General features: G+C 54.5%; 214 protein-coding genes, 4 tRNA genes, 1 pseudogene, 1 riboswitch and 1 other annotated feature (2 of these 221 only partly in view). Of the genes and pseudogenes, 129 read left to right on the top strand and 90 right to left on the bottom strand.

The window, feature by feature from the left end; genetic code table 11:
* Positions 1 to 534 carry the end of an iron-sulfur cluster carrier protein ApbC gene (gene apbC / locus VF709_RS03480; RefSeq protein ID WP_013097927.1) on the top strand. The gene continues 576 nt to the left of window position 1, outside the view, so 534 of the gene's 1,110 nt are visible here — the last part of the coding sequence; its start codon lies beyond the left edge, outside the window; it ends in the stop codon at positions 532 to 534.
* A 95-nt stretch (positions 535 to 629) separates the two neighbouring features.
* Here the strand turns inward: apbC and VF709_RS03475 are convergent, their stop codons facing one another.
* Together VF709_RS03475 and VF709_RS03470 are read right to left on the bottom strand one after the other, a co-directional pair.
* On the bottom strand, positions 630 to 1,115 hold the full coding sequence (locus VF709_RS03475) for a GNAT family N-acetyltransferase (protein ID WP_028028119.1): 486 nt from the start codon (positions 1,113 to 1,115) through the stop codon (positions 630 to 632).
* The gene (locus VF709_RS03470; RefSeq protein WP_013097925.1) at positions 1,060 to 1,392 is read right to left on the bottom strand and encodes an RcnB family protein; all 333 of its coding nucleotides are present in this window, start codon (positions 1,390 to 1,392) and stop codon (positions 1,060 to 1,062) included. The genes VF709_RS03475 and VF709_RS03470 overlap by 56 nt, the downstream gene beginning before the upstream one ends.
* A 468-nt stretch (positions 1,393 to 1,860) precedes the next feature.
* Here VF709_RS03470 and VF709_RS03465 point away from each other — a divergent pair, with 468 nt between their 5' ends.
* The 3 genes from VF709_RS03465 to etk are packed head-to-tail and all read left to right on the top strand — an operon-like array spanning position 1,861 to position 5,647.
* Positions 1,861 to 3,000, top strand: a complete 1,140-nt coding sequence (locus VF709_RS03465; protein WP_023622076.1) for a polysaccharide export protein — start codon at positions 1,861 to 1,863, stop codon at positions 2,998 to 3,000.
* Complete coding sequence (locus VF709_RS03460; RefSeq protein ID WP_048971022.1) at positions 3,000 to 3,449, top strand: arsenate reductase/protein-tyrosine-phosphatase family protein; 450 nt, start codon at positions 3,000 to 3,002, stop codon at positions 3,447 to 3,449. The genes VF709_RS03465 and VF709_RS03460 overlap by 1 nt, the downstream gene beginning before the upstream one ends.
* Complete coding sequence (gene etk / locus VF709_RS03455; protein WP_139936613.1) at positions 3,449 to 5,647, top strand: tyrosine-protein kinase; 2,199 nt, start codon at positions 3,449 to 3,451, stop codon at positions 5,645 to 5,647. The genes VF709_RS03460 and etk overlap by 1 nt, the downstream gene beginning before the upstream one ends.
* On the opposite strand, the gene VF709_RS03450 is transcribed toward etk, so the two are convergent.
* Both VF709_RS03450 and VF709_RS03445 read right to left on the bottom strand, forming a co-directional pair.
* Positions 5,644 to 6,987: an NCS2 family permease gene (locus VF709_RS03450; protein WP_020690155.1), complete on the bottom strand. Its 1,344-nt coding sequence runs from the start codon at positions 6,985 to 6,987 to the stop codon at positions 5,644 to 5,646. The genes etk and VF709_RS03450 overlap by 4 nt on opposite strands.
* 20 nt (positions 6,988 to 7,007) lie before the next feature.
* Entirely contained in the window at positions 7,008 to 8,786 is a 1,779-nt protein-coding gene (locus VF709_RS03445) for an adenine deaminase (RefSeq protein ID WP_148790474.1), read from the bottom strand.
* 122 nt (positions 8,787 to 8,908) lie between these two features.
* Here VF709_RS03445 and VF709_RS03440 point away from each other — a divergent pair, with 122 nt between their 5' ends.
* Both VF709_RS03440 and VF709_RS03435 read left to right on the top strand, forming a co-directional pair.
* A complete protein-coding gene (locus VF709_RS03440; protein WP_161496903.1) occupies positions 8,909 to 9,829 on the top strand; it encodes a LysR family transcriptional regulator in 921 nt (306 codons plus the stop codon).
* Between the two features lie 70 nt (positions 9,830 to 9,899).
* Positions 9,900 to 10,415 (top strand): protein disulfide oxidoreductase, encoded by a 516-nt coding sequence (locus VF709_RS03435; protein ID WP_020690158.1) that lies wholly within the window; start codon positions 9,900 to 9,902, stop codon positions 10,413 to 10,415.
* Positions 10,416 to 10,452: 37 nt separating this feature from the next.
* Here the strand turns inward: VF709_RS03435 and VF709_RS03430 are convergent, their stop codons facing one another.
* The 3 genes from VF709_RS03430 to VF709_RS03420 all read right to left on the bottom strand — a co-directional run bounded on the left by VF709_RS03430 (position 10,453) and on the right by VF709_RS03420 (position 14,665).
* A complete protein-coding gene (locus VF709_RS03430; protein WP_095908033.1) occupies positions 10,453 to 11,919 on the bottom strand; it encodes a pyridoxal phosphate-dependent decarboxylase family protein in 1,467 nt (488 codons plus the stop codon).
* Between the two features lie 18 nt (positions 11,920 to 11,937).
* A complete protein-coding gene (locus VF709_RS03425; protein WP_013097916.1) occupies positions 11,938 to 13,314 on the bottom strand; it encodes a diaminobutyrate--2-oxoglutarate transaminase in 1,377 nt (458 codons plus the stop codon).
* Between the two features lie 346 nt (positions 13,315 to 13,660).
* A complete protein-coding gene (locus VF709_RS03420; protein WP_095908032.1) occupies positions 13,661 to 14,665 on the bottom strand; it encodes a LacI family DNA-binding transcriptional regulator in 1,005 nt (334 codons plus the stop codon).
* 238 nt (positions 14,666 to 14,903) lie between these two features.
* Between VF709_RS03420 and VF709_RS03415 the strand changes: the two genes are divergently transcribed.
* Together VF709_RS03415 and VF709_RS03410 are read left to right on the top strand one after the other, a co-directional pair.
* The gene (locus tag VF709_RS03415) at positions 14,904 to 16,145 is read left to right on the top strand and encodes an MFS transporter (RefSeq protein ID WP_038420168.1); all 1,242 of its coding nucleotides are present in this window, start codon (positions 14,904 to 14,906) and stop codon (positions 16,143 to 16,145) included.
* A 16-nt stretch (positions 16,146 to 16,161) separates the two neighbouring features.
* Positions 16,162 to 17,595 carry a glycoside hydrolase family 32 protein gene (locus VF709_RS03410; protein ID WP_038420167.1) on the top strand — a complete coding sequence of 478 codons (1,434 nt, stop codon included), beginning with the start codon at positions 16,162 to 16,164 and terminating at the stop codon, positions 17,593 to 17,595.
* Positions 17,596 to 17,670: 75 nt separating this feature from the next.
* Here the strand turns inward: VF709_RS03410 and VF709_RS03405 are convergent, their stop codons facing one another.
* Positions 17,671 to 18,165: a hypothetical protein gene (locus tag VF709_RS03405; RefSeq protein WP_126850834.1), complete on the bottom strand. Its 495-nt coding sequence runs from the start codon at positions 18,163 to 18,165 to the stop codon at positions 17,671 to 17,673.
* A gap of 234 nt (positions 18,166 to 18,399) precedes the next feature.
* Positions 18,400 to 19,227 (bottom strand): YadA C-terminal domain-containing protein, encoded by an 828-nt coding sequence (locus tag VF709_RS03400; RefSeq protein WP_080292706.1) that lies wholly within the window; start codon positions 19,225 to 19,227, stop codon positions 18,400 to 18,402.
* Between the two features lie 672 nt (positions 19,228 to 19,899).
* Positions 19,900 to 19,996, top strand: a riboswitch (TPP riboswitch).
* 36 nt (positions 19,997 to 20,032) lie between these two features.
* Here VF709_RS03400 and thiM point away from each other — a divergent pair.
* The 3 genes from thiM to VF709_RS03385 are packed head-to-tail and all read left to right on the top strand — an operon-like array spanning position 20,033 to position 22,389.
* The gene (gene thiM / locus VF709_RS03395) at positions 20,033 to 20,803 is read left to right on the top strand and encodes a hydroxyethylthiazole kinase (RefSeq protein ID WP_062728877.1); all 771 of its coding nucleotides are present in this window, start codon (positions 20,033 to 20,035) and stop codon (positions 20,801 to 20,803) included.
* Entirely contained in the window at positions 20,800 to 21,600 is an 801-nt protein-coding gene (gene thiD / locus VF709_RS03390) for a bifunctional hydroxymethylpyrimidine kinase/phosphomethylpyrimidine kinase (RefSeq protein ID WP_038420163.1), read from the top strand. The genes thiM and thiD overlap by 4 nt, the downstream gene beginning before the upstream one ends.
* 42 nt (positions 21,601 to 21,642) lie before the next feature.
* Complete coding sequence (locus tag VF709_RS03385; protein ID WP_149896212.1) at positions 21,643 to 22,389, top strand: GntR family transcriptional regulator; 747 nt, start codon at positions 21,643 to 21,645, stop codon at positions 22,387 to 22,389.
* Here the strand turns inward: VF709_RS03385 and VF709_RS03380 are convergent.
* Genes VF709_RS03380 through VF709_RS03370 form a run of 3 tightly spaced genes read right to left on the bottom strand, consistent with a single transcriptional unit; the run spans position 22,363 to position 25,591 of the window.
* Complete coding sequence (locus tag VF709_RS03380; protein WP_440230891.1) at positions 22,363 to 23,316, bottom strand: PfkB family carbohydrate kinase; 954 nt, start codon at positions 23,314 to 23,316, stop codon at positions 22,363 to 22,365. The genes VF709_RS03385 and VF709_RS03380 overlap by 27 nt on opposite strands.
* Positions 23,313 to 24,317 carry an ADP-ribosylglycohydrolase family protein gene (locus tag VF709_RS03375; RefSeq protein WP_149896213.1) on the bottom strand — a complete coding sequence of 335 codons (1,005 nt, stop codon included), beginning with the start codon at positions 24,315 to 24,317 and terminating at the stop codon, positions 23,313 to 23,315. Before VF709_RS03375 ends, VF709_RS03380 begins: the two co-directional genes overlap by 4 nt.
* A complete protein-coding gene (locus VF709_RS03370) occupies positions 24,314 to 25,591 on the bottom strand; it encodes a nucleoside permease (protein WP_038979525.1) in 1,278 nt (425 codons plus the stop codon). The genes VF709_RS03375 and VF709_RS03370 overlap by 4 nt, the downstream gene beginning before the upstream one ends.
* Before the next feature lie 252 nt (positions 25,592 to 25,843).
* Between VF709_RS03370 and fbaB the strand changes: the two genes are divergently transcribed.
* Positions 25,844 to 26,896: a class I fructose-bisphosphate aldolase gene (gene fbaB / locus VF709_RS03365; RefSeq protein ID WP_008500869.1), complete on the top strand. Its 1,053-nt coding sequence runs from the start codon at positions 25,844 to 25,846 to the stop codon at positions 26,894 to 26,896.
* A gap of 46 nt (positions 26,897 to 26,942) precedes the next feature.
* Here fbaB and yegS read toward each other — a convergent pair whose 3' ends face one another.
* The 9 genes from yegS to VF709_RS03320 all read right to left on the bottom strand — a co-directional run bounded on the left by yegS (position 26,943) and on the right by VF709_RS03320 (position 41,499).
* Positions 26,943 to 27,842: a lipid kinase YegS gene (gene yegS / locus VF709_RS03360; RefSeq protein WP_149896214.1), complete on the bottom strand. Its 900-nt coding sequence runs from the start codon at positions 27,840 to 27,842 to the stop codon at positions 26,943 to 26,945.
* A gap of 114 nt (positions 27,843 to 27,956) precedes the next feature.
* On the bottom strand, positions 27,957 to 28,721 hold the full coding sequence (locus VF709_RS03355) for a hypothetical protein (RefSeq protein ID WP_029881787.1): 765 nt from the start codon (positions 28,719 to 28,721) through the stop codon (positions 27,957 to 27,959).
* Between the two features lie 315 nt (positions 28,722 to 29,036).
* Positions 29,037 to 30,398, bottom strand: a complete 1,362-nt coding sequence (gene trhP / locus VF709_RS03350) for a prephenate-dependent tRNA uridine(34) hydroxylase TrhP (protein ID WP_040022494.1) — start codon at positions 30,396 to 30,398, stop codon at positions 29,037 to 29,039.
* A gap of 163 nt (positions 30,399 to 30,561) precedes the next feature.
* A complete protein-coding gene (gene baeR, locus VF709_RS03345; RefSeq protein ID WP_149896215.1) occupies positions 30,562 to 31,284 on the bottom strand; it encodes a two-component system response regulator BaeR in 723 nt (240 codons plus the stop codon).
* Positions 31,281 to 32,684, bottom strand: coding sequence for a two-component system sensor histidine kinase BaeS (baeS, locus tag VF709_RS03340; RefSeq protein ID WP_020690175.1), 1,404 nt, complete (start codon positions 32,682 to 32,684; stop codon positions 31,281 to 31,283). Before baeS ends, baeR begins: the two co-directional genes overlap by 4 nt.
* Entirely contained in the window at positions 32,681 to 34,096 is a 1,416-nt protein-coding gene (locus VF709_RS03335; RefSeq protein ID WP_038420156.1) for an MFS transporter, read from the bottom strand. Before VF709_RS03335 ends, baeS begins: the two co-directional genes overlap by 4 nt.
* Positions 34,097 to 37,174 carry a multidrug efflux RND transporter permease subunit MdtC gene (gene mdtC, locus VF709_RS03330; protein ID WP_038420154.1) on the bottom strand — a complete coding sequence of 1,026 codons (3,078 nt, stop codon included), beginning with the start codon at positions 37,172 to 37,174 and terminating at the stop codon, positions 34,097 to 34,099.
* The gene (locus VF709_RS03325) at positions 37,175 to 40,297 is read right to left on the bottom strand and encodes an MdtB/MuxB family multidrug efflux RND transporter permease subunit (RefSeq protein WP_038420152.1); all 3,123 of its coding nucleotides are present in this window, start codon (positions 40,295 to 40,297) and stop codon (positions 37,175 to 37,177) included. It abuts the gene before it with no gap.
* Positions 40,297 to 41,499, bottom strand: a complete 1,203-nt coding sequence (locus tag VF709_RS03320; protein WP_440230885.1) for an MdtA/MuxA family multidrug efflux RND transporter periplasmic adaptor subunit — start codon at positions 41,497 to 41,499, stop codon at positions 40,297 to 40,299. The genes VF709_RS03325 and VF709_RS03320 overlap by 1 nt, the downstream gene beginning before the upstream one ends.
* 790 nt (positions 41,500 to 42,289) lie before the next feature.
* Here VF709_RS03320 and ecpA point away from each other — a divergent pair.
* The 8 genes from ecpA to VF709_RS03280 all read left to right on the top strand — a co-directional run bounded on the left by ecpA (position 42,290) and on the right by VF709_RS03280 (position 51,604).
* Positions 42,290 to 42,874 carry a common pilus major fimbrillin subunit EcpA gene (gene ecpA, locus VF709_RS03315; protein WP_013097898.1) on the top strand — a complete coding sequence of 195 codons (585 nt, stop codon included), beginning with the start codon at positions 42,290 to 42,292 and terminating at the stop codon, positions 42,872 to 42,874.
* 52 nt (positions 42,875 to 42,926) lie between these two features.
* Positions 42,927 to 43,601 (top strand): hypothetical protein, encoded by a 675-nt coding sequence (locus VF709_RS03310; RefSeq protein WP_149896216.1) that lies wholly within the window; start codon positions 42,927 to 42,929, stop codon positions 43,599 to 43,601.
* Positions 43,602 to 43,655: 54 nt separating this feature from the next.
* Positions 43,656 to 46,148 carry a TcfC E-set like domain-containing protein gene (locus VF709_RS03305; protein WP_149896217.1) on the top strand — a complete coding sequence of 831 codons (2,493 nt, stop codon included), beginning with the start codon at positions 43,656 to 43,658 and terminating at the stop codon, positions 46,146 to 46,148.
* A 4-nt stretch (positions 46,149 to 46,152) separates the two neighbouring features.
* A complete protein-coding gene (locus VF709_RS03300) occupies positions 46,153 to 47,769 on the top strand; it encodes a hypothetical protein (RefSeq protein WP_023622609.1) in 1,617 nt (538 codons plus the stop codon).
* A gap of 17 nt (positions 47,770 to 47,786) precedes the next feature.
* Positions 47,787 to 48,461 (top strand): molecular chaperone, encoded by a 675-nt coding sequence (locus VF709_RS03295; RefSeq protein ID WP_114518901.1) that lies wholly within the window; start codon positions 47,787 to 47,789, stop codon positions 48,459 to 48,461.
* A 99-nt stretch (positions 48,462 to 48,560) separates the two neighbouring features.
* Entirely contained in the window at positions 48,561 to 49,298 is a 738-nt protein-coding gene (locus tag VF709_RS03290; RefSeq protein ID WP_149896218.1) for a winged helix-turn-helix domain-containing protein, read from the top strand.
* Complete coding sequence (locus VF709_RS03285) at positions 49,273 to 49,746, top strand: hypothetical protein (protein WP_149896219.1); 474 nt, start codon at positions 49,273 to 49,275, stop codon at positions 49,744 to 49,746. Before VF709_RS03290 ends, VF709_RS03285 begins: the two co-directional genes overlap by 26 nt.
* A 370-nt stretch (positions 49,747 to 50,116) precedes the next feature.
* Positions 50,117 to 51,604, top strand: coding sequence for an EAL domain-containing protein (locus VF709_RS03280; RefSeq protein WP_440230880.1), 1,488 nt, complete (start codon positions 50,117 to 50,119; stop codon positions 51,602 to 51,604).
* Between the two features lie 51 nt (positions 51,605 to 51,655).
* Here the strand turns inward: VF709_RS03280 and yegD are convergent, their stop codons facing one another.
* Positions 51,656 to 53,008, bottom strand: a complete 1,353-nt coding sequence (gene yegD, locus VF709_RS03275) for a molecular chaperone (protein WP_149896221.1) — start codon at positions 53,006 to 53,008, stop codon at positions 51,656 to 51,658.
* A gap of 130 nt (positions 53,009 to 53,138) precedes the next feature.
* On the opposite strand from yegD, the gene alkA reads away from it, so the two are divergent.
* Positions 53,139 to 54,011, top strand: a complete 873-nt coding sequence (gene alkA, locus VF709_RS03270) for a DNA-3-methyladenine glycosylase 2 (RefSeq protein ID WP_047351627.1) — start codon at positions 53,139 to 53,141, stop codon at positions 54,009 to 54,011.
* Here the strand turns inward: alkA and VF709_RS03265 are convergent.
* A complete protein-coding gene (locus tag VF709_RS03265; RefSeq protein WP_149896222.1) occupies positions 53,976 to 57,305 on the bottom strand; it encodes a diguanylate cyclase in 3,330 nt (1,109 codons plus the stop codon). The genes alkA and VF709_RS03265 overlap by 36 nt on opposite strands.
* A 344-nt stretch (positions 57,306 to 57,649) precedes the next feature.
* Here VF709_RS03265 and udk point away from each other — a divergent pair, with 344 nt between their 5' ends.
* The 3 genes from udk to asmA all read left to right on the top strand — a co-directional run bounded on the left by udk (position 57,650) and on the right by asmA (position 60,834).
* Entirely contained in the window at positions 57,650 to 58,291 is a 642-nt protein-coding gene (gene udk, locus VF709_RS03260; protein ID WP_008500855.1) for a uridine kinase, read from the top strand.
* An 88-nt stretch (positions 58,292 to 58,379) separates the two neighbouring features.
* The gene (gene dcd, locus VF709_RS03255; RefSeq protein WP_013097886.1) at positions 58,380 to 58,961 is read left to right on the top strand and encodes a dCTP deaminase; all 582 of its coding nucleotides are present in this window, start codon (positions 58,380 to 58,382) and stop codon (positions 58,959 to 58,961) included.
* Positions 58,962 to 58,983: 22 nt separating this feature from the next.
* Complete coding sequence (gene asmA / locus VF709_RS03250) at positions 58,984 to 60,834, top strand: outer membrane assembly protein AsmA (protein ID WP_029881803.1); 1,851 nt, start codon at positions 58,984 to 58,986, stop codon at positions 60,832 to 60,834.
* A gap of 88 nt (positions 60,835 to 60,922) precedes the next feature.
* On the opposite strand, the gene VF709_RS03245 is transcribed toward asmA, so the two are convergent.
* Complete coding sequence (locus tag VF709_RS03245) at positions 60,923 to 62,506, bottom strand: TerC family protein (RefSeq protein ID WP_440230875.1); 1,584 nt, start codon at positions 62,504 to 62,506, stop codon at positions 60,923 to 60,925.
* A gap of 691 nt (positions 62,507 to 63,197) precedes the next feature.
* Here VF709_RS03245 and VF709_RS03240 point away from each other — a divergent pair.
* From VF709_RS03240 to ugd, 35 genes are all read left to right on the top strand, one after another.
* Entirely contained in the window at positions 63,198 to 64,337 is a 1,140-nt protein-coding gene (locus VF709_RS03240) for a polysaccharide export protein (protein ID WP_014170829.1), read from the top strand.
* A gap of 6 nt (positions 64,338 to 64,343) precedes the next feature.
* On the top strand, positions 64,344 to 64,787 hold the full coding sequence (gene wzb, locus VF709_RS03235) for a low molecular weight protein-tyrosine-phosphatase Wzb (RefSeq protein WP_013097882.1): 444 nt from the start codon (positions 64,344 to 64,346) through the stop codon (positions 64,785 to 64,787).
* 2 nt (positions 64,788 to 64,789) lie between these two features.
* On the top strand, positions 64,790 to 66,952 hold the full coding sequence (gene wzc / locus VF709_RS03230) for a tyrosine-protein kinase Wzc (RefSeq protein WP_047023873.1): 2,163 nt from the start codon (positions 64,790 to 64,792) through the stop codon (positions 66,950 to 66,952).
* Between the two features lie 108 nt (positions 66,953 to 67,060).
* Entirely contained in the window at positions 67,061 to 67,903 is an 843-nt protein-coding gene (gene wcaA, locus VF709_RS03225; protein WP_013097880.1) for a colanic acid biosynthesis glycosyltransferase WcaA, read from the top strand.
* Positions 67,903 to 68,394 carry a colanic acid biosynthesis acetyltransferase WcaB gene (wcaB, locus tag VF709_RS03220; protein ID WP_149896223.1) on the top strand — a complete coding sequence of 164 codons (492 nt, stop codon included), beginning with the start codon at positions 67,903 to 67,905 and terminating at the stop codon, positions 68,392 to 68,394. Before wcaA ends, wcaB begins: the two co-directional genes overlap by 1 nt.
* Positions 68,391 to 69,608, top strand: a complete 1,218-nt coding sequence (gene wcaC, locus VF709_RS03215; RefSeq protein WP_114518905.1) for a colanic acid biosynthesis glycosyltransferase WcaC — start codon at positions 68,391 to 68,393, stop codon at positions 69,606 to 69,608. The genes wcaB and wcaC overlap by 4 nt, the downstream gene beginning before the upstream one ends.
* Positions 69,583 to 70,803, top strand: coding sequence for a colanic acid polymerase WcaD (wcaD, locus tag VF709_RS03210; RefSeq protein ID WP_045294486.1), 1,221 nt, complete (start codon positions 69,583 to 69,585; stop codon positions 70,801 to 70,803). The genes wcaC and wcaD overlap by 26 nt, the downstream gene beginning before the upstream one ends.
* A 16-nt stretch (positions 70,804 to 70,819) precedes the next feature.
* Positions 70,820 to 71,566 carry a colanic acid biosynthesis glycosyltransferase WcaE gene (wcaE, locus tag VF709_RS03205; protein ID WP_114518906.1) on the top strand — a complete coding sequence of 249 codons (747 nt, stop codon included), beginning with the start codon at positions 70,820 to 70,822 and terminating at the stop codon, positions 71,564 to 71,566.
* Between the two features lie 15 nt (positions 71,567 to 71,581).
* Positions 71,582 to 72,130 carry a colanic acid biosynthesis acetyltransferase WcaF gene (gene wcaF, locus VF709_RS03200; protein WP_013097875.1) on the top strand — a complete coding sequence of 183 codons (549 nt, stop codon included), beginning with the start codon at positions 71,582 to 71,584 and terminating at the stop codon, positions 72,128 to 72,130.
* Positions 72,131 to 72,154: 24 nt separating this feature from the next.
* Positions 72,155 to 73,276 (top strand): GDP-mannose 4,6-dehydratase, encoded by a 1,122-nt coding sequence (gene gmd, locus VF709_RS03195; protein WP_003863514.1) that lies wholly within the window; start codon positions 72,155 to 72,157, stop codon positions 73,274 to 73,276.
* Between the two features lie 2 nt (positions 73,277 to 73,278).
* Positions 73,279 to 74,244, top strand: coding sequence for a GDP-L-fucose synthase (fcl, locus tag VF709_RS03190; protein ID WP_013097874.1), 966 nt, complete (start codon positions 73,279 to 73,281; stop codon positions 74,242 to 74,244).
* 2 nt (positions 74,245 to 74,246) lie between these two features.
* A complete protein-coding gene (locus VF709_RS03185) occupies positions 74,247 to 74,726 on the top strand; it encodes a GDP-mannose mannosyl hydrolase (protein WP_029881806.1) in 480 nt (159 codons plus the stop codon).
* Complete coding sequence (gene wcaI, locus VF709_RS03180; RefSeq protein ID WP_149896224.1) at positions 74,723 to 75,946, top strand: colanic acid biosynthesis fucosyltransferase WcaI; 1,224 nt, start codon at positions 74,723 to 74,725, stop codon at positions 75,944 to 75,946. The genes VF709_RS03185 and wcaI overlap by 4 nt, the downstream gene beginning before the upstream one ends.
* Positions 75,947 to 75,949: 3 nt before the next feature.
* Positions 75,950 to 77,386, top strand: coding sequence for a mannose-1-phosphate guanyltransferase (gene cpsB / locus VF709_RS03175; RefSeq protein ID WP_114518908.1), 1,437 nt, complete (start codon positions 75,950 to 75,952; stop codon positions 77,384 to 77,386).
* A gap of 110 nt (positions 77,387 to 77,496) precedes the next feature.
* On the top strand, positions 77,497 to 78,867 hold the full coding sequence (gene cpsG / locus VF709_RS03170) for a colanic acid biosynthesis phosphomannomutase CpsG (RefSeq protein ID WP_013097871.1): 1,371 nt from the start codon (positions 77,497 to 77,499) through the stop codon (positions 78,865 to 78,867).
* 46 nt (positions 78,868 to 78,913) lie between these two features.
* Positions 78,914 to 80,308, top strand: coding sequence for an undecaprenyl-phosphate glucose phosphotransferase (gene wcaJ, locus VF709_RS03165; RefSeq protein WP_014832616.1), 1,395 nt, complete (start codon positions 78,914 to 78,916; stop codon positions 80,306 to 80,308).
* Position 80,309: 1 nt separating this feature from the next.
* The gene (gene wzxC / locus VF709_RS03160) at positions 80,310 to 81,788 is read left to right on the top strand and encodes a colanic acid undecaprenyl disphosphate flippase WzxC (RefSeq protein WP_045294482.1); all 1,479 of its coding nucleotides are present in this window, start codon (positions 80,310 to 80,312) and stop codon (positions 81,786 to 81,788) included.
* A 17-nt stretch (positions 81,789 to 81,805) separates the two neighbouring features.
* On the top strand, positions 81,806 to 83,086 hold the full coding sequence (wcaK, locus tag VF709_RS03155; RefSeq protein WP_021558691.1) for a colanic acid biosynthesis pyruvyl transferase WcaK: 1,281 nt from the start codon (positions 81,806 to 81,808) through the stop codon (positions 83,084 to 83,086).
* Positions 83,083 to 84,303, top strand: a complete 1,221-nt coding sequence (gene wcaL / locus VF709_RS03150) for a colanic acid biosynthesis glycosyltransferase WcaL (protein ID WP_440230867.1) — start codon at positions 83,083 to 83,085, stop codon at positions 84,301 to 84,303. Before wcaK ends, wcaL begins: the two co-directional genes overlap by 4 nt.
* 12 nt (positions 84,304 to 84,315) lie before the next feature.
* Positions 84,316 to 85,707 (top strand): colanic acid biosynthesis protein WcaM, encoded by a 1,392-nt coding sequence (gene wcaM, locus VF709_RS03145; RefSeq protein WP_029881809.1) that lies wholly within the window; start codon positions 84,316 to 84,318, stop codon positions 85,705 to 85,707.
* Between the two features lie 175 nt (positions 85,708 to 85,882).
* On the top strand, positions 85,883 to 86,779 hold the full coding sequence (galF, locus tag VF709_RS03140; protein WP_013097865.1) for a GalU regulator GalF: 897 nt from the start codon (positions 85,883 to 85,885) through the stop codon (positions 86,777 to 86,779).
* A 354-nt stretch (positions 86,780 to 87,133) separates the two neighbouring features.
* Positions 87,134 to 88,216, top strand: a complete 1,083-nt coding sequence (gene rfbB / locus VF709_RS03135; RefSeq protein WP_149896225.1) for a dTDP-glucose 4,6-dehydratase — start codon at positions 87,134 to 87,136, stop codon at positions 88,214 to 88,216.
* A 2-nt stretch (positions 88,217 to 88,218) separates the two neighbouring features.
* Positions 88,219 to 89,118, top strand: a complete 900-nt coding sequence (gene rfbD / locus VF709_RS03130; protein ID WP_149896226.1) for a dTDP-4-dehydrorhamnose reductase — start codon at positions 88,219 to 88,221, stop codon at positions 89,116 to 89,118.
* Positions 89,119 to 89,170: 52 nt separating this feature from the next.
* Positions 89,171 to 90,049 carry a glucose-1-phosphate thymidylyltransferase RfbA gene (rfbA, locus tag VF709_RS03125; protein WP_062728858.1) on the top strand — a complete coding sequence of 293 codons (879 nt, stop codon included), beginning with the start codon at positions 89,171 to 89,173 and terminating at the stop codon, positions 90,047 to 90,049.
* Between the two features lie 3 nt (positions 90,050 to 90,052).
* Positions 90,053 to 90,607 (top strand): dTDP-4-dehydrorhamnose 3,5-epimerase, encoded by a 555-nt coding sequence (gene rfbC, locus VF709_RS03120; RefSeq protein WP_029881813.1) that lies wholly within the window; start codon positions 90,053 to 90,055, stop codon positions 90,605 to 90,607.
* Positions 90,604 to 91,728, top strand: a complete 1,125-nt coding sequence (rffA, locus tag VF709_RS03115; RefSeq protein ID WP_029881814.1) for a dTDP-4-amino-4,6-dideoxygalactose transaminase — start codon at positions 90,604 to 90,606, stop codon at positions 91,726 to 91,728. The genes rfbC and rffA overlap by 4 nt, the downstream gene beginning before the upstream one ends.
* A 73-nt stretch (positions 91,729 to 91,801) precedes the next feature.
* Positions 91,802 to 93,325 carry a lipopolysaccharide biosynthesis protein gene (locus VF709_RS03110; RefSeq protein WP_050491961.1) on the top strand — a complete coding sequence of 508 codons (1,524 nt, stop codon included), beginning with the start codon at positions 91,802 to 91,804 and terminating at the stop codon, positions 93,323 to 93,325.
* Complete coding sequence (locus tag VF709_RS03105; protein ID WP_149896227.1) at positions 93,322 to 94,227, top strand: WavQ; 906 nt, start codon at positions 93,322 to 93,324, stop codon at positions 94,225 to 94,227. The genes VF709_RS03110 and VF709_RS03105 overlap by 4 nt, the downstream gene beginning before the upstream one ends.
* A gap of 105 nt (positions 94,228 to 94,332) precedes the next feature.
* The gene (locus VF709_RS03100; protein WP_029881817.1) at positions 94,333 to 94,953 is read left to right on the top strand and encodes a haloacid dehalogenase-like hydrolase; all 621 of its coding nucleotides are present in this window, start codon (positions 94,333 to 94,335) and stop codon (positions 94,951 to 94,953) included.
* Positions 94,950 to 95,768 (top strand): hypothetical protein, encoded by an 819-nt coding sequence (locus VF709_RS03095; RefSeq protein WP_149896228.1) that lies wholly within the window; start codon positions 94,950 to 94,952, stop codon positions 95,766 to 95,768. Before VF709_RS03100 ends, VF709_RS03095 begins: the two co-directional genes overlap by 4 nt.
* Complete coding sequence (locus tag VF709_RS03090) at positions 95,758 to 96,636, top strand: glycosyltransferase family 2 protein (RefSeq protein WP_029881819.1); 879 nt, start codon at positions 95,758 to 95,760, stop codon at positions 96,634 to 96,636. Before VF709_RS03095 ends, VF709_RS03090 begins: the two co-directional genes overlap by 11 nt.
* Positions 96,637 to 96,672: 36 nt before the next feature.
* Complete coding sequence (locus VF709_RS03085; RefSeq protein WP_149896229.1) at positions 96,673 to 97,638, top strand: EpsG family protein; 966 nt, start codon at positions 96,673 to 96,675, stop codon at positions 97,636 to 97,638.
* Positions 97,639 to 97,756: 118 nt separating this feature from the next.
* Entirely contained in the window at positions 97,757 to 98,902 is a 1,146-nt protein-coding gene (locus VF709_RS03080; RefSeq protein WP_029881821.1) for a glycosyltransferase family 4 protein, read from the top strand.
* Between the two features lie 255 nt (positions 98,903 to 99,157).
* The gene (gene gndA / locus VF709_RS03075; protein ID WP_029881822.1) at positions 99,158 to 100,564 is read left to right on the top strand and encodes an NADP-dependent phosphogluconate dehydrogenase; all 1,407 of its coding nucleotides are present in this window, start codon (positions 99,158 to 99,160) and stop codon (positions 100,562 to 100,564) included.
* 253 nt (positions 100,565 to 100,817) lie between these two features.
* Positions 100,818 to 101,984: a UDP-glucose 6-dehydrogenase gene (gene ugd, locus VF709_RS03070; RefSeq protein WP_029881823.1), complete on the top strand. Its 1,167-nt coding sequence runs from the start codon at positions 100,818 to 100,820 to the stop codon at positions 101,982 to 101,984.
* Between the two features lie 51 nt (positions 101,985 to 102,035).
* Here ugd and VF709_RS03065 read toward each other — a convergent pair whose 3' ends face one another.
* Positions 102,036 to 103,040 carry an NAD-dependent epimerase gene (locus VF709_RS03065; protein WP_029881824.1) on the bottom strand — a complete coding sequence of 335 codons (1,005 nt, stop codon included), beginning with the start codon at positions 103,038 to 103,040 and terminating at the stop codon, positions 102,036 to 102,038.
* Between the two features lie 192 nt (positions 103,041 to 103,232).
* Between VF709_RS03065 and wzzB the strand changes: the two genes are divergently transcribed.
* Entirely contained in the window at positions 103,233 to 104,213 is a 981-nt protein-coding gene (gene wzzB, locus VF709_RS03060; RefSeq protein WP_029881825.1) for an LPS O-antigen chain length determinant protein WzzB, read from the top strand.
* 38 nt (positions 104,214 to 104,251) lie between these two features.
* Here the strand turns inward: wzzB and hisIE are convergent, their stop codons facing one another.
* From hisIE to hisL, 9 genes are all read right to left on the bottom strand, one after another.
* Positions 104,252 to 104,863 carry a bifunctional phosphoribosyl-AMP cyclohydrolase/phosphoribosyl-ATP diphosphatase HisIE gene (gene hisIE / locus VF709_RS03055; RefSeq protein WP_058650933.1) on the bottom strand — a complete coding sequence of 204 codons (612 nt, stop codon included), beginning with the start codon at positions 104,861 to 104,863 and terminating at the stop codon, positions 104,252 to 104,254.
* Positions 104,857 to 105,633 carry an imidazole glycerol phosphate synthase subunit HisF gene (gene hisF, locus VF709_RS03050; protein WP_440230864.1) on the bottom strand — a complete coding sequence of 259 codons (777 nt, stop codon included), beginning with the start codon at positions 105,631 to 105,633 and terminating at the stop codon, positions 104,857 to 104,859. The genes hisIE and hisF overlap by 7 nt, the downstream gene beginning before the upstream one ends.
* The gene (hisA, locus tag VF709_RS03045; RefSeq protein WP_029881827.1) at positions 105,615 to 106,352 is read right to left on the bottom strand and encodes a 1-(5-phosphoribosyl)-5-[(5-phosphoribosylamino)methylideneamino]imidazole-4-carboxamide isomerase; all 738 of its coding nucleotides are present in this window, start codon (positions 106,350 to 106,352) and stop codon (positions 105,615 to 105,617) included. Before hisA ends, hisF begins: the two co-directional genes overlap by 19 nt.
* Positions 106,352 to 106,942: an imidazole glycerol phosphate synthase subunit HisH gene (gene hisH / locus VF709_RS03040; protein ID WP_001103580.1), complete on the bottom strand. Its 591-nt coding sequence runs from the start codon at positions 106,940 to 106,942 to the stop codon at positions 106,352 to 106,354. The genes hisA and hisH overlap by 1 nt, the downstream gene beginning before the upstream one ends.
* Positions 106,942 to 108,009 carry a bifunctional histidinol-phosphatase/imidazoleglycerol-phosphate dehydratase HisB gene (gene hisB / locus VF709_RS03035; RefSeq protein ID WP_013097845.1) on the bottom strand — a complete coding sequence of 356 codons (1,068 nt, stop codon included), beginning with the start codon at positions 108,007 to 108,009 and terminating at the stop codon, positions 106,942 to 106,944. The genes hisH and hisB overlap by 1 nt, the downstream gene beginning before the upstream one ends.
* Complete coding sequence (gene hisC / locus VF709_RS03030; protein WP_149896231.1) at positions 108,006 to 109,067, bottom strand: histidinol-phosphate transaminase; 1,062 nt, start codon at positions 109,065 to 109,067, stop codon at positions 108,006 to 108,008. Before hisC ends, hisB begins: the two co-directional genes overlap by 4 nt.
* Complete coding sequence (gene hisD, locus VF709_RS03025; RefSeq protein WP_149896232.1) at positions 109,064 to 110,368, bottom strand: histidinol dehydrogenase; 1,305 nt, start codon at positions 110,366 to 110,368, stop codon at positions 109,064 to 109,066. Before hisD ends, hisC begins: the two co-directional genes overlap by 4 nt.
* Before the next feature lie 5 nt (positions 110,369 to 110,373).
* On the bottom strand, positions 110,374 to 111,273 hold the full coding sequence (gene hisG / locus VF709_RS03020; RefSeq protein ID WP_000886595.1) for an ATP phosphoribosyltransferase: 900 nt from the start codon (positions 111,271 to 111,273) through the stop codon (positions 110,374 to 110,376).
* Positions 111,274 to 111,318: 45 nt separating this feature from the next.
* Positions 111,319 to 111,442: a sequence feature (His leader region), on the bottom strand.
* Positions 111,418 to 111,468, bottom strand: coding sequence for a his operon leader peptide (hisL, locus tag VF709_RS03015; RefSeq protein WP_001364200.1), 51 nt, complete (start codon positions 111,466 to 111,468; stop codon positions 111,418 to 111,420). It overlaps the preceding feature by 25 nt.
* Before the next feature lie 175 nt (positions 111,469 to 111,643).
* Between hisL and VF709_RS03010 the strand changes: the two genes are divergently transcribed.
* The 4 genes from VF709_RS03010 to VF709_RS02995 all read left to right on the top strand — a co-directional run bounded on the left by VF709_RS03010 (position 111,644) and on the right by VF709_RS02995 (position 115,067).
* Positions 111,644 to 112,468: an SDR family oxidoreductase gene (locus tag VF709_RS03010; protein WP_013097842.1), complete on the top strand. Its 825-nt coding sequence runs from the start codon at positions 111,644 to 111,646 to the stop codon at positions 112,466 to 112,468.
* Positions 112,469 to 112,509: 41 nt separating this feature from the next.
* A complete protein-coding gene (locus VF709_RS03005) occupies positions 112,510 to 113,439 on the top strand; it encodes a LysR substrate-binding domain-containing protein (protein ID WP_013097841.1) in 930 nt (309 codons plus the stop codon).
* A 217-nt stretch (positions 113,440 to 113,656) separates the two neighbouring features.
* Positions 113,657 to 113,719, top strand: a complete 63-nt coding sequence (gene yoeI, locus VF709_RS03000; protein WP_099458931.1) for a membrane protein YoeI — start codon at positions 113,657 to 113,659, stop codon at positions 113,717 to 113,719.
* Entirely contained in the window at positions 113,709 to 115,067 is a 1,359-nt protein-coding gene (locus VF709_RS02995) for an APC family permease (protein WP_013097840.1), read from the top strand. The genes yoeI and VF709_RS02995 overlap by 11 nt, the downstream gene beginning before the upstream one ends.
* A gap of 121 nt (positions 115,068 to 115,188) precedes the next feature.
* Here the strand turns inward: VF709_RS02995 and sbcB are convergent, their stop codons facing one another.
* Positions 115,189 to 116,625, bottom strand: a complete 1,437-nt coding sequence (gene sbcB, locus VF709_RS02990) for an exodeoxyribonuclease I (protein WP_370626664.1) — start codon at positions 116,623 to 116,625, stop codon at positions 115,189 to 115,191.
* Between the two features lie 198 nt (positions 116,626 to 116,823).
* Here sbcB and dacD point away from each other — a divergent pair, with 198 nt between their 5' ends.
* The 4 genes from dacD to VF709_RS02970 all read left to right on the top strand — a co-directional run bounded on the left by dacD (position 116,824) and on the right by VF709_RS02970 (position 120,237).
* Complete coding sequence (dacD, locus tag VF709_RS02985; RefSeq protein WP_423946781.1) at positions 116,824 to 117,990, top strand: serine-type D-Ala-D-Ala carboxypeptidase DacD; 1,167 nt, start codon at positions 116,824 to 116,826, stop codon at positions 117,988 to 117,990.
* 118 nt (positions 117,991 to 118,108) lie between these two features.
* Complete coding sequence (gene sbmC / locus VF709_RS02980; protein WP_013097837.1) at positions 118,109 to 118,582, top strand: DNA gyrase inhibitor SbmC; 474 nt, start codon at positions 118,109 to 118,111, stop codon at positions 118,580 to 118,582.
* A gap of 92 nt (positions 118,583 to 118,674) precedes the next feature.
* On the top strand, positions 118,675 to 119,733 hold the full coding sequence (locus VF709_RS02975) for an FUSC family protein (protein ID WP_013097836.1): 1,059 nt from the start codon (positions 118,675 to 118,677) through the stop codon (positions 119,731 to 119,733).
* Between the two features lie 168 nt (positions 119,734 to 119,901).
* Complete coding sequence (locus tag VF709_RS02970; protein WP_010432067.1) at positions 119,902 to 120,237, top strand: DUF496 family protein; 336 nt, start codon at positions 119,902 to 119,904, stop codon at positions 120,235 to 120,237.
* Between the two features lie 49 nt (positions 120,238 to 120,286).
* Here VF709_RS02970 and VF709_RS02965 read toward each other — a convergent pair whose 3' ends face one another.
* Both VF709_RS02965 and VF709_RS02960 read right to left on the bottom strand, forming a co-directional pair.
* A complete protein-coding gene (locus VF709_RS02965; RefSeq protein WP_029881834.1) occupies positions 120,287 to 120,619 on the bottom strand; it encodes a gamma-glutamylcyclotransferase family protein in 333 nt (110 codons plus the stop codon).
* Between the two features lie 53 nt (positions 120,620 to 120,672).
* Positions 120,673 to 120,748: transfer RNA gene (locus VF709_RS02960), tRNA-Asn, on the bottom strand.
* A gap of 161 nt (positions 120,749 to 120,909) precedes the next feature.
* Here VF709_RS02960 and emmdR point away from each other — a divergent pair.
* Positions 120,910 to 122,364, top strand: coding sequence for a multidrug efflux MATE transporter EmmdR (emmdR, locus tag VF709_RS02955; RefSeq protein ID WP_120727113.1), 1,455 nt, complete (start codon positions 120,910 to 120,912; stop codon positions 122,362 to 122,364).
* A gap of 103 nt (positions 122,365 to 122,467) precedes the next feature.
* Positions 122,468 to 122,543: transfer RNA gene (locus tag VF709_RS02950), tRNA-Asn, on the top strand.
* Between the two features lie 138 nt (positions 122,544 to 122,681).
* Here VF709_RS02950 and VF709_RS02945 read toward each other — a convergent pair.
* The 3 genes from VF709_RS02945 to shiA all read right to left on the bottom strand — a co-directional run bounded on the left by VF709_RS02945 (position 122,682) and on the right by shiA (position 127,314).
* Complete coding sequence (locus tag VF709_RS02945) at positions 122,682 to 124,454, bottom strand: aminopeptidase P family protein (protein WP_095908004.1); 1,773 nt, start codon at positions 124,452 to 124,454, stop codon at positions 122,682 to 122,684.
* An 18-nt stretch (positions 124,455 to 124,472) separates the two neighbouring features.
* Positions 124,473 to 125,927: an AMP nucleosidase gene (locus tag VF709_RS02940; RefSeq protein ID WP_013097832.1), complete on the bottom strand. Its 1,455-nt coding sequence runs from the start codon at positions 125,925 to 125,927 to the stop codon at positions 124,473 to 124,475.
* A gap of 73 nt (positions 125,928 to 126,000) precedes the next feature.
* Complete coding sequence (gene shiA / locus VF709_RS02935) at positions 126,001 to 127,314, bottom strand: shikimate transporter (protein ID WP_149896234.1); 1,314 nt, start codon at positions 127,312 to 127,314, stop codon at positions 126,001 to 126,003.
* 192 nt (positions 127,315 to 127,506) lie between these two features.
* Here shiA and ldtA point away from each other — a divergent pair, with 192 nt between their 5' ends.
* Positions 127,507 to 128,442: a L,D-transpeptidase gene (gene ldtA / locus VF709_RS02930; RefSeq protein WP_187170816.1), complete on the top strand. Its 936-nt coding sequence runs from the start codon at positions 127,507 to 127,509 to the stop codon at positions 128,440 to 128,442.
* Positions 128,443 to 128,527: 85 nt separating this feature from the next.
* On the opposite strand, the gene VF709_RS02925 is transcribed toward ldtA, so the two are convergent.
* Positions 128,528 to 128,603: transfer RNA gene (locus VF709_RS02925), tRNA-Asn, on the bottom strand.
* Positions 128,604 to 128,923: 320 nt separating this feature from the next.
* Between VF709_RS02925 and nac the strand changes: the two genes are divergently transcribed.
* Both nac and cbl read left to right on the top strand, forming a co-directional pair.
* Positions 128,924 to 129,841 (top strand): nitrogen assimilation transcriptional regulator NAC, encoded by a 918-nt coding sequence (nac, locus tag VF709_RS02920; RefSeq protein ID WP_010432103.1) that lies wholly within the window; start codon positions 128,924 to 128,926, stop codon positions 129,839 to 129,841.
* Between the two features lie 96 nt (positions 129,842 to 129,937).
* Positions 129,938 to 130,888: an HTH-type transcriptional regulator Cbl gene (gene cbl, locus VF709_RS02915; RefSeq protein WP_038979628.1), complete on the top strand. Its 951-nt coding sequence runs from the start codon at positions 129,938 to 129,940 to the stop codon at positions 130,886 to 130,888.
* A 47-nt stretch (positions 130,889 to 130,935) separates the two neighbouring features.
* Here cbl and VF709_RS02910 read toward each other — a convergent pair whose 3' ends face one another.
* Positions 130,936 to 131,868, bottom strand: a complete 933-nt coding sequence (locus tag VF709_RS02910; protein ID WP_149896235.1) for a LysR family transcriptional regulator — start codon at positions 131,866 to 131,868, stop codon at positions 130,936 to 130,938.
* A gap of 141 nt (positions 131,869 to 132,009) precedes the next feature.
* Here VF709_RS02910 and VF709_RS02905 point away from each other — a divergent pair, with 141 nt between their 5' ends.
* From VF709_RS02905 to VF709_RS02895, 3 genes are all read left to right on the top strand, one after another.
* The gene (locus VF709_RS02905; RefSeq protein ID WP_013097827.1) at positions 132,010 to 132,399 is read left to right on the top strand and encodes a RidA family protein; all 390 of its coding nucleotides are present in this window, start codon (positions 132,010 to 132,012) and stop codon (positions 132,397 to 132,399) included.
* A 347-nt stretch (positions 132,400 to 132,746) separates the two neighbouring features.
* Complete coding sequence (locus VF709_RS02900) at positions 132,747 to 133,004, top strand: AbrB/MazE/SpoVT family DNA-binding domain-containing protein (protein WP_020687575.1); 258 nt, start codon at positions 132,747 to 132,749, stop codon at positions 133,002 to 133,004.
* Positions 133,005 to 133,337 (top strand): type II toxin-antitoxin system PemK/MazF family toxin, encoded by a 333-nt coding sequence (locus VF709_RS02895; RefSeq protein WP_149896236.1) that lies wholly within the window; start codon positions 133,005 to 133,007, stop codon positions 133,335 to 133,337.
* A 55-nt stretch (positions 133,338 to 133,392) separates the two neighbouring features.
* On the opposite strand, the gene VF709_RS02890 is transcribed toward VF709_RS02895, so the two are convergent.
* From VF709_RS02890 to VF709_RS02865, 6 genes are all read right to left on the bottom strand, one after another.
* Positions 133,393 to 133,468 (bottom strand) — tRNA-Asn (locus tag VF709_RS02890).
* Between the two features lie 168 nt (positions 133,469 to 133,636).
* Positions 133,637 to 135,826, bottom strand: coding sequence for a TonB-dependent siderophore receptor (locus tag VF709_RS02885; RefSeq protein WP_013097826.1), 2,190 nt, complete (start codon positions 135,824 to 135,826; stop codon positions 133,637 to 133,639).
* 26 nt (positions 135,827 to 135,852) lie between these two features.
* Positions 135,853 to 137,178, bottom strand: coding sequence for a lysine N(6)-hydroxylase/L-ornithine N(5)-oxygenase family protein (locus tag VF709_RS02880; protein ID WP_440230858.1), 1,326 nt, complete (start codon positions 137,176 to 137,178; stop codon positions 135,853 to 135,855).
* Positions 137,175 to 138,917: an IucA/IucC family protein gene (gene iucC / locus VF709_RS02875; RefSeq protein WP_149896237.1), complete on the bottom strand. Its 1,743-nt coding sequence runs from the start codon at positions 138,915 to 138,917 to the stop codon at positions 137,175 to 137,177. The genes VF709_RS02880 and iucC overlap by 4 nt, the downstream gene beginning before the upstream one ends.
* Positions 138,914 to 139,861, bottom strand: a complete 948-nt coding sequence (locus tag VF709_RS02870) for a GNAT family N-acetyltransferase (protein WP_023620165.1) — start codon at positions 139,859 to 139,861, stop codon at positions 138,914 to 138,916. The genes iucC and VF709_RS02870 overlap by 4 nt, the downstream gene beginning before the upstream one ends.
* Entirely contained in the window at positions 139,861 to 141,603 is a 1,743-nt protein-coding gene (locus VF709_RS02865) for an IucA/IucC family protein (RefSeq protein ID WP_149896238.1), read from the bottom strand. The genes VF709_RS02870 and VF709_RS02865 overlap by 1 nt, the downstream gene beginning before the upstream one ends.
* Positions 141,604 to 141,741: 138 nt before the next feature.
* Here VF709_RS02865 and VF709_RS02860 point away from each other — a divergent pair, with 138 nt between their 5' ends.
* The gene (locus VF709_RS02860) at positions 141,742 to 142,953 is read left to right on the top strand and encodes an MFS transporter (protein WP_149896239.1); all 1,212 of its coding nucleotides are present in this window, start codon (positions 141,742 to 141,744) and stop codon (positions 142,951 to 142,953) included.
* On the opposite strand, the gene mtfA is transcribed toward VF709_RS02860, so the two are convergent.
* The 10 genes from mtfA to fliE (VF709_RS02810) all read right to left on the bottom strand — a co-directional run bounded on the left by mtfA (position 142,950) and on the right by fliE (VF709_RS02810) (position 151,809).
* On the bottom strand, positions 142,950 to 143,747 hold the full coding sequence (gene mtfA, locus VF709_RS02855) for a DgsA anti-repressor MtfA (protein ID WP_048971594.1): 798 nt from the start codon (positions 143,745 to 143,747) through the stop codon (positions 142,950 to 142,952). The two genes, VF709_RS02860 and mtfA, sit on opposite strands and share 4 nt — an antisense overlap.
* 228 nt (positions 143,748 to 143,975) lie before the next feature.
* Positions 143,976 to 144,518, bottom strand: a complete 543-nt coding sequence (locus tag VF709_RS02850) for a chorismate mutase (RefSeq protein ID WP_045292619.1) — start codon at positions 144,516 to 144,518, stop codon at positions 143,976 to 143,978.
* A gap of 342 nt (positions 144,519 to 144,860) precedes the next feature.
* Complete coding sequence (locus tag VF709_RS02845; protein ID WP_044158142.1) at positions 144,861 to 145,268, bottom strand: flagellar protein FlhE; 408 nt, start codon at positions 145,266 to 145,268, stop codon at positions 144,861 to 144,863.
* Entirely contained in the window at positions 145,265 to 147,358 is a 2,094-nt protein-coding gene (gene flhA, locus VF709_RS02840) for a flagellar biosynthesis protein FlhA (protein WP_045903253.1), read from the bottom strand. The genes VF709_RS02845 and flhA overlap by 4 nt, the downstream gene beginning before the upstream one ends.
* Positions 147,358 to 148,503, bottom strand: a complete 1,146-nt coding sequence (gene flhB, locus VF709_RS02835) for a flagellar biosynthesis protein FlhB (RefSeq protein ID WP_149896240.1) — start codon at positions 148,501 to 148,503, stop codon at positions 147,358 to 147,360. The genes flhA and flhB overlap by 1 nt, the downstream gene beginning before the upstream one ends.
* Positions 148,504 to 148,521: 18 nt before the next feature.
* Positions 148,522 to 149,160 carry a protein phosphatase CheZ gene (gene cheZ / locus VF709_RS02830; RefSeq protein ID WP_149896241.1) on the bottom strand — a complete coding sequence of 213 codons (639 nt, stop codon included), beginning with the start codon at positions 149,158 to 149,160 and terminating at the stop codon, positions 148,522 to 148,524.
* A gap of 5 nt (positions 149,161 to 149,165) precedes the next feature.
* Positions 149,166 to 149,552, bottom strand: a complete 387-nt coding sequence (gene cheY / locus VF709_RS02825) for a chemotaxis response regulator CheY (RefSeq protein WP_013097813.1) — start codon at positions 149,550 to 149,552, stop codon at positions 149,166 to 149,168.
* Positions 149,542 to 150,618, bottom strand: coding sequence for a protein-glutamate methylesterase/protein-glutamine glutaminase (locus VF709_RS02820; protein ID WP_149896242.1), 1,077 nt, complete (start codon positions 150,616 to 150,618; stop codon positions 149,542 to 149,544). Before VF709_RS02820 ends, cheY begins: the two co-directional genes overlap by 11 nt.
* Positions 150,615 to 151,469, bottom strand: a complete 855-nt coding sequence (locus tag VF709_RS02815) for a CheR family methyltransferase (protein ID WP_149896243.1) — start codon at positions 151,467 to 151,469, stop codon at positions 150,615 to 150,617. Before VF709_RS02815 ends, VF709_RS02820 begins: the two co-directional genes overlap by 4 nt.
* 16 nt (positions 151,470 to 151,485) lie before the next feature.
* The gene (gene fliE / locus VF709_RS02810) at positions 151,486 to 151,809 is read right to left on the bottom strand and encodes a flagellar hook-basal body complex protein FliE (RefSeq protein ID WP_149896244.1); all 324 of its coding nucleotides are present in this window, start codon (positions 151,807 to 151,809) and stop codon (positions 151,486 to 151,488) included.
* Positions 151,810 to 152,074: 265 nt separating this feature from the next.
* Between fliE (VF709_RS02810) and fliF (VF709_RS02805) the strand changes: the two genes are divergently transcribed.
* The 13 genes from fliF (VF709_RS02805) to fliR (VF709_RS02745) all read left to right on the top strand — a co-directional run bounded on the left by fliF (VF709_RS02805) (position 152,075) and on the right by fliR (VF709_RS02745) (position 162,490).
* Positions 152,075 to 153,754, top strand: a complete 1,680-nt coding sequence (fliF, locus tag VF709_RS02805) for a flagellar basal-body MS-ring/collar protein FliF (protein ID WP_149896245.1) — start codon at positions 152,075 to 152,077, stop codon at positions 153,752 to 153,754.
* A complete protein-coding gene (fliG, locus tag VF709_RS02800; protein ID WP_440230856.1) occupies positions 153,754 to 154,740 on the top strand; it encodes a flagellar motor switch protein FliG in 987 nt (328 codons plus the stop codon). The genes fliF (VF709_RS02805) and fliG (VF709_RS02800) overlap by 1 nt, the downstream gene beginning before the upstream one ends.
* On the top strand, positions 154,727 to 155,431 hold the full coding sequence (locus VF709_RS02795) for a flagellar assembly protein FliH (protein WP_149896246.1): 705 nt from the start codon (positions 154,727 to 154,729) through the stop codon (positions 155,429 to 155,431). Before fliG (VF709_RS02800) ends, VF709_RS02795 begins: the two co-directional genes overlap by 14 nt.
* Positions 155,428 to 156,792 (top strand): flagellar protein export ATPase FliI, encoded by a 1,365-nt coding sequence (fliI, locus tag VF709_RS02790; protein WP_013097805.1) that lies wholly within the window; start codon positions 155,428 to 155,430, stop codon positions 156,790 to 156,792. The genes VF709_RS02795 and fliI (VF709_RS02790) overlap by 4 nt, the downstream gene beginning before the upstream one ends.
* Before the next feature lie 12 nt (positions 156,793 to 156,804).
* Complete coding sequence (gene fliJ / locus VF709_RS02785; protein ID WP_013097804.1) at positions 156,805 to 157,254, top strand: flagellar export protein FliJ; 450 nt, start codon at positions 156,805 to 156,807, stop codon at positions 157,252 to 157,254.
* Positions 157,251 to 158,312 (top strand): flagellar hook-length control protein FliK, encoded by a 1,062-nt coding sequence (locus VF709_RS02780; protein WP_149896247.1) that lies wholly within the window; start codon positions 157,251 to 157,253, stop codon positions 158,310 to 158,312. The genes fliJ (VF709_RS02785) and VF709_RS02780 overlap by 4 nt, the downstream gene beginning before the upstream one ends.
* Positions 158,313 to 158,440: 128 nt before the next feature.
* Complete coding sequence (locus VF709_RS02775) at positions 158,441 to 158,947, top strand: flagellar basal body-associated FliL family protein (RefSeq protein ID WP_062857381.1); 507 nt, start codon at positions 158,441 to 158,443, stop codon at positions 158,945 to 158,947.
* A gap of 5 nt (positions 158,948 to 158,952) precedes the next feature.
* The gene (gene fliM / locus VF709_RS02770) at positions 158,953 to 159,945 is read left to right on the top strand and encodes a flagellar motor switch protein FliM (protein WP_048971610.1); all 993 of its coding nucleotides are present in this window, start codon (positions 158,953 to 158,955) and stop codon (positions 159,943 to 159,945) included.
* Positions 159,946 to 159,952: 7 nt separating this feature from the next.
* On the top strand, positions 159,953 to 160,336 hold the full coding sequence (fliN, locus tag VF709_RS02765) for a flagellar motor switch protein FliN (protein ID WP_013097800.1): 384 nt from the start codon (positions 159,953 to 159,955) through the stop codon (positions 160,334 to 160,336).
* On the top strand, positions 160,336 to 160,704 hold the full coding sequence (gene fliO, locus VF709_RS02760) for a flagellar biosynthetic protein FliO (RefSeq protein ID WP_013097799.1): 369 nt from the start codon (positions 160,336 to 160,338) through the stop codon (positions 160,702 to 160,704). Before fliN (VF709_RS02765) ends, fliO (VF709_RS02760) begins: the two co-directional genes overlap by 1 nt.
* A 29-nt stretch (positions 160,705 to 160,733) precedes the next feature.
* A complete protein-coding gene (gene fliP, locus VF709_RS02755) occupies positions 160,734 to 161,432 on the top strand; it encodes a flagellar type III secretion system pore protein FliP (RefSeq protein WP_047024887.1) in 699 nt (232 codons plus the stop codon).
* A gap of 9 nt (positions 161,433 to 161,441) precedes the next feature.
* The gene (fliQ, locus tag VF709_RS02750; RefSeq protein ID WP_149896248.1) at positions 161,442 to 161,711 is read left to right on the top strand and encodes a flagellar biosynthesis protein FliQ; all 270 of its coding nucleotides are present in this window, start codon (positions 161,442 to 161,444) and stop codon (positions 161,709 to 161,711) included.
* Positions 161,711 to 162,490: a flagellar biosynthetic protein FliR gene (gene fliR / locus VF709_RS02745; protein WP_038420038.1), complete on the top strand. Its 780-nt coding sequence runs from the start codon at positions 161,711 to 161,713 to the stop codon at positions 162,488 to 162,490. Before fliQ (VF709_RS02750) ends, fliR (VF709_RS02745) begins: the two co-directional genes overlap by 1 nt.
* Positions 162,491 to 162,493: 3 nt before the next feature.
* Here the strand turns inward: fliR (VF709_RS02745) and VF709_RS02740 are convergent, their stop codons facing one another.
* The gene (locus VF709_RS02740) at positions 162,494 to 163,018 is read right to left on the bottom strand and encodes a hypothetical protein (RefSeq protein WP_013097794.1); all 525 of its coding nucleotides are present in this window, start codon (positions 163,016 to 163,018) and stop codon (positions 162,494 to 162,496) included.
* On the bottom strand, positions 162,984 to 163,796 hold the full coding sequence (locus tag VF709_RS02735) for a winged helix-turn-helix domain-containing protein (protein ID WP_149896249.1): 813 nt from the start codon (positions 163,794 to 163,796) through the stop codon (positions 162,984 to 162,986). Before VF709_RS02735 ends, VF709_RS02740 begins: the two co-directional genes overlap by 35 nt.
* 476 nt (positions 163,797 to 164,272) lie before the next feature.
* Between VF709_RS02735 and VF709_RS02730 the strand changes: the two genes are divergently transcribed.
* A complete protein-coding gene (locus VF709_RS02730) occupies positions 164,273 to 164,743 on the top strand; it encodes a DoxX family protein (protein ID WP_223232791.1) in 471 nt (156 codons plus the stop codon).
* A 112-nt stretch (positions 164,744 to 164,855) separates the two neighbouring features.
* Positions 164,856 to 166,019, top strand: a complete 1,164-nt coding sequence (locus tag VF709_RS02725) for a methyl-accepting chemotaxis protein (protein ID WP_048971618.1) — start codon at positions 164,856 to 164,858, stop codon at positions 166,017 to 166,019.
* A 720-nt stretch (positions 166,020 to 166,739) separates the two neighbouring features.
* Here the strand turns inward: VF709_RS02725 and VF709_RS02720 are convergent.
* On the bottom strand, positions 166,740 to 168,230 hold the full coding sequence (locus VF709_RS02720) for a flagellin N-terminal helical domain-containing protein (RefSeq protein WP_058650973.1): 1,491 nt from the start codon (positions 168,228 to 168,230) through the stop codon (positions 166,740 to 166,742).
* 299 nt (positions 168,231 to 168,529) lie between these two features.
* Between VF709_RS02720 and fliD the strand changes: the two genes are divergently transcribed.
* From fliD to fliT, 3 genes are read left to right on the top strand one after another with little or no spacing between them, the layout of a single operon-like run.
* Entirely contained in the window at positions 168,530 to 170,005 is a 1,476-nt protein-coding gene (fliD, locus tag VF709_RS02715) for a flagellar filament capping protein FliD (protein ID WP_187170812.1), read from the top strand.
* Between the two features lie 43 nt (positions 170,006 to 170,048).
* Entirely contained in the window at positions 170,049 to 170,456 is a 408-nt protein-coding gene (gene fliS / locus VF709_RS02710) for a flagellar export chaperone FliS (RefSeq protein WP_045292589.1), read from the top strand.
* The gene (gene fliT / locus VF709_RS02705) at positions 170,449 to 170,769 is read left to right on the top strand and encodes a flagellar protein FliT (RefSeq protein ID WP_149896251.1); all 321 of its coding nucleotides are present in this window, start codon (positions 170,449 to 170,451) and stop codon (positions 170,767 to 170,769) included. The genes fliS and fliT overlap by 8 nt, the downstream gene beginning before the upstream one ends.
* A 123-nt stretch (positions 170,770 to 170,892) precedes the next feature.
* Here fliT and VF709_RS02700 read toward each other — a convergent pair whose 3' ends face one another.
* From VF709_RS02700 to flgA, 3 genes are all read right to left on the bottom strand, one after another.
* Positions 170,893 to 171,336 (bottom strand): flagella synthesis protein FlgN, encoded by a 444-nt coding sequence (locus VF709_RS02700; protein WP_149896252.1) that lies wholly within the window; start codon positions 171,334 to 171,336, stop codon positions 170,893 to 170,895.
* Between the two features lie 17 nt (positions 171,337 to 171,353).
* Positions 171,354 to 171,647 carry a flagellar biosynthesis anti-sigma factor FlgM gene (flgM, locus tag VF709_RS02695; RefSeq protein ID WP_149896253.1) on the bottom strand — a complete coding sequence of 98 codons (294 nt, stop codon included), beginning with the start codon at positions 171,645 to 171,647 and terminating at the stop codon, positions 171,354 to 171,356.
* A 69-nt stretch (positions 171,648 to 171,716) separates the two neighbouring features.
* Positions 171,717 to 172,415: a flagellar basal body P-ring formation chaperone FlgA gene (flgA, locus tag VF709_RS02690; protein ID WP_149896254.1), complete on the bottom strand. Its 699-nt coding sequence runs from the start codon at positions 172,413 to 172,415 to the stop codon at positions 171,717 to 171,719.
* A gap of 248 nt (positions 172,416 to 172,663) precedes the next feature.
* Between flgA and flgB the strand changes: the two genes are divergently transcribed.
* The 20 genes from flgB to VF709_RS02590 all read left to right on the top strand — a co-directional run bounded on the left by flgB (position 172,664) and on the right by VF709_RS02590 (position 191,701).
* A complete protein-coding gene (flgB, locus tag VF709_RS02685; protein ID WP_149896255.1) occupies positions 172,664 to 173,074 on the top strand; it encodes a flagellar basal body rod protein FlgB in 411 nt (136 codons plus the stop codon).
* A 6-nt stretch (positions 173,075 to 173,080) separates the two neighbouring features.
* Entirely contained in the window at positions 173,081 to 173,485 is a 405-nt protein-coding gene (gene flgC / locus VF709_RS02680; protein ID WP_029882533.1) for a flagellar basal body rod protein FlgC, read from the top strand.
* Between the two features lie 8 nt (positions 173,486 to 173,493).
* Entirely contained in the window at positions 173,494 to 174,198 is a 705-nt protein-coding gene (locus VF709_RS02675) for a flagellar hook assembly protein FlgD (RefSeq protein ID WP_045903233.1), read from the top strand.
* Between the two features lie 14 nt (positions 174,199 to 174,212).
* Complete coding sequence (gene flgE, locus VF709_RS02670) at positions 174,213 to 175,412, top strand: flagellar hook protein FlgE (RefSeq protein ID WP_058660548.1); 1,200 nt, start codon at positions 174,213 to 174,215, stop codon at positions 175,410 to 175,412.
* Between the two features lie 9 nt (positions 175,413 to 175,421).
* A complete protein-coding gene (locus tag VF709_RS02665; protein WP_038420020.1) occupies positions 175,422 to 176,159 on the top strand; it encodes a flagellar basal body rod protein FlgF in 738 nt (245 codons plus the stop codon).
* A 19-nt stretch (positions 176,160 to 176,178) separates the two neighbouring features.
* Complete coding sequence (gene flgG / locus VF709_RS02660) at positions 176,179 to 176,961, top strand: flagellar basal-body rod protein FlgG (RefSeq protein WP_013097778.1); 783 nt, start codon at positions 176,179 to 176,181, stop codon at positions 176,959 to 176,961.
* A 60-nt stretch (positions 176,962 to 177,021) separates the two neighbouring features.
* Positions 177,022 to 177,708: a flagellar basal body L-ring protein FlgH gene (locus VF709_RS02655; RefSeq protein WP_072094995.1), complete on the top strand. Its 687-nt coding sequence runs from the start codon at positions 177,022 to 177,024 to the stop codon at positions 177,706 to 177,708.
* Between the two features lies 1 nt (position 177,709).
* Positions 177,710 to 178,837 (top strand): flagellar basal body P-ring protein FlgI, encoded by a 1,128-nt coding sequence (locus tag VF709_RS02650; protein WP_038420016.1) that lies wholly within the window; start codon positions 177,710 to 177,712, stop codon positions 178,835 to 178,837.
* Positions 178,837 to 179,757 carry a flagellar assembly peptidoglycan hydrolase FlgJ gene (flgJ, locus tag VF709_RS02645; protein WP_062728816.1) on the top strand — a complete coding sequence of 307 codons (921 nt, stop codon included), beginning with the start codon at positions 178,837 to 178,839 and terminating at the stop codon, positions 179,755 to 179,757. Before VF709_RS02650 ends, flgJ begins: the two co-directional genes overlap by 1 nt.
* 94 nt (positions 179,758 to 179,851) lie before the next feature.
* Positions 179,852 to 181,489: a flagellar hook-associated protein FlgK gene (flgK, locus tag VF709_RS02640; RefSeq protein ID WP_063252312.1), complete on the top strand. Its 1,638-nt coding sequence runs from the start codon at positions 179,852 to 179,854 to the stop codon at positions 181,487 to 181,489.
* A 10-nt stretch (positions 181,490 to 181,499) separates the two neighbouring features.
* Entirely contained in the window at positions 181,500 to 182,420 is a 921-nt protein-coding gene (gene flgL, locus VF709_RS02635; protein WP_013097773.1) for a flagellar hook-associated protein FlgL, read from the top strand.
* A 51-nt stretch (positions 182,421 to 182,471) separates the two neighbouring features.
* Complete coding sequence (locus VF709_RS02630; RefSeq protein ID WP_062728814.1) at positions 182,472 to 184,097, top strand: methyl-accepting chemotaxis protein; 1,626 nt, start codon at positions 182,472 to 182,474, stop codon at positions 184,095 to 184,097.
* Between the two features lie 158 nt (positions 184,098 to 184,255).
* Positions 184,256 to 184,975, top strand: a complete 720-nt coding sequence (fliA, locus tag VF709_RS02625; RefSeq protein WP_029882543.1) for an RNA polymerase sigma factor FliA — start codon at positions 184,256 to 184,258, stop codon at positions 184,973 to 184,975.
* A gap of 356 nt (positions 184,976 to 185,331) precedes the next feature.
* Positions 185,332 to 185,682, top strand: coding sequence for a flagellar transcriptional regulator FlhD (flhD, locus tag VF709_RS02620; protein ID WP_013097770.1), 351 nt, complete (start codon positions 185,332 to 185,334; stop codon positions 185,680 to 185,682).
* A gap of 2 nt (positions 185,683 to 185,684) precedes the next feature.
* Entirely contained in the window at positions 185,685 to 186,260 is a 576-nt protein-coding gene (flhC, locus tag VF709_RS02615) for a flagellar transcriptional regulator FlhC (RefSeq protein WP_029882544.1), read from the top strand.
* Between the two features lie 205 nt (positions 186,261 to 186,465).
* Entirely contained in the window at positions 186,466 to 187,362 is an 897-nt protein-coding gene (gene motA / locus VF709_RS02610) for a flagellar motor stator protein MotA (protein WP_029882545.1), read from the top strand.
* Positions 187,359 to 188,264, top strand: coding sequence for a flagellar motor protein MotB (gene motB / locus VF709_RS02605; RefSeq protein ID WP_013097767.1), 906 nt, complete (start codon positions 187,359 to 187,361; stop codon positions 188,262 to 188,264). Before motA ends, motB begins: the two co-directional genes overlap by 4 nt.
* Positions 188,251 to 190,179, top strand: a complete 1,929-nt coding sequence (gene cheA / locus VF709_RS02600; protein WP_149896257.1) for a chemotaxis protein CheA — start codon at positions 188,251 to 188,253, stop codon at positions 190,177 to 190,179. The genes motB and cheA overlap by 14 nt, the downstream gene beginning before the upstream one ends.
* Entirely contained in the window at positions 190,176 to 190,688 is a 513-nt protein-coding gene (locus tag VF709_RS02595; protein ID WP_440230853.1) for a chemotaxis protein CheW, read from the top strand. Before cheA ends, VF709_RS02595 begins: the two co-directional genes overlap by 4 nt.
* Positions 190,689 to 190,798: 110 nt before the next feature.
* Entirely contained in the window at positions 190,799 to 191,701 is a 903-nt protein-coding gene (locus VF709_RS02590) for a LysR family transcriptional regulator (protein WP_062728812.1), read from the top strand.
* Here VF709_RS02590 and VF709_RS02585 read toward each other — a convergent pair.
* From VF709_RS02585 to VF709_RS02575, 3 genes are all read right to left on the bottom strand, one after another.
* Entirely contained in the window at positions 191,673 to 192,464 is a 792-nt protein-coding gene (locus tag VF709_RS02585; protein WP_440230852.1) for a substrate-binding domain-containing protein, read from the bottom strand. The genes VF709_RS02590 and VF709_RS02585 overlap by 29 nt on opposite strands.
* Position 192,465: 1 nt before the next feature.
* Positions 192,466 to 193,764 (bottom strand): MFS transporter, encoded by a 1,299-nt coding sequence (locus tag VF709_RS02580; RefSeq protein WP_045292556.1) that lies wholly within the window; start codon positions 193,762 to 193,764, stop codon positions 192,466 to 192,468.
* Positions 193,765 to 194,104: 340 nt separating this feature from the next.
* Positions 194,105 to 195,403: a serine hydrolase domain-containing protein gene (locus tag VF709_RS02575; RefSeq protein ID WP_062728810.1), complete on the bottom strand. Its 1,299-nt coding sequence runs from the start codon at positions 195,401 to 195,403 to the stop codon at positions 194,105 to 194,107.
* A 94-nt stretch (positions 195,404 to 195,497) separates the two neighbouring features.
* Here VF709_RS02575 and VF709_RS02570 point away from each other — a divergent pair, with 94 nt between their 5' ends.
* Positions 195,498 to 196,400: a LysR family transcriptional regulator gene (locus VF709_RS02570; protein ID WP_040020097.1), complete on the top strand. Its 903-nt coding sequence runs from the start codon at positions 195,498 to 195,500 to the stop codon at positions 196,398 to 196,400.
* On the opposite strand, the gene fumA is transcribed toward VF709_RS02570, so the two are convergent.
* Positions 196,389 to 198,038, bottom strand: coding sequence for a class I fumarate hydratase FumA (gene fumA, locus VF709_RS02565; RefSeq protein WP_020687590.1), 1,650 nt, complete (start codon positions 198,036 to 198,038; stop codon positions 196,389 to 196,391). The two genes, VF709_RS02570 and fumA, sit on opposite strands and share 12 nt — an antisense overlap.
* A 52-nt stretch (positions 198,039 to 198,090) precedes the next feature.
* Positions 198,091 to 199,599 (bottom strand): anion permease, encoded by a 1,509-nt coding sequence (locus tag VF709_RS02560; protein WP_440230851.1) that lies wholly within the window; start codon positions 199,597 to 199,599, stop codon positions 198,091 to 198,093.
* Between the two features lie 608 nt (positions 199,600 to 200,207).
* On the opposite strand from VF709_RS02560, the gene VF709_RS02555 reads away from it, so the two are divergent.
* Together VF709_RS02555 and VF709_RS02550 are read left to right on the top strand one after the other, a co-directional pair.
* Positions 200,208 to 202,988 (top strand): flavocytochrome c, encoded by a 2,781-nt coding sequence (locus VF709_RS02555; RefSeq protein ID WP_062728809.1) that lies wholly within the window; start codon positions 200,208 to 200,210, stop codon positions 202,986 to 202,988.
* A gap of 94 nt (positions 202,989 to 203,082) precedes the next feature.
* A complete protein-coding gene (locus VF709_RS02550; protein ID WP_149896260.1) occupies positions 203,083 to 204,045 on the top strand; it encodes an FAD:protein FMN transferase in 963 nt (320 codons plus the stop codon).
* Here VF709_RS02550 and dcuR read toward each other — a convergent pair.
* The gene (gene dcuR / locus VF709_RS02545) at positions 204,026 to 204,745 is read right to left on the bottom strand and encodes a two-component system response regulator DcuR (protein WP_013097755.1); all 720 of its coding nucleotides are present in this window, start codon (positions 204,743 to 204,745) and stop codon (positions 204,026 to 204,028) included. The genes VF709_RS02550 and dcuR overlap by 20 nt on opposite strands.
* The gene (locus VF709_RS02540) at positions 204,742 to 206,358 is read right to left on the bottom strand and encodes a sensor histidine kinase (protein WP_149896261.1); all 1,617 of its coding nucleotides are present in this window, start codon (positions 206,356 to 206,358) and stop codon (positions 204,742 to 204,744) included. The genes dcuR and VF709_RS02540 overlap by 4 nt, the downstream gene beginning before the upstream one ends.
* A 164-nt stretch (positions 206,359 to 206,522) precedes the next feature.
* Between VF709_RS02540 and VF709_RS02535 the strand changes: the two genes are divergently transcribed.
* Positions 206,523 to 207,386 (top strand): N-acetylmuramic acid 6-phosphate etherase, encoded by an 864-nt coding sequence (locus tag VF709_RS02535; protein ID WP_038419993.1) that lies wholly within the window; start codon positions 206,523 to 206,525, stop codon positions 207,384 to 207,386.
* A gap of 56 nt (positions 207,387 to 207,442) precedes the next feature.
* Here the strand turns inward: VF709_RS02535 and ompC are convergent, their stop codons facing one another.
* Positions 207,443 to 208,600 (bottom strand): porin OmpC, encoded by a 1,158-nt coding sequence (ompC, locus tag VF709_RS02530; RefSeq protein WP_013097752.1) that lies wholly within the window; start codon positions 208,598 to 208,600, stop codon positions 207,443 to 207,445.
* A gap of 432 nt (positions 208,601 to 209,032) precedes the next feature.
* Between ompC and drpB the strand changes: the two genes are divergently transcribed.
* The 4 genes from drpB to VF709_RS02510 all read left to right on the top strand — a co-directional run bounded on the left by drpB (position 209,033) and on the right by VF709_RS02510 (position 212,016).
* A complete protein-coding gene (gene drpB, locus VF709_RS02525) occupies positions 209,033 to 209,302 on the top strand; it encodes a cell division protein DrpB (RefSeq protein WP_013097751.1) in 270 nt (89 codons plus the stop codon).
* A 51-nt stretch (positions 209,303 to 209,353) separates the two neighbouring features.
* A complete protein-coding gene (locus VF709_RS02520; protein ID WP_108452976.1) occupies positions 209,354 to 210,055 on the top strand; it encodes a phosphohydrolase in 702 nt (233 codons plus the stop codon).
* Between the two features lie 61 nt (positions 210,056 to 210,116).
* Positions 210,117 to 211,532, top strand: coding sequence for a DNA cytosine methyltransferase (locus VF709_RS02515; RefSeq protein WP_149896262.1), 1,416 nt, complete (start codon positions 210,117 to 210,119; stop codon positions 211,530 to 211,532).
* On the top strand, positions 211,513 to 212,016 hold the full coding sequence (locus VF709_RS02510) for a very short patch repair endonuclease (RefSeq protein WP_038979677.1): 504 nt from the start codon (positions 211,513 to 211,515) through the stop codon (positions 212,014 to 212,016). Before VF709_RS02515 ends, VF709_RS02510 begins: the two co-directional genes overlap by 20 nt.
* On the opposite strand, the gene yedA is transcribed toward VF709_RS02510, so the two are convergent.
* Positions 211,976 to 212,890 (bottom strand): drug/metabolite exporter YedA, encoded by a 915-nt coding sequence (yedA, locus tag VF709_RS02505; RefSeq protein WP_149896263.1) that lies wholly within the window; start codon positions 212,888 to 212,890, stop codon positions 211,976 to 211,978. The genes VF709_RS02510 and yedA overlap by 41 nt on opposite strands.
* Positions 212,891 to 213,059: 169 nt before the next feature.
* On the opposite strand from yedA, the gene VF709_RS02500 reads away from it, so the two are divergent.
* The 3 genes from VF709_RS02500 (at position 213,060) to dgcQ (ending at position 216,015) form a co-directional block, all read left to right on the top strand.
* Positions 213,060 to 213,980 (top strand): DUF808 domain-containing protein, encoded by a 921-nt coding sequence (locus VF709_RS02500; RefSeq protein WP_172645256.1) that lies wholly within the window; start codon positions 213,060 to 213,062, stop codon positions 213,978 to 213,980.
* Positions 213,981 to 214,058: 78 nt separating this feature from the next.
* Positions 214,059 to 214,241 carry a YodC family protein gene (locus VF709_RS02495; protein WP_013097745.1) on the top strand — a complete coding sequence of 61 codons (183 nt, stop codon included), beginning with the start codon at positions 214,059 to 214,061 and terminating at the stop codon, positions 214,239 to 214,241.
* A gap of 73 nt (positions 214,242 to 214,314) precedes the next feature.
* Positions 214,315 to 216,015 carry a cellulose biosynthesis regulator diguanylate cyclase DgcQ gene (gene dgcQ / locus VF709_RS02490; RefSeq protein WP_038419982.1) on the top strand — a complete coding sequence of 567 codons (1,701 nt, stop codon included), beginning with the start codon at positions 214,315 to 214,317 and terminating at the stop codon, positions 216,013 to 216,015.
* On the opposite strand, the gene VF709_RS02485 is transcribed toward dgcQ, so the two are convergent.
* Positions 216,000 to 216,830, bottom strand: coding sequence for a mannosyl-3-phosphoglycerate phosphatase-related protein (locus VF709_RS02485; protein WP_038419981.1), 831 nt, complete (start codon positions 216,828 to 216,830; stop codon positions 216,000 to 216,002). The two genes, dgcQ and VF709_RS02485, sit on opposite strands and share 16 nt — an antisense overlap.
* Before the next feature lie 270 nt (positions 216,831 to 217,100).
* Positions 217,101 to 217,328 (bottom strand): YodD family peroxide/acid resistance protein, encoded by a 228-nt coding sequence (gene yodD / locus VF709_RS02480; protein ID WP_013097742.1) that lies wholly within the window; start codon positions 217,326 to 217,328, stop codon positions 217,101 to 217,103.
* A gap of 128 nt (positions 217,329 to 217,456) precedes the next feature.
* Here yodD and dsrB point away from each other — a divergent pair, with 128 nt between their 5' ends.
* Positions 217,457 to 217,645, top strand: coding sequence for a protein DsrB (gene dsrB / locus VF709_RS02475; RefSeq protein ID WP_013097741.1), 189 nt, complete (start codon positions 217,457 to 217,459; stop codon positions 217,643 to 217,645).
* Positions 217,646 to 217,745: 100 nt separating this feature from the next.
* Here dsrB and rcsA read toward each other — a convergent pair whose 3' ends face one another.
* From rcsA to fliF (VF709_RS02405), 14 genes and pseudogenes are all read right to left on the bottom strand, one after another.
* Positions 217,746 to 218,369 carry a transcriptional regulator RcsA gene (rcsA, locus tag VF709_RS02470; protein ID WP_013097740.1) on the bottom strand — a complete coding sequence of 208 codons (624 nt, stop codon included), beginning with the start codon at positions 218,367 to 218,369 and terminating at the stop codon, positions 217,746 to 217,748.
* 279 nt (positions 218,370 to 218,648) lie between these two features.
* Positions 218,649 to 219,450: pseudogene (gene fliR, locus VF709_RS02465) on the bottom strand (flagellar biosynthetic protein FliR).
* 7 nt (positions 219,451 to 219,457) lie between these two features.
* Positions 219,458 to 219,727 carry a flagellar biosynthesis protein FliQ gene (gene fliQ / locus VF709_RS02460; RefSeq protein WP_008500315.1) on the bottom strand — a complete coding sequence of 90 codons (270 nt, stop codon included), beginning with the start codon at positions 219,725 to 219,727 and terminating at the stop codon, positions 219,458 to 219,460.
* Positions 219,728 to 219,737: 10 nt separating this feature from the next.
* A complete protein-coding gene (fliP, locus tag VF709_RS02455; protein WP_013097738.1) occupies positions 219,738 to 220,475 on the bottom strand; it encodes a flagellar type III secretion system pore protein FliP in 738 nt (245 codons plus the stop codon).
* Complete coding sequence (fliO, locus tag VF709_RS02450; RefSeq protein ID WP_062728803.1) at positions 220,475 to 220,849, bottom strand: flagellar biosynthetic protein FliO; 375 nt, start codon at positions 220,847 to 220,849, stop codon at positions 220,475 to 220,477. Before fliO (VF709_RS02450) ends, fliP (VF709_RS02455) begins: the two co-directional genes overlap by 1 nt.
* A gap of 2 nt (positions 220,850 to 220,851) precedes the next feature.
* Positions 220,852 to 221,265, bottom strand: a complete 414-nt coding sequence (gene fliN, locus VF709_RS02445; protein WP_008500318.1) for a flagellar motor switch protein FliN — start codon at positions 221,263 to 221,265, stop codon at positions 220,852 to 220,854.
* The gene (gene fliM / locus VF709_RS02440; RefSeq protein WP_013097736.1) at positions 221,262 to 222,266 is read right to left on the bottom strand and encodes a flagellar motor switch protein FliM; all 1,005 of its coding nucleotides are present in this window, start codon (positions 222,264 to 222,266) and stop codon (positions 221,262 to 221,264) included. The genes fliN (VF709_RS02445) and fliM (VF709_RS02440) overlap by 4 nt, the downstream gene beginning before the upstream one ends.
* Positions 222,267 to 222,270: 4 nt before the next feature.
* A complete protein-coding gene (gene fliL, locus VF709_RS02435) occupies positions 222,271 to 222,741 on the bottom strand; it encodes a flagellar basal body-associated protein FliL (protein WP_014832480.1) in 471 nt (156 codons plus the stop codon).
* Between the two features lie 106 nt (positions 222,742 to 222,847).
* Positions 222,848 to 224,083, bottom strand: coding sequence for a flagellar hook length control protein FliK (gene fliK, locus VF709_RS02430; protein ID WP_149896264.1), 1,236 nt, complete (start codon positions 224,081 to 224,083; stop codon positions 222,848 to 222,850).
* Complete coding sequence (gene fliJ, locus VF709_RS02425) at positions 224,080 to 224,523, bottom strand: flagellar export protein FliJ (RefSeq protein WP_013097733.1); 444 nt, start codon at positions 224,521 to 224,523, stop codon at positions 224,080 to 224,082. The genes fliK and fliJ (VF709_RS02425) overlap by 4 nt, the downstream gene beginning before the upstream one ends.
* A gap of 21 nt (positions 224,524 to 224,544) precedes the next feature.
* Entirely contained in the window at positions 224,545 to 225,915 is a 1,371-nt protein-coding gene (gene fliI, locus VF709_RS02420; protein WP_013097732.1) for a flagellar protein export ATPase FliI, read from the bottom strand.
* Positions 225,915 to 226,625, bottom strand: a complete 711-nt coding sequence (fliH, locus tag VF709_RS02415; protein WP_013097731.1) for a flagellar assembly protein FliH — start codon at positions 226,623 to 226,625, stop codon at positions 225,915 to 225,917. The genes fliI (VF709_RS02420) and fliH overlap by 1 nt, the downstream gene beginning before the upstream one ends.
* Positions 226,618 to 227,616, bottom strand: a complete 999-nt coding sequence (fliG, locus tag VF709_RS02410; protein ID WP_008500327.1) for a flagellar motor switch protein FliG — start codon at positions 227,614 to 227,616, stop codon at positions 226,618 to 226,620. Before fliG (VF709_RS02410) ends, fliH begins: the two co-directional genes overlap by 8 nt.
* A complete protein-coding gene (fliF, locus tag VF709_RS02405; RefSeq protein ID WP_038979694.1) occupies positions 227,609 to 229,288 on the bottom strand; it encodes a flagellar basal-body MS-ring/collar protein FliF in 1,680 nt (559 codons plus the stop codon). Before fliF (VF709_RS02405) ends, fliG (VF709_RS02410) begins: the two co-directional genes overlap by 8 nt.
* 228 nt (positions 229,289 to 229,516) lie before the next feature.
* On the opposite strand from fliF (VF709_RS02405), the gene fliE (VF709_RS02400) reads away from it, so the two are divergent.
* A complete protein-coding gene (gene fliE, locus VF709_RS02400) occupies positions 229,517 to 229,831 on the top strand; it encodes a flagellar hook-basal body complex protein FliE (protein ID WP_013097729.1) in 315 nt (104 codons plus the stop codon).
* A gap of 75 nt (positions 229,832 to 229,906) precedes the next feature.
* On the top strand, positions 229,907 to 230,320 hold the full coding sequence (gene yedD / locus VF709_RS02395; RefSeq protein WP_013096004.1) for a lipoprotein YedD: 414 nt from the start codon (positions 229,907 to 229,909) through the stop codon (positions 230,318 to 230,320).
* A 93-nt stretch (positions 230,321 to 230,413) separates the two neighbouring features.
* On the opposite strand, the gene amyA is transcribed toward yedD, so the two are convergent.
* Positions 230,414 to 230,686, bottom strand: partial view of an alpha-amylase gene (amyA, locus tag VF709_RS02390; RefSeq protein WP_020687606.1) — the 3' portion only. It continues 1,215 nt past the right edge of the window; only the last 273 of its 1,488 coding nucleotides appear in the window; its start codon lies off the right edge, out of view — the gene reads right to left on this strand; its stop codon occupies positions 230,414 to 230,416.

The raw sequence follows: 230,686 nt of genomic DNA, 5'->3' as shown, positions 1-230,686 counted from the left end.
ATGGTCTGGCGTGGTCCAATGGCCAGCAAAGCGCTGATGCAGATGCTGCAGGAGACCCTGTGGCCGGATCTGGATTATCTGGTGCTGGATATGCCGCCGGGTACCGGTGATATCCAGCTGACGCTGGCGCAGAACATTCCCGTCACCGGGGCGGTTGTTGTCACCACGCCGCAGGATATCGCGCTGATCGACGCCAAAAAAGGCATCGTGATGTTTGAGAAAGTCGAGGTGCCTGTGCTCGGTATCGTCGAGAACATGAGCATGCACATCTGCAGCAACTGTGGTCATCACGAGCCTATCTTCGGCACCGGCGGTGCAGAAAAACTGGCGGCGCAGTATCACACCCAGTTGCTGGGACAGATGCCGCTGCACATCACGCTGCGTGAAGATCTGGATAGCGGGAAACCGACGGTCATCAACCGCCCGGACAGTGAGTTTGCGGAGTTGTACCGTCAGCTGGCGGGGCGCGTTGCGGCGCAGCTTTACTGGCAGGGTGAAGTCATTCCTGGCGAAATCGCCTTCCGCGCGGTGTAATTCTTCTGCGCTTGAGTGCCGGGTGGCGCTTCGCTTACCCGGCCTACAAATGGCACCATCATGTAGGTCGGGTAAGGCGAAGCCGCCACCCGACATTAACGCAATCGGTAATGCATCAGATAGTACTCTCCCTCCGGAGAATCCCCCGTTGCCTCGATGTGCCAGCCATGACGCTGATAAAACGCGATAGCCCGTTCGTTTCTCACCAGGCACTTTAACGCCCCCGTACTGGTAAACGTTTTTTGTACCTGTTCCAGCAGCAAACGGCCTACGCCCAGGCTCTGATACTGCGGATCAACGAACAGATTGTGCAGAAAGTTATCATTCGTCCAGACTGACGCAAAGCCCACACGATGGCCGTTCTGTACAGCAACCCAAATCACTTCGTCTCGGGTTGCCTCGTCAAAATCTTCGAGTTGCCATTCTGCACCGTTCAGCCACGGCCACGCCTCGCGGCGGGCATGCAGGTAAAGGGTGCGCAGGAAAGGACGATCGCTCTCCTGCCACGGCCGAATATGGACGGTATCAGCGATGATAGAAGATATCTCCGTTATAGGCTTTATAGATCTTACCGTCGGCATCGCCGATCAGGACATAGTTCTCGCCCATATAGGTCCAGTGCGTACCCGCATCCGGCGCCGGGAGGTTACGCAGTTGATACTGTTTGATGGTGTATTCAGGGGTTTGATACAGCGCCGGAGCCGTGTCGCCAATTTTGAACTTCGTGAAATCAGCAATGAACTCTTGTTCTTCATAAGCTTTGATGCCGCCAGATGCTGACGCCGTTTGCGGGGCTGCCGAAGCCGCGCTCGCAAGAGACATTACTACACCCAGAAGCAGCCATGTACGCTTAGCCATTTTTTCTCCAGTTATACCGTTACTGATACGCTCAGCCTGCTGTGTTGACGATATGGCAGACAGCCTATTTTAAGTATCCCAGCAGAGCCTGTTAGAAAAAAAATGTAACAAAAGTGGACGGTTTTGTGTAGATCAAACGGTTAATACTATTTTGTTTATGAATATTATTTCCTAGGACTTATTCAGAACGGAAATATTTTTTTTAATTAATTCTGAAAATATAAGTTTACTCTAAATTTGTGACCTGAAATGCATGCATTTCATTTGAAGACGATTTAAACTTCTAAAAGCGGAGCGGTTTAATTCTCAATTCTACGTGGTTCCGGTCCTTCAGTTCATTCTACACATCATTCAGTGATGTGTAATTTTACGTAATTGCTTGAAAAACAGCATGTTGAAAAAGTAGGCGATTCTTCCGGAATGGCCTGTTATGCGTTTTTTGCGCTCATGAATGAAATATTAATTCTAATGAAAAACACAACCACATTATCTGTAATATTCTTAGCGATAAGTCAGTTGACGGGCTGCGTATTTTCTCCCGGGCAAACATTAAGCTCAGCGGGAAAAAACGTCATTACGTCGGGTGATGAAAATAATAATTTAGATAAGCGCGTGGATCTCTATCCTGTTACCCCTTCATTGATTGAGAAATTGCGCCCTGCCGTCACCAAATCTCAGTCTAATCCTAAGCTCGATGAGCAGGTCAGAAACTGGGAGTACCGCATTGGAACCGGTGATATTTTGACCGTAACCGTCTGGGATCACCCTGAACTGACAACACCGGCCGGACAGTATCGCAGTGCCAGTGACACCGGCAACTGGGTCAACGCCGACGGTACGCTCTTCTATCCCTATGTCGGCAAACTCCCGGTGGCGGGAAAAACGGTCTCTGAAGTCAGGGAAGAGATCGCCAAACGGCTGGATAGCGTGATCGAAAGCCCGCAGGTTGACGTCAGCGTGGCTGCCTTCCGCTCGCAAAAAGCCTATGTCACGGGCGAAGTCGTCAAATCTGGTCAGCAGGCAATCACCAATATTCCCCTGACGGTCATGGATGCCGTCAACGCGGCAGGCGGGCTTTCTGCCGATGCGGACTGGCGCAATGTGGTTCTCACTCACGAGGGGAAAGATTCGCGCCTCTCTCTGTATGCGCTGATGCAGCACGGCGACCTGACGCAAAATAAGCTGCTCTATCCGGGCGATATCCTTTTTGTGCCTCGTAATGACGCCCTGAAAGTCTTCGTGATGGGGGAGGTGATCAAGCAGAGCACGCTCAAGATGGACAGGAGCGGAATGACCCTTGCTGAAGCGCTGAGCAATGCGGGCGGCCTGAATCAGGATATGGCCGATGCGACGGGCATTTTTGTCATTCGCTCCATTGCCAAAGGCAACGACGCGGGAAAAATTGCCAACATTTATCAGCTTAACGCGCAGGATGCCTCCGCGATGGTGTTGGGCACTGAATTCCAGCTTGAGCCGTACGACATTGTTTACGTCACCACGGCACCGCTGTCACGCTGGAATCGCGTCATTACGCAACTCGTGCCGACCATCAGTGGCGTTCATGACCTGACCGAAACGGTCCGTTACATCAGATCGTGGCCGCAATAATGTTTGATTCCATCTTAGTGGTCTGCACCGGCAATATTTGTCGCTCGCCGATTGGCGAGCGGCTGTTGCGTCAGTTGCTACCGGGAAAACGGATAACCTCGGCAGGTATCTATGGGCTGGAGGGCAGCCCGGCGGATGTCAGCGCTCAGGACGTGGCCAGGCGGCATGGGATCTCACTTGAGGGACATCGCGCGCGCAAACTGACCCCGCAGATCATGCGGGAATCGGATCTGATTCTGGTGATGGAACCTGCCCATCTTCGCTTTATCTCTGACTTGGCCCCGGAAATTCGCGGCAAATCGCTGCTTTTTGGGCAATGGCTGGGGCCGCAGGACATCCCCGATCCCTATTGTAAAAGTCGTGAAGCGTTCGATTATGTTTTCGGTCTGCTGGGCAAAGCCAGTCAGGAATGGGCTCATCGTTTGAGTCAACAAGGAATGAAGCGTTAATGTCGTCTTACACAACAGACAGTTACGGTGCGGCAGCACCGGAGAATCATGAAATCGATCTCATTAGCCTGCTCGGCGAGGTGATCGATCACCGTGCAGTCATTTTATCGATAACTTTCCTGTTCACCCTGCTGGCGGGGCTGTATGCCTTTCTGGCCACGCCCGTTTATCGCGCTGATGCCTTAATCCAGGTAGAAGGAAAGCAGGATAACAGCCTGCTCAAAAATTTAAGGCAGTTTGGGAGTGAGATGTCTCCCGATGTCGAACCTGAAATTCTTCTGCTTAAATCGCGGATGATCCTGGGCGCAACCGTCGATGAATTAGGCCTAACACAGCACGTGACGCAGCGTACGTTCCCGGTAGTGGGACGTCTGTGGGCACGGTTGCAGGGCCGTAAACCGGCGACGGTTGCCCTTGGCTGGCTGCAACTTCCCCCTGTCGAAGGTAAACCTCGCACCCTTGTGCTCACTGTGCTGGAAAAAGGAGCATACCGGCTGGAGGGGGATAACTTTTATGCCGAGGGCAGGGAAGGGAAACCGCTGGAAAAAGCCGGCGTTTCGCTGTTGGTGGTGAAAATGAATGCGCCAACGGGCACGCAATTCACGGTGCAAAACAGCACCCGTCTGGAAGCTATCAATACGCTCAGCACCCAATTTAGCGTCGTTGAATCGGCAAAGCAGAGTGGGGTGCTGACGCTCACGCTGACCGGCAACGATCCTGAGCGCATTGCGCATGTGCTTGACCGGATTGCCAACAACTATCTGCAGCAAAACATTGCGCGCCAGGAAGCACAGGATGCCCGCAGTCTTGCATTTTTGCAGAAGCAATTGCCTAAAATCAGAAGCGAACTGGATCTGGCTGAAGAGCGGCTGAATCAGTATCGCAAACAGCGTGATTCGGTGGATCTCTCCCTGGAAGCGAAATCGGTTCTCGAGCAGATTGTGAATATCGAAAACCAGCTCAACGAGCTGACGTTTCGTGAGGCGGAGATTTCTCAGCTGTTCAAGAAAGATCACCCGAACTACCGTGCCTTGCGTGAAAAGCGTCAGACGCTTGAGCAGGAGAAGGTCCGCCTTAATCAGCGTGTCGCCGCCATGCCATCGACTCAGCAGGATATTTTGCGCCTTAGCCGGGATGTGGAGTCAGGCCGCACCATTTATTTGCAGCTCCTCACCCGTCAGCAGGAGCTGAACATTTCGCGCTCCAGCGCCATTGGTAACGTGCGAATTATCGACAGCGCGGTGACGCAACCCGATCCCATCAAACCGCGAAAGCTGGTGGTCATCGTCTTAGGCATCCTGTTGGGGCTGATATGCTCAATGGGGCTGGTCCTGGTCCGCATGGCGCTCAGACGCGGCATCAACACCTCCGAGCAACTGGAAGGGCTTGGCGTACAGGTGATGGCCACCTTGCCCCGTTCCCTGTGGCTGTGGAAAAAAACCAACCTGCGTAAAAAACGTGTTTTTGGCTCACGTTGGAGACACAAGATTGTCGATGTCCCTTTCCTGCCAGTTGATCGGCCTGCGGATGTTTTTGTCGAGGCCGTGCGGGGGCTTCGCACCAGCCTGCATTTCACCTTGCAGGATGCCGCTAACCGGATCGTGATGATTTCTGGCCCAACGCAGGACTGCGGTAAAACCCTTGTCAGCACCTCGCTGGCCGCGATTGAGGCGCAGGCCGGGCTCAGGGTGTTATTCATTGATGCGGATATGCGCGAAGGCTATGTACACAACATCTTCGATCTGAAAAACCATTCCGGGCTTTCCGACGTGCTTGACGGAAAATGTCATTTCCAGGCGGCGATTCAGCGCTATGAGAAAGGCAACATTGATGTGCTGACCTGCGGGCCGGTTCCGTTACGCCCCTCTGAACTGCTGATGAGCGAACGCTTCAGGGCGTTAATGACCTGGGCAGACGAGCATTATGATCTTGTGATCCTCGATACCCCGCCGGTGCTGGCCGTAACGGACGCCTCAGTGGCTGCTCCGGTGGCCGCCACCTCGCTGCTGGTGGCCCGCTATGGTAAAACCAGCCTCAAAGAGATGGAGAACAGCATTAAGCGTTTGCAGCAAACGGGGGCGCATATCAACGGCACCGTGCTGAACGATGTGGTGAAATCAGCAGCGCTGTATTACCGTGCAGGCTATGGCCATTACGAGTATGGCCAACGCCCGGCACGGCAACCGCGCAAGGATTAGTGCTTCACCAGCGTGGCAAAGTAATACACCAGCGGAATGGCGAGGATCCAAAGACCAACGGGGATTTCTCGCCATTTTCCTGCAATCGCTTTAATGACGATGTAAAACAGCAGCCCTCCCGCAATCCCTGTCCCGAAGCTGTTGGCAATCAGCGTAATCATTACCATCATCAGCACCGGCAGCCCGTCGGTGAAGTTTGCCAGATCCACCTTACGCAGGCCGCTGAACATATTCAGGCCGATCAGGATCAGGGCAGGGGCGGTGGCTTCTTTTGGGATCATGAGCGCAACGGGCGTAAACAGCAGCATCAGCAGGAACATGACCGCAGCGGCCAGCGCCGTCATGCCGGTTTTCCCCCCCGCTTCTGCGGCCGCGGAGGATTCAATCAGCGCCGTGGCGGCAGGAATACCCACCCACGGGCCAATCGCGGCGGCTATCGAGTCCACCATAAACGGGCGATTGATGTTTGCCATATTGCCTTCTTCATCCAGCAGCCCGGCTTCACCTCCCACCGCCAGCGTGGTGCCCATGGTCGAGAAAAACTCCGATGCGAAAAAGACAAACAGGAACGGCAGGAAGGCAATATTCAGCGCGCCCAGCATGTCGATATGGCCCAGCACCGGCGTCAGTGAGTGAGGCATGTCAATAAAGCTGGCAGGAAGGTGTGTCACCCCCATCGGAATGCCCACGAGAGTGGCAAACAAAATGGCCCACAAAATGGCGCCCGGAATGCGACGCGCCTGCAGGGCAATGGCGAGGAACAGGCCGCTGAGCGCCACCAGCGCGCCTGGGGAGAGAAAATCACCCAGCATCAGCGCGTTCGTTTTTGCGTTAGCCAGCACCAGCCCGGCATTGCGAAAGCCCAGTACGGCGACAAAAAGACCGATAGAGGCCGTCAGTCCCAGTTTGATGGACTGCGGTACGGAGCGGGTCACAACCTCTCGCAGGCCAAAACGGGTGAGCAGGAAGAACAAAATTCCCGACCAGCAGGCAATGCCCAGACCAATTTGCCAGCCGATGCCTTCACTGCCCGCCAGCGTTACCCCAACCAGCACTGAGCCACCAATGCCGGGCCCGACAATAAACGGCAGGTTGGCGTAAAACGCCATCAGCAGCGTACCGGCCACAAACACCAAAATGGTGCCGGTGGTCGCCGCGCCTTTATCCATCCCGCCCACGGCCAGCAGCCCCGGGATGACCACCAGCAAATAGGCGGCGGCGAGAAAACCGGTGAGACCGGCCAGACACTCTGTGCGCACGGTACTGCCGCGCGTATGCAGTGCAAAACGACGTTCAAGCCAGTTCCCTGGTGCTGGCGAATTAACGGTATTGTCGGCCATTATCCGGCTCTCCTTCGGTATTATTGTGTGGTGTCCGGGGTTTCCCGGTAAGAAATCAGCGGATCGACAATCTGGCGCGTGCTGCCATCGGTCAGTCCAAGATCGGTTAAATGCGGCCCGGTGTTGCAGGCAAGGCACGTCCCTTCAATGGCTTTAAATACTCTGTATGGCGGCTCCCAGTCGGCAATCTGGCTGCTGCGTTCACGCAGTTCACGAAACTGGCGCGCCAGTTCCGCAGGGGCGAGTTCTGACAACATCCCCGCAATGGGCATCGCCACATGGGCAATCACGTCCCCGTTCTGGACCAGCGCCATCCCGCCACCGCTTTGGATCAGCGTGTTGGCGGCCAGTGCCATGTCATCAGGATTGCGTCCCAGTACCACCAGGTTGTGTGAGTCATGGGAGTAGCTGGTGGCAATGGCCCCCCGCAGCTCTCCCCAGCCTTCCAGCAGGGCGATTTGCGGTTTTGCCGCATGGCGCGCGTGGCGGTGCTGAACCCAAATCAGGCTAAAACCAGCCGGTATCTCAACGCGTCCGTCACGTACCCGGGCGTCGGTTTCTCCCCAGCGGGTAAAACGTGCGCCGCTGATATGACGCAGGCGCGCCACACCGTGGTTTGCGTTGTCGATGCGCATGTAAAAATCACTGGCGGTCAGCGACGACAGGCGCACGGTATCCCGGGGCAGCGTCAGGGGCGTATCAACAATCGGCTCGATCATCGCTCCGTTACGGGCAATGCATTTTCCGGCGACGTACACCCGGCGAGCCGTCAGTTTATCCAGTGAATCGAACACCACCAGATCCGCACGACGACCCGCGGCAATCAGCCCGAGATCGTTACGCTGCAGGCGCAGGGAAGCATTCAGGGTGGCAAACCGCAGCGCGTCCGTCGCCGGAAGGCCATGTTCAATCAGCAGGTTGAGCAGGGCGATGATGCCGCCTTTTCCCATCAGGATGTCCGGTGGGACATCGTCAGTGCAGACCGTGATTTGTGACGACAGATGCGGCAGCGTTTTCAGCGCGCTGACGATATCAGGCAGCAGATAAGGATGCGAGCCGCGGATCTCCAGCGTCAGCCCGGCGCGTAATTTTTCCAGCGCATCGTCGGCAGAGGTGAGTTCATGATCGGAGGTGACGCCCGCCGCCAGGTACGCCTGTAAATCCGCGCCGCTCAGACCACGCGCGTGACCTTCAATCAGCTTCCCACTTTCCAGCCCGGCCTGCAGGATCTCCAGCATACGCTGACTGCCATTCAGCACCCCGTGCATGTCCATCACTTCCGCCACGCCGCGCACTTCGGGCCAGCCAAGCAGGGTATTCATCTCTTCGCCCGCAAAGTCTGCGCCGGACATCTCCAGCCCCGGTGTGGAAGGAACGCTCGATGGCGCCGCGACCATTACCTGCAGTGGCAGGTTGCGGCTCGCCTCAATGGCAAAGCGGACGCCTTCAATCCCCAGCACGTTTGCCAGCTCGTGCGGATCCCAGAACACCGCAGTGGTGCCCTGCGCCAGTACGATCTCTGCGTAGCGGGCAGGCAGCAGGTGCGAGCTTTCAAGATGAACATGCGTGTCCATTAGCCCCGGAGAGAGAAACTGGTTGTTCAGGTCATGCGTCTCAAGCGCATCGTTGCGGCTGCCGCGCGGATGGACGCTGGCGATAAGCGAGCCGACGATACCCACATCCGCGTCGCGGATCTCACCGGTTGCCATATCAACAACTCGGGTATGCGTAAGCAACAGGTCAAACGGCGTTTCGCCTCGTGCAGCCTTCACGGCGCGGCGTCGGGTTTCGGCAGTCATGCAATTAACAGTTCCAGCATTGAAATATTGACGTTACTCTATGCACCCGGCAAACGTTTGCCCAGCTGATAAAATTTATCGCCCGATAACCCCGGGTTATTCTGTGACGCGTGTAATGGATAATGATGACGGAACCCTGGCAGCGCTTGCCTGCGCTCTCCCTTCGGCAGCTACAGTATTTTGTCACTCTGGCGCAGCTGCGTCATTTTACGGATACCGCCAGTAAACTGGCCATCAGTCAGCCGGCACTCAGCAGCGCCCTGCGGCAAATCGAAACCGTGCTCGGCGGTAAACTGGTCAACCGTACCGCGTCGGCGGTCACGCTGACCGAGCTGGGTCACGCCATTCTGCCACACGCCCAGCGGGTGCTCAGCGTGGCGCAGCTGGCGTTTGATGATATGCAGCAGATTGTGCAGGCCGGCGGCGACGGTACGGTGCGGATCGGTCTGGTGCCTTCAGTCAGTTCACTGCTGTTTCCGCTGCTGCCGCAGACGCTGGCGCAGGCTTTTCCGCGCCTGCGGGTGGAGTTTCACGACCAGACCAACGATGCGCTGGTGGCGCAACTGCTGAAAGGGCAGATTGATTTTGGCATCGGGGCGCTGGACAACTCGGTACCCGAACAGCTGGACGTGTTCCCGCTGCAGGAGGATCCGTTTGTGGCCGTACTGCATTGCGACGATCCGCTCGCCGCGTCGGCACATGTTCCCTGGAAACAGCTGGTGGGCCGGGATATTGCCGTCTTCTCAAAAGGCAATATTCAGCGGCTGGTCAATGCGCTTGCCGAAAGCCACCGTCTGTCCCTGCAGACCCGTTATCAGGTGGACTATATCGAGACATTATACGGGCTGGTGCGCTCGAAGCTTGCCGTGGGGATATTGCCTCAGCTTTATACCACCCACCTGCAGGACCCGCAGCTTAAGGTGGTTCACCTTCAGCAACCGGCCCTGGCGCGCACGGTGGCGCTGATGCGTGCCCCGCAGGCGCTGCCTCCGCTCATTGAATCCTGCTTTACCCTGATGGTTGATACCTTACGCAGCAGGTAGGGCGACACTTCTTTACAGCGAAACGGCGCGCAGCTCGCTAAGATGACCTTCGTTAAATCACGAGGTCACAATGGAAAACCGCAAATTCAGCCAACTGCGCCGCTGGGCGCGGGAAGGGATCATACTCGTACTGCTGGCGCTGGCCGTGATGTGGGGTGTGGATCAGTACCGCAAGCCGACATTACCCGCCACGTTTAGCGCTACCCCAATGCAGGGTATTGATGGCTCAGTACATGACATTGCTGCACTCAGTCAGGATCGGCCGCTGCTGATTTACGTCTGGGCGACCTGGTGCAGCATCTGTCGTTATACCACGCCTGCGGTCAATAGGCTGGCAGAAGAGGGCGGGAACGTGGTGAGTATTGCCATGCGCTCTGGTGATGACGCTAAGCTTGCGCGCTGGGTCGAAAAGAAGCAGCTGAAAATGCCGGTGATTAATGACGAAAACGGTGCGCTGTCACAGCAATGGCAGGTTAGCGTAACACCGACGCTGGTGCTGGTCTCTAAAGGCAATGTCGTCAGTACAACAACGGGCTGGACAAGCTACTGGGGATTAAAAGTCAGGATGTGGTGGGCAGGGTTATAAAAATAGCCCCTCTCCCGGTGGAAGAGGGGCTGTGGTATTACTTCGCCAGAACTTCCTGCGCAGTACGCTCAACCAGAGACAGCAGGGTTTTGATATCCTCCAGCGTCACGGTTGGGTTCAGCAGCGTCAGCTTCAGACAGGTCACGCCGTTATGCTCGGTCACGCCGACGTTTGCACGGCCGGACTCCAGCAGCGCATCACCAATTTTCTGGTTCAGCAGGGCGATACCAGCATCATCTGCCTGCACCTCGCCACGGAAGCGGAACAGCACGCTTGCCAGCTGTGGCTGCATAACCAGTTCCAGAGCGGGCTGCTCTTTCACATAAGCTGCAACCTGCTGCGCCAGCGTCACGCCGTGATCGATAATCGCCGCGTATTGCTCCTGACCCAGCGCTTCCAGGCTCATCCACAGCTTCAGCGCGTCGAAACGGCGTGTGGTCTGCAGCGATTTGGAAACCAGGTTCGGCACGCCGGCTTCTTCGTCGAACTCAGAGTTCAGGTAAGCCGCCTGATAGCGCATCAGCTCATAGTGGCGCGCTTCCTTCAGCAGGAATGCGCCGCAGCTGATGGTCTGGAAGAACTGTTTGTGGAAGTCCAGAGTAACGGAATCCACCAGTTCAATGCCGTCCAGGTAGTGACGATACTGCGCAGACATCAGCAGTGCGCCGCCCCAGGCCGCATCAACGTGTACCCAGATGTTCTGCTTCGCCGCCAGTTCAGCAATGGCACGCAGCGGGTCAATAGCACCGGCATCGGTGGTTCCGGCTGTCGCGACAATCGCCAGGATCTGTTCGTCGTTGGCGTTGCACTGCTCGATTTTCGCCGCCAGATCGGTCAGATCCATGCGAGAGAATTCGTCAGTTTTCACCTGCACGACGGACTGATAACCCAGCCCCATCAGCGCCATGTTTTTCTGCACGGAGAAGTGCGCGTTTTCGGAGCACAGTACGCGGATCTTACGCAGATCGCCCGTCAGACCATCCTGCTGGACAGAGTGGCCCTGACGTGCGAAGAACGCATCACGTGCCAGCATCAGACCCATCAGGTTGCTCTGGGTGCCACCGCTGGTGAAGACACCCGCGTCGCCAGCCTGATAACCCACGCGGGTACGCAGCCATTCGATCAGTTTGATCTCAATAATGGTTGCGGACGGGCTTTGATCCCAGGAGTCCATGCTCTGGTTAGTGGCGTTAATCAGCACTTCCGCCGCCTGGCTAACGACCAGGCTTGGGCAGTGCAGGTGCGCCACACACTGCGGGTGATGAACGGACAAACTGTCTTTCAGGAAAAACTCGACGGCGCGTTCAATCGCCGCTTCGTTGCCCAGCCCTTTCGGGTTGAAATCCAGCTTAATGCGGTCGCGCAGTTCCGCGACCGTTTTGCCCTGATACATCTCAGGCTGTTTCAGCCACTGCATCACAGCCTGAGTGCTTTGTTCAATCGCCTGCTGGTAAGCTTCAATGCTCTGCGCAGAGGAGAACAAAATTGGGTTTGAATCAGACATCGTAATCAACAACTCCGGTTACGCCGGGCGAACGCCCGCAGCAAGCAGTGCCTGCTCGAATTTATCCAGGAAGACTTTCAGCTCATCATCGCTGATCAGCAGAGAAGGCAGCAGACGCAGAACGATACCGTTACGACCACCGCGCTCCAGAATCAGGCCGGCTTCGAAGCACTTCTTCTGAATCAGTGCAGACAGCTCGCCATCACCCGGGAAGCAACCCATGTGGTCAGCGGCTTCGTGTGGCTTAACGATCTCAATACCGATCATCATGCCCAGACCGCGAACGTGGCCGATAACCGGATAGCGTTTCGCCATCTCGTTCAGCTGGCCTTTCAGCCATTCGCCCTGTGCAGCCACTTTGCCAGCGATGTTCTGGTCTTTCAGGATCTTCAGCGTCGTCAGACCGGTTGCCATCGCCAGCTGGTTGCCGCGGAAGGTGCCGGTGTGGTGACCTGGTGCCCATGCATCGAACTGCTTTTTGATACCCAGCACAGCCAGTGGCAGACCGCCACCAACGGCTTTAGACATCACGATGATGTCTGGCTCAATGCCCGCGTGTTCGAACGCGAAGAATTTACCGGTACGGGCAAAGCCTGCCTGAACTTCGTCCAGGATCAGCAGAATGCCGTGTTCCTGAGTCACTTTACGGATGCGCTGCAGCCACTCAACCGGAGCCGGGTTCACGCCGCCTTCACCCTGAACGGCTTCCAGGATTACCGCAGCAGGTTTACGCACGCCGCTTTCAACGTCGTTGATCAGGTTTTCGAAGTAGTAGGTCAGCGCTTTCACGCCTGCTTCACCGCCGATACCCAGTGGGCAACGGTACTGGTGTGGGTAAGGCATGAACTGCACTTCTGGCATCATACCGTCTACCGCTTCTTTCGGAGACAGGTTACCGGTCACGGACAGTGCACCGTGAGTCATACCGTGGTAACCACCCGAGAAGCTGATGATACCGCTACGGCCGGTGACTTTTTTCGCCAGCTTCAGCGCCGCTTCCACGGCGTCAGCACCGGATGGACCGGTGAACTGCAGGCAGTACTCTTTGCCCTGACCAGGCAGCAGAGAGAGCAGGTATTCGGAAAACGCGTCTTTCAGAGGCGTAGTCAGATCCAGAGTATGTAACGGCAAGCCGCTGGTAATGACATTTTGGATGCTTTTCAGCACATCAGGGTGGTTATGGCCAAGCGCGAGGGTGCCTGCGCCTGCTAAACAGTCAAGGTATTCTTTATTATCTGCATCGGTGATCCACACGCCTTCTGCTTTAGTGATGGCTAAAGGCAGTTTGCGCGGATAACTCCTGACGTTAGATTCAAACTCGGCCTGACGGGCCAGATAGGTTTCGTTGCTTTTGTGGGCATCTACGGTGTCAATACGGACTTTATCCGTCATCATATCACTCCTACAACCGCCGCTTCGTTATGAGCCACGATTGAATAAAAAGTTAAAAAACAGATGGGGGCCTGAAAAAAACGCCGCCAATATAGAGCCTTTTGCCACGGGGCTCAATGGTTAATTTGTTTACTGTTTTGTGACATGGGGCACAGGGGACGGAATATCCCCGTTTTGAGAAAGAAAATTATGCGTTATGACAAATAAAAACAGCCGGTTACGTGCTAACTGCCCGGAGGGTAAAATCATAAAAAAGAGTGTGACAAATCGTGCCATTTTTCCCTGAAAGGGAGGTTGACCGCCTCCTTAGCCTGCTTATTACTGCGACAGGGCTAAAAAGCGGTGGTCATCATAGATGCGTAATGGAATTCCGCATTAAAAATGGACTTTCAACGCGCGTGGTTTCCCGATGGGTTTCACCGTTAATAATATGCAGGGCACTGAGGCGACCAATTTCATAATGCGGCAGTTGAACCGTTGAAAGAGGCGGAAGAAAGAGTTCTCCAATGCCCACCATATTGTCATAGCCGATCACCGCGATATCTTCAGGGATGCGAATCCCTTGCGCCAGCAGGGTCTGGTAAACCATCAATGCGATACGATCGTTGCCGCAGATAACCGAGTCGAACTGGGGAAGACCATTCTGAATGTGCGCCTGCAGAACTGACGGAATGTCGCGATAGTGCTCGTCCCCAAACGCCATATAACTATGATCCAGACGGTCCGGGTCGAGCCCCGCTTCACGGCATGCACGTTCCAGCCCGTGACGGCGTCGGGTTGTGGCCAGATGATCTGCGGGTAAATGCAGGCACAGGGGCTGTCGATAGCCTGCGGCGAGTAACGCCTGTACGGCGGCGTACTGCCCCTGTTCATCATCAGGAATATAGCTGGCGACCTCTTCATCGATACTTTCGCAGTTGGCCAGCACGCAGGGAAGGGTAAGGAGCTTGGCCGGGAGAGGAACCTGACGTAATCCCATGGTGGTGTAAATAATGCCGTCCGGGCGGTGAGAGAGCAGCAGATCGACGATTGCCTCCGGGTTGTCATCGGTAAACATATTCATGACGAAACTGTTCCAGCCGTGCATCCGGGCCGTCTCTTCAATGGACAGCGTAATCTCCACCGAGAAAGGTGTCGTCACCGTATCGAGTGCCAGCACGCCTATGGTTTTTGGCGAGGCATGCGCGCCGCGTACTTTCTTCGCGGAAAGATCGGGTACGTAGCTGATCTGCTCAATAGCCTGCTGTACGCGTGCCAACGTTTCCGGTTTAAGGCGCTCCGGGTTGTTAAGCGCACGTGAGACGGTCATCAGCGATACGTTAGCCAGCTTTGCGACGTCCTTCAGGGAAGCCATTTTCTTACTCCGTTAATGTCACGTGTTAAAGAGTATACAACTAAGTTACTGATGTAAAAGGAAAGGGGGTATGTGAGTGGAGCCAGACAGGATTCATTGATGAATAATTGATCGCGATCTCACTTCTGTAATGTTAACGTTAACTTTCGTGATTAACATCATGAATCTGCTCCAAACCGCATGAGTAACGCTCAATGTTAACGTTACCATTTTGTCATTACTCCAACATGAGAATGTCATGATGAAAACGCATCACTCTCACAGCTATCCCTTATTGAGCGCATTACTGTTTTTCTTTTTTGTCACCTGGTCTTCTTCCGGCTCTTTGCTTTCCATCTGGCTCCACCAGGAGGTGGGCTTAAAAGCGGGCGACACCGGCAATATCTATGCCGTGCTTTCTGTCTCCGCGCTTTTCGCTCAAATCTGCTATGGATTCATTCAGGACAAACTTGGTCTGCGCAAGAACCTGCTCTGGTTTCTGACCAGCCTGCTCATTCTTTCTGGTCCGGCCTTTTTGCTGTTTGGTTATCTGCTGCAGATTAACGTCTTACTCGGCAGTATTTTCGGCGGGATTTATATCGGCCTGACGTTTAACGGTGGGATAGGGGTACTGGAGTCCTATACCGAGCGTGTCGCCCGCCAGAGCCAGTTTGAGTTCGGCAAGGCGAGGATGTGGGGATCGCTTGGCTGGGCGGTGGCAACCTTTTTCGCGGGACTTCTGTTTAACATTAATCCGAAGCTGAACTTCGCTGTCGCGAGCTCTGCAGGGCTGCTGTTTTTTGTTTTGCTGGCGCGTCTCAGGGTCTCTTCCGCCCCGCACGCCATGCAGGAAGCGGTATCAGGCGGTAAAGTCACGCTGGAAGATGCATTGCGTCTGCTGACGCTGCCGCGGTTTTGGGCGCTGGTATTTTTTGTTATCGGCACCTGTATTTATGGCGTTTACGACCAGCAGTTCCCGGTCTATTTCTCCTCCCAGTTCCCGACGTTACAGGAAGGAAACGCCATGTATGGCTATCTCAACTCCTTCCAGGTTTTCCTTGAGGCGGCGGGCATGTTCTGCGCCCCATGGCTGGTGAACCGCCTTGGCGCAAAGAATGGCCTGATTTTTGCGGGAATGGTGATGGCGATGCGTATGGTGGCTTCGGGGCTGGTTGAGGGGCCGGTACTGATCTCCATTACCAAGCTATTGCACGCGGTCGAACTGCCCGTTTTGCTGGTCTCAATCTTTAAATACAACAGCTTACATTTCGATAAACGGCTCTCTTCCACCCTCTATCTGGTGGGCTTTGCCTGTACCAGCTCGGTGATCGCCTCGGTCCTGTCGCCGCTGGCGGGTTACAGCTATGAGAAATACGGCTTCGCCCAATCCTATCTCATTATGGGGCTGTTAGTTTTCAGCACCACGTTTATCTCCATCTTCCTGTTGCGCTCGGGTAAATCCTCTTCTGACCCGCTCATGCCGCAACCTTCCACCATCTGATCGAAAGAGTAGAGAAATGACGTATTCAATTACTAAAGCAGAGCAGGAACTTCAGTCCAGACGCGAAGAGCTCAATCTGCGCTGGTATCCACGTTACCACCTCGCTGCGCGCGCTGGCTGGATGAACGACCCAAATGGCCTGGTCTGGTTTGACGGTTGGTATCACGCTTTTTACCAGCATCATCCGTACTCGACCCAGTGGGGGCCTATGCACTGGGGCCATGCGCGTAGCAAGGATTTAGTTCACTGGGAACATCTCCCCGTTGCGCTGGCGCCAGAAGGGCCTGAAGACAAGGATGGCTGTTTTTCCGGATCGGCGGTGGTGGATGGCGATACGCTGGCGCTGATTTACACCGGACATAAATTCCACGGCGATCCTGATGACGAGGCGAATCTCTACCAGGTGCAATGTCTGGCGACCAGCCGTGACGGCATTCATTTTGTCCGGCAGGGAATGATCGTTGATACCCCGCCAGGCCTGCATCACTTCCGCGACCCGAAAGTGTGGCGTGAAGGGGAGAGCTGGTACATGGTTGTCGGTGCGCGGGACGGTGAGACGGGCCAGGTGCGTGTATATCGTTCTGCCGATCTGCGCGAGTGGCAGAATATGGGCGTGCTGGCGGTGGCTGAAAAAGAGATGGGCTACATGTGGGAATGCCCGGACTTTTTCATGCTCAATGGCAAACGCGTGCTGATGTTTTCGCCTCAGGGGATGGCCGCTGAAGGATTCAAAAACCGTAATCTTTTCCAGAGCGGCTATCTGTTGGGCGAGTGGCAGCCCGGGCAACCTTTTGTGCGGGAAGGTGAGTTTGTGGAGATGGATCGCGGGCATGATTTCTATGCGCCACAAAGTTTCCTCACGCCTGATGGTCGTCGCATCGTTATCGGCTGGCTGGACATGTGGGAATCCCCGCTGCCGGAACAGGAGGACGGCTGGGCTGGCATGCTCTCTTTACCTCGCGAACTGACGCTTGGCGCGGATCACCGTCTGCAAATGCGGCCAGCCAGAGAGGTCGAAGGCCTGCGGGGAGCGTGGTTCCCCTGGCCGGTTAGCACGCTTAACAATCAGCAAATGACTCTGATGGAACGCTGCGACGCGATGGAGGTTATTCTGCAGTGGGATTGTGCCAATAGCAGTGCCGAGCAGTACGGCATGAGTCTGGGAGAGGGGCTGCGCGTCTACGTGGATGCTCAAATGCAGCGTCTGGTTCTTGAGCGAAACTATCCGCAGTATGGCTTGTGCGGGACACGAAGCGTCGCGCTGAACCTGGATAATACGCTTAATCTGCGTCTGTTCTTCGACAGTTCTTCCGTGGAAGTTTTTGTCAATGAAGGCGACGCGTGTTTAAGCAGCCGAATTTATCCTGAGGCAGGGCGAAGGGAAATAAATTTATTCGCCTGGGGTGGCTCAGCGTTATTATTCGAAGCCGGAGCCTGGCAGCTGGAGTGACGACTTCCCGTTCATTCGCATGGTGAGTTTGCAATAAAGGGGCAGCCACCCCTTTATTGTTGCCGGTTTAGATCATCATTTTGACAGCTGGCTGTTCACAACAATTCCCTTTTCAACCACCAGCGTTAAGGTATATCCCTGTTTATGCCATTTACCGTTGTTTGGTTTCCATCCTTGCCCCAGCAGGAATGCCGCACCGTCATCGATGGTACCGTTCATTACCGCTTCGGCCTCGCGGGAGAGCTGTTTTAAATCACGCGATTGACTTTTATCTGAATTTGCAGTGCATTCGCCGTTAGCTTCCTCAACCTGCGTACATCCTGAATGAGCAAGCTCTTTTCTGTGCTTATGCGTCATTTGTGCATGTTGCACCGCATAAGCCGCATTCGCAAAAGCCGCATTCATCGACGCGTTGCTGATCGCTGCCTGGCGTTGTGATTCTGCGAGATAACAGGTGTCTTTAGAAATGCCTTCATTAAGACACTCCTGCATCCTTGACGCCTTTGTTGAACATCCGCCGAGAAAATACGCTATGCCGAGTATGACTACAGTAAATATCGTTTTTTTCATTGCGCTAACATCTCGATTTTAATATATGCTGTGATGATAATAATTGTTATGAAAATAACTATCACCGCTAATGACCAGTAAATGATTTTAATTTTACACCCCAGTAGATCATTTAATTGCGCTCTTGCTTTGATATAAACAAAGCATGTCATTGCAAGAGCAGATATCTAAATTATTTCAGGAATTTAAACGCAACTTGCGATTAATGGTTTTACTCTATGTGGTTGTTTTTAATTACCAGCCAAGCCCTATACCCGCCCCTACAGCATAATCGTTATTCGTTGTGGTGGTGACACCCGCTTTCACAATGGCATGTTCACCCGCATGGAAGGACGCGCCTACCGCAACGGCGCTTTCGTCATGAAAAGTCCCGGCACCCGCACTCACCATAAACGTTTGATCCCGCTCGACTTGCGGCATTGAAGCGATAGCAACGGCACCGGCGATTCCACTACGGGACTCTTTTTTATTATCGTCCACGTCGTCTTTAAGGCTTTTAAACTGTGCGTTAGAACTTTTTTGCTGCTGAATAAGCATTTGTCGGGCCGCGTTGAGCTCCTGTGCTTGCCCGGCTGTTTGCGTAGTCAGCGTATTGATCTGTTTAACAGCGGCTGTATCAGTGACATTACGGGTGATAATCGTCGTCACGCCGTCTTTGCCCGGACGGCCATCACGACCATTAATGACCTGGTTGTGTTGACCGTCTAAATGTGTTGCCTGCGCGGTTTTCAACGCCGTTGCAGAACCATCAACAGAGGTTTGTATTGGGTCAACCGCAATTTGTTTCACGGGAGTTTTCTGCGGCGGCAGAACAGGCGTGGGCGCCTGACCAGGCTCAATATGCTGCCCGTCCAGGTGAGGGGCTAATAATACTGGCTGTGGTGCAACCGGTGTTTGTTGCGTCGGCAGGGTAATAACAGGTGTGGCAGTAAATTGCTCATTCTTTGCGGAAATATATGCGTCCCCCCAACTGGATGTAACCGGCGAGGTAGAGGCAAGAACTGCTGTGCCAGGAACAGAAGTTAAAATAAAAACAGATACGGCGGTTTTAATACATTTCATTTCCAAACTCTCATCAATAAAATTATTTCGCTATCCTGGCGGGAGGATATAACGTCTTGTTATATTTAATTTAAAAAAGGAGGTTACGGTGATTTTTTCTAAATCACTTTTTTTGTAACGCGCAGCAACTATCCCGGATATTCACGTTTTATTTATTGATCTTCATCAATACTGGCACACATGGCTAAAAAGGGGAGTTTGAGAGCGGATTGATCTACTCATTATAAAACAAGGAGTTAATTTTTATGGGGATTGACGGGCGTTCTTGGGTAAAACTAAGAATACATTAATCTTGCTTATCTGTTTTCGTCAAAAAATTAAATTTTTACGCCTGTTTAATTAATTTATTTAAAGCGTCTTTTGGTTTTTCTTTCTATTGATTTCGTTATTTGTTTTGAATGAAACTTTTATGATTGCCTCTGCAAAATATTTTCCACATGAAAAAATATCATGTTGTAACGGTTTAAAAACAACGAATTTATCGTGTTTAGGTAACAATGATTTAATTATCGCGAAACGTATAGCTAAAAAATACAGGAATGATCTCCCTACGATAAGCTGCGGCCACATGCTGCATGCGACTGGACTTGTAGAAACCCCTTGCACCGTGGCCTTCGCTACGGTTACACTAAATTCAAGCAAATGTTTGTATCTAACTATTTGTTTTAAAAGTATTTTGACTCGGGGTGCCCTTCTTTGTGAAGGCTGAGAAATACCCGTATTACCTGATCTGGATAATGCCAGCGTAGGGAAGTCAGATGCCTCCTCTGGTCATCGCTTCTTCACGCAAGGCAGGAGCGAACCTATGCAGCCTGACCTGCTCGATTTACACGTTTTACATCACTTCCGAACCCGTTCCCCGCTCACGCACTGTATGACCAATGATGTCGTGCAAACCTTTACGGCCAACGTTCTGCTGGCGCTTGGCGCTTCTCCGGCAATGGTGATTGAAGCCGAAGAGGCCGAGCAGTTTGCCGGGATGGCCGATGCGCTGCTGATTAACGTCGGTACCCTCACCACCCCCCGCGCCCAGTCGATGCGTCGGGCTATTGAAAGCGCGGTGGCGGCAGGCAAGCCCTGGACGCTCGACCCGGTTGCGGTGGGCGCTCTGGCGTTCCGTACCCGCTTTTGTCATCAAATCCTTGCCCTGAAACCAGCAGCCATTCGCGGCAATGCGTCGGAAATTCTCGCCCTTGCGGGGATGAGCGCAGGGGGGCGCGGTGTCGATACCACCGACACCGCCGCTGCCGCGCTGCCCGCCGCGCAGGCGCTGGCTCGCCAGACCAATGCCATTGTGGCAGTGACGGGGGAGGTGGATTACGTCACCGACGGCCAGCGCACCCGAACGGTTGCGGGCGGCGATCCGTTAATGACCCGCGTGGTGGGCACCGGGTGTGCGCTCTCGGCGGTGGTGGCGGCGAGTTGTTCCCTGCCGGGGGAGCGGCTGGATAATGTTGCCGCTGCCTGCGGATGGATGAAGCGTGCCGGAACGCTCGCCGTTGCGCAGTCTCACGGGCCGGGCAGCTTTGCCAGCGCGTTCCTTGATGCGCTGCATAACCTGGAGGCACAGGCATGAAACGAATTAATGCTCTGACGATTGCCGGTACCGATCCAAGCGGCGGTGCCGGTATCCAGGCCGACCTGAAAACGTTCTCCGCTCTTGGCGCTTACGGCTGCTCGGTGATCACCGCCCTGGTGGCGCAAAACACCCGTGGCGTGCAGTCGGTCTACCGTATCGAGCCTGATTTTGTCGGTGCACAGCTGGACTCGGTATTCAGCGATGTGCGCATCGACACCACCAAAATTGGGATGCTGGCAGAAACGGATATCGTCGAAGCGGTGGCTGAGCGGCTGCAACGTTATCAGGTGCAAAATGTGGTGCTGGATACGGTGATGCTGGCTAAAAGCGGTGACCCGCTGCTCTCTGCCTCTGCTGTTGAGACATTGCGCAAGAAACTGCTGCCGCAGGTGGCGCTGATTACGCCAAATCTGCCGGAAGCGGCCGCACTGTTAGACGCGCCACACGCGCAGAACGAACGTGAGATGAAAGAGCAGGGGAACGCCCTGCTGGCGATGGGGTGCGGCGCGGTGCTAATGAAAGGCGGCCATCTCGATGACGATGAAAGCCCGGACTGGCTCTTTACCCGCGACGGTGAACTGCGTTTCACGGCCCCGCGCGTGCATACCAAAAATACCCACGGTACGGGGTGCACGCTCTCTGCCGCGCTGGCGGCGCTGCGTCCACGGCACAACAGCTGGGACGATACGGTACGCGAGGCCAAAACGTGGCTCTCGGCCGCGCTGGCAAAAGCCGATACTCTGGAAGTGGGTCACGGTATTGGGCCGGTTCATCATTTTCATGCATGGTGGTAAGCCAGTATACTGGCAGGAAACACCACGCCTGAGAAAACAGAGATGGAACAAGCGCATACCCGGTTAATCGCTCAACTGAATGAACGGATCGCCGCGCCCGACAACATGCCGCTGTATCTGAAATTTGCCGAAACGGTAAAAAACGCGGTACGCAGCGGAGTGCTGGAGCACGGGAATATTCTGCCCGGCGAGCGCGATCTGAGCCAGTTAACCGGGGTGTCGCGCATTACCGTGCGCAAAGCGATGCAGGCGCTGGAAGAAGAGGGCGTGGTAACGCGCGCCCGGGGTTACGGGACACAGATCAACAACATCTTTGAATATTCGCTCAAGGAAGCGCGCGGGTTTTCCCAGCAGGTAGTGCTGCGCGGTAAAAAACCTAACACGCTATGGGTGAATAAACGGGTGGTGAAGTGTCCGGAAGAGGTGGCCAGCCAGCTGTCGGTACCCCCGGACAGCGACGTATTCTTGCTTAAGCGCATTCGTTACGTTGACGATGACGCGGTGTCGATTGAGGAGTCCTGGGTTCCGGTTGAGTTAATTCATGACCCGGACGCAATTGGCATCTCGCTGTACGACTACTTCCGTAGCCAGAATATCTTTCCGCAACGCACCCGCTCCCGGGTCAGCGCCCGGATGCCGGACAGCGAGTTTCAGGCGCATATCAGTATGGATGACAAAATACCGGTACTGGTGATCAAGCAGGTTGCGCTTGACCAGCAGCACCGGCCGATTGAGTACAGCATCAGCTACTGTCGCAGCGACCTATACGTCTTTGTGTGCGAGGAGTAATGCCTCGCGCGTCGGGGCGCAATCCCCGCCGCGGTGGCTGACCACCCAGGCCGCCACGGCATTCCCCAGCGTCACGGCATCCGCCAGACGCCATCCTGCCGCCAGACCGGCAAGCGTACCGCCCGCATGGCTGTCGCCTGCGCCAATGGTATCGACGACGGTGGCGGGAAACGCAGGAACATAACCCGATGCGTCGCCTTCATACCAGGCTGCGCCATCTTTGTCGTGACGAATAATCAGCGCGGCGCCATAACGGTGCTGCCACTGCACGCCTAAAGTATCAACGTCCATGCCAGCGCGCTCTGCGGCAATCTGCGCCTCCTGACGATTGAGCGACACGATAGGTTTCAGGGCCATGATCCGCGCCATCAGCGCGTCGGGAATATCAGCAATGCGGGGGCCAAAATCGATAAACGCGGTGATGTTTTCCAGCGACTCCAGCCAGCGTGTGAGCAGTTCGCGGGATGGCGATGCCAGCTGATAGCCGGACAGATACACCAGGCTACCCGGTGGGACGTTCAGCCCATCCAGCCAGTGCGGCTGCCACTGGTTCTCCACGCCGCTAAACGACATAAAGGTGCGTTCGCCGTCAGGCTCTACCAGCGCCAGACACCAGCCGTTATCGCCCGCTTCGGCCTCCACGGCGCTGTGCAGCTCCTGTCTTGCCATGGCGTTACGGATGATCTCCGCCCATACGCCGTGGCCGACGGGCAGGGCGTTTTGCGCCGCAATGCCGAGCCGCTTGAGGGCGATGGCAATATTCAGCGCACAGCCGCCGATATTCACCCCTTGTTGTTTCAGCTCGATATCGCATCCGCGCCAGGGCAGGGCGTACGCGTCGGCGATCACGTCGATGACCGCCGCGCCCAGCACCGTGACCGGGCGTGTGGCCTGTAATGTTTCAAGACGCTGGGCTAACGTACTCATACGCCCTCCCTTTGCTCCCGGTAGTGCAGCAGTTTTTCGCAATAGTAGTCAAAATCGAGCTGGTTTTCGGTATCGAGTTCATCCTTCAGCGCCGGGTCAATTGCCTGCACGCCGTGCAGTGCCCCGCAGATGGCCGTTGCCATCGCCCCGATGGTGTCTGTATCTCCGCCGAGGTTGGCGCACAAAATCGCGCAGCGGTTAGGGTCCGTACCGGCCAGCTCCACCATCGCAATCGCCGCCGGAACGGACTCGATGGTGCTGGTGCCCGCACCAATAAGCTGGTAAACCTGCTCGCTGGCGGAGTCGATACCGTGGGCTTCCCGCACGGTCTTAAGCGCCAGTTCAATACGGGCCGCCAGCGAGGCGCTGAAGGTGGTGGTATTCGCCTCCTGTGCGTAGCGGGCAATACCGGGCAGGGCATCGACGATGTTCTGCCAGCGCTCACCGTCGATGGCGCGCGAAACCGCCCAGGCAATCACCACGGCCCCGGCGATGGCGAGGTCCGATTTATGCGTCGGGCTGGAGGCCAGCGCGACCTGCCCGACAAAATGTTCCAGCCGCGTCGCCGGTAGCAGGCAGCCCAGCGGGGAAGCCCGCATCGCCGCCCCGTTGGTCACACCGTTGTTGTCCAGTTCGCTGACGGGTTTGCCGTCGCGGATGGCGTTAAGCGCGATTTTTGAGGTGGGACCCAGCACGTTTTTATTAAAGGCATCGAAATCCAGCGCCCAGTTCAGGATGTGTTTGCCGATGATATCCGCGTCAATCTCCCCGTCGCATTCGATAATCGCATCGGCCAGGCACAGCGCCATCGAAGTATCATCGGTAAACTCCGCGCGCTTAAAATAGCAGGCCGCGTTATTCTCTGCCGGGCCGGGTAAGAAGCGGTCGATCCAGCCGAAGTGCGCTTTGACGCGCTTTCTTGGCCATAGCTCGGAGGGCATACCCATCGCATCCCCTAACGCCTGCCCGTAAAGAGCACCGAGAATACGTTCTTGTTTCATTTAACTTCCCCTTGTGTCAGCGCAGCATCGCCATCAACCACCTCAATTGCGGTGATCTCTTTGTCCGATTCGCGGAAAAACAGCATAAACAGCACGGCGATCACGGCAATCATGATCGCACCGAATGTCCACATTCCGGCCCAGTTGAAGGTCAGCCCATTCACCGGCTCTTTGTAAGCGAACATTTTTTCCATCATCACGCCGCCCAGGCGGTAACCCAGCAGGCTACCAAATCCCTGACAGCACAGCGTAATCAGGCCTTGCGCAGCCGTACGCATATGCGCCGGCGCTTTTTTATCCACGTAGATATACGCGGTTACATAGTAGAAGTCGTAGCTCACCCCGTGCAGCAGAATGCCGAGGAACAGCAACGCATAGGTGAAGTATTGTTCCGCGCCACCGTAAACAAAGAAACCGTAGCGGATGGCGGCCGTGAGCAGGCCCAGCAGTAAGACCTTCTTAATACCAAAGCGTTTTGTGAAGAACGGCAGTGCCAGCATAAAGAAGATTTCAGAGAACTGGCCGAGCGTCATCCAGCCGGTGGCGTTTTTCATCCCCACTTCGGTGAGATAGCCGTTGGCGAAGATGTAATAGAAGGCCAGCGGCATCGCGAACAGGAAAGAGCAGAAGAAGAATACCAGGAAGTTTTTGTCGCGCAGCAGGATCAGCGCGTCCAGACCGAGCATCACTTTGAAATCCAGCTTGCCGGTACTTTTCGGCGGCGTATTCGGCAGGAACAGGGCAAACACGCCCAGCAGGGCGGAGCTGGCTGCGGTCATCAGCAGCGGAATGTTGGTATCAGAGATATCGCTATAGCCCAGCATCTGCGGCAGGAACCCGCATGCCAGACCGGAGGCGATCCAGCCGATAGTGCCCATCACGCGAATACGCGGGAAATCGGCTTCCACGTCATCGACGTTGGCGAAGGCAATACTGTTGGTCAGCGCAATGGTGGGCATATAGGTAAGAGAGTAGGCCAGCAGCAGCGGGAAGAAGGTGCTGAACTGGGTTTGCTGTGCGGCGAAGTACATCAGAACGGCACCGGCAAACATCAGCACCGCCAGCACTTTCTGGGCGGCAAAGAAGCGGTCGGTCAGCGAGCCGACGAGAATAGGCGACAGGATCGCCGCAATGGCCGTACAGGCGTAGGACCAGCCAATCTCCCCGGCGGTAAAGCCACTTTTGCTCAGCCATAGCCACAGCGGCACAAACCACGCTCCCCAGATAAACCATTCAACAAACATCATGAATGACAGTTGGACTTTCGTTTTCATTGTTTAATCCTGCATGTCAGTGAGAGTACGCCTTTAACATACCATTCAATAATACCTTTAAAATACCTTTGTGGTGATTGTTTGATCAATGTAACAGTTTTGTTCTACACGAATCGAGCCAGCAGATTGTGCTGAAAAAAAATGCAAATGCTGGAAAATCTGTTAAGTCGGTACCAGGCTTAGTCTGCCCATAAAAATGTGGGTCTGGATAAACACTCACCGACATGACGTCGGAATTACGGGAGCATCGCTATGACTGATATTGCGCAGTTGCTTGGCAAAGACGCCGACAGCCTTTTACAGCATCGTTGTATGACCATTCCAGCCGACCAGCTTTATCTGCCCGGCCACGACTACGTTGACCGCGTGATGGTGGATAACAACCGTCCACCGGCCGTGCTGCGAAATATGCAGACGCTCTATAATACCGGGCGGCTGGGCGGTACCGGGTATCTCTCGATTCTGCCGGTTGACCAGGGCGTTGAACACTCGGCAGGCGCCTCCTTTGCAGCCAATCCGCTCTACTTTGATCCGAAGAACATTGTTGAGCTGGCGATTGAAGCGGGCTGTAACTGTGTGGCCTCTACCTATGGCGTGCTAGCGTCTGTTTCACGGCGTTATGCCCACCGCATTCCTTTCCTCGTCAAACTGAACCACAACGAGACTCTCAGTTACCCAACCGAATATGACCAGACCCTCTACGCCAGCGTGGAGCAGGCGTTCAATATGGGCGCAGTAGCGGTTGGGGCAACGATCTACTTCGGCTCTGAGCAGTCCCGTCGTCAGATTGAAGAGATTTCCGCCGCCTTTGAACGCGCCCATGAGCTCGGGATGGTGACCGTGCTGTGGGCGTATCTGCGTAACTCCGCGTTTAAAAAAGACGGAGTGGATTACCACGTTTCAGCTGACCTGACCGGTCAGGCGAACCACCTGGCCGCAACCATTGGCGCTGACATCGTGAAGCAGAAAATGGCCGAGAATAACGGCGGCTATAAGGCGGTGAACTTCGGTTATACCGATGACCGTGTCTACAGCAAGCTGACCAGCGATAACCCGATCGACCTGGTGCGCTACCAGCTGGCGAACTGCTACATGGGACGCGCCGGGCTGATTAACTCCGGCGGTGCGGCGGGTGGAGATACTGACCTGTCTGACGCGGTGCGCACGGCGGTTATCAACAAACGCGCAGGCGGTATGGGGCTGATACTTGGCCGTAAAGCGTTTAAGAAATCGATGGCTGACGGCGTGAAGCTGATCAATGCAGTTCAGGATGTCTATCTGGACAGCAAAGTGACGATCGCCTGACGCCTCACTCTCCCTCTCCCTGTGGGAGAGGGCTGGGGTGAGGGGATTAGCGCAGAAGCACACAATCCGGCGGCAACCGGCACTGCAGCGCGCCGGGCAATACCTCTATGCGGAAATGCTCCCCGCTCAACGGTTCCCCATCCAGATTAAATGTCATCCCGTGCGGGGCATTTACTTCGAACCACGCGGATTTTCCGGCAATAATGTTTGGGCTCTCTTCGGGCTGCGTCAGCGTGGTAAATAGCGCGGGCAGCAGGCCGTCGCCGGTGAAAATACGCAGCTGAAGCTGACCGTCATTAATCAGCGCCTCCGGGCAAAGCTGCTGCCCGCCGCCTGCCTGACGACCGTTGCCAATGCCAATCACCAGCGCGTCTCCCTGCCACTGGAAATCCTCGCCGCGAATTTCACAGCGGTCCGGCTTGAGGGTGTCCATGCGCATCAGACCGTGGATCAGATAAGAGACACCGCCCAGCGCCGCTTTGAGTTTTTCCGGCGTTTCGCTGGTGATCCGCGTGCCGAACCCGCCCGTCGCCATGTTGATAAAGCAGGTTTTGTCATTCACCTGCGCAATGTCCACGGCGGTAGCTTTGCCAAGGATCGCCAGTTGCAGGGCTTTACTCAACTCCTCCGGAATGCCAGCGCTGGTGGCAAAATCATTGGCGGTACCGAGCGGTAAAATGCCCATCACCGGACGGTCTTCGCTGGGCAGGTCGATAAGCGCAGAGGCGATCTCATTGATGGTGCCGTCGCCGCCGCCGGAGATAATGGTTTCGACACCCAACGTCAGGCCTTCATGGATATACCGTGCCGCGTCGCCTTTTTCCCACGTGACCCGTACATGGATCCGCGCCCCGTCTTCCCGCAAATCAGTGATTGCCTGACGCAGCAGATCGTTGCCTGCACTTTTACCATTGAGAATCAATAAACTGTCTGGATAGGTTGCCATCCTCGCTGCTCCCTTTTTTAGCGTTAGTAAGAGTGTATAGCAGTGTGGAAAAAAGCGGGTAAGAACAGGACGAATCCAGTGAGTACACTGCCTTTCTAACTCATCACATACTCGCTATTTAATACCTTTTAAATCACATACGATTTTATTTAATTTAACGAAGTTAGTGATACCTACTATTATCAAGCCACCTATTGCTGTCAGTGCGACTACGAGCGCAGCGAGAACTTTTTTTCCAGTTGATTCAGATTCAATTGCATCCTGCAATTCTGTTCGTAGGTCAAGGTCATCAGTTGTGATATAAATACATGCATCTTTAAGATGCTGAATGGATTTTTCATCTTGGATGATTTTAAGACATTGAAGTTTGTTCCAGGAGTTATTATTATTTTTATCATATACCCGGTGTTTAGAAATATATAATTTTTCTGTATCGCTGACATTGTATGTGACATAACCTGCTTTCATGTAAGGCGCATCGTAGAGGATGCTACAAGCGGTAAAAATGAACAGAACACCGAAAAAAGTCGTGCTAACAGACTCCAGACGCATCGTTCTCTTGACTCCCACTGCGCCAAACCACCCTGTAAAACGCAATGTTGAACGTTCAATTATTCCTTCGCTTAGAGCCTTAGAAATTAATTTTGCATCATCAGCAGAGGCAACTCTCACGCCATTCTTTAACCTGAATAATTGCTGATTATAAAGCATCTCGTCGTACTCGACATATTCTTTATCAGAGTATTTAATGCGGAATAATTTTAGAATGAGTCCAGTAAAGAAACTGATGCTTGGTGATTTCATAAAAAATAATATCGCCAAAAAGAACGCTATATAAATTTTGTACTCACCAAATGCTTCGAAAATATAGTTATTCATCACTCAGGGTCCTTTTGATAAGTTCAATTGAAAATCATTAATCAACGTACATGGATTTCATATCCAGAGTATCAAACCACTCCAGAGGCCATGGGAGTTTTTTGTCTACGACCCAGCAGGCACGCAGGCGAGACTTGGTATAGAAAAAAATAAGCCCACGTAAGGGAGATTACGCGGGCTAAGGAGGTGGTTCCTGGTACAGCTAGCATTTATGGGTTATGTTTTTCAGCGCTGGGGATAATACCCGTATTGAACGAAGCGGTATGTGATCCGATTCTAAGAATTTTCCCGGCGCGAAAAAATTTCCCTGGTTGACTATTTACTATGCGGATTTCGGGTGCTTTCACCGTTGAAATTGCGCATCAGCAGGGCAAACTCCAGCTCCACCTCTTCCGGTACAGGCAGCCAGACGGTATGACCATTGCCCGGCGCAACCTCAATCGCTTCGCCTTTGCCGTTCTCCAGGTGTTCCAGCGTGAAGTTCATGTTGCCCTGCGGGGTCATCAGCTCCAGGCTGTCGCCTTTGGTGAACTTGTTTTTCACCGCCACGGCGGCCAGCGCACCTTTGCGCTCGCCGGTAAAATCGCCGACAAACTGCTGACGCTCGGACACGGAGTAGCCGTGCTCGTAGTTCTGATAATCGTCATGGGTATGACGACGCAGGAAACCTTCGGTATAGCCGCGGTGCGCCAGACCTTCCAGAGTTTCCAGCAGGCTGGTGTCGAACGGTTTACCGGCTGCCGCGTCGTCAATCGCTTTGCGGTACACCTGTGCGGTACGCGCGCAGTAGTAATAGGATTTGGTGCGGCCTTCAATTTTCAGGGAGTGCACGCCCATCTGGGTCAGACGTTCAACGTGGGCGACGGCGCGCAGATCTTTTGAGTTCATGATGTACGTGCCATGCTCGTCTTCAAAGGCGGTCATGTATTCGCCCGGACGTTTGGCCTCTTCAATCATAAACACGCTGTCGGTTGGCGCGCCGATGCCCAGCGTAGGCTCAACGTTCGTAACCGGGATTGGCTCATGCTTGTGGACGATATTACCGATATCGTCCTCTTTGCCTTCCTGGACATTATATTCCCAGCGGCAGGCGTTGGTGCAGGTCCCCTGGTTCGGGTCGCGCTTGTTGATGTAACCGGAGAGCAGGCAACGCCCGGAGTAGGCCATGCATAGCGCACCGTGAACGAAAATTTCGATTTCCATATCCGGCACCTGGGTGCGGATCTCTTCAATCTCGTCGAGGGAAAGTTCACGCGACAGAATGACGCGGGTCAGCCCCATCTGTTTCCAGAATTTGACCGTCGCCCAGTTCACGGCGTTAGCCTGCACGGAGAGGTGAATATCCATCTCCGGGAAGTTCTCCCGAACCAGCATGATTAAACCCGGATCCGACATGATCAGCGCGTCCGGCCCCATATCCACCACCGGCTTCAGGTCACGGATGAACGTCTTCAGCTTGGCGTTGTGCGGCGCGATGTTGACCACCACGTAGAATTTTTTGCCCAGGGCATGCGCTTCGTTGATGCCGAGCTGCAGGTTCTCGTGGTTGAATTCGTTGTTGCGCACGCGCAGTGAGTAGCGCGGCTGGCCCGCGTAGACGGCGTCGGCACCATAGGCGAAAGCGTAACGCATATTTTGCAGCGTTCCCGCCGGGGAAAGGAGTTCCGGTTTAAACATGTTTATTCTCGTTCTGATGACAGGTCAGATCCGCGTGCACCAGGTGCAGCGGTAAGGGGAGATCCCCCACTTTAAGGGCGGGCATTGTAGCGCCGCGGGGCAGGGAGGTAAAGCTTTGCCCCTCACCCCTTTGTGGAGAGGGTTAGGGTGAGGGGGCGTTTAGCTATGCAATCCTGCACGCATCCGCTTCCCAGCGGTATCCCACGCCATACACCGCGCGAATAAATGACTGTTCGGCGTCGAGCGCCTCCAGCTTACGGCGCAGGTTTTTGATGTGGCTGTCGATGGTGCGGTCTGTCACTACGCGGTAATCGTCATACAGGTGGTTGAGCAGCTGCTCGCGAGAGAACACTTTCCCCGGCTCGTGGGAAAGGGTTTTCAGCAGGCGGAACTCAGCAGGCGTGAGGTCGAGAAGCTTGCTGCGCCAGCTGGCCTGGAAGCGGCTCTCATCGACAATCAGCGGGCTTTCGGCGTCCAGCACCTGAAGCTCGCGCTGCGGTTTACAGCGGCGGAGAATGGTTTTCACGCGGGCGACCACTTCACGCGGGCTGTAGGGTTTGCAGATGTAATCGTCCGCGCCAATTTCGAGTCCCAGCAGGCGGTCGATCTCTTCGATTTTTGCCGTCACCATGACGATCGGCACGTCGGAGAAGCGACGAATTTCCCGGCACAGGGTAAGGCCATCGGTGCCGGGGAGCATCAGATCCAGCAGGATCAGATCCGGCGGCGTCTGGCGCACGTACGGTAACACCTCATCGCCATGGCTGATAAGCGACGGGGCGTAGCTGGCCGCACGTAAATAGTCGATCAGTAACTGCCCAAGCTTAGGCTCGTCTTCCACAATCAAAATGCGTGGCGTGTTTTCGTCAATCGGTAATTCGGTCATGCTTCTCTCGATAAATCCCGTTCCAGCGGTAACTCTACTGTAATGCTAACCCCGCCAAAAGGCGAATGGGCGGCACGCAGGGTGCCATTGTGCGCCTCGACGATATTAACGCAAATCGCCAGTCCCAGCCCGGAGCCGCCGCTGGCACGGTTGCGGGAGCCTTCGGTGCGATAAAAACGTTCAAACAGTTTTTCCAGCTGCGCATCCTGCACGCCGGGAGCGGAGTCGGCAAAGGTGAGGGCGAAGCGGCCGTTTTCCTGTCTGCCGGAGATGTGCAGTCCGCCACCGCTGTCGGTGTAGCGCAGGCTGTTTTCCAGCAGGTTGTTGAAGAGCTGCATCAGACGATCTTTATCGCCAAACACCACCGCGCTATCCGGCAGGGAGAGGTCAATGGTCAGGTTGCGGCTGGCAAAACGCTCGCGGAAAGCCCCGCTGATAACCTCCAGAATGTTGATCACATCCACCGGTGCTTTCTGGTAGGCCAGCGCCCCTTCGTCTGACATGGAGAGCTGGTGCAGATCGTCTACCAGTTTGGTCAGCGTACCCACTTCCGCCTGCAGCGAGGCCACGGATTCGGGCGTGAACTTGCGCACGCCGTCCTGAATGGCCTCCAGTTCGCCGCGCAGCACTGCCAGCGGGGTGCGCAGCTCGTGCGAAATATCGGCCATAAAATCGCGACGCATCTGCTGGTTTTTCTCCAGCGTACTGGCGAGCTGGTTAAAATCCTGCGCCAGCTTGCCCAGCTCATCCTGGCTGCGCGTGTCTACGCGGGTGGAGAAATCCCCGGCGGCCAGTTTATGCGTGCCTTCCACCAGCCTTTTCACCGGGGCGAGCAGGCCCCGCGCCAGCGGGAAGGTGGCAAGCGCGGCCAGCAGCGTGGAGAGGATGACGATCAGCCAACTGGCCCGGCGCTGCTGACGATCGAAGTTGATATCGGTGTTACGCGTCAGGCGCTCCACTGGCGAGGCGATAACCCACCCGACGGTGGCGTTATTCACTTTGATCGCCCGCCGGGTGCCGTCCGGGGGGATGGGCGCACGAGGGCCAACCAGCGTGCGCATATCCTGGTCGATCACCCAGAACTGGGTGCGCCAGCCGTGGGGCGGCATGCCCGGGCCGGGGCGGTCATCGCCGCTATCGTGCTCCAGCGAGCGCAGGATCTGGAAGATAAAACGGTCATTGTTGCGTAAAAAACGCCAGTTCCCGTGCTGGGCATACTGCTCACTCAGTGCATCGCTCAAACCCTGCAGGCGCTGCTCATTACCATGCTTAATGTAATCGATAAAACCGCGCTCAAAGCTGAGCCGTACGGCCCAGTGCATGGTGATCAGCAGGACAATACAGGTGGCAAAAATTGCCAGAAAGAGCTTACCGGTAATGCCCGGACGCCAGAATTTCATGATCCACTCCTTTTACTGCGCCGGATAACGACGTTCTTACGGGTATCATCCGGCACGCGGGCGAAGATGAAAGCGGGCAGGGCGATGATAACCGCCATGCTGAGATACGTGTATAAAAAGACCTGATGCGCCACCGGCGTGTCGACACTGAGATGGTGCTGACCGTACATGCCGAGCAGTAAACCGGCAATGGTGACCCCCACGCTCATGGAGAGCTGCATGATCATCGACAGCAAACTGTTGCCGCTGCTTGCCAGTTCGTCCGGCAGATCCTTCAGCGTCAGGGTGTTCATCGACGAGAAGCGCATGGAGTTAATAATGCCCTGGCAGAACAGCACCAGCGGCAGGGCGTAGTACCAGCCCATCAGCGCTACAGCCATAAACAGCAGGCTGACCAGTGCCAGCCCCAGCGTGGCGGTGACCAGCACGTGGCGATAGCCAAAGCGGTTAACCACCTGCACCACAATGCGCTTCATTCCCATGCTGCCCAGCACCATCGGGATCATCATCAGCCCCGCGTGAAACGGTGAAAAGCCCATACCGATTTGCAGGAACACGGGTGTCATAAACGGCAGCATGCCGCTGCCCACGCGCCCTGCAAAACTTCCGAACAGGCCAAGCCGGTAGGTAGGGTTTTTAAACAGCGTCAGGCTGAACAGCGCCCGGTCGTTTCCTCTGGCATGCCACAGATACCACAGAATGGCGCTCATCCCGATAACGATCAGAATGGCGAGCGTCAGGGAGGAGATTCCCAGCCCTTTTTGCCCGTCGAGAGCGAGGGTCAGCGTCGCCATACCGGTGGCGAGCAACAGAAAACCGACTACATCAAAGCGCCGCGTCTGCAGGGTGTAGTTGGGCATCAGCGCCAGGGTGGCGATAGCGCCAATAATGCCCACCGGCAGGTTGATGAGGAAAATCCAGTGCCAGGAGGCATATTCCACGAGTATCCCGCCCAGCGCCGGACCAAGCAGCGGACCCACCTGGCCTGGTAAGGTCACAAAAGTCATTGCCGCCATATACTGCTCGCGCGGGACGATCTTCATCACCGTCAGCCGCCCGACCGGCACCATCATGGCTCCGCCAACGCCCTGCAGAACGCGTGCCATTATCAGTTGATCCAGCGTATTCGCCATCGCGCAACACAGCGACCCCGCGGTAAACAGCACGATAGCGGTGAAGAAGATATTGCGCACCCCCACTTTGTCCGCCAGCCAGCCGCTGGCAGGGAGCATCACGGCAACGGTCAGCACGTAGGAGACAATCACCATATGCATGTGCAGCGGGCTCTCCCCCAGGCTTTTTGCCATTGAGGGGAGGGCGGTGTTGACGATGGTAGTATCCAGCGACTGCATAAAAAAGCCGAAGGCCACTATCCATAATTGCCAGCGAACGTTACTGGGAAGATCAGTCATTTACCCGGTCACCGTGGTTCTGTCTTTACGTGAAAAACGCAGCCGCAGGCGGTCAAAGAACAGATAGACCACCGGCGTGGTGTAGAGCGTCAGGAGCTGACTCATCACCAGCCCACCGACAATAGTGATCCCCAGCGGCTGGCGCAGCTCTGAACCATCGCCACCGGAGATCACCAGCGGCAGCGCGCCAAACAGCGCCGCCAGCGTGGTCATCATGATCGGACGAAAACGCAGCAGGCAGGCCTGGAAAATTGCCTCTTCTGGCGTCAGGTTGCCGTTACGCTGAGCCTCCAGCGCAAAGTCCACCATCATGATGGCGTTTTTCTTCACAATACCAATTAACAGCATGATCCCGATTAAGGCGATGAGGCTAAAGGGCGCGCCAAACAGCTCCAGCGCCAGCAACGCCCCCACGCCTGCCGACGGCAGCGTCGAGAGAATGGTCAGCGGATGAACATAGCTCTCATACAGCACGCCAAGCACGATATAGACCGTGGCAATGGCCGCCAGAATCAAAATCACCTGCGAATTCATCGTCTCCTGGAAGACCTGCGCGGTCCCGGCAAAACTGCCGCGCACGGTCGAGGGCACGCCGAGCTGGGTCATGGCACGGTCGATGGCCTCGCTGGCCTCGGAAAGCGACGAACCGGTGGGCAGGTTAAAGGAGATTGTGGACGCTGCCGACAGCCCCTGATGGTTCACAGAGAGCGGCGCGTTAGCAGGCCGCCAGCTGGCGAAGTAAGAGAGCGGGATCGCTTTACCGTCGTTGTTAATGACAAACATTTTATCCAGCGCGCTGATGTCCTGGGTATAGCGCGGGTCCACTTCCATCACCACCTTGTACTGGTTCATTGGCTGATAGATGGTGGAAATCTCGCGCTGGCCAAAGGCGTTATTCAGCAGGCTGTTGGCGGCTTCAACGTTAATGCCCAGCCGCGACATGGTTTCACGATCGTAGGTCAACGCCATCTCTGCCCCGTTGTCCTGCTGATCGGAGTTCACGTCCGCCAGCTGCGGCAGGGCGGCCAGCGCTTTACGGATTTTGGGCTCCCACTCGCGCAGCGCGGCCAGATCGTCAGAGAGCAGGGTGTACTGGTAGCTGGCGTTCGCCTGACGTCCGCCCACGCGGATATCCTGAACGGCCATCAAAAACAGGTTGGCGCCTGGCTCTTTGGCGAGCTTCATTCGCAGCCGGTCTATCACCTGCTGCGCCGTTTCATTGCGCTCGCCGCGCGGCTTAAGGGTGATAAACATCATCCCGCTGTTAACGCGTGACCCGCCGGTAAAGCCGGTAACGTTATCCACCGCCTTGTCTTCGCGAATGATCTTCATAAAATCCTGCAGCTTGCCGCGCATCGCCTGGAAGGAAATACTCTGGTCAGCCTGGATGCCGCCCATCAGCACGCCGGTGTCCTGCTCCGGGAAGAAGGTTTTCGGGATGGAGATATACAGCCAGACGTTGAGCGCGATGGTGCCGACAAGCACCAGACCAACCAGCCGCGTGTGGTTGAGCACCCACTTCAGTGATTTTCCGTACCCTTCCTGCATTGCCAACAGGAAACGGCCAAACCCTTTACGACGCGGCTGCGAGTGCGGTTTGCTGCGCTTAAGCATCCAGCCGCACATCATTGGCGTGAGCGTTAGCGAGATAATCAGCGAGATGCCGATAGCCACCGAAAGGGTGACGGCAAATTCGCGCAGCAGTCGCCCCGGCAGCCCGCCCATCAACAGCAGCGGCAGGAATACCGCCACCAGCGACAGGCTCATGGAGAGCACCGTAAAGCCCACTTCGCGCGTGCCCTGCAGGGCGGCCTGCAGCGGTTTTACCCCGGCTTCCAGATGGCGGGAAATATTCTCCAGCACCACGATGGCGTCATCCACCACAAAGCCGGTGGCGATGGTCAGCGCCATCAGCGACAGGTTGTTCAGGCTAAAGCCGCACAGGTACATGGCGGCGAAGGTACCAATCAGCGACACCGGTACCGCAACGGCGGGAATAAGCGTTGCGCGGCCCGAGCGCAGAAACAGGAACACCACCAGGATCACCAGCCCGACGGAGATCACCAGCGTCTGTTCCACCTCTTCAAGCGAGGCGCGAATGGTCGGCGAACGATCCTGGGCAATCTGCAGATCAATAGCGGCCGGAATGGTCTTCTGTAACTCCGGCAGACGCGCGCGAATGCTGTTTACCGTTTCAATAATATTGGCTTCCGGCAGCTTGCGGATCATCAGCAAGATGGCCGGTTTGGCGTTGGTCATCCCGGCGTTGCGCACGTCCTGCACCGAGTCGGTGACGCTGGCTACGTCGCTTAAACGTACCGCCGCGCCGTTATTGTAGTGGATGATGAGCGGCTGATATTCGGCGGCGGTTTTGAGCTCGTCGTTGGTCTGGATCTGCCAGCGGTGGCTGTTGCTCTCTATCGCCCCCTGCGGCCTGCGCACGTTGGCGCTGCTAATGGCGGAGCGCACGTCATCCAGCGACACGCCCTGGTTAAACAGCGCCTGCGGGTTCAGGCCGACGCGCACGGCGGGCAGGGAGCTACCGCCAACGCTCACGTCACCCACGCCGTTTATTTGTGAGATCGTCTGCGCCAGCTGGGTCGACGCAAAGTCGTAGAGCTGCCCCTGGGAATAGGTGTCCGAGGTCAGCGTCAGGATCATGATCGGCGCGTCGGACGGGTTGGCTTTACGGTAGGTCGGGCGGCTTGGCATTCCGCTCGGCAGCAGGCTTTGCGCGGCGTTGATCGCCGCCTGCACGTCGCGCGCCGCACCGTTAATATCCCGGTCGAAGCTGAACTCCAGAATGATGCGCGTGCTGCCGAGCGAGCTGCTGGAGGTCATCTCGTTGACCCCCGCAATTCGCCCGAGCGAGCGTTCCAGTGGCGTGGCAACCGACGAGGCCATGGTTTCTGGCGACGCGCCCGGCAGCGATGCGCTGACCATGATCACCGGAAAATCCACCTGCGGCAGGGGGGCTACCGGCAGCAGGCGGAAGCCCAGCACGCCGCACAGCGTAATGGCGAGCGAGATTAAAATCGTCGCCACCGGGCGGTAAATGAAGAGGGCGAAAAACTTCACTTACGCCTCCTCTTCACGTTTCGGGAAGCGGCTTTTGGTCCACAGGGCCAGTTGGTCAAACAGCAGGTAAATCACCGGCGTGGTAAACAGCGTCAGCACCTGGCTCACCAGCAGACCACCGACCATACCGATACCCAGCGGACGGCGCAGCTCTGCACCGACGCCGGTGCTGAGCATCAGCGGCAGCGCGCCCAGCAGGGCGGCGAGCGTGGTCATCAGGATCGGACGAAAACGCAACAGACAGGCCTGGAAGATGGCGTCTCGCGGCGACATGCCCTGCTCGCGCTCGGCGGCAAGGGCGAAGTCGATCATCATGATGGCGTTTTTCTTCACGATCCCGATAAGCAGAATGATGCCGATAATGGCGATGACGTCCAGTTCGCTGCCCGCCAGCATCAGGGCCAGTAGCGCACCCACCCCGGCAGTCGGCAGGGTAGAGAGGATGGTGATTGGGTGGATAAAGCTTTCGTACAGCACCCCAAGGACGATGTACATCGCCACCACGGCAGCCACGATCAGCCAGATAGTATTGCCCAGCGCAGCCTGGAACGCCAGGGTGCTGCCCTGGAACTGGGTCTGAATATCAGACGGGAAGTTGAGTTCTTTCTCCGCGCCCAGAATGGCCTCGACCGCTTCGCCCAGCGAATAGTTGTCCGGTACGTTGAACGAGATGGTGGTGGACGGGAACTGATCGAGATGGTTAATCGACAACGGCGTATAACGCTCCTCCACGCTGGCTATGGCGCTTAACGGCACAATACCACCGTCTTTGCTGGTCAGGCGCACCGAGTCCAGCGCGGCCAGGCCGGGCGTGTTATCGGTGTTGTGTTCCAGCACCACGCGATACTGATTCGCCTGGGTATAAATGGTGGAGATGAGGCGCTGACCAAAGGCGTTATAAAGCGCGTTGTCCACGTCGGACATGGTGATGCCCAGCCGGCTGGCAGTATCGCGATTGACGTTCACATATGCCGCCAGCCCTTTGTCCTGCCAGTCGCTGCTGACGTCAGAAAGCTGCGGCAGCGCCTTGAGTTTGTTTACCAGTTGCGGTACCCACGTGCTCAGCGCATCAAGGCTGGTGGCCTGAAGCGTGAACTGGTACTGCGTGCGGCTGACCTGGGTATCGATGGTCAAATCCTGAATTGGCTGCAGGTAAAGTTCAATCCCCGGCACGCGCGCCACGGCAGTTTGCAGCCGCTCAATAACGGCGTTGACCCGATCGTCGCGGTCATCCAGCGGCTTGAGGTTGATTTGCAGACGCGCACTGTTCAGCGACGGGTTGGTGCCATCGACGCCCACATACGCGGTCAGGCTTTCCACCGCCGGATCTTTCATGATGATGTCAGAGACCTGCTGCTGACGCTGCGCCATACTGGCGAAGGAGACCGACTGGGGCGCCTGAAGCGTGCCCTGAATAATGCCGTTGTCCTGAATCGGGAAGAAGCCTTTAGGGATAACGATCCACAGCATGACGCTGAGCGCCAGCGTGCCGAGCGCCACGCCGAGCGTCGCCCACGGGTGGTTAAGCACTTTTGCCAGCACCCGGCCGTAAGCGGCAATGATCCGTTCGAACATCCGCTCAGAGGCACGAGAGAAGCGGTTTTGCTTGCGCAGGGATTCATGGCTCAGCATGCGGGCGCACATCATTGGCGTCAGGGTCAGCGACACCACGGCAGAGATCAGAATGGCGACCGCCAGCGTGACGGCAAACTCGCGGAACAGTCGCCCGACGATATCGCCCATAAACAGCAGCGGGATCAGCACCGCAATCAGCGAGAAGGTCAGCGAGATAATGGTAAATCCGATCTCGCCCGCACCTTTCAGCGCAGCGGCCAGCGGTTTTTCGCCTTTCTCGATATAGCGCGAGATGTTTTCGATCACAACGATAGCATCATCCACCACGAAGCCGGTGGCGATGGTGAGCGCCATCAGCGTCAGGTTGTTGATCGAAAAATCGAGGAACACCATCACGGCAAATGTTCCCACCAGCGAGAGCGGCACGGCAACGGCGGGAATGATGGTTGCAGGTACGTTGCGCAGGAACAGATAGATGATCATCACCACCAGCGCAATCGCCAGCATTAGCTCAAACTGGGTATCGGTAACCGACGCGCGAATGTTGGTGGTGCGGTCGGAAAGCACCTTCACAGTGATCGATTTGGGCAGGCTTTCAATAAGCTGCGGGAGCATGGTGCGAATGCTGTCGGCGGTTTCAATGATGTTAGCGCCCGGCTGGCGCTGCACGTTCATCACAATCGCCTGCTGTTTGTTGGCCCACGCACCCAGCCAGCTGTTTTCCGCGCCTTGTTCAACGGTGGCGACGTCACCCAGACGTACCGGCGCACCGTTCTGGTAGGCAATAATCAGCTGACGGTACTCATCGGCAGACTGCATCTGATCGTTGGCCGAGAGCGTCACGGCGCGGGTGGGGCCGTCCAGCGAGCCTTTCGCCGAGTTGACGTTGGCGTTGCTGATGGCGGTGCGGATGGTTTCGCTGGTCAGCCCCAGCGCAGCGATGGCCTGCGCATTAAGCTTCACGCGCACCGCCGGGCGTTGTCCGCCCGCCAGCGTTACCAGCCCGACGCCGGAGACCTGGGAAATTTTCTGCGCCACGCGGGTTTCGACCATGTCTTCCACCTGGGTCATTGGCATGGCGGAAGAGGTGACAGCAAGGGTCATGATCGGCGGATCCGCCGGGTTTACTTTGCTGTAGACCGGCGGGTTAGGCAGGTCTGACGGCAGCAGGTTGGTGGCGGCGTTGATCGCAGCCTGCACCTCCTGCTCGGCCACGTCCAGCGACAGCGAGAGCTGGAACTGCAGCGTTACCACCGACGCCCCACCGGAGCTTTGCGATGACATCTGTTTCAGGCCCGACATCTGACCAAACTGGCGTTCCAGCGGAGCGGTAATGGCGGAGGTCACCACATCCGGGCTGGCGCCAGGATAGAGGGTAACGACCTGAATGGTGGGGTAATCCACTTCCGGCAGCGCCGAGACGGGCAGGAAGCGATAGCCAATAATCCCGGCGAGCAGGATCGCCACCATCAGCAGCGTGGTGGCAACAGGGCGCAGAATAAACAGGCGTGATGGCCCACCTGTTGCGCCTGGTGGCATGACCTGCATCAGGAGTTCGCTCCCTGTTTCGCGGGTTCAACCACTTCGACTTTGGCGCCTTCGGTCAGACGATCGATACCGTCCGTCACCACGCGGTCGCCCGCAGAGAGTCCGGCGCTGATCACAACCGTCTGGCTGTCCTGAATCCCGGTTTTCACCAGGTGCTTGCTGACTTTATTGTCGCTGTTCAGCACCCAGACGAAGTTACCTTCGTTGCCCATCTGCAGCGCGGCGGTGGGGATCACCACCGCGTTTTCTTCCGTCGCCACCAGCATGCGTGCATTTACAAACTGATTCGGGAAGAGGGCGTCGTCCTGGTTGTTAAAGCGCGCTTTCAGCTTGATGGTGCCGGTGGGGGTGTCGATCTGGTTATCCAGACTAAGCAAAGAACCTTCGCTCAATTTCTGCTTGTTGGTACGGTCCCAGGCTTCCACCACCAGCCCCTTTCCGGCTTTCTGCGCCTGCACCACCGTCGCAATTTCGCTTTCCGGCAGGGTGAAGACTAAATCAATCGGGTGGGTCTGGGTTATGACCACGATGCCCGTGGTATCACCGCTTGAGATCTGGTTGCCGATATCGACCTGCTTGAGGCCAACGCGTCCGTCAATTGGCGCGGTGATGCGGCTCCAGTCAAGCTGCAGCTGTGCGCTGGCCACCGCGGCTTCGTCAGCTTTGATGGTGCCCTGCGTTTCGCTGACCAGCGATTGCTGCGTGTCCAGCTCCTGACGAGAGACCAGATTGGTTTTCACCAGCTGCTGATAGCGCGCCAGATCGCGCCGGGCGTTAGCGAGCGTGGCTTTGTCTTTGGCAAGCTGCCCCTGAGCCTGGGCAAGGGCGACTTTGAACTGGCTTGGGTCGATCTCGGCCAGTAAATCGCCAGCTTTCACCTGCTGACCTTCCTGGAAGTGGATCGCCATGAGCTGACCGTCGACGCGGCTGCGTACCGTAACGGTGTTGGCGGCGGTAATGGTCCCGAGGCCTGTGAGATAGCGAGGCACGGCTTTATTCACCGCGGTGGCCGCCTGAACCGGTGCCAGCGCGCCGCCGCGCATACCGTGACGACCCCCGCCCGCAGGGCGTTTTGACTGACTGCTGGCGCCTGCCGGAGTAGAAGGCTCGGCGGATTGAGTGTGCCAGTACCAGGCGGCGGCAAGGACCACCACAATGATGCCAGCGGCGATTGCCCAGCGGGATTTATGACTGCCTTTCATCGTTATACGTTCTCATCCTGAAACACTTCGGGGAATGATACTAGTTTAGTCAGGTCAGTCGGCAGAAAAATGGAGGAAATATGGAAGACTGTCGGGAATTGTCTGAATGGCGGAGAGGGCAATGTGACACCGTGTGCACGGGCATAAGATGCTATCTCATCGCTTTGAGTGAAAGCGGCGAAGAACAGCAACACGTTGTGATAAATGCGCGAAATAAACCGTATCATTCGAATACCAGGATTTTTATATTATTCGCGGAATATTCTTATTTTTATAAATAACCACGAAAATAATGAATTTCTCGTGCGTTATTACTTTTAGGTTGCGTATAAGAATTTTCCTTGATTTATTTATTTGCGTTAGGAATATTTCATTTTTTACTAAAATGGGTTGTTTTTGTAGCATTTTTTTAACAAGTTTTTTCTTTTCTTAGGGTTTTCATAGTTTATTGATTTGAAATGTTTTTTAATCCTTTGAATCTTTTTTTAATTTTGATTTGCATCAAAAAGCAAGAATGGATGCAAATTCTTTAATTTTATTATTTTTTAGATTTAAAAACTTAATTGTGAATTTTTATGGTTTTAAATTCCAATCTGTAGGCATTTACTTATCTTCCAGACAAGAAAATTCCTAATGATGTTGAGGATTTGATAATTTCATGCTGTTGCTGTTAACAATATCTCGGAACATAATTTTTCGGCGCGGCAATTCTCGCTCGCAATTAAATGGAGCTTCCCGGTTACTTATTATGAAAAGTGCCAGGTTGCGCGTTTGTTCTTAGGAGAAGAAAATGAAAAAATTATTACTGGTGGCCTCTCTGGTTTCTGTTTTCGCAGCAGCAAATGCAATGGCTGATGTTACTGCATCTGCCACTGCGTCATGGGATGCTACAGCAACAAAAGATACAACTAGCATGCTGGTTGTTACTCCGCTGAACTCCCTGACATTCCAGTATGCGGAAGGTCTGAATGCTTTTAATACTCAGGATGGTGCTTTTGACATTACGATCCAGGGACAGGAAAGTGCAACCGACTTTGAACTGACTGCACAGGTCATTAGCAATACCCTAACCAATGCAAGCGGCGATGCATCTACTCTGGATGTCGGTGTTGCCTGGAACGGTAATGCACTTTCCAGTTCCGCTGAAACCGTTCTGGTTAATGCCTCATCAACTTCTGGTCTGGAAAGTCTGATGGCTGACGGTGCTTATAACGGTGCTGAACGCGTGAGCGATCAGTCCAGCTTTAAGTTCTCTATCGCCTCTGCGACGTCTGATGGTTCAACAGCTGTCACTGACTATTCTGCTTTGCCTGATGGCTACTGGACAGGCGATGTGAAAGTACAGTTCAACGCGACCTGGACCACGCCTGCGTAATGAATGAAAAAATTCGGGAGATTTTTCTCCCGAATTTCTTAGGAATGTACTGATGAATAAATATTTACCCTTTGCCATATTGGCGGGGATCGCTACGTCTTTTTCCAGTTGGGCAATTAATGTGGGTGATATCACGTCGATAATGACTTCCGAGCAGAGTTCATTATCGAAAGAAATTATCAACACGACGAATTCCGCACGCTATGTCAGCGTTACGGTGAAACGACTCTCATCACCGTTGCCTGATGGCACCGAAATAAGCATTAATCCAGGCGAATTACTGTCTACACCCGCCAGCCTTATTCTTCCAGGCGACGCGAAAGAGGTTTTCCGCTTTTTCTATAAAGGGCCAGAGGATGATAAAGAACGCTATTATCGCCTGCAATGGATTGATGAACCTGTGAGCGAAAGCGCAGCAACGAAAGCGGGCAAAGCCGCGACGGCAACGGCTTCAGCGGAAATTGGGACTATTTTAGTTGTAGCTCCGCGTAATGAGCGCTTCAACTACAGTCGTCAGGACGATTTAATCATCAACACAGGCAATGTCTCTTTCCGCGTGATTGCCTATGGCGTGTGTAAGGATCCCGCTCAGGACCAGGGGCGGGGATGCCGGGAACGCTATTACGTTATGCCTGGAACCAAAATAAGGCTTCAAAAAAGCGATGTATCAAATAGCCGCACTCGTATTGGCATTTGGCATGGCAAGCAATTTATTACAGTGAAGTAATGCACGACGCCATTACCGGTGCCAATAATAAAATGCTGAAGTGTAAGGATGCATATGTCATTTAAATATTTTATTGGAGGGAGTGTATTTCTCTCTTTAGCGTTAACACCAGGGGCCGTTCATTCCGCCCCCGTTAAAATTGGTCATTATGTCATTCCTGGTACTTTTGCGCGCTCTCTGGAGCAAGGGATGACAGTTCCGGTGTTTATTCGGTATCAAGAGACGGACGAAAAAAGCCAGCAAAAAATTGCTGATGCGGTGATCTCATTGGTTGACGGGAATATTACAGTCAAATCGATAATGGTTTCTGACTTGCCAAACAATGCTGTGCTGGCGGATAAAACGCGCGAGATGGTAGAAAAAATAGGCAATGTGAAATTTAAGGACAACACCGCTATTGCCCTTACGCCTGAAGCACGTCTTCAACTGAACATTTCATCGTTCCACCTGGAGATGATCGTCAGCAGGGACGCGTTGACCGAGGCTGTTGTGGCGCGCAGCTCCTTGTTAGGTCCGTCAAGCGTTGACCGGTTAACTAACGTGCTCAATTACAGTTTTGGTACCTATTACAATGATTATCAAAACGGCAACAGTTCCCGCAGCTATTTAACGCTGGATAATACAACGTCACTTCGTGAGCACCATTTTAATATTAATGGTTCGGTATATGGTATTGGTGAAAGTAATGGTTCCAGCAACGTTTATCGGGCGATGTACGAGCGCGATTACGAAGGTTATCGCCTGGCATTAGGAATGCTTGATACCTGGAATGTCCAGTCTATTGCCAGTCTTAACGCCTTAAACGGCGGAAAAATCTACGGTGCAAGCTACGGAAATAAAGGCAGCACCGTTGTCGAAAATACCTCCCTTTCGCTGACCCCGATTACGGTCTTTTTACCGGCAGCAGGGGAGGTGCATGTATTTCGTGACGGACGCCTGCTGAGCGTTCAGAACTTTAACATGGGCAGCTACGAAATTGACACCAGCCGTTTCCCTTACGGGGTGTACGACGTTACGGTGGATATTGTCGTCAATGGGCGCACGGTCAATACCCGCATGAGTCGCGTAAATAAAATCTTCTCACGCCAGCAGGCGGCGGGGCTGCATGAGATCTCATGGCAGGTCTTTGGCGGTTCGCTTGATTACGATCGCGTCAGTTATAAGCGCAATCATTACCGTGACTTAGGCAGTGAACAGAGCTGGATTGGAGGGGGCGCGGCTTCTCTGACGCTGGCGGTGCTTTCCGGCCTGAATATGAAGTCAACGCTTTACGGTTTTGATTCCAATGCGGTTAACGAAACTGATATCACGTTAAATGTGAACGAATACGTGAGTGTGGGTGCGCAAACGATGCTGGCAAATGATGGAACCTGGCGAAATGTCAGCAATGTGAATGTCAGCGCACCCGGTGGATTTGGCTCAGTGTGGGCCTCTCGGGAAGACAGCAAAATTGGTGACCGTTTGCCGGTGCAAGAACGTGATAACTACTCCATTGGCGGCACGATCAACCTGGGAAGCGTTATTCCACACGGAGGATCGCTAACGCTAAGCCAGACGGAAAACCGCTATTCAGGCAATAAGTATCGCAATATAGATTACAGCACAACACTTTATGCCGGACGGTATGCCACTGTCGGTCTGCGGGCGGGTGTACAGCGCTACTTCTATAACAACACGAATGATGACGGTCGTCAGGAGCGTTATGTCAGCCTGGACTTCTCGTTACCACTGGCCTCCTGGTTAAGTGTGGGCGCATCGCGCGATCGTTACGGTGCGACGCAGGGCAATATCAGCGCTCGTAAACAGTTTAAAGATGGCCCAATCACCTCAGCAGGCGTTTCTGCCTCGACGCGCCTGAGCGGAGAGCAGAATTACGGCAACGATTATTCCGTCAATGGCAATGTCAGTTACAGCACCCAATATAACGCCGGGACGGTCTCTATCACTCGTTCAGCAGATAACTCGACTAACATGAACTTCTCTTCTCTCGGGGCAATAGCCTGGGCTGGCGGTGATGTTGGTCTGAGTAATGAGCGACAACGCTCGGGGATCATTGTTAAAACGGGTCTGGCAGGCGATGGAAAACTGGCAGCAAAAGTCAATAACCGCAATTACCTGTTGAGCGGTAAATCGACCTTTATTGCGCTCCCACCGTATGCGCAATACAAACTGGAAATTATGAACGACCGGAACTCCGAAGACAGCTTCGATATTGTTTCCGGACGCAAACACGCGATGAACTTGTATCCAGGGAATGTGAGCGTTGTTGCACCGGAAGTGAAAAGTATGGTGACCGTATTTGGTCGCGTCCGCTATCCCGATGGGCAACTGGCGGCGAACACAGATATCCATAATCACATAGGCAAAACTCGGACTGACGGGAAAGGTGAGTTTGCGATCGATATCGATAAAAAGTATCCCATCATTACCCTGGTATCAGCTAATGGAAGTATCTGTGAAGCCGATTTGGATCTGGATAAAGCCAGGGGGGCCGCGTGGGTGGGTGATGTTAAATGTGCACTGCAATCGACAATGGCGCAGAGGTAATTCTATGAAAAAAAGTGCAAATATTATTATTCCTTTACTCATTGTCGGTGCCTTAACACCCTTTACAGCGAAAGCGTTGACGGCGACATCCTCCGGATCTGTCAGTAATAATTTTATGTTTATCGAAAATGCCATTGATGGTGAGTACTTTATTACTCCTTCCTCGCTTGATCCACGTTTCAGCGGGTCGAATACCTGGGTGAAATATGGAACTTCCCAGGTAAGTCTAGGCTATTTAGGCTACGTAGGTTGGCTGGCACCGGCGAATAACTATCAGGATATGTGGATTGATAATTCCCCAATCGATGGACCGTTTAGCGGTATTCGTTGCTACAGTGGAACGCAGTGCCCAACGACAGGGTATATTACGGGTCAGGGAACGGACAGCAACGGTTTCTACCATGCTCAGGTCGGGTCTGTCGCCGGTGTGGTCGGCGGGGCATATGGGTTTGCCTCCCTGAGTGACTCTGCCTACGAATATTTCCGCAATATGGCCACCGGAAGTAGCGAAACATATGTTTTCAATCGCTGTTATACCTCGGTCAATTATGATTACGCGGCAGGCGAGCGCTGCAAAGATCAGTCCTCAGGACGCTGGAACTACGTAAACTACACGTTAACCAAACGCGGCCATCTGGCACTGGAATCGACCAGCGCCTTCCAGGAACTGTGGATCGCCAGCGACGGCACGCCGAGTATTACCAATGATTCAGGTGCCTGTGAGTTGGGCGTCGTCAGTAACGTGAGCGGTGTTATCTGCAAAATGGTCAGCTATAATCTTCAGCAGACAGCTAACCTGACGGCATCATTGACGTTCAGGGCGTATGTGGATTCAACAGCGCTTGGATTTACCCCTGCAGCGGCCACCGTGCGGTATTCCGGTAATGGCTCCACATGGTATAACTTCAGTGCATCGACGGCGTATTACAACGTGTTCACCACCAGCGGTGAATATGTGTACCTCTTTTTGTCGCAGACATTTCTCAAAAATCTGGTCAATGCGGGCGTCAGTATTACGAATAGCCAGCCGTTTACCTTTGCGTTTACTAATGCTCTAACACCTGAGTCAGGTTATTACCAGTTCACGCCTTCGTTACAGCTTAATATCGTACCTAAGGAGTATGGGATAAGTATTATTTCATCTAATAATACAACGTCTGCTAGCGGTAGCGGCACTATTGGCGAGGATACGCCAATAAGAATGGATTATACCGTTACTGTTTCAGGCCCTCGCCAGGCTGACAGCATTACCGCGCAAGTTATTGGCGATAGCACAACGTTAAATGACACGCCGTACTGCCTGTTTACGTCCGCACAAGGTGGAGTAAGTGTACCGATACCGGCCTATCTTGAGTATAACAACCAGTCAGGTAGTGTGACTCAGGCAAGAAATAGCTGTGGTGAAGCGGCCATAAGCCTGAATGATGCTCTGTGGCAACAAACGCCCTGGGACGCCAACAACACTGATGACGGGAGTTACTTCAATACCCGTTTATCACTGCTCTTTCCGATGGACGATTCTCGCTCTGCTTTAACGGTATCAGGTTCTGACTGGGAAGGCGTGGTCAGCGCCAGTGGGGAGATAAAAGTCATGGCGAACTGGGTAGGGGTGACAAAATGACCGGATGGCGTGTGGCTATGATCGTTACTGGTTTGGCTCTCCTGGCGTTATTTAGCCTGCCCGCACGCGCCTTGTATCTTGATTCAACCATTTTTGACATGGCGGCGGATAAATCCTTTATCAGCAAACGTGTTTTTAATGACAGCCACAAGCAGAATATTTACAGCATTTCGGCGGTGAAAATTGATAAGCCCGGGTCTGGCGGGGAGCGTCGCCAGGCTATCGAAGAGGGCGAATTACTGTTTGCACCGCTTAATTTCTCTCTGGCACCGGATGCAGGAGAGTTTTTCAAGATTTTCTATCGTGGTCCGCAGGATGACAAGGAGCGCTACTACCGTGTGCAGTTTACTGAAATGCCCATCACCCTTTTCCCGGAGCGCAACAGGGGTAAAAAGAGCGAAGCGATACCAGCTATCGCACTGGAAACCATTCTGGTTGTTCGGCCACGAAAAATGAATTTGCATTATATGCTGGATGAGCAGAAAGGGGTTCTTGAAAATACAGGAAATACCTTTTTTAAAATCATTGTTCAAAAGGGGTGCAATTCGACCGATGATGAAGCGACCATTCGCTATATTCTACCGGGAGAAACGTACCGAAGCCCCGAACTGAAAGCACAAAATAAAAAATTTATAGTGGCTTTGCAAAAGTATATCCCTGTTGGTAGTGGATGTTTTACACATGCCTCATAAAATTGGAACAAACTATTCTTGTATTGCTAACTATCTGGTGTGAATATATTCTGTATCGTATGTGAATCTCGTCAAAGATAAAAATAAGAGTTTATCTGGATGAAAAAAATAATTAACGGTCAGGTTTTATACGATTCAGAGCAGAGGGTATTAAGTGTGCAAGGTGAAAGGATTATCCTCTCAGCACCAACCTCAAGGTTACTGGAACTTTTTATTGATAATAACTATAAGCAAGTAAACCGGGAACTGATCATCGAAGAGGTCTGGGGAAAACATGGAATGATACCCTCAGGGCATAGCCTTAATAAAAGCGTGAGCATATTGCGCAAAGCTTTTTCATCGTTAGGCTTGAACAATATAATCGTCACGATCCCGCGCGAAGGGTTCCTTTTTCAGGCCCGGGTCAGCAGCGTGAATGATGATATCAAGAGTAAAAGAATAACGACCACCCAGTTAGATATTGTTGATAAGGCTTTTCAGTATAGACGGTGGCCGCAGCTTATCCTATGGTGTGTTTTCACTTTTATTGTCTGTGCAGTTATGGTTTTTTTTCTCATATTAATGTTTCGCAATAACGATGGGGTTGTACATATATTGAAATCCGGCTCGTGTGATTTTTACACCACAGATGATAATTCATCAGTGAAGTTATCCCGATTTTTGAATTCACCAAATTGGCAAAAACACAGTTCCATTTGTGAAGGAAGAGATAAAGTCATCATATTTTATGATGACAATAACTTATCGGCAGGTAATAAACTGAAAGAGTATTTCTATAGCGTGTGTAAAATGGAGCAAAAAGGAACGGTGCATGAATGCGAAAATTATCTTTATTAGTATGTTCGCTGCGGTCATGGTGATATTTATTTTTTTGCTTAATTGCCCTCGTATTCCATCGGCTTTTGTGTGTACGGCTAAAAGCCATGTTTTTCTCCATACTCAAAAAGAGGGGGTGAGCATTGAAGGTGAGGTTTTGTTAGTTTTGAGGATTTCGTCTGCAGAGGAAGGTGCTTTCTCACAAGTTGGGGTGCTGGATGTTAACGGCAAACATTATGCTATTAATCGCTCCACTACGTTAAGCTTCCTTAGAGAAGACAGTGATGGTTATTTGCGTACGCAACGCATTGCGGTGGTAAAAAATGATAACGATGACTTGCCTGATGAAATAACCAACCTGCTCATGTCTAAGCAACAACTCTTTTATTACAAGATCATACATATCACCGATAACGTTTATGGGGTCAGGGATCTACGGCGCACGCTGATGGTCTGTCGAGCAAAGTAACGTGACAATGAGGACTTCTCTTTGGCGTGATTATCTTCATCTTGTGAGTTTCACAGACATTAATTCTGTAATTTTTCTTTTTGTTCTTATTTTATTTTGTCTGGTTCTGAATGTAAGTGCATTAATTTGTACTGTATTAGGATAAGGAAAATTTCTGTATCTGCTGCGGAAATATTCTTATCATTGTGGAAAAAATATGATCTTGACGGAGGGAGGGACCATTAAGATTAACCATTTCTTGTTCTTGTTTTATTAAGGCGGATATTGTCTACCGGGCATTGGATGTTTTGCGAAAACCAAAGCAAATATAATCTTTCTCTCTGTACGATAGAAGGAAGCGATTTTCAATTAAACTTTTACGGTGATAATTATGAACACGAAAAAGGTCTTTCTGCTCAGTTACGACATTTATCTTTTCTCAGGAATAAGGTCATTTCTGCCTAATCTGGTACTCGTTGATTCTGGAACGTTTGTTTCTGATTCAGACATTTTAATGCCACAGTACAACAGCTGTTTGTTAATCATTGATAACAGAGTGCCATTTTGTATAATACAAAAATGGCTGCAAAGAAATAGCAGCCAGTTTATCTATGTTAACAGTATTGTTCTCACGATGAGTGACAGTAAATGTATCAATCGAGGCTGTGAAAATAGTGAGTCTGTTAACGCTAAAGTAAGCTGCAATAGCCTTATTTCTGTTCTAAAAACTAAATTGATGTCAAATGTGCAGGGGGGCGCTCCGTCAACATTGGGCTACGTTGATAGATTTCATTTAAGTGATTTTGAACAAGAGATGATTTACGCCTCTTTCACTAAAATGGGGCTTGAAGAATTTTGCAAGGCAAATTCTTTAACGCCAAAATCGCTCTATCGTTATCGAGATAAAATAACTCATCGCCTGAGTTTTGATAACTTTAATGAGACGATAATTTATCTTTCCAGAAATGGATTTTTGGCAGAACGATGGGGTGCACATGACAACAAGAAAAGCCAAACAATGACAGAGGGTATATTTGATAGCAACGAAGCTAATAGATTAACTCTGGCTTTGAAAAATGATGAGATTGTGCCTTATTTTCAACCCATCGTCGGAAGTAAAGGAGAGCTGTGTGGCGTTGAGGTGCTGGCGCGGTGGCCTTCAGGCCACAACTATGCCATTTCTCAACGTGAGTTCATCCCGCTGGCGGAAATTAGTGGTCAAATAAACGATCTGACAAGTTATCTGATGAATAAGGTCGCGAGTCATTTAAATCACGATATTACCTGGCAGGGACAGTCTTTTTTTGTGGCGTTTAACGTGAGCCCCTCAAATTTGAGTAACCCTGTTTTCTATTGGGAATGTCTCAATTTTTTGGAATTAACGGAATCACTGCCAATAAAATTGATGATTGAGATTACTGAAAACCAGACACTGGTAGTCACGCCTGCAATAAAAGAGTTAATCCGTTCGTTACGTAACCGGGGTGTCCTCTTTGCTCTGGATGATTTTGGAACGGGATACGCGAATCTGTGTTGTCTGAATGAACTCGAGCTGGACGTGATTAAGATTGATAAGATCTTTATCAAAGGGATCCATGCAGAAGATCAGACGCTGCCGATGCTGGAATCGATCATTAATCTGGCTGGCATTCTGGGGTTACGTACTGTTGCAGAGGGCGTGGAGTATGCCTGTCAACGCGAATGGCTTATCGCCCATAAGGTTGATTTCCTGCAGGGGTATTATTTCATGCCACCTATGGCACTGGCTGAATTTCATCGCTATATGCAGCAGTATGGCTCCGCAGCAATAGGGTCTGCATGGAGGAGAAAAAGACTAAATTCAGACCCAATGCAAGTGGAGCGTTGTCGCTCACTATAGATACCGATACTGAGGCCCCACGAGATGATCGAGGGGCCTCAGTTTGTGTATTTAACTAAACATCACCTGCGCCCAGCGCGCCAGCCCCGCCGTGACGGAGCGAAAGTCATCGCCGCCGGCAATTGGAATGCCCGGCAGCTGTTTTGCCAGCGCTTTCTTGATCAGCGGCGAACGGGCGCTACCGCCGGTCAGGTAAATCACGTCCGGCTTCTCTTTGCCGTTCTCCAGCGCCAGTTGCACCTGTTCCAGAATGCGCTGCAGCGGCTGGGCGAGCGCGGTTTCCAGTCCTTCCTGAGAAATGGCGGTTGCCAGATCTTCACTGATAAACGGCAAGGAAACCGCGTGCTCCGGGCGATCGGAGAGGGCGATTTTGCTCTCTTCGGCAGTACGCACCACGCGATAACTCAGACGCTGACGCCAGACTTTGTAGAGCAGGGCGACCTTGTCGGCCTCCCGGGCATCACGCACCATATCGTTCAGGAAGCGGCCATTCGCGCTGCTGTAAAAATCGCTCTGCGCGGGGACGTCGTTGATGGCGATAGCGTTCCACCAGGGCAGGATCGGCAGAGCGATCCCTTTTTCCGTTTGCCCACCCATGCCCAGCAGTGGCATCAGGCTCTTAAAGGCGAGCGCGATATCCAGATCGTTACCGCCCACGCGGCAGCCGCTGTGCCCCAGCAGGCTGTTTTCGCGGTCACGACGGTTATGCCACTGCGGCCCCATCAGCAGCAGCGAGCAGTCGGTGGTGCCCCCGCCGATGTCGACGACCAGCACGCGCTTCTCTTCTGTCAGCGTGGCTTCAAAATCCAGCCCCGCCGCCACCGGCTCATACTGGAATACCACGTCGCGAAAGCCCGCGCGGTGCGCGGCACGCTCAAGGATCCCCTGCGCCTGCTGGTTAGCCTCGTCGCCACCCAGCCCCTGGAAGTTGATCGGACGGCCAATTACCGCCTGATCGATCGCCTCCGGTACCTGGGTTTGCGCCTGATTGCGAATGTGCAGCATCATGGCACAGACCAGATCTTCAAACATCGCCACCTGCTGCGGCTTCAGCCCGCTGGCGCCGAGAAACGATTTTGGCGATTTAACGAAGTAGACCTCTTCCGGGTCGTCAATGTAGTGTCCGAGCGACGAGAGGCCGAACTGGACGCTCGACGGTGTGACGTCGATATCTTCTTCGCGGTTAAAACTGACGGCCCGGCGCAGCAACGCTTGTGATTCCGCCGCCGTGGTCGGAACCTGATGGTGGCGGAACAGCCATTCGCTGACCGCTTCGCGGGTTGGTGCGCAGAGCATTGACGGCAGCAGCGTACTCTCGTTTTCCATTTTCAGGAGCAATGGTTGTCCGTTTTGCATAATCGCAACCGAACAGTTCGCCGTACCGTAGTCGAATCCAATAAACACGATTAATCCCCATGCCAGTGAGAAGGGGCGAGACTTTAGCGGAATGCCCGACCGGCGACAACAGGAATATGAAAGCAAGGCGAAACAAGGCCTTTCGGTTTATGCTGAGGTGAACAAAAAAGGAGTGACAATGTATACCCTGACCTGGCAACCCCCTTATGACTGGCAATGGATGTTTGGCTTTCTTGGCGCGCGTGCGGTGGAGGGGATCGAGACGGTTACCGAACGCTACTACGAGCGCAGTTTCACCTGCCAGCGACACCAGGGGATCTTTCGCGTCACCCCGGATCTGAACACCCACACGCTCAACGTCACGCTCAGCCCGGGGTTAATCCCGGTTGCGCAGACCTGTCTTGAACGCATCGCAGGTCTGTTCGATCTTGCCTGCGATCCGCAGCAAATTCAGCAGGCGCTGGGCGACCTGGGCGCTGCGCGACCAGGGTTGCGCTTACCGGGGGCGATGGATGCCTACGAGCAGGGCGTGAGAGCGATCCTGGGGCAACTGGTCAGCGTGGCGATGGCGGCGAAGCTGGCCTCACGGGTGGTAGCCCTGTGCGGCGAACCGGTAAAAGATGCGCCGGGCTATCTGTGCTTTCCCACACCTGAGGTGCTGGCTGCGGTGGATCCGCTGGCGCTGAAGGCCCTCGGCATGCCGGTCAAACGGGCGGAGTCGTTGATTCATCTGGCCCGCTCCGTGGTCGACGGCACGTTTCCGCTGTTCCCGCCTGCGGATATTGAGGCCGGGATGAAAGCCTTACAGCAGCGGCCGGGGATAGGGCGCTGGACAGCAAATTACCTTGCCCTGCGCGGCTGGCAGGCGAAAGATGTGTTCCTGCCGGATGACTACCTGATTAAGCAACGCTTTGCTGGCATGACGCCTGCGCAAATTTGCCGCTACGCCCAGCGCTGGCAGCCGTGGCGCTCTTACGCCCTTTTGCACATCTGGTATACCGACGGCTGGACGCCATCAGTTGATGGCGAAATAGCTGGTGTTCAGCAGTAGATCCAGCGGCTGCGGCTCACCGATGGTGTCACCGAAAATAAAATCAACGCCGATGCCGGAGAGCGTATCCATCATGATGGGTTGGTTACACGGACCGGCGATGGTACGCATCCCCAGACGCTGGGCATGGCCCTGAATAATGGTAACCATCATCTCATCCATCAGGTTGCCGTGCACATTGGTCACCACTTCGGCGTCCAGCATCAGATAATCAGCCACGTTGGCACCAAGGTGGCTAAAAAGATCCATGTTGCGTCCCGCCTGGCTGAGCACCACGCGGCAGCCAACGTGGCGGAGCTTTTGTAGCCCCGTCTGGACGTTTGGATCCGGGTTTGCCACAACGTCGATCGCGATGACCAGATGCAGCAGACGGCCCGGTAAAGGCCCTTTATCCAGCAGGTCGAGTAATTCGTCGATCAGCGTGGTGCTGGCTAAACCCGCGGCGGACAGGGGAAGGGCGACCCCGAGGCCTTTTTTGGCAACCGGAGCGGCATACGCGCGGAAGAATTCGCTAAATATACGGCGGTCCAGCGCATGTAAAAGTTCAGGCTCCGCCAGGCCGGAACGGAAGGCGTGCTCTTCCTGCACTTCTCCCTGGCTGGTCCACAGGCGCAGCGAAATCAGCCAGAAGTTGCAGCTTTCCGGGATGCGCGGGGAGGCCACGCTGCGGGCGATCATCATCAGATGGTTGTCTTTGATCATATGCCACTGTTCATCAAGCGACATCATGCTGCGCGCGCTGTGTGCCCGCTCCTGCTGCGGCTCGTACACCGTCACCACGCCGCGACCGTTGTTTTTCGAGGCGTAGCAGGCAATGTCGGCCTGGGACATGACTTCCGAGGCCTGATGATTATTTTCATCAATCAGCGTGATCCCCGCGCTGGCGCCGATCCGGTGCAGGCGGCCCTCCCACATAAAGTGATAGTCGTTGATGGTATGGACCAGCCGACCCGCAATATAGCGGGCACTTTCAATATTGCAGTCCGGCAGCAGCAGCCCGAATTCATCCCCGCCCAGACGCGCCAGCACGTCGCTGGAGCGCAGCATGGTCAGCATCAAGGACGCAAGCTCCCGCAACAGGGCGTCGCCCGCCGCGTGGCCTGCGGTATCGTTGACGGCTTTGAAGCGATCGAGATCGATAAACACCAGCGCATGTCGCTGGCGCGTCTCCTGCACGGTTTGCAGCAGCCGCTTGAGGTGATTTTCGAAACTGACCCGGTTTGCCAGATGGGTGAGGGCATCGTGAGAAGCGCTATAACTGAGCTGACGCAGCATTTTGCGCGATTCGGTGACGTCCTGAATAACCAGCACCGAGCCGATATTCTGCCCGTCCAGCGTGCTGAGCGGGGTGATGCTGTAATGGATATCAAAAACGCCGCCGGTACGGCAGTTCAGCACCACATCCTGCTCGATATCTGAACGGGACATATCGCCGCTGTGAATATTCTCCATCAGCGGCCCTTTTTCGCCGAAGGTGATATGCAGAACCTTCAGCACCGGCTGGCCGATGGCCTCGGTTTGCAGCCAGCCGCTCATTTTCTCGGCGACCGGGTTCATAAAGGTGACATTCATGTCGACATCGGTACACAGCACTGCTTCGCCGATGGAGTCGAGGGTAATGTGCAAACGCTCTTTTTCCTGGAACAGGGCCTCATTGAGCTGCTTCACTTCGGTCATGTCCATATTGATACCGAGCAAGCGTTCGACTTCCCCCTGTTTGTTCAGGACCCGGTTCGCCAGGGAGCGAATATGGCGTACCCCCTCTTTCACGCGAATACGGAATTCAAGCTTAAACGGCAGCCGTGAAATGAGTGATTCCCGAAGCACTTTTTCCGCATGGGCGCGATCTTCAGGCAGCATCGTATCGTGCCAGAGCTGCCACGTAGGTTTGATATGCGGCGGGATTTCATACAGCTCAAACATCCGCTTATCCCAGCTGATGATGTCCGGCTCAAGATCCCACTCCCAGATGCCAATGCCGCCCGCTTCATTGGCAAGGGTAATGCGCTCCATCAGCCGTTTATTGACCCATTCGGTCTGCTTCAGATCGTTAATATCTTCAATCTGGGCAATGAAATAGAGCGGTGAACCGTCGGCATGACGTACAACCGAGACCGCAAGCAGCGCCCAGACCACTTCGCCGCTGCGGGTGTAGTAGCGTTTCTCAAGGGTGTAGGTGTTGATATCCCCGTTGACCAGTTGTTCAAGCTGTTCGAGATCGGTGTGCAGATCTTCCGGCCAGGTTAGCTGCTGGAAGGTGAGCGACTGCAGCTCCGTCTGGCTGTAGCCGAGAAAGTTACACAGCGCTTTATTGGCCTGCAGCCACTGACCGTCAATGCTGACCAGCGCCATGCCAATGGCGGAATACTCCATCGCATTACGAAAACGCTCTTCACTTTCAGTGATGTGTTTTCGCTCTGCGCGAAAGGCATACATCACCATGGTCATGACGTTGGCTGGCAGAAGCAGCATCAGGAACGGCAGCCAGGGGGCATTCAGCATCGCGCCGGTGTGCTGCGTGGTCAGTGCCTCCGGGTTATGGGCAATCATCAGCGAAACCACCATCACGGTGACCAGAAACACCATAAAGGCTTCCATGCGCGGCAGGCGCACAGCGCTCCACATCAGCAGAACAATGACGCAGGTAAAAGGCCACGGCAGCCAGACGATGGCCGCCCAGCTAAGGACCAGCGTCACGGCCATGGTTACCAGCGTTTCCAGCAGCAGCTTCGGGTCTCGATGGCGCAGGAGATAGTGCGGCTTAAACAGTAACCCTAATGGCACCAGGGCCAGTGCGCCAACCGCTTCAGACAAGACCCACACGAGGAAATTACGCAGCGGCTCCGGGCTGGGTATCAGTAAATGCACCAGCACACCGCCCACCAGCGGGGGGATCAGCGCGCTGCCGATGGCCAGGCGGATCCAGTCATTCAGATTCTGCAGCGGGTTGTACCAGGGGAGCAGTTTGCGCAGTAATAACGCACCAACTACCGCTTCCACCACGTTAATGGCGGTATAGGTCGGATTAATCGACGACCAGGAGAAGAGCATCCACGAGGCCAGAATATTGCCAAACGAACAGGCCAGGGCAATACCGGGCCACATTTTTCCGGCGTGGCGATAAAACGCCACCATCATAATGGCGGTGGGAAACCAGAGCGGAGCCAGCAGCGCGCCGAAGCGGGTCAACTCCAGCGAAAAAAGGGTAAAGATAAAGGTGACCAGGCCCAGACAGACAAGTCGCATAAGAGGATGTGGGGTGGTAACCAAAACCCGCTGGTGTTGTTTATTCATTACCGCTTTATCCAGAGACGCCATGCCGTCGGGAGTGAAGGTCCGGACGAGTGAATGTGCTAATTTGGTTTATGCTAGTACAAACAATTTACAATTCATATGGCGACTGCTCATAATTTGACATCATAGATTTATTAAATAGTTAGTGTTTAAAAAAATCCTGTTAAACGCTGAAAAAACGCGCGTAAAAATTTCACTCAGGGAACATAACGTCACTTTTCAGCCTGTCTCGCATAACCTGCGCTTTCGACTGGTATCACGCCCGTGAAATCCCTATAATTGCCGCGTTTGACGCTCCGGCGTCGTCCTTCCTTAACATCCAGGTTAATCAGGTCGCTAAATTTATGACTGATAAGTCTCATCAGTGCGTCATTATAGGCATTGCCGGCGCATCGGCTTCAGGTAAAAGTCTTATTGCCAGTACGCTATACCGCGAACTGCGTGAACAAGTTGGTGATGAGCACATCGGCGTCATTCCCGAAGACAGCTATTACAAAGACCAATCCCATCTGTCGATGGAAGAGCGCGTAAAAACGAACTATGACCATCCTAATGCCATGGATCACAGCTTGCTGTTCCAGCATTTAGAAGCGCTCAAGAGCGGCCAGGCGATTGAACTGCCTGTTTATAGTTACGTGGAACATACCCGCACGCAGGAAACGATTCGCATTGAGCCAAAGAAGGTGATTATCCTTGAAGGCATCCTGCTTCTGACCGACGCGCGTCTGCGCGAGTCAATGAACTTCTCCATCTTTGTTGATACCCCGCTGGACATCTGCCTGATGCGCCGCATCAAGCGTGACGTGAACGAACGTGGCCGTTCAATGGACTCCGTCATGGCGCAGTACCAGAAAACCGTTCGCCCAATGTTCCTGCAATTTATTGAACCATCCAAACAATACGCCGATATTATCGTGCCGCGCGGAGGCAAAAACCGCATTGCCATTGATATCTTAAAAGCGAAAATCAGCCAGTTTTTTGAATAAGCCGCGCGAATTGTGTACCGTTCAGAGATAACCTGCTTTGCCCTGAGTCGTTATCCTCAGGGCACGATGCACGAAAGGAGAGAGTGCCATGCGTCTTTGTGATCGCGATATAGAAGCCTGGCTGGATGAAGGCCGCCTGTCTATTACCCCACGTCCACCCGTGGAGCGTATCAATGGTGTCACCGTTGATGTGCGACTGGGGAATAAATTCCGCACCTTCAGCGGCCATACCGCACCGTTCATCGACCTTAGCGGGCCGAAGGATGAAGTCAGCGCCGCGCTTGATCGCGTGATGAGTGACGAAATCGTTATCGACGAAGGCGAGGCCTTTTATCTGCATCCGGGCGAGCTGGCGCTGGCGGTGACCTTTGAATCGGTGACGCTGCCCGCGGATCTGGTGGGCTGGCTCGATGGCCGTTCCTCTCTGGCGCGTCTGGGGTTGATGGTACACGTGACCGCGCACCGTATCGATCCAGGCTGGTCGGGCCGAATCGTGCTGGAGTTTTTCAACGCCGGTAAACTGCCGCTGGCGCTGCGCCCGGGCATGATGATTGGTGCGCTGAGCTTTGAACCGCTGACGGGTCCGGCCGATCGTCCTTACAACCGCCGTCAGGACGCAAAATACCGCGACCAGCAGGGTGCGGTTGCCAGCCGTATTGATAAAGACTGATCGTTAGTCCATTGAGGATGCCATGAGAAGAGTTCTGACAACGCTGATGATTTTGCTGGTGGTGCTGGTTGCTGGCCTTTCAGCGTTGGTTCTGCTGGTTAACCCGAATGATTTCCGCGCCTATATGGTGCGGCAGGTCGAAGCCCGCAGTGGTTATCAACTGAAGCTGGATGGGCCGCTGCGCTGGCACGTCTGGCCCCAGCTCAGCATTCTCTCTGGCCGCATGTCGTTAACCGCGCCAGGGGCTGCTCAGCCCCTGGTGTCTGCCGATAACATGCGCCTTGATGTGGCGTTAGTTCCGCTCTTTTCGCACCAGTTGCAGGTCAACCAGGTGATGTTAAAAGGCGCGGTGATTCAGCTTACCCAGCAAACTGAAGCCGTGCGTAACGCGGATGCGCCGGTTGCGCCGCGGGAAAATACCTTACCTGATGAACCGTCAGATACGGGCTGGTCATTCGATATTGGCAAACTGAAGGTGGCCGATAGCGTGCTGGTTTTCCAGCATGAAGACGATGAGCAGGTCACCGTACGGAATATCAACCTCAAGATGGAGCAGGATGAGCACCATCTTGCTTCGCTGGAGTTTAGCGGACGGGTCAACCGCGATCAGCGCGATCTCACTTTGTCTCTGAATGCCAGCGTCAATGCGTCGGATTATCCGCACCAGCTTACCGCCGACATTCAGCAGCTGAACTGGCAACTGACAGGAGCCGATCTCCCTGCCCAGGGGATTGCCGGTCAGGGAACGATGCAGGCCGTCTGGCGTGAAGAGTTAAAACAGCTTGAGATGAATAATCTCAACCTGCAGGCGAACGACAGCAGCCTGAAAGGGCAGGCGAGCGTCATTCTGGAGGCGAAGCCGAAATGGGTGCTCAATCTGCAGTTTGACAAGCTCAACCTGGAAAACCTGCTTCCTCCGCCTCCGGCGAGCGCTACGGACAACGATCCCGCGCAGCTCGGGCAAAACCAGGGGAAACAGACGCGTCCGGTTATCTCGTCTAATCTCGATCAGCCGGACTATAACGGTCTGCGGGGCTTCACGGCGGACATTCTGCTGAAGGCCAACAGCCTGCGCTGGCGCGGTATCGATTTCACCGACGTGAGCAGCCAGATGTTCAACCAGAACGGTTTGCTGGTGATCTCCGAACTGAGCGGCAAAATGGGCGCCGGGCACCTTTCCCTGCCGGGCACGCTGGATGTGCGTAAAGAGGCCTCGACTGCGGAATTTCAGCCGCGTCTCGACAACGTTGAGATTGGCACCATTCTGAAAGCCTTTGACTACCCCATCTCCATGACGGGTCAACTGACGCTGGCGGGGGATTTCTCGGGCACTAAGATCGATGCTGATGCTTTCCGCCGCGACTGGCAGGGGCAGGCTCACCTTGAACTGAAAGATGCCCGCATGGAAGGGCTCAACTTCCAGCAGCTGGTACAGCAGGCGGTGGAGCGTAGCAGCGAAGTTAAAGCGCAGGAAAATTACGACAGCGCCACGCGTCTCGACAGCTTTAGCAGTGACCTGACGCTCGACAATGGGCAGCTCTCTCTGAACGGCATGCAGGGGACCTCCTCACTGTTGTCATTAACCGGCGAGGGCAAGCTCGATCTGGTAAAAGAGACGGCAGATACCCACTTCAACGTTCAGGTGCTGTCCGGCTGGCAGGGTGAAGGTAAGCTGATCGACTTCCTGAAAGAGACGCCGGTACCGCTGAGCGTATATGGCCAATGGCAGTCGCTGAACTACAGCCTGCAGGTGGATCAGATCCTGCGCAAGCATCTGCAGGATGAAGCCAAACGTCGGTTGAACGACTGGGCGGATCGCAATAAAGATACCCAAAACGGGAAGGACGTGAAGAAGCTGCTGGATAAGCTTTGATGTTCGTTGTGCCGGGTGGCGGCTGCCAGTGCGGCCTGATGCCCTCACCCCATCCCTCTCCCACGGGAGAGGGAGCAACTTGTTTTTCCTACACCTCAAAATCCATCTCGTCTTCGTCGCGCAGCGGTATCAGCTGCACCTTCTGCACGCGATGGTTTTCAATCTGCAGCGTCTTGAGCATATAGTCGCCTACCTGAACTTCTTCACCCGGCTGGGGAATGCGCTGCAGATACTCCATCAGCAGACCTGCAATGGTGTGATACTCGCGCTTTTCATCCAGCGGCAGGGGAACATACTGGACCAGGTCTTCAAGCGGCATATGGCCGTTGGCCGTCCATGAACCGTCTGCGTTTTTCTGAATGTCGTGGCGCGCATCGATTTCATCCACTTCGTTTGGCAAATTACCGGCGATGGTTTCCATCACGTCGCTGAGCGTGACCAGCCCCTCAACCGAACCAAACTCATCCACCACAAAGGCAAAGTGCGTACGCGCGTTACGGAATTGCTCAAGGGCAGAAAGCAGTTGCAGCCCCTCCGGGAACACCAGCGGCTGGCGCACCAGGGCGCGCAAATTGAGTGCCTCACCGTGCAACTGCTGTTGCAGCAGGTCAATGACGTGCACCACGCCCAGCAGCTCCTCTTCCTCGTCACCCCCCGTCACGACCACCCGGGTATGCTGGTTTCTGTCCAGCAGGGCACGGATCTGCTCTTCCGGGGCGGTGAGGTCGATATGTTCGATGTCATGGCGCGACGTCATGATGCTGCTGACCGTGCGCTGGTTAAGATTGAGCACCCGCTCAATCATCAGTCGTTCCTGCGGGTTGAAGATCTGCCCGTCACTGTGATCGGCCAGCATCGCGGAAGATTCAGCATCCAGTTCCGCATCTTCTTTCTTCCCGCTGAGCAGGCGCATCACCGTGTCGGCGGTGCGTTGACGTAATGTCTGATTTGCCGAGAGGAAACGGCGGCGGTTGAAAATCGCCAGCTGGTTAAGCGCCTCAATCATGACGGAGAAACCAATGGCGGCGTAGAGGTAGCCTTTCGGAATGTGGAACCCAAAGCCGTCGGCTACCAGGCTAAAGCCAATCATTAACAGGAAACTCAGGCAGAGAATCACAATGGTCGGGTGGCTGTTAACAAACCGGGTCAGCGCTTTACTCGCCATCACCATCAGCGTAATGGCAATGATTACCGCAGCCATCATCACCGCCAGATGGTCGACCATCCCGACGGCGGTAATGACGGAGTCCAGGGAGAAGACCGCATCGAGCACCACAATTTGCGCCACCACCGGCCAGAATTTAGCCCCACGCCGCTGGGTGGGGTTTTCGCTGTCTTTGCCTTCGAGCCGCTCGTTCAGTTCTACCGTGGCTTTAAACAGCAGGAACAACCCGCCGAAGAGCATGATCAAATCACGTGCGCTAAAGCTCAGGCCGTAAACGGAGAAAAGGGGCTTTGTCAGGGTCACCAGCCAGGAGATTGAGGCCAGCGGCAGCAGTCGCATCACCATCGCCAGCAGCAGGCCCGTTACGCGCGCACGGTCGCGCTGCGCCGGGGGGAGTTTTTCGGCGAGGATGGCGATAAAGACCAGGTTATCAATACCGAGCACTAATTCGATGACGACCAGCGTAACCAGCCCGGCCCAGATTGATGGATCGGCAATCCATTCCATAGTAATCGCAATACCTTCTGTTATATGAGCAATGTCACACTTCGATCATGGATAAAGCCAGGGGAAATTGCAATGCCGGGCTGAGATTTCTCTTAATACGATCCGGCAAAAAGGAAGAACAATGCGGAATCTGTAAATAAGCTAAATACGTAGATTTAATTACGGCGAACGCATTTTAGGATATATCGCAATAAATGGTTTTTATTTTAATTTTGTCAATATAAAGAAAATCCTAAAACGTCAAAACTTTGCTCTTAATATTAATCTTAAAAACCGTTATTAGGACAGTTGTCTCCTTGCCTGCTATTAGGTTAGCTGCAACAATTCTCCCAGCATCAAATGTTAAATCTCCTTGTTGCTATTATTGTTCCGGTCTTCAGTGATGGTTATTCATTATCTGCCGTGTATCGCAAGCGGCTGATATATTTCCAGAAGGCCTTATCAAAGAGGGTGTCTATCCATAACGCATTGTTTAGTCAGTGGATTGGTAACTGAAAGCCAAGGGCGGTAGCGTGCCTGAAAGCGTGTGAATCAGCCTCGATTATTCTGTCAATAGCCAATGGATGAATAAGCTTTTTTTAGGACTGATGCCAGTTATATTTCTATTTGAACAACTGCATGCTGAAAGCCAAATCGACCCGGCTTATTTAATTGCACAGGATAATTACTCTGCCAAAGTGATAAATAATCAATGATGAAATCCAAAATGAAATTGATGCCATTATTGGTGTCTGTGACCTTGATGAGTGGTTGTACAGTCTTTCCCGGCAGCAATATGTCAACAATGGGTAAGGATGTGATCAAACAACAGGATGCTGATTTTGATCTCGACAAAATGGTGAATGTTTATCCACTGACACCACGTCTGGTCGAACAATTACGTCCACGTCCAAATGTTGCGCAGCCGAATATGTCTCTGGACCAGGAAATTGCCTCCTACCAGTACCGCGTAGGTCCGGGTGACGTGATTAACGTTACCGTGTGGGACCATCCGGAATTGACCACGCCAGCGGGCCAATACCGCAGCTCAAGCGACACCGGTAACTGGGTGCAGTCTGATGGCACCATGTTCTATCCCTATATCGGCAAAGTACACGTTGCCGGGAAAACCCTTGCCGAAATCCGTAGTGATATTACCGGCCGCTTAGCGCAGTACATCGCCGATCCGCAGGTGGACGTTAATATCGCCGCATTCCGTTCGCAAAAAGCCTATATCTCCGGACAGGTGAACAAATCTGGCCAGCAGGCCATCACCAACGTACCGCTGACCGTGCTGGACGCCATTAACGCCGCGGGCGGCTTAACCGACGGTGCCGACTGGCGCAACGTCGTTCTGACCCACAACGGCAAAGAACAACGCATTTCTCTGCAGGCGCTGATGCAAAACGGCGACCTGACCCAGAATCGTCTGCTCTATCCGGGCGACATTCTGTATGTACCGCGTAATGACGATCTGAAAGTCTTCGTGATGGGTGAAGTGAAGAAACAGAGCACCCTCAAAATGGACTTCAGCGGCATGACCCTGACCGAAGCACTGGGTAATGCAGAGGGTATCGATCTCACCACCTCTAATGCCACCGGTATCTTCGTGATCCGTCCGCTGAAAGGCGAGGGCAGTGCGAAAGGCAAGATTGCCAATATTTACCAGCTGGATATGTCCGATGCGACTTCTCTGGTAATGGCAACGGAGTTCCGCCTCCAGCCTTATGACGTGGTGTATGTCACCACCGCACCGGTTGCCCGCTGGAACCGTCTGATCAACCAGTTGCTGCCAACCATCAGTGGCGTTCGCTACATGACGGATACGGCGCGCGACATTCATACCTGGTAATCCGCGATGTTTAATAAAATTCTGGTTGTATGCGTGGGGAACATTTGCCGTTCCCCAACGGCTGAGCGGTTGCTGAAACATTACCAGCCCGAGCTCACCGTCGAATCTGCAGGGCTGGGCGCGCTGGTCGGTAAAGGTGCCGATGAAAGCGCCGCGAGCGTGGCCCGCGATCACAACCTTTCTCTTGACGGGCACTGCGCCCGCCAGGTCACCGGCCGCATGTGCCGGGAGTATGACCTGATCCTGACGATGGAAAAACGCCATATTCACTCGCTATGCGAAATCGCACCGGAGATGCGCGGCAAAGTGATGCTGTTTGGTCACTGGGAAAACGAACGCGAAATCCCCGATCCCTATCGCAAAAGCCGTGAGGCCTTTGAGGCGGTGTATACCTTACTTGACCAGTCTGCCCGTCAGTGGGCGCAGGCACTGAAAGCTCAGCAGGGATAACAATGACAGAAAAAACAAAACCTTCTGCCGCCCCGATTTCGGGCAGTGATGAAATCGATATTGGTCGCCTGGTCGGCACCGTCATAGAGGCGAAGTGGTGGGTACTTGGGATCACCGCCGTGTTTGCCGCCGCGGCGATCGTCTATACGCTGTTTGCGACACCCATCTATAGCGCCGATGCGCTGGTGCAGATTGAGCAGAACACCGGCAACTCGCTGGTGCAGGATATTGGCTCTGCCCTGGCGAACAAACCGCCTGCCTCCGAGGCCGAAATTCAGCTGATCCAGTCGCGTCTGGTGCTGGGCAAAACGGTTCACGATCTGGGGCTTGATATCTCCGTTACCAAAAATACCTTCCCGATATTTGGTGCCGGCTGGGATCGCCTGACCGGGCACAGCAACGACACGGTAAAAGTTACCGACTTTGTGCTGCCGAAAGGGAGCGCGGATCAAACCTTTACCCTGACCGTGCTAGGGCCGAAGCAGTATCAGCTGACCAGCGACGCAGGCTTCAGCGCGCGCGGTGAAGTGGGGCAGATGCTGACAAAAGATGGCGTCAGCATGAAGGTGAGCGCTATTCAGGCGCAGGAAGGCAGCGAGTTTACCGTCACCAAATTCTCCACCCTGGGGATGATCAACAATCTGCAAAACAACCTGACGGTCACCGAAAATGGCAAGGACACGGGTGTCCTGAGCATGACCTTTACCGGTGAAGATAAAGATCAAATCCGCGAAATTCTCAACAGCATTACCCGCAACTACCTTGAGCAGAACGTCGAGCGCAAGTCGGCTGAAGCGGCGAAAAGCCTGGCCTTCCTCGCAAAACAGCTCCCGGAAGTACGCGCACGTCTGGATGACGCAGAGAACAAACTGAACGCGTTTCGTCAGGATAAAGACTCCGTCGATCTGCCGCTGGAAGCGAAATCGGTGCTCGATTCGATGGTCAATATTGATGCGCAACTCAACGAGTTGACCTTCAAAGAGGCGGAAATTTCTAAGCTCTACACCAAACGTCACCCGGCCTATCGCACGCTGCTGGAAAAACGTCGCACCCTCGAAGAGGAGAAAGCGAAGCTTAATGACCGCGTCACCGCGATGCCAAAAACGCAGCAGGAAATTGTGCGTCTGACCCGCGACGTGGAATCCGGCCAGCAGGTCTATATGCAACTGCTGAACAAACAGCAGGAGCTGAAGATTACCGAAGCCAGCACCGTCGGCGACGTGCGTATTGTTGACCCGGCCATTACCCAGCCTGGCGTACTGAAGCCGAAGAAAGCGCTGATTATCCTCGGCAGCATTATCCTCGGCCTGATGCTCTCCATTGTTGGTGTGCTGCTGCGCTCGCTGTTCAACCGCGGTATCGAAAGCCCGCAGGTGCTGGAAGAGAACGGTATCAACGTTTACGCCAGTATCCCGCTCTCCGAATGGCAGAAGTCGCATGACCGGGTCAAAAGCGTCAAAGGCGTCAAGCGTTACAAACAGAGCCAGCTGCTGGCAGTGGGTAACCCGACGGACCTGGCAATTGAAGCGGTGCGCAGCCTGCGTACCAGTCTCCACTTCGCCATGATGCAGGCCAAAAACAACGTACTGATGTTAACCGGTGTCAGCCCGTCGATAGGTAAGACCTTTGTCTGTGCCAACCTGGCGGCGGTGGTCAGCCAGACCAATAAACGGGTACTGCTGATCGACTGCGATATGCGTAAGGGCTATACCCACGAGCTGCTGGGGACCAATAACGTCAACGGTCTGTCGGAAATCCTGCTTGGCAAGGGTGAGATTAGCCAGAGCGCAAAACCGACCAGCATCCCGAAATTTGACCTCATCCCACGTGGTCAGGTGCCGCCAAACCCATCCGAACTGTTGATGAGCGACCGCTTTGCCGAGCTGGTGGAGTGGGCGAGCAAAAACTATGACCTGGTGCTGATCGATACACCACCAATTCTGGCCGTGACCGATGCGGCCGTGGTCGGTCGCCTGGCGGGAACCACGCTGATGGTGGCGCGCTATGCGGTGAACACCCTGAAGGAAGTGGAAACCAGCCTGAGCCGCTTCGAGCAGAACGGCATTGAGGTGAAAGGGGTGATCCTGAACTCCATCTTCCGCCGTGCGACCGGGTACCAGGATTACGGGTATTACGAGTACGAATATAAGTCTGACAGCAAATAACAATCCCCCTCACCCTAACCCTCTCCCGAGGGGAGAGGGAACTGCCCGGTGCAGCTATTCTCCCTCTCCCTTTGGGAGAGAGGCGGGGTGAGGGATCAGGGGAAGATCATGACCACACAACGCCCTTTAGTTTCTATTTATATGCCGACATGGAATCGTCAGCAGCTGGCGATCCGTGCAATCAAATCGGTGCTGCGCCAGGATTACGATAACTGGGAGCTGATCATTGTTGATGACTGTTCCTCTTCGTATGAGCAGCTGCAAAAGTTTGTCACTGACCTCAATGACCCGCGTGTCAGCTATACCCATAACGCGATCAACTCCGGGGCGTGTGCGGTGCGTAATCAGGCAATTATGCAGGCCAAAGGGCAGTATCTGACCGGCATCGACGACGATGACGAGTGGACACCAAACCGGCTGTCCATTTTCCTGTCGCACAAGGAACAACTGGTCACCCACGCTTTCCTGTATGCCAACGACTATGTCTGTCAGGGCGAGGTTTACTCGCAGCCTGCCAGCCTGCCGCTGTACCCGAAATCACCATACTCTCGCCGCCTCTTCTACAAGCGCAACATCATCGGCAATCAGGTGTTCACCTGGGCGTGGCGCTTTAAAGAGTGCCTGTTCGATACCGAACTGAAGGCCGCGCAGGATTACGACATCTTCCTGCGGATGGTGGTGGAGTATGGCGAGCCGTGGAAGGTGGAAGAGGCCACGCAGATCCTGCACATCAACCACGGGGAGATGCAAATCACCTCCTCACCAAAAAAATTCTCGGGTTACTTCCATTTCTACCGCAAGCACAAGGATAAGTTTGACCGTGCCAGCCGGAAGTACCAGCTCTTTACCCTCTATCAGATCCGCAATAAGCGGATGACCTGGCGTACCTTGTTGACGCTGTTTTCTGTGCGCAACGGCAAGCGACTGGCTGATGGACTGCGGGGGAAATAATGTTTCTGGAAGATTGCCGCGCTAACAGCTGGAGCCTGCGCCCGTGCTGCATGGTTCTGGCGTACCGCATCGCGCATTTCTGCTCGGTGTGGCGTAAGAAAAATGTTCTGAACAACCTCTGGGCGGCACCGGTTCTGATGCTGTACCGAATTATCACCGAATGCATTTTTGGCTATGAAATTCAGGCTGCGGCCACCATCGGCCGCCGCTTTACCATTCACCACGGTTATGCGGTGGTTATCAATAAGTTCGTGATCGCCGGGGATGATTTCACTATTCGTCATGCGGTCACCATCGGCAACCGGGGGCCGGAGAGCCTGGCCTGCCCGGTCATCGGCAACAACGTCGAGCTGGGGGCGAACGTGGTGATCATTGGCGACATTACCATTGGTAACAACGTCACGATTGGTGCAGGCAGCGTGGTGCTGGACAGCATTCCGGATAACGCGCTGGTAGTGGGCGAAAAAGCCCGCGTGAAGGTGATCAAATGAACATTCTGCAATTTAACGTCCGTCTCGCCGAGGGCGGGGCGGCTGGCGTGGCGCTGGATCTGCACCAGCGTGCGCTGCAAAAAGGGCTTCAGTCTCGTTTTATCTACGGCTATGGCAAAGGCGGTAAGAAAAGCGTCAGCCACGATAGCTATCCGCAGGTGCACAAGCAGACGCCACGTCTGACGTCTGTCGCCAACATTGCGCTGTTCCGTCTGTTTAACCGCGATCTGTTTGGCAACCTGAACAACCTCTATCGCACGGTCACGCGCACTTCCGGCCCGGTTGTGCTCCATTTTCACGTGCTGCACAGCTACTGGCTGAACCTGCAAGAGGTGGTGACGTTTTGCCAGAAGGTACAGGCTCACAAGCTGGATACCCGCTTCATCTGGACGCTGCACGACCACTGGAGCGTGACCGGGCGCTGCGCGTTCACCGACGGCTGTGAAGGCTGGAAAAACGCCTGCCAGAAGTGTCCGACATTAACCAATTACCCGCCGGTGAAAGTGGATCGCGCTCACCAGCTGGTGGACGGAAAACGTCAGCTGTTCCGCGACATGCTGTCGCTCGGCTGCACGTTTATCTCCCCAAGCCAGCATGTGGCCGATGCCTTCAACAGTCTGTATGGGGCAGGGCGGTGTCAGATCATCAACAACGGGATCGACGTGGCGACGGAAGCGATTCTGGCCGAGTTGACCCCGGTTGCGGAAACCGCAGGCAAACCGAAAATTGCAATCGTCGCGCATGACCTGCGTTACGACGGCAAAACCAACCAGCAGCTGGTGCGCGACATGATGGCGCTGGGTGACAAAATTGAACTGCATACCTTCGGCAAATTCTCGCCGTTCGATGGCGCTAACGTGGTGAATCACGGGTTTGAAACGGATAAGCGCAAGCTGATGAGCGCCCTCAACGGGATGGATGCGCTGGTGTTCAGCTCGCGCGTCGATAACTACCCGCTGATCCTCTGCGAAGCGCTCTCGATTGGCGTGCCGGTGATCGCCACCCACAGCGATGCGGCGCGTGAAGTGCTGGAAAAATCGGGCGGGAAAACGTTCGCGGAACAGGAGGTGCTGCCGCTGGTGCAACTGCCGAAGCCGCAGATTGCGCAGGCCGTTTTTGGCACTGACCTGGAATCGTTCCGCAACCGCAGCCGCAAGGCCTACAGTGGACAACAGATGCTGGAGGAATATGTCTCGTTCTATCAGAGTCTGTAGTTATCTGCTGCTGCCGCTGATCTATCTGCTGGTCAATGTCAAAATTGCCCAGCTCGGCGAAAGCTTCCCGATAACCATTGTGACCTTCTTGCCTGCTCTGCTTCTGTTGTACGTCGATAAAATCAACCTCAAGAAGCTGATGATTGCCTTAGGGATGGGCTTTGGCCTGACGCTGTTTAACTACATCTTTGGCCAGTCGCTGGATCCCAGCAAGTACGTCACCTCTACCATGCTGTTTGTTTATATTGTCATTATTATTGGCATGGTGTGGAGTATTCGTTTTAAAACTATTTCTCCGCACAATTATCGGAAAATCCTCAGGCTCTTTTATATTGCCGTTGCGTTAATTGTTATGCTTGCTGCACTGGAAATGGCACAAATTATTCTCACCGGTGGTAGCAGCCTGATGGAGATGATTTCGAAATATCTCATTTACAGTAACAGCTATGTACTGAACTTCATTAAGTTTGGCGGTAAGCGTACGACAGCCCTCTATTTTGAACCGGCGTTTTTCGCTCTGGCGTTAATCTCAATTTGGCTCAGCATCAAACAGTTTGGTATCAAAACCCCTAAGACCGATGCTATGATTCTTGCAGGAATCGTTCTGTCTGGTTCGTTCTCAGGGGTCATGACATTTATCCTGTTTTACCTCCTGGAGTGGGCATTCCAGTACCTGAACAAAGATGCGATTAAGAAAAAGCTGCCGCTGGCGATCATCTCCCTGACGGTATTTTTAGTAGGCGTGATATTTGCATTCCCGTATATCTCAGAGCGTCTGGGGGATTTGGGAACGGAAGGCTCATCGTCCTATTATCGCATTATCGGGCCGCTGGTGATGGTGGGTTATTCCTTAACCCATATCGACGGTGTAGTAAGATTCGGCTCACTTTACGAATATGTTGCCTCATTCGGAATCTTTAACGGTGCGGATGTCGGTAAAACCATAGACAATGGCCTGTATCTGTTAATTATTTATTTTTCGTGGTTCGCCGTACTGTTGACGATCTGGTATCTGTTTAAAGTTTTCAAAATGATGATTAACGCGTTTGGGGATAACCAGAACTTTCGCGTGCAGCTTTATCTGTTTACGCCAGTGTCGCTGTTTTTTACGGGGTCAATATTTAGCCCGGAATATGCTTTCTTGATTGTCTGTCCGTTTATTCTGCGCAAAGCGCTTAATATTACGAACGTATGACGAAATGAGGTGATTTATGTTTCTTAGCGTCATTACTGTTGCCTTTCGTAATTACGAAGGGGTGGTAAAAACCTGGCGCTCGCTGCGCAACCTGGCGCGCGATCCGAGTCTCAGCTTTGAGTGGATCGTGGTCGATGGCGGCTCGAACGATGGCACGGCGGAGTTTCTGGAAAAACTCAACGGTGAGTTCAACTTACGCTTCGTAAGCGAGAAAGATAAAGGCATCTACGATGCGATGAACAAAGGCATTAACATGGCGCAAGGCCGTTATGCCATCTTCCTTAACTCGGGCGATGTGTTCCATGACGATGTGGCGCAATTTGCCCGTCAGCTGGCGCGCCAGAAAGACGACGCGATGTATATTGGCGATGCGCTGCTCGATTTTGGCGACGGGCATAAAATTTGCCGCAGTGCGAAACCCGGCTGGTATATCTATCACAGTTTACCGGCAAGCCATCAGGCCATTTTCTTCCCGGTAAAAGGTCTGAAAAAACAGCCTTATGATCTGCAGTATAAAGTGTCATCAGATTATGCCCTGGCCGCCAGTCTGTATAAATCAGGCTACCCGTTCCGTCGAATTAAAGGGCTGGTGTCTGAATTTTCAATGGGCGGTGTATCCACCTCGAATAATCTGGAATTGTGCCAGGATGCAAAAAACGTACAGCGTAAGATATTACGCGTGCCCGCATTCTGGGCGGAATTGTCTTATTTATTCCGCCTGCGCACCACGGGTAAAACGAAAACCTTATATAACAAAGTCTGAATATAAGGAAGTGTAATGCAGGATCTTAACGGGTTCACCGTGCCGAAAGGTTTTCGGGGCGGGAACGGAATTAAAGTGCAGTTATGGTGGGCCGTTCAGGCCACCTTATTTGCCTGGTCACCGCAAATACTGTATCGCTGGCGTGCCTTTTTATTGCGTCTGTTTGGCGCAAAAATCGGAAAAAACGTAGTTATTCGTCCATCGGTAAAAATTACTTACCCCTGGAAATTAACGCTTGGCGATTACGCCTGGGTAGGGGATGACGCCGTGTTATATACCCTTGGCGATATCACGATTGGTGCAAACGCGGTGGTGTCACAGAAGTGTTATTTGTGTACCGGCAGCCACGATTTTATGAGTCAGCATTTTGATATTACCGCTTCGCCAATTGTGATTGGCGAAAAATGCTGGCTGGCAACAGATGTATTTGTTGCACCTGGTGTTTCTGTTGGCGATGGCACGGTAGTTGGTGCCCGCAGCAGCGTTTTTAAATCGCTACCGGCAAATAAAATTTGCCGTGGCAACCCCGCAGTGGTGATACGCGAACGCGTTGAAACTGATTAAATTCATAAGTAGAGGAATATAAACATGTCTAAAGTCGCTCTCATCACCGGCGTTACCGGGCAGGATGGTTCTTACCTGGCAGAGTTACTGCTGGAAAAAGGTTATGAAGTTCACGGTATTAAGCGTCGTGCTTCTTCTTTCAACACGGAACGTGTGGATCATATTTACCAGGATCCGCATGCGGCGAACCCGAAATTCCATCTGCACTACGGCGACCTGACCGATACCTCCAACCTGACCCGCATCCTGCAGGAAGTACAGCCGGATGAAGTTTACAACCTGGGCGCGATGAGCCACGTAGCGGTTTCTTTCGAATCCCCGGAATACACCGCTGACGTTGACGCCATGGGTACGCTGCGTCTGCTGGAAGCGATTCGTTTCCTCGGCCTTGAGAAGAAAACCCGTTTCTACCAGGCATCCACTTCTGAACTGTACGGTCTGGTGCAGGAAATCCCGCAGAAAGAAACCACCCCGTTCTACCCACGTTCTCCTTACGCGGTAGCCAAACTGTATGCCTACTGGATCACCGTAAACTACCGTGAATCTTACGGCATGTACGCCTGTAACGGCATTCTGTTTAACCACGAATCCCCACGTCGTGGCGAAACCTTCGTGACCCGTAAAATTACCCGCGCTATCGCCAACATCGCTCAGGGTCTGGAATCCTGCCTGCACCTCGGCAACATGGACTCCCTGCGTGACTGGGGCCATGCCAAAGACTACGTGAAGATGCAGTGGATGATGCTGCAGCAGGAGCAGCCAGAAGACTTCGTGATTGCGACCGGCGTGCAGTACTCCGTCCGTCAATTCGTGGAAATGGCTGCCGCACAGCTGGGTATCAAACTGCGCTTCGAAGGCACTGGCGTGGAAGAGAAGGGGATCGTTGTCTCTGTGACCGGCCATGACGCACCGGGCGTGAAACCAGGTGATGTGATTGTGCAGGTTGACCCGCGTTACTTCCGTCCTGCGGAAGTGGAAACCCTGCTGGGCGACCCAACCAAAGCGCACGAGAAACTGGGCTGGAAACCAGAAACCACTCTGCAGGAGATGGTCTCTGAGATGGTAGCCAAAGATCTTGAAGCAGCGAAAAAACACTCCCTGCTCAAATCTCATGGCTACGAGGTTGCCATCGCGCTGGAGTCCTGAGAATGACAAAACAACGTATTTTTGTCGCCGGTCATCGCGGAATGGTGGGTTCCGCGATTGTTCGACAGCTGGAGCAGCGCGGTGACGTGGAAGTGGTTGTCCGTACCCGCGATGAGCTGAATCTGCTCGATAGCCGTGCGGTACAGGACTTCTTTGCCAATGAACGTATCGATCAGGTGTATCTGGCGGCGGCAAAAGTGGGCGGCATTGTCGCTAACAACACTTACCCGGCAGATTTCATCTACGAGAACATGATGATTGAGAGCAACATCATTCACGCGGCACATCTGCACAACGTGAACAAGCTGTTGTTCCTCGGCTCATCCTGTATCTACCCGAAAATGGCGAAACAGCCGATCGCCGAGAGCGAACTGCTGCAGGGGACACTGGAAGCAACCAACGAGCCGTACGCCATTGCCAAAATTGCCGGGATCAAGCTGTGCGAGTCCTACAACCGTCAGTACAACCGTGACTATCGCTCGGTGATGCCGACCAACCTGTACGGGCCGCACGATAACTTCCACCCGAGCAACTCGCACGTGATCCCGGCGCTGCTGCGTCGTTTCCACGAGGCGACCGCCGAGAACGCACCGGATGTGGTGGTGTGGGGCAGCGGCACGCCGATGCGCGAATTCCTGCACGTGGATGACATGGCCGCGGCCAGCATTCACGTGATGGAGCTGGATCGCGAGGTGTGGCAGGAGAACACCGAGCCGATGCTGTCGCATATCAACGTTGGCACTGGCGTGGATTGCACCATTCGCGAACTGGCGCAGACCATCGCCCAGGTGGTGGGCTACAAGGGCCGCGTGGTGTTTGACGCCACCAAACCGGACGGCACGCCGCGCAAACTGCTGGACGTCACCCGTCTGCATCAGCTGGGATGGTATCACGAGGTGTCGCTGGAACAAGGGCTGGCAAGTACCTACCAGTGGTTCCTGGAAAACCAGCACCGCTTCCGGGGGTAACAATGTTTTTAAGTCAGGAAGATTTTGCCACGGTAGTGCGCTCCACTCCGCTCATCTCAATTGATTTGATCGTGGAGAACGAACGCGGCGAGTTCTTGCTGGGGAAACGAACCAATCGTCCTGCTCAGGGCTTCTGGTTCGTGCCCGGCGGGCGCGTGCAGAAGGATGAGACGCTGGCCAACGCGTTTGAGCGTCTCACTCTGGCGGAACTGGGCCTGCAACTGCCGATGGCAGCAGGCCAGTTTTACGGGGTCTGGCAGCACTTCTATGACGATAACTTTTCAGGCACCGACTTCACCACGCACTACATCGTGCTGGGGTTCCGCCTGAAGGTGAGTGAGGCAGACCTGCGTCTGCCTGATTCTCAGCACGACGACTACCGCTGGCAGACGCCAGAGGCGCTGCTGGCCAGCGACAATGTGCATGACAACAGTCGTGCCTATTTCCTGGCCGATCGTCAGTCTGAGGTGCCGGGACTATGAAGATCCTCGTATATGGAATCAACTACTCGCCGGAATTGACCGGTATCGGGAAATACACCGGCGAGATGGTCGAGTGGATGGCGAGCCAGGGACATGACGTGCGGGTCATTACCGCGCCGCCGTACTACCCGGAATGGAAAGTGGGCGAGCGCTACTCCAGCTGGCGCTATCGCCGCGAAGAGGGCGCTGCGACCGTCTGGCGTTGCCCGCTGTACGTGCCGAAGCAGCCCTCGACGCTGAAACGTTTAATTCATCTGGGCAGCTTTGCCCTGAGCAGTTTCTTCCCGCTGATGGCGCAGCGTCGCTGGAAGCCGGATCGCATCATCGGCGTGGTACCGACGCTGTTCTGCACGCCGGGCATGCGGCTGCTGGGCAAGCTCTCCGGAGCGCGCACGTTGCTGCACATTCAGGATTATGAAGTCGACGCCATGCTGGGCCTGGGGATGGCAGGTAAAGGCAAGGGCGGCAAAGTGGCGAAACTCGCCAGCGCTTTTGAGCGCAGCGGTCTGCATAACGTGGATTATGTCTCCACCATCTCGCGCTCGATGATGAACAAAGCGCAGGAGAAGGGCGTCGCGCCGGAAAAGGTGATCTTTTTCCCGAACTGGTCCGAAGTGGCCCGTTTCCGTGAGGTAACAGAACACGACGCGCAGGCGCTTCGTGCAGAGCTCGGTTTGCCTGATGACCAAAAAATCATTCTTTATTCAGGCAATATCGGCGAAAAGCAGGGGCTGGAGAACGTTATCGAGGCGGCTCAACAGCTTAGCGAACATCCGTGGATGTTTGTGATTGTCGGTCAGGGCGGCGGAAAAGCGCGTCTGGAGAAGATGGCAAGCGTTCGCGGCCTGACTAACGTGAAATTCTTCCCGCTTCAGTCTTACGAGGCGCTGCCTGCGCTGCTGAAGATGGGTGACTGCCATCTGGTGGTGCAAAAGCGCGGCGCGGCGGATGCGGTGCTGCCGTCCAAGCTGACCAACATTCTGGCCGTGGGCGGGAACGCTGTGATCACGGCAGAAGCCGAAACCGAATTAGGCCAGCTGTGTGACAGCTACCCGGGGATCGCCGTTTGCGTGGAGCCGGAATCGGTTTCGGCGCTGGTGACCGGAATTGAACAGGCACTCGCCATGCCAAAAGTGAACACGGTGGCACGTGAATATGCCGAACGCACGCTCGAGAAAGAGAACGTGCTGAGCCAATTTATTGCAGATATACGGGGATAAATCATGAGTCAAACCACGTTGTATCCGGTTGTGATGGCAGGTGGCTCTGGTAGCCGGTTGTGGCCGCTGTCCCGCGTGCTCTATCCAAAACAGTTCCTCTGCCTGAAAGGGGATCTCACCATGCTGCAAACGACGGTTAAGCGTCTGCAGGGTGTGGAGTGTGAAAGCCCGGTGGTGATTTGTAACGAACAGCACCGCTTTATTGTTGCCGAGCAGCTGCGCCAGCTGAACAAACTCACAGAAAATATCATTCTGGAGCCTGCCGGACGAAATACCGCCCCAGCCATTGCCCTGGCGGCGCTGGCGGCAAAACGCAGCAGCCCGGATTGCGATCCGCTGATGCTGGTCCTGGCGGCAGACCACGTCATTCAGCAGGAAGAGGCGTTCCGCGACGCGGTGCGGGCGGCCATTCCTTACGCAGAAAGCGGCAAGCTGGTGACCTTCGGCATCGTGCCGGATCTGCCAGAAACCGGCTATGGCTATATCCGCCGCGGCAGCGTGACGCCGGGCGAAGGCGACAGCGTGGCGTTTGACGTGGCGCAGTTCGTTGAGAAACCGAATCTGGAAACCGCGCAGGCCTACGTTGCCAGCGGTGAATACTACTGGAACAGCGGTATGTTCCTGTTCCGCGCCGGTCGCTATCTGGAAGAACTGCAAAAGTATCGTCCGGATATCCTGAGCGCCTGCGAAAAAGCCATGAACGTGGTGGATCCGGATCTCGACTTTATTCGCGTCGACGAAGCCGCTTTCCTCGCCTGCCCGGAAGAGTCCATTGACTATGCGGTGATGGAGCGCACGGCGGATGCGGTGGTGGTGCCGATGGATGCAGGCTGGAGCGATGTTGGCTCCTGGTCCTCCCTGTGGGAGATCAGCGCGCATACCCCGGAGGGTAACGTCCATCACGGTGATGTGATTAGCCACAAAACCGAGAACAGCTACGTCTACGCCGAATCCGGCCTCGTGACCACGGTGGGGGTAAAGGATCTGGTGGTCGTCCAGACCAAAGACGCCGTGCTGATTGCCGACCGTAACGCCGTGCAGGACGTTAAAAAGGTGGTGGAGAAGATCAAAGCCGACGGTCGCCACGAGCACCATATTCACCGCGAAGTGTACCGGCCGTGGGGCAAATACGACTCCATCGATGCGGGCGAACGTTACCAGGTGAAGCGCATTACCGTGAAGCCGGGCGAAGGCCTTTCGGTACAGATGCATCACCATCGTGCCGAGCACTGGGTGGTGGTGGCGGGTACCGCCAAAGTGACCATCGACGGTGAAGTGAAACTGCTCGGTGAAAACGAGTCAATTTATATTCCGCTTGGGGCGACACACTGTCTGGAAAACCCAGGGAAGATACCTCTCGATTTAATTGAAGTGCGCTCCGGCGCGTATCTGGAAGAGGACGATATTGTCCGTTTCCAGGACCGCTACGGTCGGGTGTAACCACTTCGCATCATGCCCGGTGGCGCTGTGCTTACCGGGCCTACGAATGAATAAAAAATATTTTGCCTGTTAATTGGGCGGGCCAACTGTTGCCTGAAAAAGGGGTCATGATGGAAAAGTTAACCTGTTTTAAAGCCTACGATATTCGCGGCAAGCTGGGTGAAGAGCTGAATGAAGACATTGCGTGGCGCATCGGCCGCGCGTACGGCGAATACCTGAAACCGAAAACTATCGTACTGGGTGGCGACGTGCGTCTGACCAGCGAATCCCTGAAGCTGGCGCTGGCGAAAGGGCTGCAGGACGCGGGCGTGGACGTGCTGGATATCGGCCTTTCCGGTACCGAAGAGATCTATTTTGCCACCTTCCACCTGGGCGTGGACGGCGGGATTGAAGTCACGGCCAGCCATAACCCGATGGATTACAACGGTATGAAGCTGGTGCGCAAGGGTGCGCGCCCTATCAGCGGCGATACCGGCCTGCGCGACGTGCAGCGTCTGGCGGAAGCCAACGACTTCCCGCCGGTGAACGAGTCTGCACGCGGCAGCTACAAGCAGATTGATCTGCGTAAAGAGTACATCGATCACCTGCTGGGTTACATCAACGTGGCGAACCTTAAGCCGCTGAAGCTGGTCATCAACTCCGGCAACGGCGCGGCGGGCCCGGTGGTGGATGCCCTGGAAGCCCGCTTTAAGGCACTGAACGTGCCGGTGACCTTCGTCAAGGTACACAACACCCCGGATGGCAACTTCCCGAACGGTATCCCGAACCCGCTGCTGCCAGAGTGCCGCGACGACACCCGCAATGCGGTGATTGAACACGGTGCGGATATGGGCATCGCCTTTGACGGCGATTTCGACCGCTGCTTCCTGTTCGACGAGAAAGGGCAGTTCATCGAGGGCTATTACATTGTCGGCCTGCTGGCGGAAGCGTTCCTCGAGAAAAATCCGGGCGCGAAGATCATTCATGACCCGCGCCTCTCCTGGAACACCGTTGACGTGGTGTCAGCGGCAGGCGGCACGCCGGTGATGTCCAAAACCGGTCACGCGTTTATTAAAGAGCGTATGCGCGAAGAAGACGCCATCTACGGCGGCGAGATGAGCGCCCATCACTACTTCCGCGATTTTGCCTACTGCGACAGCGGGATGATCCCGTGGCTGCTGGTGACCGAGCTGCTGTGCCTGAAAGGTCAGACCCTGGGCGAGCTGGTGCGCGACCGTATGGCGGCCTTCCCGGCAAGTGGAGAGATCAACAGCAAACTGGCGCAGCCGGCTGAGGCCATTGCCCGCGTGGAACAGCACTTTGCAATTCACGCGCTGGAAATTGACCGTACCGACGGTATCAGCATGGCGTTCCCGCAGTGGCGCTTTAACCTGCGCTCGTCCAATACCGAGCCGGTGGTGCGCCTGAACGTGGAATCCCGCGCCGACACCGCGCTGATGGAAGCCCGAACGAAGGACATTCTGGCGCTGTTGAATCAGTAATATTTGCCCCTCCCGGTGGGAGGGGAAACCGAATACAGGAACAACGATGACGAATCTAAAAAAGCGCGAACGAGCGAGAACGAATGCATCGTTAATCTCTATGGTGCAGCGTTTTTCTGATATCACCATCATGGTCGGCGGATTGTGGGCGGTGTGTTGGATCAGCGGGCAATCGTTCTTATACATGCACCTGCTGATGGCACTGATTGCGCTGGTCGTGTTTCAGATGATCGGCGGGATGACGGATTTCTATCGTTCGTGGCGTGGCGTCAAGATGACCACCGAGCTGATGCTGTTGCTGCAGAACTGGACCTTAAGCCTGATCTTCAGCGCGGGACTGGTGGCGTTCAGCCATGATTTTGATAATCGTCTTGTGACGTATCTGTGCTGGTATCTGTTGACCAGTGTCGGCATGGTGGTTTGCCGCTCCCTGATCCGCTTTGGCGCGGGCTGGCTGCGTAACCGTGGTTATAACCGCCGCTACGTCGCCGTGGCGGGCGATCTGCCGGTAGGGCAGGTGCTGCTTGATAGCTTCCGCAAAGAGCCGTGGTTAGGTTTTGAAGTGGTGGGCATCTATCACGACGCGAAACCGGGTGGCGTGCCGTCGGACTGGGCGGGGAACTACGACCAGCTTATTGACGATGCGAAAGCGGGCAAAATTCACAACGTCTACATTGCCATGCAGATGAAAGAGGAGTCCCGCATTAAGAAACTGATGCGCGACCTGGCGGACACCACCTGTTCCGTGATCCTCATTCCGGACGTCTTTACCTTCAACATTCTCCATTCCCGTATCGAAGAGGTGAACGGTGTACCGGTAGTGCCGCTGTACGACACGCCGCTGTCAGGTATCAACCGTGTTCTCAAACGCCTGGAAGACATTGTGCTCTCTTCACTGATCCTTCTGCTGATCTCCCCGGTGCTGTGCTGCATTGCCCTGGCGGTGAAGCTGAGCTCTCCCGGCCCGGTCATCTTCCGTCAGACGCGCTACGGCATGGACGGTAAGCCGATCATGGTGTGGAAATTCCGCTCCATGAAGGTGATGGAGAACGACAAAGTGGTGACGCAGGCTACGCAGAACGATCCGCGCGTGACTCGCGTGGGGAATTTCCTGCGCCGCACCTCGCTGGACGAGCTGCCGCAGTTTATCAACGTCTTTACCGGCGGTATGTCGATTGTCGGGCCACGTCCGCACGCGGTTGCCCATAACGAGCAGTACCGCTCGCTGATTGAAGGCTACATGCTGCGCCATAAAGTGAAGCCAGGCATTACCGGCTGGGCGCAAATCAACGGCTGGCGCGGTGAAACCGACACGCTGGAAAAAATGGAAAAACGCATTGAATTCGACCTTGAGTACATCCGTGAGTGGAGCCTCTGGTTCGATATCAAAATTGTTTTTCTGACCATCTTCAAAGGTTTCGTGAACAAAGCGGCGTACTAAGATGAGCTTACGTGAAAAAACCATCAGCGGCGCCAAGTGGTCAGCGATGGCGACTATCGTCATCATTGGCCTGGGGCTGGTGCAGATGACCGTGCTGGCGCGCATTATCGATAATCATCAGTTCGGTCTGCTGACCGTCTCGCTGGTTATTATCGCGCTGGCCGACACGCTGTCTGACTTCGGTATCGCCAACTCGATTATCCAGCGCAAAGAGATTAGCCAGCTGGAGCTGACCACGCTCTACTGGCTGAACGTAGGGCTGGGGATGTTTGTTTTTGTGCTGGTGTTCCTGCTGAGCGATGTGATCGCCAGCGTGCTGCACAACCCGGATCTGGCCCCGCTGATGCGCACGCTGTCGTTTGCCTTTGTGGTGATCCCGCACGGGCAGCAGTTCCGCGCGCTGATGCAAAAAGAACTGGAGTTCAACAAGATCGGCATGATTGAAACCAGCGCCGTGCTGGCGGGCTTTACCTTCACGGTGGTGAGCGCCCATTTCTGGCCGCTGGCCATGACCGCCATTCTGGGGTATCTGGTGAACTCTACCGTGCGTACGCTGCTGTTCGGCTACTTCGGCCGCAAGATCTACCGCCCGGGGCTGCATTTTTCCCTGGCGTCCGTCTCCTCGAACCTGCGTTTTGGCGCCTGGCTGACGGCCGACAGCATCATCAACTACGTCAATACCAATCTTTCCACGCTGGTGCTGGCGCGCATTCTGGGGGCGAGCGTCGCGGGGGGCTATAACCTGGCCTACAACGTTGCGGTCGTCCCGCCGATGAAGCTCAACCCGATTATCACCCGCGTGTTGTTCCCGGCGTTCGCCAAAATTCAGGACGACACTGAAAAGCTGCGCGTCAACTTCTACAAGCTGCTCTCCGTGGTCGGCATTATTAACTTCCCGGTACTGCTGGGTCTGATGGTGGTGTCGAGCAACTTTGTGCCGCTGGTATTTGGCGAGAAGTGGAACAGCATCATCCCGATCCTGCAGTTGCTCTGTGTGGTGGGGCTGCTGCGCTCCGTGGGTAACCCGATTGGCTCCCTGCTGATGGCGAAAGCGCGCGTGGATATCAGCTTTAAATTCAACGTATTTAAAACCTTCCTGTTTATTCCGGCAATTATCGTCGGCGGACACATGGCGGGCGCCATTGGCGTCACGCTGGGCTTTCTGCTGGTGCAAATCATCAACACCGTGCTGAGCTACTTCATCATGATCAAGCCGGTGCTGGGCTCCAGCTACCGTCAGTACATCCTGAGCCTGTGGCTGCCGTTTTATCTCTCCTTGCCGACCCTGGTGGTGAGCTACGGTCTGGGCGTGCTCCTGAAGGGCCATTTGCCGCTGGCCGCGCTGCTGGCAGTGCAGGTTGCCGCGGGCGCGCTGGCGTTTGGGGTGATGATTGTGCTGTCACGCAATGCGCTGGTGGTGGAGATGAAGCGCCAGTTTTGCCGTAACGAAAAAATGAAAACGCTGCTTCGCGCAGGCTAGTTATTTAAGAGGCCATTATGAAATTATTAATTCTTGGCAACCATACCTGCGGCAACCGTGGCGACAGCGCCATCCTGCGCGGTTTATTGGATGCAATTAACACCCTTAAGCCTGAGACAGAAGTGGACGTGATGAGCCGTTACCCGGTCAGCTCATCCTGGTTACTGAACCGCCCGGTGATGGGCGACCCGCTCTACAGCCAGATGAAACAGCACAATAACGCTGCGGGCGTGATGGGACGCGTGAAGAAAGTGTTGCGTCGCCGCTACCAGCATCAGGTGCTGCTTTCTCGCGTAACCGACACCGGCAAGCTGCGCAACATCGCCATTGCGCAGGGCTTTACCGATTTTGTGCGTCTGCTGTCCGGCTATGACGCGATCATTCAGGTGGGCGGTTCGTTCTTCGTCGATCTCTACGGCGTGCCGCAGTTTGAGCATGCGCTCTGTACCTTTATGGCGAAGAAGCCGCTGTTTATGATTGGTCACAGTGTCGGGCCATTCCAGGAACCTCAGTTCAACCAGCTGGCAAACTATGTGTTTGGCCACTGCGATGCCCTGATTTTACGTGAGTCAGTCAGCCTTGACATGATGAAGCGCAGCGAGATCGACACTTCGAAAGTCGAGCACGGCGTGGATACCGCGTGGCTGGTGGATCACCAGGACGACAGCTTCCAGCCGAGCTACGCGGTGCAGCACTGGCTGGACGTGGCGGCGAAACAGAAAACCGTCGCCATTACCCTGCGCGAGCTGGCACCTTTTGATAAGCGTTTAGGTACGACTCAGGCCGCCTACGAGAAGGCCTTTGCCGAGGTCGTTAACCGCGTGCTGGACAGCGGTTATCAGGTGCTGGCGCTCTCCACCTGTACCGGTATCGATAGCTACAACAAGGATGATCGCATGGTGGCGCTTAACCTGCGCCATCTGGTGAACGATCCGTCCCGGTATCACGTGGTGATGGACGAACTGAACGATCTGGAGATGGGCAAACTGCTCTCAGCCTGTGACCTGACCGTGGGTACCCGTCTGCACTCTGCCATCATCTCGATGAACTTTGGCACGCCAGCCATTGCCATCAACTATGAGCACAAGTCTGCCGGGATTATGCAGCAGCTGGGGATGCCGGAAATGGCCGTGGATATCCGTCATCTGCTGGATGGCTCGCTCGGCGCAATGGTGGGCGACACCCTTGGGCAACTGCCCGCCGTGAATGAGCGCCTGGCCGTGGCAGTGAAAGCCGAGCGCGAAAAGGGAATGGGGATGGTGAAGTCGGTGCTTGACCGCGTGCGGGAGGGGAAATGAAGGTTGGTTTCTTCTTACTGAAATTTCCACTGTCGTCTGAAACCTTTGTACTCAATCAAATCACCGCGTTTATCGATATGGGATATGACGTGGAAATTATCGCCCTGCAAAAGGGCGATACGCAAAACACCCATGCGGCGTATACCAAGTATGGGCTGGAGGCGAAAACCCGCTGGCTGCAGGATGAGCCATCCGGAAAAGTGAACAAGCTGCGCTACCGTGCCAGCCAGACCTTACGCGGGCTCCATCGCGCGTCGACCTGGCGAGCGCTGAACATCTCCCGCTATGGCGCGGAGTCGCGCAATCTGATCCTGTCGGCCATCTGTGGGCAAACGGCGCAGCCGTACCGCGCTGATGTCTTTATCGCCCACTTTGGCCCGGCAGGGGTGACCGCAGCCAAACTGCGCGAGCTGGGGGTGATTGACGGGAAGATCGCCACGATCTTCCACGGCATTGATATCTCCAGCCGTGAAGTGCTGAACCACTACACGCCGGAGTATCAGCAGCTGTTCCAGCGCGGCGACATGATGCTGCCCATCAGCGACCTGTGGGCCGGACGCCTCAAAAAGATGGGCTGCCCGGGCGAGAAAATCACCGTCTCGCGGATGGGTGTGGATTTGGCGCGCTTTACCCGACGTCCGGTCAAGGTGCCGGGTAAACCGCTGCAGATTATCTCTGTTGCCCGACTGACCGAGAAAAAAGGGCTGCATGTGGCGATAGAAGCCTGCCGCCAGCTAAAGGCGCGCGGGGTGGATTTCCGTTATCGCATTCTCGGTATCGGCCCGTGGGAGCGTCGTCTGCGCACGCTTATTGAACAGTATGAGCTGGAAGCGCACGTGGAGATGCCGGGCTTTAAGCCGAGCCACGAGGTGAAGGCCATGCTCGATGAAGCCGACGTGTTTCTGCTGCCGTCCGTTACGGGTGCCGATGGCGACATGGAAGGCATACCGGTGGCGCTGATGGAGGCGATGGCGGTGGGGATTCCGGTGGTATCGACCCTGCACAGCGGGATCCCGGAGCTGATCAAGTCAGATCATTCCGGCTGGCTGGTCCCCGAAAATAACGCCATGGCCCTGGCCGATCGGCTGGCCGCGTTTAGCGATATCGACCAGCAGGCGCTGGAGCCCGTGCTGCACAATGCCCGACAAAAAGTCGAGGCAGATTTTAACCAGCAGGTGATCAATCGCCAGTTAGCGAGCCTGCTGCAAACGTTGTAACGCCGAGGTTGTATGCTGAAAAAGATTACCCGACGCAGCTTTGTCTCTTCTCTGTCCGTCCTGGCGGCAATGCCGCTGCTGTCGTCCCGTGTTGCGCGGGCGGCAACCGGCAAGACGGTCTCTGTAAATCAGTACAATAACAACGACTGGATCGCCGCCTTTAAGCAGGCGTTTAACGAAGGCGACACCGTCGTAGTGCCTGCAGGGCTTACCTGCAAAAACATCAACACGGGCATTTTCATTCCTGACGGCAAAACGCTGCTGATTCGCGGGGCGTTAACCGGCAATGGCCGGGGGCGCTTTGTCCTGCAGGAGGGCAGCAAAGTCATCGGTGAGGGCGAAGGCCGTACCGAAAACATTACCCTTGACGTTCGTGGCTCTGACTGTGTCATCAAAGGGCTGGCGATGAGCGGATTTGGCCCGGTAACGCAAATCTACATTGGCGGCAAAAAGCCCAGCGTGATGCGTAATCTGGTCATTGATAACATCCGCGTGAGCCAGGCCAATTACGCCATCCTGCGTCAGGGGTTTCATAACCAGGTGGATGGCGCCCGCATCACCAACAGCAAATTTAGCCACCTGCAGGGCGATGCGATCGAGTGGAATGTGGCCATCAATGACCGCAATATTCTGATCTCCGACCATGTGATCGACAACATCAACTGCACCAACGGGAAGATTAACTGGGGGATTGGTATTGGCCTTGCGGGCAGTACCTACGACAACGACTACCCGGAAAAACAGACCGTGAAGAACTTTGTGGTTGCCAATATCACCGGCAGCAACTGCCGCCAGCTGGTGCACGTTGAGAACGGTAAACACTTTATTATCCGCAATATTAAGGCCAAAAATATTACGCCTGATTTCAGTAAAAAGGCGGGAATAGACAATGCCACGGTAGCAATTTATGGCTGTGATAATTTCGTTATTGATAATGTCGATATGGTCAATAGTGCCGGCATGTTAATCGGATACGGCGTGATTAAAGGTGACTACCTGTCGATTCCGCAGAACTTCAAGCTTAACGATATTCGTCTGGATAATAGCCAGCTTGCCTATAAGCTGCGTGGCATACAAATTTCATCCGGTAATGCGACCTCGTTTGTGGCCATCACCAACGTCGACATGCAGCGCGCGACGCTTGAACTGCATAACAAACCTCAGCACCTTTTCTTACGCAATATCAACGTAATGCAGGAAGCAGCAATCGGACCCGCGCTGAAGCTGAACTTCGACCTGCGTAAGGATGTGCGGGGTAAGTTTATGGCGAAAGACGAGACGTTGCTGTCGCTGGCAAACATCAAAGCAGTGAATGAGAAAGGGCAGAGCTCGGTGGATATTGACCGGGTGGATCAGCATGTGGTGAATACGGAACGGCTTAATTTTGCGCTGCCGCACAGATAATCGTCAGTGGGCTTTTTGCGACTATTCCTGGCACGGAATCGCATTCTATTCAGATTACAACTACTGTAATTTGTGGTGCTAAGGCGTAATATCATTTGAGGATTACGGCAAATCATACTGGCGAAAACAGGTTTAAGAGCTATAATTCGTCAACCATTTTAAGGTGGAAGAAATAATGATTAATTTGAAAGCAGTCATTCCGGTAGCCGGACTGGGCATGCATATGCTGCCAGCCACAAAAGCCATTCCTAAAGAGATGCTACCGATCGTCGACAAGCCGATGATTCAATACATCGTCGACGAGATTGTTGCTGCAGGGATCAAAGAAATCGTTCTGGTTACGCACTCGTCCAAGAATGCGGTTGAAAACCACTTCGACACCTCTTACGAACTCGAAGCGCTGCTGGAGCAGCGTGTTAAACGTCAACTGCTGGCGGAAGTGCAGTCCATTTGCCCTCCTGGCGTGACCATCATGAACGTGCGTCAGGCGCAGCCGCTGGGCCTGGGCCACTCCATCCTGTGTGCTCGCCCTGTCGTGGGCGACAACCCGTTTATCGTGGTCCTGCCTGATATCATCATCGATACCGCTTCTGCGGATCCGCTGCGCTATAACCTGGCGGCGATGGTGGCGCGTTTCAACGAAACAGGCCGCAGCCAGGTGCTGGCGAAACGCATGAAAGGCGATCTGTCCGAGTACTCTGTTATCCAGACTAAAGAAGCGCTGGAGACAGAAGGGCAGGTGAGCCGCATCGTTGAGTTCATCGAAAAACCGGATCAGCCGCAGACGCTGGATTCTGACCTGATGGCGGTTGGTCGTTATGTCCTGAACGCGGATATCTGGGCCGAGCTGGAAAAAACCGAACCAGGTGCCTGGGATCGTATCCAGTTGACCGATGCGATTGCCGAGCTGGCGAAAAAGCAGTCTGTTGACGCGATGCTGATGACCGGTGAGAGCTACGACTGCGGTAAGAAGCTGGGCTACATGCAGGCGTTTGTGAACTATGGGCTGCGCAACCTGAAGGAAGGGGCGAAGTTCAGAAGCCGGATTGAGAAGTTGTTAGCTAACGACTGATTTTATCTTACTTGATTTGCACAAGCGGCAGTCATCATTTGGGTATGTTGAAACATAACCAAAATGGTAGCTGCCGTTTTTTGTTATTAATTCTAATGATAACATGGATTTATCTGATTTAAATCTGGTCAGATTTGTAACGATTTGTGCTTGTTTCTGAGGTCATTTAGGACGACAATTAACGCCAGTTTTTGTCTGAATCCAGACCAGAAAAATCATTTATTCAAACTTCGCTCAGTGCACTGGTAGCTGTTAAGCCAGGGGCGGTAGCGTGCAAAATTTCTGAAGCCGATATTAATTACCCGGTATCAGAACGCCAATATCTCGACAAATTCAATAGACGGAACAGATCACGTGAAAATTCTTGTGACGGGCGGGGCCGGCTTTATCGGCTCAGCAGTGGTACGACATATTATTAAAAAAACCCAGGATGAAGTCGTCAATGTGGATAAACTGACGTATGCCGGTAACCTTGAGTCGCTTACAGAAGTGAGTGATAGCGCCAGATATGTCTTTGAGCATGCGGACATTTGCGACAAGAATGCTATGGATCGTATCTTTGCTGAGCATAAGCCGGATGCCGTTATGCACCTGGCGGCTGAGAGTCATGTCGATCGTTCCATCACCGGCCCGGCCGCGTTTATTGAAACCAATATTGTCGGTACCTATGTATTGCTGGAAGCGGCTCGTGCTTACTGGTCCACTTTAGATGATGTAGCGAAGAAGGCGTTTCGTTTCCATCATATCTCTACCGATGAAGTGTATGGCGATCTGCCGCACCCGGACGAGCATCCGGTTTCTACCGATCTGCCGCTCTTTACCGAGACCACAGCTTATGCGCCAAGCAGCCCGTATTCTGCTTCAAAAGCCTCCAGCGACCATCTGGTTCGAGCCTGGCTGCGTACCTATGGGTTCCCGACCATCGTCACTAACTGCTCCAATAACTACGGTCCGTATCATTTCCCTGAGAAACTGATCCCGCTGGTCATCCTGAATGCGCTCGATGGCAAACCACTGCCAATTTATGGCAAAGGTGACCAGATCCGCGACTGGTTGTATGTTGAAGATCATGCGCGTGCGCTCTACACCGTCGTAACCCAGGGTAAGCCGGGGGAGACCTATAACATCGGTGGTCATAACGAGAAGCAGAATCTGGATGTTGTACATACGATTTGCGATCTGCTGGATGAGATTGTGCCGAAAGAAGGCTCTTACCGCGATCAGATCACGTATGTTGCCGACCGCCCGGGGCATGACCGTCGCTATGCGATTGATGCGCATAAAATCGGCGTAGAGCTGGGATGGAAGCCAGAAGAGACGTTTGAAAGTGGGATTCGTAAGACCGTGGAATGGTATCTGAGCAACCAGGACTGGGTTAATAACGTAAAAAGCGGTGCCTATAAAAGCTGGATCGAACAGAATTACGGAGAACGTTAATTGTGAATATTCTTCTGTTCGGGAAGACAGGGCAGGTGGGTTGGGAACTCCAGCGTGCGCTGGCGCCGTTAGGGAATTTAATAGCGCTTGATGTGCACTCGAAAGAGTACTGTGGCGATTTCAGCAAGCCAGAAGGGATTGCTGAGACGGTTCGTGCCATCAAACCTGATGTTATCGTTAATGCTGCAGCGCATACTGCTGTTGATAAAGCGGAATCAGAGCCTGAATTCGCCCAGTTATTGAATGCAACAAGCGTTGAGGCCATTGCGAAGGAAGCGGCGAAAATTGGTGCCTGGGTTGTTCATTATTCAACAGATTACGTTTTTCCGGGCGATGGGGATAAACCATGGCGTGAAACGGATGCGACAGCGCCATTAAATGTTTATGGGCAGACTAAACTTGACGGTGAAAAAGCGCTGCAAGCACATTGTCCTAACCATCTTATTTTTCGTACCAGTTGGGTTTACGCGGGTAAAGGGAACAATTTCGCGAAAACCATGCTGCGTCTGGCGAAAGAGCGTAAAGAACTTTCTGTTATCAACGATCAAGTTGGTGCGCCTACGGGAGCAGAATTACTGGCAGACTGTACCGCGCATGCTATTCGTGTAGCGATGGTAAAACCAGAAGTGGCTGGTCTTTATCACCTCGTCGCGTCAGATACGACAACCTGGTATGACTATGCTGCTCTGGTATTTGATGAAGCCAGAAACTCAGGCATTGAACTGGCGATTGAAAAAATCAATGCTGTTCCGACAAGCGCTTACCCGACACCTGCTCGCCGGCCGCAGAATTCGCGGTTAAGCACAGAGAAATTCCAGCATAACTTTGGTCTGGTATTGCCAGCATGGGATGTTGGCGTGAAGCGCATGTTAGCTGAGCTTTTTACAGCCCAATCACTTTAATCATTAAATAAATGCCCGGATTCGGGCATTTTGCGTTTACAGAGAAATTATAATGGCTACGCGTAAAGGTATTATTCTTGCTGGTGGATCCGGCACTCGTCTCTACCCTGTGACTATGGCGGTGAGTAAACAACTGCTGCCCATTTACGACAAACCAATGATTTACTATCCGCTGTCTACACTGATGCTGGCAGGGATTAAAGACATTCTGATCATTAGTACGCCACAGGATACCCCGCGCTTTGAACAACTTCTGGGCGACGGCAGTCAGTGGGGATTAAACCTTCAGTATAAAGTACAGCCAAGCCCTGATGGACTGGCTCAGGCCTTTATTATTGGCGAAGAGTTCATTGGTGACGACAACTGTGCGCTGGTGCTGGGCGATAATATTTTCTACGGTCATGACCTGCCTAAACAGCTGGAAGCCGCAGTGAGTAAAGGCGACGGTGCAACGGTATTCGCCTATCACGTCAACGATCCGGAACGTTATGGCGTGGTGGAGTTCGATAAAAATGGTACGGCCATCAGTCTGGAAGAGAAGCCGCTGGAACCTAAAAGCAACTATGCTGTAACGGGTCTTTATTTCTACGACAATGATGTAGTGGAAATGGCGAAGAACCTTAAGCCTTCAGCGCGCGGTGAGTTGGAAATTACCGATATTAACCGTATCTACCTTGAGCAGGGCCGTCTGTCTGTAGCGATGATGGGACGAGGCTATGCCTGGCTGGATACCGGTACGCATCAGAGCCTGATTGAAGCGAGCAACTTTATTGCGACCATCGAAGAACGTCAGGGGCTTAAAGTCTCCTGTCCGGAAGAGATTGCTTTTCGTAAGGGATTTATTGATGCAGAGCAGGTAAAGATACTGGCTGAACCACTCAAAAAAAATGCCTATGGCCAGTATTTGCTCAAAATGATTAAAGGTTATTAATCTATGAATGTTGTAAAGACAGATATTCGAGATGTGATGATTTTTGAGCCGAAGGTTTTTGGTGATGAACGAGGGTTTTTCTTTGAAAGTTTTAATAAGAAAACCTTTGAAGAGTTAACAGGACGTGAAATAGAATTTGTGCAAGATAACCATTCTAAATCCTGTAAAAACGTACTACGTGGTCTTCATTACCAACAAGCACCTTATGCACAAGGAAAATTAGTTCGCTGCATAGCTGGTGAAGTTTTTGACGTAGCTGTGGATATACGTAGAGAATCGGAAACATTTGGTAAATGGGTTGGGGTATATCTTTCTGCTGAGAATAAACGGCAGTTATGGATACCTGAAGGTTTTGCTCATGGTTTTGTTGTTCTTAGTGAAGTTGCTGAGTTTCAATATAAAACAACAAATTATTACAACCCCAGTAGTGAACGATGTATTGCATGGAATGACCCTGTGCTAAATGTACATTGGCCGATTTCTGAGAATGAAGTCATTCTCTCTGAGAAAGATAAATTAGCTCCAGATTTTATAGAACATATTAAGGATGAACAATGATTCCATTTAATAAACCATACTTACAAGGGAAAGAACTCTTTTATATATCCCAGGCGGTAAGTTTAGGAAAAATATCTGGTGACGGTTTTTTTACAAAAAAATGTCACGAATACTTTGAAAATAAATATGCTTTTAAAAAAGTATTATTAACAACATCTTGTACCGATGCTCTTGAAATGGCCGCGATATTACTTGATATTAAGCCAGAAGATGAGGTCATTGCACCGGCTTATACATTTGTATCTACAGTAAACGCTTTTGCACTGCGAGGAGCAAAATTAGTTTTCGCGGATAGCTATGCAGATAATCCAAATGTTGACCCAAGCTCAATCCGAGCTAGTATAACTGATAAAACGAAAGCTATTATTGTTGTTCATTACGCTGGTGTAGCGTGTGATATGGATGAAATTATGTCCATTTCTAAGGAATATAATATTCCTGTCATTGAAGATGCTGCGCAAGCTATTGATTCCTTCCATAACGATAGACCTCTGGGAAGCATTGGTACATTCGGTACTTTTTCATTCCATGAAACAAAAAACATTATCTCGGGTGAAGGTGGAATGCTTGTCATCAATGATGAAAGCTATTTTCAGCGAGCAGAAATTATAAGAGAAAAAGGGACCAACAGGTCTTCATTCTTCAGAGGAGAGGTAAATAAGTATGGATGGGTTGATATCGGATCATCCTTCCTTCCATCCGATATTATTGCAGCATATCTTTTTGCGCAATTAGAAAATTTAGAGCTCATTCAGAAACAGCGAAAAGTATTGTGGGAGAGATATCGTGCTAATTTGAGTGAATTAGAGACTAAAGGATTTATTAAGCTACCTGTAATTCCTGAGTTTGCTACTAATAATGCCCATATGTTTTATGTAATATGTGCTGATATAGAAAAAAGAACAGCGTTAATTAACCATCTTAAAGGATTCGAAATTCATTCCGTTTTCCATTATTTGTCACTTAATAAAAGTGATTATTATTTGTCAATCGGTGATGAAGTTGAGTTGGCAAATAGTGACCATTTTAGTGATTGCTTGTTAAGACTTCCGATGTTCTATGAATTAACAATAGAGCAGATAGATTATATTTGTGAAAAAATAAAAAATTTCTATAACTAATCTTTTGATCACGTAGTGTAATGTTAGGGTTATCATCAAATAACCTTCTTCTTAATAACAAGAAATTTATATAATGATTAAAGAAGTCAAGTTATTAACATATATATATGGCGTAAGAATATATACAGCTGTCGTTGCGATCTTGCTGATTCCTTTGTTAATAAAGAGGATTGGTGTAGAAGCATATGGATTACTTGGCTTCTTTACAGTATTACAGGCATGTTTAAGTATTTTGGATGCAGGAGTAGGTGGGGTATTAACAAGGGAAGCCATTATATCGAAGCAAAATATTAAGCGGTTTGAAAAATTCAATATATTATATCGAAAAATAATTTTAATATTTATTGGCATAGCAATATCGCTCATTCTGTTGGGAGGGTTATTTAGCTATAAATTTAGTACATTATGGCTAAAAACAAATATCAAAGATTCCACATTAATTATATGCACAACACTGATGTTTTGCATTTTTGCATTAAGATATTTGCAGGGGCCATTCAGAAGTTTATTACTTTCTAATGAATCCCAGATTACAATTACGACTATTAATTTAATAAACACAACGCTATCGCAACCTTTTACACTTGTATTATTATATGTTTTCAAAGGCGATGTTATCTTTTATTTTATAATGCAGCTTTTGAGTGCAGCGTTAACTTGTGGATTGATGATTCTTTTTAGTGAACGCGTGAGAAAAAACATATTAAAGACCATCGATAAACAGCAAGTTACTGATGATGATACTAGTGAGATATCCATTTCAAAATTCTTTTCTTTTGCATTGCAGCTGTCAATGCTTACGATTCTATGGGTAGTGGTAAACCAATCGGATAAGTTAACGCTGACGCGTTTTCTGCCTTTATCCGAATATGCAATGTATAGTATCGCTATTTCTATAATGGGGATTCTGGCAATTATTAGCGATCCTTTAAATCAGTATCTACAGCCAAGACTGACCAAATATTTCCATGAAAAAAATACGCTACAATATTCAAGATTATATTTTCATGCATTTAAATTTATAATTACTATTACTATACCCTTAAGCATCTTTTTGTTTTTCTTTTCTGAGAAGATACTTTTTATATGGAGTAACAATACACATCTCGCTACTGAAGTATCTAAATATTTACCATGGCTGTTTTTGGGAGGGGTGTTTTCAATTTATTCAAATCTAATATTCTTGCTTCTCTATAGCCAGGGACAGTTAAAAAAACATACTGTCGTGTATGTGATTTTTAGCACGATAATAATTCCGTCAAACATTTTTATCGCTAAGAACTTTCATGGTGATGGAACTTCTGTTTTTTATGCGGTGAATGCTATCCTCTTATTTATTTTGTGGGGAGGATATAACCTTACTGAAACATTCAAACATGGACTAGGAATAATAATCTTTTATATTATACCCTTGGTCATTATAGAACTCATTTATTATTATTACATATCTAAATTCGAAGCGTTTAGTGGAAGCCGGTTATTATCTTTTGCATATTTATCTTTGTTAGGGTTTGGAAGCGTTCTAATTTCTATGTGCTATATTTTTGGAATGCATAAAATATTACCTTCTTTTGATTTTAAAATGAGCAAAAAATGAAAGTGTTTATATGTGCGCCTTCTTTTGATGAGAATAGTGGTGGTTCCGTAGTTCTTCATCGTTTATGTCATATTATTAATGAATTTAGCGAACATAACGCTTTTCTTGTAAAGTTAAAACCAACATACTCAGGAAAAATAACGATTAAAAAAATACTTCAGCAATTAAAATGGGAAGTTCGCTCGAAGTCTTGTTTTAAAACGCATGCTGAATGGAATACTCCGCTATGGAATTCGAAAAGAATTCCTGAAGATGGGATAGTCATATATCCGGAAATAGTTAATGGCAATCCTCTTGGGGCCAAACATGTCGTAAGATGGTTACTGCATCAGCCTGGTTTTCATACATCCATCATCAATTATGAAGCTGGCGAAATGTATTATAAATTTAACTCAGCTATTAAAGATTTTCAGAGAGACGGGTCGTTTACATCTCAGAATGAATTGAAAGTTATTTATTACCCAATTGATATATATAATGAAAGTAATGATGTAAAAGATATAGACTGCTGTTTCATGGTTAGAAAAGGAACTTATAAAGAAAAAATACATCCCGCTAATGCAGTACAAATTGACGGTTTAAGTCATAAAGAAGTAGCCGCTATTTTCAAGCGCTCTAAAAAATTCATTTGTTATGATGATTACACCGCCTATTCAATTTTTGCTGTGTTATGTGGTTGCCCGTCATATGTTGTACCAGCTCAAGGGCAGTCGATAGAAGATTGGTATCCAAATTTATCGGACAGATATGGTATTTCTTTTGGTTTCTCAAAAGAGCAAGAAGAGTGGGCACAAAGCACAAGAGAAAATGTTTATAATCACATTATTGCAGAACATCAACGATCAAACGAAACAGTACTTAAATGCTTATCTGAGATGTCTATATATTTCCATTTAAAGTGATGGAATATACTTATACATAAATATTTTCGCAAAGCGTAAATTCACCAAACTTTGCAGAATAATATTTCGCTTCTTATTATTTTAATGATCATTAAAGGTATGCATATGCGTGTATTTGATGTTTGTTTTACACTTTATGCTTCAAATACAACTTTTGATTTTATTACTCAATATCATCAAAAGGCTGGAAATAAAATTAAGTTTTTATGGTGTAAGGTTTTACTATCTTTACCTTTTAAAATTTTAAATAAATTCAAATTAATTTCTCTACGAGATAATTTTATCTATACTTTAAAAGGAGAGTCCAAAGATAAACTCTTCAAATTTTCAACTTTTTTTGTTGATGATTTTCTCAAATCTAAAGAAAATGAAACAACGATGAAATTGCTTTTATCAAATCAATCAGATTCTATTTTGATATCCGCTTCCCTGGATCCTGTAATTGATGCAATTTCTAAGAAATTAAGTGTTACCGGGTACTCTTCAAAATTACAATATAAAAATGGTTATTGCACTGGTAGATTAGAGATAGATCTCAAAGGGAATAAACATACTAAAATTATGCTAGAAAAACTAGAGTTGGTTGTTACTGACAATATGAGTGATATTAATCTAATAAAAAATAGTCAACAATCCTATATTGTTACTCGAAAAAATAATAATGAAAAGTGGCTGGTATTACTTTCACATAACAATGTGGATTTAGGAAGGATTAAATTTTTATGAACCTTTATATACCATTTTCCTATCTTCTCATTACCAGAATTAAAACGAAGCATGAAAGAATTAGTTGGTTTATCATTTATCCTCTTTTTCTTTTGCTCACAGTAATTATTTTAAAAGGAGAGGTGTTAAATTTCATAGCTAGTTTTATTATGATAATGTCCTTATATGAAATAGGATATATTGACAATGATTTTAGAACTGTAAAAAAAGAGAAAGATCCTACCCTTCGTGCCACAACACAACGCGCATGGATAGAAAAAAATATAATTTCTCTTGTGGTTTCTAGAATATTAATTTCTGTTGTATTGGGTTTTTTTCTATATTTTAAGACTGATTTTCCCCAGCAGATAACAATATTGCTTTTGATGGTTTTACTGTTGTGTGGTTTTTACTATCATAATACATTGCGTTCTCGATGGAATGTATTGACCTATTTTATTGTGGTTCTCTGCCGCTATATAATCCCAGTTATTGCATCTGTAAATAGTGTTTATTTTCCATATTTAGTTCCGTTTATCATTCTCTCGTTTCCTTTAGTCCGTACTATTGAGCATGCTTGTAAAGAAAAATATGGTTTTATCAAACTTAAGGAACTTGTAAAGAACCCAGATCTTTTTCGTGTAAAATGGTATATGTTAGTGACATTACTCATTTTTATAATAATGATAATGCACCGTGTTAACATTTTAATCGAATTATTTGTCCTAAGTATGTATTTTCTTTCGTACAGAATTGCAACACTGTATATTTCCAAAACAAAACAAGTTATGAGAAATAAACATCAATCTTATAATTGGGAAGACAATGAAAAGTAAGACAGCCGCGATAGTTATTCTATTTAACCCTACAAAAGAAAATACAGAGAAATTATTAATTGAGCTTAAGCAGCAATGTGACTTTGTCGTACTTGTTGATAATACACCTGAAAATATTCCCAGAACGTTAGGTCCGAATTTGAAGTTCGAAAATGTAATCTACGACGATCTAAAGATGAATATGGGGATAGCTTACGCTCAAAACCATGGCTTCCTCAAAGCTGTTAATCTAGGTTGCGATATCTTTTTCACTTTTGACCAAGATTCAACAATTGGGAAAAATTATATTTCTGAAATGTATAATGAATATATTAAATGTGCAAAAATAAATAAACAAGTAGCTGCATTAGGCCCTTTAATAATAAATGAGAGGAATAAATCTCAGTACGATCGTGAAATTAATATTGGTAAAGAGTTCGCTGAGGGTGTTTATTCTGTAGAAAGTATTATTTCCTCAGGCGCACTGATTCCCTTAAATGCTCTTACATATGTAGGGTTAAACAAATCGGAATGGTTTATCGATCTGGTAGATATCGAATGGTGTTATCGAGCCCGACATCTTGGTTGGGAAGTTCTTTCAACCAAAAATATTACGCTACAACATAATATTGGTATGCAGGATGTTAACATTTTAGGAGTACGCAGTTTCGCTAAATGTAGTCCTTTTAGATTATATTATGTTTATAGAAATTGGCTATTGGCAAATAGAGAAATTTCATTCCCTCTGAAATACAAGATCAAAAAATTATTTGTTATGCCATGCAAATTTATAATCTATGCATTAAGTGATAACGGTCTTGCACGAATCAAGTTTATGCTTCAGGGGATTCGTGACGGATTAAAAGGTGTGAGTGGTCCACATCGTTAAAATTCTTTTAACAAAGTAAAATTTTCTGAGGTTAAATTGGCTATCAAACATTTTAGAATATACATGCTTTTTCTTTGCATGGTGGCAATATCATTATTCTTTGGCTTACGGATGTTAGGGCAGGATAGCGATTTTATATCTTACGAAACTTTTTACGATAGTATTAATGATAACTTTGCTTTTTCAGATACAAGGTTTGAATTTGGCTTTGTATTGATAAGTTATTTTTTTAAACAGGTCCTCAATACTGACATTCATGTGCTACTGGTCTTCATAGCATTTATCTCATTAACGATTAAACAATACCTTTTTTCTAAATCTAATAATAGATTCCTCATTGCAATTATTTATTTAATGGGAATAGGGCTTCTGCATGAAATGACGCAGATTCGTGTAGCTATAGCTATAAGCTTTGTTCTCTTAAGTCTTTACTTTAAATCGAACGAACGAACTAAATTGTCATTTTTGTTTTTTATACTTTCAATATTGTTCCATTACTCCATGGCATTCTTTATTATGGGCCTGATAATACCCAACGCATGGTTGGCGAACAACAAACTAAAAATACCTGTAATTTTTCTTTATGCAGTGATAGCAGCAGTTATTTTGTATTACATACAGGATATTCTAATTTCTAATTTTAGCATGATAAGATTATATGCCAGTCGGGCTGATAACGAGAGTTTTAATTTTGCATCTATAAGATTTATGGGGCTGCTATTACCACTGATAATTGGTGTTTTTTCTTTTAACAATCTTTCAGTCTTTCAAAAAAGATGTTTTATAATTTCTATGGCGGCATATGCGATTTCAATACCTGCATCACTAATTCCTACGATTGCAAGCAGAATATTCGAGTTAGGATGGACTTGCTTTTATTTTTGGGTTCCAGGAGTTACCAATAAGTGGAATAAAACAATTGCATTGTTCTTTCTAATTTTTGTAAGTGTGTATTTTGCGGTTAGAAATATCTACCTTGAGCCAATTTTTGGCACGCAATAAGTTATTTGATATTTTGTGTTTCGCTTGTTATTGATATTTTTTTTTGCAAAAAATAATAATTCGGGTGAAAAAAGTTTTGTATATGTTGAGAATTTGATTGAAATGAAGAGTGTTCATAATGATTAATAATGAGCGAAGGACGTTGTTGTATTTCGTGAACGTTGATTGGTTTTTTATTTCACATCGTTTGCCAATAGCGTTGAAAGCACTTCAGCAGGGTTTCCACGTTGTAATAGCATGTCGTTTTACTACTCACCGTGAGCAACTGGAGTCTATGGGATTCGAGACTTATGAAATCCCTTTCAGTCGAAGCGGTGTTGGGCTATTTTCAGAAATGAAAACTCTTCTCAATGTGCGGCAAGTTATTAGTTTGACACGTCCTGATATTATTCATTCAATTACTATTAAACCAGTTATATATTCAGGTTTAATGCGGAAGACGCTCTTTAGAAAGAGTGCAATGGTATCCGCAATATCTGGACTGGGATATGTTTTTACGTCCCCAACCTTGCGCGCAAGATTAATAAAGTTGACTGTTTCATTGCTTTATAAAATCTCGTTGAGCGGGAAAAGGAAAATTGTTATTTTCCAAAATAGTTCTGATGAAAGCATTCTTAGTAATATAGTTGGTTTGACTCGCGATGATAAAGTTTTGATTAAAGGTTCTGGTGCTGACCTGAACGTCTATAATTATAAGCCTGAAATGGAAGAGTGCTCGGTTAAGGTTTCAATGGCATGTCGCTTGTTAAAAGATAAAGGTGTTTATGAATATATCGAAGCTGCCAAGCTAGTTAAGGAAAAATACCCTGACGTTGATTTTTTACTTATTGGTACCCCTGATATCGAAAATCCAAATTCAGTCATGATTCATGAAATTGAAAAGTGGGCAAATGATGGAGTGGTAAAATATTTAGGCCACCGAACAGATATTGCTGAGATTTTTAGTCAATCTAATATTGTTTGCCTCCCTTCTTTTTATGGTGAAGGGGTTCCAAAGGTTCTTATTGAAGCGGCAGCATGTGGTAGAGCTATTGTCACTACAAATAACCCCGGTTGCAGAGATGCGATTATTCATGGCCAAACAGGTCTCTGTGTCCCTATAAAAAATTCACAGGCTCTGGCTGGCGCTATTATAAGTTTAATCGAGCAACCTGAACTGAGACGCAAAATGGGAATTGCTGCGAGAGATTTTGCTGAACAAGAATTCGATGTCAACTCGGTGGTTGATAAACACATGAGTATTTACAATCGACTTATTACGTAACATAACATCGATTTTTAATCCAAAAGTACTAAATTGTTTTTTTAAATTCCTTTATGGTCCTGGTTTCAATATTTTTGCAATGTACTAATTTCGCTAAAAAGTTTTTTAGCCACATTTTGCAATATCCCTCACTTATAGTAGGTAAAAGTTTTAAAAGCAATTTTAGCTACCTCCATGACCTTAACCTGAGTTAACATTATCAACATATTCAAGCCGCGCATAAGTCGCGGCGACCACACCTGACAGGAGTATGTAATGTCCAAGCAACAGATCGGCGTTGTCGGTATGGCAGTGATGGGGCGCAACCTGGCGCTCAACATCGAAAGCCGTGGTTATACCGTCTCCGTTTTCAACCGCTCCCGTGATAAGACCGAAGAGGTCATCGCTGAGAATCCGGGTAAGAAGCTGGTTCCTTTCTATACGGTTAAAGAGTTTGTTGAATCTCTGGAAACGCCTCGTCGTATCCTGTTAATGGTGAAAGCTGGCGCAGGTACCGATGCAGCCATCGATTCCCTGAAACCTTATCTGGATAAAGGCGACATCATCATTGATGGTGGTAACACCTTCTTCCAGGACACCATTCGTCGTAACCGTGAACTCTCTGCTGAAGGTTTCAACTTCATCGGTACCGGTGTTTCCGGTGGTGAAGAGGGCGCGCTGAAAGGCCCATCTATCATGCCTGGCGGCCAGAAAGAAGCGTACGAGCTTGTTGCGCCAATTCTGACCAAAATCGCTGCGGTTGCGGAAGATGGTGAGCCGTGTGTGACCTATATCGGTCCGGACGGTGCAGGCCACTATGTAAAGATGGTTCACAACGGCATCGAATACGGCGATATGCAACTGATTGCTGAAGCCTACTCTCTGCTGAAGGGGGGCCTGAACCTCTCCAACGAAGAACTCGCAGATACCTTCACCGAGTGGAACAAAGGCGAGCTGAACAGCTATCTGATCGACATCACCAAAGATATCTTCACGAAGAAAGATGAAGAGGGTAAATACCTGGTCGATGTGATTCTTGACGAAGCGGCGAACAAAGGTACCGGTAAATGGACCAGCCAGAGCTCTTTGGACCTGGGCGAACCGCTGTCTCTGATCACCGAATCCGTATTCGCTCGCTACATCTCTTCTCTGAAAGATCAGCGCGTGGCGGCTTCCAAAGTGCTGTCTGGTCCGCAGGCTAAACCAGCGGGTGACAAAGCGGAATTCGTTGAGAAGGTTCGTCGTGCTCTGTACCTGGGCAAAATCGTCTCTTACGCGCAAGGTTTCTCTCAACTGCGCGCGGCTTCTGACGAAAACAACTGGGATCTGAACTACGGTGAAATCGCGAAGATCTTCCGTGCAGGTTGCATTATCCGCGCCCAATTCCTGCAGAAAATCACCGATGCCTATGCTCAAAATGCAGGTATCGCGAACCTGCTTCTGGCACCTTACTTTAAGAAGATTGCTGACGAATACCAGCAGGCGCTGCGTGATGTGGTTGCATACGCTGTACAGAATGGTATTCCTGTGCCGACCTTCTCCGCTGCAGTGGCGTACTACGACAGCTATCGCGCTGCCGTACTGCCTGCCAACCTGATCCAGGCGCAGCGTGACTACTTCGGTGCGCACACTTATAAACGTACGGATAAAGAAGGTGTGTTTCACACCGAATGGCTGGATTAATCTGATTTAACTCAGCCTGATAACAAAGCCCGGTGATGCCCACCGGGCTTTTTTTATAACGGATAAGCCCATCTGGACTTGCTTTGTCCAGCGAGTGTCTTTCAACACCCTATAAACCACTGCGTTTTCTCATTTCTGCAGCCAGGCATTCGCCTTGACAGCCGCTCAACATAAGAGGTAAAAACCTCAACAGTTGTTTATTGCGGTGGGATGTTTACGCCTCCTGAAACTTAAACTTGAAGAAGTTGAACGAATGAAAATAACTATCTCCGGAACAGGCTATGTAGGCCTATCAAACGGCATTCTGATCGCACAAAACCATGAAGTGGTGGCGTTGGATATCGTTAAGTCCAAAGTGGATATGCTTAATCAAAAGCAATCCCCGATTGTCGATAAAGAAATCCAGGAATACCTTGCCAATAAACCGCTGAATTTCCGTGCCACGACGGATAAAGAAGACGCCTATCGCGACGCAGATTTCGTCATCATCGCGACACCAACGGATTACGACCCTAAAACCAACTACTTCAACACCTCAACCGTAGAAGCGGTGATCAAAGATGTTATCGCAATCAACCCAAAAGCGGTGATGATCATCAAATCGACCATTCCGGTAGGCTTCACTAAATCGATTAAAGAAGAGTTGGGTATTGATAATGTCTTCTTCTCGCCAGAGTTCCTGCGCGAGGGCAGGGCGTTATACGATAACCTGCACCCATCCCGTATCGTGATCGGTGAGCGCTCTGAGCGTGCGGAGCGCTTCGCCGCACTGCTGCAGGAAGGCGCAATCAAGAAAGATATTCCGGTACTGTTTACCGACTCCACAGAAGCGGAGGCGATCAAGCTCTTCGCCAATACCTATCTGGCAATGCGCGTGGCCTACTTCAACGAGCTGGACAGCTACGCTGAGAGCCTGGGTTTGAACACCCGCCAGATCATCGAAGGTGTTTGTCTCGATCCGCGCATTGGTAACCACTATAACAATCCGTCATTTGGCTACGGTGGTTACTGCCTGCCAAAAGATACCAAGCAGTTGCTGGCCAACTATCAGGCTGTGCCAAACAACCTGATTTCAGCGATTGTGGATGCCAATCGCACGCGTAAGGATTTCATTTCTGATTCCATCCTCGCGCGTCAGCCGAAAGTGGTGGGCGTGTATCGTCTGATCATGAAGAGCGGTTCCGATAACTTCCGTGCCTCTTCCATTCAGGGGATCATGAAGCGTATTAAAGCGAAGGGTGTACAGGTCATTATTTATGAACCCGCAATGCAGGAAGATGAGTTCTTCCATTCACGTGTGATTCGCGATTTGAATGCATTCAAGCAGGAAGCGGACGTGATTATCTCTAACCGCATGGCGGAAGAGTTGGCGGATGTGGCGGATAAAGTCTATACCCGCGATCTGTTCGGTAGCGATTGATTATTTTAACGCGCGTAAAAAACCCGGCTATGTTGCCGGGTTTTTTTATTTTCAGACCTTGTAGAAAGCGCGATACCAGTCGACAAAGTTTTTCACCCCGTCTTTGACTGAAGTCTGCGGTTTAAAACCAATAACGTCATACAACGCTTTCGTGTCCGCGCTGGTTTCCAGCACGTCACCCGGTTGAATCGGCATCATGTTTTTCTCTGCTTCTTTGCCGAGAGCTTCTTCCAGCGCCGTAATGTAATCCATAAGCTCGACCGGAGAGCTGTTACCAATGTTGTAAACCCGATAAGGCGCGGAGCTGGTTGCCGGGGAACCGGTCTCGACGGTCCAGTCTGCATCGGCCTGAGGTATGACATCCTGCAAACGAATAATGGCTTCAGCGATGTCATCAATGTAAGTGAAGTCACGCTTCATCTTGCCGTAGTTGTAAACATCGATGCTTTTGCCTTCTATCATTGCCTTTGTAAACTTGAACAGCGCCATGTCCGGACGTCCCCACGGGCCATACACGGTAAAGAAACGCAGGCCGGTGGTCGGCATGTTATAGAGATGGGAATAAGTATGCGACATCAGCTCGTTGGCTTTTTTGGTCGCCGCGTACAGTGACACCGGGTGATCTACGGAGTCGTCAGTGGAGAACGGCATCTTGCGGTTCAGACCATAAACGGAGCTTGATGAGGCATACAGCAGGTGCTGTACCTTGTTATGACGACACCCTTCCAGCACGTTAAGGTGACCGACCAGGTTAGCATCCGCATACGCGTGCGGATTTTCCAGCGAGTAACGCACACCTGCTTGAGCGGCCAGATGTATCACGCGATCAAACTTTTCGGTGGCAAACAGCGCTGCCATAGTTTCACGATCGGCTAACTCCATCTTGTGGAAGGTGAAATTCCCGGATTTCAGTAAATCCAGACGTGCCAGCTTGAGATTGACGTCATAATAGTCATTAAGATTATCAATTCCGACGACCTGATGCCCGGCATCCAGCAAGCGTTGGCTGACATGCGATCCGATAAAACCTGCCGCGCCCGTGACCAAAAATTTCATATCTTTCCTCATTATATTTCTATCTTGTCGATGCCTGAGGCATCAGAATTGCTATATGATAACGCGTTGACCGCGAGTTACATAACCCATCTTTCCGATATAACTCATCGGATTCTGATAGAAAAATCGCTGGCAACAGATACACTATGTAAACATCACTGTTTTTGCCCTTTTTCATCTGTTAGGGATTGTATGACGCAGAACAACAATACTCCGGTTAATAGCAGTAATGGTCCGGAGCAAATTGATTTACTTGATTTAGTGCTACAGCTGTGGCGTGGAAAGTGGGTAATTGGCGCTTTTGTTGCTGTTTTTATCATCATTGCGGGTATTTACATCACCATTGCAAAAGAAAAATGGACCTCGTCCGCGATTATTGCCCAGCCTGATGCGGCGCAAATTGCCACTTACGCGAATGCACTGAATATCCTTTACGGTAGTGCGGCACCTTCAATGCTGGATATTCAAAACCGTGCCATTGGTCGTTTCAATTCGTCGTTTTCTGCTTTAGCTCAGGCGCTTGAAAACCAGGAAATGCCAGAAAAGCTGACCATCGATGCAACCGTTAAAGGGCAACCGCTGCCGTTAAGCGTCACTTATCAAGGTGAGTCAGCAGAAGCGGCACAAAAACAGCTTGCGCAGTACATCCAACAGGTGGATGAGCAAACGGCGAAGGAACTTGCTCTCGACCTCAAAGACAACATTAAGCAGCAGATCACCAGCCTCAATGACTCCCTTGAAAACCAGGAGAAAGTCGCTCAGGAGCAGAAAGATCTGCGTATTAAACAGATTTCTGAGGCGCTTAAGAATGCGGAAGCGGCGAAAATTACCACCCCGCAGATCCAGCAGACCCAGGACGTGACTCAGGAAACCATGTTCCTGCTGGGAAGCGAAGCGCTGAAATCGATGATTGATAACGAAGCGTCTCGTCCACTGGTCTTCTCTGGCGCTTACTACCAGACTAAGCAAAACTTACTGGATATCGAGAAGTTAAACGTGAACCCGGATACCATCCATGTTTATCGTTACGTTATGAAGCCGGATCTTCCCGTCTATCGTGACAGCCCGAAAAAGGCCATCACGTTAATTCTGGCAGTCTTGCTTGGTGGGATTATCGGTTCTGGTGTAGTTCTCGGCCGCAACGCGTTGCGTAACTACAAACCAAAAGCCTGACTTGCAGATAAAAAAACCGGGGAAATTCCCCGGTTTTTTTATTTATGCCGCTTACGAAGATTCTCAATCACCGCCGTCAAATCCAGCTCCTGATCCTGCAGCAGCACCAGCAGGTGATACATTAAATCAGACGCTTCATTGGTCAGCTCTTCGCGGTCATGTACCGTCGCGGCCAGCGCGGTCTCAACGCCTTCTTCACCTACTTTCTGCGCAATACGCTTGGTGCCGCTTGCATACAGCTTCGCCGTATACGAACTGGAAGGATCTGCCGTTTTACGCTCAGCCAGTAACTGCTCCAGTTGATACAGGAACAGCCACTGGTGGCTAGCCTCTCCGAAGCAGCTGCTGGTGCCTTTATGGCAGGTCGGACCGATGGGGTTAGCCAAAACCAGCAGAGTATCGTTGTCGCAATCCGGCGTAATGCTAACCACATTCAGGAAGTGGCCTGAGGTTTCCCCTTTGGTCCACAGGCGCTGTTTCGTGCGCGAGTAAAAGGTCACTTTACCGCTGTCGACCGTTTTCGCCAGCGCGTCCTGGTTCATATATCCCAGCATCAGCACTTCACCGGAAACGGCATGCTGGACAACCACGGGCAATAATCCGTCAGTTTTTTCCCAGTCCAGCTGTGCCTGTTGTTGCTCTGTTAACATACCCTGATCTCCACGCCCTGGCCGGCCAGGTACGTTTTTAACTCACCAATATTGATAATCTGTTTGTGGAACACGGAAGCCGCCAGCGCGCCGTCAACGTTCGCATCGCGTAAGGCTTCCAGGAAGTGTTCCATAGTGCCCGCACCGCCGGAGGCGATCAGCGGTACGTGACAAACCGCACGCACTTTTTTCAGCTGTTCCAGATCGTAACCGTTACGCACGCCGTCCTGGTTCATCATATTCAGCACAATTTCGCCCGCGCCACGTTTTTGCACTTCCTGGACCCAGTCCAGCGTCTCCCATTGGGTCACGCGGGTACGGCTTTCGTCGCCAGTATACTGGTTGACGTGATATTTGCCGGTGGCTGCGTCATACCAGGTGTCGATCCCGACAACAATACACTGCACGCCAAAGCGATCGGCCAGACGGGTAATCAGCTCCGGGTCGGCCAGCGCAGGGGAGTTGATTGAAATTTTGTCGGCACCAAAGGAGAGGATTTTCGCCGCATCTTCTGCAGACTTAATCCCGCCCGCCACGCAGAACGGAATATCAATCACCTCTGCGACGCGCGCGACCCAGCTTTTGTCCACCACGCGGCCATCGCTGGAGGCGGTGATATCATAAAATACCAGCTCGTCTGCACCTTCATCGGCATAGCGTTTTGCCAGTGGGACGATGTCGCCGATGATCTCGTGGTTGCGGAACTGCACGCCTTTTACGACCTGGCCGTCACGTACGTCCAGGCAAGGGATTATCCGTTTTGCCAGCATTGAATCGCCTCCGTCACAGTAAATTTTCCTTCCAGCAGGGCCCGGCCCACAATCACACCCTTCACACCGGTCCCGCGCAGCGCGGCGATGTCATTAATATCACCTATGCCACCAGAGGACTGAAACGCCACCTGCGGATAGCGGGTGCAAACTTCTTGATATAAAGAAACGTTAGAGCCTGCCAGCGTGCCGTCGCGGGAGATATCGGTGCAAAGCACGTGCTTCAGGCCAACGGGCAGATAAATATCCACCAGCTCCTCCAGGGTAACGCCAGAGTTCTCCTGCCAGCCGCTGACCGCTACCTGCTTATTGCCCTGTTCATCGATACGGACATCCAGGGCCAGCACCAGCGCGTCGGCACCAAAGCGGCGGAACCAGCCTTTCACCGTGTCGGGGTCTTTGACCGCCGTTGAGCCGACCACCACGCGCGCCACGCCGGCGTCCAGCAATGCCGCAACGTCATCTTCCGTGCGCACACCGCCACCAACCTGTACGGGGACATCCACGCCCGCCACCAGTTTTTTTAACAGTGGGATCTGGCGTTTTGCCGGATCTTTCGCGCCCGTTAAATCCACCAGGTGCAGCACCTGCGCACCCTGAGCGGCATAATCCTGCAGGCGGGGCAGCGGATCGTTACCGTAGTCGCGCTGCTGGCCGTAATCACCCTGATGAAGACGAACAACCGTGCCGTCAATTAAGTCTAAAGCGGGAATAATCATCACATCTCCAGGAAGTTTTTCAGCAGCTGAGCGCCTGCGGCACCCGAACGTTCCGGGTGAAACTGCACGCCGAAGAAGTTATCTTTCTGCACTGCCGCGGTAAACGCCTCGCCATAATTGCACTGGGCGATGGTGTAAGGATTCACCGGCATGGCGTAGCTGTGCACGAAGTAGAAGTAAGCGCCATCCTCAATGCCGCGAAACAGTCTGTCACCCGCTTTCGCATAAACGCGGTTCCAGCCCATATGTGGCAGTGGTAAACCGTGATCGGCCATTTTTGGCACGTCTTCTTCAATAATACCCAGCAGTTCGACGCCGTTGCTCTCTTCACTACGACGGCCGAGCAGTTGCATACCCAGGCAAATCCCGAGCACTGGCTGGGTACAGGCTTTGATGAGATCGACCAGTTCACGCTCGTGGATCTGATCCATCGCCGCCTGCGCGGTGCCTACACCAGGCAGGAAGAGTTTGTCTGCGCGCAGCACGACGTCCGGGTCGCGGCTCACCACCGGCTCGTAGCCGTGGCGGGCAATGGCCGATTTCACGGAGTTCAGGTTGGCGCATCCGGTATCCAGAATCACCACATTCATTACAGCACTCCTTTTGATGAGGGCAGGGCGTCACCTTCCACACGAATTGCCTGGCGCAGGGTACGGCCAAAGGCCTTGAACAGGCTCTCCACTCGGTGGTGGTCGTTCTTGCCTTTGGTCTTCAGGTGTAGCGTCAGGCCCATGGTGTAGGACAATGAACGGAAGAAGTGCTCCACCATTTCGGTGCTGAGATCGCCCACGCGCTGGTAGGTGAAATCGGCTTTATATTCCAGGTGAGGACGACCAGAGATATCCATCGCACAGCGCGCCAGGCACTCATCCATTGGCAGAACAAATCCAAAACGGTTGATGCCACGTTTGTCGCCCAGGGCCAGCTTCAGCGCTTCGCCCAGCGCCAGACCGGTGTCTTCAACGGTGTGGTGATCGTCAATGTAGAGATCGCCTTTAACCGTAATCTCCATGCGGAAGCCGCCGTGGGTGGCAATCTGATCCAGCATGTGGTCGAAGAAACCCACCCCGGTGTGGATCTTGCTGCCGCCTTCGCGATCCAGCCACACCTTCACGTCAATCTGTGTCTCTTTGGTGTTGCGTTCTACGTGCGAGTAGCGGTCACGTTTGGTGAGCTGCTCGCCAATCTTTACCCAATTGAGATCGTCGCGGTTGTAGCGCAGCCCGGTGATGCCCATATTTTCGGCAAGCGTAATGTCGGTGGCGCGATCGCCAATAACGTAGCTGTTAGCTTTATCCAGGACATCTTCCAGCAGATAGCGCTCTACCAGTTTCACCTTCGGCTTGCGGCAGTCGCACGCATCGGCAGGCAGATGTGGGCAAATCAGCACCTCATCAAATACCACCCCCTGAGAGGTGAGTACCTGCATCATCAGATTATGCGGGCCGTCAAAGTCGGCCTGCGGGAAGCTGTCGGTACCCAGACCGTCCTGGTTGGTGATCATCACCAGCTTATATCCGGCTTTCTGCAGTTTCAGCAGCACCGGGATCACGTCTGGTTCAAAAGCCAGTTTGTCGAAACGATCGACCTGAAAATCGGTTGGTGGCTCCGAAATCAGGGTGCCGTCTCGGTCGATAAAGAGGATCTTCTGGCTCATACTTTCTCCGCTTTCAGTGCGTCAATCACGCGCTGGCTCTCTGCACGGGTACCTACGGTAATACGCAGACAGCCGCTCAGAGAAGGTTGTTTATTTTGATCACGTAAGATAATGCCCTGATCCCATAAAGATTTAAATACGGCACTGGAGGCGGTAAAGCGAACCAGGAGGTAGTTGGTTTCAGAGTCGAACACCTGCTCTACGCAAGGGATCGCTTTCAGGGCGGTCACCAGGTACTGTCGTTCTTCCAGGATTTGCGCCACACGCTCACGCATCGCATTGATCCCTTGCGGGGTCAGGGCCTGAGCGGCAATGTCAGCCACGGGAGTAGAAAGCGGATAGGGGGCGATCACTTTCAGCAGCAGGTCGATCACCGCTTTATTGGCCAGCGTAAACCCGCAGCGCAGACCTGCAAGCGCAAAGGCTTTCGACAGCGTACGCAGCACCACCAGGTGTGGGTACTCTTCCAGCCAGCCGGCCAGCGTCGCCTGAGGGCAGAACTCAATATAGGCTTCGTCGGCGACCACCAGTGCTTTGCCGCGGGTAATCTCCAGCAGGGTACGGATATCCTGAGGGTTGATAATTTGCCCGGTCGGGTTGTTGGGGCTACAGACAAAGACCACCTTCACGCCGTCCAGATTGTCGGCAATTCCCTGCAGGTCCAGCTGCCAGTTCTCCAGGGAGAGCACGTTACGGCACGCCACGCCAAAGGTTTCCGCGCTGACGCTGTACATGCCGTAGGTAGGCTGGCAATACATCACCGCATCTTTACCCGGCTCGCAGAACGCGCGGATCAACAGCTCAATGCCTTCATCCGCACCGCGGCTGACCAGCACCTGCTCCGGCTTCACGCCCGCATATTGCGCATAGTTTTCAATCACTGCTTTTGGCTGGCACTCCGGATAACGGTTCAGCGTCTGCTGCGACAGCTCAAACTGTACCGCTGTCGGGAATTCGTTGGCGTTCAGCCAGACATCACCGTTGCCGCCCAGGCGACGAGCAGACTGATAAGGCGTCAGTCGACGGACATTTTCCCGCGCTAATTCTTCAATGTTCATGCTTGCTCCTTCAGGGCTGCAACGCGCAGCGTAACGGCGTTTTTGTGGGCGGTAAGGCGCTCGGCGGCGGCCAGCGTCTCGATGGTGGACGCCAGCGAGGCAAACCCTTCACGGGAGAGTTCCTGTACGGTCATGCGTTTCTGGAAATCGGCCAGACCCAGGCTGGAACAGGTCGAGGTGTAACCATACGTCGGCAGAACGTGGTTGGTGCCGGAGGCGTAATCGCCCGCGGACTCCGGGGACCAGTCGCCGAGGAAAACCGAACCTGCACTGGTGATGCTGTCGAACAGGTCGCGCGCGTTGCGGGTCTGAATAATCAGGTGCTCCGGGCCGTACTGGTTGGAGATAGCGATGCACTGGTCAAGATCGCGTGCCACAATCAGGCGGCTGGCGGATAACGCCTGGCGTGCCGTGTCGGCGCGGGGTAAATCGGCAAGCTGGCGCTCTATGGCTTCACCCACGCGTTTGGCCATATCGGCATCTGGCGTCAGTAAAATCACCTGCGAATCCGGGCCGTGTTCCGCCTGGGATAACAGGTCAGACGCCACAAAATCCGGCGTGGCGCCGCTGTCGGCAATCACCAGCACTTCCGACGGACCCGCGGGCATATCAATGGCCGCGCCATCAAGACGCTGGCTGACCTGGCGCTTGGCTTCGGTGACAAAGGCATTGCCCGGGCCGAAAATTTTGTCGACCTTCGGGATAGATTCAGTGCCAAACGCGAGGGCAGAAATCGCCTGCGCGCCGCCGACTTTAAACACTTCCTGCACGCCACAGAGTTTTGCAGCATAGAGAATTTCATCGGCAATCGGTGGTGGGGAGCAGAGCACCACTTTCTGGCAACCGGCAATACGTGCCGGGGTGGCCAACATTAATACGGTTGAGAACAGCGGGGCGGAGCCGCCAGGGATGTAGAGGCCCACCGAGGCGACCGGACGGGTCACCTGCTGGCAACGCACGCCCGGCAGCGTTTCCACATCAACAGTCTGCAATTTCTGCGCGACGTGGAAGGTCTCGATGTTTTTCACTGCGACGGCCATCGCCTGTTTGATGTCATCACCCAGACGATTACTGGCATCAATGATTTCCTGTTCGGTAACCTTTAATGCATCAACTTCCGTTTTATCAAACTTTGCACTGTATTCCCGCAGCGCTTTATCGCCACGGGTTTTGACGTTATTGAGGATCTCCGTCACGGTACGGGTGATGCTTTCGGAGGCGCTGATGGCCGGGCGCATTAACAGCTCGCGCTGCTGTTCGTCAGTACACTCATTCCAGGTGATGATCGTGTTAAAGCTCATGGCAATTACTCCATCATCTTCTCAATTGGCAGCACCAGAATGGAGCTTGCGCCCAGTGCCTTCAGTTTTTCCATGGTTTCCCAGAACAGCGTTTCGCTACTGACCATGTGCATCGCCACACGCTGCTGATCGCCCGCCAGTGGCAGAATGGTAGGGCGCTCAGCACCTGGCAGCAGGGCGATCACTTCGTCCAGACGTTCGGTTGGTGCATGCATCATGATGTACTTGGATTCACGCGCCTGAATCACACCCTGAATACGGGTCAGCAGTTTGTCGATCAGCTGCTGCTTGGCGTCAGCCATTTCGCCGTCACGCTGGATCAGGCACGCTTTGGAGCGGTAGATCACTTCCACTTCGCGCAGGCCGTTCGCTTCTAGGGTGGCACCGGTGGAGACGAGGTCGCAAATGGCATCCGCCAGGCCCGCACGCGGTGCGACTTCAACAGAACCATTCAGCAGACAGGATTTAAACTGCACGCCTTTCTGATCCAGATAGCGTTTTAACAGGTGAGGGTAAGAGGTAGCGATGCGTTTGCCGTTCAGCGCGGCCGGGCCATCCCAGGCTTCATCAACCGGTGTTGCCAGCGACAGGCGGCAGCCGCCGAAGTCCAGGCGACGCAGGGTGAAGTAACGCGGATCTTCACCCTGAGCGCGACGGGTCAGAAGCTCTTCTTCCAGCACGTTTTCACCGATGATGCCAAGGTCAACGACACCGTCCATCACCAGGCCTGGGATATCGTCATCACGCACGCGCAGAATGTCGATGGGCATGTTTTCAGCCAGGGCAATCAGGCGCTGGGTGTGCAGGTTGATTTTAATCCCGCAGCGGGCCAGCAGTTCGCGTGAATCATCACTCAAACGGCCTGATTTTTGAATAGCTATGCGTAAACGTGAGTTATCTAACATTCTGTGTTCCTCGTTAACCTGTTTTAATCTGTCTGAATTTGGTCCAAAAAAAAGCCCCCGGAAGAAGATCTTCCGGGGGCTTTTTCATGCGTTCATGCACCACTGGAAGATCCAAACGTCTTCCAGCACACATCGCCTGAAAGACTAGTCAGGATGATGGTGATGATGGTGGTGTTTAAATTGAACGCGTGTCATATAAATTCTCGATGAATGCTTATTCATTTGATGTCTTTTAACCTAAACCAGTTGTGTGACACATTGCAAGGGCTTTTTTTGATCATTAATTCATTTCATATTGATGCTATGAATTGTGTGTTCTGCTGCGCTGGCGTAGCCTTATGAGAGACGAGTGAGAGTCAGGAGAATTCACATGAAAAAGGTCGCGATTGTCGGTTTAGGATGGCTGGGAATGCCGCTGGCGATGTCATTAGCCGCGAAAGGCTGGCATGTGACCGGGAGCAAAACCACGGCGGATGGCGTGGAGGCGGCGCGCATGTGCGGTATTGATGGCGTCGAGCTGCGTCTTGAACCAGAACTGGTATGTGATACTGACGATCTGGACACGCTGATGAATGTGGATGCGCTGGTCATTACGCTTCCCGCGCGTCGCAGCGGCCCGGGCGAATCGTTCTATCTGCAGGCGATGCAGGAGATTGTCGACAGCGCGCTGGCACACGATGTGCCGCGTATTATTTTTACCAGCTCAACCTCGGTCTACGGTGATGTTGAAGGTGTGGTGAAGGAGACTACCGAGCGCCGTCCTGTTACCGCGAGCGGAAAAGTGTTGAAAGAGCTGGAAGACTGGCTGCACAACCTGCCGGGAACGCAGGTAGATATCCTGCGTCTGGCGGGGCTGGTTGGCCCTGGGCGACACCCGGGACGCTTTTTTGCCGGCAAGTCTGCCCCCGATGGGCAACATGTGGTGAATCTGGTGCATCTGGACGATGTTGTCGGGGCAATTGAGCTCCTCTTACAGGCTCCAAAGGGCGGGCACATCTATAATATATGTGCACCCTCTCATCCTGCGCGAAGCACATTTTACCCGCTGATGGCGCGTCAGTTGGGCCTGGCGCCACCCGTTTTTGGTGAGACAAAGGACGAAAGCAAAGGCAAAATTGTTGATGGCAACCGCATTTGTCATGAACTGGGTTTTGAGTATCAGTATCCCGATCCGCTGGTGATGCCCATGGCATAAGTCCTCCGGCGGAATCTATCGCACACCGGAAGGGGGCGAACATGAAACCGCTGCTGGATGTTCTCATTATTCTGGATGCACTGGAAAAAGAAGGCAGCTTTGCGGCTGCCTCAGCGAAGCTCTACAAAACCCCTTCAGCGCTGAGCTACACGGTTCATAAACTGGAAAGCGATCTGAATATCCAGATCCTCGATCGCTCTGGCCACCGGGCCCGCTTTACCCGCACCGGACAAATGCTGCTGGAAAAAGGGCGTGAAGTGCTGCACACCGTCCGCGAACTGGAAAAACAGGCCATCAAACTTCATCAGGGCTGGGAAAATGAACTGGTGATTGGCGTTGACGATACTTTTCCGTTTTCCCTTCTGACGCCGCTGATTGAAGCGTTTTATCAGCGCCACAGCGTGACCCGGCTGATTTTCATTAATGGTGTACTGGGCGGCTCCTGGGAGGCCTTGGTTCAGGGGAGGGCGGATATCATCGTCGGCGCATTACATGAACCTCCTCAACTGAGCGATTTTGGGTTTGCCCGCCTCGGAATACTTGAGCAAGTTTTTGCGGTTGCTCCGCATCATCCGCTGGCCCGGGAGCCCGAGCCCATTAACCGGCGCGTTATTAAAGGGTACCGTGCCATTGTGGTGGGCGACAGCTCGCGGCCGGAATGTGCCGTATCGTCGCAGCTGCTTGATGAGCAGGAGGCCATTACCGTTTTTGATTTTAAAACCAAGCTGGAATTGCAAATCAGTGGGCTGGGTTGCGGCTATTTACCTCGCTATCTGGCGCAGCGATTTCTTGATAGCGGCGCGCTGATTGAAAAACAGGTCCTGGCTCAAAGCAGTAATGAATCTGTCTGGGTTGGCTGGAATGAACAAACGGCGGGGTTAGCCAGCGCCTGGTGGCGGGACGAAATTTTAGCAAATAGTGCTATCGCCGCTGTCTATACGCAGAGCAGCGTCCACAAATCAGCCAGTTAGCGCAGGAATATTTACAATGCCTTTGTAAAGTATTGCGTTTTGTATCTGATGTGGGGCAAAATGCGCCGCAGCAACCAAAGGAATAATCGACGATATAAAAGGCGTCGGTTATTTTTTTTTGCATGTATGAAACGAAACTAAAAACCAAGAGGCCGGGCTTCGTACCGGATAGATATTTACTAAAATCCGACAGTTGTTGTCGCTGAGGAAGAAAGAAATGGGGCAATTTTTCGCTTACGTGGCGGTTATCACCGTAAAGGAGAATAACTATGTCGCATAACGCAACTCCAAACACCTCTCGCGTGGAATTACGTAAAACACTTACGTTGATTCCGGTTGTTATGATGGGCCTTGCCTATATGCAACCAATGACGCTGTTCGATACATTCGGTATCGTATCAGGCCTTACTGACGGTCATGTGGCAACGGCGTATGCCTTTGCACTGGTCGCTATTCTCTTTACAGCGCTGAGCTACGGTAAACTGGTTCGCCGTTTCCCGTCTGCAGGCTCTGCCTACACCTATGCCCAGAAATCCATTAGCCCGGCGGTTGGCTTTATGGTGGGCTGGTCATCGCTGCTGGACTACCTGTTCATGCCGATGATCAACATTCTGCTGGCAAAAATTTACTTCGAAGCGCTGGTACCTTCCGTACCGTCGTGGCTCTTTGTTGTTGCGTTAGTGGCCTTTATGACCATCTCTAACCTGCGCAGCATTAAGACCGTGGCGAACTTCAACACCCTGATTGTTATTCTGCAAATGGGTATTGTTGCGGTTATTGTGGGTTTGATCATTTACGGTGTTTCTCACGGTGAAGGCGCGGGCACGCTGGTTAGCTCTCGTCCGTTCTGGTCTGAAGGGGCACATGTGGTGCCGATGATCACCGGTGCGACTATTCTGTGCTTCTCATTCCTGGGCTTCGACGGTATCTCTTCTCTGTCTGAAGAGACCAAAGATGCAGAACGCGTGATCCCACGAGCCATTTTCCTGACTGCGTTGATTGGTGGCATGATCTTCATTGGTGCCTCCTACTTCCTGCAGCTCTACTTCCCGGATATCTCTCGTTTCAAAGAGCCGGATGCTTCACAGCCTGAAATCATGCTGTATGTAGCAGGGAAAACCTTCCAGTGGGGCGTACTGATCTTCTCCAGCGTTACCGTTCTGGCTTCTGGTATGGCTGCGCATGCTGGGGTTTCTCGCCTGATGTATGTAATGGGTCGTGACGGTGTGTTCCCAACCCGTTTCTTTGGCTACGTTCATCCGAAATGGCGTACACCGGCGTGGAACGTATTGTTGGTTGGCGCAATCGCCCTGATGGCTATTAAATTTGACCTGGTGACGGCAACGGCACTGATTAACTTTGGTGCGCTGGTGGCCTTTACCTTTGTTAACCTCTCCGTGATCTCGCAGTTCTGGATCCGTGAGAAGCGCAACAAAACGCTGAAAGACCACTTCAATTACCTGGTTCTGCCAATGTGCGGTGCGCTGACGGTCGGTGCATTGTGGATTAACCTGGAAGAGAGCTCTATGATTCTGGGGCTGATCTGGGGTGGTATTGGTCTGGTTTACCTGGCCTGCGTGACGAAGAGCTTCCGTAACCCGGTTCCTCAGTACGAAGACGTTGCGTAATACCGTGTCGGGTGGCGGCTACGCTTACCCGACCGACAAAACCCGTAGGCCCGCGTAAGTGCAGCACCATCGGGCAAAAAAAACCGGAGACCATCGCCTCCGGTTTTTTTATCGTTGAATTTCAGACTATCTCTTGTACGTACTTGAACAGTGCTTTCAGCAGCGCCTGCTTCTCTTCATTGCCTTCGTATTGGCCGTAAAGCATCTCCAGCTCCTGCGCATAGCCGTGCAGATATTCAGGCGTAAACACATTACGACGATGCTGCAGCCAGCGTTCCTGCTCAGCTTCATCCAGCGTGCCGGGATAGTTACGCGCGCGGTAGTTAAACATCAGCTTCTCAATTCGTTTATCCGCAAAGGTGATGTCCAGCGCGGGCAGGTTACGCGGTTCGGTTTGCAGGACGATGTTCATCGCAGCACGGTCGGCATCGCTGAAGAAGCCGTTATACAGCTGCGCATCCACATTTTCGGACGGCACGAATGGCTCGGCTTCGGCAAATATGGCGACGACTTTCTCGCGCACCTGCGGATTTTCGCGCAGTATTTTAAGGTTATCCAGGCAGTGCTGGCGGTTGATCCCGAGCCTGTCAGCATCTTCCGGGCGCAGCGTATTGGCCTGCGCCAGTACGGGACATTTATTGATATGCACCAGTTTGACCGGCACCGCGGGCAGGTCTCCCAGCGCATCTTTAGGGGTATAGAGGCGCTCACGCAAGGTATCGCTGTCGAGCTCCAGCAGCGGGGAGATATCCCCGGCTAAATCCACCATGATGACCGCGTTACGGTTATCCGGGTGCCAGGCCAGCGGTGCCACCCAGCTGGTGTTGCCGCGCCAGGCACCAAACATGCCGGAGATATGCACCAGCGGTTTCATCTGCGGCACATCAATCAGCGTCATCAGTTTCTGCTTACTGCGATGACTCAAAAGATACTCAAACAGGCGTGGTTGTGCGGTTTTAACGAGCTTCGCCATGGCAATGGTGGCGTAGACGTCGGCCATCGCGTCGTGGGCATTACTGTGCTCAATGCCGTTGGCGCGCGTCAGGTGCTCCAGCCGGAAGCTTGGCAATCCGTCTTCGTTCTCTGGCCAGTTAATCCCCTCCGGACGCAGGGCATAACAGGCACGCATGATATCCAGCAAATCCCAGCGCGAATTGCGGTTCTGCCAGCTCCAGGCGTAGGGATCGTAGAAGTTGCGGTAGAAGATGTTGCGCGTCACTTCATCATCGAAACGGATATTGTTATACCCGACCACGCAGGTATGGGGAACGGTGAACAGATCGTGGATACGGCGGGCGAACTCTGCCTCGTTAACGCCTTTTTCCCGCGCTTCCTGGGGCGTTATCCCCGTGACCATGACAGCGCCGGGCTGCGGCAGGTAGTCATCGGCAGGTTTGCAGTAAAAGACTTCTGGCTCACCAATAATATTGAATTCGTCGTCAGTGCGGATGGCGGCAAACTGCGCCGGTCGGTCCAGCGCCGGGTGGGTGCCAAAGGTTTCGTAGTCGTGGAATAAAAAAGTCGGGCGTGCGGCAGAGTCAGACACCAGTAATACCATCCTGTTAAAAAGTGACGTCACTATGGTAAACGATCGTGAGGGACAGACCGAATAAAAAGCGCCGTCATACCGCAAATTTGCGAGCGTGGTTCCGGGAAAAACATGCTTCCTGTCACATTTTTTTGCAATTAAGCCAGGTAACGACACCAGAACTCCCGTAAAAAGGTCATCGATTTTTAATGACCTGAGGATATACCGTTGAAACGCCGTCTGTTTATTGCTGTTTCTTTACTCGCTTCGAGTGTCTCATCTGCTTTTGCGGCCGATCCGCTGGATTTTTCGCCGCAGCCTCCGGCCATTCAGGCCGGCTCCTGGGTACTGATGGATTACACTACGGGTCAAATCTTAACGGCGGGCAACGAACATCAACAACGCAATCCGGCGAGTCTCACCAAGCTGATGACCGGCTACGTTGTTGACCGCGCTATTGATAGCCACCGCATTTCCCCGGATGACATTGTCACCGTCGGGCGCGACGCGTGGGCAAAAGGTAACCCTGTCTTTGACGGTTCGTCACTGATGTTCCTGAAAGAGGGTGACCGCGTTTCTGTGCGCGACCTCAGCCGCGGTCTGATTGTTGATTCTGGTAACGACGCCTGTGTGGCGCTGGCGGATCACGTGGCCGGTGGCCAGCCGCAGTTCGTGAAGATGATGAACGACTATGTGCAAAAGCTGAATCTGCGCGATACGCACTTCGAAACCGTTCATGGTCTGGATGCCCCAGGCCAGCACAGCTCTGCGTATGATCTGGCCGTGCTGTCCAGAGCCATCATCCACGGCGAGCCTGAGTTTTACCATATGTACAGTGAAAAGAGCCTGACCTGGAATGGGATCACGCAGCAAAACCGTAACGGTCTGCTCTGGGATAAAACCATGAACGTGGATGGTCTGAAAACGGGGCACACGTCAGGGGCCGGATTTAACCTGATTGCTTCCGCCGTTGATGGCCAGCGTCGCTTGATCGCCGTGGTGATGGGGGCAGACAGTCCGAAAGGGCGTGAGGATCAGGCCCGTAAACTGTTGCACTGGGGACAACAGAATTTTGATACCGTGCAGATCCTGCACAACGGTAAAAAAGTGGGCACCGAGCGGATCTGGTACGGCGATAAGAAACAGGTGAACCTGGGCACCGACCAGGATTTCTGGCTGGCATTACCGAAAGCAGAAGTACCGAACATCAAGGCAAAATACGTGCTGGATACAAAAGAGCTGGAAGCGCCGATAGCCGCCCATCAGCGGGTGGGCGAGATCCAGTTATACGACCGCGATAAAGTGGTCGCTCACTGGCCGCTGGTGACGCTGGAGCGTGTTGATAAAGGTGGCCTTTTCTCCCGTCTGAGTGATTATCTGCACCACAAAATCTAACCTTTCTGGGCAGACTGGCAGGGTTGCGAGTCTGCTCACATAATAAACACTCCTTGATTGCCGATTATAGAAATTCTGCTTTATAGTGTATAAATATACAGTGATAAGCGGAGGCAGTATGGACTACAGCATCAGGCAGGAAAAGAAACGTAAGATTGCCGGTTTTCACCTGGTCGGGCCATGGGAACACACGGTAAAACAGGGCTTTGAACAGCTGGTCATGTGGGTCGATGGCCGACACATTCAGCCGCTGGAGTGGGTTGCGGTTTATTACGATAACCCGGACGAAGTCCCGGCAGAAAAATTGCGCTGCGATACGGCCGTTACGGTACCGGATGATTTTGTTATCCCGGAAAACAGCGAAGGGGTGATGATGACGGAAATTGCGGCCGGAGATTACGCCGTCGCGAAAGCACGTGTTGAAAACTACGACTTCGCCACGCCGTGGTACCAGTTCTTTAACTCCCTTTTGCAGGACAACAAATTCCAGATGGCTCTGAAACCGTGCTTCGAGCGCTATCTCAATGATGGCAACGCCGATGGGTACTGGGACATCGAAATGTTTATCGCTGTAGAGCATAAAGCGGGGTAGTCCTGTTAAATACAGGGTTTTTTAGCCGGGTGTGATCCGCCCGGCTGAAAACACAGTACAATTGTGATTTGCCGTGTAGCTGGAGAGCGGGTGTGCGTCCCGACAAATCATTAACGTCTTTCGAAATTCGGTTGTATAAACACTACCGCGTGGTTCATGGGTGCCGTATCGCGCTGGCATTCGTTCTGACGTTTGTGCTGGTCCGTTTGCTGGATGTTCCTGAAGGAACGTGGCCGCTGATCACGCTGGTGGTCGTCATGGGGCCTATCTCGTTCTGGGGGAACGTTGTCCCGCGTGCCTTCGAGCGCATTGGCGGTACGGTTTTTGGCTCAGCCCTTGGGTTGATTGCCCTGAAGCTGGAGCTTATTTCATTTCCGGTGATGTTGGCCTGGTGCGGTGTCGCCATGTTCCTCTGCGGCTGGCTGGCGCTGGGTAAAAAGCCCTATCAGGCACTGCTGATTGGTATCACCCTCGCGGTGGTGGTCGGCGCGCCAGCGGGTGATATGACCACGGCACTGTGGCGAAGCGGGGATGTTATTCTTGGTTCACTGCTGGCGATGCTTTTCACTGGTATCTGGCCGCAGCGCGCTTTCCTGCACTGGCGCATTCAGATGGCAAATTACGTCACCGCTTTTAACCGCGTCTACCAGGCCGGTTTTTCACCTAATCTTGTCGAACGTCCCCGGCTGGAGAAGCACCTTCAGCAGATCCTTAATGACGTGGTCAAAATGCGCGGTCTGATTACCCCTGCCAGTAAAGAGACCCATATTCAGAAATCGATTTTCGAAGCTATCCAGACCGTGAGCCGCAATCTGGTCTGCATGCTTGAATTGCAAATCAACGCGCACTGGGCCTCGCGCCCCAGCCATCTGTTAATGCTGAACGCGCAGACGCTGAAGGAGACGCAGCAGATGACGCAGCAAACCCTGCTGACCATCGCTCATGCCCTTTATGAAGGTAACCCGCAGCCCATCCTCGCAAACAGCGAGCGTCTGAATGAGATCGTTGCCGAGCTGAAACAGCTGATCAACGAGCGACAGGGCGATAACGTAGCGGAAACCCCAATCCATGGTTACGTCTGGCTGAGCATGGAGCTGGCGCGTCAGCTTGAGTTGCTGTCGCATCTCATTTGCCGCGCACTGCGCAAATAAAGAGCAGCTATCGCCATATGTGACGGCTGCTGCTTCGATTCAGCATCAATTGGGGTTATGATAGTTTTAAACGATATACTCATTGTCATTCGCAGCCGCTGTCAGTAAGGTTATTGGTACAACGGTTGCTTTAACGAATCCGAATCTCACATTATCAGGGGTGTAAAAATGGAAACTACCAAGCCTTCGTTCCAGGATGTTCTGGAATTCGTCCGCCTGTTCCGCCGCAAAAACAAACTGCAGCGTGAAATCCAGGACGTTGAGAAGAAGATCCGTGACAACCAGAAACGTGTTCTGCTGCTGGATAACCTGAGCGACTACATTAAGCCAGGTATGAGCGTTGAAGCTATTCAGGGCATCATCGCCAGCATGAAGAGCGACTACGAAGACCGCGTTGATGACTACATCATCAAAAACGCTGAGCTGTCTAAAGAGCGTCGTGACATCTCCAAAAAGCTGAAAGTGATGGGCGAAATCAAAAACGCTGAAGCCAAAAGCGAATAATCGCTGCTGATTGCAAAAAAGGCTCTCTGGTGACAGAGAGCCTTTTTTATTACGCAGAGCGCGGCTGAAGCTGGTAGATCCAGGCCTTAACCTGGTCACCTTCGGCGGTGGTCACCATGACCTCGACCCGATCGTAGCCGTCTTCAAATTCGTCCAGCATCGGCCAGTGTGCCTCAAGGTTACTGGAGATAAACAGATAACCCTCAACGCGCGGGCCATCGGCGTGCAGCACGATACCCGGAAAATCTGCCGCAGCGCCCCAGCCACGCGCATAAAATGTCCCGGTGACAAAACCGGCCTGCCATTCACCGCCGATGCTTTCGAGAATATGTGCATTTGAATGGCCCGGGCGTAACGTACCGTAGACAAACAAAGAGTCCATTTTTCCTCACCAGAAAAGCAAAAAGCCCGCTTTAAAAGCGGGCTTTTCAAATTTGGCTCCTCTGACTGGACTCGAACCAGTGACATACGGATTAACAGTCCGCCGTTCTACCGACTGAACTACAGAGGAATCGTTGTGGAGGCTTATCTTAGCGGCGAAAAAAGTTTTGTCAAACCTGATCTTAGTGATTAGCGATCGATTGCCGATTCTGTCATCAGTTTGTTGCAAATCCAGACATCTTTTTATGGAAAATACTTTGCAGGATGAGCTTTTCTCCCCCATCATTTGAAATGGAGTTTCAACTTTTCTCGCTAAGGTCCATTTTGAACGTTACTGCCACTCTCCGCCAGGCGATTATGCGCACGCCATGGTATGCAAAACGTAAAAGCTATCGTGTTCTGTTCTGGCGTGAAATCACCCCGCTTGCCGTACCTATTTTTCTGGAGAATACCTGCGTTCTGCTGATGGGGGTGTTGAGCACCTTCCTGGTGAGCTGGCTGGGTAAAGAGGCGATGGCCGGGGTCGGGCTGGCGGACAGTTTTAACATGGTGGTGATGTCTTTCTTTGCCGCAATCGATCTTGGTACCACGGTGGTGGTGGCCTTTAGCCTGGGCAAGCTGGATCCGAAGCGTGCCCGCGAAGCCGCCCGGCAGTCGCTGATGATCATGACCCTCTTTTCGATCATCCTGGCGGCGGTGATCCACTATTTCGGCAAAGAGATTATCGACTTTGTCGCGGGTGAAGCGACGAATGAAGTTAAGGATCTGGCGCTGACCTATCTGGAAATGACGGTCTTAAGCTATCCTGCCGCAGCCATCGCACTGATCGGTAGCGGCGCGCTGCGCGGGGCGGGCAACACAAAAATTCCGCTGCTGATCAACGGCGGAATGAACATCCTGAATATCATGATCAGTAGCGTCCTGATCTACGGTGTTTTCTCCTGGGAGGGGATGGGGTTTGTTGGTGCAGGGCTGGGGCTGACTATCTCCCGCTACATTGGTGCGGCAGCCATCCTCGGGGTGTTGATGGCGGGGATCACGCCATCGCTGCGCCTCACGTTAAAAAGCTACTTCCGACCCTTTAACTTCGCCATTATCTGGGAAGTGATGGGGATTGGTATTCCTGCCAGTATCGAGTCGGTACTGTTCAACGGCGGTAAACTGCTTACCCAGATGTTTGTTGCCGGTATGGGGACAGATGTGATTGCCGGTAACTTTATTGCCTTCTCCATCGCCTCGCTGATTAACCTGCCGGGTAACGCCTTAGGGTCGGCCTCCACCATCATCACCGGTAAACGGCTCGGCAAAGGGCAGATAGGGCAGGCGGAGCGGCAGCTGCGCCATGTCTTCTGGCTGTCGACCATTGGTCTGACGATAATTGCGTGGGGGAGTGCGCCCTTTGCCGGGCTGATGGCCTCGTTCTATACCCACGAAGATGATGTTAAAGAGGTCGTTAAGATCCTGATTTGGCTCAACGCGGCATTTATGCCGATCTGGGCGGCGTCCTGGGTACTGCCAGCCGGGTTAAAAGGGGCACGCGATGCCCGCTTTGCGATGTGGGTCTCTATGCTCGGCATGTGGGGTTGCCGCGTGGTAGCGGGTTATACGCTGGGGGTCATGCTCGGTATGGGGGTCGTCGGTGTCTGGCTGGGGATGTTCCTTGACTGGGCCGTGCGTGGGGCATTGTTCTACTGGCGTATGGTAAGTGGGCGCTGGCTCTGGAAATATCCGCGGCACAATGCCTGACAAATGTGCGAAATGTTGAATAAATCGGCAAACGATCGGAAATCTGCATTCTGCCTTTGACAACACCGGGTAGCATCGATAATATGCGCCCCGTTCACACGATTCCTCTGTAGTTCAGTCGGTAGAACGGCGGACTGTTAATCCGTATGTCACTGGTTCGAGTCCAGTCAGAGGAGCCACATTCTGAAAAGCCTGCTTTTAAAGCAGGCTTTTTGCTTTTGTGCAGCAGGTAAAAATTGCCCGGTGGCGCTGCGCTTACCGGGCCTACGGACGAGTAGGCCGGGTAAGGCGAAGCCGCCACCCGGCAATAAACCGCACTACCGGTTAACACGAATCGGCGCCGTCGCCTCCACCAGCCACGGACGCGCGTCGCTCTCCACCAGCGGGGACAGCGCTTCGCGCACCTGCTGGTGATACTCATCCAGCCACTGCTTTTCCTGCTCGTTTAACAGATTGAGTTCGACCTGGCTGAGGTCGATTGGGATCAGCGTCAACGAGGCAAATTTGCAGAATCCTGGAGAGCTTTCCACAATCTCCACCTGATTTTCAATGCGGATCCCATGGCTATCCGCCAGATAGTATCCCGGCTCGATAGTCATAATATTGCCCGCCACCAGCGGCCATGGGTTGACCTTTTTAGCGATGCGATGCGGGTTCTCATGGATAAGCAACTGATGACCCACGCCATGGCCCGTTCCGTGATCGAAATCCAGCCCCATCTCCCACAGCGGCCGACGCGCGAAGGCATCCAGCTGATGCCCCTGGGTGCCGGACGGGAACTGCAAGGTAATCAGCGACAGAAAACCTTTCAGCACGGCGGTGTAGTGTAAGCGCTGCGGTGGGCTGACCTTGCCCCACGCCAGGGTACGCGTGGCGTCAGTGGTACCATTATGGTACTGACCACCAGAATCATTTAGATAAAAGTGGTCATGGCCGATGGGTTTGTTGCTGGCTTCGCTTGAGTGGTAGTGGCACATCGCCGCATTGCTGGATGAGGCCGAAATGGTCGCAAAACTTTGCTCAATAAAGCCTGGCTGCAACTCGCGAAACGCGAGTTGCTGTGCCTGGGCCTCCAGCTCGGTCAGCGGCTGGCCTGCTGCCGCACGTGCGGGCACTTCACGGCTCAGCCAGGCCAGGAAATTGACCCACGCGGCACCGTCCTGATGATGAGACTCCCGGTAACCCGCCAGTTCTACCGGATTTTTATTGGCCTTCATCAGCGTGATGGGCTCGGTGCGCCAGAGAATGTCGCCGTGTGGCTCAATGGCAAAACGCAGAGCCACCGGCGCTGAATCGGCATCTACCATCACCCGTTTACCGTGAGAAAGGCGCTGGCAGCGTTCAATAAAGGCATCCTGCGGCGCAATGGTAAAAGCGTTTCGCACGCTATCAGGCAGGTTGCTTAGCTTATTGTCGTTAACGAACCACTCAACGCTACCGTCCCGACTGAGCAGGGCAAAAGAGAGCGGAACCGGGCTGGTGGGAATATCTGAACCGCGCACGTTAAGCAGCCAGGCGATGTTATCCGGCAGGGTCACGGCCAGATAATCGGCATTGTTCTCGGCCAGTACGGCGGCAACGCGCTGACGTTTATCGGCGCTGCTTTCACCACTGATTTCAACGGGCATCTCGCGGATAAGCCCCGCCGGAGCGGCAGGGCGATCGGTCCATAACGTATCAAACGGTGACTGGTTAAGCGGCACCATTTCGCACGGTGTCGCAGACAGCGTCTCATAATCGGCATTGGTCATCAGCAGCGCTTCAAAACCAATACGGGTGCCAGCTTCAACGTTGGCCGTCAGCCATTGTGCCAGCGGCTCGTTGTGCAGATGATGGATCTCTACTTCATCCATATTGACCTGCACGCGGGCCTGAACCTGATAGCGGCCATCGACAAAGAGCAGAGCCTTGTCTTTTAGCACCAGTGCCAGCCCCGCCGAGCCATCGAAGCCAGTCAGCCAGGCCAGTTTTTCATCATACGGCGCGCAGTATTCGCTCTGCCAGGCATCTGCGCGCGGGACGATCATCCCGTCGAGCTTATTTTCCTGTAGCCACTGACGCAGGGCCGGTAACGGTGATGGGGTGTGCATTATTTTTCCTTATTGTTATCAGCGGAATGGCGGTTCGTTAAAGGTACGCAGCTTGCGTGAGTGCAGCCGGTCACCTTCTGCCCGCAGCAAATCAATGGCGCGAATGCCGATTTGCAGGTGTTCGGAGATAGCCCCTTCGTAGAACCGGTTTGCCTGTCCCGGTAGCTTGATTTCACCGTGCAGCGGTTTATCGGAAACGCATAACAGCGTGCCGTAAGGCACACGGAAGCGATAACCCTGAGCGGCAATGGTGGCGCTTTCCATGTCAATCGCCACCGCGCGGCTCAGGTTGAAGCGCAGGGCAGAGGCGGAATAGCGCAGCTCCCAGTTACGGTCATCTGTTGTGACTACCGTGCCGGTACGCAGCCGCTGTTTGACCTCTTCACCCGGCATGCCGCTCACCTCTTTGGTGGCGTCGTACAGCGCGCGCTGCACTTCGGCAATGCTTGGGATCGGGATGTCCGGCGGGAGCACGGCGTCAAGCACGTGGTCATCACGCAGGTAGGCGTGGGCCAGCACGTAGTCGCCAATCAGCTGGCTTTCACGCAACCCACCGCAATGACCAATCATCAGCCAGACGTCCGGGCGCAGCACCGCCAGATGGTCGCAGATGGTCTTGGCGTTTGACGGACCCACACCGATGTTGATAAGCGTAATGCCCTGGCCGTCGGCGGTGATCAGGTGCCAGGCTGGCATCTGGTGCTTCTTCCACGCCAGATCGGAGATAGCCTGCTCAGGCGCTTCGGTTTCGGCGGTGATCCAGATCCCACCGGCGCAGGAGAGGGCGATATAAGGGCTCTCCGGGTCAAGGATCTGGCTACAGCCCCAGCGGACAAATTCGTCGACATAGCGGGTGTAGTTGGTAAACAGTACGAACGGCTGGAAATGCTCGGCTGGCGTCCCTGTGTAGTGACGCAGGCGCGCCAGGGAGAAATCCACACGGCGGGCGTCAAAATGCGACAAGGGGGAGAACTCTGCCGGGTGATAAATGCCGTCGGCGGTCTCATCGCCAATCTGCGACAGCTCGGTCGTCGGGAAATGGCGCGTCAGCCCTGCGCTCATGGAGCGATCGAGCGTTAACGCCGAACCGTCAATCACGTACGGATAGGGGATTTCATGCTGTGATGGCTCAACGGCAATGTGTGCGCCGTAATCCTGATAGAGCAGAGTGAGTTGCTCCTCAAGATAAGGACGGAACAATGCAGGGCGGGTCACGGTGGTGCTGTAGCAGCCGGAGTGGGTAAAACGCGCGTAGGCACGGGTCTTTGGCGTGGTACTGGCGCTGCCGTCCCAGGTGACAGAGAGCGATGGATAAACAAAAAGGCCCTGGGTTCTGGCCTTTTCGTCGGGAAGTTTCCCTGTTTCGATGTACTCACTGATGGCGCTGCGCAGCGCATTGACGGACTGTTCGTACAGCGCGTCGAGTTTTTCCAGTGCCTGAGCCGGGGTCAGGCTGGAGCCCTTATTATTCATGTCTGTCTCCTTGTTCCACAGGTGTGCTGCTATACCCGATAGTATGTCACACGCCTGTGAAACAAAAGGGAGATCAGGGATGGTGTGTCTCTTTCATCACCAGCGCCGTGGCGGCCGACAGCAGGCAGCCTGCCAGCAGGTAGCCTGCCACGCTGTGCCAGTTTCCGCCGGAGAACGTCACCAGCGCGGCGGCAATAAACGGCGTAAATCCGCCGCCCACGACGCTCGCCACCTGGTATCCTACGCCCGCCCCGCTGTAGCGGTAGCTTGCGCCGAACAGTTCGGTAAACATCGGTTGCTGCACGCAGACCACCATGTCGTGGGCAATGTTGGCGAGCATAATGGCAAAGAAGACTATCCAGAAGACCGACTGTGCCTCCAGCGCCATAAAGAACGGCCAGGCGCTGAGGGAGCCAATCAGCGCACCGGTAATATAGACGCGGCGGCGGCCAAACCGATCCGCAAGCCAGGCGAAGCAGGGGATTGTCAGACAGCTGATCCCGCCCACCAGCAGACCGATATTCAGGAACAGCTCACGGGGGAGGCCGAGGTTCTGCGTGGAATAGTTCAGGGCAAACGCGGTGACGATATACATCGTCAGCAGCTCGCACAGGCGCAGGGCGATAATTTTCAGAAAAGCGCCAGGATGACGTACAAGCGCCTCCATCACCGGCAGCCGTTTTCTGGCAACGGGGTTTTCCCGCTGCTGTTCAAACTCGGCGGACTCTTCCATTCCGTTACGGATCCACAGCGCGGCGATAACCAGTACAATGCTGAAGATGAAGGGAATGCGCCAGCCCCAGCTCAGAAACTGCTCATCGGTCGTGAAGTGACTGATAAGCGACACCAGCCCGGTGGAGAGCAACAGACCCACGCCGTACCCAACCTGCACGCCGCTGCTGTAGAACGCTTTCTTATTTTTCGGTGCGCTTTCGACCGATAACAGCGCCGCGCCGCCCCATTCGCCGCCCACGGCAAAGCCCTGAATGGCGCGCAGGGTGACCAGCAGTACCGGAGTCCACCAGCCAATCGTGGCAAACGACGGCAAAATACCGATGAGCGCAGTGGCGATCCCCATCATCCAGACGGTGAGCATCAGCATGCGTTTGCGGCCAAGTCGGTCGCCAAAGTGGCCGAAGATCACCCCGCCCAGCGGGCGGAACAGGAAGCCGACGCCAAAGGTGGCAAACGCGGCGAGCGTGCCCATGGCGGGGCTAATTTGCGGAAAGAATTCGCGGTTAAACACCAGAGCGGCGGTGATGCCGTAGAGCAAAAAATCATACCAGTCCACGACGGCCCCCGCGAAGCTGCCAAAGGCGGCGCGGCGGGCACGGTTAAGGCAAGGGGTCCCCTCGCCGGGACGTGTGGAGATGAGGGTGGAGTCCATAGTTGTCCTGTCTGCACTGATTTTTTATTTATTGGTATAAGAAAAGGTTACTCACAAAGCCATCGTCATAGCGACGCGATCTATGAGACTACCGCGACGGGCGGCACGAGGAAACTGATTTTATTTCCTGATGGGTAATGCAAAGCGGCTACGCTATGCTTAGCAAATAGTGAAGCGACTAAGGAAGGGAATATGCCTCGTAGAAATGTGCTGGGCTGTCTGGCTGCCTTGCTCATAAGCCAGAGTGTCCAGGCGGTGAGTTATCCTTTGCCGCCCGCCGGGAGTCGGCTGGTGGGCAGCGCGCAGGTTATTACCGTACCGGACCACAATACCTTGCCGCTTGAAGCGTTTGCCGCGCAGCACGGGCAGGGGCTGAGCAACATGCTGGAGGCAAACCCCGGTGTTGATCCGTTTTTACCGCAATCCGGTACCCGACTGGTGGTACCTCAGCAGCTCATTCTTCCCGATACGGTTCGCAAAGGCATCGTGGTGAACGTGGCGGAAATGCGCCTTTACTATTATCCGCCAGGCAGCAATACCGTTGAGGTGTTTCCCATTGGTATTGGCCAGGCCGGGCGCGAAACGCCACGCAACTGGGTGACAGCCGTCGAGCGCAAGCAGGAAGGACCAACCTGGTCGCCCACGCCAAACACCCGGCGTGAATACGCGAAAGAGGGGAAAACGTTGCCCGCATTCGTGCCCGCCGGGCCGGATAACCCGATGGGGTTGTATGCGCTCTATATTGGCAGGCTTTATGCCATTCACGGTACCAACTCGAATTTCGGCATCGGCCTGCGCGTCAGTCAGGGGTGCATTCGCCTGCGTAATAACGATATCAAATACCTTTTCGACAATGTGTCGCCAGGCACGCGCGTACAGCTTATCGATCAGCCTGTAAAAGTGACGACGGAGCCGGACGGCAGCCGCTGGGTGGAAGTGCACGAACCGCTGTCGCGCAACCGCGCAGAATTTGAATCAACCAATAAAGTGCCGCTGCCGATTACCCCCGCGTTGCGGGCACAGCTAATAAACGAGGGGGCGGGCGCTGAGCTGGAACGTCGATCCGGGATGCCGGTTAAGCTTGCTTTGCCCGGTGGCGCTGCGCTTACCGGGCCTACAGTCCCGTAGGCCGGGTAAGGCGAAGCCGCCACCCGGCAGTTTTCCAGAACGCACAAAAGCAAAAAGCCTGCTTTAAAAGCAGGCTTTTCAAATTTGGCTCCTCTGACTGGACTCGAACCAGTGACATACGGATTAACAGTCCGCCGTTCTACCGACTGAACTACAGAGGAATCGTGTGAACGGGGCGCATAGTAACGGCCTGCGTACGCCTTGTCAAAGGGTGAAACCACGCTTTGCGTCTGTTTGCTGACAATTTCAGCAAAGTGGCGATTTTGCCAACGTAATGCACCGTTGTGGTGCGGATATACCTCTTATGGGGCAGATCATAAACCGCTGTTTCAGTAATAAATCCGACACCTATGATTAGGTTTCCTTATTTTCAGGCGCTTAGCGAACAAATCAGACCTGCTGGTAAAACTGGCATTCATATTGCAAAACCTGTTCAACAACAACAGCCAGTACCGGCACAGCATTTCGAACAGGGGGCAAAATGAACTTAAGACGACTGAAATACTTCGTAAAAATCGTCGATATCGGCAGCCTGACTCAAGCGGCGGAAGTGCTGCATATCGCGCAGCCTGCGCTGAGCCAGCAGGTGGCTACTCTGGAAGGCGAAATGGATCAGCAGCTGTTGATCCGCACCAAACGCGGCGTGACCCCAACGGAAGCAGGCAAGATCCTGTATACCCACGCGCGCACCATTCTTCGTCAGTGCGAACAGGCGCAGCTGGCGGTTAATAATGTTGGCCAGACGCTGAGCGGACACGTTTCCATCGGGCTGGCACCGGGGACCGCTGCGTCTTCCATCACCATGCCACTGCTGCAGGCGGTGCGCGCTGAGCTGCCGGAAGTGCTGGTCTATCTGCACGAGAACAGCGGCTCTGTCCTGAATGACAAGCTGCTCAATGGCCAGCTGGATATGGCGGTGCTTTACGATCGCTCTCCGGTTGCGGGGATCACCAGCCAGCCGCTGCTGAAAGAAGATCTGTATCTCGTGGGCACCCGCGATTGTCCGGGGCAAAGCGTTGACCTCACTGCGGTTGCAGAGATGAATCTTTTCCTGCCGCGTGATTACAGCGCCGTGCGCGTGCGCGTGGACGAAGCGTTCTCCCTGCGCCGCCTGACGGCGAAAATCATCGGTGAAATTGACTCCATCTCCACGCTGACTGCGGCGATCGCCAGTGGGATGGGCGTCACGGTGCTGCCGGAATCCGCCGCCCGCTCGCTGTGCAGCGCAGCAAATGGCTGGATGGCGCGCATCACCACGCCATCAATGAGTTTACCGCTGTCGCTGAACATGTCCGCCCGTGGCTCGCTGTCGCCACAGGCGCAGGCGGTGAAAGAAATTTTAATGTCACTGGTCAGTAAGCCATCGCTGGAGAATCGTGAACTGCAGCTCGTGAGTTAATATTCCAGAAAAGCATAAGATGCTGGTTTTTATTATTTGTTCTGCAGCTCAGCTGACTCTAACAATAGAGCTATGTCAGATGCGCCGGAGTGAATCGTGAATTTCCAGCAACTTAAAATTATCCGTGAGGCGGCCAGGCGGGACTATAACCTGACCGAAGTCGCCAATATGCTTTACACCTCCCAGTCGGGTGTCAGCCGCCATATTCGCGAGCTGGAAGAGGAGCTTGGCATTGAGATTTTTATCCGTCGCGGCAAGCGCCTGCTTGGCATGACGGAGCCAGGTAAAGCGTTGCTGACCATCGCTGAGCGGATCCTCAACGAGGCCAGCAATGTCCGTCGCCTGGCGGATCTCTTTACCAATGATGCCTCCGGCGTGCTCACCATCGCCACTACCCATACTCAGGCACGTTACAGCCTGCCGCCAGTGATAAAAGCGTTTCGTGAAATTTTCCCTGACGTTCGCCTGGAGCTTATTCAGGGCACGCCACAGGAAATTGAAATGCTGCTGCAAAACGGTGGGGCGGATATTGGTATCGCCAGCGAACGCCTGAGCAACGACCCGCTGCTGGTGGCTTTCCCCTGGTTCCGCTGGTACCACAGCCTGTTGCTCCCGCTCGATCATCCGTTGAATCAGGTTTCACCGCTAACGCTGGAAGCGATCGCGAAATGGCCGCTGATTACGTATCGCCAGGGTATTACCGGGCGTTCGCGCATCGACGAGGCCTTCAACCGCAAAGGGTTAGCGCCGGATGTGGTGCTGAGCGCACAGGATTCTGATGTGATCAAAACCTACGTTGAGCTGGGGCTGGGCATTGGCCTGGTGGCGGAACAGTCCGGCGGCGAGGGCGATACCGGGAACCTCGTGCGTCTGGATACACGTCATCTGTTTGACGCCAATACCGTATGGCTTGGCCTCAAGCGCGGACAGCTCCAGCGCAACTACGTGTGGCGCTTTATCGAACTCTGCAACGCCGGGCTGTCCGTTGACGAAATCAAACGCCAGGTGATGGAGCCGGAAGAAGTGGCGATTGATTATCAGATTTAGTTCCTCTGGCCGGGATCGCCTTAGCCAGTAACTAGCGAATAAACAAGCTAAATCAGAATTCCCTTTCGGTTGGTGTTGGTGACATGCTGCTGCATCAATTCAACGATCCAGTCAATAAAAACGCGCAGTCTGGCGTTGACATGGCGGTTTGGCGGAAACGCCAGGTACAGGGGCATTGGAGCAATACGCCAGTGTTCAAATAGCGGAATCAAGGCACCACGAGCCTGATGCGCTGCCGCCATATAGAGTGGCAGCGCGATCACGCCTAATCCCGCTAACCCAGCTTCGAGGTAAGCATTGCCATCATCCACAGCGAGTACATAGCTGCCCGTGATTTCAATACGTTCACTCTCACTGCGCAGTACCAGAGGATCAATCTTACCGGTGCGTGAGGACAAGAACCCTACTCTGCGATGGTCGGTGTTTTCCAGCTCTCGCGGGTGCGAAGGGGGGCCAAGGCGTTCCAGATAACTGGGGGCGGCGTAGACGCCGATTTGCAAATCTCCGACATGGCGTGCAATCAGGGACTGATCGGTGATCTCGCCGCCGCGTAGCACGCAATCCACGTTGTCGCCAATCAGGTCCACCACCCGGTCGCTCACGCCCATGTCGAACTGAATGTCAGGGTAGCGTGCATGGAAAGCCGGTAGCGCCGGCACCAGGATGAGGCGGGCCAGCGGACTGGGCACATCCACCCGTAGCCGTCCCCTGGGCGTAATTGCCGCACTGGACAGGCTGTTTTCAGCATCTTCCATGTCCGCCAGCAGGCGGATGACGCGTTCGTAGTAGACCGCGCCATCTGGAGTGACGCTGAGCTTGCGGGTGGTGCGATGGAGCAATCTGACGCGCAGGCGCGCTTCCAGCTGCTGAATAAGCTGCGTCACCGTGGTTTTGCTCATATGAAGCGTTTGGGCAGCCTTTGTGAAGCTACCTGCCTCTACCACGCGAGCAAAGGCGCGCATCGCATCGAAACGATCCATTCCTTATCCTCTCTTTTCACCGATTGTTTGGATATTACAAACAATGATGGACAAAGTCGCTTGTTTATCCGCCCGATCCTGCACCTGTAAAGTGTCTTTAAGTTCATTGGGCAGATTTCGCCCCATTGCAAAGGTGTAAATATGACAGCACGCGAAGCAGTTTTTCCCTCAGGACGCCAGGCGCTCTATGAGCGCAATCGCTATTCACCGGCCATCAAATCTAACGGTTTCCTGTTCGTTTCGGGGCAGGTGGGTAGCCGTGAGGATGGCTCGCCTGAGCCCGATCTAAAAGCGCAGGTCAGGCTGGCATTCAATAATCTTAATGCTGTCCTCGCGGCTGCGGGCTGCACGTTCGATGACGTGGTTGACGTTACCCTTTTTGTCGTCGATCCCGAGTCAAACCTCGACGCTATCTGGAGTATCCTGCCAGAATATTGGGGGGAAGCGCCTTACCCAACGTTGACCGGGATCGGCGTGACATGGCTGTACGGATTCCAGTTTGAGATTAAGGTGATTGCCAGGCTGCCCTGAGCGTTAGGGGCTTTCCGCCACCCGGCAAATTTTCCGAACGCACAAAAGCAAAAAGCCTGCTTCAAAAGCAGGCTTTTCAAATTTGGTTCCCTTCAATCGCTCGAGCGCTGTCACTTCGCCGACACGGCTTCAATTCTGAAACCGCCTCGCATTTTGTTTATCCGATCCGCCATATTCCTTTGAAACACATAAACAATTTTCTATTATCGGCCTTCTTGCCACGAGCAACGTTCCCGCCTGCTTTCTTCACATTTTATTACGCAAAGGAAATCACCATGAACCTGATGAATAATTGTGCACATTCTGTCGTGGATGTTATATTAAAATATAATATCCGGAGGTGCTCTATGTATACAACTCGCCTGAAAAAGGTTGGCGGTTCCATCATGCTGGCGGTTCCTCCCGCCGTGCTGAAGACGCTGGAGCTGTCGATAGACAGCGAAGTGGGAATGACGATTGATAATGGCTGCCTGATAATTGAACCCCAGAAACGGCCACATTATTCGCTGGAGGAGCTGCTGGCGCAGTGCGATCCGCATGCTGAAATGAGCGAAGAGGATCGGGAATGGATTGATGCGCCTGCAACAGGAAAGGAGATCCTGTAAATGGACCGAGGGGAAATCTGGCTTGTTTCACTGGATCCGATTGCTGGCCACGAGCAAAGTGGAAAACGTCCGGTACTCATCGTATCGAAGGCATCGTTTAACAAGGTGACCCGGCTACCGGTAGTGGTTCCCGTCACCAGCGGCGGTAACTTTGCTCGTACAGCAGGTTTCACCGTTTCACTGGATGGGGCAGGGACAAAAACAATGGGCATTATTCGCTGCGACCAGCCCAGAACCATCGATATGGAGGCCCGGAACGGCAAAAGGCTGGAACGCGTGCCCGACGCCGTCGTAAATGAGGTGCTTGCCAGACTGGATGCGATTTTGAGTTAATCGCCAGAGACGCACAAAAGCAAAAAGCCTGCTTTAAAAGCAGGCTTTTCAAATTTGGCTCCTCTGACTGGACTCGAACCAGTGACATACGGATTAACAGTCCGCCGTTCTACCGACTGAACTACAGAGGAATCGTGTGAACGAGGCGCATAGTAGCGACCTCGGTTCGCCTTGTCAAAGGGTGAAAACACCCTTTTTGATCGTTTGCCGACAATTTCAGCAAATCGCTGATTTTATAGCAAATTTGCGGCGAAATTACACAGCAGGATGCGCCACCCACGGGCAGGCGGCGCAGTTGTTTAGAATAGAACGGAGTAGTTCAGACCAAACGTGCGGCCACGGCCTTTATAGGTATACAGACCCGGTGCGCCATACGTTGGGCTATACAGCCCCGGTGCGCGCTGTCCCCAGGCGGTGGTGTAGTCTTTGTCCAGCACGTTTTCCACGCTGAAACTCACTTTACCCACCGGCAGGGCGTAGCTGCCCAGGAAATCTACCGTGTTATAGCCATCGATCTTCTTACCGTCGGCATCAGAGACGTCAAAGGTCTGGGTACTCTGCACGCGCAGGGTCCAGTCGCCCGGCGCCCAGTTGACCCAGGCGCTGGCTTTCGACGGGCTGGCGCTGTCTACCGTCAGCTTCTCCCATTTACCGTTTTCACGGGTTTCAGACTTAATGGCGTTAAAGTTCGCGCCGGTGCTCCAGTCGCTGTCGGTGAAGAAATAGTCCACCTGACCTTCCACCCCGTAGATACGACGCTTGTCGTCTTCCAGGTTGATGGTCATATCGGTTTTGTTGATGGTGATGGTTTTATCCGAGAGCGAGTAGTACGCCGCAACCTGCGTGCGCAGGTTATCACCTGTGTAGCGCCAGCCCAGCTCGTAAGCGTTAACTTTAATGCCGTCCAGCGTCGAGTCGTTAACGTTCACGCTATTCAGCAGGCGATAGTGCCCGTCGACAAGCTGATAGGTGCCGGAGCCGTAGTACTTCGCCAGGTCCGGAATTTCAAAGCCCTGAGAGAAGTTAAACCACAGCTGCTGCTGTTCGGTCAGGCGGCCAAGGATCCCGGCGTTAAACAGGAAGTTGTTGTAATCGGTCTTCCCGCCCGGCACCGCGTCTGCTGAGGTGGCTTTCCCGGTGGCGATGGCCTGCTGCTGGGCGTAGCCAACAAAATCATCCACCTTGTTTTCAGTGTACTGGTAACGCACGCCGCCGCTCAGGGTGATGGCGTCAATGTCGTAGCTCGCCTGCAGGAACGGGGCGAGGTTGGTAATGCTGTAACCCGGATAACGCCCCACGTTGTACGCATTGTCCAGCTTCATGCCGCCGCTCGCTGCCGCTTTACTCAGGTCGAAGAACTGCTGGTTGGCGTCGAAGGTTTCATGGTCGGCGTCCACACCCCAGGTGAGCGTCAAATCATCCACCGGCTTGCTGTTCAGGGTCAGCTTACCGCCGTAAAAATCGGTTTTCTGCTGGGAGGCACCGATGCTGGTCACCGTCCCTTTGCTCAGGGTCGGGAACGGGTAGTAGGTCAGGCTCTCGTCACGATAGTAGATCTGCGCGACCAGGTCCTGACCCCAGAAATCGGTATTAGAGTACTGCAGGTTAATCAGATGGCGCTCGGTACCGGGAATACGGTCAGAATCCAGGTTGTTTTTGTTATACGCGGTGGCATCACCCGTAACCGCCGAGAAATTCTTCCCAAGGTACAGGCCGTGTTTGCCATCAGATTCGCTCTTGTAGTACTGGGTGGTTAACTGCAACTGCTGATGATCGTCAATATTGATGGTGCCAGTGCCCATCACATCAATACGGTCAGAATACTGTAACCCGGTCTGGGTGTTATCGATAATCACCTCGTCGCCGTTGCCGTCATACCAGCCGCCGTAACGCTGATAAGAAACGGACAGGCGACCAGACGCATTATCATTGCCGCCGCTGACCGCCGCCGACACGTTCTCATCGTGGTCGTTGTGGCTGTTAAACCCGCTTTTTGCCCCGGTCTGGAATTCGACTTCCGTCTCCGGCTGACCTTTTTTGGTGACGATGTTCACCAGGCCGCCGGTACTGCCGCCGCCGTACAGTGAAGTAGCGCCGGAAATCACTTCTATACGGTCGATGTTGAACGGATCGATAGAGTCAAGCTGACGGCTGTCGCTGCGGGAGGAGTTCAGACGCACGCCGTCCACCATCACCATCATTGAACGACCGCGCAGGTTCATACCGTAGTTGGTGCGCCCCTGGCTGCTGACGTCCATGCCCGGGATCAACTGCGCCAGCACGTCTTTAATCTCTTTCCCGCCCTGAACCTGCTGCTCAATTTCCGCACGCTCGATAACCCAGGTGGTCTGCGCCATCTCCGCCACGCTGCGGTGTGCGCGGCTTGCGGAGACAACGATATTTTCTTCCTTTTGTTCTTCTGCCCACGCAGAGGTCGAAAGCATGGCAAGCAAGCACGGATTTAAAACCCAAAGATGAGAACGTTTCATTGTTATGTTGATCCTGATTGTGTGTGTCAGTACTCGGTGGTCTGTGCTAATGATTTAAAAACCTGGCTGTTATCCGTGCTGGTGGTGCTACGCCAGTGGATCACGCCGGGGGTAGTAGCCAGCTCAAACGGCTCGTCATCGTGCGCGCGATTGAGAATTCGCGCGGCGCGCCAGGCCATCAGGCTGAGCTGGGGTTCGGCAATACCGAGACGGTGCATCCCGGCATTCACGGCAAACAGGCGGTTGCTCTGCGGGCCGTCCCATTCAAGGGTGAAATCGTTGTTGATGTGAAAAGCTTCGTCGGCATCCAGGTGCAGACGATGGGAGAGTGGCGCCAGAAACGCAGGCTGCGCGGCGCGGTAGCCCGTGGCAAAGATCACCACGTCGCTCTCCAGCTGTTCACGGCCACCGTCGAGGTGATGCTGTAGCGTCAGGCGTTGCCCGTTTTGCAGCCGCGTGAGTGCGGTTACCGAGCGGGACGGCATCAGGTGCGCCCAGGGTTTTTCACGCAGCACTTCAAAGCGGTGATACATGGCGCGGTAAATTGCCAGCAGGGACTCGGTGGTGATACCGTCAGAGGTCATCTTCTGCTCGTGCAGCATCTGCCGACGGGCCTCTTCACCAAGTGTGGAGAAGCTGTCCACGTACTCCGGCGTGAAATACTCGTTGGCAAATGCGGCCTCATCCAGGGCGTTGTAGTTGTTGCGGCGCGACACCCAGTTCAGGCTCAGCGGCTGACCCCACTCCCCGCGGAAGATATTCAAAAACAGATCGGCACCGCTCTGGCCGCCGCCAACGACGGTCACCCGTTTGCCCGCCAAATCTGGCGTGCGCAGCATCATCTCGCTGGCGTGGAAGCAGCTGTCATCCTGCGCGGTCACACAGTCGGGGAGGTTGATCTGTTTACCAATCCCCACGCAGACGTGGCGCGCCAGGAAGCGATCGCGCTGGGTTACTACCTCAAACAGGCCCTTTTCCTCATCAAAACTCACCTGCTGCACCTGCTGGCTGAAGGCGAGGTTGGTGAGGTTATCCGCCGCCCAGCTCAGGTAATCAGCAAACTCCTCGCGGGAGACGGTGCGCTTCTCGGTGGTCAGAAAACGGTAGAACTTTTTACGCTGTACCAGGTAGTTCAGAAAGCTATGGCGGTTGGTCGGCTCCACGGCGCTGACCAGATCCTTCAGGAAGCTGGTTTGCATGTGGCAGTCCGGCACCATCATCCCCGGGTGCCAGGAGAAATGCGGCTTACGTTCAAGAAACAGTGAACTGAATCCGTCCAGCCCCTCTGCAAGGGCAGCGATGCTGAGGTTAAACGGGCCAATACCAATGCCGATGAAATCATACGTTTTCATTGCGCTGACTCCTGGGAGACCAGAAAAAGGGGGTTATCGAGATCGCAGACGTAGTTCGGCAGCATGCGGCTGCCACCGTCGTGTTCGGAGAAGGTGAGTTTGACCGGGTTGAGGATCACGCGAATGATCTGCGGCTTAAACAGGTCGAATTTCGCGAAACGTTCTGCAAGTTCCGGATGCGCGGCCATATAACGGCGTAAAACCTGCGCCAGGATCTGGTAGAAGCGGGTTTCGCTGACGCCGCTTTGCTGCGTGAGACGCGAGATAAAACGCAGCACCGTCACGAAGTTGCCGGTTTGCAGATCATGGATGATGTACTCCGCGCTCAGGCGCGCCGTGACGGCTTTCACCTGTTGCGGCAGGCTTTCCGCCTGCGGGAAATCTTCATCAACCAGCCGCATATCACCCTGGAAATCCTTCAGCAGGATGCGCTGCGGCACGTAGTCTTTCATCACCAGCGTCACGTTCTGGCCGTGGGCGATGAGCGCCACGCCGTAGCGGCAGAGCAGGTGATAGAACGGGATCACCGTGGCATCGAACAGTTTTTCCAGCCAGGCTTCGGCAGTTAATCCGGAATGGGCAATCCACGCGTCAATCAGCGGGCGTCCGGCGTTGTCGGTCTCCATCAGCGCCGCCATCAGCACCGCCTGCTCGCCGTCCTGCAGATAGCAGGACGGGTTTTCGCGCCAGATCACGCCCAGCATCTCCTGATAGCGATAGGGCGCTTTCGGTAGTGCGGCGTAACCGGTATGCGCCAGATATCCGGCGGCGGGTTCGCCAAGCACCTGCGCGCCAGAGCGGGTGAGAGTGGCGTCGCTGGCAAACTGCTGCTGTAACCAACGCGAAGCCAGCGGACCGGCGGCAATGTACTTGCCCGGAATGCCGCGATAGCAGGAGGTGTTGTAGATGGTCAGCGGCAGCTTGATGTCATACGGCGCGCGGCGGCTGGCGTTGGTCAGCGTGCGCAGGGACTGTTGGGCCAGATACTCATCGCCAAATTCCCCCAGCTCTACCATCTCACCGCGCGCGAGCTGGGCCAGGAAATGGACGGCAATTTTTTGCTGCCACTGCCACGGGTGCAGCGGCACCGGCAGCCAGCTGTCGTCAAGCTTCAGCGCATGCCAGCGGGCGTCAAAGCGCGCGCGCTCGGCACTGTCCATGGTGCTGGCGAGCAGGGTGTTGATATCGCAATCGACATCGCTGCTCCAGACCAGATGCTCGCGCTGCACGGCAACCCAGTGCAGGAGAAAACGGCCACGGTATTCCGGCGCGTACTGGCGCAGCGCATCCGGGCCCCAGCCGCGGCGTCCCTTGTTAAAAATGAACTTGGGATGGCCGCTCATCAGACACTGGAGTTCGTCCGGGTCGAGATGAATAAGCGCGTCGGCATCGAGCGTCTCTCGCGCCTGCAGCAGCTGCATGTCGCCCCGCAGCGTGGCGTAAAGATCTTCCAGATGCTCTGCCGTTTGTGCGTCGCTCATCTCCAGCACCGTCGCCAGCTGCAAAAATGCGCTTTCCGCTTCCACGGCGGCACCGCTGGTGGTGGTCAGACTGGCGGGATCGATATGTAACCAGCCCCAGATGCCGCGCGTGGCGCGAAACTGCCATGTTTCGCTGCCCATGGTGATTTGCCAGCGGTCAGCGGCCAGCGGCTCGGCGCTCAGGGTACGTTCGTATTCCAGCTCGGCGAGGATCTTCGCCACCATCTCGCGGTTCACTTTTTGCCAGAGTGCGTTCACAGTCCCACCTCGCTGAAGAAGCGGTGACGCTCGCTCATGATGAGGCGCGAACGTTTATGCGGGAAGTCGAACTCTTTAACGGTGTCGAAACCGGCAGAAGCCAGATGACGGAACAGGCGCTGATTGTCGAAACGTGGCTCAGCGACAATGCGCGTCGTGCGCGGTTCATCCAGCCACAGATAGTGGCTCAGACCGCGCAGCCAGCTACGGATATACTGCGCGCCGCGCCAGTTCTCTTCGCCGACCAGCATATGCAGCCCACGGTCAAACGGCTGCCAGCGATAGTGGCGTCCGATACGGTCTTCTGCGGCCCAGTAGAGTTCAAAATAGCCGAACGGCTGATCGTCAAAGCAGCCGATAACCGGGTAGCAGTACGTCGAGTCGAGCTGACGGCGCAGGTAGTTTTCCTGCTCTTCCTGAGGACCGGCCATCTCCCAGAACGCATTAACGCGCGGGTTGTTCATCCACTGGGTAAAACGCTCACCGTCCAGCGCCACGTCGGCCACGCGGAAGCTCAGGGTGCGTTTAATTTGTGCATCGTAACGGCGATAGACTTCCCCTTGCGGACGGTGAGGGCGCTGCGGGAAGTAAAGCTGACGGCTCTCATCGAATTGCATGCCACCGCTGGCCTGCGGACGCTCCCCCTGCAGCCACAGCGGCAGCTGCCAGAAGGTCTCACGGGCCAGATAATCGCCACTGGCAAGCGCGAATAACGCCTGCGCCTGTGGTTCATCCTGCCAGGCTGCCCACGGCAGCGTGATGCCGGTCAGTGCCGGTGCGGCGACAAACAGCTGATCCAGCGCCTCGACCAGCCAGCCGTCCGGGATATCGCGCAGGCGCTCCAGCACCGCGCTGCCGTCGAGGCCTAATGTCAGCGGCAAGGACGTGTCCGTTGCGGTGCAACGAAAGCCGTAGCCGGAATGGACGATATTCGCGTTAGCCATCACGCCTTCTCCTTGTAAAACGGGTTGCTAAAGTCGAAATAGATCACTGCCGGATCGGCAATCGTGTTTTCGTTGCGATCGTGCAGGTAGCAGAAAAAGTTGCCTTTACAGTTCCAGGTCGGGCTGTCGAGCACGTGGTCGAGGCAGCGGGTCTGCTTCGCGGTCTGGCGCAGGCTGGCCAGCGCGTCACGCACCCGTGACATCAGGCTCTCTTCGCTGTCGAAACCTGCGGCAGCGAGGGCGGCGGTGACGGCGAGTGTAGAGTTCAGCAGCAGGTAATACGGGAAGTAGCGCAGCAGCTGGCTCTCGCCGAAGCGGTTTTCCACCTCGCTTTCACCTGCCTCTTTCAGCCACGCGTCGGCCCCTTCGGTCCAGGCGCTGCCCTGGCAATCACGGTAGATAAGCCCGACCGGGAAGTCCTGCTGCATCTCCACAAGAATGTTTTGCTGATGTGCCAGCAGGACCAGACCGTAATCGGCTTCGGCGCTGAACAGCGGAAGGAGAACGCGGTCGCAATAGGCGTCCAGCCAGCAACGCGCGGCCTGGGCAAGGGGGAGATCCAGACGCTGGCTCAGACGGCGGACCGCAGCCGCCAGCAGGCTGTCACCGCCGTCCGGCGCGGCCTGCGTCAGGCTCACCAGCACGTTGGTTTGCGTATCCGGCGTATCAAACAGCAGGTTCACGCGCAGCGCCATCAGGCTCTCTTCCTGAATGACGCCGCTTTCGTCACGCAGACCCGCCCAGCCGTCTTCCTGCATCACGCGCATGGTGGGGTAGCGCGCCTGGAGCTCCTGCCAGCGCGCCGTTTTCGCCAGACGCGCCAGACGCATCCCGCGCTTAACCTCTTTCACCGACAGCGTGCGCACGGAGTTTGTCAGGCGCACGCTCAGGGAAAACTTAATCATGTCGCTGTTGGTTTCGCAGTACAGCGAGCGGGAGGAGCTGGTGGGCAGCCACTGCGCGCCCGCTTCGCCCAGATCCTGCAGGGCTCCCTTCGCCACCAGTCGCTGGCACCAGTCCTGACTGAGCAGGTACTCCGCCTGCCACGGGTGCATCGGCAGCAGCCAGCGGGTGTCGGTGAAATGACCGAGCAGTTCAGGGGCGCTCTGGGCCGCGAAGCGCAGCAGGCGTTCACGCAGGGAGACGTTCAGACTCTCGCCAGCGATCAGTTCACTCTCAACCGCAAACCAGCGCAGCGGAAAGCGGGAGGCGAAATCGGGCAAATAGCGGCGGGCTTCGGCTTCGTTAAACGGCTCGTGTGACTTCGGGGCCGGATGGAATGCGTGGCCGACCAGCAGCGCCTGTTCCGCCTCGGCGAACGTCAGCGGCGTGTCGCGCAGGTTTGCCCAGCGGTGACGCAAGTCTATCGCCTGCCAGGTATGGGCATGGCTTTCAAGGGCGCGCTGCTTAAAACGCGCCAGCGTATCGGCATCCAGTGAGCCTTTTACAGCAGGTTTTTCAAGAATTAAATCAACCAGTTGAGGGAAAGTGACGGCGTCACTACGGTCGCTGTCGGTCTGGATGAGCGTTGCCGGGAAGCGATACTGATGATGCTGGGTTGGGGAGAAATAGTGTACTGAAACCCGGATGGCCTGGGTTTGCGAGAGCGGGATATGGATCTGCGATAGCTCATCCGCAGCGGTAGCGGGGAGATAGCGCCAGTCCTTCGTTTCGCGCAACAGGGCGTTTAAAAAACACTGGGCCGCAACGTCTGTACCGGCAGAGCGGGGCAGAGTACGCATAGATGTACCTCATTCCATGACTGATAATAATTCTCGTTATGATATTCATTCTGTTTACAGTCGCAACTATTTTTGCAATATTTGTTTTCATAAACTTCATGATTTCCACACATTTATTGACACTATGTTCACAATTCTATGCGCTCACTTTCCGACACTCTGACCGACAATCTCACCCCGAAAGCGAACTGGCCCCTGGCGTTGTGTGCCGGTTTACTGGGGATTGGGCAAAACGGTTTGCTGGTCATGCTGCCGCAGCTGGTCACGATGACCGGGCTATCGCTCTCCGTTTGGGCGGGGCTGTTGATGTTCGGTTCGATGCTCTTTTTACCGGCTTCGCCCTGGTGGGGACGCCAGAGCGAGCGGCACGGCTGCAAAAGCGTGATGCTGGCCTCGCTGAGCGGCTATCTGGCAAGTTTCTTCGTCATGGCGCTGGTGGTCTGGGCAATGGCGAACGGGATGCTCAATGCCGCCTGGGGGCTGGCAGGGCTTATCCTCTCGCGCACCCTGTACGGCCTGACGGTCTCGGGTCTGGTGCCGGCGGCCCAGACGTGGGCCATTCAGCGTGCGGGTCTGGAGAAAAGAATGACCGCGCTGGCGACAATAAGCTCGGGCCTCAGCTGCGGGCGTCTGCTGGGGCCGCCGCTGGCAGCGCTGATGCTCAGCGTTAACCCGGTGGCACCGCTGTGGCTGATGGCTATGGCTCCATTTATCGCCCTGCTGCTGGTGCTGCGTGAAGTGGCCGATCCACCTTTACCGCCAGTGGCGCAACAGGCGACGCGGCTGCAGGTATCAATGCTGCCTTATCTTATGCTGGCGCTGTTGCTTGCCGCGCTGGTGAGCCTGATGCAGCTTGGTCTGTCACCCCATCTCAGTCCGTTGCTGGACGGCAATGCGGCGCAAATCAGCCATCACGTTGCGCTGCTGCTGAGCCTGGCCGCGCTGGCAACGCTCGCTGCCCAGTTTCTGGTGGTGCGTCCGCAGCACTTTCGCCCGATGACGTTACTTTGCCTGGCAGCGGTGCTGATGGTGGTCGGGCTTGGGGTGATGTGTCTCGCGGATGTGGCGCTGTTCTATGTGGGGATCGTCATTACCTCGCTGGGGGCGGCGATGGCAACGCCCGGCTATCAGCTGCTGCTGAACGACAGATTAACGACAGGCAAAGGGGCGGGGGTGATCGCCACCAGCCATACGCTGGGCTACGGCATCAGCGCGTTGCTGGTGCCGCTGGTGACGCGCGCATTCGGTGAAACGTTTTTAATCGTGGCCGCCTGGGCAATGGCGCTACTGTTTTTAGCCTTGAGCTTTGGGGTACGGTCGGTTGAGCGTACCCCAGAAACAGGGGCCTAGTGGACGTGTCGGAAGGCGGTGCTGCCGGAACCCTCACTTTGGCGCAGACGCTGCAGGGGATCCTGCTGATAAAAATGACAAAAACGTTGCCACAGGGCCGGGAAACGCGGGGCGAACAGCTCCGGGGCGCTAAAGAAATACTCTGACAGCACCGCAAAACACTCGGCCGGATCGGTTGCCGCATAGGCATCAATGCTGGCCGCGCTTTCCCCGACAAGGTCAATCTCATCCTGGATATTTTCCATCGCCGCATGCAGGTCGTGCTCCCAACCGGCGACTTCACGCAGCGGGATCAGCGGAACACCGCTGGCGCGATCGCCGTTGCGGGTATCAAGCTTATGCGCTACTTCGTGGACAATCAGGTTAAACCCGGACGCGTCGAACGAGTCCTGAATATCCAGCCAGTTGAGGATGATGGGGCCTTGCTGCCAGCTTTGCCCGGACTGCACCACGCGCTGGTTATGCACCAGGCCAATATCATCTTCCCACTCGTCATCAACGATAAATGGCGCGGGGTAGATCAGCACTTCGTGGAAACCATCCAGCCACTCGATACCCAGTTCGAGCACTGGCAGGCAGAAAAGCAGGGCGATACGCGCGCTTTTAAGTGCATCCAGCTCAAACCCCTGCAGCGGAACCAGCCGCTTTTGCTGCAAAAAGCGATCCGCCAGTTGAATGAGCTTTGACTGTTCATCCGGCTGGAGGTTGGCCAGCACGGGGATCGCCAGCGCGTCATCCCACGGCAGCGCCACATGTTGACCAGCGTCATTTGATTTCCAGGGCCACTTAATCATCGCTGTGCTCGCAAACTCGTCACGTGTACAAAATTGAAAGGTCAGGTTCCGTTAACATGCCAAAGAACCCGGCATGAAGGCAACTATAAAACGTAGAGATGTGGGAATGGCAGGAGAGGCCAGCCCTCTGCCATTATTCAAACACTTATCCCGTTTCCTTTCAGTGACAAAAATCCCATTGAGACGATCCCCAGCGGAAAACATGGCACAACGGGTGATACAGAGCGTTTATCGACGTTTGATTTCCCCGAGCGCGTCGATCAGTTGCGCCTTCTCCAGCGCTGAGATCTGCTTATCGTTCAGCAACCCGGAGAGCTGGCGGTCCTGCTCTTCACCAAATCCGCCACCGGTCATGATTTGCCGGCTAATCAGGTTCAGGATGGTGTTATCCAGTTGAAGAATTTGTGCTCTTACTTCTGCCAGCGGGCGGGGCTGCCACGCTTTTTCAGGCTGCAAACGCCATCGATCGAGATAGCGGTACTGGATGTTTTTACTGACGGCCATCTGTGTCTGGACAAACGCATCGATACTCTGCGGATCCAGCATGACGTCACGGGCAGCGTCCTGTGCTTTCAGCAGAACATTTTTTTCTCTCGGGAGATCCTCAACGGGAAGATGGTTCGCCGCCTTATAACCCGCCACATCCTTCATCACCTCGAATCGTGTATTTAATGCCTCAGCCAGCTCAGGAAGGGTTGCCGAATTCACGGACGCGGCCAGCGATGAACCACACATTAAAATTGACGAAACCACAACTGCGAAATAGCGCACGGTTATTCTCCCGCAAAGATGAATTGAGCATCTATTATCGCAGCCTGTTTATTACAGGCAATCGTTTATAACGTTAATAAACGGCCATATTTGTAAGCATTTCAGGGGATGGATAGAAATAAAAAATCCTGAAGAATAAAGTCATCGATAGCGCAAATGTCTTTAATCTTATTGCCAAATTTCGCATTTCCAATTGCTATGCCTGGAATATGCTACCGAGCGACATCTTATTCCCCATTTCAGAAATAACATGAAAAATAACCACCCTATGTTCGGAAGAAAATGATGAAAATTTATAAAAATGAGTCAGGCAAATCACCGATGGCAACGTATGGGATACGCTTAACCCCGGTTGCGATAACTCACCGTCACCTGATTACTCAGCACATGCAGCGGCGCGTCGAAACGCCCCCCCGCCACGGAATAATACTCAAAACGAAACGGCCCGGCGGCTGGTATCCCGGCAGGCAGGGGCAGCTCCCCGGCAAAGCCGGGCAGCCTCAGGCAGCGGGTGGTGCTGCACAGGCGAATGCGAAACCCGGCGGGGGTCAGGCCGTCTGTCTGAATCTTCCAGTACACGCGCGAGGCCACTGCGCCAGCGGGCAGGGGTGAGGGGCTTTGCACCGGTTTGCTTTTCAGTACCATTTGCCCCCGGGTCAGCGTGCCGCCAAAGCTCTCTCCGCTCCAGGAACCGTCCGCCGCGACAGCCAGCGGCGACACCAGAAGCAGCGCAAGCACTGCTCTCATCATCCTTTCCCCCCAATCAGATACGTCATCCGCACGTTGCGCTGTGTATTGATCTCCTGGCTGGAGAGCACCGCCAGCTGCGGGAAGATGCGGCGCAGGTAGCGCGACAGCATCAGACGCAGAGCCGGGTTCACCAGCAGCACCGGCGGTGCGCCTAAACCTTCCTGATGCTGCAGTGCCTTTTCGGTCTGCTTCATCAGGTTTTCAGCTATGCCCGGCTCAATCGCGCTGCCGCTCTGGGTCGCCTGGATCAACAGCTGCTCCAGGGAGAGATCCAGCCCAATCAGCTGAATGTCCTCCTCGCCCGGGAACCACTGCTGGGTTATCGCCCGGGAAAGGCGCGCCCGCACGCGGGTGGTCAGCTCATCAGCGTCGCTCTGGGCGGTGGCAAACTCCGCCAGCGTATCGATGATGGTGCGCATATCGCGGATCGGCACGCGCTCGGCCAGCAGATTCTGCAGCACCTTATGCAGCGTGGTCAGGCTGATGACCGCCGGGATCAAATCTTCCACCAGTTTCGGTGAATGTTTGGTGATCTGGTCGAGCAACTGCTGCGCCTCCTGACGACCAAACAGTTCCTCGGTATGGGTGGTAATCAGATGGTTAAGGTGCGTTGCCACCACCGAACTCGGATCCACCACCGTGTAGCCCAGCGTCTGCGCCAGTTCACGGTGAACTTCGTCAATCCACAGCGCAGGCAGACCAAAGGTGGGTTCGGTGCACGGCGTGCCGGGCACTTCGCCCTCGGCACAGCCGGGATTGATCGCCATCCAGCGATCCGGCTGCACTTCCCCGGAACCAATGGTGACCCCTTTAAGCAGGATGCGATAGTGCGTTGGCGCCAGATCCAGGTTGTCACGGATATGCACGGCAGGCGGCAGGAAGCCCATCTGCTGGGCAAATTTCTTGCGAATGCCGCGCACGCGGGTCAGCAACTGACCCTGCTGTTCGTGATCCACCATCGGGATCAGGCGATAGCCCACTTCCAGACCCAGAGTATCTTCCATCTGAACATCAGACCAGGAGGCTTCGTTCACCTGCGCCACCTCAGCGTCCGCCGCATCGGCATCCGCCTGTGCGCCGCCAGTTTTTTTCGCTTCACCTTCGCGGCCGCGCAGCCACCAGGCGACACCCAGCAGCGTGGCGGTAAACAGCAGGAAGACGAAGTTAGGCATGCCGGGGATCAGGCCCAGCAGACCAATCACGCCCGCCGCCAGCACAATTACGCGCGGAGAGGTAAACAGCTGGCCCACCATCTGCTCGCCCACATCCTGGTCGTTGGCAACGCGGGTCACCACCACGCCAGCTGCGGTAGAGATCACCAGACCCGGGATCTGCGCCACCAGACCATCACCGATGGTCAGCAGGGTATAGGTCTCACCGGCTACGCCCACGGACATGTCGTGCTGCATCACGCCGATCACCAGGCCACCGATAATGTTGATCGCCATAATCAGCAGACCGGCGATGGCATCGCCACGCACAAACTTACTCGCACCGTCCATTGAACCGTAGAAGTCGGCCTCCTGCGTCACCTCTTTACGGCGGCGTTTTGCCTCTTCTTCGCCGATCAGTCCGGCATTGAGATCGGCGTCAATCGCCATCTGCTTACCCGGCATCCCGTCGAGTGAAAAGCGCGCGCCCACTTCTGCAATACGTCCGGCACCCTTGGTGATCACCATAAAGTTAATAATGATCAGAATGATGAACACGATGATACCAATGGCGAAATTACCGCCCACCAGGAAGTGACCGAAGGCCTCCACCACCTGTCCCGCCGCTTCCGAACCGGTATGGCCGTTCATCAGGATCACGCGCGTGGAGGCGACGTTAAGCGCCAGACGCAGCAGGGTGGAGAACAGCAGCACCGTCGGGAACGCCGAGAACTCCAGCGTGTTCTGGGTAAACATGGCGACCAGCAGGATCATGATCGACAGCACGATGTTGAAGGTAAACAGCAGATCCAGCACAAAGGTCGGCAGCGGCAGGATCATCATCGCGAGGATGGTCATGATCAGTACCGGCCCGGCCAGTACCTGCCACTGGGTTTCCTTCATGTTGGGTAATCGTAATTTGGTGGCGATATTGGCCATCACTCTCTACTCTCTTGTGCAAAATCCATCCCCGCCGGAACGGGAAGATCTTTAGGTGTCAGCGGACGTAAGCCATAGCCTTTACGCCAGCGCTTAAGGCCATAAACCCAGGCCAGCACTTCTGCCACCGCGCTGTACAGCTCGGCGGGAACCGGTGTGCCGGGGTCACAGTGGCGATACAGGGCGCGCGCCAGCGGCGGCGCCTCAAGCATGGGGACCCGGTTCTCTTCGGCCAGTTCGCGGATGCGCAGGGCGATGAGCCCGCTGCCGCTGGCAACCACCATCGGCGCGCCCATGGCGCCTTCCTGGTACTTCAGGGCGACCGAATAGTGGGTCGGGTTATTCACCACCACGTCAGCGGTGGGGACGTCGCTCATCATTCGCTGTTGCGCCATCTGACGCTGCAGTTGGCGAACCTTACTTTTAATCAGCGGGTCGCCTTCCTGATTTTTGAATTCGTCTTTGATTTCCTTCAGGCTCATGCGCAGCTTTTTGAAGTTGTTCCAGAGCTGGTACACCACGTCGAACGCCACCATCGGGATCAGCGATAAAATAATGACCAGCATGCAGCCCATCAGCAGGGCACTGATATCACCCAGCGCCATGCGCAGTGGTTCATACATCAGGCTGATAAACTTTCCTTTGTTGAACCACAAAAACAGCCCGCCGCCGATGCCCGCAAGCGTCACCTTCAGAATGCTTTTCACCATCTCGGACACCATCTGCCCGGAAAACAGGCGTTTGATGCCGCTGATCGGATTGAGTTTTTTGACGTTAAATTTGAGAGCCTTAGCGCTCATATTCAGGCCGCCAATCAGCGACGGCGTGGCGACGGCGGTCAGAAACAGGCCACCGACGAACGGCAGCAGCGCCAGAAACGCCATCCCAAGAAGCGATCCGGCGTGATGCAGCATCTGCTGCGGATCGCTGACTAACAGCCGGTCAAACGTTAAGCCGTTATGCAGCAGATGCTGCAGCTGTTTTGCCAGCCAGCCGCCCGCCACCAGCAGCAACCCCCAGCCTGCCAGCAGCATCAGGAGGCTCGTCAGCTCGCGCGATCGGGGAACCTGTCCCTCTTCTCGCGCTTTTTGCTTTCGGTGGGGTGTAGGGTCTTCTGTTTTTTCGCTGTCGTTTTGTTCTGACATGACGTTCGCCCGGCGGGATTAGAAGCCGAGTGACTCCAGCAGGTCGTCCACCTGCTCCTGAGACGCTACAACGCCTTCGGCGCGGGTATCGATCTGCGGACCGTTCTTCAGATGCGCGTCACCGGTGGCGGCGCTGGCGTCGCGCTCGCTCATGTTTTCCACCAGCACGCTGATAAGCTCTTTCTCAACGGTCTCAATCACATGCATCAGGCTTTGCAGCACCTGTCCGGTGAGATCCTGGAAGTCCTGCGCCATCATGATTTCGGTCAGCTGGCGGTTGGTTTGCTGGGTCACCGCTGGCACGCCGTGCAGGAAGGCGCGGGTGGCTTTGACCAGCTCGCGGGCATCCTCCAGCGGCTGCGGATGTTCAAACCAGGCGTCCCAGCGCGCGCTCAGCGCAGTGGCGTTATCGCTCAGCCCTTCCTGCAGAGGGCGCGCCACTTCCACGCTGGTCAGCGCGCGATCGGCAGCCTGCGAGGTCTTGCCGACCACATAGTTCAGGCGGTCGCGGGTGTTTGGGAAAGCGTCGGCGACTTCCATAATCGCCTGTTCAAGACCGAGGTTGGCCATGCTGTCGCGCAGCAGACGGGTCAGTTGTCCGATGCGAACAAAAATCTCTGTGGCGTTATCCGCCTGCATATTTAACGGGGAGTTCATAAGCGTTACCCGAGTTTTTCAAAGATTTTGCCAAGCTTTTCTTCCAGCGTGGCGGCGGTAAACGGCTTAACGATGTAACCATTGGCCCCCGCCTGCGCGGCAGCGATGATGTTCTCTTTCTTCGCCTCAGCGGTCACCATAAGCACCGGCAGCTTTGCCATGGTGGCATCGCTGCGAATGGTTTTCAGCAGCTCCAGGCCGTCGATGTTTGGCATGTTCCAGTCGCTGACGACGAAATCAAAACCTCCGGCACGCAGCTTGTTGAGCGCGTCCTGACCGTCTTCGGCCTCGTCAATGTGTTTGTAGCCCAGATCCTGCAGCAGGTTACGTACGATGCGTCGCATGGTGGCGAAGTCGTCCACCACCAGAAAACGCAAATTTTTATCCGACATGGGATTTATCTCCTGAACGTGAGTCGGTTTTGGATGAATTATGTTTATGGAAACTGTCCAGTAAGCACTGGCTGATATCGTCGAGGTCGACGACCTTCTTCGCCGCACCCAGCGCAATCGCCTCGCGCGGCATGCCAAACACCACGCAGGTGGCTTCGCTCTGCGCGAGGGTAAACGCTCCGGTCTGGCGCAGATGCAGCAGGCCACGCGCGCCGTCCGCGCCCATGCCGGTCAGCAGGGCGGCGCTGGCATGCTTGCTGGCCTGACGCGCCACGGAGTCAAACAGCACATCCACTGACGGACGATGACGATTCACCGGTGGGGCATCGCTGAGCCGGACCCGGTAGCCGTTGTCCTGACAGATAACCTCCATATGACGATCGCCCGGCGCAATCAGGGCGGTTCCTGGTCGCACCGGTTCGCCATCCTGCGCTTCACGCACGGCAATCTGGCACAGCGAGTCAAGCCGTTGGGCGAAGGAGTAGGTGAAACCGGCGGGCATGTGCTGGGCAATCACAATCCCCGGCGTGCTGACCGGCAGCGGCATCAGCACCCGACGCAATGCCTCCGTGCCGCCGGTAGAGGATCCGATAGCGATGAGGCTCTGCTGGCGCACGGGGATCCCGGCGAGCACCGGTCTGGCGTCGGGGGCATGCTGCGCCAGCTTCGCGCGGGCGGCGACGCGGATCTTCTCCACCACCAGCTGGCTCCAGCTGTCGATATTCTCTGCGCCGCGATGCTCGGGCTTGGGCAGAAAATCGACCGCACCGTGCTCCAGCGCGGTGAGGGTGGCTTTCGAGCCGCGGGTGGTCAGGGAGGAGATCATCACGACGGGCATCGGGCGCAGGCGCATCAGGCGGGAGAGAAACTCCAGCCCGTCCATGCGCGGCATGTCGATATCCAGCGTCAGCACGTCCGGGTTGAGCTGTTTAATCAGCTCGCGCGCAATAAACGCATCCGGCGCCGTGCCGACCATTTCCATATCAGGCTGCTGATTGACGACCGCGCTGAGCATGTTACGCATCAGGGCGGAATCATCGACCGCCAGCACACGAATCGACTTCACCGTGTGGCCTCCGTCAGTTCATATACCGACTGCCCACGCAGGCGCAGCGGAATATGTGCATGGTTAAAATGTTCCGAATGGCCGACAAACAGCAGGCCGCCCGGCTTGAGCAGACGCGCAAAGCGCTGCAACAGGCGCTGTTGCGTCGGCGCATCGAAATAAATCATCACGTTGCGGCAGAAAATGGCGTCGAACGGCCCGGGAACGGACCACTTTTCATCGAGTAAATTCAGCTGCTGGTAGTGAATGGCGGACAGCAACTCCTGGCGGGCTTTCACCCATTCGCTGTTGTCACCCGCCCCGCGCAGAAAATAGTGACGCTTTTGCGCCAGCGTCAGCGCGCCCAGATCGTTCAGGCGGTAGATGCCCGCTTCCGCTTTTGCCAGCACCTCGGTGTCGATATCCGACGCCCAGATCCGCGGTCCGGCCACCGACGCGCCCAGTTGGTCATTCAGCGTCATGGCGATAGAGCAGGGCTCTTCCCCCGTGGACGCCGCGGTACACCAGACGCGGTAGCCCGATGCGCGCTGGCGCGCATGTTCCGCGAGGATCGGGAAGTGATACGCCTCGCGGAAAAAGGAGGTCAGGTTGGTGGTCAGCGCGTTGATAAAGTTCTGCCATTCCGGATGCTCTGAGTGTGACTCAAGCAGGGCGATATAATCGCTGAACGTGGCAAGCCCCAGCGTGCGCACGCGACGGGAAAGACGATTAAAAATCATCTCTCGCTTTTGCGCGTTAACGACAATTCCGGCGCGCTTATAGATTAATTTCCCGACACGCTGCAATTCGCTGTCAGTCAGAGAAAGCGTATTCAGGGATAAGCGTGCAGAAGTGCTGATAATTTCACTCATAGAATTGGGGCAGACCTTAAACCGGTGTATTCATTATTTCCTGATACGCGCTAATCATCTTATTTCGTGCCTGCATGCCAAAGCTGAATGAAATAGACGATTTCTGCATCGCCAGCATCACGTCATTCAGGGCAATATCGCCACTGCCGGACATCCATTGCTGTGTTTTGCTCTTCGCTTCAACCTGAGTTTTATTTATTTCATTAATGCTGTTAAATAAAACGTCAGAAAAGGAGGGGGCGTCGCCGCGTGAGGTCTGCAGCCGGTTAGACGGACCGCTGACCTGCTGCGCCTGGCTCTGAATTTGATCGAGTACGCCACGCATTAATGTCGCTGACATTCTTTTTATTCCTGGTAATTAAGATAAAAACGGCGGTTTGTTGCATATCTTTTAAACGTCGACAGCTTAGCACGCGTTTAAAAACCTCAGAAAATCCAATAAGCCGACAGAACTTTGAGCTTATTTATCCTTAAAAAAAACGCCTTTCAGACGATAATGCCCGCCTGAAAAATTCTTATATTTTTGAAATCGTCGACATCACTCTCGCGAATTTCGTGAGCTGACGCGCATCGTTGATGCGTGCTATTTCATACAGGAATACGGCATGAGTGCCACACTAAATGAGTTAACCAACAATCCGGCAGAGCGAATTAAATCGATGCTGTCCTCACTTCGCGGCAGCCCGAAGCTTTTGCTGGTGATTTGCGGCGCTGCGGCGCTTTCCGTCATCATCGCGTTAATGTTCTGGGCAAAGGAGCCGGATTACCGGGTGCTGTTCAGTAATATCAGTGATGAAGAAGGCGGCGCCATCGTGGCGCAGCTGTCGCAGCTCAATATCCCTTACCGCATCGACACGCCAGGGGGCGTGATCATGGTGCCGGCCTCACAGGTGCATGAGGTGCGCATGAAGCTGGCCCAGCAGGGGCTGCCGAAGGGTGGCGGCGTGGGCTTTGAACTGCTCGATCAGGAGAAGTTTGGCGTCAGCCAGTTCACCGAGCAGGTGAACTATCAGCGCGCCCTGGAAGGCGAGCTGGCGCGTACCATTGAAAATCTCGGGCCGATCCAGAGCGCGCGCGTACATCTGGCCACGCCAAAACCGTCGATGTTTGTCCGCGAACAGAAAAAACCGACCGCATCCGTCACCGTTAACCTGTTGCAGGGCCGTACCCTTGACGACAGCCAGGTAGTGGCGATCACCCATCTTATTTCCAGCGCAGTGACTGGCCTTGCAGCCGGGAGCGTGACCATTGTCGATCAGCGCGGCAACCTGCTGACCCAGAGCGGCCTGCGCGGTTTGCAGACGGCGCACCTGAAATACACCAGTGAAATTGAAACCGACTATCAGCAGCGCATTCAGCGCATTCTGGCCCCGCTGGTGGGGGATGAAAACATCCGCGCCCAGGTGACCGCGCAGATCGATTTCACCGAGCAGGAACAAACTCAGGAGCAGTATCAGCCGAACAGCGACCCTGAAAAAATGGCCATCCGCAGCCGTCAGGCCAGCCTCTCTGAGCAGGGGAATAGCCGTGGCGCGAGTGGCGTGCCGGGGGCGTTGAGCAATACGCCACCGGCACCGGCCACCGCACCACTGACCCAGCCCCTCAATACCCCGGCGGATGACAAAAAAGAGAAAACCACCAGTAACAGCGCGAACCGTGAGCCTGCACAGCCGTACAACAACCGCAGTGACGAGACCACCAACTTTGAGGTCGATCGCACTCTCATCCATACCAAATCGAATGCCGGACGCATTCAACGTTTATCCGTGGCGGTGGTGATTAACCATCTGCCGCAGGGGGAAGAGGGCAAGCCGGGACCGATTAGCGAGGCCGAACTGACCCGTATTAACGCGCTGGTGAAAGAGGCGATTGGCTTTAACGCCAGCCGTGGCGACAGCGTCAATATCCTCAACTCCGCCTTTAACGGCGTGGTGGAAGAGCCGGTGCCGCCGTTCTGGAAGCAGGATCGTTTCTACGCGTTGCTGATGGCTATCGCCCGCTACCTGGTCATCGCCATTATTGCCTGGGTCATGTGGCGCAAGCTTGTGCAGCCTGCCTGGATCCGCCATCAGGAGACCACCCTGCGCCGTCTGGAGATGGAAAAAGAGGCGCGGGAAGAAGAGATTGCCGCGAAAAAACGTGCAGCGGAGAAAAACAACCGCGACCGTGCCCAGCAGCGTGTGGATACGGAACTCAATGGTCAACAGCTGCGTGAGCTGGCAGAGCAGGAGCCGCGCGTTATTGCCCTGGTGATCCGCCAGTGGATGAGTAAGGAGCCGAAATAATGAATGCCTCAGAAAAAAGCGCCATCGTCATGCTGACGCTGGGAGATGTCCTGGCGGCGGAGGTGTTCAAGCACCTCAACGCCCACGAGGTGAAGCAGATCAGTGCCTCAATGGTCAACATGGCGGGCTTTACTCACGACCAGATGGCCATGGTGCTGGAGGAGTTTAAGAAAGACTCCAGCGAATATGCGGCGCTCAGCCTCAACACCAACGATTATCTGCGCAGCGTGCTGGTCAAGGCGCTGGGCGAAGAGCGTGCCTCCTCGCTGCTGGAGGATCTGCTGGATACCCACCAGGGCACCAATGGTATCGAAACGCTCAACTTTATGGATCCGCAGGCGGTGTTCGACCTTATCCGCGAAGAGCACCCGCAAATCATCGCCACCATTCTGGTTCACCTCAAACGTAACCAGGCGGCGGACGTGCTGGGCAAATTCGACGAGCGCGAACGTAACGACATCATGCTGCGTATCGCCACCTTCGGCGGCGTACAGCCGGCCGCGCTGCAGGAGCTGACGGAAGTTCTGAACAACCTGCTGCACGGTCAGAACCTCAAGCGCAGCAAGATGGGCGGTGTCCGTCCGGCGGCGGAGATCCTTAACCTGATGAAATCTCACCAGGAAGAGGCAGCCATTGAGGCGGTACGTGAGTTCGACGGCGAGCTGGCGCAAAAAATTATCGACGAGATGTTCCTGTTCGAAAACCTGGTGGAGGTGGAAGACCGCAGCATCCAGCGCCTGCTGCAGGAGATCGAGAGCGAAACGCTGATCATCGCACTGAAAGGGGCCGACGAGCCGCTGCGCATGAAGTTCTTCCACAATATGTCGCGCCGTCAGGCCGAGCTGATGACCGACGATCTGGCCTCCCGTGGCCCGGTGCGTCTGTCCCAGGTGGAAGCCGAACAGAAGACCATCCTCAACGTGGTGCGTCGTCTGGCCGAGGCTGGCGAGATCCTGATTGGAGGCAGCGACGATGCCTACGTTTGATGAACATAACGCCACCGGGTGGCGCGCCTGGCAGCCTGAAAACCTGCTGGGTGAGCCGCAGGATACCCCGCTGCCCACGCTGGACAATACCCAGTCTGAGGCGCAGCTGAAAGCCGAACTGGCGCGTCTGCGCAAGCAGGCGGAGCAGCAGGGGTTTGCCCAGGGGCAGCAGCAGGGCCAGGAAGAGGGCCGCAAACAGGGCTATGAGGCCGGGTTGAAAGAGGGCCGCGACGCCGGGTATGCCCAGGGCGTGGAGCAGGCACGCGTGGAGCAGCAGGCGCTGCTGCGCGAGGCAGAAACCTGGGTCAGCAACTTTAAGCTGGCGCTGGAAAACCTCGAAGGGCTGATCCCGGCTCGTCTGGTGCAGCTGTCGCTGACGGCGGTGCAGCAGCTTTATGGCACCTCGCGAATAGCAGATAACCATGCTCTGGTGACGCAGATCCGCAGCCTGATGCAGCAGGACGCGCTGCTGCACGGCACCATTCAGCTCTATGTCAGTCCGGAGGCGTTTGCTTCGGTGCAGGCGGCGCTGGGTGAAACGCTGACCGCGATGGGCTGGGAGCTGCACCGCGACGCCAGCCTGGCCGCCGGGGGATGCCGGGTGGTCTCCCCGGATGTGGAAGTGGACGCCAGTATGGAAACCCGCTGGCAGGCGCTGTGTCAGTTGGCGCGCGAGGAGCTCTCGCAATGAGCCAGCAGCTAAAAAAGTGGCTCTGCGCCCTTGACCGGGTGGAGGAAAAACTCACCCAGGTGCCCGATTTTCGCCAGTACGGCAAACTGACGCGCGCCACCGGGCTGGTAATGGAGGCCGTGGGGCTCAAGCTGCCTATTGGTGCGCTGTGCATCGTTGAGCGTCAGACGGAGCAGGGCATTATCCCGGTTGAGAGCGAAGTGGTGGGCTTTAACGGCCAGACGCTGTTTCTGATGCCGCTGGAGCATGTCGACGGCATCCTGCCCGGGGCGCGCATTTATGCCCTGCAAAGCGACAGCCACGCCGGTAAACAATTGCCCGTGGGGCCGCATCTGCTGGGCCGCGTGCTGGATGCGCAGGGTCGACCGCTGGATGGCCGCCCCGCGCCGGGGAAACCGGCGGCGGGGCTGTTTACCCCAACGCTCAATCCCCTGCACCGCGATCCGATCAAAAACGTGCTCGACGTTGGTGTGCGCGCCATCAATGGCCTGCTGACGGTGGGCCGTGGTCAGCGTATGGGCCTGTTCGCCGGTTCCGGCGTCGGCAAAAGCGTGCTGCTCGGCATGATGGCCCGCTTTACCACTGCGGACGTCATCGTGGTGGGGCTGATTGGCGAGCGTGGCCGCGAGGTAAAAGATTTTATCGAGAATATCCTTGGCGAGCAGGGGCTGGCGCGTGCGGTAGTGGTTGCCGCCCCGGCTGATGTTTCGCCGATTTTGCGTATGCAGGGCGCCGTTTACGCCACGCGCATTGCGGAAGATTTCCGTGAGCGCGGCCTCAATGTGCTGCTGATCATGGACTCCCTGACCCGCTACGCCATGGCGCAGCGTGAAGTGGCTCTGGCGATTGGTGAACCGCCCGCGACCAAAGGCTATCCGCCGTCTGTCTTTGCCCGTCTGCCTGCGCTGGTCGAACGAACCGGTAACGGCGTGAAAGGGGGCGGCTCAATCACCGCGTTTTATACGGTGCTGACGGAGGGGGATGACCAGCAGGATCCGATTGCCGACTCCGCGCGCGCAATCCTCGACGGCCACATCGTGCTGTCGCGTCGTCTTGCCGAGGCGGGGCACTATCCGGCGATTGATATTGAAGCCTCGATCAGCCGTGCCATGACCGAGCTTATCCCCCATGCCCAGTACCGCAAGGTGCAACGCTTTAAACAGTTGCTATCCGCGTATCAGCGCAACCGCGACCTGGTGAGCGTGGGGGCGTACGTCAAAGGGAGCGATGCGATGCTGGATCAGGCTATCGACAAATATCCCTCGCTGGAGGCGTTCCTCCACCAGGCGATCCACGAGCGCAGCGGCTATGACGACGCCATTCGCGCCCTGTCCGGGCTTTTCCCGGATATTAAAGACTAAGCCGGAGGTGTGATGAAAGCACATAACCCCATGGTTCTGCTGCGCGACAAGGCGCAGGAGACGCTAACGCAGACTACCCGCGCGCTGGGCGGTGCGCAGCAGCAGCTCCAGCAGGCGATGACCCAGCACGAACAGCTTCAGCACTACGAGCAGGAGTACCAGCAGTCCCTGCGTCAGGGGATGATGGGCGGCGGTATGTCGGTGGCGGATCTGGTGAATCACCAGTCGTTTATTTTGTCGCTGAAGCAGGTGGTAAAGCAGCAGGCTGGCCACGTGAACGCCTGCGAAAAGGCGGTAGACGAGGTGAAAAAGAACTGGGTGCAAAACAAGCAGCGCCTGAACGCGTTTGAAACGCTGATTGAACGCCGGGCGACGGCGCAGGCGTTAGTTCAGAGCCGACATGAACAAAAGCTGATGGATGAATTTGCTCAGCGTGCCGGACAAAAGAGAGAAAGGCTATGAACATAGATATTGCCGCCCTGTTACTGGGTGGGGGAGCACAGGGCAAACCGAAGGGCGGTTTACTGGCTGACGACGGCTTCAGCCTGGCGCTGGATGACAAGCTGGCTGAACTGGTGCAGCTTTTCCCGGGACTCGACCCGCAGGCGCTGGCAGCCATGCCGGAAGCCGCGCTGGCGGGGTTGTCCGCAGATTTACTGCCGCAACAGCTTGCCGACGACGCGCCGGTAACGGATGCCGACGGTATGCTGCTCGCCGCGCCGCCGGGGCTGGCAGAGGTCCTGAACGGGGTTTCGCTCACCAACGGTGAGGGGGAAGAGAGCCCGCAGTGGCAGCTACAACAGCTGGTGACCCGCAGCGTCACGGGGACAGAAACGGTCAACCCTGCGAAGGGCGTAGCAAACGGGAAGGCTCCTGAGCCTGAGGGCAAAACCGTTTCTCCGCTCATGACCGCTGCCGATAAAACCCCTGCGGCCAATGCCACGCCGCTGACGGCCCAGCCTGCACCGCTCACCAGTGAGATGGTGGTCACGCCAGAGATGCCAGCGGCCACATCGGCGAACGCCGTGGCGCTGCCTGCCGCCGTACGCACCAGCGTCGCGCACGCCCCGCAGCAGGTGGTCACCGTCAGCCATCCGCCAGAAACGCCGGAGTGGAAGCAGTCGGTCAGCCAGCATATCGCCATCTTTAGCCGTAACGGGCTGCACAGCGCGGAGATCCGCCTGCACCCGGAAGAGCTGGGATCGCTGCAGATTTCCCTGCGCGTGCAGCAGGATCAGGCGCAGATCCATATCGTCAGCGAGCATGCCCACATTCGTCACGCCATGGAGCAGGCCATGCCGCAGCTGCGTGCCGCGATGGCGGAATCGGGTATTCAGCTTGGCCAGGCCAACGTGAGCGCGGAAGGACAGCAGTTTGCCGCCGGTGAGCAGGGCCAAAACGCATCGGGTGACGAGCACGGTGCACAGGAAGGGGAAGAGCAGTCGCTTGAAGAGGAGATCGTGCCGACTTTATTAACCACCACTCCCGGAAATATATACGGAATAAATACCTTTGCCTGAAGTGGCGAATTAGCTTCAGGAATGAAATTTTATCACCTGATTATCAGGGTGATGATATGGACTACAATGTCCGCCATATTGACCCGAGGGCAATACGCTGCCCTCTCTTATTTTCAGGTGTACGTTCAATGAGTAATAAAAATAAAAAGGTCGCCAGCGGCGGAGGCTCTCGCTCGCTTCTGATGACGTTCATGTTTTTGACTGCCGTTGCGGCGTGCGGCGTTTCCGGCTACCTGTTCTGGGAAATGAAATTTGCGAAACCGGCAGCAGAGGTTGCCCAAGGGGAAGTGGAAACAGCACCGGCACCCGCGCAGGTAGAGCCGCTGTACGCCTCAATGAATACCTTTACCGTGAGCCTGAAGCCCACGGCGAACGAATCGGATCGGGTATTGTACCTGGGCTTGTCCATTCGCGTGGCAGAACAAAAATCGCTGGCGGTGCTGGAAAAATATTTGCCGGAATATCGTAGCCGCTTATTTATGTTGTTAACCCATCAGACTTATGAAGATTTAGCCACCGATGAAGGTAAACGCCGTCTGATGACCAATATTAAGAGTGAGCTGGATAAACCGCTGGCTTTTAACCAGTCCATTCGCGTCACCGACGTGCTTATTAACGAATTTATTCTGCGGTAATTATTATGGCTGACAGCTTTTTATCTCAGGATGAGATCGACCGTTTGCTAAACGCCGATGCGGAAAGCAACAGTGAACATCATAAAAACGGCGCCGACGCAGGGATTAAACCTTACGATCCGCACACCCAGCGCCGGGTCATTCGCGAGCGACTGCATTCGCTGGAAATTATTAACGAGCGTTTTGCCCGTCAGTTCCGTATGGGGTTGTTTAACCTGCTGCGCCGTAGCCCGGACATTACCGCTGGGAACATTAAGATCCAGCCGTATCACGAGTTTGCCCGCAACCTGCCGGTGCCGACAAACCTGAACCTGCTGCACCTTAACCCGCTGCGCGGCACCTCGCTGATGGCGTTCTCGCCGGGGCTGGTGTTTATGGCCGTGGATAACCTGTTTGGCGGCGACGGTCGTTTCCCGACCAAGGCCGACGGGCGCGAGTTTACGCCCACCGAGCAGCGCGTGATCCACCGCATGCTGTCGATGGCGCGCGAGGCCTACGAATTTGCCTGGAGCTCAATCTATAAAATCAAAACGGAGTATATCCGTTCCGAAATCCAGGTGAAGTTCACCAATATCACCTCATCGCCGAATGACGTGGTGGTCACTACGCCGTTTTCGGTGGAGATCGGCTCGCATCGCGGGGAGTTCAATATCTGTATTCCCTTCAGCACCATCGAGCCGCTGCGCGAGCTGCTGAGTAACCCGCCAATGGACAACTCCCGGCACGAGGACTCCCACTGGCGCGGCCTGCTGGCCAGCCAGATGCGGGAAACGGAGCTGGAGCTTACGGCGCGTTTCGCGGACATCGGCACCCGGCTCTCCCGCGTGATGCAGATGAAAAAAGGCGACATTATCGCGCTGGATAAGCAGGAGTTTATCGAAGCCAGCGTCGGCGGTGTGCCGGTCTTCACGGCCCGCTACGGCGCCGTGAACAATCAATATGCCCTGAAGGTCGAGCAGATGATTCAGCCTTCATTACTTTCATTAAACAAGGAGTAATTTCCCCATGAGCGATATGAACACCTCATCGGGTACTGACGATCAGTCCATCGATAATCTTTGGGGTGAGGCCATGACCGAACAGCACGCGGCGGGAATTACCGACACCATGGCTGCACCGCAATTTTCTGACGAGATGAACCTGATCCTGGATATCCCGGTAAAAATGACCGTGGAACTGGGACGCACCAAAATGACCATTAAAGAGCTGCTGCGCTTAAGCCAGGGCTCGGTGGTCTCGCTGGATGGTCTGGCGGGGGAACCGCTGGATATTCTGATCAACGGTTACCTGATTGCGCAGGGTGAAGTGGTGGTGGTCTCCGATAAGTTCGGTATCCGCATTACGGACATTATTACCCCGTCCGAGCGCATGCACCGTCTGAGCCGCTAATGAACGCCACTGATTCCCTTCCGGCCACTGGCTCGATGCTGATGACGGTTACCGGCGCGCTGGCGTTGATTATCCTGCTGATGGTGGTGATGGCCTGGGCTGCCCGCCGTAGCGGACTGGCGCGTCGGCTTAACGACGCCCAGGGCAACATGACCCTGGTGGCGACCCAGTCGCTGGGGCCGCGTGAGCGCCTGGTGCTGGTTGACGTGGGTGAACAGCGTCTGGTGCTGGGCGTCACCGCCTCGCAGATTACCTGCCTCGCCACGCAGGCGCGCCCGGAAAACGCCCCACAGGCCTCCGCGCCCGCGACGTTCCCGCTGATGCTGGAAAAGCTGCGTCAGAAATACCGTCCGGGAGGTGAGCAGTGAAACCTCGTCTGCTGCTGGCGCTCGGCCTGATGTTACCCGCCGCCGGTGCGCTGGCGGCCAACGGTGACATCACCCTCGGCCAGCCTTCCGGGGAAGGGGGCTGGACGCTGCCGGTACAAACCCTGCTGCTGCTGAGCGGCTTTACCTTTATCCCCGCCGTACTGCTGATGATGACCGGGTTTACCCGCATCATTATTGTGCTGGGGTTAATGCGTAACGCGCTGGGCACGCCTACCGCGCCGCCAAACCAGGTGCTGGTGGGGCTGTCGCTGTTTTTGACCTTTTTCGTTATGTCGCCGGTGTTCAGCCAGATCTACGAAAAAGCCTGGCAACCGCTGCAGGAAAACAAAATCACCATGGAGGTGGCCCTGACGGAAGGGGTAAAACCGCTGCGCGCGTTTATGCTCGACCAGACCCGTGAAAGCGATCTGGCGATGTTTGCCCGTATCGCCAAAACCCCGGATATCGCCTCGCCGGAAGAGGTGCCGCTCAGCATTCTGGTGCCGGCATTTATTACCAGCGAGCTGAAAACCGCCTTCCAGATTGGCTTCACCATCTTTATTCCGTTTCTGATTATCGATCTGGTGGTCGCCAGTATCCTGATGGCGCTGGGGATGATGATGGTTCCGCCGACCACCATTGCCCTGCCGTTCAAGCTGATGCTGTTTGTGCTGGTCGACGGCTGGCAGCTGCTGGTGGGTTCGCTGGCCCAGAGCTTTTACAGTTAGGAGAGACCCATGACCCCGGAAAGCGTAATGGTGATTGGCATGCTGGCGATTAAGGTGGGACTGATGGTGTCAGCCCCGCTGCTGGTGGCCGCGCTGGTCACCGGTCTTATCATCAGTATTTTGCAGGCCGCCACCCAGGTCAACGAAATGACCATGACCTTTATCCCGAAAATCCTGATGATTGTCGGCGTCGCGGTGGCGCTTGGCCCGTGGATGATGAAAATCTTTATTGAATACACCCGCGCGGTGTTCGCCAGCATTCCGTTCGTGATCGGCTGATGGCCTTCGGACTTCCTCTCGACCAGCTCTACGGGCTGGTCAGCCACTATTTTTTCATTATGGTGCGCATTGCCGCGCTGCTGCACGTTGCCCCGGTGTTTGGTGAGAAGGCGGTCAGTGCCCGGCTGCGTGCCGGTCTGGCGCTGTTGATCGCCATTTTGATTGGCGGCACGCTGCCCGATGCGCAGGTGGGCCTTTACGCCTGGGAAGGCGTTTGGGTGCTGGCGAAGCAGGTGATTATCGGTGCGGCAATGGGGCTGACGCTACAACTGCTGTTTGCTGCCGTGCGCATGGCCGGTGAGATCATCGGTATGCAGATGGGGCTATCGTTTGCCACCTTCTTTGATCCCGGCGCCGGGAACAGCCCGGTAATCTCACGCTTTCTCAACCTGCTGGTGACGCTGCTGTTTCTCGCTTTTAACGGTCATCTCTGGTTGCTGGCGCTGCTGGCGGACACCTTCCAGACGCTGCCGATAGACGCCACGCCGCTGCACGCGGGCGGGTTTATGTACCTGGTCACCCATGCGGGGATGATCTTCAGCCAGGGGCTGATGCTGGGGCTGCCCGTCATTGCGCTTCTGCTGTGCATCAACTTTATCCTCGGACTGTTAAACCGCCTGACGCCACAGCTCTCTATCTTTGTGATTGGCTTCCCGCTGACGCTCACCTTCGGCATGCTGGCGCTGTTTCTGATTGCCGAAACGCTGGCCCCATTCTTTGAGCGCCTTATGGCTACCGGGTTTGATATCCTTGCCGGGCTGATTCAGGCGCTGGTATAACCCTTAGTTCATGCAGGCGATGCGGGCGACGGTTTCTGTACCGGAGGCGAGCACTTTGTCATCCAGCAGGTAGGCGGTGCTGGTGGCGACTTCACCCGGTTTAATCTGCGGGAAAATATAATCCGTCACGTCTTGATCCGGGGCCTGGCCGCCAAGTTTGCGGTGTTGGCTGGTGACAGTCAGATGGATCCGTTTGCCCGACAGTTCAACATCGTAACGCACTTCACGGTTCACCGCTTTGGGCAGTCCGTCGCGCTTGCCGTCCCTGAAGTGGCTGATAGTGCCGATATAGGTGGTATGCCCGCTAAACAGACCGTCGCGGTAGGAGCGGTAGATACCGCGTGCCAGCGTCGCGTTGTTGTCGTCCTCAATCACGTAGTAGGAGGTGGGGGCGATACACTGCGATGCGTACGGCGAGGTCTGAAACCCGTACAGCGCCATACCGCCCAGCCCGACGACCATCCCGCCCAGAAACAGCAGCGCGAGCGGGGATTTAATAAAGGCGAAAATAGAACGATTCGCAGTCATTCCCTGAATCCTTAAAGGGTTGTTGGCAGGCAATAAGCCCCTGGAACTGGCTCATTTTTTCAGAGCCGGTGGTGACGTACAGCACGGCGGCCGGTTTTTCGTTGGGGCGGCGGTCCAGCACATGACGGGTATAGGTTTGCAGCGTGGATTCAATCAGCGCTTGCTGCGACTGTTTATCCTCCTGAACCATCACCATTGAGCCCGGCGGCACGCCAGGGCCATTCCAGCGCACAAAGTGAACCGGCTGCGGGCTAAAGTCGACAACGCCGCGCAGGAGGAGCGCAATCACCAGCCCGACGAGCACGCCGCTAAGCGTGACGCAGAGCTTTTGCTTAAGCGTGTTGCCCCCACGGGCAGGCGCGTGGGTGACCACCGGCTGTGCTTCTGCTGTGTCTGCCTGTACCGGTTCATCCTGCAGGGGCAGGGGTTCCGCTTGTGGCAGTTCGCTGTTTGCCTCCCGCACCAGCAGGCGGTAGCCGCTGCGCGTCACGGCGATGAGCGTGATCGCTTCCTGCAGGTTCAGTTGAGTAAACGCGCGGCGCAGTTTGGTGATCATCACCCGCACGCTGTTGTCCGTGACTTCTACCCCGGCGCTACGCCAGCCGATCTCCATCAGCTGTTCCTGGGAAAGTACCTCGCCCTGCGCCTCGGCCAGCGCGGCGAGACACAGGCACGCGCTTTGAGGAAGGGTAACGGTCTGTTGCGTATCCGTCCGGGTAAGCATGCGGGTCTGTAAATCCAGCGTGACGGACGTTCCAATCGCGATATGGTTTAGCATAGTTATTTGATTCTTCTGGTGTATTAGGTATCGCTTCTGGTTACTGTAATTAATAGTAATGAATGCCCCTTATTGCTAGCCGAAGGCCAGAGCGACATGCTTTTTATGTCTTACGTCATATTTTTGCAACCACTACGTAATAACAGCCTTAATACTTTTAAGGTTATTAAATAGGGGGATATTAACCGCATTAAAAGTAATGCCTTAGGCGGTTTTACTTTAATTATATTAAAACCAAATACTTGCGGAATTGATGTCGCGGATGGGTCATCTGTCGCAGTGATAATGAGACGCTGTTATTATTTCGAATTAACAATTTTTAATCTGTATATAATTATTAATTGTGTCGGGAAGGGAACGGGAGCGGTTGCTAATGAGGTCTGCGAATTTATACTGCGCAAAGACAGATTATTGAATTTATTACACAGTATGAATTTTCTTTACAAGGATGGATGATGTTCTCTCTGAAAAGTTTTATGCAAACGTCCGAGCTGCCAGCGATGTTTCCCGTATTTATTTGCCGTCTGGTGGTGGGGGTATTTTTCTTTACCGCCGGGTTTAATAAATTATTTGTGACGGAAAACCAGCTGCTGATGGTCGATACGATGCACGATGCGGGGATCCCGTTTCCGGCCGTGATGGCGATTGTTGTTGCTTTCCTGGAATGCAGTATGGGCCTGCTGTTGACGCTGGGGCTATTCAGCCGTTTTAGCGCGCTGGTACTGATAATTATTAGTACCGTAGCGCTGGCCACCATTGGCATCTATACCATTCCACGCGGGCTTAATCTGATTGCATGGCTGAGCTGGCTCTTTTATCTGCCTGAAACGCTGTATATCGTGCTCTGCCTGTTCCCGTTGACCTGGGGCGGCACGTTTTGCAGTCTCGACGGCTGGCTGGTGAAACGCTGGGATAACGTGCGCAAAATTGTTTTTGTGGAGGGGTAACACAAGTGTGCGGTTATCAACGGTTTGAAGAGCATATTTACTGACGCCTGCATAATAAAATAGCCCTGTAGAGGTAGCGTTGTGCTGCCATTAAAAGAACAGGGCTGTTGTCATGGTTTTTATCGTTATTTTAGTCGTTATTTTTATTACCCTGGTGATTCTGGTGCAGGCTGGGGTTATGCCCTGGTTTATTCGTACCGAGGGACAGCGTCTGCGCACGCAGGTTGATGCCCTGGCCACCCAGTTACGTGAGCAACTCGACAGGGTTGAAGCGCAGCAGCGTTCAATGACCGAAAGTGTGGTCACCCTGAAAAGCTTTGCGCTGGATAAAGGAGCCCCAGGCGATACCGATATCGCCGAAGAGACGGGTACCAGCCGTCAATTCTTCAATTCACTGGTCAAAGAGATCGGCGAGCGTCTTGGCGGTCGCGCCTGGATGGTGGATGACACCGGGCGCATCATCGGTGATGCCGCCGGCGCGCCGACGGTGCAATCTCTCAACGATGCCAGCCTGCCGATGGCGGTTCCGCTGCGTGGGCTGCTGGCCCAGCCGGGCGAAGGGTTACGGCATACCCGTTTTCGCAGCGCCAGCGGCGAACATACGCTGGTGGTGACGCCCATTGCTGAGACACCATGGCTGCTGGCCATTGATGTTCCCACCCGTAGGCTGGGCGAACGCCCGGGCATACTCCTGCATAAACCGTGGCCGCTGGCGGCCTTGCTGCTGGTCTCCACGTTGACTCTTCTGCGCAGCGTTAACCTGCACCTTTCCCGCCTTAACGAAGAACTTCCGTCACAGCTGAAAACCGAGCAGGGTGCGCACTTGCCGCCGCTGATGCAGGAGATTGGCGAACAGGTGAGGGTGATTGCGCAAGCAGCCAGCACGATTGCTGAGGAGAACGAGCGTCTGCTGCGGGTACCTGAAGCGAACGGTAATCTCCTCGCCATGCTGAGTGAAAGCACCTCGGGCGTGGTTCAGGCGATGAACGCCCTGCATGACGCCGCGCTGCAGATTGCCGACAGTAGCGGCACGCTGGTGCAACTGGCTAGCCGTGCTTACAGCTATTCGCTGCATAACGAAGAGGGTGTTTTTGCCGTCGAGTCTCGCAATCTGGCCAGCCGCTGTGCGCGTTCCTCGAAAGAACTCCGGGCGCTGATTGACGACGCGATGATGCAGGCGCAAAGCGGGGCACCGTCGGTGACGCAGAATAATAGCGTGCTGATTGAAGAGGTTTATACGGTGGCGAATGCCCTGCTTCAGCGCACAGGCAGCTAGCCGGGTGACGCTGCGCTTACCCAGCCTACTTTCGGAGATTTTGTAGGCCGGGTAAGGCGTAGCCGACACCCGGCACAAATCTGGAAGCCGCCTCGCAATCCCATAAGTAACTCTCTGTAATACGCGATTTATCCTGTTATTCGTTTCTATCCCAACTAAAGTGCCCGCGTTGCGGCAATACCCGCAGCCGGGCGTGAGAACCTGAAAATACAAGGCGGTACCGAAGCGACCTGCTGGTTTGCTCTTTGTTATTCATTTCTCATCTCTCCGGAGGCTTTCATATGACGATTCTGTCCGCACTTTCTTCTTTCTCTCGCAACGATTTCTCCAGCAACTCATTGCCCATGACGCCACGCCGTTGTGCATGCCGGACGGCTGGCAGGACACGCTTATGCCGGTTCACTATGCGCAAGCGCTGGCACAGGCAATACTGGGAAATACCCTGCCGCGGGAGGTAAGCATGGCGTTGACGGGATGACTGCACGATATGGTGTACCTGCTGGCGGATTATGTGAAGGAGCCTTATCTCCCGTCTTAAAACCCTTGTCGGGTGGCGGTGGCGGCTGACCCGACCTACGTTTGCGTTGATCCTTGCAGGCCCGTGCAAGCGCAGCGCCGCCGGGCAATGCGCACAGAGCACAAAAACAAAAAAGCCCTCCACCAGGGAGGGCAAACCGCGCGTGAGGCACGCGCGTAATAATAGTGAGGTGGTATCGCAGATTAACGCAGCAGGGACAGCACGTTCTGCGGAACCTGGTTGGCCTGGGCCAGCACGGAGACACCTGCCTGCTGCAGAATGTTCGCGCGGCTCATGGCAGACACTTCCACGGAGAAGTCAGCGTCCTGAATACGGGAGCGCGCTTCGGTGGTATTGATGATATTGGTGTTCAGGTTCGCAATGATGGAGCTGAAGCGGTTCTGAACGGCACCGAGATCGGCGCGGAAGTCGGCAACCGTGGTCAGAGCTTCATCCAGCTTGGCCAGTAAGCCGTCAGCGATAGCACCACCCGCAGCCTTCTGAATGACTTCTGCGTCATGGAAACGAGCTTCAGCCGGAGTGCCTACCACGTCGCCTTGATCATCCAATACGACACTTTTAACTTCACCCGCTGCGTTAATAGCATAGAAGGTATCTGTAGCAGCACCACCAGCAGAGAATAACTTCATCTTGGTAGTATCTAAATTGTCACTACCGAATGCAGCCTGCGAGATAGCTTTCAGCTTTTCGTTAGTCATCGCTGGATTGCCGCCACCAGCACTAACCGTGTCGCCTTCCTTCACCAGTGTCGGCGAAGTCAGTTTGCTCGGTCCATTCAGCAGCATGTCTTTATCGGCTGCGTCGGTGATTTCAGAAGTAGCTGGATTCGTTCCCAGTTTTAACTTGTCATTGCCACCACCAATTGCCTCCCATTTGGGGTCGGTAATCTCAAGCATTTTATCTTTCTTGTCATCATATGCGAAAAGGCGTGTAGTACCATTATCATCATAGCTTAATACCTTAACGTCACCTGCATCAGCTGCCCCCAGTGCGGTTTTCAGTACATCCCTTTGTCCAGCGTCAAGTACCCAGTCTTGAGCTTGCCCAACATCAATATCACCGTTAGTGAGTTCATTTGCTATGCCTTCAAACTGGCTTTCCAGCGTACCTGCACCATTCAGAGTAATCCCGATATCCGCGAAATCATCCATAAATTTATCCAGACCCAGGGTTTCCATGTCCAGCTTGCTCAGCTTGATATCGATGGTGTCTTCGTCTTTATCGCCGATCTGAATAGTGATTTTCTCTTTAGAACCGTCAAAGACCTTCACGCCGTTGAAGTTGGTGGTTTCCGCTACGCGGCCAATCTCTTCCAGACGGGTGGTGATCTCTTTCTTGATAGAGTCCAGGTCGCTGGCGGAGTTGGTGCCGTTTTTCGCCTGTACGGTCAGCTCGCGAATACGCTGCATGTTTTCCGTCACTTCTTCCAGCGCGCCTTCGGTGGTCTGCGCCAGGGAAATACCGTCGTTGGCGTTACGCGCCGCCTGGGTCATACCGCGGATAGAAGAGGTGAAGCGGTTAGAAATTGCCAGACCTGCCGCATCGTCTTTGGCGCTGTTAATACGCATACCTGAAGAGAGGCGCTGAATTGCGGTACCCAGCTGAGTCTGGGATTTGTTCAGGTTATTCTGAGCCATCAGGCTCAGCGCGTTGGTATTAATGACCTGTGCCATTGTTATATCCTTCTAAGTAATAACGAAATATGAGATATGCGTTAATTGCTTCGCATACTGAATTCATCGGGGGAAATTAAAATGACTGAATTATTTTTTCGATTTTTTTGTCATTACCGGAAATGGCGACAGAGTTGACATTAATTATCGGGATAGTCAAAAGCAATTAACCAATAAACGCGCATCTCTGTTATCCGCACGCCTGCGCGTTGTTCACGCATATATGAAAAATTAAACTTCCTTCTTTATTTCCCGATAGAAAAGTAACAGGACATCCCTTTACAACAGGAGACTTTATTATGGTAACAACCAATTTTTTAGGCATGGGCTCGGGCCTGCCGTTTGAAGAACTGCTGGCAAAGGAGCGTGAGGCCAGTTCAGTCAAGCTGAACCCCTATCTGCAAAAACAGAAAACCTATAACGGACAAATCTCCGCGTGGGGCTCTATTTCCAGCGCGCTGAGCACCCTGAAGGATAATCTTGGCAAGCTGGAAGATGAGGGCTTTAACGGCGTCAGCGTCAGCGATAACAAAACCTTTAAGGCCACGGCGGGTAAAGGGGCAATCCCCAACAGCTACTCCATGGCCGTGGAGCAGCTGGCGAAAGCGCATCAGCTTGGGGTGACGCGAGATTCACGAGATAAGGATATTGGTAAGAGCGCCGCGACGGTCACCATCGAGATGAAAGGCAGTGACAAACCGCTGGTGGTGGAACTCAAGCCAGACGAAACGTCCCTCGATGATATTGCTAAAAAAATCAATGCGCAGAAGGGCGACGTTGCGGCTGAAGTGGTCACCGTTAAAGAGGGGGAGCACAAACTCGTCCTGACCTCAAAAAAAACCGGTACAGACGGTGAGATGACGATAAAGGTCACGGGGGATACCGAAGTCGAAAAGGCGCTTGAGGGGGCTAATGACGTCACTAAACCTCAAAATGCCATTGTCTGGCTCAACGGCGATATGGTTGAGCGCAGCTCGAATACCATAAAAGATTTGATTACCGGCGTAACCCTTGAACTGCGCGAAGTGTCGGAGAAAGACCCTGATGCCGAACCATTAGATCCACACCCCTTCAAAACCGAATCCCTCACCATCACCGAAGACACCTCGAAGGTGAAATCACTGATTGAGGAGTTCGTGAAGAACTACAACAGTTACCTCAGCACCGTCGCCAGTGCCACCAAATACACGGCGCCCGATCGCGACAAGCTCGCGGAGGGCGAAATCCCGCTGCCTGACGCCGACAACGGCGCGCTGTTCAGCGACGGCTCCCTGCGTCGTCTCACCAGCCAGCTGAAGGCCACCGTAGGCGGTGAGTACCGTGATGCCGGGGATGTGATCACTTCCCTTGGGCGTCTTGGGATCACCGTCACCTTCGACGGCAAAACCGGTGAGGATCGTAGCGGCACGCTTGGCACCCTGACCATCGACAGCAAAAAGCTCGATGCCGCCCTGAAGGACAATCCGAAAGAGGTCGAGGCGCTGTTCCTCGGCAAAGGGGGAAAGGAGGGGATTAAGGATCGCATGGAAGGGATCTTCAATACTTATCTTGGCGATAAAGACTCCATTGATAAGAAAGAGGGTGCGATCGAAACCACGCTGCAGTCCCTGCGCGAGCAGGAAAAGCGCGTTGGTAAACAGATCACGGCAGTGCAGAGACGTATCGATGAAGCCATGCTGCGCAGCGAAAAAGAGTATCAACGCCTCGATAAAGCAATGAGTGATATGAACAGCATGAGCACCCGGCTGCAGCAGTCGCTGGCAGGGTTAATTTAACTATTAACAATCCGGGCAGGCCGCTGCCCGGCAGGATTTGACGATGTACACCAAAACGGGCAACAGTGCCTACACCGCTGTCTCACTCGACAGCCAGATCACCGGCGCCACGCCGCACCAGCTGATCGTTCTGCTCTACGACGGGGCGATCAACGCCATGAAGCGCGCAGAAATCTACTTCCAGTCCGGGAACATTGCCCGTCGCGGTGAGATGATTTCCCGTGCTATCAATATTATCGACAACGGCCTGCGCGCCGGGCTGGACCACGAGAAGGGCGGGAAAATCGCCGAAGAGCTGGAGAGTCTGTACGAGTATATTTCGCGCACGCTGCTGGAGGCGAATCTCAACAAATCCGGCGAAAAGCTGCCGCACCTTATCGCCCTGATGACAGGCATGGCTGAAACCTGGCAGGCCATTGCGCCACAGCAAAAGCAGGTGAAACATGGATAAGGATGTTATTGCGCTGATTGAAGAACTGCTTATCAGCAACACGAAGCTGCGCCAGCAGGCTGAGGCTGGCGAATGGGATCTGTTTCTTGACGAGTCTGTGGCGTACACCGTGGGAATGAGAACGCTGTGTGATATCGATTTAACCCAGCTGGCACAGCACAACAAAGCGCCCGTCAGTGCTCAACTGGCGACGCTTCTGGAGCACGACGCCCTGTTAACGCAGGCTATTCAGGGGCGTCTGACCACCATCAGCACCGAACTCTCCGCCATGCGTAAATCCCGCACGATGAATAAAGCCTACACGGCTGTTTAGTTCCCTCCCTGATTGCCGGGTGGCGCTGCGCTTACCCGGCCTACTCAACGATGAAACCCGCAGGCCCGTGCAAAAAAAAGCCCACCAGAGGCGGGCAAAAGAGGACAACGCAGACAGGAACGATCAGATACTGATGTTGTACTTGTGGCCAGAAGGCAGCTGGCTGGATTCTCCCGCCGGGCCATAGAGCGCGTTTGCATGACCCACATGGTCGATAGCCTTGCGGATATGCTGATTTTTCTTCATATGACTTTGCAGCAGTGATTCCACTTTTTGATTCAGCGCCTTGGTGCTGCGCACCTTCTCATGCACCTGCTGCCAACTGGCAAAGAGCTTACCGAGCCCCGGGTAGGGGGCTTCTGTGCCACAGCTCTGCTCCTGCTGGCGGCGCATGTCGTCGTAATACTGGAGCGTGGTCAGCAGCTGGTTTTTGTTATCCGCCAGCACCTGCAGCGACACCGGGTTGATCTGCGTGCGGTTGAGCTGATTCACCTCTTCAATCATGATCGCCTCCAGTTCATCCAGAGACGTTTTCATCTGCGCGAGTATCGGGTAAAGCTTGTCCATAAGGGGCCTGTAAACGGTTAAAACTGAAACATGTCTTGCACCATGGCCTGAGCAATTTTCTCAGGCTCAATGCGCAGGGTACCTGCTGCCAGCGCGTCGCGCAGTTCGGCGACACGCGCGTAATCCACGTCGCGGCTGTCGTCGGTCTGGATTTTTTTGGTCAATTCGCTCAGGGTGACGTTGGTTTTGTCGCTCTTTTCCGGGCGTTTTGCCGCAGCGTCATGTTCCTGAGACTGCGTACGGGCGCGCAGTTCCTGCGTTGGGGCGATTTTCGCAATCGGCGCGGTGGTCTGACTGCTATTAATGCTCATGGGTGTCCTCGCAAATCAATTTATCTACTCAATACTGCTTTCATCGGTGATTCACAGAAAACCTAAAATTTATTGTTGCGAAATAATCATCACCTGACCGTCAGCCCCCACTTTTCCGCTCACGGTGCGCCCGCTTACGGTTTTCACCTTCAGCACGTCATCCACCGCCGCGTTGTTCAACGCCTTGCCCTGGCTGCGAATACGAAAGCCTGCACCGGTGGTGACCAGGTCCACCGTCTGCCCGGCCCGCAGTCGCCACTGCTGACGCAGCTGGTTTTCTAACAGCGGTTTACCGGCATCAATTGCGCGGGTCAGGCGCTGGCCGATAATCTCGTCGGCGTTAAAGATTAAACCGCCAGGCTGGTGGTCGAGACTGCCGGTGACCGGTTCGATATCGCTGCGCTGGACAATCGCCCCACCGGGCAGGCTCTGGCTTGCCACCCACCAGGTACCTTCGGCGCTAATGCGTACCGGCAGGAAATGGCGGCGCGGGCCACACTGCGCGAGCACGGTGCGTTTGCCAGTGAGACGGCTGTCGCGTCCCACCAGGCTCAGCGTGGGGTTCTCGCACACAGCGGCCAGCTGTGCCGGGGTGGCGAGCAGGGTCGCGGTGCGCACGATCTCGCTGCCGTTCTCGGGCTGTTTGATCAGGGCGTCCAGTTTGAGCATCAGACGTTGCTTCGCCATCTGGTCAGATGGCACGCTGGCTGCAGCGGAGGCAGAACAGAGCAAGACGGCCACCGCCGTGCTCAATAATCGGAGCTTCATCTTATTGCCTTAATAACGAATTTACTCTATAAAACGTGGCGAAATTATATACGCAGAGACACGGGTTTTATTGCCTTAAACAATGACACTTTTGTCGCTATTTAAATTCTTCGATGTTTTAACGTTTCTCTCATTATTTCTATTTCTCTAAATAGGCTTATTTCTGTCGGGTCTTCGCGGTGTGATATTTCACCCGTGCTGACTACACTATCGCAGTTTAAATAACGCGAGACAGGAGTCCTGTTGTCATGAATAAACTTGATGACGCCTTTCGCTTTCAACAGCAGGCGTTAGGTTTGCTGTCGCGCCGGCAGGATATATTGGCTTCAAATATTGCGAATGCTGATACGCCGGGCTACAAGGCGCGAGATATTGATTTTACTCAGCAGCTAAAAACCGCCATGGAAAATAACGGCATGGCGAAATCACCCGTGTCACTGTCATTAACGTCAAATAAGCATATTGAAGGTAAAGCGAGGCCGTTTGACGACAGTCAGTTGCTGTATCGCGTACCGGATCAACCGAGTGCCGACGGTAATACCGTGGATATGGATCGTGAGCGCGTCAATTTTGCGGATAACGCCGTGAAATACCAGTCGGGACTGACGTTCCTTGGCGCGGATATTAAAAAAATGATGACTGTGCTCAGTCAGGGGTAATCAACGATGTCGCTCTTTAGCGTATTTGATATTTCGGGCTCGGCGATGGCCGCCCAGTCCCGTCGCCTTAACGTCAGCGCCAGCAATATGGCCAACGCCGACAGCGTGGCGGGCCCGGACGGGCAGCCGTACCGCGCGCGTCAGGTGGTGTTTTCCGTTGACGCGTCTGCCGGCCAGGAGATTGGTGGCGTGCAGGTTAGCGACGTGGTGGAGAGCAGCGCGCCGGACCGCCTGGTCTATGAGCCGGGTAATCCGCTGGCGGATGAACAGGGCTACGTGCGCATGCCCAACGTCAACGTCATGAACGAGATGGTGAACACCATTTCGGCCTCCCGCAGCTACCAGGCCAACGTGGAAGTGATGAATTCCGCCAAAAGCCTGATGCTGAAAACATTAACGCTTGGTCAGTAAGGACGCATATGGCGGTCTCTTCGATTAACAACAACAGCGGCGCAGGTGGCACCGGTACCGGCAGCAGCGCGGCGGATCTGTCGAACCAGTTTATGACCCTGCTGGTCGCGCAGATGAAAAACCAGGATCCCACCAATCCGATGGATAACAACCAGCTCACCTCGCAGCTGGCGCAGTTCAACATGGCGGCGGGGGTTGAGAAGCTCAACAGCTCGGTGGCGGGGGTTGAGGCGATGATGATCCAGCTCGGCAGCATGAGCGCCTCCGCCTGGGTGGGGCGTAGCGTGCTGATAGAAGGGGAGGCAAAGGTTTCCTTTGGCGAACCGGGGATCGGCATCATGCAGGAGGGCGTGGAGATCCCGGGCAATTCGGACGACTTCCACTTCGCGCTGACGGCCGATGCCGAAACGGTCACCGTCACGCTGCACGACGGAGATAAGGCCTATACCGCAGAGCTGAAGAACGTGAAGCAGGGGATGAATACCTTCAACCTCGACGACCTGGAAAACTTCAAGCCGGAGCCGGGACCGCCGCGCGACAGGGAATACACCCTCTCCTTTGAGGCCAGCAATCCAGAGGGTGAAAACCCGGAAGTGATTGGGCTGGTTCAGGATCAGGTGCAGGGCGTCACGATGGATCCGAGCGGGCCGATTCTGCATCTGCTGAATAACGATCCGATTGGCATGAACAAAGTCTTTGTCATTCAAAAATAATCTGGAAATAAATTATGGGTTTTTCACAAGGTCTTAGCGGCCTGAGTGCCGCAGCAAAAGCGCTGGATGTGGTGGGTAACAATATCGCCAACTCCCAGACAGTGGGGTTTAAAGCAGGCTCCGTTTCCTTTGCCGATATCTTTGCCGGTTCAACCGGGATGGGGGTGCAGGTCGCTGGCGTGAGTCAGAACTTTGGCGACGGCGCGTTGATGAACGGTGCCTCCGCGCTGGATATGGGGATTTCTGGTCGCGGCTTTTTCCGCATGGTTGACGAAGCGGGCAGCGTTTTCTACGGCCGTAACGGACAGTTTGAGCAGGACCAGAACGGTTTTATCGTTAACAAAACCAACGGACTATTTTTAACCGGTTACCAGGCGACGGACGGGGTAATTAACCCTGGTGCGCAGGTAGGGCCGATTCGCATCCCAACGGACGATATGCCACCGGCGGCGTCCACCAAAGGCTCGGTAGCTGGCAACCTGAAGTCTGATGATAAAATTATCCCGGCGACGCCAGCCTTTGATCCTGACAACGCTGATACCTACAACTATGTCAGTGAAGTGACCGCCACCGACAGTCTGGGGAATAAGCACGCCATTAAAGTGTATTACGTGCATACCGCAGAAGGTGAGTGGAAAGCGCACGCTCAGGACTCCACTGCGCCTGGTGCTGCTGGCGGATGGAGCGAGCAGACGCTTAAGTTTGGCACCGACGGCAAGCTTACCGCGCCGGTGACATTGAATATCAAGGGTGCGGCTTACAACGGCTCAGCTGCGCTGGATTTGAATCTCGATCTGAATATCACCCAAAACGCCAGCGATACTCAGGTCAAGCTCGACGAGATTGACGGCCAGGCGCCGGGTAAATTTAACAGCTATCAGGTCAGTGACACTGGCGAAGTGATCGCCATCTACAGCAACGGCAAACGTCAAACCGTGGCGCAGGTGGTGCTGGCCGATTTCGCCAACGCGGGCGGTCTTGAGCAGCAGGGCAACAACCTGTGGGCGGAGACTTCACAGTCTGGCCAGCCGTTCCTCGGCACCTCTGGTTCGGGTAGCTTCGGTGATATTAGCGGCAATATGCTTGAATCCTCCAACGTCAACCTGGGCGATGAGATGGTCAACATGATCGTCTATCAGCGCAACTATCAGTCCAACTCACAAACCATCAAAACCCAGTCTGAAGTACTGCAGACGCTGGTTAACCTGCGTTAAGGCTGAGTAATGGATCGCGCTATTTATACCGCCATGAGTGCCGCTAACGCGGCGCTCAACCGCCAGGCGGTCACCTCAAACAATCTGGCGAACAGCTCCACCGCAGGCTTTCGCGCCCAGCTGGCGGCCTTTCGCTCGGTGCCCATTGAAGGGGAAACCCTGCGCACCCGCGCGCTGGTGGCGGAGTCCACCCCGTTTCACGACACCACCATGGGACCAATCACCCACACCGGGCGCAGCCTGGACGTGGCATTGCCGCAGGACGGCTGGCTGGCAGTGGCGCTGGACGACGGCAGTGAAGGCTATACCCGCAACGGCGCTATTGAAGTGGATCAGGACGGGGCGCTCAGCGTCAACGGCCGTCCGCTGATGGGCGACGGCGGACCGCTGGAAGTGCCGCCGCAGTCCCACGTCACCATCGGTAGCGATGGCACCATCTCGGCACTCGGCATGGGCGATGACCCGACGGCGCTAGTGCCGGTTGGCCGTCTGAAGCTGGTCAACGCCGACATGAACAGCCTGGTTCACGGCGACGACGGCCTGTTCCGCACCGCAGGCGGCGAGATGCTGGCCCAGGATGAAACCCTGCGTCTGACGCCAGAGGCCATCGAGGGCAGCAACGTCAGCCCGGTACAGGCCATGACGCAGATGATCGCCAACTCCCGCGGGTTCGACATGAACATGAAGGTGATCCGTACCGCCGACGAGAACGCCCAGAAAGCCAATCAGCTATTAAGCGTGAGCTAAGCCCGCGCAAGGAGTCACAATGATTCGTTCTTTATGGATCGCAAAAACCGGGCTGGAAGCACAGCAGCTCAATATGGACGTTATCTCCAACAACCTGGCGAACGTCAACACTAACGGCTTTAAGCGTCAGCGTGCTGTGTTTCAGGATCTGCTCTATCAGAACATGCGCCAGCCTGGCGCCCAGTCGACCGAGCAAAATACCCTGCCGAGCGGCCTGCAGCTGGGTACCGGCGTGCGTCCGGTTTCCACTCAACGCGTGCATACCCAGGGCGGCATGAACCAGACCGGTGATGAGTACGACGTGGCCATTGAAGGGGAAGGGTTCTTCCAGGTGCAGATGCCGGACGGCAGCACTGCCTACACCCGCGACGGCCATTTCTCCAAAAGCCCGGACGGGCAGCTGGTGAATGCCGAAGGCTATCCGATTCAGCCGGGGATCGTCATCCCGCAGGATGCCACCAAACTGAACATCGGCAGCGACGGTATCGTCAGCGTGAAGGTGCCCGGTCAGGCGGAAGAGCAGCAGATCGGCCAGCTGACGCTGACCACCTTCGTCAACAACGCAGGGCTCGAAAGCATCGGCGGCAATCTCTACAAAGAGACCCAGTCGTCCGGCGCGCCGAACGAGCTGAACCCCGGCATGGAGAGCGCGGGCACGCTGAAGCAGAGCTACGTGGAAATTTCTAACGTCAACGTGGCGGAAGAGCTGGTGACCATGATTCAGGTGCAGCGCGCCTACGAAATCAACAGTAAAGCGGTCTCTGCTTCTGACCAGATGCTGCAGCGTCTTTCCCAGCTTTAATCTTCTCTGGCCGCGCGAGCGGCCAGACATTTTATCGACACTGAAATGAAAATATTGTCTATGCACATTCCGGCGGCCGCGCTGCTGGCAAGCACACTGCTGCTCAGTGGCTGCGCGCACATTATGCAAAAGCCCCTCGTCGAGGGTCCTACCACGGCAACACCATTACCGATGGCACCGGCAGCGACCGGCGGTTCACTGTTTCAGGCAGGGCAGGGGATGAACTACGGCTATCAGCCGATGTTCGAAGACCGCCGCCCGCGTAACGTGGGCGATACGCTGACGATCCTGCTGCAGGAGAACGTGAGCGCCAGCAAAAGTTCCTCCGCCAGTGCCAACCGTAATGGATCGGCCGGTATGGGGCTGATCGCGGTGCCCTCGAAACTCAACAGCTGGCTGGGTGATGGCAAAGCGGATTTTGAAGCCGAAGGTAAAAACGATTTCGCCGGTAAGGGCGGCGCGGCGGCGCGCAATACCTTTACCGGCACCATCACCGTCACCGTGAAAGAGCTGCTGCCCAACGGCAACCTCGGCGTGGTGGGCGAGAAGCAGATCGCCATCAACCAGGGCACCGAATTTATCCGCTTCTCCGGCGTGGTGAACCCGCGCACCATCAGCGGCAGCAACACCGTGCCGTCCACCCAGGTGGCGGACGCGCGCATCGAGTACGTCGGCAACGGCTACATCAACGAAGCGCAGAACATGGGCTGGCTGCAACGCCTGTTCCTGAACCTCTCTCCTTTCTGATATGACCATGAAAAAAGAATCTATCCTGTTTTTTCTCAGCATCCTGCTCTACGGCATGACGCTGGCGGTACCCAAAGTGGTCCACGCGGAACGTATCCGCGATCTGGCGACGGTGCAGGGTGTGCGTTCCAACTCCCTGATGGGCTACGGGCTGATCGTCGGCCTTGACGGGACCGGCGACCAGACCATGCAGGCCCCGTTCACCGGCCAAAGCCTGAACAACATGCTCTCGCAGCTGGGGATCACCGTCCCGCCGGGCACCAATATGCAGCTGAAAAACATCGCGGCGGTGATGGTCACCGCCGAGCTGCCGCCGTTTGCCCGCCCCGGCGACAAGCTGGACATCGTGGTCTCCTCGGTGGGCAACGCTAAAAGCCTGCGCGGTGGCACGCTGCTGATGACCCCGCTGAAAGGGGCCGATAACCAGATCTACGCCATCGCCCAGGGCAACATTTTGATCTCCGGCGCGGGGGCGCAGGCGGGCGGCAGCCGCGTGCAGGTGAACCAGCTTAACGGCGGGCGTATCAGCGGCGGGGCGACCGTGGAGCGGGAAGTGCCGAACGATTTTGCCACCCAGAGCATTGTGCGCCTGCAATTGAACGAGACCGATTTCTCGCTGGCGCAGCAGATCAGCGACGCCATTAACCAGCGCTACAGCGGCGGGGCGGCGTTGCCAGAAGATGCCCGCACCGTGCGCCTGTTCGCACCGCCGGACGGTCCGTCCCGCGTACGTTTTCTGGCCGACATTCAGGACATTCCGCTACGGGTGAACGTGCAGGACGCGAAGGTGATTGTGAACTCACGCACCGGCTCGGTGGTGATGAACCGGCACGTCTCGCTCGACGCCTGCGCGGTGGCGCACGGCTCGCTGACGGTGGAGGTGATGCAGAACAACATCATCAGCCAGCCGGATACGCCGTTTGGCGGCGGCGAAACGGTAGTGGTGCCGCAGACCGATATCTCGGTGCGCGACAGCGGCGGCTCGCTGCAGCACGTGCGTAGCAGCACCGATCTGAACGCGGTGATCCGCGCCCTCAACAGCCTGGGCGCCACGCCAAACGAGCTGATGTCGGTCCTGCAGGCGATGAAAAACGCTGGCTGTCTGCGAGCGAAGCTGGAGGTGAACTGATGAACGCCTTCGATAAATTCGACCAGCCGGCGTTTGACATTCGTTCGCTGGATACGCTGAAACGGGAGGCCGGGCGGCAAACGCCCGGCGCACTGAAAGCGGCGGCAAAGCAGATGGAGGGCATTTTCGTGCAGATGATGATGAAGAGCATGCGCGATGCCACCTTTAAGGACGATCTGCTGAGCAGCCAGTCTTCCGAGATGTACACCGCGATGCACGATCAGCAGGTCGCACAAAACATTGCCGGGAGTGGTCAGCTCGGCTTTGCCGATCTTATCGTCCGCCAGCTGGGCGGGGAGGCTGATGAACCCGTGGTGAGCGCACCAGGACGTGATTTCCTGCCCCCGGGCCTTTCTCCGGCTCCCGCCACCGGCCCACTGCGTCTGCCTGCGCCCGTATCGTTCGCCAAACCGGCGGAAGGGGCGCATCCGTTTATTGCCCGTCTGCTGCGCCCGGCCCAGGCGGCCGCGCAGCAGAGCGGGCTGCATCCGCATCTGATCCTCGCCCAGGCGGCGCTGGAGTCCGGCTGGGGGAAACGTGAAATCCCGGCCGCAGACGGCCGCCCGAGCCACAACCTCTTTGGCATCAAGGCCACCAGCGACTGGCGCGGCAAAACCACCGAAATCACCACCACCGAATACATCAACGGCGTAAAGCAGAAGGTGAAAGCGGCGTTCCGCGTTTACGACTCGTACGAACACGCCCTCGCGGATTACGCGAAGCTGCTGACCAACAATCCGCGCTATCGCGGCGTGGTGCAGTCCGGTTCACCGGAGCAGGGGGCGAGGGCGCTGCAGGCAGGCGGTTATGCGACCGATCCGGCCTACGCCAAAAAGCTCATCACCATTATTCAGAAAGTGAAAGGCGATATTCAGCAGGGCGTGAATGCTTACAAAAATGATATCGACAAAATTTTTTAGTGATTTTTTGAATCACCGATGAAATAGACAGAGCCATGAACTTTCTGGCCCGGTTGCGAATGCCGGGCCCGCAAACAGGGAATATCCGGATCTTATGAATAACTTATTTAACCTGGCGAGAGGCGGCCTGAGCGTTGCGCAGGCGGCACTGCGCGTGACGGGCGATAACCTGACCAACGGCATGTCCGGCACCTACAGCCGCCGCAGCCTGATCATTGGCGAACTGGGCGGTATGACTACCGGGCAGGGCTTTTTCGGCTACGGCGCGCGCGCCGGTGGCGTAGAGCGCGCCTATGACGCCTTTGCCAACAATGAGCTGCGCGGCTCGCTGTCGCATTACGCCTCTCTCAATGGGCGGATGGAACAGCTGAGCGATATCGACAACATGCTGGCCGACGAATCCGATAACGTCTCGGTCTCGCTGAACGATATGTTCAAGGCCATGGCGACGCTGAGCGGCGATGCGGCGGACGGCCCGGCGCGCGCGGCGGTATTTAACGCCCTCGGTACGCTGGCGAACCGTTTCAACGCCAGCGCCAAACGCCTGACCGCGCTTGAGAAGAGCACCAATACGCAGATTGAGCAGAGCGCCAAAGACATCAACAGCTATACCCAGCAGCTGGCAGAGGTCAATAAACAGCTGGAGCGCGCCCAGGGGAATGGCGCCCCGCCGGCGGATCTGCTCGACCAGCGCGATGCGCTGCTGGAAAAGATGAGCGAGCATATTGGCATCACCGTTACGGAAGACAAAACCACGGGGCGGGTTGACGTGCTTCTGTCCGACGGACGTCCGCTGGTCTCCGGGGATCGCGCGTATAAACTGCAAACCTCGCCGTCGGATGCCGATCCGAACAAAACCATCGTCTCCTACGTGGATGCGAACGAGAACGCCTCGCCGCTGGATGAAAGCAGTATCACCAAAGGCCGCCTGGGCGGGCTGTTCAAGTTCCGTAATGAAGACCTGACCATTGCCCGTCAGGAGCTGGATCAGATCGCCTTTACGATGGCGAACCGTATGAACGAGCAGCATGCGGAAGGTTATACGCCTGATGGCGATAAAGGCGGTGACCTGTTCTCCCTGGCGGATATTAAAGCTTACGCCAATGCGAAGAACACCGGGACCGGCAAGCTGGGGGCGATTAACGTTACCAACTATACAGATGTGAAATCGGAAAACTACACCGTCACCAGTGATGGCGCAGGGGGATGGACGGTCACGGGCGAAGATGGACGCACCGTACCGGCCACCCTCGTTGGCGATAACCTGACCTTTGACGGGATTGAGATCGATGTTTCGGGGGGCGGCTTTGACGATGGCGACAGCTTTACCCTTAACCCCATAGCGGGTGCCGCTGAAGGGATGGCCCGCAGCTTAGGCAGCGCGCAGGAGTTTGCAGCAGCGGGGGATAAAGACGGCGGCCCTGGCGACAACACTAACCTGGAAGAGATGCTGAAAATCCAGGATCAGAAGCTCATCGGTGACGACACGCTGACCGAAGCCTACGCCAGCCTGGTGGGCACCATCGGTGACCGCGCGCGCGGCGTGAAATCCGCGCTGGTCAGCGCCGAAACCGACCTCAGGACCAAGTACGACACCAAACAGGCCCTCTCCGGCGTCAATATGGACGAAGAGTACATCAACCTGGATATGTTTAAGCAGTATTACAACGCCAACGCGCAGCTGCTGAAAACCGCGACCGATATGTTCGACGCCCTGCTGTCAATCCGATAAGGAACCGATGATGCGATTAAGTACGCTGTATATGTATAAAAATAGCGCGGAGACCATGACGAAGCGCATGAGCCAGAGCAACGACGTCTATCTGCGGATGTCGGCGGGCAAGACGCTGCTGAAAGCGTCGGATGACCCGGCGGCGGCAACCGATGCGGTGAAGCACCAGGACGCGCTGGCGAAGCTGGAGATGTATAGCAACGTGCGTTCCCGCGCCCGCGGCGCGCTGGAGTACCAAGACAATATTCTCAACGGCGTGGGGAATTTATTAACCACCACCCTGAAGGAAAAAATTGTTGCGGCGAAAACGGGTTCTTACTCGCCGGAGGATCGTCGGGCGCTAGGGGAGGAGATCAAAGGCATCCGCGCCAATCTGATGGATTTGGCCAATAACCGCGACGCCAGCGGGAACTATATTTTTTCGGGTTTTAAAACCGATACGCCTGCGTTTGATGAAGATGGCGTTTATCAGGGCAGTACGAATGCTGACCATGTTCGCAGGCTAACGGTGGCAGACGGTACCGGGATGCAGGTCAGCCATCTGGGTAGGGACATTTTTGGTGATATTTTCACGGTGCTGGAAGACGCCGTGGCGGCATTAACCGCGGATCCTGGCGACGCTGATTATGACGCTAACCTGGAAGCCGCGCTCAGCGCAGCCATGGTTGAGGTTGATGAAGGCATCAACCGTCTGGGTAAAGCCCAGGCCGAGCTGGGCACCAACCTGCAGCAGCTTGATGCGTTGGATCTCTCCGGAGACGTGCTGATCAACGACACCATTGTAAAAGTGCAAAACGCTATCGGCTCCGATACCAGCAAGCTGGTGACATTGGTCTCTGAATCTCAGATGTCGGAGCTGGCTTTTAATGCGTCGATGTTCGTCTACAAAAAAATGCAGTCGATGAACCTCTTTAATATGTCCCCCAGTTGACCGTTTAATTGACTCCCACAGGCACCGGCCGTCTGCGGCCGGTGAAAATCTATGTTAACGAAACTCAAAATTTATAGCGCAATCAGCCTTATTATTGGCCTGTTTGCGGTGATGCTGTTCGGCGTAACCGCCTATTCTGTCTATGACACAGTCTCAAATAATACCAATTTCAAACGTATTGTCGTGGCCTCTGAAAATAACGATCAGATGCGCGATGCCGCCTATAACATCAGCGCGGTAATGGCCAATACCAACGGCCTGATGCTGCAGGCAGCGCTGGGTAACCCGGTTTCTGAGAATGTTGCCAAACACACGGTGAATGTGGTGAAACTTGCGCGTCGTAATATGGATGCGTTTATGGCCTCGCCGTTTAACACCCCGGAGGAGAGTCGTCTGGCGGCTGAGGTCAATGCGGCTTTCAACGAAGTGTACAAGGTTGCCGAAATTAAGCTGGGCTACCTGCATAACCCGGCAGGGTATTCCGGGTCGCTGGAACACGATATGGAGCTGCGCACCGCGCTGCGTAATAAGGTCGATCAGTATACCGATGCCAGCGCCCGCATGAGCGAAAGCTATATTCATGCTTCCGAGCGCGGCTACCAGATTATGCTGGGCGTGGGGATTGTTGTACTCATTCTGGCCGTCGGGTTGCTGCTTGCCGTGCGTTACTGGCTGCGTCATACCCTGGTGCGTCGTATGGAGACCACGGTTGAAATGCTGCGTCGCGTGGCGGCGGGCGATCTGAGTCAGCCCATTGACGCTGGCAGCCAGAATGAAATTGGCCACATGTTGACTGAACTGGAGACCATGCGTACTTCCCTGACCAGTACGATCCTCGGCATCCGTGACAGCGTGCAGCGTATTCACACCAACGCCCAGGAAATTGCCCACGGCAATAACGATCTCTCTTCCCGTACGGAAGAGCAGGCGGCGGCGCTGCAGGAGACGGCGGCCAGCATGGAACAGATCAAAACCACCGTGCGCCAGAATGCCGATAACGCCCATGCGGCGCGTGAGCTGGCGGAAAGCGCCAGCAACAATGCCCATAACGGCGGGGAAGTGATGCAGAGCCTGGAGCAGATCATGGCGCAGATCACCACCAGCTCGCGCCAGATTGCCGACATTAACGGCGTGATCGACAGCATTGCCAACCAGACTAACATTCTGGCCCTGAACGCAGCGGTGGAAGCGGCACGAGCAGGTGAGCAGGGGCGTGGCTTTGCGGTAGTGGCAGAAGAGGTGCGTAACCTGGCAAAACGCAGCGCCGATGCGGCCAAAGAGATCAACCAGCTGATCAATACCAGCGTGAACAATATCGATGTCGGTTCACGTCAGGTCGGGCAGGCCAGCACCGTGATGCAGGAGATTGTGACCTCTGTTGCGCAGGTAACGCAGATCATGGGCGAAATCACCTCGGCGTCTGACGAGCAGAGCGCGGGTATCAATCAGATTTCCCAGGCGGTCAACGAAATGGATCTAGTGACCCAGCAGAATGCGGCGATGGTGGAAGAGGCGGCAATGGCGGCGGGCGAACTGGAAGCGCAGTCCGATGCGCTGGAGAAACTGGTGGCGCAATTCAGGTTGAACCATGAGAGCGCGATGGCGAAGGTGCCTGTGGAAGTGAATAAACCGCAGCGTCAAAAAGAGCCCGACCTGGCCCAGTGGGAAACCTTTTAATTTTATTAAATACCGCCATTAATCTCGCTATTTTATAAAATAGCCTGTTAATACAGACGAAGTAACAGAATGCGCATTTTTATAAAGGCTTATCGCACTATTTGAATGCGCCATTTCACCGGATAATTCTTTAAGAGAATAGCAGGTGGAATGCAATCGTGGATGGTATTTACACGGCCGAAGGGCTGGAAAATAAATCGGTAGTCTGGTCTAAATATCACTATCTGGTGCGGCAGGAGGCATTGCGTTTACATAAGCGACTTCCTGCCAGCGTCGAGCTGGATGATTTAATTCAGGCGGGCTCAATCGGTTTTTTAAGTGCAGTCGAGAGTTTTGACCCCAAAAAAGGGGTAACGCTTACGGCGTGGATCGCCCAGCGGGTGAAATGGGCATTATTAGATGAGCTGAGAGAAAGTGACTGGGTTCCACGTCGGGTACGCACCCATACGCGTGAAATTGTCGCGCTTATTCAGCAAATCGAGCAGGAAAAAGGGGGCGAAGCTACTGAAGCTGAAATCGCCGAACGCATGGGCGTCTCGTTGCAGGAATTTCAGCAGATGCTGGCAGATAATAACGCCAGCCAGATGTACTCGGTTGATGAGCTGCAGGAGAATTATGCCGACAGCTGGGAGACAAACGGCGATGAGAATGAACAGCTTAATCCACTGAATGACGCTATCAAAGAAAATTTGATAGAACGGATCGCTGAGCATATTCAGTATATACCCGAAAGGGAACAAGTGCTTTTACAGCTCTATTATCTGCAGGATTTGAATATGAAAGAGATTGGGCTGGTGCTGGGGATTACGGAAACACGCGTGAGTCAGTTACATAGTCTGGCCGTGAAAAGGTTAAGAAGCCGTATGGAATCAGCTTAACGTGAATTACAGGATATTAACATTTATATTGTTAATACTGGTTTCTCTGCAGGATTAATCATTAAAATCAAGGTTTAATAACGTTTAATAATGCTTTATTAACTTATAAAATCAACGAGTTAACATCAATTTGTGGATTTGAGGAAATTTCTGTCGCTTGTTCGGAAAATACTTAGTGTTTATGATTTTGCCAGTTTTGAGATGCAGCCTCCTTTGGCATTGACTCATTTACTGAGGAAGAATGACTTACCTTGGTGAATATCAATACCAAAAGACTCTCTGCATCAGTTCGGAAACGTTATCTATCTTAACTGACATGCCAGCTTTTGGCTGAATAACATTGGGAGTTTTCGCCTGTGTCCAATTTTGACGAGTATCTGCAAAATATTCACGATATTAACCTGTCCTATCTTCTGCTGGCGCAGCAGCTGATCCGTCAGGATAAATTTGCGGCGGGTTTTCGCCTTGGATTGTCTGAAGGCACAATTGATAACCTGAAAGAACTTTCGCTGCCACAATTAATGAAGCTGGCCACCACTAATCAGCTTATCTGTCGTCTGCGGGTTGACGATGAAGTTGTGATTGAAAATCTGACCAAGGATTCGCGTATTGAAGCGCTGCAGCAAATTCACACCGGCATTATTTTGTCGACCAATCTTCTTAATGCCTTAAGCGAAGAAGATGCCATTACCGCGGAGGAGGCATAATCATGTGTGGTGAAAAGAGTCTGCTGCAGGAAATTGACGAAGTAAATATCGCCATGGGGTTAATTTCTCTCGGGGCGAGAATGCAGGTGCTGGAATCGGAAACATCACTCAGCCGCCGTCGCCTGCTTCGTTTATATAAAGAGTTGCGCGGCTGTCCGCCGCCAAAAGGGATGCTGCCCTTTTCCGAAGACTGGTTTATGTCGTGGGAGCAGAATATTCACTCTTCCATGTTCTACAACATTTACCTCTATTTGAAAAAGACCGAGCAGGGCCGCTCCATTGAAATGCTGATGAAGACCTATCGTCTTTATCTGGAACAGTGCAGTACCTGTTCTGATGAGAAGCCGGTGCTGGGGCTGACCCGAGCCTGGACATTATTACGCTTTATCGACTGCGGCATTATTTCGCGTAAAGCCTGTAGCGTGTGTGGTGGTGGTTTTATCGTCACCACCGAATTTATTAAAAACCCATTTACCTGCAGCTTGTGCAGCCCGCCGTCGCGCGCGCTTAAAAAATCCCAGGTGAGCAATACCGGGCTTCTGGGCTCGTTTGCCGCGCCGGAAATCATGACGGCGTAACCCCAGACGGCTGTGCGCAAGATGGCGTTTATACCCTAAATAATTCGAGTTGCAGGAAGGCGGCAAAGGAGTGAATCCCCAGGAGCTTACATAAGTAAGTGACTGGGGTGAGCGAGTGCAGCCAACGCACATGCAACTTGAAGTATGACGGGTATACCTGATGCCGGGAAAACCGGCATCGGTCAAAAAAGTAAAAGGAGAGAGTGTGTTAGTTATTGTTGGCTATCTTGTTGTCATATTGACCGTTTTTGGTGGTTTTCTTCTGTCCGGCGGTAACCTGATGGCGCTGTTTCAGCCGCTGGAATTGCTGATTATCGGCGGTGCCGGGGTCGGGGCGTTTATTGTCGGCAACAATATTAAATCCCTGAAGTCGACGGGGAAGGCGCTGGTTAAAATCTTTGTCGGTAAGCGCTACAACAAAGCGGTGTATATGGATTTGATGGCGCTGATGTTTCTGCTGCTCTCCCAGAGCCGCGTTCACGGGCTGATGTCTCTGGAAAAGGACATTGAAGACCCGCAGAACAGCGATATTTTCAGCGCCTATCCCCGCCTGATGAGCGACCCAATGCTCGCCAACTTTATCCTCGACTACTTCCGTCTGATGATTGGCGGCAGCATGAATTCCCATGAAATCGAAGCCCTGATGGACGAGGAGATCGAAACCTGTGAAGAAGAGCTGGAAGTGCCCGCCCACAGCCTGAACACGGTTGGCGATGCGTTTCCGGCATTCGGTATTGTAGCGGCGGTAATGGGGGTGGTTAACGCGCTGGGGTCGGCGGATCGCCCGGCGGCGGAGCTGGGTATGCTGATTGGCCACGCGCTGGTGGGCACCTTCCTCGGGATCCTTATCGCTTATGGTTTTGTCTTACCGCTGGCGACATTGCTGCGCCAGAAGAGTTCTGACCAGGTCAAAATTTTGCAGTGCATTAAGGTAACGCTGCTCTCCAGCCTGAATGGTTATGCCCCGCAGATTGCGGTTGAGTTTGGTCGTAAAACCATCTTTACCAGCGAACGCCCGTCGTTTGAAGAGCTTGAAGAGCACGTGCGTGAAGTCAAATCTAACGCCACGCTGAAAACCAAAACCTCGGACGGCGCCGCATGAAGAACGTCACGCCTGTCATCATTTCACGTAAGCGTAAGAAAAAGAAACATGCCCACCACGGTGGGACATGGAAGATTGCCTATGCCGATTTTATGACCGCGATGATGGCGTTCTTTCTGGTGATGTGGCTGCTGTCGCAGTCCACGGACATGGAAAGGGAGCTCATTGCCGATTACTTCCGTATGCCGCTGAAGCCCTCGATGGCCAACGGCGATAAAACCAGCCTGAGCGACAGCGTCATTCCCGGGGGAGGGGATGACATTCTCAAGCGGCAGGGTGAGGTGTTTAAAGGACAAATTGCCAGTATCGATAAGCACAAGCGCTTCGAAAGCCTGAAGCAGGCGAAAGAGAAGCTGCAGAAGATGATCGAAACCGATCCGCGGCTGAATAACTTTAAATCCAACATTCTGCTCAACCTCACCAACGACGGTCTGCTGATCCAGATCACCGACTCGCAGGACCGCCCGATGTTCCGCGTCGGCAGCGAACTGCCGGAATCCTACATGAACGGCATTCTGCAGGCGCTGGTGCCGCTGCTGCAGGAGTTGCCAAACGCGTTGAGCCTGACGGGGCACACCGATTCGCTGCCGTATGCCGGTGGCGACGGCGGATACAGCAACTGGGAGCTATCCGCCGGGCGCGCAAATGCCGCCCGCCGGGTGTTGGTCCGGGGCGGCCTTAACGATGAACGCTTCTTACGCGTGATTGGCACCGCCAGCCGAATGCCGCTGGAGAACACATCCCCGGACAGTGCGGTGAACCGCCGCATCAGCATCCTGGTGCTCAGCCGCTCGAAAGAGCAGGAGATCCGTCTGGAAGATACGCAGGCTCAGCGTGCAGATAGCGTGCTGAGCGATATCAATCTGCAAAATGTGCAGGGCTATACCGATGGACATGAATGATTTTTCGCAGATTTTCTTTACCGAGGCGGAAGAACTGCTGACTGAGATGGAGCAGCTTTTGCTGCAGCTTGACATAGAAGCACCGGACCAGGAGCAACTGAACGCCATCTTTCGTGCGGCGCACTCGCTGAAAGGGGGTGCAGCCACCTTTGGCTTTACCGCATTACAGGAGACGACCCACCTGCTGGAGAACCTCCTTGACCAGGCGCGGGCAGGGGAGAGAACGCTCAGTCGCTCAATCATCAACCTTTTTCTGGAATGTAAGGACATTATGCAAGCGCAGCTGGAAGCCTATCAGTCTTCGCAGGAGCCTGATGAAGCCCGTTATCGCTATATCTGTGAAGCCCTGAGGGAGATTGCCCTTGAAGGCCAGCAGCCTGTGACGCCAGCCGAACCCGCGCCAGCGTCGGCCAGTACGATGCAGGAAACGGAAACCACACTGGTGGTGACCCTGCGTAACGTCGGGGCGCGCGAACAGACGACGCTGCGCGACGAGCTGACCAACATGGGCGAGGTGACAGACGTTGAGGCGACGTCAGACAGCATGACGGTCACGCTACAGACCACTGCCTCGGCGGAGGATATCACCGCCGTGCTCTGTTTTGTGCTCGACAGCAAGCAGATCGAGGTCCGTTCTGCACAAGCCACTCCGCCGGTACCAACGCCTGCTGCGCTACCTCAAACCGTTATCAAAAAAGCGCCTCCTGCACCGCGCGCAGCCAGTCAGGAGTCGGGCAGCATTCGCGTGGCGGTGAGTAAAGTCGACCAGATCATCAACCAGGTCGGGGAGCTGATTATCACCCAGGCAATGCTCTCCCAGCTGTCGAAAACCCTCGATCCGGCCAGCTACGATTTGCTGTCCGGCTGCGTGGCGCAGATGGAGCGCAACACCCGCGAGCTGCAGGAGTCGGTGATGTCGATCCGTATGATGCCGATGGACTACGTCTTTAGCCGCTTCCCGCGTCTGGTGCACGACCTGGGCGCTCGCCTGAATAAAGAGGTAGAACTGACCCTGAAAGGCGGTTCCGCCGAGCTGGATAAGAGCCTGATTGAGCGCATTATCGACCCGCTTACCCACCTGGTGCGTAACAGCCTCGACCACGGCATTGAAGAGAAAGAGGTGCGCGCCGCAAAAGGCAAACCGGTGACCGGGAACCTGACGCTTTCAGCCGAACACCACGGCGGCAATATCGTGATTGAGGTCAGCGACGACGGTGCGGGGCTGAACCGGGAGAAAATTCTCGCCAAAGCCCGCTCTCAGGGGATGACCATCAGCGACACCATGAGTGATGACGACGTGTGGATGCTGATCTTCGCCGCCGGTTTCTCTACCGCCGAGAGCGTGACGGATGTCTCCGGGCGTGGCGTCGGCATGGACGTGGTGCGACGCAACATTCTGGCGATGGGCGGCCACGTGGACGTGCTCTCGACGCCGGGGGCCGGGACCACCATTCGCATTATTCTGCCGCTGACGCTGGCGATCCTCGACGGCATGCTGGTGAAGGTGGGGGACGAGATTTACGTCCTGCCGCTGGGCGCGGTGATGGAGTCGCTGCGGCCGACCGAGAACATGCTGTGCCGCTTTGTCGGCGAAGAGCGTCTGCTGCAGGTGCGCGGCGAATATCTGCCGCTGGTGCTGCTGCGCCAGCGCCTCTCGGTGGCGGGCGAGGCGCCTGCCGATGACGGCATTGTGGTTATTGTGCAAAGCGCGGGCTGCCGCTATGCGTTGTGGGTCGATCAGCTTATCGGCCAGCAGCAGGTGGTGGTTAAGAACCTTGAACATAACTATCGCAAAGTGCCTGGCGTCTCTGCAGCGACCATCCTCGGGGATGGCAGCGTGGCGCTGATCCTTGATGTGGTTGAGCTTTCAACGCTCAACGCTCCACAACCCCAGAGGGAGGGGGTAAACGCATGACTGTAGCAACCGCCAGTAAACCCGCCGCAACCGACGCCATCGCCCAGGAGTACCTCGTATTCCGCCTGGGCGACGAAGAGTTCGGCATTGATATCCTTAAAGTGCAGGAGATCCGTGGCTGCGATCGCCTCACGCGCATTCCGAACGCGCCGAACTTTATTACCGGCGTAACCAACCTGCGCGGCGTGATTGTGCCGATTGTCGATCTGCGCGTGCGCTTTGATCTGCCCGACCCGTCACAGGACGACAAAACGGTGGTCATCGTGCTCAATCTGAACGATCGCGTGGTGGGTATCGTGGTTGACGGCGTGGCGGACGTGCTGTCGATCGATGTGGATAACATCAAGCCGACCCCGGACGTGGCCTCGGTGCTCTCTGGCCGCTACCTGCTTGGGCTGGGCGTGCTCGACAGTCGAATGATTATTCTGGTGAATATTGAGATGCTGCTGAGCCGTGAAGAGATGGCGCTGGTGGATTCGGTGACCGAGTCATACATCGACTCTCACTAAGGCGCATCGCGCTTTCTGGATCCGCATCAGCGGTGGAGGTTGCCGCTGATTCATAAGTCGCTATTATGAATATTCGAGTTTCCAGAAAGCGCTAAGGATTGCCAGAATCTATGCCCGTCAATTTCGACCTCAACGATCTTTATGCCTTCAGAGCGCTGGTGGAGTACGGTAACTTCCGTATTGCCGCAGAATCTATCTGCCTCTCCCAGTCCGCCTTAAGCCGCCGCATTGAAAAGCTGGAGACCGCCGTCGGCGCGAAACTGTTCGACAGAACCACCCGGCGCGTGACGCTGACGCTCTTCGGGCAGACCTTTGCCGACCGCTGCGGGCAGCTTCTGGAAAACGTGGAAACGATGCTGGCGGATATCGACAAGGTGAGCGAGGAGCGCACCGGGCTAATTACCGTTGCCACCGTGCCTTCGGCGGCCTGCCATTTTATGCCGGAGGTGATCCGCCAGTTTCATCGCCGCTATCCGCGCGTGCGCATCAAGCTTATCGACAGCAGCGCGGGCAACGTCATTGACGCGGTGGCCAGCGGGCAGGCGGATTTTGGCATCTGTTTTGCGAGGAGCCTGCAGCCAGATCTCACCTTTATTCCTCTGGTGGAGGATGTATACGTCGCCGCGTGTCGTCGCGATCATCCGCTGGCGGGACGCAAGAGTCTGACCTGGCAGGCGTTTTATCAGCAGGATTACATCAGCCTGGACATTACATCGGGGAACCGGAATCTGCTCGATCAGATGCTCGGCCATATTAAGCCGGAGCGCTCGGGGATCTGCGAGACGCGCCACGTCACCACGATGCTGGGAATGGTAGAGGCGGGGATTGGCATTGCTGCCGTCCCCGCCATGTCAATGCCACACTCTGAGCACTCCTTCCTGACGCACATTCCGCTGACCGAGCCCGAGGTCAAACGCACTGTCGGGCTGATCCGGCGCAGCGGGCGTATTCAGTCGTGGATTGCCGCTGAGCTGGAAACACTCATTACTGCGCGTTATCGCGCGGCGGAGTGACGGGGATCATCCCGGTGGCGGTGATGGTCTCCTGCGCGTTTGCTGATGCGAGGTAATCCAGCAGCGCTTTACCTTCGGAAGGATGCTCCGCGTGAGCGGTGACCGCGCCGGCAAAACGGGTGATGTACTGCAGGTTATCCGGCAGTTTGCCGACAAAGGTTACGCCGGGCACGGGTAACAACTCGCTGACCTGCTGGAAACCCACGGCGTATTTCCCTTTTGCCACCTCGGAGGCGACCGGTATGCGCTCCACCTTATGCGCTTTGCCCTCTACCTGTGCTTCAATCCCCAGCTTTTTGAAGAGCTCTGTTTGCACATACCGGCCGCTGGCGCTGTCGGAATAGGCGATGGTGCTGGCCCTAAGCAGAGTCTGTTTGAGCGCGCTATCGGTCGCGATATCCGGTACCGGCGAGCCGGCTTTCACCACCACGCCGATGGGCGAATCCGCCAGTTCAACGCGCGAGCCTTCTTTGACCATCCGGTCATTCGCCAGGTGCGCCAGTGCATCACCCACCATAATCACCACGTCTGCTTTTTCACCGCGCGCCAGTCGGTTGGGGATCGCCTGCGGCGTCTGTCCCATCGACGGCCCCGGGATCAGCACGATATGGTCGCCCGTCCGGGCTTCATACTGGGGGGCGAGTTTTTCCAGCGCGGCCTTAAAACCGCCTGAAATCATGACCGTCACCTCCTGGGCCAGCGCGCCTGCGCTGGTCGCCAGTATTACCAGCCCGGTCAGACCTGAACGTACAAATATGCGCATATTATCCTCTCTGTACTTGCAGACTCATCGCGCTGCGACGGTAGAGATAAAGCGTTGCCAGCAACGCGCAGATCGCCGCGAAGCTCATCCAGTAGCCCGGGGAGGCTTTATCACCGGTGTACTCAATCAGGGCCGTTGAAATGACCGGTGTAAACCCGCCGAAGATCGCGGTAGCAAGGCTATACGCCAGTGAGAAACCGGCAACACGCACTTCAACCGGCATGATCTCCGTCAGCGCCGGGATCATCGCGCCGTTATAGAGGCCATAGAGGAAGGAGAGCCACAGCAATACGCTCAGCATCATGGAGAAGCTCGGTGCCTGCGCCAGCAGCGTCAGGGCCGGATAGCTGGTTGCCAGCGCCAGCAGCGTCATGGCAACCAGCACCGGTTTACGGCCGAAGCGGTCCGACAGGGCTCCGCCCACCGGCAGCCAGATAAAGTTGGAGATGGCCACCAGCAGCGTCACCAGCAGGCTGTCGGAGGCGCTGAGCATTAACACTTTTTTGCCGAAGGTAGGCGCATAGACGGTGATCAGGTAGAACGCGGTGGTGGTCATGGCGACCATCAGCATGCCCGCGACCACAACCGGCCAGTTCGCCAGCAGGGTGGTAAAGACCTGACGCATCGCCAGCGTGTGACGGCGGGTGCGAAACTCTTCGGTCTCTTCCAGCTTGCGGCGCAGGAAGAAGATAAACGGCACAATCAGGCAGCCGAACAGGAACGGGATCCGCCAGCCCCATTCACGGATGGCGCTCTCTTCCAGCATCGCGTTCAGCGCAAAGCCCATTGCGGCGGCCACCATAATCGCCACCTGCTGGCTGCCGGATTGCCAGCTGGTAAAGAAGCCTTTGCGACCCGGCGTGGCAATTTCAGCCAGGTAGACCGACACCCCGCCAAGCTCCGCCCCGGCGGAAAAGCCCTGCAGCAAGCGTCCAGCCAGCACCAGCAGTGGCGCCCACAGGCCGATGCTCTCATAAGAGGGGATCAGCACAATCAGGAAGGTTCCGGCCGCCATAATCGACAGGGTGGTGATTAACCCTTTACGGCGACCCACCTTGTCGATGTAAGCCCCGAGGACAATCGCGCCAATGGGGCGCATTAAGAAGCCAGCGCCAAAGACGGCGAAGGTCATCATCAGCGAGGCAAACTCACTGCTCGCCGGGAAGAAGGTATGCGCGATGTAGGTGGCATAGAACCCGAACAGGAAGAAGTCGAATTGCTCAAGGAAATTGCCCGAGGTGACGCGAAGTATCGCGCCCGCTCTTGCGCGAACGGTTGCAGGTGGGGTTGAGGAAATCATGGTCGTCTCCAGTTTTTTATTGACGTGTTGTCCGTCTGTTTCTGAAAACTGGCGCATTAAACGGAAATTAATAAGCGCAAATCACGCATGGACTGATGCGTGCTGCACATCAATGACAGGACGTTGACCGGGATTTACATGCCTAACAATAACTTAACAATTCATTGATTTTTCATTCACCATAATTCGCTAAGTGGCTGATATCGCCATTTTGTGATATCGCGCAGAAGGGCAGAATAGCCGCTGCTCTTGTCGGGTGGCGCTTCGCTTACCCGACCTGTGAATTTTTTAGGCCCGTGCAAGCGTAGCGCCGCCGGGCAAAACTGGCAGAGCGCTCTATTCAGCGCAGCGCCTGTGCAATCGCGCTAAACATCAGCGACGCTTCCAGCGGCTGGGCGCTGAAAGACGGCTCCGCCTGCGGCCAGGTGGACCACTGGACGATCACCAGGTTTTCCTTTTGATTCACCATAATCATCTGGCCAAAAATCCCCAGCGCCCAGAGTGAATCTTTCAGGGAATCCTCTGGCGCGGGCTTAACGTCTTTTGCCGTGGCGGGCACCTCGTTATTCCACCACTGATAGCCGTACAACCCTTTCGGATGCGCGTCTGAGACGGAACCTTTCGCCTGCGTCCAGTCTGACGACTCTTTTACCCAGCCGTCAGGCAGGATCTGTTTGCCCGAAGGGAGCGTACCGTTATGCAGGATAAATTCGCCGAAGCGGCCCCAGTCTTCCAGCGTGGCGTTAAAGCCGTGCGCGCCGACATCGTGCTCACCTTTACGGTAGGCATGCCATACGCCGTCGTTCGCCATCCCGTACGGCTGCCAGATGCTTTTCTCCAGGTACGCCGCCAGCGTCATACCGGTGGCGCGCTCCAGCACGTCACCCAGCAGCCACGCGCCACCCGATGAATAGGACCAGTTCTCTCCGGCCGGGTGTTCCCGATGTAACCCCTTCACCAGCTTACGCACGCAGTCGTAGGTGCCCGGCTTCGCTTCGCATTCGGTAAGCTGTGCGAAATCAGACTGTGGGTTGGTGTAGTCTTCGTTCCACGCCACGCCAGAGGTGTGAGTGATCAGCTGTCTCAGCGTCACGCCATCCCACGCCGTGCCTTTTAAATCGGGTTCGTAGCGGGTGATAAGATCGTCAAGGGAGTGGATTTTGCCCTCTTTAAGGGCGACCCCGACCAGCGCAGAGACCACGGATTTCCCCACCGAACGTGATGTCCAGAGCGTGGAATCGGTATTGCCTTCACCCAGATATTTCCATGCAATTTTGCCGTCCTTCAGCACCAGCATGCCGCTGACGTTCTGGCGCTTCACGTAATCCTGGAGGGTATAGGTCTTGCCATTAACCTGATACCGGGCGTCGGTAAGCGGTTTCTCTGCTGCCAGCAGCGGTGTGGCCTTTCCGTGGCGGAAAACATCGCCCGCGTAGTTGCGATAGTCGTTACGAAAGCCCACCACGCGATCCGCCTGACTCCAGGTGAGCATGCTGTGCGTGTCGGGAAGGGTTGCGTCAAACGGTGCAGGACACTGGTTGAGGTCGGTGCCATGACAGGCAGCCATAACGGCAGGGGATAAGAGGCTGCTGACCACCAGTGCGGCGAGCAGGCTGCGGTTTAACGTTTTGTTTTTCATGTTTATCTCGTTTGGTTCAGGAAGGACTTCAGTTTAAGAAGCCGCGCCCTATAATAAAAAACGGGTTATGGGGGAAATTCCCCCGAAAAACGGAATGAAGGGAGAGCAGGCGATGGTCTATTCATTTGCCCAGCTGGAGGCGTTTACCGCGGTGGCAGAGCACGGCAGCCTGATGAAGGCGGCCATTAAGCTCGGTAAAGACCGTACGACCCTGCGCGATCTGATCGATTTTCTTGAGGACGGGCTGGGTTATGCCCTGTTCCTGCGCGAGGGACGCAGCGTGCGGCTAACGCCTGAAGGGGAACAGCTTCAGCGACAGGCGCACCTGCTGATGCGTCAGGTGAAAGCCTTTGAGGCCTTTGCCAGAGCGGTGCCGGACAGCGCGACGCAGGACATTGCTCTTGTTTACGATCCGTTCACTCCCCGGGCTTTTCTGCAGGCGCTGATTGCAGAGATGGCGGCACAAAAAATACGCCTGAGCCTGACCAGCGCGTCGCGTGACGAGGCCGAAGCCCTGCTGGCGAGCGGAGAGGCGGATTTAGGTATCTGCCAGGCGCGCAACCGCAGCGTGGGTAATGAGATGGAGTGGCGGGCTCTGGGAGCCATCGACATGGATTTTTACGCCGCAGACGCGCTTTTTGCGAAGGTTGCCACGCCGGTTTCGCTGCTCGATCTCTCTCTGGTTCCGCAGGTGGTTATGCATGCCGCGTCAGATGAACCGGTTGCCCGTCGTCTGCAAATTGCCGGGCATACCCTTTTCACTAATGAAATTGAGATGCTGCGCGGCCTGCTGGAACAGGGCTGTGGCTGGGGCTTTTTGCCGACCCATCTTCATGCGACGCAGTGGAAAAACGTAAAAAGGCTGCCCACCGAAGTGGGCAGCCAGGGGATAAGTCAGACGATGGTCACTATCTGGAAGCCGGGCAGCGACAAGCGTGAGAGGATCAATCAAACGTTGTCGCGGCTGCCGGCACTATGGAAACGCTCAGCGCTGTGAACATCCCTGGCACTGTTTGTTCTGGATCTGCTGGAAGAAGTCGTTACCTTTGTCATCCACCAGGATAAACGCCGGGAAGTTCTCCACTTCGATTTTCCAGATGGCTTCCATTCCCAGTTCCGGGTACGCCACGCACTCCAGGCTCTTGATGCTGTTTTGCGCCAGTACCGCCGCCGGGCCGCCGATGCTGCCCAGGTAGAAGCCGCCGTGTTTGTGGCAGGCATCCGTCACCTGCTGGCTGCGGTTGCCTTTGGCCAGCATGATCATGCTCGCGCCGTGGGACTGCAGTAAATCCACATACGAGTCCATGCGGCCCGCAGTGGTTGGGCCGAGGGAGCCGGAGGCATAACCTTCCGGTGTTTTGGCCGGGCCCGCGTAGTAAATCGGATGGTCTTTAACGTACTGCGGCAGTTCCTCGCCGTTGTCGAGCAGCTCTTTCAGCTTCGCGTGGGCGATATCACGCGCCACGATGATGGTGCCGTTCAGCGACAGGCGGGTAGAGACCGGGTGCGCGGAAAGCTGCGCCAGGATCTCGTTCATCGGCTTGTTGAGGTTGATGCTGACCACGTCGCCTTCGCCCTGCTGGCGCAGCGATTCAGGAATGTACTGACCCGGGTTGTGTTCCAGTTTTTCAATCCAGATCCCGTCGCGGTTGATTTTCGCTTTGATGTTACGGTCTGCGGAGCAGGAGACACCCATGCCGATTGGGCAGGAGGCACCGTGGCGCGGCAGGCGGATCACGCGGATATCGTGAGCGAAGTATTTACCACCAAACTGCGCACCCAGACCCAGGTTCTGCGCTTCCTGGAGCAGTTCCTGTTCGAGCTGAACATCGCGGAACGCCTGGCCGTGCTCGTTCCCCTCGGTAGGCAGGGCGTCGTAGTAGCGGGTGGAGGCCAGCTTCACCGTTTTCAGCGTCGCTTCCGCGGAGGTTCCGCCAATCACGAAGGCAATATGGTAAGGCGGACAGGCCGCGGTACCCAGGGTACGCATTTTCTCCACCAGATAGTTTTTCAGCTTCGCCGGGGTGATCAGCGCTTTGGTTTCCTGATAGAGGTAGGTTTTGTTGGCTGAACCGCCGCCTTTCGCCATGCAGAGGAATTTGTACTCGTCGCCGTCGACGCTGTAGAGGTCGATCTGCGCAGGCAGGTTGGTGCCGGTGTTCACCTCTTTATACATATCCAGCGCCGCGTTCTGGGAGTAGCGCAGGTTGTCTTCGATGTAGGTGTTGTACACCCCCTGACTCAGCGCGGCTTCATCGCCACCGCCGGTCCAGACGCGCTGGCCTTTTTTACCCATGATGATCGCTGTGCCGGTATCCTGGCAGGTTGGCAGCACGCCTTTAGCGGCGATTTCAGAGTTACGCAGGAACTGCAGGGCAACGTACTTATCGTTCTGGCTCGCTTCCGGATCGTTAAGAATGGCGGCGACCTGCTTCTGATGGGAAGGACGCAGCATAAACGCAGCATCGTGGAACGCCTGCTGCGCCAGCAGCGTCAGCGCCTCTGGCTCGACTTTCAGGACTTCCTGACCGTCGAACTCGGCAACGGAGACGTGCTCTTTGGTCAGCAGATAATATTCGGTGTCGTCGTGCGCGAGTGGGAAGGGGTTTTGATAAAAAAACGGTTTGTTTGACATAGCTTGCTCCAGAAAAATAAAACCGCCGGAGGAGAAGTCCGGCGGTCAGGAATCAGAACATCATGGACATCCACGGATAACCAATCAGCAGCAGGGCCGCCAGGAAGATGGCACCGAAGATAGTGCCCAGGCGCCAGTAGTCTTTGGTTGGCAGGTAGCCACTACCGTAGTAAATCGGGCTTGGGCCGGTACCGTACGGGGTGATGATCCCCATCACACCCAGCGAGGTCACCATCAGCAGGACGAAGACTTCCATATTCATGCCCGGAATGGTGGAGGCGATGGTCAGCATCGCCGGCAGCAGCGCGGTGGTGTGCGCGGTGGTGCTGGCAAACAGGTAGTGCAGCAGGTAGAACGCCAGCAGCAGCACGATGGTGGCAACGCCCGGCGAGATACCGCTCATTAACAGACCGCCTTCTTTACCCAGCCAGTTGATAAAGCCGGTAGAGGAGAGGGCATCTGCCAGCGCGACCAGGGTGGCGAACCAGACAAAGGTGTTCCACGCGGCTTTGTTGCCGGTGATATCGTTCCACTCCAGCACGCCGGTCCACAGCATCAGACCCACAATCAGCAGGGCAGCCATGGCTGGTTCAATCCACGCGGCGGCGAAGATCCACATCAGCAGCGCACAGCACACGAACACCAGCAGCAGAATTTCATTGCGGGACAGTTTGCCCAGTTTTTCCAGTTCACGGGTTGCCCACAGCGGTACTTCATTATTCACTTTGACTTCTGGTGGGTAGAACCAGTAGGCCAGCAGCGGCATGGTCAGAATCAGCAGGATGCCCAGCGGCAGGAAGGCGAGGAACCAGGTACCCCAGGAGATATCAATCCCTACCGTGCTTTTCACCAGCGCCAGTGCCAGCAGGTTCGGCGCCAGGGCGGAGAGGAACATCGAGCTGGTGATACAGGCCGCGGTGATCGCCACCCACATCAGGTACGAACCAATTTTACGCGCGCTTGGGTCGTTTGGTTTTGAGCCATACAGCGGCGGCAGGTTAGCGATGATCGGGTAGATGGTCCCGCCGCTACGTGCGGTGTTGGACGGCGTAAACGGTGCCAGCAGCAGGTCCGCGAAGGTGATGGCATAACCGAGCGTCAGGCTGCGACGGCCGAGATATTTCACCAGAATCAGCGCCAGACGGTGGCCGAAGCGGGTTTTATCATAGCCCGCGGCGAACATGAAGGCGCCGAAGATCAGCCACACAGTCGAGTTACCAAACCCGCTCACGGCCCACTTAAAGGAGGCACCCGCCAGCTTGAATTTCGGGTCGGCCAGCTGTTCAGGGCTGAACAGCACCCACTGGCTGCACAGCGCAATCGCCACCACGCCAGTCAGACCGATCACCGCGCCCGGCAGCGGTTCGAAGATTAAGCCGACGATCACGCCGACAAAGATCGCGAAGTAGTGCCACGCATAAGGCGGCAGTCCTTCTGGTACCGGAACAAACAGCAGCAGGACGGCGACGATAACGGGCAATGCCATCATCAGCAGTCGTTTTGCTTTCCCATTTGATGCCTGGTTCGCCACAGGGGGCGTTACAGCAGTTTTTGTATTCATAGTTTCACGTCTTAAGTTGTCAAAAATTCGGTCGCACTGAAAAACAAAATTGCTTTCTTAAGTTTCTTTGCTTTTTTTAGTTATTAAAGGTGCTGATTTGTATTTTCAGTAATAGCGATTTAACGCATTTTGGTTTGCGCTAAATTAAAAATTGATGATGTTTTTATATTGCGCTTTTGGATGCCATAACTATTGATCGCGATCAAAAAAAGAGAATTGCAGCGGTATTTTTATGCTTTTATTAATAACCACTCTGGCGTATGTGGGTATTACGTATATTATGAGTTCAATTTATCATTTCTGTAACAATGTCGAATTTTGATAATTTTTATATGATTGATTTGTATGGGTTTTATTGGTTTTTGGAGAAATGGTTTTACCATTGGTTATTTAACGAATTTTAAATTATTGTGAATGGCTAAATTACAATCGCTAACACCAATGTGTTATTTGTGTTATCGCAGGGATTAAATAGTTTTTTAACTAACGTAATAACTTTAGAAACTAAAAAAATCATTATATTAATATCATGACATCGGCAAATAACGACGAAATAAAAAATCAATCCGATAACGAATTCTTAATTTTTAAAGTTTGGAGTTTCAATTATGAGCACTAACGAACGTATTCTGAGCCCCTTCACATTACCGAATGGCACTGAGCTGAAAAACCGTTTGTTAATGGCACCCATGACCACCTGTACCGGCTATTACGACGGCACGGTCACCAGCGAGCTGGTGGAGTACTATCGGGCCCGTTCCGGCAGCATTGGTACCATTATTGTTGAATGCTGCTTTATCGATGATCTCGGCCTTGCGTTCCCCGGCGCGATTGGTATCGATAACGACGAGAAAATCGCCGGGCTGGCGAAAATCGCGGACGCCATTAAATCCAAAGGCTCGAAAGCCCTGCTGCAGATCTACCACGGCGGCCGTATGGTCGATCCAAAACTGATCGGTGGCCGCATGCCGGTTGGCCCAAGCGCCGTTGCCGCGCCGCGTGATGGGGCCGCCACGCCGGTTGCCCTGACCGGTGAAGAAGTGGAAGGCATGATCGGCAAGTTTGGTGAAGCCGTTCGCCGCGCTATCCAGGCTGGTTTCGACGGGGTTGAAATTCACGGCGCAAATACCTACCTGATTCAGCAGTTCTACTCCCCGAACTCTAACCAGCGCGACGACGAGTGGGGCGGCAGCCGCGATAACCGCGCTAAATTCCCGCTGGCGGTGCTGGATATCACGCACAAAATGGTGCGCCAGTACGCGGACGACGCGTTCATTATTGGCTACCGTTTCTCCCCTGAAGAGCTGGAAGTCCCGGGTATCCGCTTTGAAGACACCATGTACCTGCTGGAAAAACTGGCGGCGCGCGGTGTGGATTATCTGCACTTCTCCGTAGGGGCGACCCTGCGTCCTTCCATTGTCGACACGCAGGACCCAACCCCGCTCATCAAAAAATATTGCGCCATGCGCTCTGAAACCCTGGCTCAGGTTCCGGTGATGGGTGTCGGCGGCGTGGTGAATGCCGCAGACGTTAACGAGGCGCTGGATAGCGGTTACGACCTGATTGCCGTGGGGCGCGCTACCATCGCTTACCCGGACTGGACTGACCGGATCGCAGCCGGTGAAAGCCTGGAGCTGTTTATGGACAGCACCAAACGCGAAGAGCTGAGCATTCCTGAACCACTGTGGCGCTTCTCGCTGGTGGAAGCGATGATCCGCGATATGAGCATGGGCGAATCAAAATTCAAGCCAGGCATGTTCACTGAGAAGGTGCAGGACGATGTTAACGAACTGGTAATCAACGTCAGTCTGGAAACCGATCGCATCGCCGATATTGCGCTGGCGTCTGGCCCGAGCGAAGACGTTGAGTTTGTCACCAGCTTTGAAGAGATCCGCACCCGCATTCTGGACGCCAACACCCCGCACGTGGATGCCATCACGGGTGCAACCAGCCAGAGTGAAGCGGTGAAAAAAGCGGTCTCTAAAGCGATGCTGAAATCCAGCAAAGCGCTGGCGGCAGAAGAGGGCGCTGACCCGAACGCGACCCGCAGCGTGGATGTGGTGGTAGTGGGTAGCGGCGGTGCCGGTCTGGCCGCAGCCATTCAGGCCCACGATGAAGGCGCGAGCGTGCTGATCGTTGAGAAGATGCCAACCATCGGCGGGAACACCATCAAAGCTTCTGCCGGGATGAATGCCGCCGAGACGCGCTTCCAGCGGGTGAAAGGGATCCAGGACAGCAAAGAGCTGTTCTACCAGGAGAGCCTGAAAGGGGGCGGTAACAAGAACAACCCGGAACTGCTGCGCCGCTTCGTGGAGAATGCGCCTCAGGCGATTGAATGGCTGGCAACCCGCGGCATTATGCTGAATGACATCACCACCACCGGCGGGATGAGCATTGACCGTACGCACCGTCCAAAAGACGGCTCTGCGGTAGGCGGCTATCTGATCAGCGGCCTGGTGCGTAACGTCAACAAACGCAACATCGACGTAATGCTTGATACGTCCGTCAGCGAGATCCTGTTCGAAAACGGCGAAGTCACCGGCGTGCGTCTGACCACAGAAGAGAACGAAACCCTCACCGTGACCACTAAAAGCGTCATTGTCGCCACCGGTGGCTTCAGCGCCAACAGCCAGATGGTGGTGAAATACCGCCCTGACCTGGAAGGTTTTGTCACCACCAACCACAAAGGGGCAACCGGCGGCGGTATCGGGCTGCTGGAACGCATCGGTGCCGGTACGGTAGATATGGGCGAGATCCAGATCCACCCAACCGTTGAGCAGAAAACCTCGTACCTGATTTCCGAATCCATTCGCGGCGGCGGAGCGATTCTGGTGAACCAGCAGGGGAACCGTTTCTTCAATGAGATGGAAACTCGCGATAAAGTCTCGGCGTCAATCATCGCACTGCCGGAGAAATACGCGTATATCGTCTTTGACGAGCACGTTCGTGCCAAAAACAAAGCGGCGGATGAGTACATCGCCAAAGGCTTTGTGACCAGCGCCAGCTCGCCAAAAGCCCTGGCCGAGGCGCTGGGTATGGATTACCACGCTTTCCTGGCGACCCTTGAGCGCTACAACGGCTTTGTTGAAAAACAGCATGACGATGATTTTGGCCGTACCACCGCGCTGCGTGCGCCCATCAACGAAGGGCCGTTCTATGCCATTCAGATTGCGCCGGGCGTGCACCACACCATGGGCGGCGTGACCATCAACACCGAAACCTGCGTGCTGGACAGCAACCACAACGTGCTGCCAGGGGCGTTTGCGGCCGGTGAAGTGGTCGGCGGGATCCACGGCGGTAACCGTATCGGCGGTAACGCGGTGGCAGATATCATTATTTTTGGTACGCTTGCAGGACATCAGGCGGCTATGCGTTCGAAAAAGCAGTAAGACCCCTGTGTTGTATGCCGGATACGCGCAGCGTTATCCGGCATTTTCCCCGGCGGCGCGGTGCTTGCCGGGGCTACATCTGAGGACTCATGCTATGCCTGATGACCATCGCGTTTACAATTATTCCGCCGTCCTGATGGGATCGCCCATTCTCCTCAAACTCTTTTCCCATGACGAAGCCCTCGCGTCCCGCGTATTTCGCTTAATCAAACAGTACGAAGATCTGCTTACCGTTAACCGCGCGCACTCTGAAGTTATGGAAATCAACCATGCGGCGGGGCAGCGGCCCGTCAGCGTCAGCCGTCCGGTGTTCGAGCTGATCCGCTGCGCAAAAGCGGCGAGTCTGCTCAAGGACAGCGCGTTTAACCTGGCGATTGGCCCGCTGGTGAAACGGTGGAAAATCGGCTTTCGCGGCGACAGCGTGCCGCCCGCCGAAGACATCGCCGCCTTGCTGGCGATTACCCGTCCTGAGGATGTGCTGCTGGATGAGGCCAGCAGTAGCGTCTTTTTGATCCAAAAAGGGATGGAGATCGACCTGGGCGCCATCGCCAAAGGCTATATCGCCGACAGGGTGCGGGATTATCTGCGCAAAGAGGGCGCTGAACTCGGGCTGATCAACCTCGGGGGCAATATCCAGACGCTGGGCTCGCCGGAGGGGGGCTGGAGCGTGGGGCTTAAAAAACCGTTTGCGGGTGATGGGCTGATTGGCGCGATGACGGTAGAGAACCGCTCCGTGGTGACGTCGGGAACCTATGAACGCTACTTTGAACAAAACGGCAGGCGCTACCACCATATCCTTGACCCGCGTACCGGGTATCCGCTGGATAACGAACTGGACAGCGTGACCATCATTTCAAACGATTCCATCGACGGGGATATCTGGACCACGCTGATGTACGGCATGGGCGTGGAGAAAGGCTGTGCGGTACTGCGTGCGCGACCTGATATTGAAGCGATCTTTGTGACCAAAACAAAAGAAGTGGTGCTCTCTTCAGCGCACCACTTCCGCTTTACTTTACTGGATAATAGTTACCGCATTACTGACAGTACTGTTTGAGCAGGCCTGTCTGCTCGGGCTGGAGACGGTAACGATATACCGGGCGCCCGGTAGCGCCATAGTGAATGCTGGTGAACAGAATATTGATTTGCGCCAGCCAGATCAGATATTTGCGGCAGGAGACGCGCGAGATATTCACCGCACTGGCCAGGTCATCGGTAGAAAACTCGGTCTCCGGGTGAGCGTCAATCCACTGGCAGATAGTGCGCAGCGTTTGCGGCGTTAACCCTTTTGGCAGCTTTTTGCTGTCTGCCAGCTCCGGCGCCCCGCCGTGGATCAGCCTGTCGACGTCCGCCTGCTCATAATACTGGTGCGAGCCCATCAGGCTGTGCTTTGCCTTCCAGCCGTTCAGCGCCTCTTCAAAGCGCGGGAACTGGAACGGTTTAATCAGATAATCCACCACGCCGTAATGGATAGAGGTCTGGATTGTCGCGGCGTCCGCAGCCGAAGAGATCATAATGACATCGATCGGGCGACCGGAGGCGCGGATCACCGGCAGCAGATCCAGCCCGTTATCCTGCTGCATGTAGACATCCAGCAGCACCAGATCAACCGGCTGGGCAGGGTTGTTAATAATGGCCTCGGCCTGGTTCAGCGTGGAGGCGACGCCGCAGCAGCTAAAGCCTTCAACACGGTTAACATACAGACGGTTGAGGTCGGCTACCATGGCGTCATCATCGACAATTAATACATTTATCACGCGATATTCCTCTCGCTATCCCAGGGGATGTGAACAAAAAATTGGGTAAATACGCCAGGTTCAGATTCGACGGTGATATCACCGCCCAGGTTCTGAATTTGCTGGCGGGCAAGGAACAGCCCAACGCCCCGGTTTTCACCTTTTGTTGAGAAGCCTTTAGTAAAAATAGTCTCCAGCTGGGCGGGATCAATTCCCGGGCCGTCATCGCTGACTTCACAGCTGAGCCAGCCATTCTGATAGTGCAGCAGCAGGGTGATTTCGCCTTCCGGCTGGCCCTCCATTGCGTCCAGTGCGTTTTCAATCAAGTTTCCGAGCACGGTGACCAGCACCGCGACCTGCTCTTCGTTGGCGGTATCCGGTATCTGGCACTCATCCGCCAGGGTGAGGGTGATCCCCGCTTCTTTCGCCCGGTTGATTTTACCCAGCAGGAACCCGGCAATCACCGGGGATTTCACCTTGCTCTGGATGGCGCCAATGTCCGTCTGATAATTGTGCGCGGTCTGCAGGATGTACTCTTCCAGCTTGTCGTAGCGCTTGATATGCAGCAGGCCCAGGATCACGTGCAGTTTGTTCATAAACTCGTGCGTGTGGGCGCGCAGGGCGTCGACGTAATTCACCATGCCGTCGATGCGCTGCATTAGCTGGCTGATTTCGGTTTTATCGCGGAAGGTGGTGATGGCACCTATCACCCGCTCCTGGCTTTTCACCGGCACCATGTTGCACAGCAGCAGCCGTCCGTTGCAGCTGATCTCCTGATCCTGACGCGCGATGCCCGTCTTTGACACCTCACGCAGGCTGGCCAGCAGGGGCGCGCTGGCGTTTTCGGTCTGCTTGCCGGAGGGCAGGAGCAATATCTCTCTGGCGGTGTGGTTTATCATCGTCACGCGGCCATGAATATCGACCGCTAACACTCCTTCGCGCAGCGACTGCAGCATCGCCTGCCGTTGCTCAAAAAGCGCGGAGATTTCATACGGCTCCAGCCCGAACAGGATGCGTTTCAGAACGCGAACCAGTCCCCAGATCGCCATGGAGCTCATAAAGATACTGAACAAAATGGTCCAGACGGCGTTGAGTCGCCCGCGGGCGATCTGGTCTTCCACTTTTTTTAGCGAGATGCCGACCACCACCACGCCGATCTGCTCGTTCTGGCTGTCATACACGGGCGTAAATACGCGAAGGGCTTCCGCGAGCGCGCCCCGGTTAACGGAGACGTTCTCTTTCCCTTCCAGCGCCGGGTTCAGATCGTCGCCGATAAAATGCAGGCCAATCAGCGCTTCGTTCGGGTGCGAATAGCGAATACCGCGCATGTCGGTGACCACGGTCAGCAGCAGGTCGTTGCGTTTTGTAACGCCCTGGGCGATGGGCTGGATGATATCGGCTTGCGGCGGTTGCATCAGGCCGCGCTGGATCTCCGGGCTGTTCGCCAGCGTTCGGGCAATACCCAGCGCCGTATCTTTGACGTCATCGCGGGTTGCCCGGGTGATCTGCACTGAATAGAGCGCAAAGACCAGCAGCAGCACAGAGGCGATGATCGCGCACACCATCAACGTGACCAGCGTGTTCAGTTTCATGGGGCGCTTGCGCGTCTGGGGAAAGGGCTGCAAATCGCTCATCAACACTCCGCGATGAAGAAGAAAGGGGTAATTATCGCCGATGACGCGCTTTTCTTAAAGCTGTGTAAAAGCATGCATTTGCTCCGCTTTTCGTGACCCTCCTCGCATGTCATCCATATAAAACACTTTATAGTGTGTGGGTACTCATAATAAGGAGGCTGTTTATGAGCATTATGCTTACCGGTTCGGTCAAGGAAAGACGGCACGCCAGCACGATGAATATCGATAGATTGTCCACGCTGGACATGCTGAAAGTCATTCACCAGGATGATGCACTTATCTCCGCTGCAATCACCCCTTTTTTACCCATTATTGCCCGTGTGGTGGATAACGCCGCCGCGACCCTGAGCCACGGGGGGCGTCTGGTTATGGTTGGCGCGGGGTCGTCCGGCTGTGTGGCGAAACAGGCGGCGGATGAGTATGCCCCGGGTAAAACCCCGGTGATTGCCATCACGGCGGACGACGATGCGACAAGCTACGAGCGCGGCGTTGCCGACCTGCAGGCGATTAACTTTGGCGAGCACGATATGATGCTGGCGGTCACCGTAAGCGGAAAAACGCCGTGGGTCTGGGGCGCCATGCGGCATGCGTGGTCGCTCGGTTCACCGGTGGCGGTGATTACCGATAATGCGCAAAGCGAAGCGGCTCAGCTGGCAAGTATGGTGATTGCGCCAGAGCTGGGCCCGGATGTGGTTGCCGGGTATCTGAATACCAAAGCGGCCATTGCGCAGAAAATGATCCTCTCTATGGTGACCACCGGGCTGGCCGTCCGCACCGGGCGGGTTTACAGCAACCTGCGCGTGGATTTGGAGGCGAGCAGCACCCAGTGGGCTGAACGGCAAATCGCGATAGTGATGGAAGCGGGGGGATGCACCCGAGCGGTAGCAAAAGCCGCGCTGGAGAGCTGTAACCATAACTGCAAAACGGCGGTGCTGATGGTGCTGACCGGGCTGGATGCCTGGAAAGCGCATGAGTTGCTTGCGCAGAACAACGGGTTCATTCGGGTGGCGTTGCAGGAAGCGCCGTAATAGAGAGCGCAGGAATAAAAAAAGGCCGCGATTGCGGCCTTTGGTGTTTTGGGGGATTAGAACTGGTAGGTCATGCCTACGCCAACGATGTCATCGGTGGAGATGCCATTGGCTTCGTAGAAGCGATCATCGTTATCCAGCAGGTTGATTTTGTAATCAACATAGGTGGAGAAGTTTTTATTGAAAGTGTAGGTCATGCCAACATCGATATAGTTCACGAGATCAACATCACCGTGCTGGCCCTGAGGATTACTGCGGTTACCTGGGTAAGTCATGTCTTTACCCTTAGAGTAAACCCATGCCAGGGATGGACGCAGACCGAAGTCGAACTGATATTGTGCTACTGCTTCGAAGTTCTGAGTTTGATCCGCGATTCCATAATCACCATATGGCGTCATATTGCGAGTTTCAGCATACATCATCGCCAGATAGATGTTGTTAGCATCATATTTCGCACCCAGAGTCCATGCTTCTGCTGTTTTACCGCCCGCGTAACGAGCGCTGTATTTCTCACCGTAACCTTCTTGTTTGTTGCTACGATCAGAGGAAGAATATGCCGCACCCAGGCTCAGGCCGAAATCGAAATCATAGGTGGTAGACATACCGAAGCCGTCGCCATTCTGGAAACGCACGTCGTCATGACCATTTTTGGTTCCTTCCTGATCTTCTGTCGCGTCCTGACCTTCATTCGCGCCTTGATATTGCAGCGCAAAATTCAGACCTTCAACCAGACCAAAGAAATCCGTATTACGGTAGGTCGCCAGACCGTTAGCACGGCCATTCATAAAGTTATCAGTCCAGGTGTAGGAATCACCACCAAATACCGGCAGCATATCGGTCCAGGCTTCTACATCATAGACGACACCATAATTACGGCCATAATCAAATGAACCGTATTCGCCATATTTCAGACCCGCATAGGCCAGACGGTTAAAGGATTTATCACCGGCGGACTCAGTATTATTTGCGTAGGTTTTATATTCCCACTGGCCGTAACCGATCAGATCGTTGGTGATCTGGGTTTCACCTTTGAAGCCAACCTGCACATAGGTTTCATCGCCATCGTCGCCAGGGTTGTCAGAGAAGGTATGACGTGCATCGACTTTACCGTACAGGTCAACTTTATTACCGTCTTTATTGTACATCTCAGCGGCATTTGCTGCGCCAGCCATTAATAACGCGGGTACAAGAATGGCCAATACTTTTCTTTTCATTATATATTCCCTTTAGAGATAATTTATATGAATATATGTAATCACGCTCCGCAACTACAGCGTCGATACTATTCCAGGAAAGGGGGTTTAAGTTCAATAATAAATGTAATTAAATGGGTAAAAATATTACTAAATATTTCTAAGTGTCGCTTTATTTTTCTCGTGAATTATAGTTTGAAATATATATTGGTTAATTATTGTTAAGTATTTTTCGTGGTTATTTTATAAATTCTATTATTAGCATTAATTATATTTCTCCGAATTAAACACTCACCAGTCGTCCTCTTCTGTAACCTTGCCCAGGATCAACTTAAGGCAAACTGAGCGTCAGAAACCTTCACACAGCACAGGGTTTAATGCCAAAATGTGACGATTATCACAAAACCAGAGTAAGCATGTGCAAACGGTACGGCAGTGACCGTGGAGTGTAAGATGGAACGAAAAATCGAACGCAGCCTGGGAGGCAAACTGGCCCTGTGGGTGTTTTACGCTTTTTGCGGTTACTTTGTCTGGGCGATGGCCCGGTATGTTTGGGTCATCAGTAAAATACCGTCGCTGCCGAATGCGGCAGTGGAGGGGGATTTGGGGTCGACCAGCGGCAAATGGCTTGGGGCATTGCTGGGGTTTCTGGTGCTGGGCACGGTCGGCCTGATCCTGGGCGGGATTGCGTGGTACACCCGTCCCCGTCAGGACAACTCGTGATAGCGTCCGGGAAAGTTGCTATTGTAACCATTTTAACAACAGGACGTGATGATGGAACTTACGCAGTGGCAGCAACGTTTTGAGCGCTGGCTCGGGGAAAACCACACCACCGACGACACCGCGCATGATATTTCGCACTTTCGTCGCGTCTGGATGACGGCGCAAAAAATCATGGCTAACCAGGCGGTCGAGCCGCTGGTGATCCTGACCGCCTGCTATTTCCACGATATTGTCAGCCTGCCGAAAAACCATCCTGAACGCGGCCAGTCATCCCGGCTGGCAGCGCGTAAAACGCGTGAGATCCTGCATCGCGACTTCCCGGACTTTCCCCCCGCGCATTATGACGCCGTGGCGCATGCTATTGAGGCGCACAGCTTCAGCGCCGGGATCGCGCCGCAGAGTCTGGAAGCGAAAATTGTGCAGGACGCTGACCGGCTGGAAGCGTTAGGGGCAATTGGCCTGGCGCGCGTGTTTGCCGTTTCGGGGGCGCTGGGCGTGCCGCTTTTTGACGCACACGATCCCTTTGCTGACGCGCGAACCCCTGATGACCGGGCGTTTGCCCTCGACCATTTTCAGACCAAGCTGCTGCGCCTGCCTGATACAATGCAAACAGAAATGGGGCGCGAGCTGGCACGCCACAACGCCGATTTTCTCATCCAGTTTATGGCAAAACTGAGTGCCGAATTACAGGGTGACTGCCTGGGGCTGGATAGCCAGGTACTGAGCCGCTTCCGTCGCAGTTTGCACCGTTGAACTGTGGTAATCTGTTTCCAGTCTTTATTGTCCGGTTAAAAGAATGCAGGAAAATCGATCAGTGAGTGAGCCCGCACCTGAGCAGGCTGAGAAATCAACGGCAACGGTGCAGGCGCTGCTGCGCCAGCTGCTGGATATCTATGATGCCAAAACCCTCGCCAGCCAGCTCATGGCACACGGTGAGGGCCACTGGAGCCCGGCAATCATTAAGAGACTTATCACCAGCGAGCGGGCAGGGCATCGCCTGAGCGACGGCGAGTTTCGTTATCTGCAAACATTGCTTCCGCGTCCTTCCGCCGCCCATCCCCATTATGCCTTCCGCTTTATCGATCTGTTTGCCGGTATCGGGGGCATTCGACACGGATTTGAAGCCATCGGCGGACAGTGCGTCTTCACCAGCGAGTGGAACAAACACGCGGTCCGCACCTATAAAGCCAACTGGTATTGTGACCCGGACGCGCATCAGTTCAACGCGGATATCCGCGATGTCACGCTGAGCCATAAAAGCGGCGTGAGCGATGAAGAGGCGGCAGAGCATATTCGCCAGAACATCCCGGCGCATGACGTACTGCTGGCGGGCTTCCCGTGTCAGCCATTCTCGCTCGCCGGGGTATCGAAGAAAAATGCCCTCGGACGTGCCCACGGTTTTGCCTGCGATACGCAGGGAACCCTGTTTTTTGATGTCGCCCGTATTATCGATGCCCGCCGTCCGGCCATTTTTGTGCTGGAAAACGTCAAGAATTTAAAGAGTCATGACGGCGGCAAAACCTTCCGCATTATTATGCAGACGCTGGATGAGCTGGGCTACGACGTGGCGGACTCCCAGGATATGGGTGCCGATGATCCGAAAATCATTGACGGGAAACACTTCCTGCCCCAGCACCGGGAACGTATTGTGCTGGTCGGGTTCCGCCGCGATCTCAACCTGAAAGGTGATTTTACCCTGCGGGATATCCCGTCGCTCTATCCGGCGCGCCGTCCGTCCGTCGCCGATCTTCTTGAGCCCGCCGTCGACGCGAAATTTATCCTCACCCCGGTGCTGTGGAAGTACCTCTATCGCTATGCCAAAAAGCATCAGGCAAAAGGCAACGGTTTTGGTTTTGGCCTGGTCAACCCGAACGATCCGCACTGTGTCACCCGCACCTTGTCCGCGCGCTATTACAAAGACGGTGCGGAGATCCTGATCGATCGTGGCTGGGACAAAGCGCTGGGCGAGAAAGACTTTGATAACCCTGAGAACCAGCGTCATCGTCCTCGTCGCTTAACCCCACGCGAGTGCGCGCGGCTTATGGGGTTTGAGACGCCGCAGGAGTACAGCTTCCGCATTCCGGTCTCTGATACGCAGGCCTACCGACAGTTTGGCAACTCGGTGGTGGTGCCCGCCTTTGCGGCGGTGGCGAAACTGCTGTCCTCACGCATTAAACAGGCGGTTGCCCTGCGCCAGAGTGAGGCCGTCAATGACGGATGTGCACAATAAGGCGACGCGCAGTAAAAACATGCGTGCCATCGGCACGCGTGATACGGCGATTGAGAAACGCCTCGCCGGGCTACTGACCGAGGCAGGCTTTGACTTTCGGGTGCAGGATGCCGCACTTGCCGGGCGTCCTGATTTCGTCATTGATGCCTATGAGTGCATTATCTTTACCCACGGCTGCTTCTGGCACCGTCACGACTGCTATCTGTTTAAAGTCCCGGCGACGCGCACCGATTTCTGGCTGGAGAAGATTGGCAAAAACGTCCAGCGCGATCGGCGGGATATCGGAACGCTTGTCGAACAGGGATGGCGGGTGCTGGTGGTGTGGGAGTGTGCGCTACGCGGCAGACTGAAGCTGAACGATCGGGATCTGACCGAACGGCTGGAAGAGTGGATCTGCGGCGGCGGTCAGACCGCGCAGATCGACACTCAGGGTATTCATCCGTTTACGGTTTCTCCACCTGACACGGCACCACCTCAGGCTTAGCGGGCAGCAGGTATTTCCCCAGCGTGACCAGCACCACGGCAAACACAATTACGCCCAGCGCCAGCCATTCAACCGGCGACAGCGTTTCACCGCCGAGTCCCGTACCCAGCAGCACGGCAACCACCGGGTTAACGTAGGCGTAACTGGTGGCGACCGCCGGAGAGACGTTGCGGATGAGGAACATGTACGCATTAATGGCAATGATGGAGCCAAACAGCGCCAGATAACCCACGGCGAGGAAGCCAGACAGATCCGGCATGGTTGTCAGCGTTTCGCCCGTCAGCGTGGAGGCAATCAGCAGCACAATGCCTGCGGCAAGCATCTCAATGGCGCCTGCCATCATGCCGGACGGCAGCTCAATACGCGAACCGTAGACGGAGCCAAACGCCCAGCTCATGGATCCGATAAGGATAATGACGGCCCCCCACGGGTTACCGCTCAGGTTACCGCCGCTGTTGAGCAGAATGATCCCGGCGAGCCCAATTCCAATCCCCAGCCATTCCAGCTTGCGGGTGCGAATGCCGAAAAGACGGCTAAAGCAGAGCGTGAACAGCGGGACGGTGGCGACCACCACCGCCGCGATGCCGGAGGGCACGTTCTGATGTTCAGCAACCGTGACAAAGCCGTTGCCCACGGCCAGCAGCAGCAGGCCAATCAGCGCCGCATTCAGCATCGGGCGCAGCGGAGGGAGTTTATGTCCGCGCAGCAGCAGGAAGGCCATCAGCAGGACGCCAGCCGAGAGAAAACGGATACCCGCCATCATCAGCGGAGGCCAGCTTTCCACCCCAATGCGAATGACGAAGTAGGTTGACCCCCAGATGATATACAGCGAAAAGAGCGCCCCCATGAGCGGTAGTAAGTGCCGAAAACGCATAGTCCCTCACGACGAAATAAAAAGTTCGCTCATAGTAAACGCCAAAACTACCGGGCTGGCGAGCCCTTTAATTGTGTAGTTGCTGTGAAATTTTTGTTGACGCAATGTGCCTGTTTCCGGGTGTGCGGTTTTGTTCCATACTATTCACTTAATTAGCAAAAAAAGAAGGATAGTCATTTTGGCGGGAAGTAGCTTATTAACATTGCTGGACGATATTGCCACCTTGCTGGACGATATTTCCGTTATGGGAAAACTGGCGGCGAAGAAAACAGCAGGGGTTCTGGGGGATGATTTATCGTTAAATGCGCAACAGGTAAGCGGGGTGCGGGCTAACCGCGAGTTGCCGGTAGTATGGGGCGTGGCGAAAGGCTCATTCCTCAACAAGGTGATTCTGGTGCCGCTGGCGCTGCTGATCAGCGCCTTTATCCCTTGGGCGATTACGCCGCTGCTGATGATTGGCGGCGCATTTTTATGCTTTGAAGGGGTAGAGAAGGTGCTGCACTCCTTCGCCGCGAGGAAGAAGCACGACACGCCAGAAATGCGCCAGCAGCGTCTGGAAGCGCTGGCGGCACAGGATCCAAAAACTTTCGAACGCGATAAAATCAAGGGCGCCGTTCGTACCGACTTTATTCTGTCGGCGGAGATTGTGGCTATTACCCTGGGTATCGTGTCTGAATCGCCGCTGCTGAATCAGGTGCTGATCCTCTCCGGGATCGCCATTCTCGTGACGGTGGGGGTTTACGGCCTGGTGGGGCTTATCGTTAAACTCGACGACATTGGCCTCTGGCTGGAAGCGAAATCGAGCGCGGTAGCGAAAGGGATTGGTAAAAGCCTGCTGGTGCTCGCCCCGTGGTTGATGAAGAGTCTTTCCGTGGTGGGGACGCTGGCGATGTTCCTTGTCGGCGGTGGGATTGTGGTACACGGTATTGCGCCGCTGCACCATGCGATAGAACATTTTGCTGCACAGCAGGGCGCCGTGGTGGCGGCCATTTTGCCTACGCTGCTTAATCTGGTGCTGGGCTTAATTGTGGGCAGTATCGTGGTCGCCGCAGTGAAGCTGGTTGAAAAGCTGCGCGGTACGGCGCACTAATTGTTACCCGCGCCAGGATGCAAAAAGGCCATTCCTCGTCTAAATTGAAACAGTTTCACCCTGATACAGGAGGCAGGTATGGTCTTTTTGGTCAGTGATGAAGTTAAGCCTAAGAAGGGCGGCCCACGTATGATTGTCACCGGCTATTCCAGCGGAATGGTGGAGTGTCGGTGGCATGACGGTTACAGCATCAAGCGGGAAGCGTTTCGTGAAGATGAGCTTCAGCCGGGTGACGGGCGGCAAAAGCGTGACAAGGCTTAATCACTTAACGCCCGGCCTTGCCGGGCGTTTTTATATCAAGTATCGGGTGTAAGGAAGCGATCAGGGAGTATGTGTGCAGCGTGATACCTTTGTTGTAAGACGAACTTTTCTGCAATGGCTGCATAAGCGTAGCAATCCAGGTGCGATTGTTAATCTCTGTTTTCTGGTGGTACTGGTTTTTTCGACCCTCCTCACCTGGCGTGAAGTGGTGGTGCTGGAAGATGCCTATATCTCAAGCCAGCGTAACCATCTGGAAACGGTGGCCACGTCGCTGGACAGACAGCTTCAGTTCAGCGTGGACAAACTGCTTTTTTTTCGCCAGAGCATGCGCGATGCGCTCCAGACGCCGCTGGCGTTTGATGTCCTGCGTGCAGCGGTGACACGCTTCAATGCAGACCGGTCTCGTCCTTTCTGGCAACTTGCCGTGGATACAAAACGTACGCTGCCCATCAACGGCGTATCGGATGCCTTTGTTGAAAAGACCACGCTGCTTAATCGCGACGATGAACTTCTCGATAATGAAGTGTCTGCTGCGCTTGAAGTGGGCTATTTGCTCAGGCTGGCCTCACCGGTCATGCGCAGCGAAGAACGGGTGGTCTATGTCTCCCGCGCCGGGTTTTACCTCTCCACGGAGACAGCGACAAAGACTGCCGATATTATCCCGCGCTATTACCATCTGGTGACCCAGCCCTGGTTTACGCAGCAAACGGAACGTAACAACCGTGCGCGCGCGGTGTTGTGGTTTATCACTTCGCCGTCAACCTGGACGGGCAACGAGCGCATGATCACCGCAAGCGTACCCATCTATTTTGACCATTACTGGTACGGCGTGGTGGCGATGGATTTTTCTCTCAATACCATGAAACGGATGCTGGCCGACGCGACGGATGACCACGCCGAGGGTGAATATCAGCTGTATGATACCCGGCTCAATATGATTGCCTCTTCTGAAGCGTCTACAAGCGAGGCCAACCATTTTGATGAGCGTGAAACGGCACAGATTGCGCATGCTATTGAGAACAATACCGGCGGCGGGATCCGGCTCGGCAGCCGTTTTGTCAGCTGGGAGCGGCTCGACCATTTTGACGGGGTTATCCTGCGGGTGCATACCCTGCATGAAGGGGTAAAAGGCGACTTCGGCAGCATCAGTATCGTGCTGGCGCTCCTGTGGGCGCTCTTCACCGCCATGCTGCTGATCTCCTGGCTGGTGATCCGCCGGATGGTCAGCAACATGTACACGCTCCAGCACTCGTTGCAGTGGCAGGCCTGGCACGATCCGCTCACCCGCCTCCATAACCGTGGGGCGCTGTTCGAGCGGGCAAAAGCGCTGGCCGGGCAATGTCAGGCGCAGTCGCTGCCGTTCTCGGTGGTGCAGATCGATCTCGATTATTTTAAAAGCATCAACGACCGCTTCGGCCATCAGGCCGGAGATAAGGTGCTGTCCCATGCGGCGGGGCTGATTGCCAGCGCCCTGCGTAAGAACGACGTTGCCGGGCGCGTGGGCGGGGAAGAGTTTTGCGTGGTCCTGCCGGGTATCGGGCTGGAGGAGGCGAGAGCGGTGGCGGAACGCATACGCTCACGCATCGACAGCAAAGAGCTCCTGGTGAAAAAGAGTACGACGTTGCGTATCAGCGCGTCGATGGGGGTCAGCTGCGCGCAGGAGAAGGGGAATTATGACTTCGAACAACTGCAGTCGATAGCGGATGCCCGGCTGTATCTGGCAAAACAGCGCGGCCGCAACCAGGTGGTGTGGAACGATCAGGACAAGAAGTGATCCAGCCCTTCATGCCAGCCCGCCGGTCCTGATTGCTGCGTGTGATACACCCGGGCAGGGTTATCGTCGCGCAGCGTGATGCCCTGGCGGTTAATGCCCTTGATCACCACCGCGAAGTCGACGCTGTCGAGCAGGGGCGCATCATTCGGACCATCGCCCAGCCCGAGCGTCGTGGGCATGATGCCTTCCTGTTCGCGATACTGCGCAATCAGCCAGTTCACCGCCACGTCCTTCCCGCAGCAGGCGTCCAGAATGTGCCAGAAGCGGGCACCCTGCAGGCATTTCAGACCGCGCTGCGCCAGCTCCTCTTCAAACTGCACCATTTTCTCATCGGTGTCGCGCCAGATGAGCGTGACAGAGGCTTCATGTTTACGCGCAAGCGTGGAACGATAGCGGCTCAGCCCCGTCCATTCGCCGATCACCCGGTCATCGACATCGTCAAAGGTGGTGAATTTATACCCTGCCTGCAGGCGGATTTGCTCGATGTACGGGCGAATGTCGCGGTGGAGCATTCCCATAGTATGGCGCTGCGCCTTTTCCCAACGGACATCGGGCTGGATGACTGCGCCGTTTTCGGCAATAAAGGGTAACCCCTCGAGGCCCAGATCCTGCTGAATATCCTGCATCTCCGCTGCGGTTTTGCTGCTGCACAGAATGAGCGGTACCTGAAAATCCTGCAGCTTATCCAGCCAGGGCATTGCCGGCTGCCAGGCGTAGGTATGAATATCCAGCAACGAACCATCCAGGTCGGAAAAAACCAGCAGGGTGTCCTGCAGGGAAGGCCGTGCAGCTCCCGATTGCGAATAGCGCTTCATCTAAGAATATTCCTAAAAAAATAGGACTGTCGGAAGGGAAACGTGCGGAACCGATCCCGCCAAACCCGCATTCGACGTACCTTGCTGCTCATAACAAAAATTCACGTTTAAAAAATATAATATTCGCCACGAGAATATATGCTTGTCAGGCAAAATCGTTGAGGATAGTGTTTCGACTACATCAGATTTCCTGGTGTAACGAATTTTCAAGTGCTTCTTGCATAAGCAAGTTTGATCCCGGCCATCCCCATGACCGGGATTTTTTTCGTCCTAACGATTCGCTTCAGACACGCTAAAGTCATGGATATCAAGCTCGAAGGCCTCGGCCAGTTCACGGTAGGTGTGATAATCCCTTCCGTTGACGATGACCCGGTCAGAGTTGTCATCCGTACGACGAACTTCTGACTCACTGATCTCATTGATGGCGGCCAACAGGGCATCGACATCCACTTCGACCTCGCGTTTGATGGTGTCGCTGTACTCTTTATCGGTCTTCATTTCGGGGTCCTCATTCAACCGTGTCCAACATTGATTATAGACTGAACACAAAAACGCCATTCGCGCGCCGTGGCGATGTGTGATTTTGCGTTTTGTTCTACACTGGCTCAAAACCACAGGAGGAACGTATGAAGGTTAACGATCGGGTTACTGTCAAAACGGACGGTGGACCGCGCCGCCCGGGGGTGGTACTGGCAATTGAAGAGTTTAGTGAAGGTACAATGTATCTGGTATCACTGGAAGACTACCCGCTCGGCATCTGGTTCTTTAACGAACTGGGGCATCCGGATGGCATCTTTGTGGAAAAAGCGGAGTAATACGGCGTCGGGTGCCCGGGTGCGTGCCCGACAGCGCCCGTAAAAGCAAAAATCTCTGGCCAGGCCAGAGATCGTGTAGGGTACTCAAGGTCTTATGCAACTAACGCATGTTGACGAAAATCCCGTTCGTCACATTATCGGTCAGGCGGACAACGTGGTAGATCACTTGCTTATTATGGGTTTTAATCTTCCTTTTAATATTTCCTTTATGTGACGAAACGGTTTTCGCTTTAATATTCATCTGGTCTGAAATTTGAATCGTTCCTTGCCCGGCCATCCACATTCGCAGCATGCTTGATTCAGTTCTGCTTAATGATAGGGTGGGTAAGTTAACCGCTCCTACATTCTTAACTTCCTTATTCAAATAATCCCCCAGAATGTCATCCAGCGACTCTGGTTTTATCGATTTAGAACTGATCAATAAATTTTTACGGACCAACAAATACTCATCGAAATGGATATTTGCGATCGCCATAAAAACAATAAACAGGGTTTTAGGATGCTGATTAATGATTTGCTTAATGTGCTGACTGTTGGCTGGATCGTGAATGAAACAGTCCTCATTAATAAACACCACGCCTGGTTTGAGTTCATCACAAGCGGCTGCGAGCTCCTCAACGGTGTGTGCGTCGTTGATGTCTCTCTTTCTTACCCCTCTGCTTGCCAGATACCCGGTTAACCCTAGCCGGGTGTAGCTGCATAAATCCATAATGATCGTTGACATGGCATACCCTCACTCAATGCGTAACGATAATTCACCATCTGCCTGAGAGCTCATAAACAGCCATACGGGATGGAAAAAATTAATAAACCTGTGAGCATGACAAAGACTTTCAGGCGGACTCACTATCCCGTAAAGTTACGTATAATTTGCCAGGAATCATCTTAAAGTAAAGTAAATATTAAGTATTGTGAGGTGGTTAGAAACAATTAAACCGCGTCAGATATATCCTGGAAGATGTTTTTCGTGTTTTATTTTAGGAATATCCTCAGAAAGACAATATCAACTGTGAGGACTATTATTTACGTGGCAGCTCGCTGACAATATCCGCTAAGAGGTTGAATATCTCGCCGAATAAATGCTCACAGAAGGGGGCGATAAGTGGCATTAGCAATGACATTAATAAAATTCCCACCGTCAGCGTCAGCGGAAAACCAATGACGAACACCGACAGTTGCGGGGCCATGCGGTTGAGTAAACCCAACGCCAGGTTCACGGTCAGGAGCAGGGTGATGATCGGCAGTGCCAGCATCAATCCGTTGAGGAACACCAGCCCTGCGGCGCGGGTGAGTGCCAGGAACGCATTGCTGTTAACCGGGTTTTCCCCAATGGGCAGCGTGTGGAAGGTGTCCACCAGCATGGAGATGAGCCACAGATGGCCGTTAAATGACAGGAAAAGCAGCATCGCCAGCATATCGATAATGCGCGCCAGCACCGGCATGTTGAGGTGGCTGCCGGGGTCGACAAACGTGGCGAACGATAGCCCCATCTGCAGGCCGATCAGTTCCCCGGCGGTGCGCACGGCCGCAAAGGCCAGCTGCATGGTAAAACCCACCGCGACGCCAATCAGAATTTGCTGCAACGCCACCCATACCGCATTGGCCGAGAAGATCGGAATATTCACCGGAGGCAGGGAAGGGGCAACGATGATGGTGATGATGATGCCCAGCCCCACTTTGACCCGCTTCGGGATCGCTTTCTCGCTCAGAATCGGGGCGGTGGTGATCAGCGCCAGGATGCGCAGCATGGGCCAGAAATAGACCCCAAGCCACTGAATCCACTGGTCGCTGGTAAAATGGAGCATCGTCGCGTCAGCCGATGATGTACGGCAGATTGGTAAACAGGTTACGCATGTAGTCCAGCAGTAGATTGAGCATCCACGGCCCGGCAACAATGATTGCCACGAACACGGCGATGATTTTCGGAATGAACGAGAGCGTCATTTCGTTAATCTGCGTGGCGGCCTGCAGAATACTGATGATCAGACCGGTCACCAGGGCGACAAGCAGCAGCGGCGCGGCAACGGCAATCGCGATTTTCATCGCTTCCGTGCCCATCATCATGACCGATTCTGGCGTCATTGCGCGCTCCTCAACTGTAGAAACTCTGCGCCAGCGAACTAACCAGCAGCTGCCAGCCGTCGACCAGCACAAAGAGCATGATCTTAAAGGGCAGGGCAATGGTGGCTGGTGGTACCATCATCATACCGAGCGCCATCAGTACGCTGGCGATCACCAGGTCGATAATCAGGAACGGAATAAAGATGGTAAAGCCAATCTGGAAGGCGGTTTTCAGCTCGCTGGTGACGTACGCAGGCAGCAGTATGCGCATCGGCACGGCTTCCGGGCCCTGCAGCTCCCCGGTGTTGGAAAGGCGGGCAAAGAGGGCCAGATCCGCTTCGCGCGTCTGGCGCAGCATGAATTCACGCAGCGGCTGCGCGCCTTTCTCCAGCGCCTCCTGCATGGAGATTTTATCTTCACTGAACGGCTGGTAGGCGTCGGTATAAATCTTATCGATCACCGGCGACATAATAAAAAAGGTCAAAAACAGGGCCAGGCCCAGCAGCACCTGGTTCGGCGGCGCGGAAGGGGTACCCAGCGCGTTTCGCAGCAGGCCAAAGACAATGATGATGCGGGTAAAGCTGGTCATCATCAGCAGGATCGCCGGAATAAAGGTCAGCGAGGTGATGAACACCAGCGTCTGAACCGGGAGCGACCAGCTTTGTCCGCCGCCCGCCAGAGGGGTTGAAACCAGACCGGGCAGTTGCGCATAAACCGCAGGAGCAAACAGGCCAACGCCCGCGAGCGTCAGGGATAACAAACGGCGCATCAGGATCTCCCGGAACGCTTAAGCAAACTCTTCATGACGGACTGGAAATCCGCAGGGGTTTCTGCACGCTCATCACTGATAGCAGGGTCGGGCGGCAGTTTATGTAAAACGTTGACGTTTGACGCGGTGACGCCCAGCACCAGCCGTGCGTCCTCAACGTCTACGATGACCACGCGCTCGCGTGGACCCAGTGTTGTACTGGCGCTGACCTTCAGACCGCGCGTCCCGGCGGTTTTACCCGCCAGGCCAAAACGCTTCGCCAGCCAGGCGGCGATAAGAATAAAGGCAATAATACCGAGCAACGCGCCGCTCACCTGGAGCAGCGGTGAGCCGGGAACGGCGGAAGGTTGTGATACTGTTGCCTGGGTTTTCATTCTTAACGGCTCAGACGACGCATGCGCTCAGACGGGGTAATGATGTCGGTGATACGCACGCCGTATTTATCGGCCACGACCACCACTTCACCCTGAGCAATCAGATACCCGTTGATCAGGATATCCAGCGGCTCACCGGCCAGACCGTCGAGGGCCACGACGGAACCCTGCGTCAGACGCAGCAGCTCTTTAATGGTCATGCGGGTGCGGCCCAGCTCAACGGTCAGCTTAACCGGGATATCCATAATCAGGTCGATGTCCTGCAGCGTACCGCTGACATCACCGCCGCCTAACTGCTGGAAGACGGCATCCGCTGCACTTTTGGCCGGGGTCGCTTTTTGCTCGTTTAACGCGTCAGCCCACAGATCGTCCAGTGCTCCGCTGTTTTCATCGGACGGATTGTTCATGTCACTCATTTGGGCTGTTCCTCATTCAGCGAATTCAAAATCGGGTTGATCAAGTGCTCAACGCGTAACGCATACTGGCCGTTAATTGTGCCGTACTGACTTGTCAGCACGGGGACACCATCCACATGGGCAATAATGCGGTCGGGTTTTTCTATCGGCAAAACGTCACCGGGTTGTAATTTCAGGATCTGGGATAACCGCAGCGGAATATCGGCAAAGCTCGCCACCAGCTCAAGCTGTGAGTGCTGGACCTGGCGCACCAGGTTTTCACGCCAGTTCTGATCTTCATGACGTGAGTTCTCCAGCGGCGGGTTGACCAGCAGCTCGCGCAGCGGTTCGATCATGCTGAACGGCAGGCAGATGTTGAACTCGCCGGTCAGGTTACCGATCTCCACGTGGAATGGCGTGTTGACGACGATGTCGTTCGGAGAGGTGGTGATGTTGGTAAATTTCACCTGCATCTCAGAACGCACATACTCCACTTCCAGCGGGTTAATGGCCTTCCACGCGTCGCTGTATGACTCCAGCGCCAGCTTCAGCATGCGGTTAATGACGCGCTGTTCGGTGTGGGTGAATTCACGACCTTCTACTTTGGTCGGGAAGCGCCCGTCGCCGCCGAACAGGTTATCCACCGCAATGAACACCAGGCTTGGGGAAAACACCACCAGACCTGTGCCGCGCAGCGGTTTCAGATGGATCAGGTTAAGGTTGGTTGGCACCGGCAGGTTGCGGGCAAACTCATGATACGGCTGAATGCGGATCGCACCGACCGTGATATCCGGGCTACGACGCAGCAGGTTAAACAGCCCCATACGGAACTGACGTGCAAAACGTTCGTTAATGATCTCCAGCGCCTGCAGACGTTCACGTACCACGCGACGCTGGGTATTCGGGTCATAGGGACGAATATCGCTATCGCCGCCAATGCCCGGTTGCGGATCATCACTCTTATCGCTGTCGCCGTTGAGCAGCGCATCGATTTCTGCCTGAGAAAGAATACTGTCGCCCATGTCGTTACCGCAGAATAAAGGCTGTATACAGAACGTCAGTGACTTCCTGCTTAGGTTGGCCGTTCACCAGCGGGGTCGCCAGCGTTTGCTTAATGGCGTCGACCAGCTTTTGCTTGCCTTCATCGGTGGCAAGCGTTGAAGCGTCCTGACGAGAGAACAGCAGCAGCAGACGGCTGCGCACTTCCGGAAGGTAATCGTTCAGTCGGGAACGGGTGGCTTCATCTTTCAGGCGCAGCGTGATGCCGACATACAGCACACGATCCGCATCACCGAGGTTGACGGTGAAGGTATCCAGCGGGAAGAACACCGGTGCCGGCGGAGGTGGCAGTTCGGCTTTGGCCGCAGCAGTAGAAGGTTTCTGCTGCATGCGCCAGTAACTATAGCCCGCGGTAGCGCAGGCGGCGAGCGTGATTAACACCAGCAGCGGGATCCAGATGGAACGCTTACTTTTTTTGGTGATCGCGGAGTCAGTCATCTGATACGAGCTTCCTGTTTCGGTACAGCTTAATATGGTGATTATCCCGTGTCCGGCTGACGTCAAAGCGTGGAAAAGACGGGGATAATCACGCTACCTCTGGCGTTTAGGCGAAGATGTCTACGGCGCGGTTGCCGCTCGCAGCGGATTGCAGGGCTGCCGGGGTCGGCAGTAACTCATCGCTCTCTTCAGTAAATCCGCCATGTTGGCCGGAACGCGACGCCTGCTGTTGCTGCTGGGACGAAGACTGCTGCTGCCCGGCAAAGCTCTCGCTGCTGACGCTACTCTGCGTAAGCTGAATGCCGTTTTCCGCCAGTGACGTACGCAGTACCGGCAGGGCGGCTTCCAGTGCAGCACGCACGTGGCCGTGCGCAGAGACCATCTGCAGCTGCGCCTGGTCATTATCCAGCTTCAGCGAAATGTGCACCTGGCCCAGATCTTCCGGGTTCAGGCGCAACTCTGCGGTTTGCTGTCCTTGCTTCGCAAACAGCGTGATGTGCTGGCTCAGGTTCTGTTGCCATTCGTGGGTACCGAGAGGCTGACTCAACACCGGTGCGGTGGCAACGGTTGCGGCAGGCTGCGCGGTGGCGTGGCTGGAGACAATCGGCGCCAGGGTGGCGGTTGGTGTTGAAGACGAAGACGCGCTGGCAAGATCCTGTTTCTCGGCCGCGACGGCGAGCGCTGGCGTCACCGGTGCGTTGGCCGGCAGGGACGGATCAACGTTTTGCGCCTGCCCGGCGAAAGACGGCTGCGCGTTATCCTTGCCCGTCAGGGCGCTGCCCAGTGCGTGTGCAGACGTGCCGTTTTGCGTAAACGTCGTGGCGGTCAGGGCAGACGTTGCTTTGAGCCCCTCACTGCCCGCGCCTTTCGCCGTGACCGGCGTGGAGGTCTGCTGGTGCGGCAGCATGGCCATCAGCGCGCTTAAGCCCGCCAGCTCTTCTTCGCTCAGTTCGGTTTTGCTGTTATCGGCACTATTCGCCGTGGTCAACGTCTTCAGGGCATCGCCCTTAGCGGCAGGCATCAGCCCGGAGACCAGCGTTTGTAGCGGCGTCGTCTGCGCCGTTTCATCGCCAGCCTGCGTGGATTGACGCGCGAGCAGATCGGCAATTTTCGCCTGCAGGGTGGACTCTCCCCCGGCGTCCTTCGCGACCTTTGACAGCTTGCTGCCAGCCGCCTTCAGGTCGGCCAGCGTCAGCGGCGCATCTTTGCCCTGACCGCTGGCGTCCGTTAACGCGCCCGCCAGCAGAGAAAGAAAGTCTTGCGCACCGTCGGTGCCTTTCCCCGTTTGCATGCCGCCTGACAGGTCGCTGTCGGTCATCAGCAGTTGTTGCAGTGTGATCATTCCGGTTTCCTCATTGATGCGCGCTGGGCAAACTCATCCATTTTTTTCTGATCCTGGCGGTTTTCCGCCAGCGTCGCCGCGGCAATCTGCCGGTCCTGTAAGGTCTGCCAGGCCTGCAGTCGCTGCTTCTTCTCGCGCCAGAAATTCAGCGCGGTGTCGACTTTTTGGGTCCATTGCTGAAGCTGCTGGCGATGCTGTTCTATCGCCTTCTCCAGCGTCTGAATAAACTGCTGATAGTTAATCCAGCGCTGGCTTCCAATGCCCTGTGTCATATCGGTATTGAGGTTGGTGCGATACTCATGCTGATAGTCGATTAACATCTTCAACTGCTCTTCAGCCTGCTGGCACCCGCGTCGCATTGCGCCAAGCTGCAATGCGGCATCATCAACTTCTTTTTCAGCCAGATCTTTCAGCGTTGATAACGCGCTGTTTTGCGCCATGATCGTCGCCCTCCACCTGTGTTACACCTGCGGGAAAATCAGCTCCAGAGCCTGAATCGAATCTTCCCAGTCGGCACGTTCAAATATGCCTTGTTGCAAAAATGCCTCCAGCTGCGGCCACAGACTAATCGCTTTGTCGAGCATGGGATCGCTACCTTTGGCATACGCCCCCACGCTCACCAGATCGCGGTTGCGCTGGAAGCTGGAGAGCAGTTGTTTGAAGTTACGCACGCGGGCGTAGTGCTTCTCGGTAATCAGCGCAGTCATTGCGCGGCTGATGGATGCTTCAATATCAATGGCCGGATAGTGTCCGGCTTCGGCCAGGCGACGCGATAACACAATATGACCGTCGAGGATCGCCCGCGCAGAGTCGGCAATCGGGTCCTGCTGGTCGTCGCCTTCGGTCAGCACTGTATAAAACGCGGTAATGGAGCCACCGCCGCTAATGCCGTTCCCTGCGCGTTCAACCAGCGCCGGGAGTTTGGCAAAGACCGACGGCGGATAGCCTTTGGTGGCCGGTGGCTCACCGATGGCCAGCGCGATTTCACGCTGCGCCATCGCGTAACGGGTCAGGGAGTCCATGATCAGCAGCACGTGCTGGCCGCGGTCACGGAAATCTTCGGCGATGCGGGTGGCATACGCGGCACCCTGCATACGCAGCAACGGGGAGACATCCGCCGGGGCGGCGATGACCACCGAACGGGCGCGGCCTTCCGCACCCAGAATGTTTTCAATGAAGTCTTTAACTTCGCGGCCACGTTCACCGATTAGCCCCACGACGATCACATCGGCCTGGGTGTAACGGGCCATCATGCCGAGCAGGACCGATTTACCCACCCCTGAACCGGCGAACAGACCCATACGCTGGCCGCGACCGACGGTCAGCAGGGCGTTGATCGGGCGCACGCCGGTATCAAGAACATGTTCGATCGGGGTACGCTGCAGGGGGTTAAACGGTTGGGTGATCAGCGCGCCGGTTTCGGTGGTATCCGGGGCGGGAAGGCCGTCGAGCGGTTTACCGCTACCGTCCAGCACGCGGCCCAGCAGGGCAGGGCCGAGCGGGAGCTGCTTACCGCTTTGCAGACCATCGCCGATGATGTTTTTCGCATAGACGCGCGCGCCGGGCAGAATGCCTTCCACCTCTTCAAGCGGCATCAGGAAAAGACGCTGGCCGTTAAAGCCCACCACTTCGCTTTCCACTTCTCGCGTTTCCTGCCCATCCTGACGCTCGATCACGCAGGTGGCCCCCAGAGGCAACTGCAGGCCGGTGGCTTCCAGCACCAGACCGGTGGCGCGGGTCAGGCGCCCATAACGACGAACAGATGGCAGTTGCGCCATCTTCGTTTCAAAGTTATCGAGCGTGTTGAGCCAGCGAGTGAGGCGTGCGGTCATCAGACGACTCCCGGAGCCGCCAGGCGGCACAGTTCCTGCCAGCGGGTGGCGACGCTGGCATCCAGATCGCCTTCATCGGCGGAGACTTTGCATCCGCCGTGATGTAACGACGGGTCACCGCGCAGACGCCAGCCGTGCAGGCTCAGCGTGGCACCGAGACTCTCTTCCACGCGCTGGAGATCGTCCGGATGAACGCGCAGTTGCGGTTTTCCGCTGAACAACGGCTCTTGCTGCAGCAGGCCCTGAATTTGTTTGATCAGCGCTGAATTATCGACCGCCGGGGTCTGGCCAATTACCTGACGGGCCGCTTCCAGCGCCATCTGCATCAACCGGGAAGCAATCACGCTGTCCAGCGCATCCAGGGTGTGCTGGAACTCGCTGACCAGCTGCTGCATACGGGCATGGAGAGGCGCCTGCTGCTGGCGCGCCTGCTCAATACCCTGTTCTAACCCTTTCGCCAGACCTTCCTGATAACCCTGGTCATGGCCCTTCTGTCGGCCTTCGTTCAGACCTGCATTAAAACCTTGCTCATGCGCCTGCATTTGTAACTGCGCCAGCATCTGTGTGCGCTGTTCTTCTTCGCTCAGTTCAGGCGCCTCGACGTCGGTGTCGCCCTCCTCGGGCGACGCTACGACAGCCGGGGTGAATTCAGAGAGGGCAGGGGCCAGATCGTCAGGCGTCCAGCGCTTCCACGGTAGCTCATTAGACATAGGTGTCGTCTCCGCTGCCAATTACCATCTCGCCGGTTTCTGCCAGACGACGAACGATGAGCAGGATCGCTTTCTGTTCGTTTTCCACCTGAGACAGACGCACCGGGCCACGGTTGGCAAGGTCGTCGCGCAGGATATCTGCCGCACGCTGGGACATGTTGCGCAGGAACTTCTCGCGCAGCGGCTGTTCGGCACCTTTGAGGGCGATGAGCAGCGACTCGGAGTCCACTTCCTGGAGCAGGCGCTGGATGCTGCGGTCGTCCACTTCGACCAGGTTTTCGAACAGGAACATCTCGTCGATAATTTTCTGCGCCAGCTCGCCGTCGAATTCGCGAACCGCCGTAATAACGGCTTCTTCCTGCTGCGTTTTCATCAGGTTGATGATTTCCGCCGCCGTTCTCACGCCGCCCATTTTGCTGCGCTTGAGGTTCTGGCCGTCGAGCAGGTTGTTCAGCACTTCGGTCAGCTCCGCCAGCGCCGCTGGCTGGACACCGCCGAAGGTGGCGATACGCAGCATCACATCGTGACGCAGGCGCTCTTCGAACAGCGCCAGAATATCGGCCGCCTGACCACGTTTGAGGTGAACCAGGATGGTGGCGATAATCTGCGGGTGCTCGTCGCGAATAAGGTCGGCGGCACTCTGCGGCTCCATAAAGTTGAGCGTTTCGATCCCGCTGGCGGTATCGCGCGTTTCGAGAATATCCTCCAGCAGGCTGGCGGCACGCTCTTCGCCCAGCGCCTTGACCAGCACGGAGCGCAGGTAGTCGTTGGCGTTGACGTTGAGCGCTGCAAACTGTTCGGCTTCCTGCTCAAATTCCGACAACACTTCGGTCAGCTGTTTGTTGGAGATCTGACGCACGTTGGCCATGGCCGCACTCAGAATTTGTACTTCTCGCTGGGAGAGGTGTTTAAACACCTCTGCCGCACGATCTTCGCCAATGGTCATCAGCAGGATGACGCTTTTATCGGTGCCCGTAAGCGTATTACTCATGTTCGTTACCCATCCACTGGCGGATGACCAGCGCCACGACGCGCGGATCGTTATCTGACATTTCGCGAATGCGCTGGCTCATGACCTCAGCACCCATGCGCTGGTTAGCACGACGCTGCTGCATCTGTTCGTCTTTGCTGAGGCGGACTTCCACCGCTTCTTCCACTTCCTGACGCGCGTTAATCTGTTCGCGAGCCGCTTTCTCGGCTTCTGCACGACGTTGCAACTGAGGACGAACGCCCTTACGCCACAGCAGCCAGGCGACAATCAGCACCAGCAGCCAGCGTCCTGCAGACATCAGCTGATCGATAAACGCCTGCTGTTGCCAGAACGGCAGCTCACCGCCGGTCTCATCTACCGGGTTAAACGGTGAATTCACCACGTTGAGGCTATCGCCACGCTTCTCGGAGTAACCCATCGCTTCACGGGTCAGGTCTTCGATCTGCTTCATCTGCTCTGCCGTCAGCGGCAGCGGTTTGCCATTCGGCAGCGTTTTGTAGTTCACCACGACGGCCACCGACAGACGCTGAATATCACCCACGTTCAGTTTTGTGTGGCGGATAGTCCGATCCACTTCGTAGTTGGTGGTTTCGTTACGGCTGCTGGTACGTGGACCGGCATTGCTGGCCGTCGAGGTTGTGGTCTGCTGATTTTGCTGACCGTTCTGCTGATTAGCCGGCGGCGTAGAAATAGGGGCCGCGTTAGCCGGGGCAGGCTGGTTAGAGAGTGCGCCCGGCACGCCGCCTGGGTATGCACCGCCAACCTGTTCGTTTTCGTTAACCTGGCGAGAGCGCATCACTGCCTGAGCCGGATCACCGTTCGGGCGGTACTGCTCTTCGGTCTGTTCTTTATTAGAGAAGTCGATCTGCGCGGTAACCTGGGCATGGACGTTGCTGTTACCCACAACCGGGCCGAGGATCGCTTCGATGCGGCGCTGGAGGCGCGCTTCCACATCGGCGGCATATTTCAGCTGCGCGTCATTCAGATCGCGCCCGGCGGTATTGCTTTGGGTCAGCAAGTGACCACTCTGGTCAACCAGCGTGACGTTACCCGGCGGTAAACCGGCGACGGCGCTGGAGACTAAATGCGTGACCGCACTGATTTGCCCTTCATCCAGCGCCCGGCCGGGTTCAAGGTTGACGGTGACGGAAGCCGACGGGGATTTCTGTTCGCGGACAAACAGGGACGGTTTAGGCATGGCAAGGTGCACGCGGGCGCTCTTCACCGGGCCTAATGTTTCAATCGTGCGGGCCAGCTCACCTTCCAGCGCACGCTGGTAGTTCACCTGCTCGCTGAACTGGCTGATACCGAACTTTTCCTGATCCAGCAGTTCAAAACCCACCGCGCCGCCCTTCGGCAGGCCCTGCTGCGCCAGACGCAGACGGAGTTCATGGACTTTATCTGCCGGTACCTCAAGCGCACCCCCGTTATCGGCGAAGCGATAAGGGATGTTCATTTGAGTCAGTTGGGTGACGATGGCGCCGCCATCCTGATCGGAAAGGTTGCTGTAAAGCGTGCGGTAATCAGGACTTTTCGCCCACAACACCATCGCTACAAGGATCGCAATTGCGGCAGCGCCTGCCACGATCAACGGGATTTTAGGATTCGCGCGAAGGCGGTTCATCCACTCGAGTGATTTATTCTGCGGCGCTGTCGATGCTGCTGCACTCATTGCGCACCTCTTAAATCCTGGTGGTTTACGTTATTCGTGTAGAGAAACAAAACTGACTCCCGGGTCGGCAAACACGACAAAAGTTCCATATTGATGGCCCAGCCATTATTTGATGATTCGTGATTTTCTATGGGCCAAATAACCTGGTTTTTTATCGCTATTTACCGCCATTATCTTATTGACAAGCTGTTAGTCTTGACCGCGTAAAAAACCATCCAGGGGAGAGTCATGGCTATACAGGGTATTGAAGGGGTTATCAGTCAGCTGCAGGCAACCGCGATGACGGCCCGTAATCAGAATGTGGCAGAACAGCAGCCGACCATTAGCTTTGCCGGGCAACTGCATGCTGCGCTCGACCGTATCAGCGATACCCAGACCGCCGCGCGTACCCAGGCCGAGAAGTTCACCCTCGGTGAACCTGGCGTGGCGCTGAACGATGTGATGACCGATTTGCAAAAAGCCTCGGTCTCTCTGCAGATGGGGATCCAGGTGCGTAATAAGCTGGTGTCTGCGTATCAGGAAGTGATGGGGATGCAGGTCTAAGACCTGGACGATCTTCGCTGGCAGCCTTAGCGCTTTAATGCCACAATATTTTTTTCTTCGAATGCAGGAAAGATGATGAAAAAAATAGCAATTGCTGGCGCGCTGCTGGCACTCACCGGGTGCGTACAGGTAGATAGCTACAAGGATGTGATCAAACATCCTGTTCCGGCACATCTGGCGGGATACTGGCAGTCAAAGGGGCCGCAGAGCAAAATGGTCAGCCCGGAGGCGATTGCCACGCTGGTGGTGACGGAGGAGGGCGATACGCTGGACTGCCGTCAATGGCAGCGCGTAATTGCCGTGCCGGGAAAAATCATGCTGCGTTCAGACAGCTATTACAACGTGACCAGCAAGCTGGATATCTACCCGCTGGAGCGCGATGGCTCGGTGCTGGAGTATGATGGCATGGAGCTGCAGAAGGTCGATCGCCCAACGGTGGAGTGTGCCGATTACCTGAGCAAAAATCCGCTGGAAAGTAAGCTACCGTAGCTGTTTGTTGCCGGGTGGCGCTGACGCTTACCCGGCCTACGGGACGGTGCTTTTGTAGGCCGGGTAAGGCGAAGCCGCCACCCGGCATTGTTTCTACAATGCATCCTCAATCACCCACACGCTCACGCTTCCGCCTTTGCAGGTAAATGTCCCTTCGCCATCCGCTGCGGTGGTGACCGTTTCTTCACGATTGCCGAGAAAATCACGCCAGGTTTTGTTCCCGTAGTTTTCCCCAAGGCAGATTACCTTCTCGCCATCATCACCGTTGGACATCACCACCACGCAACCGGGATCCTCTTCCGTGCCACTGCGGCTGAATGCGATGCAGTTAGGGTGGTCAAAAAACAGTGTCTGCACGCCGTGGGC

The organism is Enterobacter sp. Lyrl_3, from assembly GCF_051948675.1.
GTDB lineage: Bacteria > Pseudomonadota > Gammaproteobacteria > Enterobacterales > Enterobacteriaceae > Enterobacter > Enterobacter cloacae.
Note: the sequence above shows the minus strand (reverse complement) of the source record. Positions and strands in the feature narration are given on the sequence as shown.

Coding starts and splice junctions, on each gene's coding strand:
- VF709_RS03080 (WP_029881821.1), top strand. CDS start 97,757: ATGATTAATAATGAGCGAAGGACGTTGTTGTATTTCGTGAACGTTGAT.
- fliP (WP_047024887.1), top strand. CDS start 160,734: ATGTTACCCGCCGCCGGTGCGCTGGCGGCCAACGGTGACATCACCCTC.
- VF709_RS03415 (WP_038420168.1), top strand. CDS start 14,904: ATGATGAAAACGCATCACTCTCACAGCTATCCCTTATTGAGCGCATTA.
- VF709_RS03100 (WP_029881817.1), top strand. CDS start 94,333: ATGCGTGTATTTGATGTTTGTTTTACACTTTATGCTTCAAATACAACT.
- VF709_RS03410 (WP_038420167.1), top strand. CDS start 16,162: ATGACGTATTCAATTACTAAAGCAGAGCAGGAACTTCAGTCCAGACGC.
- VF709_RS02860 (WP_149896239.1), top strand. CDS start 141,742: ATGCGCTCACTTTCCGACACTCTGACCGACAATCTCACCCCGAAAGCG.
- yedA (WP_149896263.1), bottom strand. CDS start 212,890: ATGCGTTTTCGGCACTTACTACCGCTCATGGGGGCGCTCTTTTCGCTG.
- VF709_RS03310 (WP_149896216.1), top strand. CDS start 42,927: ATGAATAAATATTTACCCTTTGCCATATTGGCGGGGATCGCTACGTCT.
- hisA (WP_029881827.1), bottom strand. CDS start 106,352: ATGATTATTCCCGCTTTAGACTTAATTGACGGCACGGTTGTTCGTCTT.
- VF709_RS03400 (WP_080292706.1), bottom strand. CDS start 19,227: ATGAAATGTATTAAAACCGCCGTATCTGTTTTTATTTTAACTTCTGTT.
- dsrB (WP_013097741.1), top strand. CDS start 217,457: ATGAAGGTTAACGATCGGGTTACTGTCAAAACGGACGGTGGACCGCGC.
- VF709_RS02535 (WP_038419993.1), top strand. CDS start 206,523: ATGAGCATTATGCTTACCGGTTCGGTCAAGGAAAGACGGCACGCCAGC.
- VF709_RS03110 (WP_050491961.1), top strand. CDS start 91,802: ATGATTAAAGAAGTCAAGTTATTAACATATATATATGGCGTAAGAATA.
- VF709_RS03470 (WP_013097925.1), bottom strand. CDS start 1,392: ATGGCTAAGCGTACATGGCTGCTTCTGGGTGTAGTAATGTCTCTTGCG.
- VF709_RS02720 (WP_058650973.1), bottom strand. CDS start 168,230: ATGGCACAGGTCATTAATACCAACGCGCTGAGCCTGATGGCTCAGAAT.
- VF709_RS03380 (WP_440230891.1), bottom strand. CDS start 23,316: ATGAGTACGTTAGCCCAGCGTCTTGAAACATTACAGGCCACACGCCCG.
- VF709_RS02885 (WP_013097826.1), bottom strand. CDS start 135,826: ATGAAACGTTCTCATCTTTGGGTTTTAAATCCGTGCTTGCTTGCCATG.
- VF709_RS03280 (WP_440230880.1), top strand. CDS start 50,117: ATGAACACGAAAAAGGTCTTTCTGCTCAGTTACGACATTTATCTTTTC.
- ldtA (WP_187170816.1), top strand. CDS start 127,507: ATGCCTCGTAGAAATGTGCTGGGCTGTCTGGCTGCCTTGCTCATAAGC.
- fliS (WP_045292589.1), top strand. CDS start 170,049: ATGTACACCAAAACGGGCAACAGTGCCTACACCGCTGTCTCACTCGAC.
- VF709_RS03420 (WP_095908032.1), bottom strand. CDS start 14,665: ATGGCTTCCCTGAAGGACGTCGCAAAGCTGGCTAACGTATCGCTGATG.
- VF709_RS02630 (WP_062728814.1), top strand. CDS start 182,472: ATGTTAACGAAACTCAAAATTTATAGCGCAATCAGCCTTATTATTGGC.
- flgK (WP_063252312.1), top strand. CDS start 179,852: ATGAATAACTTATTTAACCTGGCGAGAGGCGGCCTGAGCGTTGCGCAG.
- fliI (WP_013097805.1), top strand. CDS start 155,428: ATGAGCCAGCAGCTAAAAAAGTGGCTCTGCGCCCTTGACCGGGTGGAG.
- emmdR (WP_120727113.1), top strand. CDS start 120,910: ATGGAGTTTCAACTTTTCTCGCTAAGGTCCATTTTGAACGTTACTGCC.
- VF709_RS02910 (WP_149896235.1), bottom strand. CDS start 131,868: ATGGATCGTTTCGATGCGATGCGCGCCTTTGCTCGCGTGGTAGAGGCA.
- VF709_RS02570 (WP_040020097.1), top strand. CDS start 195,498: ATGAAGGGAGAGCAGGCGATGGTCTATTCATTTGCCCAGCTGGAGGCG.
- udk (WP_008500855.1), top strand. CDS start 57,650: ATGACTGATAAGTCTCATCAGTGCGTCATTATAGGCATTGCCGGCGCA.
- fliK (WP_149896264.1), bottom strand. CDS start 224,083: ATGATCACACTGCAACAACTGCTGATGACCGACAGCGACCTGTCAGGC.
- VF709_RS02815 (WP_149896243.1), bottom strand. CDS start 151,469: ATGAGTGAAATTATCAGCACTTCTGCACGCTTATCCCTGAATACGCTT.
- VF709_RS02595 (WP_440230853.1), top strand. CDS start 190,176: ATGACTGTAGCAACCGCCAGTAAACCCGCCGCAACCGACGCCATCGCC.
- VF709_RS03475 (WP_028028119.1), bottom strand. CDS start 1,115: ATGCCGACGGTAAGATCTATAAAGCCTATAACGGAGATATCTTCTATC.
- VF709_RS02485 (WP_038419981.1), bottom strand. CDS start 216,830: ATGAAGCGCTATTCGCAATCGGGAGCTGCACGGCCTTCCCTGCAGGAC.
- trhP (WP_040022494.1), bottom strand. CDS start 30,398: ATGTTTAAACCGGAACTCCTTTCCCCGGCGGGAACGCTGCAAAATATG.
- fliO (WP_013097799.1), top strand. CDS start 160,336: ATGAACGCCACTGATTCCCTTCCGGCCACTGGCTCGATGCTGATGACG.
- gmd (WP_003863514.1), top strand. CDS start 72,155: ATGTCTAAAGTCGCTCTCATCACCGGCGTTACCGGGCAGGATGGTTCT.
- fliN (WP_013097800.1), top strand. CDS start 159,953: ATGAGCGATATGAACACCTCATCGGGTACTGACGATCAGTCCATCGAT.
- VF709_RS02650 (WP_038420016.1), top strand. CDS start 177,710: ATGACCATGAAAAAAGAATCTATCCTGTTTTTTCTCAGCATCCTGCTC.
- yedD (WP_013096004.1), top strand. CDS start 229,907: ATGAAAAAAATAGCAATTGCTGGCGCGCTGCTGGCACTCACCGGGTGC.
- fliE (WP_013097729.1), top strand. CDS start 229,517: ATGGCTATACAGGGTATTGAAGGGGTTATCAGTCAGCTGCAGGCAACC.
- drpB (WP_013097751.1), top strand. CDS start 209,033: ATGGAACGAAAAATCGAACGCAGCCTGGGAGGCAAACTGGCCCTGTGG.
- fliG (WP_008500327.1), bottom strand. CDS start 227,616: ATGAGTAATACGCTTACGGGCACCGATAAAAGCGTCATCCTGCTGATG.
- fliD (WP_187170812.1), top strand. CDS start 168,530: ATGGTAACAACCAATTTTTTAGGCATGGGCTCGGGCCTGCCGTTTGAA.
- VF709_RS03265 (WP_149896222.1), bottom strand. CDS start 57,305: ATGAATAAACAACACCAGCGGGTTTTGGTTACCACCCCACATCCTCTT.
- fbaB (WP_008500869.1), top strand. CDS start 25,844: ATGACTGATATTGCGCAGTTGCTTGGCAAAGACGCCGACAGCCTTTTA.
- VF709_RS03065 (WP_029881824.1), bottom strand. CDS start 103,040: ATGAAATTTTTGGTCACGGGCGCGGCAGGTTTTATCGGATCGCATGTC.
- VF709_RS02675 (WP_045903233.1), top strand. CDS start 173,494: ATGGCGGTCTCTTCGATTAACAACAACAGCGGCGCAGGTGGCACCGGT.
- flgJ (WP_062728816.1), top strand. CDS start 178,837: ATGAACGCCTTCGATAAATTCGACCAGCCGGCGTTTGACATTCGTTCG.
- VF709_RS02575 (WP_062728810.1), bottom strand. CDS start 195,403: ATGAAAAACAAAACGTTAAACCGCAGCCTGCTCGCCGCACTGGTGGTC.
- hisC (WP_149896231.1), bottom strand. CDS start 109,067: ATGAACATTGAAGAATTAGCGCGGGAAAATGTCCGTCGACTGACGCCT.
- VF709_RS02775 (WP_062857381.1), top strand. CDS start 158,441: ATGAGTAATAAAAATAAAAAGGTCGCCAGCGGCGGAGGCTCTCGCTCG.
- cheY (WP_013097813.1), bottom strand. CDS start 149,552: ATGTCGGATAAAAATTTGCGTTTTCTGGTGGTGGACGACTTCGCCACC.
- VF709_RS03445 (WP_148790474.1), bottom strand. CDS start 8,786: ATGACTGCCGAAACCCGACGCCGCGCCGTGAAGGCTGCACGAGGCGAA.
- fliE (WP_149896244.1), bottom strand. CDS start 151,809: ATGTCAGCGACATTAATGCGTGGCGTACTCGATCAAATTCAGAGCCAG.
- wcaE (WP_114518906.1), top strand. CDS start 70,820: ATGTTTCTTAGCGTCATTACTGTTGCCTTTCGTAATTACGAAGGGGTG.
- yodD (WP_013097742.1), bottom strand. CDS start 217,328: ATGAAGACCGATAAAGAGTACAGCGACACCATCAAACGCGAGGTCGAA.
- cheZ (WP_149896241.1), bottom strand. CDS start 149,160: ATGAACTCCCCGTTAAATATGCAGGCGGATAACGCCACAGAGATTTTT.
- cpsG (WP_013097871.1), top strand. CDS start 77,497: ATGGAAAAGTTAACCTGTTTTAAAGCCTACGATATTCGCGGCAAGCTG.
- thiD (WP_038420163.1), top strand. CDS start 20,800: ATGAAACGAATTAATGCTCTGACGATTGCCGGTACCGATCCAAGCGGC.
- VF709_RS03355 (WP_029881787.1), bottom strand. CDS start 28,721: ATGAATAACTATATTTTCGAAGCATTTGGTGAGTACAAAATTTATATA.
- fliJ (WP_013097804.1), top strand. CDS start 156,805: ATGAAAGCACATAACCCCATGGTTCTGCTGCGCGACAAGGCGCAGGAG.
- cpsB (WP_114518908.1), top strand. CDS start 75,950: ATGAGTCAAACCACGTTGTATCCGGTTGTGATGGCAGGTGGCTCTGGT.
- VF709_RS02495 (WP_013097745.1), top strand. CDS start 214,059: ATGGTCTTTTTGGTCAGTGATGAAGTTAAGCCTAAGAAGGGCGGCCCA.
- shiA (WP_149896234.1), bottom strand. CDS start 127,314: ATGGACTCCACCCTCATCTCCACACGTCCCGGCGAGGGGACCCCTTGC.
- VF709_RS02780 (WP_149896247.1), top strand. CDS start 157,251: ATGAACATAGATATTGCCGCCCTGTTACTGGGTGGGGGAGCACAGGGC.
- VF709_RS02655 (WP_072094995.1), top strand. CDS start 177,022: ATGCACATTCCGGCGGCCGCGCTGCTGGCAAGCACACTGCTGCTCAGT.
- VF709_RS02865 (WP_149896238.1), bottom strand. CDS start 141,603: ATGCGTACTCTGCCCCGCTCTGCCGGTACAGACGTTGCGGCCCAGTGT.
- VF709_RS02900 (WP_020687575.1), top strand. CDS start 132,747: ATGTATACAACTCGCCTGAAAAAGGTTGGCGGTTCCATCATGCTGGCG.
- fliM (WP_048971610.1), top strand. CDS start 158,953: ATGGCTGACAGCTTTTTATCTCAGGATGAGATCGACCGTTTGCTAAAC.
- VF709_RS03010 (WP_013097842.1), top strand. CDS start 111,644: ATGAAAAAGGTCGCGATTGTCGGTTTAGGATGGCTGGGAATGCCGCTG.
- ugd (WP_029881823.1), top strand. CDS start 100,818: ATGAAAATAACTATCTCCGGAACAGGCTATGTAGGCCTATCAAACGGC.
- VF709_RS03405 (WP_126850834.1), bottom strand. CDS start 18,165: ATGAAAAAAACGATATTTACTGTAGTCATACTCGGCATAGCGTATTTT.
- dcd (WP_013097886.1), top strand. CDS start 58,380: ATGCGTCTTTGTGATCGCGATATAGAAGCCTGGCTGGATGAAGGCCGC.
- VF709_RS03245 (WP_440230875.1), bottom strand. CDS start 62,506: ATGGAATGGATTGCCGATCCATCAATCTGGGCCGGGCTGGTTACGCTG.
- ecpA (WP_013097898.1), top strand. CDS start 42,290: ATGAAAAAATTATTACTGGTGGCCTCTCTGGTTTCTGTTTTCGCAGCA.
- flgG (WP_013097778.1), top strand. CDS start 176,179: ATGATTCGTTCTTTATGGATCGCAAAAACCGGGCTGGAAGCACAGCAG.
- VF709_RS03240 (WP_014170829.1), top strand. CDS start 63,198: ATGATGAAATCCAAAATGAAATTGATGCCATTATTGGTGTCTGTGACC.
- baeS (WP_020690175.1), bottom strand. CDS start 32,684: ATGAAATTCTGGCGTCCGGGCATTACCGGTAAGCTCTTTCTGGCAATT.
- fliJ (WP_013097733.1), bottom strand. CDS start 224,523: ATGGCGCAAAACAGCGCGTTATCAACGCTGAAAGATCTGGCTGAAAAA.
- fcl (WP_013097874.1), top strand. CDS start 73,279: ATGACAAAACAACGTATTTTTGTCGCCGGTCATCGCGGAATGGTGGGT.
- nac (WP_010432103.1), top strand. CDS start 128,924: ATGAACTTAAGACGACTGAAATACTTCGTAAAAATCGTCGATATCGGC.
- VF709_RS03105 (WP_149896227.1), top strand. CDS start 93,322: ATGAAAGTGTTTATATGTGCGCCTTCTTTTGATGAGAATAGTGGTGGT.
- wcaI (WP_149896224.1), top strand. CDS start 74,723: ATGAAGATCCTCGTATATGGAATCAACTACTCGCCGGAATTGACCGGT.
- fliP (WP_013097738.1), bottom strand. CDS start 220,475: ATGCGCCGTTTGTTATCCCTGACGCTCGCGGGCGTTGGCCTGTTTGCT.
- rfbC (WP_029881813.1), top strand. CDS start 90,053: ATGAATGTTGTAAAGACAGATATTCGAGATGTGATGATTTTTGAGCCG.
- rfbA (WP_062728858.1), top strand. CDS start 89,171: ATGGCTACGCGTAAAGGTATTATTCTTGCTGGTGGATCCGGCACTCGT.
- VF709_RS03430 (WP_095908033.1), bottom strand. CDS start 11,919: ATGTCTGATTCAAACCCAATTTTGTTCTCCTCTGCGCAGAGCATTGAA.
- VF709_RS02700 (WP_149896252.1), bottom strand. CDS start 171,336: ATGGACAAGCTTTACCCGATACTCGCGCAGATGAAAACGTCTCTGGAT.
- VF709_RS02560 (WP_440230851.1), bottom strand. CDS start 199,599: ATGAATACAAAAACTGCTGTAACGCCCCCTGTGGCGAACCAGGCATCA.
- gndA (WP_029881822.1), top strand. CDS start 99,158: ATGTCCAAGCAACAGATCGGCGTTGTCGGTATGGCAGTGATGGGGCGC.
- wcaL (WP_440230867.1), top strand. CDS start 83,083: ATGAAGGTTGGTTTCTTCTTACTGAAATTTCCACTGTCGTCTGAAACC.
- hisD (WP_149896232.1), bottom strand. CDS start 110,368: ATGAGCTTTAACACGATCATCACCTGGAATGAGTGTACTGACGAACAG.
- fliG (WP_440230856.1), top strand. CDS start 153,754: ATGAATGCCTCAGAAAAAAGCGCCATCGTCATGCTGACGCTGGGAGAT.
- wcaK (WP_021558691.1), top strand. CDS start 81,806: ATGAAATTATTAATTCTTGGCAACCATACCTGCGGCAACCGTGGCGAC.
- flgA (WP_149896254.1), bottom strand. CDS start 172,415: ATGAAGCTCCGATTATTGAGCACGGCGGTGGCCGTCTTGCTCTGTTCT.
- wzzB (WP_029881825.1), top strand. CDS start 103,233: ATGACGCAGAACAACAATACTCCGGTTAATAGCAGTAATGGTCCGGAG.
- rffA (WP_029881814.1), top strand. CDS start 90,604: ATGATTCCATTTAATAAACCATACTTACAAGGGAAAGAACTCTTTTAT.
- VF709_RS02540 (WP_149896261.1), bottom strand. CDS start 206,358: ATGAGCGATTTGCAGCCCTTTCCCCAGACGCGCAAGCGCCCCATGAAA.
- VF709_RS03290 (WP_149896218.1), top strand. CDS start 48,561: ATGAAAAAAATAATTAACGGTCAGGTTTTATACGATTCAGAGCAGAGG.
- VF709_RS03435 (WP_020690158.1), top strand. CDS start 9,900: ATGGAAAACCGCAAATTCAGCCAACTGCGCCGCTGGGCGCGGGAAGGG.
- thiM (WP_062728877.1), top strand. CDS start 20,033: ATGCAGCCTGACCTGCTCGATTTACACGTTTTACATCACTTCCGAACC.
- flgM (WP_149896253.1), bottom strand. CDS start 171,647: ATGAGCATTAATAGCAGTCAGACCACCGCGCCGATTGCGAAAATCGCC.
- etk (WP_139936613.1), top strand. CDS start 3,449: ATGTCGTCTTACACAACAGACAGTTACGGTGCGGCAGCACCGGAGAAT.
- hisH (WP_001103580.1), bottom strand. CDS start 106,942: ATGAATGTGGTGATTCTGGATACCGGATGCGCCAACCTGAACTCCGTG.
- fliM (WP_013097736.1), bottom strand. CDS start 222,266: ATGGGCGACAGTATTCTTTCTCAGGCAGAAATCGATGCGCTGCTCAAC.
- VF709_RS02970 (WP_010432067.1), top strand. CDS start 119,902: ATGGAAACTACCAAGCCTTCGTTCCAGGATGTTCTGGAATTCGTCCGC.
- VF709_RS02580 (WP_045292556.1), bottom strand. CDS start 193,764: ATGATTTCCTCAACCCCACCTGCAACCGTTCGCGCAAGAGCGGGCGCG.
- VF709_RS03005 (WP_013097841.1), top strand. CDS start 112,510: ATGAAACCGCTGCTGGATGTTCTCATTATTCTGGATGCACTGGAAAAA.
- VF709_RS03095 (WP_149896228.1), top strand. CDS start 94,950: ATGAACCTTTATATACCATTTTCCTATCTTCTCATTACCAGAATTAAA.
- wzxC (WP_045294482.1), top strand. CDS start 80,310: ATGAGCTTACGTGAAAAAACCATCAGCGGCGCCAAGTGGTCAGCGATG.
- VF709_RS03305 (WP_149896217.1), top strand. CDS start 43,656: ATGTCATTTAAATATTTTATTGGAGGGAGTGTATTTCTCTCTTTAGCG.
- VF709_RS03450 (WP_020690155.1), bottom strand. CDS start 6,987: ATGGCCGACAATACCGTTAATTCGCCAGCACCAGGGAACTGGCTTGAA.
- flhA (WP_045903253.1), bottom strand. CDS start 147,358: ATGGCCAATATCGCCACCAAATTACGATTACCCAACATGAAGGAAACC.
- VF709_RS03460 (WP_048971022.1), top strand. CDS start 3,000: ATGTTTGATTCCATCTTAGTGGTCTGCACCGGCAATATTTGTCGCTCG.
- flgC (WP_029882533.1), top strand. CDS start 173,081: ATGTCGCTCTTTAGCGTATTTGATATTTCGGGCTCGGCGATGGCCGCC.
- VF709_RS02880 (WP_440230858.1), bottom strand. CDS start 137,178: ATGAAAACGTATGATTTCATCGGCATTGGTATTGGCCCGTTTAACCTC.
- hisG (WP_000886595.1), bottom strand. CDS start 111,273: ATGTTAGATAACTCACGTTTACGCATAGCTATTCAAAAATCAGGCCGT.
- wcaC (WP_114518905.1), top strand. CDS start 68,391: ATGAACATTCTGCAATTTAACGTCCGTCTCGCCGAGGGCGGGGCGGCT.
- hisF (WP_440230864.1), bottom strand. CDS start 105,633: ATGCTGGCAAAACGGATAATCCCTTGCCTGGACGTACGTGACGGCCAG.
- VF709_RS02965 (WP_029881834.1), bottom strand. CDS start 120,619: ATGGACTCTTTGTTTGTCTACGGTACGTTACGCCCGGGCCATTCAAAT.
- rcsA (WP_013097740.1), bottom strand. CDS start 218,369: ATGTCAACGATCATTATGGATTTATGCAGCTACACCCGGCTAGGGTTA.
- VF709_RS02945 (WP_095908004.1), bottom strand. CDS start 124,454: ATGCACACCCCATCACCGTTACCGGCCCTGCGTCAGTGGCTACAGGAA.
- VF709_RS03090 (WP_029881819.1), top strand. CDS start 95,758: ATGAAAAGTAAGACAGCCGCGATAGTTATTCTATTTAACCCTACAAAA.
- VF709_RS02740 (WP_013097794.1), bottom strand. CDS start 163,018: ATGACTGCGAATCGTTCTATTTTCGCCTTTATTAAATCCCCGCTCGCG.
- fliH (WP_013097731.1), bottom strand. CDS start 226,625: ATGTCTAATGAGCTACCGTGGAAGCGCTGGACGCCTGACGATCTGGCC.
- asmA (WP_029881803.1), top strand. CDS start 58,984: ATGAGAAGAGTTCTGACAACGCTGATGATTTTGCTGGTGGTGCTGGTT.
- VF709_RS03320 (WP_440230885.1), bottom strand. CDS start 41,499: ATGAAAGGCAGTCATAAATCCCGCTGGGCAATCGCCGCTGGCATCATT.
- wzc (WP_047023873.1), top strand. CDS start 64,790: ATGACAGAAAAAACAAAACCTTCTGCCGCCCCGATTTCGGGCAGTGAT.
- wcaB (WP_149896223.1), top strand. CDS start 67,903: ATGTTTCTGGAAGATTGCCGCGCTAACAGCTGGAGCCTGCGCCCGTGC.
- wcaA (WP_013097880.1), top strand. CDS start 67,061: ATGACCACACAACGCCCTTTAGTTTCTATTTATATGCCGACATGGAAT.
- flgL (WP_013097773.1), top strand. CDS start 181,500: ATGCGATTAAGTACGCTGTATATGTATAAAAATAGCGCGGAGACCATG.
- flgE (WP_058660548.1), top strand. CDS start 174,213: ATGGGTTTTTCACAAGGTCTTAGCGGCCTGAGTGCCGCAGCAAAAGCG.
- wcaF (WP_013097875.1), top strand. CDS start 71,582: ATGCAGGATCTTAACGGGTTCACCGTGCCGAAAGGTTTTCGGGGCGGG.
- cheA (WP_149896257.1), top strand. CDS start 188,251: ATGGACATGAATGATTTTTCGCAGATTTTCTTTACCGAGGCGGAAGAA.
- hisIE (WP_058650933.1), bottom strand. CDS start 104,863: ATGTTAACAGAGCAACAACAGGCACAGCTGGACTGGGAAAAAACTGAC.
- yegS (WP_149896214.1), bottom strand. CDS start 27,842: ATGGCAACCTATCCAGACAGTTTATTGATTCTCAATGGTAAAAGTGCA.
- fliR (WP_038420038.1), top strand. CDS start 161,711: ATGGCCTTCGGACTTCCTCTCGACCAGCTCTACGGGCTGGTCAGCCAC.
- VF709_RS03300 (WP_023622609.1), top strand. CDS start 46,153: ATGAAAAAAAGTGCAAATATTATTATTCCTTTACTCATTGTCGGTGCC.
- VF709_RS02555 (WP_062728809.1), top strand. CDS start 200,208: ATGAGCACTAACGAACGTATTCTGAGCCCCTTCACATTACCGAATGGC.
- VF709_RS02735 (WP_149896249.1), bottom strand. CDS start 163,796: ATGCTAAACCATATCGCGATTGGAACGTCCGTCACGCTGGATTTACAG.
- VF709_RS03385 (WP_149896212.1), top strand. CDS start 21,643: ATGGAACAAGCGCATACCCGGTTAATCGCTCAACTGAATGAACGGATC.
- VF709_RS03375 (WP_149896213.1), bottom strand. CDS start 24,317: ATGAAACAAGAACGTATTCTCGGTGCTCTTTACGGGCAGGCGTTAGGG.
- VF709_RS03370 (WP_038979525.1), bottom strand. CDS start 25,591: ATGAAAACGAAAGTCCAACTGTCATTCATGATGTTTGTTGAATGGTTT.
- VF709_RS03285 (WP_149896219.1), top strand. CDS start 49,273: ATGAATGCGAAAATTATCTTTATTAGTATGTTCGCTGCGGTCATGGTG.
- VF709_RS02725 (WP_048971618.1), top strand. CDS start 164,856: ATGGTTTTTATCGTTATTTTAGTCGTTATTTTTATTACCCTGGTGATT.
- fliI (WP_013097732.1), bottom strand. CDS start 225,915: ATGACCGCACGCCTCACTCGCTGGCTCAACACGCTCGATAACTTTGAA.
- VF709_RS02590 (WP_062728812.1), top strand. CDS start 190,799: ATGCCCGTCAATTTCGACCTCAACGATCTTTATGCCTTCAGAGCGCTG.
- baeR (WP_149896215.1), bottom strand. CDS start 31,284: ATGACCGAATTACCGATTGACGAAAACACGCCACGCATTTTGATTGTG.
- VF709_RS03440 (WP_161496903.1), top strand. CDS start 8,909: ATGATGACGGAACCCTGGCAGCGCTTGCCTGCGCTCTCCCTTCGGCAG.
- galF (WP_013097865.1), top strand. CDS start 85,883: ATGATTAATTTGAAAGCAGTCATTCCGGTAGCCGGACTGGGCATGCAT.
- alkA (WP_047351627.1), top strand. CDS start 53,139: ATGTATACCCTGACCTGGCAACCCCCTTATGACTGGCAATGGATGTTT.
- VF709_RS02665 (WP_038420020.1), top strand. CDS start 175,422: ATGGATCGCGCTATTTATACCGCCATGAGTGCCGCTAACGCGGCGCTC.
- wcaD (WP_045294486.1), top strand. CDS start 69,583: ATGTCTCGTTCTATCAGAGTCTGTAGTTATCTGCTGCTGCCGCTGATC.
- VF709_RS02795 (WP_149896246.1), top strand. CDS start 154,727: ATGCCTACGTTTGATGAACATAACGCCACCGGGTGGCGCGCCTGGCAG.
- VF709_RS02845 (WP_044158142.1), bottom strand. CDS start 145,268: ATGATGAGAGCAGTGCTTGCGCTGCTTCTGGTGTCGCCGCTGGCTGTC.
- fumA (WP_020687590.1), bottom strand. CDS start 198,038: ATGTCAAACAAACCGTTTTTTTATCAAAACCCCTTCCCACTCGCGCAC.
- VF709_RS02730 (WP_223232791.1), top strand. CDS start 164,273: ATGCAAACGTCCGAGCTGCCAGCGATGTTTCCCGTATTTATTTGCCGT.
- VF709_RS03425 (WP_013097916.1), bottom strand. CDS start 13,314: ATGATGACGGATAAAGTCCGTATTGACACCGTAGATGCCCACAAAAGC.
- hisB (WP_013097845.1), bottom strand. CDS start 108,009: ATGAGCCAGAAGATCCTCTTTATCGACCGAGACGGCACCCTGATTTCG.
- fliT (WP_149896251.1), top strand. CDS start 170,449: ATGGATAAGGATGTTATTGCGCTGATTGAAGAACTGCTTATCAGCAAC.
- flgB (WP_149896255.1), top strand. CDS start 172,664: ATGAATAAACTTGATGACGCCTTTCGCTTTCAACAGCAGGCGTTAGGT.
- flhC (WP_029882544.1), top strand. CDS start 185,685: ATGTGTGGTGAAAAGAGTCTGCTGCAGGAAATTGACGAAGTAAATATC.
- VF709_RS02550 (WP_149896260.1), top strand. CDS start 203,083: ATGCCTGATGACCATCGCGTTTACAATTATTCCGCCGTCCTGATGGGA.
- sbcB (WP_370626664.1), bottom strand. CDS start 116,625: ATGGTATTACTGGTGTCTGACTCTGCCGCACGCCCGACTTTTTTATTC.
- flhB (WP_149896240.1), bottom strand. CDS start 148,503: ATGTCAGAACAAAACGACAGCGAAAAAACAGAAGACCCTACACCCCAC.
- VF709_RS02940 (WP_013097832.1), bottom strand. CDS start 125,927: ATGAATAATAAGGGCTCCAGCCTGACCCCGGCTCAGGCACTGGAAAAA.
- fliN (WP_008500318.1), bottom strand. CDS start 221,265: ATGAGTGACATGAACAATCCGTCCGATGAAAACAGCGGAGCACTGGAC.
- wcaM (WP_029881809.1), top strand. CDS start 84,316: ATGCTGAAAAAGATTACCCGACGCAGCTTTGTCTCTTCTCTGTCCGTC.
- sbmC (WP_013097837.1), top strand. CDS start 118,109: ATGGACTACAGCATCAGGCAGGAAAAGAAACGTAAGATTGCCGGTTTT.
- VF709_RS02995 (WP_013097840.1), top strand. CDS start 113,709: ATGTCGCATAACGCAACTCCAAACACCTCTCGCGTGGAATTACGTAAA.
- ompC (WP_013097752.1), bottom strand. CDS start 208,600: ATGAAAAGAAAAGTATTGGCCATTCTTGTACCCGCGTTATTAATGGCT.
- VF709_RS03325 (WP_038420152.1), bottom strand. CDS start 40,297: ATGCAGGTCATGCCACCAGGCGCAACAGGTGGGCCATCACGCCTGTTT.
- fliQ (WP_149896248.1), top strand. CDS start 161,442: ATGACCCCGGAAAGCGTAATGGTGATTGGCATGCTGGCGATTAAGGTG.
- VF709_RS03295 (WP_114518901.1), top strand. CDS start 47,787: ATGATCGTTACTGGTTTGGCTCTCCTGGCGTTATTTAGCCTGCCCGCA.
- mtfA (WP_048971594.1), bottom strand. CDS start 143,747: ATGATTAAGTGGCCCTGGAAATCAAATGACGCTGGTCAACATGTGGCG.
- wzb (WP_013097882.1), top strand. CDS start 64,344: ATGTTTAATAAAATTCTGGTTGTATGCGTGGGGAACATTTGCCGTTCC.
- VF709_RS02585 (WP_440230852.1), bottom strand. CDS start 192,464: ATGCGCATATTTGTACGTTCAGGTCTGACCGGGCTGGTAATACTGGCG.
- fliF (WP_038979694.1), bottom strand. CDS start 229,288: ATGAGTGCAGCAGCATCGACAGCGCCGCAGAATAAATCACTCGAGTGG.
- fliQ (WP_008500315.1), bottom strand. CDS start 219,727: ATGACGCCAGAATCGGTCATGATGATGGGCACGGAAGCGATGAAAATC.
- motB (WP_013097767.1), top strand. CDS start 187,359: ATGAAGAACGTCACGCCTGTCATCATTTCACGTAAGCGTAAGAAAAAG.
- fliO (WP_062728803.1), bottom strand. CDS start 220,849: ATGAAAACCCAGGCAACAGTATCACAACCTTCCGCCGTTCCCGGCTCA.
- VF709_RS03465 (WP_023622076.1), top strand. CDS start 1,861: ATGAAAAACACAACCACATTATCTGTAATATTCTTAGCGATAAGTCAG.
- VF709_RS03335 (WP_038420156.1), bottom strand. CDS start 34,096: ATGACTGATCTTCCCAGTAACGTTCGCTGGCAATTATGGATAGTGGCC.
- VF709_RS02895 (WP_149896236.1), top strand. CDS start 133,005: ATGGACCGAGGGGAAATCTGGCTTGTTTCACTGGATCCGATTGCTGGC.
- fliL (WP_014832480.1), bottom strand. CDS start 222,741: ATGACTGACTCCGCGATCACCAAAAAAAGTAAGCGTTCCATCTGGATC.
- wcaJ (WP_014832616.1), top strand. CDS start 78,914: ATGACGAATCTAAAAAAGCGCGAACGAGCGAGAACGAATGCATCGTTA.
- VF709_RS02905 (WP_013097827.1), top strand. CDS start 132,010: ATGACAGCACGCGAAGCAGTTTTTCCCTCAGGACGCCAGGCGCTCTAT.
- fliF (WP_149896245.1), top strand. CDS start 152,075: ATGAGTGCCACACTAAATGAGTTAACCAACAATCCGGCAGAGCGAATT.
- VF709_RS02520 (WP_108452976.1), top strand. CDS start 209,354: ATGGAACTTACGCAGTGGCAGCAACGTTTTGAGCGCTGGCTCGGGGAA.
- VF709_RS03185 (WP_029881806.1), top strand. CDS start 74,247: ATGTTTTTAAGTCAGGAAGATTTTGCCACGGTAGTGCGCTCCACTCCG.
- VF709_RS02870 (WP_023620165.1), bottom strand. CDS start 139,861: ATGGCTAACGCGAATATCGTCCATTCCGGCTACGGCTTTCGTTGCACC.
- VF709_RS02510 (WP_038979677.1), top strand. CDS start 211,513: ATGACGGATGTGCACAATAAGGCGACGCGCAGTAAAAACATGCGTGCC.